The organism is Neorhizobium sp. USDA 3394 (assembly GCF_056280385.1).
In genome coordinates this window covers 2,685,886-2,899,277 of the sequence record NZ_JBWCDU010000001.1, presented here as the reverse complement: position 1 = coordinate 2,899,277, position 213,392 = coordinate 2,685,886, and the positions used below count along the sequence as shown (strand labels likewise).

Genomic DNA, 213,392 nt, shown 5'->3' with positions numbered 1-213,392 from the left:
CCGAGGCGAGCGCCGCCAGCTGGAGTTCTCCGCCCGAAAGTTCGTGCACACGCCGGTCGGCCAGATGGGCGATGCCGAAACGGGCAAGCACGGCCTCGACCGCCGCCTCGGTATTCTCCCTCGAGAGCTTCTGCCTTTTCAGCCCGAGCGCGATGTCTTCCTTCAGGATCGGCAGGATGATCTGGTTCTGCGGGTTCTGGAAGATGAAGCCTGCCTGGCCGCGAACCTTGTCGCCGTCCTTCACCGTATCGAACCCGTTGACGGTCACCTGCCCGGCGGATGGCAGCACCAGCCCGTTGATCATCCGCGCGAATGTGGTCTTGCCGGAGCCGTTGAGGCCGATCACGCCGATCCGCCGTTCGCTCAAGCGAAGCGTCAGCGGATGGACGACGGTGCGTCCCTCGAAACGCGCTTCTGCCTGTTCGAAACGGATATCCAAGCCTGTCCCTCGCTGTTCAGCGGTCTATAGACCGGAAGATGGGGAAGGGGAATGCGGAACCGAACGTGAACATTGAATCCTTGGCAGTGACATCCTAATCTAGATGCCATGGCGATTCTCATTTCGAACGATCAGGCCCGCAAGATCTTCCTCGAACGGCAGCGGCTCTGCGAACCGCCCGGCCGAGCGCTGACCAAATCCGGCCTGCTGCAGCTCATCGACGATCTCGGCTTCGTCCAGGTGGACAGTATCGCCACCGTCGAGCGCGCCCATCACATGATCCTGTTCTCGCGCAACCAGACCTACCGGCGCGAGCACCTGACCGCGCTTCTGGAAAAGGACGGCGAGCTCTTCGAACACTGGACGCATGACGCCTCGATCATTCCGGCGAGCTTCTTCCGTTACTGGAAACACCGTTTTCGCCGCCGCGAGCCGATCCTCGCCGAGCGCTGGCGCAAATGGCACGGCGAGGGGTTTGACGCCGCCTTCGAGGAGACGTTCCAGCACATCGCCGAGAACGGCGCGATCATGTCGCGCGACATGAAGGCCGAGGACCACAAGTCCGGTGGCTGGTGGAACTGGCATCCGAACAAGACGGCGCTGGAATATTACTGGCACACCGGCAAGCTGGCGATCGCCGGCCGCGTCAACTTCCAGAAGATCTACGACCTGATGGAGCGCGTCATTCCGCGGCATCACCACGAGCCGGAAGTCAGCCACGAAGAGTTCGTCGACTGGGCCTGCCGCGGCGCCATGAGCCGCCTCGGCTTTGCGACCTCCGGAGAACTTGCCGCCTTCTTCGATCTCGTCACGCCCGACGAGGCGAAGGACTGGGTGAAGACTCACCGAGACGAACTGGTGGAAGTGCTGATCGAGACGGCCGACGGCAGCCGCCCGCGTCCATCCTTCGCCTTCCTCGGCTTCCCCGAAAACCTCGGTACCATCCCCGAACCGCCCGCCCGCGTGCGCGTGCTGAGCCCCTTCGATCCGCTCCTGCGCAACCGCGACCGGGCCGAGCGGCTGTTCGACTTTTTCTACCGGATCGAGGTTTTCGTGCCGGAGCCGAAGCGCCAATATGGCTATTACGTCTTTCCGCTCTTGGAAGGCGACCGCATGATCGGCCGCATCGACATGAAGGCGGACCGCAAGTCGGGCGTGCTGGATGTGAAGCGGCTGTGGCTGGAAAAGGGCGTTAGGGCTTCGGCTGGGAGATTGGAGAAGCTGGAGGCGGAGCTGCTTCGGGTCGGGCGGTTCGCGGGGGTGGAGAAGGTGACCTATCAGGATGGCTGGCGGGGGGAATAGGCACCGGCGAGTGAAAAACATCATCGCCCCTTGTGCCCGCGACACCCCCCTCTGCCCTGCCGGGCATCTCCCCCTCAAGGGGGGAGATCGGCCAGAGGCTGGCTCATCACTTCCTCGTGGTGACACGCAGATCCTCTCAGCGACGTGTGGCGCTTGCTCAATTCCGATGCGATTTAAGCGGGCTTATACCGGGATTTAGGCAGGGCATTGACCCCATCCAATCTCCCCCCTTGAGGGGGAGATGCCCGGCAGGGCAGAGGGGGGTGCCTCACGGCAAATTCTCGTTTCAACGTTAAGCTAGAGCCTACCCCCGCCACCGCAAGAACACCGTCGCCAGCGGCGGCAGCACTACCTGTATGGAAAACGCCTTCCCATGCGCCGGCGCATGTTCCGTCCAGGCTTCCGATTGCCCCATGTTGGATCCGCCATAAAGCGCCGCGTCGGTGTTCAGCACCACCTCCCAGCGGCCTTCCGCGGGCACGCCGATCCGGTAGCCATGCCGCGGCATCGGCGTGAGGTTGGAGACGACCAGTACATGCGAGGACCGGTCTTGGCTGCTCCTCAACATACCGTAGACGGAATTTTCAGCGTCGTCGGCCACGGCCCATTCGAAGCCTTCATGATGCAGATCGCCGAACTGCAGCGCGGGTTCCTGCGCGTATAGCGCATTCAGGTCGCGGACCAGTCGCTGTACCCCCGCATGGGCGGGTTGGTCGAGCAGGTCCCAGACGACCGAGCCGTCATGGTTCCACTCGGTCTCCTGTGCCAGTTCGCCGCCCATGAACATCAGCTTCTTGCCGGGATGGCCCCACATGAAGCCGTAATAGGCGCGAAGGTTGGCAAGTTTCTGCCAGTGGTCGCCCGCGGCATCTTGGCCATCAGCGAGCCCTTGCCGTGCACCACTTCGTCATGGGAGAGCGGCAGGATGAAGCGTTCGGAATAGGCATAGATCATTCCGAAGCTCATCGCCCCATGCTGGTATTTCCGGTAGACCGGATCGTCCTGCATGTAATGCAGCGTGTCGTGCATCCAGCCCATGTTCCATTTGAAGTCGAAGCCGAGCCCGCCCTCTTCGGTCGGCTTGGTGACGCCCGGCCAGGCGGTCGATTCCTCCGCCGCCGTGAACGCATGCGGGCAGCGGTCATGGATGATGCTGTTCAGGTGCTTGAAGAACTCGACGGCCTCAAGGTTTTCGCGCCCACCATACTGGTTGGGGATCCATTCGCCCTCGTTGCGGCTGTAGTCGCGGTAGAGCATCGAGGCGACCGCATCGACCCGCAGCGCATCGACATGGTAATGCTCCAGCCATTCGAGCGCCGAGGCGATCAGGAAGCCTTTCACCTCGTTGCGGCCGAGATTGTAGATCAGCGTGTTCCAGTCCCTGTGGAAACCTTCGCGCGGATCGGCATGCTCGTAGAGCGGCGTGCCGTCGAACTTGGCAAGACCCCAGACGTCGGTCGGGAAATGCGCCGGCACCCAGTCGAGAATGACGCCGATGCCAGCCTGATGGCAGCGGTCGATGAAATAGGCGAAATCTTCCGGCGTGCCGTGACGCCCGGTCGGCGCGAACAGCCCGAGCGGCTGATAACCCCAGGAGCCGCCGAACGGATGCTCCATGATCGGCAGCATCTCGATATGGGTGAAGCCGAGGTTCTGAACGTAAGGGATCAGCCGCTGGCTGAGCTCGACCCAGTCGAGATGCCGGTTGCCTTCCTCGGCGATCCGCAGCCACGAGCCGAGATGCACCTCGTAGATCGACATCGCGCCTTCGCGGGCGCGCTCAGTGCGCTGCCTGCGCATCCAGTCCTCGTCGTTCCAGCGGAAGGGTTTGGAGGAGGCGACGATCGAGGCCGTCGATGGGGCAGCCTCGCTCGCGCGGGCGACCGGATCGGCTTTTTGCGGGAGCAGATTGCCGTTTCCGTCGAGGATTTCGAACTTGTAGCGCTCGCCGTGGGTGAGGCGCGGAAGGAAGAGTTCCCATATGCCGGCCTGCGTGCGAAGCCGCATCGGGTAGCGCCGTCCGTCCCAGGCGTTGAAATCGCCGACGACCGAGACACGCCGCGCATTCGGCGCCCAGACCGCAAAGCGCACGCCCTCGATGCCCTCGACCTCCATCGGTATGGCGCCGAGCGTCCGGCCGAGATCGTAATGGGTGCCCTGGCCGATCAGATGCAGGTCGAGATCGCCGAGCAGCAGCGGGAAGGAATAGGGATCTTCCATTTCCTGGACGGCGTCCGGCCACTGGATCCGGAAGAAGTAAGGCGCCGTGCTGGCGGTCACCCCGGCAAACAGCCCGCCTTCATGGATGGTTTCGAGTTCGGCGAGCACCTTGCCGGTATCGGCCTCCACGACCTCCACCGACAGCGCACCGGGCAGCAGCGCCCGAACCACGGTGAGGTTGCCGTATTGATGGCGTCCGAGGATCGAGAATGGATCTCCGTGGCGACCTTCGACCAGGGCTGCCAAGCCCTCGCGGACGGTGCCGATCATCAGGTCTGTGCGCTCGTATCTCATGAGACGTTCTCCAGAAGTCGGGATGCGATCGCCGAGAAGCCGGCAAGCGGGAGGGGAAGCCAGTGCGGACGGCTGCGCACTTCGTAGGCGATCTCGTAGGCGGCCTTTTCAAGCAGGAAGAGATCGAGAATGCGCCCGCGAGCCTCCGGCGCGATGCGCAACGCCTCTGAGGTCTGGGTGGCCTCGAAATAGGCATCGAGGAAGGCCGGCTCCGCCATCTCCATAAAGCGCCCGACCAGTGCCTTGTGGCGTGCGTCTTCCACCTCGCTGACGATTTCCCTGTCGAGATCGGCAGACGCCGCGAGATAGCTGAGGGAGCGCAGTAGGCCGGCGACGTCGCGCAATGGATTGGTCTTGGCGCGACGCTCGGCGAGGTCGCGGGTCGGTTCGCCTTCGAAGTCGATGATATAGGCATCGCCTTCCGCGACCAGGATCTGGCCAAGATGGAAGTCGCCGTGATTGCGGGTCATCAGCGTGCCTTCGACGGCGCTCGCAAGATGCGTGGCGAGGCCGAGAAGCTGGTCGCGGCGGTCGAGGATCGCTTTCGCCTCGAGGGCGATATCCGAATCCAGACCCTCGACCGTTTTTTCGAGGATCGCCAGGCTGTGGGAAATCTGAGCCGTGACCCCGTCACGCCATTTTTCGGCATCGGCTGCCGTTGCCCGGATCGGTTGGAAGTCCGGGTCGTCGGTTGGCTGGGCGAGCGCCGCATGCAACTCGCCGAGCCGTTTGCCGATGGTCGCGACCAAGTTTACCAGCGGCTTGAAATGCTCGTCCACCACCTCGCCCTCGAGGCCGGTCACCACGATCTCGTCGATGGCCCGGCGCAGGTTACTGAGCATCCAGTTCCAGGCGTCGCCCTGGTTGCGGATCGCGCTCTGCACGATGATCAGCGTGTAGCGGCTGCCGTCCGGTGCCGTCCGGGCGACCTCGCCGAGCAATTGCGCGGTATTCTGGTAGCCGACATTGGTCAGATAACGGGTCATCTCGGCTTCCGGATGCATGCCGGGGAAGACGTGGCGGATGAGCTTCACCATCGCCAGGTCGCCCAAAATAAGCGAACTGTTGGATTGCTCCGCCGAGAGCCAACGGATGGCCATGTCGTCGGTAACCGTCAGGCTGTCGAGACTTTCCGTGCCGATGAATTCCAATGTGCCGGCGCGACCGGAAATCACCGAACGCTCGCGAAGGCCACGCATCACGCCGCGCGCCAGGCCCTCCATTGCGAACCCGTCGGTCAGGAAGCCGACGCGGCGGCCCTGACGGATACGGGCGAGCGCAAGCTGCTGGGCGAGCGCGGTGGGCTGCGCATCGTCCCAGGACACGGCAAGCGGCAACAGATAGGTGTCCTTGCGGCCATCCACCTCCGCCTCGAGCTCACCGAGCAGGATGTTGTTGGCAAAAGCGATCGGCGTTGCCGCGACCAGTGTGGCCCCATTCAGGACCTGGCCCTTGGAGCCGAACCAGCGGCGCTTGCCGAGATAGGCCGGCAGAACCTCGTTGGAGAGCGTGGCGGCAAGCCGGGGCTCGTCGACCAGTTCCTGCAGGTCGCGGCGGGTGACCATGGTCACCATGTCCTGCATCTGCTCCGGCGGCTCCTTGCGCCAGACGGGCCCGTCGGCTTCGGCGACGAGCTGGAACCAGAAGAAGCCGAACGGCTGCAGGGTCAGGAGATAGGTGAGCTGGCCGATCGGCGGGAAGGGCGACATGCCCGAAAGCTCGATCGGCACGCGGCCGGCGAAATGCGCCAGGTCGAGTTCCACTGCCTGCGGCAGGCGCGAGAGATTGGCGACGCAGAGGATCGTCTCGCCGTTGTATTCGCGCAGATAGGCGAGGATCTTGCGATTGCCCGGCGTGAGGAATTTCAGCGAGCCGCGGCCGAAGGCGGAGTGCTTGTTGCGCAGCGCCAGCATGCGCCGGGTCCAGTTCAGCAGCGAATGGGCGTCCGACCCCTGCGCCTCGACGTTCACCGCCTCGTATCCGTAGAGCGGGTCCATCACCGGCGGCAGCACGAGGCGGGCCGGATCGGCCTTGGAGAAACCGCCATTGCGGTCCGGCGACCATTGCATCGGGGTGCGCACCCCGTCGCGGTCGCCGAGATAGATATTGTCGCCCATACCGATCTCGTCGCCGTAATAGAGAACCGGCGTTCCGGGCATGGAGAGCAGCAGCGCGTTCATCAGTTCGATGCGCCGGCGGTCGCGTTCCATCAGCGGCGCAAGGCGGCGGCGGATGCCGAGATTGATGCGGGCGCGGCGGTCGGCGGCATAGATGTTCCAGAGGTAGTCGCGTTCCTCGTCGGTCACCATTTCCAGCGTCAGCTCGTCGTGATTGCGAAGGAAGATCGCCCACTGGCAGTTTTCCGGGATTTCCGGCGTCTGGCGCATGATGTCGGTGATCGGGAAACGGTCTTCCTTGGCGATCGCCATGTACATGCGCGGCATCAGCGGGAAGTGGAACGCCATGTTGCATTCGTCGCCATTGCCGAAATACTCGTTCGTGTCCTCCGGCCATTGATTGGCTTCGGCGAGCAGCATCTTGCCGGGATGGGTGCTGTCGAGCGAGGCGCGGATCTTCTTCAGGATTTCGTGCGTCTCGGGCAGGTTTTCGTTGTTCGTGCCCTCGCGCTCGACGAGATAGGGGATCGCGTCCAGCCGGAACCCGTCAATGCCGGTATCCGCCCAGAAGCGCATGACGCCGAGCAGCTCCTCCAGCACCTGCGGATTGTCGAAGTTGAGGTCCGGCTGGTGGGAGTAGAAGCGGTGCCAGTAATAGGCGCCGGCGACCGGGTCCCATGTCCAGTTCGATTTTTCCGTGTCGAGGAAGATGATCCGGGTTTCGGGGAATTTCTGATCCGTATCCGACCAGACGTAGAAGTCGCGCTCCGGAGAGCCGGGCGGCGCATGCCGCGCCCGCTGGAACCACGGATGCTGGTCGGATGTATGGTTGATGACGAGCTCGATGATGACCCGGATGCCGCGCTGGTGCGCCGCCTCGACGAAGGCCTGGAACTCCTCGATCGTGCCGTAGTCGGAGCTGACATTGCCGTAATCGGCGATGTCGTATCCATCGTCGCGGCGGGGCGACGGGAAAAAGGGCAGTAGCCAGATCGCATTGGCGCCGAGCGAGGCGATATGGTCGAGTTTCTCGTGCAGACCCTGAAAATCGCCGATCCCGTCACCATTCGCATCGAAGAACGACTTGATGTGGAGCTGATAGATGATCGCGTCCTTGTACCACAGAGGATCGCTCTCTTGGCCCGGCACCTGGTTCTGAGCCTGGCTGCGGCTGCCCGTCATGTCCATTTTGTTTTCTCCCTTATCGCACGCGCCAGATCGAAAACGGCAGGCCGTGATGCGGATCGAGCCGGATACGTTGGATCTTGCCGGTCAGCGTGAAACGGTTGCCGCCGACCAGATCTTCTAGGTCAAGTGCGCCATGGTCCGGGAGGTTCCATGACCAGAGTGGTATTTCGACATCCGCCTCCTGCGCATTGTGGGGATCGAGGTTGATCGCGATCAGCAGGACGTTCTCGCGACCGGCACTCGCCTTCTCGAAGAACATGATGTTGTCGTTCCAGGCGGTGAGAAGCTGCAGGCCGAGATGCGAATGCAGCGCCGGGTTCTCGCGGCGGAGCCGGTTGAGCAGGGTGATCTCGCCCTTGATGTTGCCGGGACGGTCGTAGTCCCAGGCGCGGATCTCGTATTTCTCCGAATCCGCATATTCCTTGCGCTTGGCGTCCGGCCGGCCTTCGCAAAGCTCGAAGCCGTTATAGACGCCCCAGAGACCCGACAGCGTCGCGGCGAGGGCGGCGCGGATCAGATAGGCCGGCCGCGGCGCGTTCTGCAGGAAGTCCGGGTTGATGTCGTGCGTGTTGACGAAGAAATGCGGACGGAAGAATTCCTTCGGCTCCTCGGTGGTGATCTCGCGCATATACTGCTCGAGCTCCCACTTGGCATTGCGCCAGGTGAAATAGGTGTAGGACTGCGAGAAGCCGACCTTGGCGAGCCGGTACATGACCTTCGGCTTGGTGAATGCCTCCGACAGGAAGACGACCTCCGGATGCCGCGCGCGGATGTCGGCGATCAGCCATTCCCAGAACGGGAAGGGTTTCGTGTGCGGATTGTCGACGCGGAAGAGCTTGACGCCGTTGTCGACCCATTTCTGCACGATGTCGCGCAGTTCCACCCAGAGCGAGGGGATCGCATCATGGGCGTAGAAATCGACGTTGACGATGTCCTCGTATTTCTTCGGCGGGTTTTCCGCATACCGGATCGTCCCGTCCGGCCGCCAGTCGAACCAGCCGGGATGTGATTTCAGCCAGGGATGATCGGGCGAGGCCTGGATCGCCAGGTCTAGCGCTATTTCAAGGCCTTCTTCCTGGGCGGCATCCACCAGCCGGCGGAAGTCCTCGAACGTGCCGAGCTCCGGATGGATCGCGTCATGACCGCCTTCCTCAGAGCCGATCGCATAGGGGCTGCCCGGATCGTCCGGCGCGGGGCTCAGCGAATTGTTCTTGCCCTTGCGGTTGGTCTTGCCGATCGGGTGGATGGGCGGGAAATAAAGAACGTCGAACCCCATGTCGCGGATGGCGGGCAGCCGCTTGATCACGTCGTCGAACGTGCCGTGCCGGTTGGGATCGCCACTCTGCGAGCGGGGAAAGATCTGGTACCAGCTGGCGAAACCAGCGGCGATACGTTCCGCGTCGATCGGGATCGCCTGGGAACGGACCTTGAACGGCCGACGGTCGGCCTCCGCCATCAGTTCGGCGGTTTCAGGCGCCAGCAAGATTTCCGTGCGTTGCGGGTCCTGCACCTCGGTCAGCTTGTCGAATAGCGCTTTGAGCCGTGTCTTGATCCTGCCGGAGGAATTGTCCAGCGCATCGAGAACGAGGTTGATGCCCTCTTGGATTTCCAGCCTCAGATCGAGCCGCGCCTCGTGTTTCTTCACGAATTCATAGCGGAAGATCGCGAAGGGATTGCGCCAGGCCTCGATCAGGAATTCGTGGCGGCCCATGCGCTTCAGGGTGAATTCCGCGTTCCAGCGATCGTTCAGGACGAGCTGCATGCGCTCCTCGGTCCATTCCGTCTCGTCGGCCGCGCGCCAGAGCAGCGCGGCCGCCAGCGGATCATGGCCGTCGCCGAAAATGTCCGCCTCGACCTTCACCGTCTCGCCAACCACCCGTTTGACCACGAAACGGCCGTCATCGACGCATGGCGTGATCTTCTCGATCGCCAGCCGGGGCGAAGCGGTCGCCTTGTCTACCGAAGGCACCGGTGCGGCGTCCACGATCGGCACCGACGACCGGCCCTCGAAGATCCTGATTTCGCCGGGTTTCAGTTTGAGCTGTGCGGCAAAGGCTTCGCCATCCGCCTCCGGCGCTTCGAGCGGCAGGAAGGGCGCGGCCGCCTCGCGCAGCACGTTGAAGGGAGCGGCCACGGAGCGGCGCAGATCCCGGTTCAGAACCACGACGCGCACCTTCTGCGCCGAACGCAGGTCTTCCCGGTCGGTCTGCATCAATGCCACGGCCGGCGTCTGGCTGGTGGAGATGAGCCGCAGCGGCTGGCGGGCAAAGCCGGCCGCGGTCTTGTTGGTGCCGGCGTTCACGCTTCGGATATCGGCCGAGAGATCGAACGATCCCTGCTCCCGCAGGCCCCTGAGGCCCATTCCGTCGCCAAACAGCGGGTCGAGCGGCGTCGTCGCGCCGAATTCGAAGCCCATCGGGATCATCAGCCCGCTCGCGAAGGTCGAGGCGAGCTTCAGCGAGCGGATCGCCTTCCTCTGCAGCACTTCGCAACTGTCGGTGCCGTGGGCGATGCGTTTGCCGAAAGGTGCTTCCGGGAATGTGACCTGATAACCGAGCTGGCGCTGGATCTGGTATTCGTCGAGGATCCAGCGTTCCTCCAGGTTCCACCAGGCAAGCGACGAGAAGCTGCCGTCGAAACCGGCACCCTCGAGCGCCCGGCGATCCTCGAAGGAGGTGCCCGGCGTCCATGCCAGAAAGATCGTCTCAGGCGCTGATTTGCGGGTGGAAATGATCAGGTCGTACCAGGCTTCCGGCGCCAGGCGGCCGATACCGAGGCAGCGGAAACCGGCAATCCCGAGGCCGGTCAGCTGCGCCATCCGCTTGCGCCAATCCTCGATATGGCGGGCTTCGCTCATGAAGTCGATGCCGCGGCTGCAGCTGTCCCGCGGCGCGATACGCGGATCGGCGAGGATCGGCCCGGCATGTTCGGCGTCCACGCCGACTCGATCGATGACAAGGTCGAGCATCAGCTTGATCTTGCTTTCGCGCGCCGCCTGGATCAGGGCCTTGATACCGTCCTGGACGGAAGAGCCGATCTGAAGCTCCGGGTCTAACCGATCGAAATTCTTCGTCACGAAGACGCTCGCATTGTGGCCCCGCTCGAAAAGCGGCGCCGTCAGCACCGTGTCGAAACCGAGATCCCTGGCATGCGCAAAAACCTCCCGCCACGCGTCGAGCCCCCTCAGCATCAGGGGATGAACGTAGTAGATCTGTGGTGGGAGTTGCGCGAGGGATGTCCCGGCGATGAATTGGGGACGCGTGTTCATGGGATTTGCCTCGCCGTCGATTAGAGCCGTCGAATTGGCGGTCTAACTGTCGAGCGGCGGTGCTGGTTCCGATAAAATTGCCTGACTCAAGCGGTTTCTCACGCTTCGGGCCTGCATCTTCGACGAAGCTGTTGATGCAGATGAACAATCCGGAGTTGTTCCTGTGGACGCATTATCAGCTCTATTCCGGCACGCTGAAACGGAAAAGGCCGGAGATCCCCCTCCAGCCTTTCCGATCCGGTCATGCCTCTGGAAGCTTACTGCTTTTCGATCTTGCCGATCTTGGCCCACTCTTCCCAGCGCTTGGTGTCCATCGTCGCGTAATCGAGTGTCGCCTTCGGGCTGTCGAGCGTCATCGGCTCGCCGCCATTGGTGCCGACGAACTTGCGGGCCTCGTCGCTGGTGGTGACCTGCGTCATCACCTTGTGCATCTTGTCGAGAATATCCTTCGGTGTACCCTTGGGCGCGGCGAGAACCCACCAGATGCGCACGTCGACATTCGGCACGCCTTCTTCCGCGAAAGTCGGGATGTCCGGGACCGAGGAAATGCGCTTCGCCGTGCTGACGGCCAGCACGCGCAGCGTTCCGTCCCGCGAGCGGGCCAGGCCGAAGACCGGATCGCCGACCATGTAATCGATCGCGCCGCTTGCAAAGTCATTGAGCGAGTCGGCGCTCGTCTTGTAACGCACCTGAAGCGTGTCCGGCACGCCTGTATTGGCCTTGTACATTTCGGCCAGGATGACGGACGGGAAGTTCGACGTGGCGTAGGAACCCTTGGCACCCTTTTCCTTCATCGCCTTGGTCAGGTCGGAAATCTTCTGGTAGGGCGACTTGGCGTTGACCAGCATCATGAACGCCTGGCTGAACACCGGCGCGACATAGTCGAAGTCCTTGAGCGGATCATAGGGCGGGGCGTTGAAGACGTAGGGCGCGGCGGTGAACTGGTCGGCCGAACCGATCAGCATCGTATAGCCGTCCGGTTTCGCGTTCTTGAGCGCGACGACCGAAAGGCTTCCGAGGCCGCCCGGCTTGTTGTCGACGATCACAGTCTGCTTGAGCTGCTCTTCGAGTTTTTTGGCGAAGAAGCGGGCATAGACGTCCGCGCCGCTGCCGGCCGGGAAACCGGCGATCAGCGTGATCTGCCGGGTCGGGTAATCGTCTGCGGCGGTGGCAGTGCCGCCCGGAATATAGGCTGAAAACACCAGCGCCAGGGCGCTTGCTAGAAATCGCTTCACTGCACTCTCCTCCTAGAGTTCAGTCCGGCACCTCGCGGGCGAGCCGGAGTGTGATGTGACGCGAACAGTCTCCTCCTCTTCGCGCCGTGATATAAGGAAGCCATACATTTTGGAGGCCGTCAAACGTTGCGCCGACGTGAAAGCACCCTCGAGCCGAAATCTAATGGCTCCAAGGGCCGCGCTTATGCTGCAACGTTGCAATGCTTGTTTTGTGGGCGAATTCCGGCACGAAACGGCGATATTCCGTCACCGGGAACGCCGGGGTAACAGGCAGGCTCGTCATCATTGAAGCATGCCCGACATGCAGATCGCATGAAGGAAAACTGAAAGATCAGCGCCGAGACCATGCGCGAAGAAGAGTGCCGTCGGCCCCTTCCACGGGATCGGTCTTTGGAAGTGGCAGGCTTGCGATTGTGTCGAGCTGCGCCTGGTTCGCCGGCCCGGTCTGGATATCCGCGTCCTGTCCGGGCGGGTAGGCGCCGACCACCAGGAAATCCCGGCTCGCATCGATCCGCCTGTGGCCGGTGCCGGCCGGCAGGATCAGGCAGTCTCCGGCATGAACGCTCAGTTCGGCGCCGCCCGGTCCGCCGATCAGCAACCGCGCCCGGCCGCCTGCGATCCCGAGCACCTCGTGGGCGCCGGTGTGATAGTGCTGATAGTCGAAGACGCCGTTGCGCCAGATGCCCTGCCAGCCATTCGCCTGGAACCGTTCTTCGAATTTCGGCGCCATCTCGCCTTCAGCCGGGATGGCGTTACGATAGATCAGCACCGGCAGATCGGGATTGTTCGGCACCCAGTCGCTGAATTCGAAGAGAATGGTTTCGATGGTGACATCGGCGGCGGAGGTCATGCTGTCGAGGCTTGGCGGGGTGATTTTAATGCTTCGGTTCACGGCCGAAATCCTTGCGAAGCTCATCCTTGGCCTTCTCCAGCGTGGCGCGGCGCGATTTCGCGCGATTTCGAAAGCTGGTCGCCGGCGCGGTTGATGTAGAAATTCAGCATCGACATGGCCGACTGGAACGGGCTCGACTTGCGGCGATGACTGGCTTCGGCGGAATGCTTGAGGGAGTCGGCGATCTTCTTCGGGCTGCGCGATTTGAACACGCCGTCCCTCAGGTCCATCGCGTCGCTGTGCTCGGTCACGTCCTGCGACCATTTTTTCTTCGGCATGCAAACCTCCCGTGGAAAAGTTGGGTCTCCATCCAACCCGCCCCCGACGGCAAGGTTCCCGTTTATCGTGCCGCGGTCGTCGTATTGCGGACCACGAGATGCGTTTCCAGCACGTAGCGCACGTCGCGGATGGCGCGAGACTGCAGCATGTCGAGGAGCAGCGAGACGGCCACCCGGCCGGCCTCCGTCGAGCGGTTGGAGACCGAGGTGAGGGCCGGATAGGTGACGGCGCCGAGCACGTCGTCGCAGCCAATCAGGCTGAAATCTGACGGCACGGAGACCCGCTTTTCGGAAAGCCCGGCGAGCACGCCTTGGGCCGTAAGGTCATCGAACGCGACCGCTGCCGTGGCGCCTGTGGCAAGGATCGCGCTCACCGCGTTGCGACCGGAATTGTAGCTCGCCAGCACGGCCGGCACGGTTTCGACCACGATGCCTAGCCCCGATGCCGCGGCCTTGATGGCGGTACGGCGCTGTTTGTTCGACCAGGAATTCGACGGGCCGCTGACATAGACGATCCGGCGATGTCCGAGCTTGGCGAGATGTTCGACGGCTTGCCGGACGCCCGATCCGCTGTCGATCAGCACCCGGGGAATGCCGTCGATATCGCGGTTGATCAAGACCAGCGGCAACTGGCCCGCATGGGCGCGGATGCGCTCGTCCGAGAGACGCGAGGAGGCGAGCACCAGCCCTTCCACCTGGCCCGCGAACCGGCCGACCAGCTTGTCCTCCTGCTTCGGGTTCTCCTCGGTATTGCCGAGGAAGATGCAGAAATCGGAACGATCCGCTTCGAGCTGGGCCGCCTGGATCAGCGGCGGGAAGAACGGGTTGGCGATATCGGGCACGATCAGCCCGACATTGCCGTGCCGCCCGGTGCTGAGCGCCCGCGCCGTATGGTTCGGCACGTAGCCGAGCGCCTCTGCTGCCTTCATGATGCGGGTCACGGTTTCCGGGGAGAGCATGTCCGGCCGCGTGAAGGCGCGCGACACGCTGGAACGCGCAACGCCTGCCGCATCGGCGACCTGGCTGATGGTGACGCCCTTGGTTCGCTTGATCATGAAAGTTGAGAACTCGCCCGTTTGGCCTGGCACTTAGCATGAAGTCCGCGGCGCTATCAATTCTGCCCGCAATTCGACTTGCAGACTGACATTCATCCACTTGACATGCAACCGGTTGCATGGAATTCTTTCGCTAACAAAAGAGGGGCCGGCAATGAGTGCGGCGACGCGTCGCCGCTGCCGTGGGCTTCCCTCCCAGATGACATGGAGACCGCGTTTGAAGCTCGCCACCGCCCATCGTCCTTCGCCGGAAACGCGGCGGACTTTCGACCGCCTCTCGGCCGAAAGCTTTGCAACACGGGCCGAGATGGGCGCCGCCGCAGCCGCCGATATTGCTGCCGCCTTGGTCGCGCGCCTAGCCAGCCAGGCCAATGTCCGGATGATCTTTGCCGCCGCCCCCAGCCAGGCCGACATGCTGAAGGCGCTCTGCGCCGTGCCGGGCATCGACTGGAGCCGCGTCACCGCCTTCCACATGGATGAATATATCGGCCTGTCGCCGTCCTCGCCGGCGCGGTTCGTCAACTGGCTGGATGAGCATGTGTTCGCCAAGCTGCCATTCGCCGCCGTGCACCGCATCACCCCTGAGCCGGATGCGAGCGCCGAGGTGCGCCGTTATTCCGACCTGCTGAACGAGGCGCCGATCGATTTCGTCTGCCTCGGCATCGGCGTCAACGGCCATATCGCCTTCAACGACCCGCCGGTCGCGGATTTCAACGATCCGCTGGACGTCAAGATCGTCGAACTGGACGATATCTGCCGCCAGCAGCAGGTCGATGACGACTGTTTTTCAGATCTTGCGTCCGTGCCCCACGAGGCCATCACGCTCACGGTGCCGCGCTTGCTGCGCGCCGACCGGCTGTTCTGCGTCGTGCCCGGTGCCGTCAAGCGCGACGCCGTTTCGAAAACGCTTTACGGCCCGCTGACCACCGAATGCCCGGCCAGCGTCCTGCGCTTCCACGCCGCCTGCACCCTCTATATCGACAAGGATTCCGACCCCGATGCCTGAGACCCCCGTCATCGATGCGGATGCGCTCTGCGAAGGTTATTTCGCCTCGACTCAAGGCTTGATGCGCCGGGTCCTGGAAGAGGAAAAGGCCCCGCTCGATCAGGCGGCGTCAAAACTCGCCGACCAGATCGCCGCCGACCGGCTGGTGCATATCTATGGCCCCGGCGGCCATTCCAATCTCGCCTCGCAGGAAGTCTTCTTCCGTGCCGGCGGCCTGATGCATATCAGCGCCATTCTCGACGAAGGCACGCTTCTGTCGAACGGCGCGCTCCGCTCCATGGCGATCGAGCGCACGCCGGGTTACGGCAAGGTGGTGATATCAAACCAGCGGCTCGGCGACACCGACCTGCTGATCCTCGTCAATGCCTACGGCATCAATGCCGCGCTGATCGATGCGGCGCTGGAAGCCAAACGCCGCGGCGCCTTCCTGATCGGCGTCAGCTCCCGCGAACACGCCTCGAAAACCTCGCCGGACCATCCGGCCCGTCATCCGACCAGGCAGAACCTGCATGACCTCGTCGATATCGCCATCGACTGCAAGGTGCCGATCGGCGATGCGGTGGTGAAGGTCCCCGGCATGGGCGAAAACATCGCGGCAATCTCCACCTTCGCCAACGCCTTCACGCTGAACTGCCTGGTGATCCGCACGGTGGCGAAGCTTGTCGAACGGGGGATAGAGCCGCCGGTCTGGCGCAGCGGCAATGCGCCGGGAGGCGACGAGGCGAACGGCCGTTTCATCGCCAATTTCCAAGGCCGGGTGAGGGCGCTCTGACCATGGTCGTCGACGGTATCGATCCCCGCACCGGCAAAGGTATCGCGATCGAAATCGCCGACGGCGCGATTGCCGCCATTCGTCCCGCGGAAAACACCAGCCCGCGTTATCTCTCCGCCGGCCTGATCGACCTGCAGGTCAACGGCTATCGCGGCTTCGACCTGAACAATGGCGGGGTCACCGCCAACATCCTCCTTTCGCTCTGCGAGGAATTGCTGGGCGTCGGCGTGACCACCTGGCTGCCGACCATCATCACCGCCTCCGAGACTTCCATCCTTCAGGCGCTCGCCGATATCGCAAGAATCCGCGCCGGCCACCGACTGATCGCCGAAATGGTGCCGGGCATCCATGTCGAAGGCCCTTCGATCTCGGACAAGGACGGCCCGCGCGGCGCCCATCCGCTGGCGCATGTCCGCCCGCCGTCGATCGCTGAATTCGACCGCTGGCAGGAGGCTTCTGGCAATCTGGTTACGATGGTGACGATCGCGCCGGAACATGAAGGCAGCGTCGATTATATCCGCGCTCTCACGGCCCGTGGTGTCCACGTGGCGCTCGGCCACACAGCCGCAGCGCCGGAGGAAATCCATGCGGCGGCGGAGGCCGGCGCGGTCCTCTCCACCCATCTCGGCAACGGTGCCGCCGCCATGCTGCCCCGCCACCCGAATTTCATCTGGGCGCAGCTTGCCGACGACCGGCTGACGGCGAGCTTTATCGCCGACGGCTGGCACCTGCCGGCCGATACGTTCAAGGCCATGCTGCGCGCCAAGGGTTTGGATCGGGCAATCCTCGTCTCCGACATGGTGGCACTCGCCGGCATGCCGGCCGGCGTCTACGACCAGCCGGTCGGCGGCCGCGTCGAGGTCTCTTCCGAAGGTCGGATCAGCGTTGCCGGCACGCCCTATCTCGCCGGTGCCAGCCTGCCGCTGTCCGCCAATGTCGCGATCGCATCGCAGATGGCGGGCCTTCCGCTTGCCGATGCGCTTCTGCTCGCAACCCGCAATCCCGGCCGCTTCGTCGGCGGGCGCGGCCTGCTGGAAGTCGGTGCCCGTGCCGATCTCATCCGTTTCGAATGGTCGGAAGGCGCGCGCGAACTGAAGGTCAGAGAATCCTGGATCCATGGCGAGAAGGCGTTCTGCGCATGATCCGGGCCGGAGCCGCCATCGTCGATATCACCCCGCCGCCCGGCCTTGCGATGTCCGGATTTGCGGCCCGCACCCTGCCGGCCAAGGGTGCCCATGATGCCCTGACGGTCCGTGCCGTGGTGGTCGGCGAGACGGCGGTCGTCGTCGCCGACGTCATCGGCATCGATGCCGCGACGAGCGTCCGAATTCGCGAACGTTGCGTCCTGCCGGCAGAGAACGTCGTGGTCGCAGCACTCCACAATCACGGCGGCCCGGTCTCCATGGCCGGCCGGCTCAGCATCGCAGCCGATCCGGCCTATCTGGAGCGGCTGGAAGATGCCTGCGTCGCCGCCATCGACAAGGCCGCCACCATGCGCCGGCCGGCGACGGTTACTGTGGGGCAGGGAAGTGATCCGGGGATTGCGCGCAATCGGCGCCATCCCGGCGGACCCGTGGACACTTCCCTGCCACTCCTTCGCATCCGCGCTGCGGATGGCAGCATGATCGCCCTCGTAACCGCCTATGCCTGCCATCCGGTGGTGCTGGCGGCCGACAATCTCCTCTGGACGGCCGATTATCCCCATTTCGTGCGGCAGGCGCTGGAAGAAGCCCATCCCGGCGCGGTCGCCCTGTTCATGACCGGCTGCGTCGGCGACGCCAATACCGGCCATTCCGCTCATGCCTCGATCTCGCTTGCCGCAAACCCCGATCGCAGCTTTGCTGCCGCTGAAAGCATCGGCCGCAAGATCGCCGAGGCAGCGCTCGGCGCTGCGGAATGGCCGGTTTCAGGCACCGTACATGCCCGCAACGGCACCGTCAGCCTCGCCTTCGAACGCAGAGAGACGGAGGCACCCGAAATTCTCGAAAAGCGCTGGCGGGAGGAAGCCCTGAGCGCCGATCCCGCCCGCAAAAACCTGCTCGGCTACTGGGCCGATTGGGCACGCGACATCGCGCCGCTTAAACCGGAACCGCTCGCCGAACGCGTCACCGTGCTCGATTGGGGCGGCGTGCCGATCGTGGCGTTGCCGGGCGAGATCTTTGCGGAGACGGCGCTGACCATCCGTACGAGCCTTGGCGCGGACAAGCCGGCCTTCGTCATCGGTTTTGCCGACGACAATCCCGGCTACATCCCGCCCGCCAGCGAATTCCAGTTCGGCGGTTACGAGGTGGACGAAGCGCATCGCTATTACGGCCTGGCCGCGACCTTCGCGCCGGGCTCGGCCGAAGCGCTCGCGGCCTGCGCCATCGAACTCGCGAAAGCCACCTACAGGGAAAGCGGGGCCGCATGAACCGACCGCCTACCACAAACGATCCGATGCTTGACACGCAACCGGTTGCATGAGAGCTTTTTGTTAACAACAACAAGGGAACAGGGACATGAAAAACAGATCAGCAAAGACCAGGATTTCGACCCGTGCGCTGCTTGTGAGCGCGGCATTCGGCGCCGCACTTCTCTCCGGCGCCTCCACCGTTTCGGCCGAAACGCTGACGGTCTGGAGCGGTTATCCGGAAATGGCGCCGTTCTACGAACATGTCGCGAAGGGCATGAAGGCCGCCTATCCGAAGCTCGAGGTGAAGGTCGAGGCGATCGCCCTTCGCGAGCATGAAAAGCGCGTCGCGCTCGGCCTCACCGGCGGCCAGGACGGCACGACGGTCATCGAGCTATCCGGCTCGACCGCCACCCGTTACCTTGAAAACGACCTTCTGCCGGAAGCGCCGGCCGATATCGCGACCTTCGTCAAGGACCCGAAGAACTTCGACAAGTTCTTCAGCGATACCGCAGGCAAGGGCGGCAAGATCTACGGCGTGCCGCTCTTCCGCGGCCAGGGTGCGCTCTACTACAACACCGAGATGTTCAAGGCTGCCGGCCTGACCGCCCCGCCAAAGACCATGGAGGAATATTCCACCTATGCCGAGAAACTGACCAAGCGCGACGCATCCGGCAAGGCGACCGTCTCCGGCTGGAGCATGCGTCTCTCGGGCGGCGGCCAGGGCATTGCGGAAAAATTCTGGATCAACATGCATCAATATGGCGGCGCGATCCTCGCTCCCGCAGGCGACGGAAAGTGGAAGCCCAATTTCGCCAATGAGGCTGGCCGCAAGGCGCTGAAACAGTATCTCACCAACATCTTCACCACCAAGACGGTTACCCCGGAAATGCCGGCTGACGCCGATGCCTTCGAGCGTGGTCAGACTGCCATGTTCATCCGCGAATCCTGGGTGATCGGCGATATCGCCAAGAAGGCACCGGATCTGAAATACGCCACCGCGCCGCTGCCGAAGGGTTCCATCGCCCTGCCCACCAACCTCTACGTCGCCGGCAAGGGCGCCGATGCCAAGGTCGGTTGGGAATTCGCCAAGGCTGCCAATTCGCCGGAAAACCTCGTCTGGCTGCTCCAGAACGTCGGCTGGCTGCCGAACCGTTCGGGTGTCGATTATTCGGCCGTGACGTCCAAGCAACCGGCGTTTGCCGCCTTCGTCGATTATCCGAAGGGCTACGAGTTCTTCACGCTGCCGTCGATCGGCCCGATCGAAGAGATCCTGACCCGCGTTGCCGCCCAGCTCGTCGCCGCCTTCGGCGACGCCTCGCTTGCCGGCGACGATGCCAAGATCGACGCGTTCCTCAAGAAGGCTAGCGACGAAGTGAACACCATCCTTACCCGCGAAGGCCTGGCTGCGAAATAATCGCCGCCACCACTCGCCATTCGCATGGGCCCGGAGCATCATTGCTCCGGGCACTTAAAACGGGGATCCTGGGTCCGACCCGCGCCGCGGCCGAACCTGCTGTCTACAGGCCAAACTTTATGCTGAAGCGCAAAAGATGGATTTTTGCGATCCTTGCGATTTTGCCGACCCTGGCAATCTTTGCCTATGTCCGGCTTTATCCGATCGCCGACACGCTGAGGCTCAGCCTTTTCAAGTGGGACATCCTGTCGAAGAACAAGCCCTTCGTCGGCCTCGCCAATTTTCGCGAGCTGATGGGCGACCACCTGTTCCTCGACGCCCTGGTCAATACCACGATCATCGCCTTCGGCGTGCTGATCCTGACCATCCCGATGGCGCTGATCATCGCCGCGCTGATCTTTCACCGCACCCGCTCGCGGATGGCCGGTTTTTACGAGACCGCGATCTTCATCCCGCATGTCGTGTCGCTGGTTCCCGCCGCCATGGCCTGGAAATGGATCTTTGACGCCCGGCTCGGGCCGCTGAATGCGCTCCTGACCTTTTTCGGCATCCCGGCGCAATCCTGGCTGTTCGATCCGGTCCTGTCGGTCATCTGCATCATCGTGCTCTGCTCCTGGCAGGCGCTGGGTTATGCGGTGCTGATCTATATCGTCGGCTTCAAGAACCTGCCGGTCTCTCTTTATGAAGCGGCCAAGCTCGACGGCGCCTCCGGCCCGCAGAGCTTCTGGTACCTGTCGATCCCGATGCTGAAGCCGATCACCCTCTACGTCTCGGTCGTGACGCTCGTCTCCGGCTTCAACGTCTATGCCCAGGCCTTCGTGCTGGCATCCGATGCGCAAGGCGCGCCCGGACGGCAGGTGCGGGTGCTGGTTCTCGACATGCTGGAAAACAGCTTTCGCAATTACCGCGTCGGTTACGCGGCGTCCGAGGCCGTGGTGCTTCTGGTCATCGTTCTCGCGCTGACGCTCATCCAGTTCTCGATGCTGCGGGAAAGGGGCAAGGCATGACGACCAATTCCGTGAACTATATCGAGCCCACCACCGAAGAGCTTTCCGAGGGCGTGCGCCTGCGCCGCAAGAAGCGCGCAATCAACTTCGCGATCGACGTCTTCCTCATCGTCGTCTCTATCCTGATGCTCCTGCCGCTGGTCTTCCTGGTGGCGAACGCCTTCAAGACGCCGGCGGAAATGCTGAGCTGGCCGCCGACCATCATCCCGCGCGACCCGACGCTCGCCAATTTTTCCGCCGTGCTCGGCGAAACGCCGCTTCTGCGCTGGATCGGCAACAGCATCGCCTTTGCCGTCATGTCGACGATCGCGATCGTCGCTACCTCGGCGATCGCCGGCTACATCTTCGGAAAATTCCGCTTCCGGACGATGAACATCCTCTTCGCGCTCTTCCTCGCAACCGCCATCGTGCCGTTCGAGGTCTACATGATCCCGCTCTATTTCCAGGCAAAAAGCCTCGGCATCCTCAATTCCGTCTGGGGCCTGCTGCTCGGTTATCTGGTGATGAGTTTCGGCATCTTCCTGATCCGCCAGAACGTCATTCACTCGATCCCCGACGAACTGCTGGAAGCGGCCCGCATCGACGGCGCCGGCGAGTTCTGGATCTTCCTGCACATCGTCCTGCCGCTCTTGCGCGGCGCGCTCGGCGCGCTCGCCGTGCTCGCCTTCTTCCAGGCCTGGACCGCTTTCGCGTGGCCGATGATCGTCGCGACGACCCGCACCAGTTACACGATCGAAGTGGGCCTGGCGCTGTTCCAGACCGGCTTCACCGTCGATCTCGGCCGCCTCAGCGCCGCCTCCGCCACGGTCCTCATTCCATCTATCCTCCTCTTCGTCATCCTGCGCCGCAATTTCGTGCAGGGCGTCGCCAGCACCGGCCTCAAGGAGTGACGATGGCGATGGATTTCTTCGCGGAAGCCCGCACCACCTATGCCGCAGCTAATGCCGGCACACTCTATTGGATGCTGCAGCGGCCGATGCTCGGCGGCGGGTTTTTGAACACCAAACAGAACAGCCTGACGCTGAAGGATTATGGTGTGGAAGACGGCGTTCGCGGCCCGGATTACACCTATGGCTGGATCCAGGGGCGGGGGCTGGAAGCGGTCGTCGCCCATGCCGAGTTCTTCGGAGCGGAACTGCCGCCCCTGGCCGAAAAGCTCGATGCCGCCGGCCGCCGCCTCTATACCCTCCTGGCGGCGCTCCAGAAGCCGGATGGCCATGCCTATTTCTGCTATGACCGCGACATGCGGGCCGTCTACGCCGATCAGGCGAACGTGGTCCAGACCCAGGAAAAGCCGGCCCTCATCTACACCTATTCCGACGCCTTCGTGGCCAAGGGGCTGGTGGCCGCGGCAAGCCGCTACGGCCTGCCGGATATTGCCGACCATCTCGCCTATTTCGACCGGGTGATCGCCGCAATCGAAACCGGCCGTTTCCAGATGGACGAACGCCGGCCACTTTCGCTCGACAGCCTCGCCGAGCAGGTGGACGATTTCGGCCCACGGATGATCCTGCTCGGTGCCGCAGGTTTGCTGAAGCGCTTCGGCCACACGGTGCATCTCGCCTTTGCCGACCGCTTCATCGCCCATGTCATCGACAGGCATTACGACGCCGCGACCGGCCTGCTCCGCAACGTGCCCGGCGAAGACAGCTGCAATGTCGGCCACGGCATCGAGTTCGTCGGCTTCGCGCTCGACTATCTCGACGACACCGCCGATCCGGCACTGATCGACAAACTGGAACGCATCCTCGTTTCGTCTTTCGACAAGGGCTTCGTCGGTCCGGGCATCACACTCACGGTGTCCATCAAGACCGGTGAGGCACAGAGCCCCTATTGCCCGTGGTGGTCGCTGCCGGAAACCATCCGATCGGCAGCTCTCGCCCACGAGCGCACCGGCAGCCCCGAGAGCCTCGGCGTCTGGAAGACCGCGCATGCGGCCTTCTTCGAGCGCTACTGGCGCGGCACGCCGCCGATCGCCTACCAGACCATGACCAAGGACGGCCCCGTCGATTTCGTACCCGCCACGCCGGATCTCGATCCCGGCTACCACACCGGCCTCAGCCTGCTCGCAGCCATTCACGCCGCAGACCGGCTGAAGCCCCAAACCCGAACAGTTTCAGGATAAATACATGGCTTCCGTTGAAATCCAGAACGTCCGCAAGGCCTATGGCGACGTCGAGACCATCAAGGGCGTGTCCGTCGATGTGCCGGATGGCGCCTTCGTCGTCCTCGTCGGCCCCTCCGGCTGCGGCAAGTCCACGCTGCTGCGGATGATCGCCGGGCTCGAAGACATTTCCGGCGGCACGATCCGCATCGACGGCCGCGTCATCAACGAGGTCGAACCGAAGAACCGCGACATCGCCATGGTCTTCCAGAACTATGCGCTCTACCCGCATATGACGATCGCCGAGAACATGGGCTTTTCCCTGCGGCTCGCCAAAAAATCCAAGGAGGAGATCGCCGAGCGGGTCAACGATGCCGCGCGTATCCTCGGATTGACCGATTACCTCAAGCGTTACCCGAAACAGCTCTCCGGCGGCCAGCGCCAGCGTGTCGCCATGGGCCGGGCCATCGTCCGTAACCCCAAGGTCTTCCTGTTCGACGAACCGCTCTCCAACCTCGATGCCAAGCTGCGCGTGCAGATGCGCGCCGAGCTGAAGGACATCCACGCCCGCATTAAGACGACCACCGTCTACGTCACCCACGACCAGATCGAGGCGATGACCATGGCGGACCGGATTGTGGTGATGCGGGATGGTATCGTCGAGCAGGTCGGCGCGCCGCTGGAGCTCTACGACAAGCCGGTCAACACCTTCGTCGCCAGCTTCATCGGTTCACCTTCGATGAATTTCCTCTCCGGCAAGGTGGCCGAGGATCGTAAGTCCGTGCTGACTGAAAACGGCGTTCGCCTGCCGCTCGGACCCGAGGCTTCCGTCCTGGTGGGTACCGCGGTCACCTATGGCATCCGACCGGAACATCTCGCCATCGCCTCCGGGAACGAGGGCATTCCGATGACCGTGTCGAATATCGAGCCGACCGGTTCGGAAACCTTCGTGCAGGGCACCGTCGACGGCCAGAAGTTCTCGGCGCAGCTGCGCGAGCGGCTTTTCATAAAAACCGGCGAGGTACTCAATCTGGCGCTTGCACCCACCAACAGCCATATCTTCGATGCCGCAACCGGCATGCGGCTCGGCTGACAAGCATAAGGTAACAATAGGATGGAACAGACTTGGCGCTGGTTCGGACCGGACGACACGGTCAAGCTTTCGCATGTGAAACAGGCCGGCGCGACGGGCATCGTCAGCGCGCTGCATCACCTGAACGACGGCCGTATCTGGCCGGACGACGAGATCGCCAAGCGCAAGGCGATCATCGAGGCGGCCGGGCTCACCTGGTCGGTGGTCGAAAGCATCATCGTCCACGAGGACATCAAGACCCGCACCGGCCGTTACCGCGAGCTGATCGACAACTACAAGGCCTCGATCCGCGCGGTGGCAAAAGCCGGCATCAGGACGGTCTGCTACAATTTCATGGCGATCACCGATTGGACGCGCACCGACCTCGAATACGAGATGCCGCATGGCGGCACGGCCCTGCGTTTCGATATCGTCGAATTCTGCGCCTATGACGTCTTTATCCTGAAGCGCCCCGGCGCCGGAGCCGATCATCCTGCCGACCGTATCGCCAGGGCCGAAGCATGGCTGAAGACGGCGAGCGAGAGCGATCTCGCCCGCCTCGAGCGCAACCTGATCGAATGGGTGCCGGCCCGCGAATTCGTCTACGACCGGCAGAGCCTCAACCGTATGCTGGATATCTACAAGGAACTGTCAGAGACTGGTTTCCGCGAAAACCTCTTCACCTTCCTGAGCGAGATCATCCCGGTCGCCGAAGAGGCGGGTGTCAGGATGGCGATCCACCCGGACGATCCGCCATTCCCGCTCTTCGGCCTGCCGCGCGTCGTCTGCAAGGCGTCCGATGCCCGCGCTTTGCTCGCGGCCGCGAAGTCGCCTTCGAACGGCATCACGCTCTGCACCGGCTCCTACGGTGCCAATCCCGAGAACGATCTGGTCGCCATGGCCAAGGAATTCGCTTCCGACATCCATTTCGCCCATCTGCGCAACGTCACCAAGGAAGGCGACGGCTCCTTCCACGAGGCCGAGCATCTGGAGGGGGATACGGACATGGTGCGGGTCACGATGGCGCTGATGGCCGAGGAAAAGCGCCGTAGGGCGGAAGGCAGGGTGGACTGGCAGATCCCGATGCGGCCCGACCACGGCCACGCGATCGTCGACGACATAGGCAGACGCGTCAATCCCGGCTATTCCTGCATCGGGCGGCTGAAGGGTCTGGCGGAACTGCGCGGCATCATGCGCACGCTCGAAGTTCTCGGCTGAAAACAGAACCTGAGGGGAGGGGACGATGACGAAACTGAAAGTGGCGATGATCGGGCTCGGCATGGCGGCGGGGCACCACGCCCGTGCCCTGCTCGACCTTTCCGACCGGATCGAATGCGTCGCGGCCTTCAGCCCGACCGCCACCCGGCGCGAGGCGTTCGCGGCCGAGTACCCGATCCCCGTGACCGACGATCTCGATGCGATCTTCGCGGACAAGGCGATCGAGGCGGTGCTGATCCTCACCCCGCCGAGCAGCCATCTGGAACTCGTCCAGCGATGCGCCACGGCGAAAAAGCATATCCTGCTGGAAAAGCCGCTCGACATTTCCTTCGAGCGCTCCGAAGCGATCGTCAAGGCGGCCAGGGACGCCGGCGTGCTGCTGGCCATGGTGCTGCAGAACCGCTTCCGCACCGCGGCTCTGAAACTGGACGAGATCGTCAAGTCCGAGCGGCTGGGGCAACTGATCGAGGCCTCCGTTGCGATCCGCAACTGGCGCCCGCAGAGCTATTACGACGTCGAGGGCCGCGGCACCATGGCGCGCGATGGCGGTGGCGTGCTGCTGACCCAGGGCATCCATACGATCGACCTGCTGCTGAGCTTCGCCGGCACGCCAAAAGACGTCTCGGCCTTCGTCCGCACCAGCCCGATCCATTCGATGGAAACCGAAGACCTGGTGACGGCGACCTTCGCCTATGAAAACGGCGCGATCGGCACGCTCAACGCCACCACCTGCGCCTATCCCGGCCTGCCGGAACGCATCGAACTGCTCGGTACCAAAGGCACTGCCGTCTTTACCGGCGACACGCTCACTGCAGCCTTCATGGACGGAACCGGCGTTATCGAGGCCGGGGAGAAATCCGGCAGCGGAGCAGGGGCCAATCCGATGGCCTTCGGCCACGAAATGCATCGCGCCTTGATCGAAAACTTTGTGGATGCGGTCCGCAACGGAGCGCCGCTGCGCGTCACCGGCGAGGATGCGCTCAAGGCTCACCGCTTTATCTCGGAAATCCTCGCCGCCAGCCGGTAGGCCGCCTCAGAGCCCCGCGGCCTTGCGCAGCTCTTCGGCCATCTTGGCGCGCCAGTCCTTGCCGGACGCCTTGAATTTTTCGAGCACGTCCGGATCGAGCCGGAGCGTCACAGCCACCTTCGGCGCCTCAAGCTTCGGCCGGCCGCGGGCGGCGATCGCCTGTTCCATCTTCGCGGCGATTTCCGGGAAGACTTCCCGGAACGGCCGCATGCTCGCCATCTCTTCTGCGGTCAGTGGTGGGCTGTCGACCGCGTCCCAATCCTCTTTGGTATATCCGCGACCAGGGCGAAACTCTTTCTGTTTTTCATGTTTGATGTTCATTCGATCATGCTCCTCTCATCTTTTCGGGCAGGGCGCATCGAAATGACCGAGATTGCTTCCGAGCCGAGCGCCAGGAATATCACGACGATCGTTCCATCCTTCAGGCGGCCGACAGCTTTGGATCTCGCCTTTTTGGCAGGCGTGGTAACCGCCGTCGCGAAGAATTCGAAATAAAGATCAGCGAAATCGAGACCGTGCTTCTCGAGATTCACGATCCGCTTCGTCTCGTCCCAAATGATCTTCAATTATTATCCGTACACGAAAAATCGCCGCCCGACAACGAGCGACGATGAAACGGTCACAAACCTTTTACAACCCTAAGGATTGAGGGCGATCAGCAGATCACCGTCTCGGAGATCTTGATACCGAAACCTTCGAGGCCGACATAATGGCGCTCGCTGCGGGTGAGCAGCTTGATCGAGGTGACGCCGAGATCCTTGAGGATCTGCGCGCCGAGGCCGATTTCCAGCCATTCGCTCTCGCGGGCCTGAGCCTCGGCATGGCCCTCCTGGTCCTGGCGCAGCTTGCGGCCATGATCCTTCTGGCCGACGCCGACCGAACCTTCGCGCAGGTAGATGATCACTCCGCGGCCCTCTTCCTCGATCTTTCGCATGTAGCGATCGACAGAGCGCTGGGAGCCGAACACGTCCTGCGTGACGTTTTCCAGATGCAGGCGAACGGGAATATCGACGCCATCGCGAATGTCGCCGAAGATCACCGCCACATGCTGCATCGGGTCCCAGGGCAGCGAATAGGCATGTGCCTTCGCTTTGCCATGCGGCGTCTCGACGTCGAAGTTCGACTGCAGCTCGATCAGGGTTTCCTTGCGCTGGCGATAGGCGATCAGGTCGGCGACGGAAAGCAGCTTCAGCTGGTGCTGAGCAGCAAAATCGGCGACCTGCGGACCGCGCATGACGGTACCGTTGTCGTTCACCAGTTCGGAAATGACGCCGATCGGCGGCAGGTTTGCAAGCCTGCAGAGATCGATGGCCGCTTCGGTATGACCCGAGCGCATCAGCACACCGCCTTCGCGGGCGATCAGCGGGAAGATGTGACCCGGCCGCACGAAATCCGAAGCGCCGGCATTCGGGTTGGCAAGGTTGCGGACGGTCAGCGTCCGGTCATCGGCCGATATACCCGTCGTGGTGCCATGCTTGAAGTCGACGCTGACGGTAAAGGCCGTCGTATGGGCGCTGTCGTTTTCCGCCACCATGGCGTTGAGGTTGAGGCGCTTGGCCTCTTCCCGCGGCATGGGGGCGCAGACGATTCCGGACGTGTGGCGCACGATGAAGGCCATCTTGTCAGGCGTGCAATGGACCGCGGCGACGATGAGATCGCCTTCGTTCTCGCGGGCGTCGTCATCGGTGACGACAACGATTTCGCCGGCTTCGAATGCGCGGAGGGCGTCGACGACGCGCTTCTGGTCATAGGCCATAGGTGTTGTTTCCTAGAGATTTCGCCCCGTCTGGGCCCGGTCGCGGAGATAGTGGTCGGCAATCGCGCATGCAACCATCGCCTCGCCGATCGGCACGGCGCGGATGCCGACGCAAGGGTCGTGGCGGCCCTTGGTGCGCACCTCGACATTGTTGCCGTCGACGTCGATCGAGCGTTGCTCGGTCAGTATAGAGGATGTTGGCTTGATTGCGAAGCGGGCGACCACCGCCTCGCCGGTCGAGATGCCCCCGAGAATGCCGCCTGCATGGTTGGAAAGGAAGATGGGCTTGCCGTCATTGCCCATGCGCATCTCGTCGGCATCCTCTTCGCCGGAAAGCTCCGCAACGCCGAAACCGTCGCCGATCTCGACGCCCTTGACGGCATTGATCGACATCAGAAGGCTGGCGATATCCTGGTCGAGCTTGCCATAAACCGGCGCACCGAGACCGGCGGGCACGCCTTCCGCGATCACTTCCACCACGGCGCCGATCGAGGAACCGGCCTTGCGGATACCGTCGAGATAGTCTTCCCAGACCGGCACCATCGCAGCATCCGGGCAGAAGAACGGGTTCTGGTCGACCTGGTCCCAATCCCAGTTGGCGCGGTCTATTTTGTGCTTGCCGATCTGGATCAGCGCGGCGCGGACGTTCAAGCCCGGCACGACCTTGCGGGCAAGTGCGCCGGCGGCAACGCGGGCTGCCGTCTCGCGGGCCGAAGAACGGCCGCCGCCGCGATAGTCGCGGATGCCGTATTTCACGTCATAGGTATAGTCCGCATGGCCGGGACGGTAGCGGCGGGCGATCTCGCCGTAATCCTTGGAGCGCTGGTCGGTATTCTCGATCAGCATGGAGATCGGCGTGCCGGTCGAGATCATCGTCTCGCCGTCGGCGTCCATCATCACGCCGGAGAGCACCTTGACGATGTCGTCCTCGCGCCGCTGGGTCACGAAGCGCGACTGTCCGGGCTTGCGCTTGTCCATCCAGGCCTGGATTTCAGCAAGCGTGAAGCGGATGCCGGGCGGGCAGCCGTCGACCACGCAGCCGAGTGCCGGACCATGGCTTTCACCCCAGGTGGTGACACGGAAAAGGTGACCGAAAGTGTTGTGCGACATGGCGTTACAGGACCAACTGTGGCGGAGCTGGCCTTCCGCCAACTTCTGACGCGGTTGTCATATGGAAAAGGTTGCCGGGCGACAAGTCCTTCTTGGCAGAACTGTCGCGCCGGGATTGGTGAACAATGGTGGCTCTAGGCCGCGGCCCTACGCCAGCCCGCATGCGCGGCTTCGGTGAAATCGTCGAAGGAAAGCGGCCGGGCGAACGCATAACCCTGCAGCAGGTCGCAGCCGAGTTCGCGCAGAAGGCTCGCATGCTGCATGGTCTCGACCCCCTCCGCCACCGTTTCGACGCCGAGCGAACGGGCGATGTCGATGATCGAGCGCACCAGCGCCCGTTCCTGCGGCGAGGTCAGGATCGGCATGACGAGCTGGCGGTCGATCTTCAGCCGCTTCGGTTTCAGCTTCAGAAGGCTGACGATCGAGGTATGGCCGGTGCCGAAATCGTCGATCTCGATATCGATGCCGAGTTCCTTGATCCGCTGGAGATTGCCGGCCGCCGATGCTTCGCTCTCGTCGAGGAAAATCGATTCCACCAGCTCGAATGAGATCTCGCCAGGTGCTATCGCCAGCGTCTGCAGCGTGTCGATCAGTGCCTCGTCATGCAGCCGCTTCGAAGAGACGTTGACGGAAACCTTCGGTATCCGGATTCCGAGCGCCGCCCAGCGCATCTTGTCCTTCAAGACCGTCTGGAGCACGATATGGTCGAGCGCTGCGGAGACGTTCAAATCCTCGGCAATCTTCAGGAACCGGTCGGGCGCAAGAATCCCGTGATGCGGATGGTTCCAGCGGATCAGCGCCTCGACACCGGTGAGCTGGTTGGTGCGGGCATCGAACTGCGGCTGGTAGAAGGCGATGAATTCGTCGTTGTCGATGCCGGCCAGCACCTCGTCGGCGGTACGCTTTTGGCTGACGATCTCGGCCTGCAGGTTCTGCGTGAAGAATTCGTATCGGTTGCGGCCCATGCCCTTCGCCCGATAGAGCGCGATATCGGCATTGACGAGAGTGCGGCGCGCATCGACATTCATGCCGCTTGCCTGGGCGATGCCGATGGATACGCCGCAGCGGCAGGCGAAACCTTCGAAATCGATCGGCTGGTGAAATTCCGCGATGATGCGCTGGGCGAGCTGGCCTATCTGTTCGGCGCTGGAATTGCCGGTGGCGAGGATCACGAATTCGTCGCCGCCGATACGGGCGACGATATCGCTGCCGCGGACGTTGCGCGACAGGATACGCGAGGCGTGCACGAGCATCGCGTCGCCGGCCGCATGGCCGAGCGTGTCGTTGATCTGCTTGAAGCGGTCGAGATCGAGATGCAGGATCGAGAACTTCTGGCGCTCGGTATGGCTGGAGCGCGACAGCCGGTCGAGCTCCATGTCGAGCTTGCGGCGGTTGGCCAGCAGGGTCAGCGGGTCATGCAGGGAATTGTGCTCGATCCGGCTTTTGGCGAGTTCGAGTTCCGCGTTCTTCGCGTCGGCCTCGTCCTTGGCAGCCTTGAGTTCGCTGGTCAGGATGGCGTCCTGGGTGACGTCGAAGGCGATGCCCACCACCTTTTGGGAACCGTCGCGCGTCTTATGCATCTTGCCGATGGAGCGGATGTAGCGGATCGAGCCATCCGGCTGGGGCACGCGCACGACCAGCGGATCCGGCCGGAAGTTTTCCGTGAAATGATGGGAGCTGAGCTTGGCGAGTTCCCGGTCGTCGGGATGGATGAGCTCGATCCAGTCGTCGACCCGGACGAAACCGTCAGTGAAGGGGATGCCGTGCAGCTGGCACATGCGGGCATCCCAGGTATCGACCCGGGTTGCCGGGTTCGATTCCCAGATGCCGCAATTATAGGAGTCGAGCGCGAGGTCGAGCTTGGTCGAAAGCTCTTCCAGGTCCTGTTCTCGGTTGGACAGTTCGTCGAGCGCCAGTTCCAGTTCGGCGTTCTTGATGTCGGTATTTTCCTTGGCATTGCGCAGCGTCTGGGTCATCACCACGTCGCCGGTCACGTCCCAGACAATCCCGGTGGTGCGTAGCGTACCGTCGGCATTACGATAGTTGGCGCCCGCCGACCTCAGGTATCGCAGTGTGCCGTCCGGCAACTGCACCCGATAGGTCTCGCTGCAAGGCGTGTTGCTGGAGGCGCAGTTGAGGAAATGTGTCTCCGCCGCCGTCCGATCGGGCGGATAGATCGATCCGAGCCAGTCGTAGAGACGATTGCCTTCGATGGCTGCGGGCTTGTCGTGCAACCCGGCGGCTCGGTTGTCCCAGAAGAGACTGTTGCTGTTGCCCGTCACCTCCCAGATGCCGATATTGGAGGCTTCCATGGCAAGGTTGAAGCGTTGCGACAGCTCGATGAGATTGAGTTCACGCGCCTTCAGCGCGTCGATATTGCGGTTGCGCTCCGAGATCAGCGAGGTGGCGATGAAGATCGGCACGATCACCGCGAGTGCGGCAATCACGATGGCGAGGCGAATCCCGAACTGGTTGGGCGGCACGATGTCCCAGCCGGAACGGGGAGCGGCGAGCAGCGTCCAGTTGGCACCGCCGATCGGCACCGTCCATTTCATCGGAGACTGCTCCTCGATGGAATCATTGCCGAAGAAGGCAAAGTATTCCGGCCGGTCCACGTCCCGCAGGACCACGTTCAGCCACTCGAGATTGATGAGGTTCGGTTTCACCGCCGTGGCGGGGGAGAAGGTGACGCCGGAAGCCTCCATCAGGCCCTGCTTGTCGATAAGCACGGCGATGGCGCCCCACAAGTCGGTGCCGCCCTCTTCCTTCGGCACCGGCAAGACCAGGGTCAGGTGTCCCTCCTGGCTACCGCTCAGCAGTGATACACGGTTGCGGCCGCGGACGGATTTCAGGTCGTCTGCAAGGCGCGAAACATCGATGTTGCCGATCTTGCGCGGGGTATCGCCGGCAATGCCGTCGCGGGTAATCAGCTGTGCAAGTTCGAAATTGGGTGCGACCGCGACGCCGGAAAAATGCGTCGCCTCGCCAAGTTCCTTCTCGACGTAATGCTTGAACCCATCAACCGAGCCCTCGGCGTCTTCCCCCAGGACATGAGCCAGATGGCTGGCGACAGCGGTGTCGGTCTCCACGCGGGCAATGAGGCGCCGCGCCAGCAGGCCGGCAACGTTTTCCGTCGTTTTCCGAAGCTCGCTGCGAAAACCCTCGGTATAACGCTGGTCGACGATCACGCCGGTCGAGATCACCGTAAGGGCGATAACGAATGCGATTGCCGTCGGGGTCTTGGTGCTGCGTATCAGGCGCAGTGACTTGAAACCGGATGACGGCCAGAATTTCACGCGCGCGAACCTTCTTATTAACCCCTGTGGCATGACGGAACAGCCTATGGTGAGGGGGTTAATTTACGCTTTCACCCTACCCTGCAAACTTTGGCGCGATTTATTGTACGAATACTCTGAATAATTCAGCGGACGTGAACGGCTCGGCCGCAATGCGGCACCCTCTTCTCGAAAAGCGTTAACTATCAGGTCATTACTTATACGGAAAATGTCATGGTGACGGGCGATTTTCGCCACAATCGGCAGGCTATCTGTGCGTCGAAACGAGACATCACCGACGTCATCAAGGCTTCCGACCATGCGCATCCTGATTGCTGCTCTGCTTGCCACGGCCAGCGTCTTTTCGCCCCTGAACAGCTGGGCGCAAAGCGCCGACGTCGAAGCCACGATCAAGGCCGTGGACGCCAAGGCGCTCAACTTCACGCTCGATGACGGAAAGACCTACAAGGTGCCCGAGGAGTTCAACTTCGAAGGCTTGAAGGCTGGCGTCAAGGTGCTCGTCTTCTACACGGTCGTCGACGGCAACCGCGTTGTCGACGACCTCCAGATCGTTCAGTAAGACTGAAGAATTATTCAAGTCTAATTTAGAATATCCGACGATCGGAGTTGGCCCGGATCAGAGCCATTGCATCCGGTTGTCGCTGGTATCGACCTCAAGGATGCGATCCTGCGGGGTCGGAACGGTGGCGGCCTGGTCCTCGTCGAGGTTGCCGATCAGCCGGAAGAGCGAGCGGATCACCCCGCCATGGCTGACGCAGACGGTCGGGCCGTCGAGGGATTGCAGCCACGCGCCGATCCGCCAGCAGAGGATTTCGTAGCTCTCGGCAGACGTCCCCGGCGGGATGAAACTCCATTTCTGCTCGGCTCGGGCGGCGAGCCGGTCTGGAGAAATCTGGTCGATCTCATCGAGCGTATAGCCTTCCCAGTCGCCAAAGGAGACTTCGACCAGCCGTTCATCGGTTGTGTAGGCGAGGGGATCGAGCCCCATGGCGGTGCGCAGCCGTTCCATGGTTTCGCGGGTACGCGACAACGGGCTGGCGATGAAGCGGAAACCCTCCGCTGCGCTGATCATCTCGCGCAGCCGCTCGCCGTTCCGGGTTGCCTGGGAACGGCCGAGCATATTGAGCGGAATATCCTGCTGGCCCTGGAGCCGGCCTTCGGCATTCCAGTCCGTCTGCCCGTGGCGGATCATGTAGATGAGCACGGCAGACGTCCCTGGAACAGCATCAGTCCTTGATGACCGAAATGTCCGGCGCATCGACGGCCTTCATGCCGACGACATGGTAACCGCTGTCGGCATGATGGGTTTCGCCGGTCACGGAGCGCGAAAGGTCGGACAACATGTAGAGGCCGACATCCCCCACTTCCTCGATGGTAACGGTACGGCGCAGCGGCGCATTGTATTCGTTCCATCTGAGGATGTAGCGGAAGTCGCCGATGCCGGAAGCGGCAAGCGTCTTGATCGGCCCGGCCGAGATCGCGTTGACGCGGATGTTCTTCGGACCCAGATCGACCGCGAGATATTTGACGCTGGCTTCGAGTGCCGCCTTGGCAACGCCCATGACGTTGTAGTTCGGCATGACCTTCTCGGCACCGTAATAGGTGAGGGTCAGCATCGAGCCGCCGTCGGTCATCAGCTTTTCCGCCCGCCTGGCGACAGACGTGAAGGAATAGACCGAGATCTGCATCGTCTTGGCAAAATTGTCCGCCGAGGTGTCGACATAGCGGCCGGTCAGCTCGTCCTTGTCGGAAAAGCCGATCGCATGCACCAGGAAGTCGATCTTGCCCCAATGCTTTTCGAGATTGGCGAAGACCTCGTCTATGGTCGATTCGTCGCTGACGTCGCAATGGCCGGCCATGTAGGCGCCCAGTTCGGCGGCGAGCGGCTCAACGCGCTTCTTGAGTGCATCGCCCTGGTAGGTGAACGCGACTTCGCCCCCATGCTGGTGGATGGCCTTGGCAATGCCCCACGCGATCGAACGATTGTTGGCAACGCCCATGATGAGACCGCGTTTGCCTGCCATGAGGCCGGAAGCCTGAACCATTCATAGTCCCCTGATACCTTAGATGAACGCTGCCTATGACATAGGCGGCTCAAGGGTTCAAGCAGACTTGGATCATCTCGTGTTAGTGGGCGTAACAAAGGGTGCTTAGCGGTGAATACCGACGCAAAATTGTCATATTGGGCGATGCCCGTCAGACATAGAGCCCATGGCGCATGTGTCGCATCAGGTCGGTAACCTTTTCGTTCGGCTTTTCCCACAGCACGACGCGCAGTTCGACGACAAGGTCGCCGCGGCCGCCGGCATCGTCGTGAAGCCCGAGGCCGTTCAGCCGGACCGTCTGGTCGGAACCGGACCATGCCGGAATGCTGATGTTGCGGTTGCCTTCCGGCGTCTCGACCGAGGCGTCGCCGCCAAGCACCGCGTCTTCGAGCGAAATTGACAAGGTCGTGTGAAGATCGAAACCCTCGACGCGGAAACGGCTGTCGCGGGAAACTTTGATCGAGGCGAGAAGATCGCCGGATTTCATGCCGGCAAGCTTGAGGCCCTGGCCCTTCAGGCGCGCCACATGGCCTTCCGTCATGCCTTTTTCCAGCACGAGACGGACTTCGCGGTCGTCGGCCATCTTCAGCGTGACCGCGTTGAGTTTCAGGAGGTCCTCCACGGTCACCGTCGCCTCGACGGAAATATCCGGAGCCTTTTCCGGAGCAGGCGTCGTGCCGCGGAAGCGGCGCACGATGGAGGCGATCAGGTCGATGGCAAGGGCCGGCAGAGGCGGTCTTTCGGCGCCGGATGCATCTGCCTTGGCCGTTTCCGCCGGTTCGCCGTTCGCCTGCGCCGGGCCGCTCGCGTGGGATTTCGCCTGGTCGCCCGCCGCGGCGCCGAAGATGCGTTCGATCATGTCCTCAGGCGTTTCGCCTGCCGGACCGGACTGGTTCTGAGGATGAGCCTGAGACTGGCCTTGTGCCTGGGATTTGGCGTTTTGCGCATTGGCCTTGGCGAGTTCTTCCATGACCTTTTCGGCATTGGCCTTTGCGGCCTTGGCGCGCTCAGCGGCTTCGCGGGCGGCATTGCGCTGCTGCATGATGGTCTGGTGCATCTCGGCGGCCCTGTCGTATCGCTTGCGGCGCTCGGGATCCTTCAGGACCTCGTAGGCCTGGCCGATCTCTGCGAAACGGCTCGTCGCAGACGGATCGTCCTGGTTCTGGTCGGGATGAACGGTCTTGGCCTTGGCGCGCCAGGCTGCCTTGATTTCGTCGGGCTCGGCATTGCGCTTCACGCCAAGAAGGGAATAGGGATCACGCATTGTGGGACCACCGGTTACTTGAAACGGCAGGCCCCCGCTTGATCCTTGGACCCCCGATACTCGTCACAACTCCGACAGCCATCCGCCGGTTCCTCATGTTCCGGGCAGATTACTGCTCACATCCGGTGAGCCTATGTTAGGACTTGTGAATCAGTGGTTACGCGGCCGCCAATCGCACTCCTTAAGGTAAACGAATGGTTTCCGGCGCGACTTTCGCAAACGCATGAAACGGATCTGCAGCGGTGTCTGTTTGGGGGAGGGCGGACCTACTGGCGGTCGAATGCCGTCAGCATCCAGTCGCCGCTATTGGTAAGGCACGTCTGGCCCGAAAACATGGCGATGCCTTCGTAGGAATGCCTGGTGGTGGTGAAGGCGCGGCAGATCTGCTCGCCGTTGCGGGCCTCCCGGATCTGCGACACCACGCCGGCGCTGCCGGTTGCCGTGTTGGCCCATGGAACCGAGGCCGTGCCGACCTTCGCAAGATCGGCCGAAGAGACAGCGTTGCGTACCGTCGCCTCGTCGGAAAGCGTGGCACCGGTAGGCTGGGACGCGCTAGGCACGGTGCCGGTCGCGATCGAGCGGTCGACTTTGGGGGAGCTTCCGAAAAGATCGAGGCTGCTGGTACAACCGGCAAGCGAAAGCCCGGCAAGGCAGAAGGCGGCTGCCCGTCTGCCAAGGAGAAACGACCTCTTTGTGCGGCTCTTCGACTTTGCTATCACTACCACCGTGCGTCCTGTCCGACTGAAAAACTCGGGCATTTTTCATGAGATTGGGAGTATTTTAGTCAATATGTCTGAGAGCGGGTTAACAACTGGTGACTTCACCACCGAGAACGAGCCTTTCGCGCTTTTCGGTGCCTGGCTGAAGGATGCCGAGAGCTCCGAACCTAACGATCCGAATGCCGTTGCGGTTGCAACCGTCGACGAAGACGGCATGCCGAACGTTCGCATGGTCCTCTTGAAGGGGTATGACGAGAACGGTTTCGTCTTCTACACCAATTTCGAAAGCCAGAAGGGCCGAGAGATCCTCGGCCAAAAGAAGGCGGCGATGTGTTTCCACTGGAAATCGCTGCGCCGCCAGGTCCGCCTGCGCGGCGAGGTGGAAGTGGTGAGCGATGCGGAGGCGGATGCCTATTACGCCTCTCGCGCCCGCGGCAGCCGCATCGGCGCCTGGGCGTCGAAGCAGTCCCGCCCGCTCGAAGCCCGCTTCGCGCTCGAAAGATCGGTCGCCGAATACACCGCCCGTTACGCGATCGGCGACATTCCGCGGCCGCCCTACTGGTCCGGGTTCCGTATCAAGCCAGTGTCGATCGAGTTCTGGCACGACCGCCAGTTCCGCCTGCACGACCGCATCGAGTTCCGCCGCACCGTCGCCGACGGCCCTTGGGAAAAGGTGCGGATGTATCCGTAATGCATTATTGACCAGGCCGGTTTTTGTCCCTAGATTATACAAAAATCTGTATATGAAGGTTGAAGATGGAACGTCTGGTCTTTGAGAACATCTTTGACGTCGTTACTGAGGATCCGATCGAGGCCGCAGACCTGCGGTTTCGCTCGGATCTGCTCACGACCCTGGTTGCCATTTTCGAAGACAGAAAGTGGAAGCAGACGGATATCGCGAAAGCTCTTGATATTCCCCAACCCCGTGTCAGCGAGTTGATGCGCGGGAAGATTCAGCTTTTCTCGGCAGACAAGCTGATCGGCTATCTTGCGAAGCTCGGTGTGCGCCTGAAGCCGTCGTTCAGCGCCGAGCACAAGGTGATCTGCGACGTGGTCGAGGCGGCCTGATCTATTTGCGACTTTTCACGATTTGCAGCATCGTCTTGTGACGATCCTGGGACCGTATCCATTGCCTTGCGGTCGACGCCATTCGTCGTCTTGGTGAAGGCATGGAGGATGAAAACCGTGTCCAGGTATTTGGCACAGTAGACAGCGCGATAGGCCGGGCTGCCGTTCTCGATGAGTTCGATGACGCCGTTCCCAATACCCTTTAGATGCTTGAAGTCCGAGAGAGGCTGAAGCCCTTCCTGGACACGCTGAAGGTCATTGGCGAATTGGATCTGGATATCTTTTGGAAGTTCTTGAAAGGCCTTTTTCGCGGAAGAGTTCACGAATTCAAATGACCTAACCATCTTTTAGCGGCCGATCGCGAACGGGATGCCCGAGGCGAGTGCCGAGACGTAGCGCGGCTGCTGGTAGTAGCCGTTGAGCGAGATGCGCGGCAGGCCGGTGAGCCTGTTCACGTATCTGGCGCAGAGCGTGCCGGGCTGCGTCGTCACCGCGACCGAAAAGCCGAGTTCCCTCGCGGTCGCATAGTCGCGCTCGGAAACCGCGGCGCGGCTGCCATAGGGATAGGCGATCGTGGCCGGCCGTTCGCCGATCAGGCCCTCGATCCAGTCGGCCGACTGCTCCATTTCCGCGCGGGCATCTTCCGCCGAAAGGCGGGCGACCGCCCGGTGGCTTGTCGTATGGGCGCCGAGCGAAGCCAGCGGATGGGCGGCGACCGAGCGGAGCTCCTCGGCATTCATGGTCAGGTCGGCGGTGATCTTCAGCGGATCGACGCCGTGTTTTCTCGCCAGCGCATCGATCCGCGAGACAGCGGTGGATTCCTCGACTTCCAGGACATAGCTGGAAAACCGGTCGAATGCGTCAAACTTGCGGGCCTCGGAGGTGAGGTCGAGGACTTCGGATCCGCCGCCGAAGTCGAACGTCACTTCCCGTTCGCGGCCGAGCAGTTCGGCAACCGTCTCCCACCATAGTGAATGGGTCCGCTCGGCAAACCCGCGGGTGACGAAAATGGTGAAGGGCACGCCGTGGCGGGCAAAGACGGGCAGGGCATATTCGGCATTGTTGCGGTAGCCGTCATCGAGCGTGAAGGCCGCGAACGGTTGTTTGGTCGGTGCGGCAAGCCGCGCCGGCACGTCGCTCAAAGGGATGAACTCGTAACCTTCGGCCGAAAGCCGCTCGATCGCTTCGCCGAGGAAATCCGGTGTCACTTCCAGATGCCCGCTCGGCTGCAGCGGCCGGCTCTGTTTCGGCCGCACATGGTGGAGCGTGAATATGGCGCCGTGACCGCGGGCATTGGGCATCATCCCGGCACGCGCAAGTGCGGCAGCCATGTCGAGGCCACCGGCGACAAGCCGGCGTTTGACATCCCGGCGCCAAAGCGCCTGAAACCTCTCCCTGGTATTCCCCACCGCGATCACGCCCACGTTACTTCGGTGAGGCCGACCCTACTCTCGGACGGGTTAAGTCTTGCTGAATAATCCGCGCTGAATCCTGCTCAGGGCCGCAACGCGTCGAAAAGCGGCAGGCTGACGATCGCCGCCATGGCGATCAGCATGAAGCAGATGCGCCGAAAAGTGCCTTCGGAGGCAAATCCGAACAGTTTCGAGCCGGCGATCACACCGAGGCCGTAACCCGGCCCGGCGATCAAAGCGAGGGCAAGAACGTCGAATGTCAAAAGACCGCCGACGACATAGGCGGTGGCCGAGATCACCGTCGCAAGCGCGAAATAGAGGATGAGGTTGGCGCGCACGGTGAGCGGCGGAATGGCACCTCCGAGCCAGTAGGCGACGACCGGGGGACCGGAGAGTTGTGCGGCCCCACCGAACAGGCCGGCAAGCGCTCCGACGCCGATCGTCAGCGGCGTCTTCGGTTTGCCGTGGTAACGCCAGCCGGAAATCAGGAAGACCAGCAGAAAGAGCACGACAACCGAGATCAGCCAGCGCAGTGCCGTCGGGTCGATCACCGCCAGCAGCGTCGTGCCCACCGGCACGCCGATCAGCGTCCCGATCAGCATCGTGCCCACCTCGCGGCGGTTGGCGCGCTTCCAGCCGTCCGGCACCATGCCGAGCGTCGTCACCCCGTCGATGACGAGCAGCAGGGCAGGGGCGATCTTCGGCCCGACGGCAGCTCCGGCGAGCGGAACGAAGATCAACGCACCGCCGAAACCGGAAAATCCGCGCGCCAGCCCGGCGATCAGTGCCGAGAGGAAAAGAAAGACAAGCTGTGCCGGCCCATGGCCCGGAATCCATGCATCTAGGAAAGTGGAAATCGGGCTGGCGGGGTCCATGCAAAATGCCGTGGTCAAGGGCTTCGGGATGGTCCGCACCTGCCGGGATTTGGGCGGGGGTGTCAAGCAAACCCTCTGGACACTGGTCGAGAATCGGCATTCTCCTGTGGATACAAAAGGAGAACAATCATGCTGGGCAAGCTCACCGCACAATTCGAGGCCGCGTCGGCGGATTATGCGCAACACCACGGGATGGTGCGCGATCCGGACTGGTTTGTCCTGAAGCTGCAGGAAGAGATGGGCGAACTGACCCAGGCCTGGAACCGCGCCACCGGACGCGGGCGCAGGAAGGGCAGGACCGACGAGGATCTCAGCCGCGACCTCGCCGACGAAACGGCGGACCTGCTCGGCCACGTTCTGTTGTTTGCCCGCAACAACCGGATCGACCTCGCGTCGGCCATCGAGCGGAAGTGGCTGTTCAGACCGGAGGAGGGGTGAGTTTCAGGCTCATACGCCGGGATTGGAATCTGGCGATAGAAACCTCAGCGTCTCTATCGCCAGGCAAATTGCTCCGCCTTACGCCTTCGTCCCACCCACCGTTACCTGGTCCATCCGCAGATGCGGCTGGCCGACGCCGACGGGGACCCATTGGCCGCCCTTGCCGCAATTGCCGATGCCGGTGTCGAGCTTCATGTCGTTGCCGACCATCGAAACGCGGCGCATCGCATCCGGGCCGTTGCCGATCAGCATGGCGCCCTTGATGGCCGGGCCAATTTTGCCATCCTCGATCATGTAGGCCTCGGTGCAGCCGAACACGAATTTTCCGGAGGTGATGTCGACCTGGCCGCCGCCGAAGGAGACGGCATAGATGCCCTTCTTCACCGAGGCGATGATCTCTTCCGGCGTTTTGTCGCCGCCGAGCATGTAGGTATTGGTCATCCGCGGCATCGGCGTATAGGCATAACCCTGGCGGCGGCCGTTGCCGGTCGGTGCGACGCCCATCAGCCGGGCGTTCTGGCGGTCCTGCATGTAGCCGACCAGCTTGCCATTCTCGATCAGCACGTTGTAGGCGGAAGGCGTGCCTTCGTCGTCTATGGTGAGCGAGCCGCGGCGGTTGTCGATCGTGCCGTCGTCGACGACCGTGACACCGGGAGCCGCGACCATCTCGCCGAGAAGCCCGGCGAAGGCAGAGGTCTTCTTTCGGTTGAAATCGCCTTCCAGCCCATGGCCGACCGCTTCGTGCAACATCACGCCCGGCCAGCCGGAGCCGAGCACGACATCCATCGTGCCGGCGGGTGCGTCTATGGCGGTGAGGTTGACGAGCGCCTGGCGCAGCGCCTCGTCGGCGCCGGTCTGCCAGTTGCCTTCCGTCACGAAATCGCCGAAGCCGATACGGCCGCCCGTGCCGAACGACCCGCTTTCCTGCCGGTCGCCGTCACCGACGACGACGGAAATGTTGATGCGGGTCATCGGGCGGATGTCCTGCACCCGGTGTCCGTCGGCGCGCAGGATATCGACCACCTGCCAGCTTGCCGAAACGGTGGCCGTCACCTGCCGCACCTTGTCGTCCTTGTTGCGCAGATAGGCGTCGATATCGGTGAGCAGCTTGACCTTCTCCTCGAAGCTGGGGCTGCCGATCGGGTTCTCGTCGCCGTAATATTTCTTGTTGGTGCGCTGGGGAGCGGCCGCGTAGGAACCGGAATAACCGGCGGTGACGGCCCGCACCGCATCCGAGGCGCGGGAGAGCGCTGCGGCCGAAAGCTCGCCCGCATGGGCATAACCGACCGCTTCGCCGGCGACCGAGCGCAGTCCGAACCCCTGGTCCGTGTTGAACGAGCCGCCCTTCAGGCGGCCGTTGTCGAAGGTCAGCGATTCCGCCTGGGCATGCTCCACGAAAAGCTCGCCGTCATCGGCGCCGGTAAGCGCCTCGGAGAGGATCGAGCGCAGCTTGGTCTCGTCGCAGTCGAAAAGGTTGAGAAGGTCGGTGTTCATGGGTGCTCCTTCGGCGCTGCCCTATGAAGACGCGCGCTCTGCTCCAACCGATGTAGGTCCGGGGAGGGACCGAAGCAAGCCTATCCTGCGGGCTCAGGCGCGTTTGCGGCGGAAGATCATGCCGATGACGACGGCAACGAGGGCCGCGGCAAGGCCGTACCAGGTCACGGCATATTGCAGATGGCTGTTCGGCAGGTCGAACTGGGTGACGCCGCCCTTGGGCCAGCCGCCCGGATTGACGATCGACCCATCGGCATCCACGAAGAACTGCACGACCTTCGACGCCTCGATACCGGTGGTCGAGGCCATGGCATCGAGATCCTTCCAGTAGAAGATGTTCTTGGCGAGATCGTTGTCCGGAACGATGGAGGAGGGCTTTTCCCCAAGCCGCACCCGCGCATATCCGGTGACGGTCTGCGGGCCGGCAACTTCGCCGGCGCTGCGGGTCTTCGGGTCCTTCATTTCATAGGGCACGAAACCGCGGTTGACGAACAGGATGCGCCCGTCGGCAAGCGTCAACGGGGTGTAGACGTAGAAGCCGGTCTGGCCGCCGAAGGTCGCGAAGAAATGTCGTTCCCTGGCGTGGTCGAACGTGCCGGTGACCGATACCCGGCGGTATTCGATATCGCCGCCGGATTTCCGGATCGCTTCGATGTCGGAAAGCAGGACGGGGGCCGCCGCCCGCCGCTGGGCGATATCGGCAAGCAGCCCTTCCTTCCAATGCAGCCGCTCCACCTGCCAGGTGCCGAGCGACAGCAGGATGGCGAGCGCCGCCAGCACCACGACCGCGGTCGCGACCAGCCGGCCACGGCCGCGGCCGGGCGTCTTATCCGATGCGGTTCGCGAGGGAGCCTTGGTTGCCATTCGTTCCAGTCCTCAAAAAGCAGAAGGGCGGCTTGTCGCCGCCCTCCCGGAATTCATGTCCCCTGGCTCAGTGGGCGAGCGGTGCGCCCCAGCCACCCCAGATGTAGATGGCGAAGAAGAGGAACAGCCATACCACGTCGACGAAGTGCCAGTACCAGGCGGCGGCTTCGAAGCCGAAATGCTTGGTGGGCGTGAAACCGCCGTTGACGGCGCGCAGCAGGCAGACAGCCAAGAAGATCGTGCCGACCAGCACGTGGAAACCGTGGAAGCCGGTCGCCATGAAGAAGGTCGCGCCGTAGATCGAGTTCGAGAAGGCGAACGGAGCGTGAATATACTCGTAAGCCTGGACGCAGGAGAACAGGATGCCGAGTGCTACGGTGAGCGCCAGACCGCTGATCAGGCCCTTGCGGTCGCCGTGCAGCAGCGCGTGGTGAGCCCAGGTGACGCAGGTGCCCGACAGAAGCAGGATGACCGTGTTGTAGATCGGCAGGTGCCAGGGATCGAGCACCTCGACGCCCTTCGGCGGCCACTGACCGCCGAGAAACTCGACGCGGGTCGCCTGGATCGCCTCGTTGGCATAGAGGCTGGCATCGAAAAAGGCCCAGAACCACGCGACGAAGAACATCACTTCGGAAGCGATGAACATGATCATGCCGTAGCGCAGGTGCAGCGAGACGACGCGGGTATGGGCGCCCGAATTGCCTTCCTTGATCGTGTCCGCCCACCAGCCGATCATCGTGTAGATGATGATCGCCAGGCCGATGTAGAAGATCCACGGTGTCGCAAGGTCCAGACCGAAGATATGGAACTGGCCGCCATGCAGATAACGCATGTAGCCTACGCCGCCGAAGGTCATGACGAAGGCGCCAAGTGAGGCCAGGATCGGCCACGGGCTCGGATCGATGATGTGGTAGTCGTGATTTTTCTGATGCGCGTCGGCCATGTCAGAATCCCCGGATGAATGCCTGCTTCGCCGGAAAACCGGCGAACCCTCTCAAAGTTTCCCTGTGCCCGTCTTCGGGGCGCCTGCCTTCGGGCCTTCCGGCAGAGCCGCGACCGGTTTGCCCGGCTCGCTCGGATAGAAGGTGTAGGACAGGGTGATCGTCTTGATGTTCTTGGTCTCTTGGGCCGTGGCGATCTCCGGGTCAACGAAGAACACCACCGGCATCTGGACCGACTGGCCGGGCTGCAGCGTCTGCTCGGTAAAGCAGAAGCACTCGACCTTGTTGAAATAGGCGCCCGCTTCCATCGGCGTCACGTTGAACACGGCACTGCCCGTGGTCGGCTTGGACGACCGGTTGGTTGCCGTGTATTCGATCTGCACGGTCTCCCCGATCTTCGGGTTGACCGACTTGGCGGGCTTGAACTCCCAGTTCAGGCCCGGCGAGATATTGGCGTCGAACGTCACCTGGATCGGCTTGTTCAGGATCTTGTCGGAATACTGCTCGACGCGCTGGGTCGTGCCGTTATAGCCGGTAACCTGGCAGAACAGGCGGTAGAGCGGCACGGACGCATAGGCGGCGCCGACCATGCCGGCCACAAAAACGGCGCAGCCGGCGAAGATCGCGCTGTTGCTGACGCGCTTTGCCTGACCGTTCTGATTGACGTCCGTCATCGCTCCACCCTAGTTCCCGACCCCGCCGATTTTCACCAGCGTCATGATGTAGAAGAGGACCACGAGCCCGGCGAGAACGATGCCGAGCGCGATGTTGCGGTTGCGGCGGGACTTTCTCTGGGCTTCGCTGAGCTTGATTGTTTCCATCACAGCAAACCTCCCACGAGGTGCGGCAGTCCCGCGAGCAGCCGGTCGGCCAGCAGCGCCGAGAAGATCGCAAAGAGATAAAAGATCGAATAGGCGAACATCTTCTTCGCCGGCATCATCTTCTCATCGCCGTCGGGCATGCGCCGGACGGCGATGGAACAGATCACGAAGATCGCGCCGAGCACGGCGGCAAAGACGCCGTAACCGAGGCCGGCAAGACCGGTGAAGGTGGGGGCGACCGCGATCACCGCGGTCAGCACCGCATAGACGATGATCTGGTTCTTGGTCGAGGCCTCGCCCGCGACATTCGGCATCATCGGCACGCCGACCGAGCCGTAATCGCGCATCTTGAAGAGCGCCAGCGCCCAGAAATGCGCCGGCGTCCACAGGAAGATGATGAGGAAAAGCAGGATGCTGTCGAGCGACACGCCGCCCGTGACGCAGGCCCAGCCGATCATCGGGGGAAAGGCGCCGGAGGCACCGCCGATGACGATGTTCTGCGGCGTCGAGCGCTTCAGCCACATCGTGTAGACGACGGCATAAAAGAAGATCGTGAAGGCAAGCAGGCCGGCCGAGAACCAGTTGACCGCCAGGCCGAGGATGACCACCGAGAAGACCGAGAGCGTCAGGCCGAAGGCGAGCGCTTCCTGGGGCAGGATGCGGCCGGCCGGGATCGGGCGTTTGGCGGTGCGGGTCATGACGGCATCGATATCGGCGTCATACCACATGTTCAGCGCCCCGGAGGCGCCGGCGCCGACCGCGATGCAGAGAATGGAAATCACGCCGAGGACCGGATTGATCTGACCGGGCGCGAGAATGAGGCCGGCGAATGCGGTGAAGACCACGAGCGACATCACCCGGGGCTTCAGGAGTTCGAAGAAATCGCGCGCACCCGCCTCCGAGAGGCGCAGGCCTCCATCGGTGCCGAGAGCGTCGTGATTGTCGATAACCGTCATTGAACCGTCCTGTCTGGCATTTCAGGGCATCGCGGCAGCCGCGATGCCCTTTTTCAAGGATCGAGCGCTTACTTGATGCGCGGCAGCTGTTCCCACTGGTGGTACGGCGGCGGCGAGGAAAGCTGCCATTCCAGCGTCGTCGCACCTTCGCCCCACGGATTGTCGCCGGCAACGCGCTTCTTGGAGAAGGCTTCCCAGACGCCGTAAAGGAAGATCAGAACGCCGACGAAGGAGATGTAGGAGCCGATGGAGGAAACGTAGTTCCAGCCGGCAAAAGCATCCGGATAGTCGATGTAACGGCGCGGCATGCCGGCGAGACCCAGGAAGTGCTGCGGGAAGAACACCAGGTTGACGCCGAGGAACATGACCCAGAAATGCGCTTTGCCGATCTTCTCGTTGTACATGTAGCCGAACATCTTCGGGAACCAGTAATACCAGGCCGCGAAGATGGCAAAGACGGCGCCGAGCGACAGAACGTAGTGGAAGTGGGCCACAACGTAATAGGTGTCATGCAGCGAACGGTCGAGGCCGGCATTGGCGAGCTGGACGCCCGTGACGCCGCCGACGGTGAACAGGAAGATGAAGCCGATCGCCCAGACCATCGGGGTCGAGAACGTCAGCGAACCGCCCCACATCGTCGCGATCCAGGAGAAGATCTTGATGCCGGTCGGAACCGCGATGACCATCGTCGCGAAGACGAAGTAACGCTGCGCATCGAGCGACATGCCGACCGTGTACATGTGGTGGGCCCAGACGATGAAGCCGACGGCGCCGATCGCGACCATGGCATAGGCCATGCCGAGATAACCGAAGACCGGCTTCTTCGAGAAGGTCGAGACGATGTGGCTGATGATGCCGAAGCCGGGCAGGATCAGGATGTAGACTTCCGGGTGGCCGAAGAACCAGAACAGGTGCTGGTAGAGGATCGGGTCACCGCCGCCTTCCGGCGAGAAGAAGGTCGTGCCGAAGTTGCGGTCGGTCAGAAGCATGGTGATGGCGCCCGCCAGAACCGGCAGCGACAGAAGCAGCAGGAAGGCGGTGACGAGAACGGCCCAGGCAAACAGCGGCATCTTGTGCAGCGTCATGCCCGGAGCGCGCATGTTCAGGATCGTGGTGATGAAGTTGATCGCACCGAGGATCGAGGACGCGCCGGCGACGTGCAGCGAGAAGATCGCCAGGTCGACGGCCGGACCCGGATGCCCCATGGTCGCAAGCGGCGGATACATGGTCCAGCCGCCGCCGACACCGTAAGCACCCGCCGGACCTTCGACGAACATCGACAGGAGGAGCAGCAGGAAGGCGGGGACGAGCAGCCAGAAGGAAATGTTGTTCAGGCGCGGGAAGGCCATGTCCGGCGCACCGATCATGATCGGCACCATCCAGTTGGCAAAACCGCCGATCATCGCCGGCATGACCATGAAGAAGATCATGATCAGCGCATGGCCGGTGGTGAACACGTTGAACATGTGCTTGCCGCCGTCGATCGCGGCGTCGCCCTGGAAGCCGTAGACCATCGAGGCCAGACCATGGAAGATCTGGATGCCCGGCTCCTGCAGTTCCATGCGCATGGCAACGGAGAGAAGGCCGCCCAGAATGCCCGCGATGATCGCGAAGATCAGGTAGAGCGTGCCGATGTCCTTGTGGTTGGTCGAAAACAGCCAACGCTGAGCAAAGGTCGGCGTGTGCGAGTGATCGTGATGATCGTCGTGAGCATGCGCATCATCATGAGAGGTGCGAGCATGAGCGTGATCGTCGTGAGCGGAATGTCCAGCCATTGTCCTCACTCCTCTGTATTACTTGGATTCATTTGCCGCGACGGCAAAATTGCCGGCAGGCTTGTCGACCGCAGCCACGAGAGCCTTGTAGGCGCCCGGCAGGTCGGTCGCAGCAGCTGCGAGCCAGGTCTTGTACTTGTCTTCCGAGACGACACGGATGGCGATCGGCATGTAAGCGTGATCCTTGCCGCACAGTTCGGAGCACTGGCCGTAATAGAGGCCTTCCTTCTCCGCCTTGAACCAGGTTTCGTTCAGGCGGCCCGGAACGGCATCGATCTTGACCCCGAAAGCCGGCATTGCGAAGGCGTGGATGACGTCGGACGGAGCAGCCGTCACCAGCACGCGCACGGTCTTGTTGACCGGGATGATCATTTCGTTGTCGACGGCGAGAAGACGCGGGTAGACGGCAGTATCGGTCTTACCGGCGGCGGCGCGGTCCTGTTCCTTCAGCATGAAGCTGTCGAAGGCCACCGGCGCCGGCGTGCCTTCATATTCATAGTTCCACTGCCACTGGGTGGCGGTGGCCTTGACCGTCATGTCCGAGTCCGGAATTTCGAGCTGGGCATTCAGGAGATTGAAGGAGGGAATGGCGAGGAAGAAGAGGATGAGAACCGGGCCAAGCGTCCAGATGATCTCGATCGCCGTATTGTGGCTGGTCCGCGATGGCACCGGATTGGCGCTGGCGCGGAACTTCACGACGACGACGACCAGCAGGGCCAGAACCAAAAGCGTGGTCGGCACGATGAACCACAGCGTATAGTGGTTGAACCAGCGGATCTGGTGCATGATCGGCGTTGCGGCCGCCTGGAAATCAATCTGCCACGGATGCGGCTGGTCCGCAAAACCTGCGGAAGCAAAGAGCAGACAGATGAGCGCCGTCATCACTGCAAAAGCCCTGTTCATCACTACATATCTCCCCATGCGTCTGATCTCGATCAAACCGAACGCAGAATCCAAGCTATATGGTCTGCTTCAATCACAGTTTGCCTGCCGCCGCAATATCTGGCGGGAAAAGCCCGTGCGGCATTTTTGCGCCTCGCGATAAGCCCGGAATCCCGCGATAATCAGGGGGTATAGCCCGCTTGTTCGACCATGCCGGGGTCGCATTTCAAAGGGCTTCCATACCTTCGACCACGTCATTATAGACCGCACGGCGGCCAAAATCCGGCGTTTTCTTGATAAAAGTGACGGCTGGGCCACGCGGCTTGACGGGTCCCACTTTCGCCGTACTCCACTGGAAAGAGGTCAGGGCTTTTCATTTCGTCCAGCGGACGCCAAGAATAGCCGCACTGATTCGTCTTCCAGAGGTTTCCATGGGTCGTCCCTCCCTGATCTGCGCCGGTCTAGCCGTGATGCTTGCAGCCGCCGTTTCGCTTCCCGCGTTCGCGCAGCAGCCGCAGCCCGGCCCGCGGCCCGCGGCACCCCAGTCGGCCCCCCAGCCGGCTCAGGGCGCCAAGCCGGGACCGCAGCCACCCCGGCCGGCGACGAACGGGGCGCAGGCCCAGCAGCCTTCCGGGCAGCAGGCGCAACCGCCGGGCAATGTGCGCGAGAACCATGGCGCATGGTCGATCATCTGCGATCGGCCGGCCGGCGCTTCCGCCGACCAGTGCGCGCTCATGCAGAACGTCATCGCCGAGGACCGGCCGGAAGTCGGCCTGTCGGTGGTGGTGTTGAAGACGGCCGACCGCAAGGCACGCATCCTGCGCATCCTCGCGCCGCTCGGCGTACTCCTGAAAGACGGCATGGAACTCTATGTCGACAACAACAATATCGGCCGCGCCTATTTCACCCGCTGCTTCTCCGAGGGCTGTTATGTGGAGGTGGAGATCGACGAGGAACTGATGCGCATCCTGCGCGCCGGTAAGGCTGCCGTCTTTGCCCTGCGCGAATCCGCGGATCAGGACCGGGTCGGCATTCCGATCGAGCTCACCGGCTTCGGCCCTGGCTACGACGCGCTTCCGTGATGGCATAAGAGACGATCGGAGCTCTGCAGGCCTTGCGGGCAGCGTCATTTCCCCTGCGTTTCGACGACATGGTGCGCGACGCGATCCCGCCTTCGCCTACCGATTGAAGCTCTTCTTTCTTGTGTGCGTGACCATTGCCGCTATATATGGCGCGTGGTCGGTCAAGCCGCGCATCCTGCTAATCCAGGGCGGTCCGGCCATTTTCGCTCTCGTGCTGACAGTCCTGGCGTCCTGATTTGATGGCATCATCCATACCTGAAAAAAGCCCGCTCAAGATCCGCCTCTGCGGCCCGCGCGGTTTCTGCGCCGGCGTCGACAGGGCGATCCAGATCGTCGTGCTGGCGCTGAAAGCCTATGGCGCGCCGGTCTATGTCCGCCACGAGATCGTCCACAACCGTTATGTGGTCGAGGGTCTCGAAGCCAAGGGCGCCGTTTTCGTCGAGGAACTGGACGAGATCCCGGCCGAACACCGCGAGCAGCCGGTTGTCTTCTCCGCCCATGGCGTACCGAAATCCGTGCCCGAGGATGCCGAGGCCCGCAATCTCTTTTATCTCGACGCGACCTGCCCGCTGGTTTCGAAAGTCCACAAGCAGGCGATGCGCCACCAGCGCCTCGGCCGCCATGTGGTGCTGATCGGCCATGCCGGCCATCCGGAAGTGATCGGCACGATGGGCCAGCTGCCGCCGGGGACGGTGTCGCTGATCGACACGATCGCCGACGCGGAAGCCTATGTCCCCGAAGATCCGGACAATCTCGGCTACGTTACCCAGACGACGCTCTCGGTGGACGACACGGCAGGCGTCATAGCGAAGCTGCAGGAGCGTTTCCCGAACCTCACGGCGCCGGCTGCGGACAGCATCTGCTACGCCACCACCAACCGCCAGGAAGCGGTCAAGCAGGCAGCGCCCGGCTGCGACCTCTTCATCGTCGTCGGTGCTCCGAATTCGTCGAATTCCAAGCGGCTTGTCGAAGTGGCGCTGAGGGCAGGGGCCAAGCGCTCGCTCCTGGTGCAGCGCGCCTCCGAATTGAACTGGGACGAGATCGGCCGCATCGGCACGCTCGGCCTTTCCGCCGGCGCCTCCGCCCCGGAGGTCATCGTCGACGAGATCATCGCCGCCTTCAAGGAGCGTTTCGAGGCCGAGATCGAACTGGCGATCACCGCGGAAGAAACCGAGAACTTCCTCGTCAACCGCGAGCTGCGCGGCGTGCCTTTGACGGTTGCGGACATGGCATGGGTGAATGGGTGATGAGCGGTCCGGCGGCGCCGGAAAAATCGATGGAATGGTTCGATTTCAGCTTCGAGCCCCCTGACCTCTAGCGAAGGGCCGGGCGAGCCGCTAGGAAAGCCCCATCACCAATCTGCGCGGCAGACTCAAGCGGGATGACACCTTGGCCGTTTACACCGATATCACCGAAGACGACCTGAAGCAGTTCCTGACCGAATACGATGTCGGCGAACTGACCTCCTACAAGGGGATTGCCGAAGGCGTCGAGAATTCGAACTTCCTGTTGCACACGACCCGCGATCCGCTGATCTTGACGCTTTACGAAAAGCGCACGGACGAGCGCGACCTGCCGTTTTTCCTCGGCCTGATGCAGCATCTGGCCGCCGGCGGCCTGTCCTGCCCGCTGCCCCTGCCGCGCAACGACGGAAGTCTCTACGGCACCCTGTCCGGCCGGCCCGCTGCCCTCATCTCCTTCCTCGAAGGCATGTGGCTGAGGAAGCCGGAGGCGAAACATTGCCGCGAGGTCGGCAAGGCGCTCGCCCGGATGCACCTCTCCGGCCAGGATTTCGAGCTGACGCGCCCGAACTCGCTTTCCGTCGAGGGCTGGAAGACGCTTTGGGAAAAGTCCGCCGCGCGCGCCGACGAGGTCGAGCCCGGCCTGCAGGACGAGATCTCCTCGGAACTTGATCACCTGGACCGGAACTGGCCGAAGGATTTGGCCGCCGGCGTCATCCATGCGGATCTCTTCCAGGACAACGTCTTCTTCCTGGGCGACGAACTGTCCGGCCTGATCGACTTCTATTTCGCCTGCAACGACTTGCTCGCCTATGACGTCTCGATCTGCCTGAATGCCTGGTGTTTCGAAAAGGACGGCGCCTACAATCTCACCAAGGGCCAGGCGCTGCTCGAAGGTTACCAGAGCGTCCGCCCGCTCGACGCGGGAGAGATCGAGGCCTTGCCGATCCTCGCCCGCGGCTCGGCGCTGCGCTTCTTCCTGACCAGGCTTTACGACTGGCTGACGACGCCGGCCGGCGCGCTGGTGGTCAAGAAAGACCCGCTCGAATATCTGCGCAAGCTGCGCTTCCACCGCCAAATCACGTCCGCCAGCGAATACGGGCTGGCCGAGGAAAGACTGTCCGCATCATGAAACAGGTAGAGATTTTCACCGACGGCGCCTGTTCCGGCAATCCCGGCCCGGGCGGCTGGGGCGCCATCCTGCGTTATGGCGACACGGAAAAGGAAATGTTCGGCGGCGAGGCGGAGACGACCAACAACCGCATGGAACTGATGGCCGCGATCACCGCGCTGAACGCGCTGAAAACCCCGTGCGAGGTCAACCTTCACACCGACAGCAAATATGTGATGGACGGCATTTCCAAATGGATCTTCGGCTGGAAGAAGAACGGCTGGAAGACCGCCGACAAGAAGCCGGTGAAGAATGCCGAGCTCTGGCAGCAGCTTGAGGAAGCGCGCAACAAGCACAAGGTGACGCTCCACTGGGTGAAGGGCCACGCCGGCCATCCGGAAAACGAGCGCGCCGACGAGCTTGCCCGCCTTGGGATGGCGCCGTTCAAGAAGAAGTAGGCGGAGCGCTGAGCGATGACCTTGCGCCTGATCTCTCTCAACGCCTGGGGCGGCCGCGTCCATGCGCCGCTGATGCAGTATCTCAAGGAGGCTGAGCCGGATGTGCTCTGCCTGCAGGAAGTTACCCGCACCCCGGATGCGGACGCCGACTGGCTGGCCTATCGCGACGGCGCCTTCGAACTGCCCCAGCGCGCCAGCCTCTATGAGGATGTGAGGGCGGTTCTGCCCGGCCATGAGGCGATGTATGCGCCGGTGGCCCGCGGCACGCTGTTCGAGGGTGAGCGGGAAGTCGCCTCCGAATTCGGCCTCGCCACCTTCGTGCGCGGCTCTTTCCCGATCATCGGCCAGCATCTCGGTTTCGTGCATGGGGAGTTTTCGGCCGACGGCTGGGGCGAGCATCCTCGCTCGCGCAATGCCCACGGCATCCGCATCCATCGCTACGATACCGGCTCGGCAGTGACGATCGTGCAGATGCACGGCTTGCGGGACCTTGCCGGCAAGGGCGATACGCCGGCCCGGCTGGCGCAGGCGCATGCTCTTGTCGCGCTGATCGAAAAGATCTGGCAGCCGGGCGAGGCGCTGGTCGTCTGCGGCGACCTCAACCTTCTGCCCGACAGCGAGACCTTCGCGATCCTTGGCAGGCTCGGCCTCACCGATCTCGTCACCACCTGCGGCTTCACCGATACCCGCACCTCCTGGTATCCGAAGGACGGCCGTTATGCGGACTACCTGCTGGTGACGCCGGGGGTGAAGGTCGAGAATTTCGACGTGGTCGCCGAGCCGGAAGTTTCCGACCACCGCGCGCTTCTTCTGGAAATCGCCTGAGCCGCTGTTGCGCTCCGAGCATCAGTCACTATTCTGCCGCCAACAACCCGTGGAGCTCCGCTCATGATCCTGCATTGCGTATTCGTTCGGTTCAAGGCCGCTATCCAGCAGGCCGACAAGCAGTCGATCTACGATGCGGTCGCCGCGCTGAAGGATGTCACGCCCGGCATCCTCGACGTGAAATTCGGCCAGAACGTTTCGCCGGAAGGCCTGAACGGCGGCTTTCTCGACGGTTTTATCGTGACCTTCGAAAACCCCGAGGCACGCGACGCCTATCTCGTCCATCCGGACCATATAGCTGTCGGCGACCGGATCATCGGCTCTGCGGACGGCGGTCTGTCGGGGCTCCTGGTCTTCGACATGGCGGTCTGAGGAAAGGCCGCGGGCGTTTGCCCGCAGCCTCCTCTTGCGGGATCAGCTCGATTTCGCCATCGCCGCGGCGATCTGGTCGACATTGTAGCGGAACATCTTTTCATAGGTCGGCGCCGGCCCCTTGGCGTCCGAGAGCGATTCGACATAAAGCTCGCCGCCCGGCTGGGCAGCCGTCGCCTTGGCGATCTGCTTCACCAGCCGCGGATCGTTGGAGTTTTCGAGGAAGTAGGTTTTTACCCCCTCCGCCTTGATCTGCTCGATCAGCTTGGCGACGCCGGCGGCTGAGGCTTCGGTTTCGGTCGAAAGGCCGAGCGGCGCCAAAAAGCTGACATTGTATTCGCGGCCGAAATACCCGAAGGCATCATGGCTGGTCAGCACCTTGCGGCGGTCGGCGGGTACCGCGTCGAACTTGGAATGCGCATAGGCATTCATCGCGTCGAGCTTCTGGAGATAGGCTTCGGCATTCGCCTTGAAGGCGCTCGCATCGGCCGGATCTGCCTCCGACAGCGCCTTTTCGATATTGGCGACCCAGACCTTGACGTTGACCGGGCTGTTCCAGACATGCGGATCGGTCACTGTCTTGCCGTCCTCGTCCATGGTGCGGGTGTTGACGCCTTGCGAGACCACGACCGGCTTGCCCTTGTAGCCCGAAGCGGTGATCAGCCGGTCCATCCAGCCTTCCAGGCCTTCGCCGCTGACGAAGGCCACCTGCGCCGCCTTGAGGTTCCGGGCGTCCGCCGGCGATGGCTCGAATTCATGGGGATCGCCGTTCGGGCCGACGAGGTTCGTCACCTTCACATGTTTGCCGCCCACCTGGGAGACGACGTCGCCGAGCACCGTGAAGGAGGCGACGACCTTGAGCGTGTCCGCGAAGGCCGGCACGGCGGAAAAGGCCATCAGGGCGGGAACGGCGGCGGAGAGAAACAGTCTGCGGGATATCATCGAGGTCTCCTTGAGGTCAGCCCGCGAGATGCGGGCGGGGGAAGAGCCGCCGGGCAAGGCCGGACGGTGCGAAAAGAATGGAAAGGCCGTAGATCACCGCCGCCGTCATGATGATCGTCGGGCCGGAGGCGAGTTCGAAATGATAGGAGGCGACCAGCCCGACATAGCCGGAGACGGCCGCCGTGGCGGCGGCAAGAGCGATCATCGCAGTCAGGCTGCGGCCCCAGAGCTGCGCTACCGCGGCCGGCAGCATCATCAGCCCGACCGCCATCAGCGTGCCGAGTGCCTGAAAGCTCGCGACCATGTTCAGCACCACGAGCAGCAGGAACAGCGCGTGATAGACCGGCCCGCGGCCGCCGACGGTGCGCAGGAAGCCCGGATCGAAACATTCCGCCACCAGCGGCCGGTAGACCAGGGCAAGGGCGATGAGCGTCACCGACGTGATCGAGCCGATGAGCGCGAGTGCGGGGCCGTCGATGGCAAGAATGGTGCCGAACAGCACATGCAGGAGATCGATATTGGACCCGCGCAGGGAGACGATCAGCACGCCCAGGGCCAGCGAGGTCAGGTAGAAGCTTGCGAAGCTCGCGTCTTCCTGCAGCACGGTGGCCCGGCTGACGACGCCGGAAAGCAGAGCCACCGAAAGACCCGCCACGAGCCCGCCGATCCCCATCGCGGTCAGCGACAGCGATCCGGCGACGAGATAGCCGATCGCCGCACCCGGCAGCACCGCATGGCTCATCGCATCGCCCATCAGGCTCATGCGCCGCAGCATGAGGAAGACGCCGATCGGTCCGGAGCCGAGCGCCAGGCACAGGCAGGCGACCAGCGCCCGGCGCATGAAGCCGTAATCGGCAAACGGCGCGATCAGCAGATCGTAGGCGCTCATGCGACAACCCCGTTGCTCGAGGCCTTTCCGCTCGGGCTCTCGCAAATCCCTGCGCCGTCGTCCCACCGCTCCGCCATCATCCGCGCCTTGAGCAGATTGGCGGGCGACATCACCTCCGCCGTCGGCCCCCAGGCGATGCATTCGCGGGCCAGAAGCAGGGTCTCGGGAAAATGCGTCCGCACCTGTTCGATGTCGTGCAGCACGGCGATCACGGTGCGGCCCTCGCCATGCCAGTGCGCGACGATGTCGAGCAGGTCCTGTGTCGTGCGCGCGTCGATCGCCGTAAAGGGTTCGTCGAGCAGGATGACCTTGGCATCCTGAAGCAGAAGGCGCGCAAACAGCACCCGCTGGAACTGCCCGGCCGAAAGCGAGCCGATCGGCCGTCGTTCGAACCCGCCGAGACCGACGGCGGCGAGCGTCCCGGCCGCTCGGGCATGCTCCTTCGCTCCGTTCGCCCTGAAGGCGCCCGTATGCCGCCAGGCGCCGAGCAGCACCGTATCGAGGACCGAGATCGGGAAACGCCGGTTGATATCGGCCGCCTGCGGCAGGTAGCCGAAATCGCTGCGGACGAGCCGATGCTGCAGCCGCCCTTCCGCCGGCCTTAACTCCCCCATGATCGCCTTCATCAGCGTCGATTTGCCGGCCCCGTTCGGCCCGGCAATCGCAGTCAGGCTGCCGGCCCGGAAGAAACCCGATACGTGATGGACGGCGGCATGACGGTCGTAGGTGACCGTGAGGTTATCGAGCGTGAGGAGGGCGCTCACGGAAGCATCACCGCCCAGGCGATTGCCAGCCACAGCAGGCCGAGAAGCAACGCGACGTAGACGAGGCGGCCAAGAGCCGAACGGCCGATCAAGCCAGGGGAGGGGTGTGCATGTGCCATTCGGTCCGCCCTTTACGTAATAACATTACAGTTATGTTATAACGAGTATGGCGGAAAGAAGGCGGAGTCAAAACGCGATAAGGGACGTAAAACAAAAAAGGGCGCCACCCGGCGCCCTTTTCAAACCAGATGCAAACTCGGCCTCAGAGCTGTTCCAGCATCGCGGCGGCACCGGAGACGGTGGCCTGGCCGGGGCTCTCCTCGACGTTGAGCGACTTCACGACACCGTTTTCGACCAGCATCGAATAACGCTTCGAGCGCACGCCGAGGCCGCCGGCGGAAAGGTCGGCATCGAGGCCGAGCGCCTTGGTGAAGGCGCCGTCCCAGTCGGCCAGAAAGTGGATCTTGCCGAGGCCGCCGGTCTGGGTCGCCCAAGCGCCCATCACGTGCCAGTCGTTGACGGCGAGAACGGCAATGTCATCGACTCCCTTGGAAAGGATCGCGTCGCGGTTTTCGAGATAGCCCGGCAGGTGGTTCAGCGTGCAGGTGGGCGTAAACGCGCCCGGCACGGCGAAAAGCACGACCTTCTTGCCGTCGAAAAGCTGTTCGGTGGTGATCTCCACCGGACCGTCCGCGGTCTTTTCCTTGAACTTGGCTGTGGGAAGTTTATCGCCGATGGCAATCGTCATGGTGCTCTCCTCGGTTGGGCGAGCGCTTGTTTCAGGCCCGCCATTCGCGGCGCACTATAGAGCGCGCTTGGCGCAAGACAAGGGAAAGGCCGCAATGCAACAGGCCGCCGGAGGCAGGTCCGATCAACAGGACGTGACGTCAGTCGAACGCGAGCGAGGTTTCCATGGCCCGGTTGCCGGCGATCACCAGGATGCCCCAGCGCTTGCCCTTGATGTCGTAATTTTTCGGCAATTTGCCGACCGGCATGTCAAGCGCGTAGGCGTCGCCGTCGCGCCGTCCGTTGACGCCGTCGAAGAGCACATGGCCCTGCGGACCGGTGACGATCACCTGCGGCGGTGCCGAGGCCTCGGGCGGCAGTTTCAGCTTCAGGGCCAGCTTGTCGCGCCCCTGCGTCATCGCGTAGGAGGTGACGGCGAAGTCCTCCGAGGGCGGTTCCGGCAGCGTCGAGGCCGCCGCGTTGAGGATCATCGCCTCTTCGACCGGTGTGCCCCTGGTGGCGCCGAGCTGCAGCGAGAATTCCGCCTGGAACGGAATGCAGATATTGCGGCAAAGGCCGACGAAGGCGGAAGCGCCGAGGTTCAGCGGCTTGCCGGGATCTTCCATCTTGAGCTCGAAGGGCAGGGTGACCGCATGGTCGTAGCCGATGTCACGCAGCTTGCCGTTGTCGATCCGTTTCGGCACGGGATAGCTCATGCTGTTCAGCGTCACGCCGCTTGCCTTGGAAAACACCATCTGCGGCGGAATGCCGGCATCGCCCGGCTCCTTCCAATAGGTGATCCAGCCGGCCTTCGGTTCGATCTGCAGCGCGCCGCGCACCGTACCGTCGGGCTCGGGCGGCATCGCCACCACCCGCATCCGGCCACCCTCGTTGCTCGCCCAGGGCGTGGTCTCGGCGCAACTCATCGAGGCAATGCCCAGAACTGCGCCTGCAGTAATGCAGGCGGCGAGCGCCATGGGCGCGCGAGACGGGATGCTGATCGGCGAAATTCTCTTCATCGACCAAGCGTTTAACCGATTGGCCTTGCCCGAACCAGTCACGAGCCCGCGCGGACTGATCATTTTCGGTTGATTGATCGGGGCGACTGGCCCATCTTGATGGAATTGCAATTGACGCTCTCCTGCCCGTTTGGCCGGGCCGGAAGGCAGGCTGGAGGCATCATGTCTTTCTCGACCCTCGGGGACAAGAGTGAACGGGGCTTCCTGGACGGACAGTTCCTGATTGCCATGCCGGGCATGCAGGACAGCAATTTCACGCGCGCCGTCGTTTATATCTGTGCCCATTCGCCGGCCGGCGCGATGGGCTTCATCATCAACCGCGCGCAGCAGATCTCATTCACGGACGTTCTCCTCCACCTGAAGATCATGGATCAGGCCGATGCGATCATGCTGCCGGGGCAGACCCGTGATCTGCCGATCCTGTCCGGCGGTCCGGTCGAGACCGGCCGCGGTTTCGTGCTGCATTCGGACGATTTCGTCAGCGAGTCCTCCATTCCGGTGAGTGACGACATCTCGCTGACCGCCACGCTCGATATCATCCGCGCCATCTGCGACGGGCGGGGACCGTCGCGTGCCACGATGTTGCTCGGTTACGCCGGCTGGGGCGCCGGCCAGCTGGAACTCGAGATCGCCAACAACGGCTGGCTGAATTGCCCTGCCAGCGATGCGCTGATCTTCGACCGGGCGCTGGAAGGCAAGTACGAACGCGCCCTGGCACTCCTCGGCGTCAGCCCGGAAATGCTCTCCAGCGAAGCCGGCCACGCCTGATCGTTCAATTTTAAAAGATTTCAGGAACGAAGCCTCCGGCTCGGAGTTCTTTTCCCAGCAGGACGATGGGCGTCCTCACCGAGGAGAAGCACGATGGGCAGCACCAGTGACAAGATGGCCGGCAAGGCCAACGAAATGGCCGGCAAGGTCAAGCAGGCCGCCGGCGACATGACCGACAACCCGAAGCTCAAGGCAAAGGGTGCGGGCCAGGAAGCCAAGGGCCATGCGCAGCAGGCCAAGGGCAAGGTCAAGGATGCGGTGAAGGGTGTTGTCGACCGCATGTAACAGTTGCTCTACAAGCTTAGAATGCGAACCTGTTCCGGCTCCGGCCGGAGCAGGTTTTCTGTATCCGCCCCTTTGAAACTGACGGACCTTCCATGCGCCTCTACGACTGCGATCATTGCGGCCAGACCATCCATTTCGACAATCGGTCCTGCGTGAACTGTGGCCACCGGCTGGCTTTCGTGCCGGAGCATATGGCCATGCATGCGCTCGCGCAGGACGAAGGGGGAGAGGGCACCTGGCATCTCGTCGCCCGGCCGGACTATAGGGTGCGCCACTGTGCCAATGCCGCGATGGACATCTGCAACTGGACGGTCAGCGCGGACGATCCCCATCCTTTCTGCCCCGCGTGCCGGCACAACCGATTGGTTCCCGATGCCTCGACCGAGGTCGGCCTCAGCCAGTGGCGGCGCATCAGCCAGGCGCAGCGGCATCTCTTTTACTCGCTGATGCGCTGGAACCTGCCGCACACCAACCGTGACGAGGATCCGCAGGGCGGCCTCGTTTTTGATTTCCTGATCGACGGGGTTCAGCCGGACGGCACCATCGTGCCGGCCATGACCGGACACGAGGACGGCCTGATCGCGATCCGCGCCGCCGAAGCCGACGATGCGACCCGCGAACAGGTGCGCGTCTCGATGAACGAGCCCTACCGCACCATGCTCGGGCATTTTCGCCATGAAACAGGTCACTATATCTGGGACAAGCTGGTGCGAGACGGCGGCAGGCTGGAGGAGTTCCGCGCCATCTTCGGCGACGAGACGATCGACTACGGCGCGGCGCTGCAGAGAAATTACGAACAGGGCCCGCCGTCCGGCTGGCAGGATTTCTATATCAGCACCTATGCCAGCACCCACCCGTGGGAAGATTTCGCCGAGTCCTTCGCCCATTACCTGCATATCGTCGATACGCTGGAGACCGCCCGCGCCTATGGCATGGTGATCGAACCGCGCGGCCATGCGGAAATGGCGGCGGAAGTGGCCTTCAACCCTTATGCGGCGCGTGATGCGGAACAGCTCGTTTCGGCCTGGGTGCCGTTCAGCATGGCGCTCAACAGCATCCACCGCTCGATGGGCCAGCCGGACCTCTACCCCTTCGTCCTCTCGCAGGCCGTCATGGTCAAGCTGGAATATATCCACCGGCTTATCCAGGCGCAGAGGGGATAAAAACTCCCGCTGAAAAAAGAAAACCCGCCTTTCGGTGGATCGAAAGGCGGGAAGTAGTTTATGGGGCGCATTCAGAGACCCCTGGGAATTAGGGGGCAAGATCACGATTTCGTCAACTGAAAAATATGCGTTTTCATATTTTCACAGATGCTACTTTGCGTTGAAATCGCTCTCCTGATGGTGTATTCCGGCGCAGGAATACACCCTATGATAGTTTTTTTTGGGCGTCGCCACCTCACGTTTTTGTTTCTCAAAAGGTCCTGAGCGTATCGAGACCCAGGGCGATACGGCCGGAAAATTCCTGCTGCGGTCCTGTCCTCATGGGGTGGTAACGGGCGCCCTGAATGTCGCGGAAGCGGCGTTCGAGGCCCTTGTCCCGGTAGAACGCTGCGCCGCCTGCTGTCTCCATGGCGAGTTCCGTCGCGGCGATCGCGTGGCGGGCGACCAGCGAGCGGCCGATCATGATCTCGTTGGTCGTGGCCGGCGAAGGTTCGCCGCGCTCGGCCGCAGCAATCATGCCGGCATGGGCGTATTGCGCCGCCTTAAGTTCGGTCTCCATCCGCCCGGCAAGATCGATAACATGGGCGTTCGGCTCCTTCCGCTTCGCCATCTCGATCGCGATATCGCGCGCGCTTTCGGCAACGCCAAGATAGGCCGAGTAGATCAGTGGGAAGGCGATCATCGAGATGATGTGGAACAGCATGTGCCATTCGCCCTGGTTGCGCTTCAGCGCGACCGCCTCTTCCGGCACCACATGGCCCTCGATCATCACGTCGTTCGAGCCCGTGCCGCGCATCCCCATCACCTTCCAGGTGTCGAGAACTTTGACATGCGGCGATTTCATCGGCAGGCCGAAATGCAGGACCTTGGGCCCGTCCGGTTCGTCGAGCACCGCGCCGGTCATCAGGATGTCGCCGATCGGCGAGCCGGAGGTGAAGATCTTGCGTCCGGTGATCCGGTAACCGCCATCGACCTTCTCGGCCTTGCCCGATCCTTCGATCCAGTCCGAGCCGCCGCTCGAAAGCAGGATGATCCGTTCCGCTGCCACGCGTTTGAGAAGCGGCATCACCGGTGCCGCCTTCTGATGCGTCCAGCGCCAGGCGGGGATCGCCACCTGATGCGTGTGCATCGAAAAGGCGAGCGCCGTTGAGCCGCAATGGTGCGCGAGTTCCCGGATCATGTCGCAGAGTTCGCGAACCTCGGCGCCGCCGCCGCCGAGATCGGCGGGGACGCCAGCCTCGATCAGGCCGGAATGGCGCAGGTCGCGATAGTTGTCGGCAACGAAGGCATCGCCGCCGTCGGCGTCGGCGGCGCGTGCGGCAAAGGCCGGCCCGAGCGATCTGGCAATGCCGATCGCATTCGGATGGACGGTGTGGGCGGGTTTGAGTTCGGTTGCTGCAGTCATGTCTATTCTCCTCCCATTTGTCGAGAATGGGCGGAGTGTTGGCCGCCCGGCGAGCAGCCGCAAGTACAGGAAATGGACTAGCCCCCGCCGGACATGAATCGGTGTCCCCGCGGCGCCGGGGATGATCGGGGCGGATCCGGTAACCCGTGGCCCTGGTCATGGCATTGAAAAGCCGGCCGTTTGGCGATGCTTTTCAGGAGCTTCTCGGGTTCTTCCGGGAGCGGGCGGGGCGGGCGGCATTCAGCGCCACGGCGGCGCGAATGAATGCCTTCAGCGCCTCCTCATCGATCTTGTCGCCCGCGTGAAAATCGATGGCGCGCCGGGTGTTTCCGTCGAGGCTGGAGTTGAAGAGGCCGGAAGGATCCTCCAGCGAAGCCCCTTTGGCAAAGGTCAGTTTCACGGCTGCCTTATAGGTTTCGCCGGTGCAGATGATCCCCGAGTGCTCCCAGACCGGCACCCCTCGCCATTTCCATTCCTCGATCACGTCGGGATCGGCCTGCTTGATCAGGATCCGCACCCGGGCGAGCGTCTCTCCCCGCCAGTCGCCAAGTTCGCGGATCCTCGCATCGATCAACTGCGCCGGAGAGAGGTCTTTGTCCGAAATGCTTGTCGTCGTTTCCATGGTCGCCATCGCTTTCTTCATGCTGTCGCCGTTCGCCCGCCGCTACATCCGTTCGCCGGGCAACTGGCTGGCCTGCTTCACCCAGTCGGCGAGCAGTTTCTCGTCGAGTTGGTCTCCCTCATGGATATGGAAGTAGCGCGTCTGCGGGGTTTTGGATGTGCCGGGAGGAACTGGATTGAGCGAGGTGCCGCGGAAGAAGGCCAGCTTGATGTAGTTCGTGAAGCAATGGACGCTGAGGAACCAGCCGTCACCCTCGATGCCGTAGAGCGGCGAATTCCATTTGACCCCCTTGTAGACGTTGGGAACGGTGCTGGTGACAAGTGCGTCGAGACGGCGCCCGACATCGCGTTTCCAGCCCGGCATGGCCGCGATATAGGCCTGCACGGGTGCGTCACCGTAACCCTTGGGGATCTGCGGGTTGCCACCCGAAAGGAGCGCCGGCTCCGCCGCAACGCGGCCGGCGGGTGCCGACTCGGCAACCTTCCCGGATTTCCTGGAAGTCTTTCCAACCATTCGGTTCGCTCCTATCCGCTGGTGCGTTGCCCGCTGCAATGAAATTCGCAACGACCGTCGCCGTCAATCCGGAACTGCTCCGAGGTCAAATCAATAGTACATAAGGCGGACTTGGTCGGTTTCCGGAACGGGACTATCTTGCCGCGGGGCATGCCGAGGAGGTTGGTGATGTTGGAAGTGACCGCGAGCTACGGGCAGTTCTGCCCGGTGGCGATGGCGGCGGAGATATTCTGCACCCGCTGGACGCCGCTCGTCCTCCGCGAGCTTCTGTGCGGCAGCTGCCGTTTCAACGACCTCCGCCGCGGCGTGCCACGCATGTCGCCGACCCTGCTTTCGAAACGGCTGAAGGAACTGGTCCAGGCCGGCATCGTCGAAAACCGCAAGGCGGCCGATGGGGTGATGGAATATCACCTGACGCCGGCCGGCGAGGATCTGCGCGAGGTGGTGATGACCCTCGGCTTCTGGGGTCAGCATTGGGTCGAGACCCAGCATTCGCTTCAGAAACTCGATCCGTCGCTGCTGATGTGGGACATGCGCCGCCATCTCGATCCGACCCCGATGCCGTCCCGGCGCTGCACCGTCATGTTTTTATATCCCGAGCGGCCCCCGGCGCAGCAACGCTACTGGCTGGTCGTCGATGGCCGCGACGTCGATGTCTGCTCGACCGATCCCGGCTTCGAGATCGACCTATACGTCACCAGTTCGCTCCGGACGATGACCGCCATCTGGATGGGCATTGCGACCGTGCGGACCGAAATGGCGCAGGGAAGGCTGGAGCTTGACGGCGATCCGGAAATGGCAAGCTCGATGCAGCAATGGCTGGGCCTCAGCCCTTTCGCTCGCGAGCGTCCGAGAGCGGGCAAGGCCGCTTGAGAAAGCCTACGCCCGCTTGGTCAACGGGAAGCGCTCTTTCAGAAGACGGAGCACGGCGTCTGCCGGGGCAGGCGGGCCGAACAGATAGCTCTGGCCGAAATGGCAGCCCATCTTGGCGAGTTCCGCCGCGTCCTCGTCGGTCTCGACGCCCTCCGCCACCACGGTCATTTCCAGCGCACGGGCCATGGCGATCACCGAACGCAGCAGGACTGCCCGTTTTTCCGTTGCGTTGCGCACCAGCGCCTTGTCGAGCTTGATCGTGTCGAACGGGAACTGCGTGAGGTAGGCGAGCGATGAATAGCCGGTGCCGAAATCGTCGAGTGCGAGACTTAAGCCGGTTTCCTTGAGTTTGCCGAGCACCAGCCGCGCCTGTTCCGGGTTCTCCATCATCAGCGACTCGGTAAGTTCGAGCTTCAGCTGGCCCGGATTGACCTGGGTCTTCTGCAACAGCGCGCGCACGTCGTTGTAGAGATCGACGTTGAGAAGCTGCCCGCTCGACAGGTTGACCGACACGAACACCGGCAGATCGCCGGTCTGTCCCTGCCAGACCATCAGATCCGAGGCGGCGCGGTCCATGGCGAACAGGCCGAGCGGCCCGATCAGGTCCGACATTTCGGCGATCGGGATGAATTCCGAGGGCGGGATGCTGCCGCGCTTGGGGTGATCCCACCGCATCAGCGCCTCGAAACCGGCGATCTCGCCATCCTTCAGGCTGATGATCGGCTGATAGGCGAGAAACAGTTCCTTGCGCTCGATGGCGCGGCGAAGATCGGTCTCGATCTGCAGCTTGTCGGCGCCGGCGGCCCGGAAGGCGGGGCGGAAAGGCTCGACCCGGTTGCCGCCGGAGCGTTTCGCCCGGTACATGGCAAGTTCAGCGTCGGCCAGCATGCCCGAGGCACTTTCCTGCTGGTCGACCCACGAGGAAAGGCCGATGGAGGCGGTCAGGATGATTTCGCGGTTGGCGAAGTTGATCGGCACCATGATCGCCTTGGAGACCGCATCAGCAAAGTCCGCCACCTTGGCCGGGTCGCGCTCGGAGACGAGGATCAGTCCGAACTGGTCTCCGGCAAGCCGCGCCAGCGTGTCCTGCGGCTTCAGAAGCCGGCGCAGGCGGCGGGTCAGCGCGATCAGGATGTTGTCCCCCGCCGCGATGCCGAGACTATCGTTGACCTGCTTGTAGCGGTCGATGTCGATCGCCATCACCGTCGGCCGCACGGTGTCGCCGCCCGGTGCCAGCGTCAGCACCGATTGCAGCCGGTCGAGGAAGACCTGGCGGTTCGGCAGGCCGGTCAGGTTGTCGTGCATTGCGTCCTGGAGCAGCCGTTCGACGGAATTCTTCTGCTCGGTCACGTCGATGATCGTGCCGACGCAGCGGATGATTTCGCCGTTCGAACCGAGCACCGGCCGGGCGCGGATCTGCAGCCAGTGGAAATGGCCGTCCTCGGCGCGGATGCGGAATTCATGGTTCAGCCGGCCGCGGCGGTGTTCGAGCAGCACGTCCAGCGTGGCGCGAAAACGGTCGCGGTCGTCGGGATGCAGCCGCGGCACCCAGTTGCGCACCGGTCCGTGCATGGCGCCGACATCGAGCCCGAGCCGGGTCGAGATGTCGGGCGTGGTGACGACGCGGTCGCGGGCCACGTCCCAGTCCCAGACGGTGTCGCCGCTGCCGGTCAGCGCCAGCGATTGCCGTTCGAGGTCGGAGAACAGGCCCTGCTGGTAGGCGCCGCCGGCAAAGGCATGCTGCATGACCGTGAAGCCGATCAGAAGCACGATCAGAACCAGACCGCCGCCAAGCGCCGGCTGTATGATGTCGTTGTCGAGCTTGCCGGTCACCGTCAGCCAGCCGGCGAAAAGCCAGACCAGGATCAACGCCCAGGTAGGCACCAGCAGGATCGCGCGGTCGTAGCGGTTGAAGCCGAGATAGATGATCAACAGGATGCCGACGGTGCCCGTCAGTGCGAACGAAAGGCGGGCGATGCCCGACGCGACGGACGGATCGTAGATCGCCACGCCGCCGAGCAGCACCAGGCCGACCACCCAGGCAAGCGTCGCGTAGCCGAGATGTACGTGCCAGCGGTTGAGGTTGAGGTAGGTGAAGAGGAAGATCACAAGCGACGAGGCGAGCGCCACTTCCGCCGCCGCCCGCCAGATGCGCTGGTCGCCCGAGGTGACGGTGATCAGCTTGTCGAGGAAGCCGAAGTCGACGCAGATATAGGCGAGCACCGCCCAAGCAAGCGCTGCCGCCGCCGGCAGCATCGACGTGCCCTTGACGACGAAGAGAATGGTCAGGAACACCGCCAGCAGGCCCGCAATGCCGAGCACGATGCCGCGATAGAGCGTGAACGAGTTGACCGTATCCTTGTAGGCGTCCGGCTGCCAGAGATAGATCTGCGGCAGCGACGGTGTTGCCAGTTCCGCGACGAAGGTGATGGTCGAGCCGGGGTTCAGCGTGATCCGGAAAACATCGGCATCAGGGCTCGGTATCCGGTCGAGCGCGAAGCCTTCGGAGGGCGTGATCGAGATGATGCGCTGCGAGCCGAGATCCGGCCAGAACATTTTCGAATTGGCGAGCCGGAAATGCGGTGCGACGATCACCCGTTCCAGCTGTTCTTCCGAGACGTTGGAAAGTGCGAAGACCGCCCAGTCGCCCTGGTGGCCGGGAGAGCTTGCGCGCACCTCGATGCGGCGACGGATGCCGTCCGCGCCGGCGGCGGTCGAGACCTGGAAGGCCTCGCCCTGGTTGACGTAGATATCGGTAGTTCGCGTGAGGTCGAGTGCCGTGTCGTCTCGCGAGATCTTGACCGGCTCCGCGGCGCGCGCACCTGGGCCAGCCGTCAGGACCATGGCGGCGGCGAGGAGGGCGATGATCGCCGGAAAAAAGCGGATCAATGACGCAAGACGCAAGGCTGAGGCGTTCATGGCTTCAGCATCTTCCCGAACTCGCCGTCTTCCGGCAGGCGGGAAAACATCAGGTGGTCGCGCCATTCGCCATTGATTTTGAGATACTTGCGCAAAAGACCTTCCTGCTCGAAACCGGCCTTTTCCAAAAGCCGGACACTTTTCCAGTTCTCCGGAATACAGGCTGCCTCGATCCGGTGCAACTGAAGTCCGCCGTAGATATACGGGATAGCCACCTTCAATGCGGCCAACATGTGGCCTTGGCCGGAATGTTTCTCGCCCATCCAGTAACCGACCATGCAGCTCTGCGCCGCACCCCGGCGGATATAGCCGATGGTCAGGCCGCCGAGCAGCACCTGGTCGTCGCGGCGGAAGAGAAGCAGCGGCACGGCAAGGCCGGAGGCATATTCCTGTCCGCTTCTGACGACGCGCAGGCGGAACGCTCCCTCGGTCAGCTCGTCCGGCCGCCAGATCGGCTCCCAGGGCTGCAGGAAAGGCCGGCTTTCCGAGCGCAGCCGCTGCCATTGTTTGTAGTCGGAATAACGGGGAAGCCGGAGCAGGTGGTTTTCGCCATAAAGCTCTGGTGTGTCCGGCTGTCGCGACAGGAACCGAAACACCGATCTGGTCATGCTAGTGCTGCTCCGGGCAGGGCGCCGGTTTAACCGGCAGCCTTCTTGGTCTGGATCCCCGGCGTTGCAAGCGCCGTGGAGATGTCGGTCAGTGGCGCGAGCTGTTCGATCGGGCCGACCGCCGACAAGGTGGGAACTGTATCGAAAAACAGCCGTCCGGCAAGATCGGTGAGCCGCTCCGTGGTGATGCCTTCCAGCCGCTCCATCATTTCCGGGTTCGGGATCGGGCGTCCGTACAGCATCATCTGGCGGGCGATCTGGCCGGCGCGGGCGGCCGGGCTTTCCTGGCCCATCAGAAGCTGGGCGCGGATCTGGGCGCGGGCGCGGTCGATCTCCTGCTGATGAATGGTTTCCGAGGACTTGCGCAGCTCGTCGATGATGACGGGCACCAGCGTCGGCAACTCGTTGCCGCCGGTTGCCGCATGGATGCCGAAGATGCCGGTATCGGAAAAACCCCAGTGGAAGGCATAGACCGAATAACATAGGCCGCGACGTTCCCGCACTTCCTGGAACAGCCGCGAGGACATGCCGCCGCCGAGGATGTTGGCGAGAATCTGCGAGCAGTAGAAGTCGCGCACGTGATAGGCCTTGCCCTCGAAACCGAGCAGGACCTGCGCGTCCATGAGGTCGCGGGTTTCTCGCACGTCGCCGCCGATATAGCGGGCGACTTCCAGCACGGGCGGTGCGCTCGGGGTCATGGGCAGGCGGGCAAAGCGCTCCTCGACTTGGCGGACGAACGTCGTGTGATCCACGGCGCCGGCAGCGACCACGAACATCCGGTCGGTCGTGTAATTGCGCGAAAGGTAGTTGCGGATCTGCCCGGGCGTGAAACCCTTGACCGTATCCGGCGTGCCGAGGATCGGCCGGCCGAGCGTCTGGCCCCGATAGGCGACCTCGGAAAACTTGTCGAAAACCACGTCGTCGGGCGTGTCGTTGGCAGCCCCGATCTCCTGGAGGATGACGTGCTTTTCGCGGCGAAGTTCCTCCTCGTCGAATTCCGATTCCGTCAGGATATCGGCAAGGATGTCGACCGCGAGCGGTACGTTGTCCCTGAGCACCCGCGCGTAATAGGAGGTGGTTTCGGTGGATGTTGCGGCATTGAGTTCGCCGCCGACATTCTCGATCTCCTCGGCGATGTCACGGGCGCTGCGGCGGGTCGTGCCCTTGAAGGCCATGTGCTCGAGGAGGTGGGCGATCCCATGTTCGTCCTCGGTCTCGTTACGTGATCCGGACTTGATCCAGACACCCAGCGCGACGCTCTCCAGATGCGGCATGGTTTCGGTGACGACCGTCAACCCGGAGGCGAGCCGGGTGATTTCTACATTCATCTTTACGTCTTTCCGGCGCCGCCGATACCTATTTTACTTAGCGCGGGCATGCTCGCCGATGAAAGTTTCGACGGACTTAAGCTCAGGCTCCAAGATATCGAAGCGCTCCTCCCTTTGCATAAGATCAGCAAGCCATGATGGAAGCGCCGGATCAATTCCGCAAGCGGATTTTACCGAGGCCGGAAATTTGGCCGGGTGCGCGGTGGCGAGAGTGACCATCGGGCTTGCCGGTTTTGCGTTCTTGCCTGCGACGAAAACACCGGTCGCGGTATGGGGATCGAGGAGGTAGCCGGTCTCGGAAAGGGTTTCGCGGATCGTCGCGGCAACCTGCCGCTCCGTTGCCCGGCCGGCGCGGAACTCGCGGCGGATCGCCTTCAACGCGTCAGGCTTGATCTCGAAACTGCCGGATTGTTTGAGGCCGGCCATGGCTGCGCGAACCGAGCCGGCGTCGCGGCCATAGGCTTCGAACAGCAGCCGCTCGAAATTGGACGAGATCTGGATGTCCATCGAGGGCGAGGTGGTCGCCTTGACGTCGCGCATTTCGTAGCGCCCGGTCTTCAGCGTGCGGGCAAGGATGTCGTTGTCGTTGGTTGCGATCACCAGCCGGTCGATCGGCAGGCCCATCTTCTTGGCCACGTAACCCGCGAAGATGTCGCCGAAATTGCCGGTCGGCACCGTGAAGGAGATTTTCCGGTCCGGCCCGCCGAGCGAAACGGCGGCCGTGAAATAATAGACCACCTGCGCCATGATGCGCGCCCAGTTGATCGAGTTGACGCCCGAGAGCTTCACCCGGTCGCGGAAGGCGACGTCGTTGAACATCTCCTTGACGATATTCTGGCAGTCGTCGAAATTGCCCTTCAGCGCCAGCGCATGCACGTTGGCGGCACTGGACGTGGTCATCTGCCGCTGCTGTACGGGCGAGACCTTGCCATGCGGGAAAAGGATAAAGATGTCGGTGCGCTCGCGGCCCGCGAATGCGTCGATCGCCGCTCCGCCCGTATCTCCCGACGTTGCGCCGACGATGGTGGCCCGTTCGCCGCGTTCGGCGAGCACATAGTCCATCAGCCGGGCGAGCAGCTGCATCGCCACGTCCTTGAAGGCGAGTGTGGTGCCGTGGAAGAGTTCGAGCACGAAGTCGTTCGGCCCGGTCTGTACCAGCGGCACGACGGCCGGATGCCGGAACGTGGCATAGGCCTCGTCTATCATTCCCTTCAGCTTGTCGGCGGGGATTTCATCGCCGACGAAGTGCTTGAGGATCTCGAAGGCGACCTCCTGATAGGTCTTGCCGCGCAGCGCGCGGATCTCCTTCTTGGAGAGCGAAGGCCATTGGCGTGGCACGTAAAGGCCGCCGTCGCGGGCAAGACCCGCCATCAGCGCATCCCGGAATCCGAGCGGAGCGGCTTCGCCCCGGGTAGAAATATAGTCCACGACCATCAACCCCAATCGATTTTTATTCGCGCCGCTGATATAGACCAGGAAAATGGGCGGTGAAAGACCGGAAAATGACACTCCGGTTCGCCAGGTAGATGGCCCAGATATTGGGATGGAAGAGGGTTGAGTACGGTGTTTGCAAAGATTTCGCGTGGTTTTCTGGCGGTATCGGTCGTGGCGGTTCTCGCAAGCTGCAATTCCTCGGCGCCGACCGAAGGACTGACCCCAACCGCCACCGCTGCCCCCGCCGATCAGGCCGCGACCGCGGTCGTACAAGCCTTCTGCCCGCCGGTCGTCATGCTGGAACAGACCGCCATCCACCGCGCCTATGCGCGCGGCGGCGAGAACACGCCGGAAAAACTGCTCTACCAGGCCTCGCTCGCCGACGCGACGCGTCAGTGCACGGCCAATGAGACGACGCTGACGATCAACCTCGTCGCGCAAGGACGTGTCGTCCAGGGTCCCGTCGGCGTTCCCGGCCAGGTCACCCTGCCGATCCTCGTTGAAGTGGTCGACGGCGACAACGTCATCTATTCGCAGAAAGTGGCTTTCCCGGTCGAGATGCCGGCCGGCGGTACCCAGTTCATCTTCAGCAAGGCGGACGTGCAGATCCCGAACGCGCAAGGCGGTGCCTCGCGCTTCACCCGCGTCCGCCTCGGCTTCGACACCGGCCCGGCAAAGAAGCCGGCCCGCCGGAGCTGATCGAGAAAGAGCTGATCGGGGCGCTTAGAGCGCCCCGGCCCATTCGCCGAGCGCGGCGATGACGGCCGGCAGGTCCACCATCCGCGAGATCACCGTTTCAGCGCCCGCATCGGTCAGCCGGTCGGCATGGCTCGGATAGGTATGCGATGCGCCGGTAAAACCGACGACGCGCATGCCGGCCGCCTTGGCGCCGTGGACGCCATGGGTGGAATCCTCGATCACCAGGCACTTCTCCGGCGCGACCTTGAACTGCTCGGCCGCGTGCAGGAAGATATCCGGCTTCGGCTTCACCCGATCCGGCCCGAGATCCTTGGCGGAATAGATATGCGGCGCGAAATAGGGTTTCAGGCCGACCTTTTCGAGCATCACGTCGAGCCGGTGGGTGCTCGAATTGGAGCAGATGCAGCGCTGCGTCGTCAGCCTTGCCAGCGCGAATTTCACGCCGTCGATGATCTTCACGTCGCGGGCAAGCCGCGCATCGAGCAGCGTCTCGGACTTGTCGAGCAGCGAGGCCGACAGGGGAATATCGGCTTCCTTTTCCACGGCCAGGAGGATGTTCTTCCAGGTCATGCCGGCGAAGCGCTCACCCATTTCCTCGACGCTGATCGGATAACCCGCTTCGGTCAGCAGCCGGGATTCCACCTGCGCCGCGATGATTTCTGAATCGACGAGAACGCCGTCGCAATCGAAGATGATGAGGTCGAAGCTGCTCATGAGAAAATGCCTTTTATGGGCCTTGTATGGACGGTGAAGCGGGCTTTTATACGATGGTAATGGAAACCTCAACCAACCGCCATGCATGGCTGGGACAAGCGTAGCGGGCGGCTCTCGACAAGCCGGGAACGGCGTTCTAAGGAACGCTGATGGGCAAGGAGCCGGAAGACACCATCGCCAGCCGCATCAGCCGGGTGCTTGCCGACCGCATCGTGCGCGGCGAGCTCGCTCCGGGTGCTCGTCTTCGTCAGGATCACATCGCCGAGGAATTTCAGACCAGCCACGTGCCGGTGCGCGAGGCCTTCCGCCGGCTGGAGGCGCAGGGCCTGGCGATCAGCGAGCCGCGCCGCGGCGTGCGCGTCGCCTCCTTCGATCTCGCCGAAGTCCGCGAAGTGGCGGAAATGCGCGCCGTGCTGGAAGTGCTGGCGCTCCGCCACGCCGCCCGCCACCTGACCACCGCCATCCTCGATGCGGCGGAGGAGGCGACCCGTGAGGGCGATGCTGCAGCCGACGTGCATGCCTGGGAGGCGGCGAACCGCCGTTTCCACCGGCTGATCCTCACGCCCTGCGGCATGAAGCGCCTGCTCGCCTCGATCGACGACCTGCATGCCGCAAGCGCGCGCTTCCTGTTTTCCGCCTGGCAGTCGGGCTGGGAAAAGCGCACCGACCACGACCACCGCGCCATTCTGGCCGCTCTCCGGCAGGGCAAGACCGACGAGGCCGCCGCCATCCTGCAGAAGCACGTGCAATGGATCGGGCGTGGCCCGCAACCGGCCAAGACCGGTACTCCGCGCGAGATCTTTGCCATCGTTGGCTGACGTTTTCAAAAATTATAGATAATTTTATTTTCGGTGACTTTCCCATGAAATAAGGGGTTTTGTGTTTGCCGACTCGATGTCGTGGCAACGATCCGGCCGCTGAGCGCTTGTCATCTGCCAAAAACCATTTCATAAAATAGATGAGAATCAAAATTATCTATAATTTGAAAAGGAGAGCCTCGATGTCCCTGATGACTTCCCACCAGACACTTGTTTTCGATCCCTTCCGGCTTGCCGGCCGGTCCGTTCCTGCCAAGGTCCTGTTCGTGCTTGCGGGGACGCTGGTGCTGGCGATCGCGTCCCGGATCGCCGTGCCGATGGTTCCGGTCCCGATCACCATGCAGACCTTCGCCGTGACCATGATCGGCGCGCTTTACGGCTGGCGGCTTGGCGCCTTGACGGTGCTTGCGTGGCTTGGAGAAGCAGCGCTTGGAGCGCCCGTGCTGGCGGGTGGGTCGGGCAGCATTGCCGCCTTCGCAGGGCCGACCGCCGGTTATCTCTTTTCCTTTCCGGTGATTGCCGCCCTTGCCGGCTGGCTTGCCGAACGCGGCTGGACCGGGCGGCGCATCCTCGCCAGCTTCTCGGCTCATCTGAGCGCAAACCTTCTCTGCCTTGCGCTCGGCTGGGCCTGGCTCGCGGCACTGATCGGCGCTGAAAAGGCGTTCTGGGCCGGTGTTGCCCCGTTCATCCTCGGGGCTGCGCTGAAATCGGGCCTGGCTGCGGCTGTCCTTGCCGCGGTCGCCTCCCGCAACCGCGCTGCGGTTGAGTGACGGTGAGGCTGCGGCCGCATCATCTTCTCTGCATGCTGACCTTCGTCGGCGAGGGCTATAGCCCAGCCTTCGTCGCCAACTATCGTCGTCTCGCCGGCCGGCTTTCTGCCGGCGAGCCGATCGAGATCGTTTCCGGCCCCGACGATATCTGCGCCCCGCTTCTCTCAGATGAAGATGCGCATTGTTTCGGTGCTTCCGTTACCGGTCGCGATGCAGCGGCGCTGGCGGATGTTGCCCGCCTGCTCGAGCGGGAGCTTGAGATCGGGTCGGTGATCGCCTCCGATCCGGCGCTGTTCGAGAAATTGCGCCGCGCCTTCTCTGCCGGCGTGACACGCCGTGCCTGCACGGGCTGTGAATGGAGCAGCCTTTGCGATCGCATTGTGGGAGAGGATTATGCAGACGCGCTGGTCATGACCTTCAGTCGGCCGGAAACAGCGCCAGGAATTTCCGTTCGCCCTCGGGAGTGAACAGCACGGCGCGGCTTTCACCGCTGCGCCGTGCCCAGCCGTTTTCGAGGAAATGCGAGAGAAGCGCCTTGCCGAGCGTGCCGGCCAGATGCGAGCGCCGCTCGCTCCAGTCGAGGCAGGATTTGCAGAGCGGTCGGCGGCTGGACGTAAGCGATGCGACATCGATGCCGAGCGTGCCGAGTTCCGCGCGGCCGTCCTCGGTCATCGCCAGGTTCTCGCCATCGCTCTCGATCGCGCCGCGGGCGACGAAACTGTCGAGCATTCTCACACCATAGTCGCCGGCGAGATGATCGTAGCAGACGCGGGCCTTGCGCAGCGCCGGATCTTTCGGCCCCGGCCGGTGGCGCAGATGTCCCCTGCTTGCCGCAAACCCCATGATGGTTTCGAGCAGCGTGCCGGCCGCCGCGTCGGCAAGCGTGAAATAACGGTGCCGGCCCTGCTTGCGCTGGGTCAGAATGCCGCCGTCTTCGAGCTTGGAGAGATGCGAACTGGCCGTCTGCACCGTCACGCCGGCCGCTTGCGCAAGTTCGGTCGCCGTCAGCGCCTGGCCGCCCATCAGGGCGGTCAGAATGTTGGCACGGGCGGGATCGCCGAACAGCATCCCGATGCGAGCAATGTCTGGACCTTCTTTCATACTTCGACGGTAACCGAAGCATCTTCGTCTGGCAACATGGCAAAACACCTCCGCAACCAAAGGAGACGAAGTCATGATCACCTGTTTCATCCGCTACGAGATCGACCCGTTCAAGAAGGATCAGTTCACTGAATATGCCCGCAACTGGGGTCAGGCGATCCCGCGCTGCGGCGCCGACCTGATCGGTTATTTCGGCCCGCACGAGGGCTCGGCGACGACGGCCTACGGCGTCTACAACATCGACAGCCTCGCCGCCTACGAGACCTATCGCGCCCGGCTGATGGCCGATCCGCTCGGGCAGGAGAATTACGCGTTCTCGAAGCGCGAACGCTTCATCCTGAAGGAGGACCGGATTTTCCTCAAGAACGTATCCATGTCGCACGGAGCTTTTGTAAGGCCATGATCGCCGTCATTTTCGAAGTCATCCCCTATATGGGCGAACGCCACAAATATCTCGACCTTGCCGGGGAGCTGCGGTCGGAGCTGGAAACCATCGACGGCTTCATCTCGATCGAGCGTTTCGAAAGCTTGACGCTTCGCGGAAAAATCCTCTCCCTGTCTTTCTGGCGGGACGAGGAGGCGGTCAAGGCATGGCGCAATCTCGAAAGCCACCGCGCCGCCCAGAAAGCCGGCCGCGGCGGCGTCTTTGCCGACTACCGCCTGCGGATCGGCCATGTCGTCAGGGACTACGGCATGTTCGAGAGGAAGGAAGCGCCGAAGGATAGCCGCGAGGTGCATGCGGCTTAGATGTCTATTCGCTGCGTTTGATGGCGGCGAGTTTCCCGAGCCGCCGGCTTTCCTCAAGATGCATCTTGAGCAACTCGAACCAGTCGCTCGGCAGATGGCCAATCACGCAGCTGTCGTCGGCGCGCGGTCGGCTCGACAACAGCGAAGCGGGCCGCAAATCAGGCCCTGGCCAGATGAAGACATTCAACTGGTCGGTATAAGCCCAGGACGGCTCGTCCGAGAGGCCGAGATACCTCAGCAGCTTTGCTGGCAGAGGCAAAGCCCGTTGGTGAGATTTCGGTTCGCTATGCGAGATGCCGAGGCAATAGACGATCTCTTTGCTTCCATCGCGGACGGCAGACACGACGATAACCGCAGGGCGCGTTTTCTCGCCGTCGTCCCTTGTTCCGGATTGGGAATGCCAGAGATATTCGTAGGCGACAATGCTACCGACTGGCGCCGAATGAGGGATTTTCAACGCGCCCGATCCGACGGTTTTCCGGAGATATGATTGCCTTCATCGTCGAGATCGTCGAGATTATAGGGCGCGTCCGTCTTGACCTTCGCGTCGCGGATCGCTGCCATTTCCACATCGCTGAGCTCTCGAGCCAGAAGCACTCTTCTTGTCGTATGCTCGCCCCGCTTTGCGGATGCCTTTGCGGTGGGCATGATTGCACTCCATCGTTGTTCTCCAAAGATACGGCAAGTGTCGGAATGATCAAGCCGGCTTATCTTTCCACGCCTCAAAATTTTTCCCGAAATCGCGCACCGCTTCAGGCTTTAGTAACCAAAATAGGTAACCATAACAGGCAGTAAAATTCGTATCGAGTAGAGCGTAGCGAGTAGCACATGGCAGCAGTTCTTCCGCTGGCCGACCTGAAGCGTCAGGTCCGTCCGGACACTTGGCTAAACTCCATCATCAAGGGCGATTGCGTCGCTGCCCTGGAAGCCCTGCCGGATCATTCCGTCGATGCGATCTTCGCCGATCCCCCGTATAATCTGCAGCTCGGCGGCACGTTGCACCGTCCCGACCAGTCGCTGGTCGATGCCGTCGATGACGAATGGGACCAGTTCGCCTCCTTCGAAATCTACGACGCCTTCACCCGCGCCTGGCTCCTTGCCTGCCGCCGCGTGCTGAAGCCGAATGGCACGATCTGGGTCATCGGCTCCTACCACAACATCTTCCGCGTCGGCGCCATCATGCAGGACCTGAATTTCTGGCTGCTGAACGACATCGTCTGGCGCAAGGTCAACCCGATGCCGAACTTCAAGGGCCGCCGGTTCCAGAATGCCCATGAGACGATGATCTGGGCGAGCCGCGACTCCAAATCGAAGGGCTATACCTTCAACTACGATGCGCTGAAGGCTTCCAACGACGACGTGCAGATGCGCTCCGACTGGCTGTTCCCGATCTGCTCCGGCGGCGAACGCCTGAAAGGCGACGACGGCAAGAAGGTCCACCCGACCCAGAAGCCGGAAGCGCTGCTCGCCCGTGTGATCATGGCCTCGACCAAGCCGGGCGACGTCATCCTCGATCCGTTCTTCGGTACCGGTACCACGGGTGCGGTCGCGAAACGCCTCGGCCGCAACTTCGTCGGCATCGAGCGCGAGCAGGACTATATCGATGCGGCTTCCGAGCGCATCGCCTCCGTCGAGCCGCTCGGCAAGGCGGAACTGACGGTCATGACCGGCAAGAAGGCTGAACCCCGTGTCGCCTTCAACACGCTGGTCGAAAGCGGTCTCGTCAAGCCCGGTCAGGTCCTGACCGATGCGAAGCGCCGCCACAGCGCGATCATCCGCGCCGACGGCACGCTCTCGGCAGGTGGCGAGGCTGGTTCCATTCATCGTCTCGGCGCGAAAGTGCAGGGCCTTGATGCATGCAACGGATGGACGTTCTGGCATTTCGACGACGGGCAATCGCTCAAGCCCATCGATGAACTGCGATCCGTGATCCGAAACGGTATGGCAAAACTGGACTGATCCACCGGTCCCCGCCACACCAACCGAATGCCTCGTCCGGTTTCGTACCTCTAGTCCCGGACGAGGATAATTGGCGCCCGGGAAGGCTGATCCCGGGCGCCATTTCTTTTTGCGCGCCGCTCTGTCAGCCTCCGCCACCCGGCCAAATTCGACCTTGCGAAATTTCGGGTATTCCCGCCGTCACCTGCGCTTGATATCGTAGGTTGTACGGGGTTGAACAGATTTCCAATTCAGCGTTTCTGAAAATGTCCATGCCTGTGAATGGCGAGTTGCGCCACCGGATCGAGCGTGCGTTGGCGCGGTTCTCTCCCAGCTGGGAGGGCAGGGATGCCGCGCGCCGGGCGGTGGCGCTCAAGATGCTGATCCTCTGCGAACTGGCCGGCGGCCGCCTGCGCGTCGTCGATGCGCTGGGCCTCAACGACAACACGCTCGACAACTACCGCCACGGCAAGACCGAACCGCGCCACAGCACGCTCACCATGATGGCGGAGCTCGCCGAGGTGCCGATCGAATATCTCGGCAACGACTGGTCGGTCGAGGACGGGATCATCCATTTCATCCCTCCGGAAATCCCGGTGGCCGGATTTTCGGAACCCGCCCCGGTCTGGGATCTCGCCGATCGCACAGTCATCCCGGCTTATGAAGACGCGGTGCCCGGGCGGCCTTCCCGGGATATAACATGGACGGCGATCCCGCGAGATTTCTGGGCGAAGCTCTCGGTCGATCCGGAAAACATGCGGGTCGTAACCGCGAGCGGCGACAGCATGTCGCCGACGATCGCCGGTGGTACGCCGATGTTCGTCGATATCAGCGACCGCAAGCTGGAGGACGGGAGCGTCTATCTGTTCGATACCGGCGCGGAACTGATCGCCCGGCGGGTGCAGCGGCTTGCCGACGGCAGCCTCGATCTCCTGCCGGACAATCTGGAACGGTATCGCCCTCAGCATGTCCTCAAGGACGGTTTGTCCGATTTGAAGGTCGTCGGTCGCGTCTGCGCGGCGAGCCGGATCCTCTAGGAACCGGCCCCGCAACCGGGCAGCCTTATACCTCGATGCCGTGGGCGATCAGGTCCTGCCGTAGCGTCTCGGGATCCTTGAAGTGCACCGCCTGCCAGCCGGCCGCGCGCGCACCCTCGACGTTTGCATGGCTGTCGTCGATGAAGATCGAAGCTTCCGGCGTAAGGCCGAAGTCGCGGGCGTGCTTTTCGTAGATCCCTACGTCCGGCTTGATCAGGCCGATCTCGCCCGACACGGTCACGCCCCTCGGCTTGTTCAGAAAGGGGAAGATCTTGCGGGCCTCGGCGAACGTGTCGGCGGCGAAATTGGTCAGCATCGTCACGTCGCGGCCGTTGTCGATCAGGCTTTCCATGATCTTGACCGCGCCGTCATAGGCATGTGGCACCATTTCGTGCCAGTATTTGCGGAAGGCGCGGATCTGCTCCTCGCGCTCCGGATATTGCGCGATCAGCAGCGCCTCGGCGTCTTCCCACTTGCGGCCGCGATCCTGCTCCAGGTTCCATTCATGGGTGCAGACGTTCTCGAAGAACCATTTGCGCTCCTCCTCGTCCGGAATGACGCGGGCATAGGGAAGGTTCGGATCGTAGTGGATCAGCACCTTGCCGATGTCGAAAACGATGTGGTCGATCTTGGCTGCCATGAACGGTGTCCTGGAAATTGAAGGCGTTTGAACTAGTTCGGAGATTTTGCGAAGGCCAGTGGAATAGCCTGGGTGATGGCTTTTTTCATCACCGTCGGCAAGGCCTGGGCATCGAGATTGGCGACAGGTTCCCACCAGCCGTCGGCGGTAGCGACCCTCTCGGTCTTCGCGCGGAAGACCGAAAGCCTCAGTTCGAAATGGGTGAAGACGTGGGTGACGGAGCCCGATGCCTCCCATTCGGCGGGGAAGGGCGCGTGGTCCGTCGTGGTTCCGCCGTCGATGCGCGACGTCCAGGCGGTGGTCGGCACTTCCGTCATGCCGCCGAGCAGGCCGCTGTCGATCCGTCGCCGCAACAGCACTTCGCCTGCCGGCGTCACGGCCACGAAGACGGCGCCGAGCCGCACCGGCTTTTCCTTCTTCGCCACTTTGACCGGAAACCGTTCCGGGTCGTGTTCTGCAAAGGCCAGACAGTCGTCGCGGAAGGGACAGAGCGCACAGGTCGGTCGTTTCGGGGTGCAGATCGTCGCGCCGAGATCCATCATCGCCTGTGCGAAATCGCCGGGCCGGTCGGCCGGCGTCAGTTCGGCTACCCTGGCCTTCATTGCCGGTTTCGAGCCCGGAAGCGGCGCGTCAATGGCGTAGAGCCGCGAAATCACCCGCTCGACATTGCCGTCCATGACGGCGGACTGGCGATTGAAGGCGATGGCGGAGACGGCGGCGGACGTATAGTCACCGATGCCGGGAAGCGCTCGCAGGCCTTCCTCCGTGTCGGGAAACACGCCACCATGCTCGGAGGCGACAGCTTCGGCACATTTTTTCAGGTTGCGGGCGCGGGCGTAATAACCAAGCCCCGCCCAGGCCGCCATCACGTCCTCGACCGGTGCCGCGGCAAGATCGGTCACCTTGGGCCAGAGCGTCAGGAACTTGGCGAAATAGGGTTTCACCGCCTGAACGGTCGTCTGCTGCAGCATCACTTCCGAAAGCCAGACGTGGTAGGGGTCTGCCCGTTTCCCGGCCTTTGCCGCCGCCGGGCTTACCCGCCATGGAAGCTCCCGATGGTGCCGGTCGTACCAGGTCAGCAGCTTCTGCGCATGGGTGATGTGGAGCGTCTGGAGCATCGTTTGCCGTAATGGGAAGAGATGGCGTATAGTTGTGGGAAGAGTGCGCCGGCATCAAGGCCTGCCGGGGCCGCAATGGCGGGCGTCATGAGTTATCCCAAGAAACGCGAGCTGCAGATATCGGAAATCGCGAACGGCATCATCGATCCGGTGCTCGCCCGCCGCGCCGGCATATCGACGGCACTGCTCGGCTCCTGGGACGAGATTGCCGGCGAGGACTTTGCAGATTGCACGCGGCCGGAAAAGATCGCCTGGCCGCGCCGTGACGAGGGCACCGGTTCGGGCGGCGGTCACCAGGCAGGGGTCCTGACGATCGCCTGCGAAGGTGCGCGCGCTCTTTTCCTCACCCATGCCCAGGGCGAACTGATCGCCCGCATCAACGGGTTTTTCGGGTTTCCGGCCGTGCGCCAGATCCGCATCGTCCAGAAACCGGTATCCCAGACCTTCAAGCATCCCCGCAAGCCGCCGCCGCTGAAAGGCGAGGCCGCCAAGCGGCTGGAAGCCATGATGGAAGGCATCGAAAGCGAGGCGCTCAAGAAGGCCGTGGCAAGGCTCGGCACCGCCGTCCTGCAGCAGAAACGCAAGGTCTGAGAGATAAACCCGCCGATCCTCTTGATAGACCTCCGATTTGTCACAATTCTTTGAAGAGATTTGCCTATCGACAGCTTGTTCGCGCTGGGGCGCCGCGATACGGAATGTCACCTTTATTGAAAATCTCTCGCACACGGGTGTTCCATGCAGATGAACGAAATGACCATGACCAGGCGCGCGCTTCTCGGCGGAGTGGCAGTCACCGCTGTTTGCCTAGCCTTGCCGCTTGGTGTTTCCGAAGCTTTCGCGCAGGAATTGCCGGAGTCCCAGGGAACCGTGGACATGGCCGCCGCGCTGAAGCCGGGTCCGCTGCCGGAAATGGCGCTGGGCGACGAAAAGGCCAAGGTCACGATCATCGAATACATGTCGATGACCTGCCCGCATTGCGCCAGCTTCCACAACAAGACCTTCGAGACGATCAAGACCAAGTATATCGATAGCGGCAAGGTGCGCTTCATCCTCCGCGAATTCCCGTTTGATCCGGTCGCGACCGCCGCTTTCATGCTCGCCCGCTGCAGCCCGCAGAACGCCGCCGAGCTTTCGACGCCCGCCCAATATTTCCCGATGGTGTCGATGCTCTTCAAGCAGCAGCGCGGCTGGGCGGCGCCCGCCGACGGAAATGTGCGCAATGCGCTGCTCCAGGCGGTCAAAGTCGCAGGTTACTCACAGCAGACTTTCGAGGCCTGCTTGACGAACCAGAAGCTTCTCGATGAAGTGAATGCAGTCGTTAAGAGGGGCGCGGACGAGTTTGGCGTAAATTCCACTCCGACCTTCCTGATTGGCGGCAAGAAGTATTCGGGAGATATGTCTGTTGAATCCATGTCCAAGCTCATCGACAGCCTGTTGTGAGCACGCCTTCCCTGACGGGAAGGTGAGGGGCGCGGCATGAAGTTCAACAAGCTGCGCGTTCTCGGATTCAAGTCTTTCGTCGAACCGACGGAATTCATCATCGAGCGCGGGCTGACCGGCGTGGTCGGCCCGAACGGCTGCGGCAAGTCGAACCTTGTCGAGGCGCTGCGCTGGGTGATGGGGGAAAACTCCTACAAGAACATGCGCGCGTCCGGCATGGACGACGTGATCTTTTCGGGCTCCGGCAACCGGCCGGCCCGCAATACCGCCGAAGTCGGCCTCTATCTCGACAATTCCGACCGCACGGCGCCTGCCGCCTTCAACGATTCCGACGAAATCCAGGTGACCCGCCGCATCGAGCGCGAGTCCGGCTCCGTGTACCGCATCAACGGCAAGGAAGCCCGCGCCAAGGACGTGCAGCTCCTGTTCGCCGATGCCTCGACCGGCGCCCGCTCGCCCTCCATGGTCGGGCAGGGCCGCATTGGGGAACTGATCCAGGCCAAACCCCAGGCCCGTCGCCAGCTTCTCGAAGAGGCGGCCGGCATTTCCGGCCTGCATTCCCGCCGCCACGAGGCGGAACTGCGGCTGCGCGCTGCCGAAGGCAATCTTGAACGCCTGGACGACGTGCTCTCGCAGCTCGAAAGCCAGATCGAGAGCCTCAAGCGTCAGGCCCGCCAGGCAAACCGCTTCAAGACGCTGTCGGCCGATATCCGTGCCCGCGAGGCGATGCTCCTGCATATCCGCTGGGTGCAGGCCAAGGAGGCGGAAGGCGAGGCGGAAAGCGCGCTCAACCAGGTGACCAGCCTGGTCGCCGAAAAGGCGCAGGCGCAGATGGAGGCCGCCAAGAACCAGGCGATCGCCAGCCTCAAGCTGCCGGAATTGCGCGAGGAAGAGGCGAAGGCCGGTGCCGCCCTGCAGCGCCTGCAGATCGCCCGCGGCCAGCTGGAGGAGGAGGCGAGCCGCCTCCTGAAGCGCCGCGACGAACTGACCCGCCGGCTCGCCCAGCTGGGCGAGGACATCCGCCGCGAGGAGCAACTCGCCGCCGACAACACCGCCTTCCTCGAAAGGCTTGCCGAGGAGGAGGCCGAACTCAACGACATGCTCGCCGATTCCGGCTCCGAAGCCGAAGAGATGCGCGAGGCCTTCGAGGCCGCCGCGGCGTCGCTGGCGACGAGCGAGGCGCTGTTTTCGGCAATCACCGCCGAGCGCGCCGAGGCCGCCGCCGGCCGCAACCAGCTGGAACGGTTGATCCGCGATCTCACCGAACGCCGCCAGCGCCTCGACCGGCAGCTCGCCGACGCGACCGGCGAACTCGACGCGATCAACGAACGGCTTTCCGGCCTCGACGACCCGGCGGAAAAGCGTGAGACGGTCGAGGCGGCCGAAATCGCCGTCGAGGACGCGACGATCGCCATCGAGGATGTCGAGGCGGCTCTCGGTGCTGCGCGCTCTGCCGAATTGCTGGCTCGCGGCCCCGTGGAGACGGCCCGCTCGGCGCTGAATGCGCTGGAAACCGAAGCCCGCACCATTTCGAAAATGCTGGCAGCCGGTGCCACGTCGGGGGATTTCGTCGCGGTCGCCGACATGATCCGCGTCGATCGCGGTTTCGAGGCGGCACTCGGTGCCGCGCTCGGCGACGATCTCGAAAGCCCGGTCGATGCATCGGCCCCGACCTACTGGTCGGTGAATGGCGACGGCTCAGGCGACCCCGGCCTGCCGCAGGGTGCCCAGCCGTTGATCGCCCATGTCACCGCCCCGCCGGAACTGTCCCGCAGCCTTGCCCAGATCGGCGTCGTCGCAGCGTCTGATGCCCGGAGCATGATGCGCCTGCTGCGGCCCGGCCAGCGTCTGGTAACCCGCGAAGGCGCCGTCTATCGCTGGGACGGACACGTCACCGGCTCCGAGGCTCCGGGTGCGGCCGCTTTGCGGCTCTCCCAGAAGAACCGGCTTTCGGAACTGGAAGCCGAGATCGACGAAGCGCGCATCGTGCTGTCCGAAACCGAAGTGGCGCTCGCCTCCGCCGCATCCGAGATCACCTCTGCCGAGCGGCGCCTCACGGATGCCCGCGACCGCGCCCGTATTGCCGCCCGCCAGCTTTCCGAAGCCCGCGATGCGCTGGCCGCCGCCGAACGCGCCGCCGGCGACCTGATGCGCCGCCGCGACGTGGCCGGCGAAGCGGTCAACCAGGTGACGGCGCAGATCGAGGATCTTGGCGTCCAGGAAGAGAACGCCCGCATCGAGCTCGAGGACGCGCCGGATATTTCCCACCTCGACAGCCGGCTGCGCGACCAGCAGGCCGTTGTGGCGACCGATCGCGGCCTGCTCGCCGAGGCGCGTGCCCGTTACGAGGGGCTGAGCCGCGAAACCGAGGCCCGCAAGCGGCGCCTTGCCGCGATTGCCCAGGAGCGTGCGTCCTGGACCGCCCGCGCCACCAGTGCCGCCAACCAGATCGAGAGCCTTCGCGAGCGCGAGGAAGAGGCGCGCGAGGAGATCGCCGATCTCGAAGCCGCGCCTGAGGAATTCGACGACAAGCGCCGCGCGCTGCTCACCGAGCTGCAGAAGGCCGAGGAGGCCCGCCGCGCCGCCGCCGACCGGCTGGCCGAGGCCGAAACCTATCAGCGCGAGGCAGACCGGATCGCCGTCGTTGCCCTTTCCGAACTGGCCGAGTCGCGCGAAAAGCGCGGCCGTGCGGAGGAGCGCCTGGTTTCGGCGGCCGAGAAGCGCCACGAGAGCGAGGTCCGCATCCGCGAGACGCTCAATGTCGCGCCCCATGAAGTCCTGCGGCTGGCGGGCCTGAAGCCCGATTCGCCCATGCCCGATATCCGCGAGATCGAGCGCGAGGTCGATCGCCTGCGCATGGAGCGGGAACGGCTCGGCGCCGTCAACCTGCGCGCCGACGAAGAGCAGACGGAGCTTTCCAACAAGCTCGACACGCTGATGCGCGAGCGCGCCGACGTGATCGACGCGATCCGCAAGCTCCGCGGTGCGATCCAGAGCCTCAACCGCGAAGGACGCGAACGGCTGCTGGCCGCCTTCGACGTGGTCAACGAGCAGTTCCAGCGGCTCTTCACCCATCTCTTCGGCGGTGGCACGGCGGAACTGCAGCTGATCGAATCGGATGACCCGCTTGAGGCGGGCCTCGAAATCCTCGCCCGGCCGCCCGGCAAGAAGCCGCAGACCATGACGCTGCTTTCAGGCGGCGAGCAGGCGCTGACAGCGATGGCGCTGATCTTTGCCGTCTTCCTGACCAATCCGGCACCGATCTGCGTTCTGGATGAAGTCGACGCGCCGCTCGATGACCACAATGTGGAACGTTATTGCAACTTGATGGACGAGATGGCGGCATCGACCGAAACCCGTTTCATCATCATCACCCATAATCCCATCACCATGGCCCGCATGAACCGCCTTTTCGGCGTGACCATGGGTGAACAGGGCGTTTCCCAGCTCGTTTCCGTCGATCTCCAGACCGCGGAACTTCTGCGCGAGGCGAGCTAAGTGAGGCCTGTTGTGAGAGTTGTATTGTCTAGCGACGTGATTTAGGTCAATTCATTGACCAGCATCAATTTTTAACGGGGCATCCGGGGGTAAAGTACCTGCAGCCTACGTTGAATCACCCATATGGGGGATGTAATTTTTTGACTACTGTTATTTTGTGGATTGTGAAATTGGAACGCGCTTGAGCGTCCACGCTCTTCGCAGTCCGACTCAAAGTTTCCCACCCCCCGTCCGGGTTTCCTGTCCCGGGCGGAAAGCTTTGCGGGGCCGCCTGTGATCCGGCCCCGCAAAGCTTTGTTTTCTTAGCCTCCCAGGTCGATTTGGTAGCCGTCTCCGGCCACTCTTGTTGCGACGCAACATATTCCTGCCTACATCCGTTTCCAAACCGTCATAAAGCTTGTAGTTATTGCGCAAAAGACTGCGACGGGTGGAGAGCAGCAATGTCGAAATGGGTCTATCGCTTCGGCGGTGGCGAGGCGGAGGGCCGCGCCACGGATGTCGAGCGGCTGGGTGGCAAGGGCGCCAATCTCGCCGAGATGGCAAGCCTTGGCCTGCCTGTTCCTCCAGGGCTGACCATCGTTGCAGATGCCTGCGTTTTCTATTTCGAGAATGGCAGCACGCTTCCCGACGACCTGAAGGCGCAGGTCCTCGAAGGCGTTAGCGGGATCGAGGGGCTGACGGGCCGGGTCTTCGGCGGCAAGACGAAACCTCTGCTGCTTTCCGTGCGCTCCGGCGCGCGCGCATCCATGCCCGGCATGATGGACACCGTCCTCAACCTCGGCCTCAACGATGAAACGGTGCAGTCGCTCGGGCATGATGCCGGCGATGCCCGCTTTGCCTGGGACAGCTACCGCCGCTTCATACAGATGTATGCCGATGTGGTCATGGGCCTCGATCACGAGATCTTCGAGGAGATCCTCGAGGACGAGAAGGCCCGGCTCGGCCACGACTACGATACCGATCTGTCCGCCGTAGAATGGCAGCACGTCGTCAGCCTCTATAAAAGGATGATCGAGGACGAGCTGGACACCGGCTTTCCGCAGGATCCGCATGTGCAGCTCTGGGGCGCCATCCGTGCCGTCTTTTCGAGCTGGATGAACCCGCGCGCCATGACCTATCGCATGCTCCACCGCATCCCGGAGGAATGGGGCACGGCCGTCAACGTCCAGACCATGGTGTTCGGCAATCTCGGTTCGTCGTCTGCGACCGGCGTTGCCTTCACCCGCAATCCCTCGACCGGCGATAAGGCGCTCTACGGCGAGTTTCTGGTCAATGCGCAAGGGGAAGATGTCGTCGCCGGCATCCGTACGCCGCAATCGATCACCGAGGAAGGACGCATCGCCTCCGGCTCCGAAAAGCCGTCGATGGAAAAGCTGATGCCGGAAACGTTCGCCGAGTTCAAGGCGATCTGCGACCGGCTGGAAGCCCATTACCGCGAAATGCAGGATCTCGAATTCACCGTCGAGCGAGGCAAGCTGTGGATGCTGCAGACCCGTTCCGGCAAGCGCACCACCCGTGCGGCAATGAAGATCGCCGTCGACATGGTGGAGGAGGGCGTCATCACCGAGGAAGAGGCGGTCTGCCGTATCGAGCCGCCCTCGCTCGACCAGCTTCTTCACCCGACCATTGATCCGCGCGTCGAGCGCCACGTGGTCGGGTCCGGCCTGCCGGCCTCCCCAGGAGCCGCCACCGGCGAGATCGTCTTCACCGCCGAAGAGGCGGTCGAGGCGGAACACGAAGGCCGCAAGGTCATCCTCGTGCGGATCGAAACCAGCCCTGAGGATATTCACGGCATGCATGCCGCCGAAGGGATACTCACCACCCGCGGCGGCATGACCAGCCACGCCGCCGTCGTCGCCCGCGGCATGGGCATCCCCTGCGTCGTCGGCGCCGGCTCGATGCGCGTCGATCTGCGCAACGAACTCCTGATCGGCGCCGGCGGCGTGACGCTGAAGCGCGGCGACACGGTTACGATAGACGGTTCGTCCGGGCAGGTGCTGAAGGGCGCGGTGCCGATGATCCAGCCGGCGCTGTCCGGCGATTTCGGCAAGCTGATGGCCTGGGCCGACAAGACCCGCCGCATGACGGTGCGCACCAACGCCGATACGCCGCAGGACGCCCGCGCCGCGCGCTCCTTCGGGGCCGAGGGCATCGGGCTGTGCCGTACCGAACACATGTTCTTCGAGGGCGACCGCATCCACGTCATGCGCGAGATGATCCTCGCCGAGGACGAAAAGGGCCGCCGCGAGGCGCTCGGAAAACTCCTGCCGATGCAGCGTTCGGATTTCATCGAGCTGTTCTCGATCATGCACGGCCTGCCGGTGACGATCCGCCTGCTCGATCCGCCGCTGCACGAATTCCTGCCGAAGACGGAAGCCGAGATCGCCGAGGTCGCCAAGGCGATGGCGATGCCGCCGGCCTTCCTCGCCCGCCGCATCGATGCCATCCACGAGTTCAACCCGATGCTCGGCCATCGCGGCTGCCGGCTGGCGATTTCCTATCCCGAGATCGCCGAAATGCAGGCGCGCGCCATCTTCGAGGCGGCGGTGGAGGCCGGAAAGCTGACCGGCGAACCGGTCGAGCTGGAAATCATGGTGCCGCTCGTCAGCCTGCGCAAGGAACTGGACTATGTGAAGGGCGTCATCGACCGCGTCGCCGAGGATGTCGCCAAGGAAACCGGCGTCCCGATCGCCTATCTCGTCGGCACGATGATCGAGCTGCCGCGCGCCGCCATCCGCGCCCATGTCATCGCCGAGACGGCCGAATTCTTCTCCTTCGGCACCAACGATCTGACCCAGACGACCTTCGGCATGTCGCGCGACGATGCGGCCGCCTTCATCCCCACCTATCAGAGGAAGGGCATCATCGAGCACGACCCGTTCATCTCGCTCGATTTCGACGGCGTTGGCGAACTCATCCAGATCGCCGCCGAGCGCGGCCGCCGGACCCGCAACGACCTCAAGCTCGGCATCTGCGGCGAACATGGCGGCGACCCCGCCTCGATCCGCTTCTGCGAGAGTGCCGACCTCGACTACGTCTCCTGCTCGCCCTTCCGCGTGCCGATCGCCCGCCTTGCCGCAGCCCAGGCGGCGATCGAAAGGAGGAAGGGATGAACCAAGTTACCGTTCTCGCCGTGCCCGTCTTCAGCACGCTCTGCAATGAGGGTTTCCGCCTTCGCCGCGAAGTCTTCATCGTTGAGCAGAACGTCCCGGCCGACATGGAATTCGATGCCGACGACCTGACCGCCTTCCACTTCGTAGCCGTCGTTGCGGGCGAGGTCTGCGGCACGCTGCGGGTCATTTACGCGGAAGACTGCGTCAAGATCGGCCGGGTCGCCGTCACCAGGCCCTGGCGCGGCAAGGGCGTCGCCAGCGCGATCATCCGCGCCGCCATGGAGGCGCACGGCCAAGCGCGGGATAACCGCTTTCATCTGGCCGCCCAGAGCGACAAGATCTCCATGTACGAACGTTTCGGCTTCAAGGCCTATGGCGAGGAGTTCTTCGACGTCGGAATTCCCCATTACAACATGAAGAACTTCTGAGGCCGGCCGTCGTCGTTTCCGGCCACGAGGTTTAGGAGAGCGGCTTCCCCATGTTATCTTCCCCGCCGCGAGCGACAGGGAGGAAAACATGCCGCGCCTGGACCACGTCAATATTCATACGCGCGATGCCGACGCGATGATCGCATTCCTGGGCAAGGTGCTCGGGGCCGAGGAAGGTTACCGGCCACCCTTTTCCGATCCGGGCCACTGGCTTTATCTCGACGGCCATCCCTTCATTCACCTGAGCATGGTCACCCGCGATGCAGATTTTCCGCCCGGCATGTTCAACCATGTGGCTTTCGGCTTCTACGACCACGACGCTGCCATCGAGAGGATCAAGGCGACAGGTTACCGCTTCGAACACGATGCGATACCCGATACCGATATCGGCCAGATCTTCGTCTACGGCCCGGAAGGCGTAAAGATCGAGCTGCAATACCGCCGGTAGTCGAATAGGTATTCGCCTTCGGGGCCGGATATCCCTTCGGGCTGATCGAGGAGACCCGGCGTGCCGGCGGAAGCTGGTTCGGAGAACGCGCCGTTCTGGGGCCTCGCCCTGATGCCGGCGGTTCAGCGCCGCTCGACGATCACCCGGCGCTCGATCACCATCGGCCGCCACATCATCGCATCGGCACGGGACTGCATCGAACGGCCCTCGGCGCGACGGTCGAGTTCGATGTCGAGCATGCAGCGCGCCATCGCATCCGTGCCGCGCCTGAAGCCGTAGCTGGCGCAGGTGGTTTCGTCCGCTGCGCGGCGTTCCTCCGGCGTCATGGTCTGGCAGCCGGCCAGCAGGGCGCAAAGCGAGGCGACGAGGAGAAGGCTGTGAGGGCGCATGGCATGAACTCCTTTTCATTCGACCGGCTGCAACCTTGGGATTCCATTCCGGTCAAAGCTGTTTTACACATGAGCAAGCGCTTTTGCCATGGAGCCCCAGCCGATCCCATGCCCGTCCGTTTTGTCCGGCCCGTTTCCCATTCGGCCTATACGGCCCGCAGGCTGGCCTTATCGGCGCTGGCGTTGTTCGTCATCGCAGCGTTGGCCCATCGTTTCGGCCCGCTGGCGACCCCGGATTTCCTGGCGCTGCTGTTTCTCTCGGCGGCGATTGCAGCCGTTTCGGTGCCCCTGTCGCTGATCGGCCTGATGCGGCTCTGGCAGGTCGGCGCAACCGGGGGCGTCGCGGCGACGAAAGGGCTGATCTATGCCATCGTCCCGCTTGCCGTGGTGGCGACCGGCGCCTTCTATTATTACACCCTGCCGCCGCTCTTTGACATTTCCACCGATATTGCCGACCCGCCGCCATGGGTTGCCGAGCCGAAGGCCGGCCAGAAATGGCTGCCGCGCTCGACGATCATCACGCCTGCAGATCGGCGGGTGCAGTTCGCCGCCTATCCCGGCCTCACCGGCAGGCGCTACGAGGGTGCCCTCGACCGCGTCTATCTGGGTGTGCAGAAGGCGGTGCTTTCCGCCCGGATCGCGATCACGAAGAAGGAAGGCGTCGAGTTGATCGCGCCGGATATCGCCCAGCGCCCCGCGTCGCAGGACGAACAGGCGCCCGTGCCCGACGTGGCGCCGATCCCGCTGCCGCGCCCGGAACCTTCGCTCGCACCGGTTTTTGCCAATGTCGGCGACGTCCTGCTGCAGGGCGAGACCCGCACCCTGATCCTCGGCCTGCGTTTCGACCTGGTCATCCGGCTGCGCGAAGATGCCGAGACCACCTCCGTCGATATCCGCGTCGCCTCGCGTTACGGGCCGCATGACCTCGGAATGAGCGAAGCCATTGCCGAGGATTTCCTCGACCGGCTCGATACCGAACTGCTGGGGATCGCCGGCAACTAAAGCATGTCGCGCAAAAGTCTGCTGCGGTTACGACCAGGCATAGAAGGCGTGGCGGTGCTTCAGGCCGCCCAGTACACGCCCGCAAGCGACGGCGGGCCTTCGGTCAGCACGCGGCCTTTTTCGACCAGGTCTTCGAGATGCGCGAGCACCGAAAGGGCCGCTGCCCCATGCAGGCGCGGATCGGTGCTGGCATAGATCACTTTCACCATGTCCGGGATCAGCCGGTCGCCTGCCTTGATCCGCTCCAGCACGGCCCGTTCGCGCATGCGCCGATGGGTGCGAAGCCCACGCAGGAACGAACCCGGCTCTCTCACCGGGCCGCCATGTCCGGGCAAGAAGACCCGATCCTCGCGCGGCAGCAGCTTTTCGATCGAGGCCATGAAATCGGCCATCGACCCGTCCGGCGGCGCGACGATTGTCGTCGCCCAGGCCATCACGTGATCGGCGGAAAACAGCACGCCCGTTCCTTCCAGCCCGAAGGCGGAATGGTTTGCCGTGTGACCGGGCGTATGCACGGCTGATAGCGCCCAGCCGTCCCCTTCGATCACTTGCCCATCGGTAACCGCGATATCGGGCACGAAACCGGTGTCGGCGCTTTCGGCGAACGGGTTGACCTCGCCCGCATGCAGCGGCCGCGAGGCCCGGTGCGGGCCTTCGGCAACAGTCGGCGCCCCGGTCTCCTGGCTCAGCCGGCGGGCAAGCGGGGAATGGTCGCGGTGGGTGTGGCTGACGAAGATATGGGTGACCTCGCGGCCCTTCAGCGCCGCCATCAGCGCTTCGAAATGCGCCTCGTTCTCGGGGCCGGGATCGATGACCGCGACAGAGGAGCCGCCGACGATGTAGGTATTGGTGCCGTGAAAGGTGAATGGCGACGGATTGTTGACGGTAAGCCGCTGCACGCCTTCGTCAACGCTGACCGGCACGCCATAGGAAGGGGTGAATTCCATGTCGAAACTAATGTCTTCCGCCATGCCCGGCCTCCGCGCCTGATGCGATCTCTAAGCGGCCGTCGCGGCATTGCCGTTTTGCGCCGGGCCTCTGACCGCGTCGGTTAAGCTGTCCAAGGCGCTGGTGAGATCTAGCATCGCTTTCGCGGCGGCGCATTCAGAAATTGCCGCCGGCCACCCTGTCGGGCGGCGGCCAGCGGCTTTCATGACGTGTGTCATCCGCTCGCGCGGGCTCACGCGCCTCAGCTGGCGGTCAGCAGTTCCGTGCAATAGCTCGGGCCGTTGGCGCCGGGGCGATCGGAGATGATGGTGATGTCGCGGATCACGTAGCTGGAGGAGACGGTGATCTTGGCGGTGCAACTGACGCTGGCGGTGCGGCCGCCCTGCTGCTTGATGCGGTTATAGCCGCCACGCCAAGTGTAAACGGTCGTGGATCCCTCATCGATATCGCTGATCGGCGGGCTGAATTTCGCGAAGAACTCGCCGGCAGAGCGGCCCACCCAGCGGGTCTCGATCGGATTGCTGGCAACGCTGACGGTGGTGCAGGCCGAAAGGGCGAGCGCGAAAAGGGCAGTCGATGCGATGACGCGGCGGCTCATGATCCTCAAAAATCCTTCATGTCTTCTGTTGTGCCTGGGAGGCAAGGTTTTCAAGACTGCACGTAACAGATTTCTGTCAGGCTTCGCGAGGCGATGAGCGCCCTCCGACATCAAATTTATCCTGCGCCGCTTTTTTGCAACGCCCTGGTTTTCCGCCTTTCCGGAGCCGGGTCACCGGCGATCGCCGCGCTGTCGCATATTTTTCATGAGCGGCGCTTGTGCAATGAAAAATGCTGGTCTATAGAGGCGCCGCTGGTCACGGAGTGTAGCGCAGTCTGGTAGCGCACCACGTTCGGGACGTGGGGGTCGAGTGTTCGAATCACTCCACTCCGACCAGCTGATCTCTGGCTTCCCAAGAGATTTCGCTCTCCCGATAGCTTTTACTGTAGAAACCGTAGTCCAGCAGGACCTCTGCACGGCCGAATACATCGAGGCTGGCGGCTTGGATCGGTCTTATCCACAATCCTTACTTCATCAGGACGAGATTATATTAGGGCTCGGCATCCCGCTAAGGCATCATGGCAGCGGGAACGTGTAACTTGTGAAAGACCTTCCGGCGCAGGAACCGCTTCGGGCGGCCGCCTGCACCTGGCAGGGGAGAGGGCCGCAGAACGCATGCCGCCTAGACGCGCCAGATCGGAACGGGTGACCCTGCTTGACGTCGCGAACGTTCTCGGGGTCAGTTCGATCACCGTTTCCCGCGCCCTGCGAGAACCGGAAAAGGTGTCCGAACCGCTTCGGGCGAAGATCCTCTGCCAGGTGGAGCGGATGGGATATGTACCCGACCTTGCCGCCCGGGCGCTCGCAAGCCGCCATAACGGCATCGTCGGGGTTCTGGCGCCGGCGCTGACCAATCATGCTTTTCTGGGCATCATGAGCGGCATCGAGGAACGATTGCGCGATACGGATCTGCGCATCCAATATGCCAACACCAACCACGATCCGGATCAGGAATACCGTCAGGTCAAGCTTTTCCTGTCGCAGCATCCGGCCGGCATCCTCCTGACGGGATTGCAGGATCAGCACGTCAGCGACCTGCTTGAGCTCGCGCCGTGCCCGGTGGTTCAGATCGTCGATCTCAACCTGCTGCCCTCGGGTATCGCGGTCGGCATCAATCACCGCGAGGCGGCGGAGACCGCGACGCGCCATCTGCTTGCCTGCGGATATCGCCGCATCGGCCTGATCGGCGGAAGTCGCGATCTTCGCGCCCAGCGGCGGCATGAGGGATATGCCGTGGCGATGCAGGAGGCGGGGCTCTACGATCCCGGCTTGGTCATGACCGAGCATAGGCAGACCAGCGTGCAGTTCGGCTGCGACCTCTTCAAGCGGCTGCTGGCAACGGCGCCGGACGTCGACGCGGTATTCTGCCAGAACGACGATCTGGCGCTCGGCGCGCTGTTCGAGGCGCAACGGGCGGGCCTGCGCGTGCCGGAGGATTTCGGCATCTGTGGTTACAACGACCTGGAATTCGCCACCTGCGCCGAACCGAGGCTGACGACCATCCGGGTGCCGCGTTTCGAAATGGGCTATCGCTCCGCCGATCTCCTCGTCCGGGCCATCAACGACGAATGCCTGCCAAGCCGCATCATTCAGCTGCCGTTCAACCTCGTCCAGCGCGGTTCGACGCGGCCGCTCGCCTGACGGGGACCTGGCAATAAAAAAGGGGCCTTCCGGCCCCTTTTTTATGTCCTGTCGATCGAAACGATCAAATATCGCCGCCGGCGTTGGAGAACAGCTCTGCTGCCTGCTTGGCGGTCATCCGCTTGACCTCGGTCTCGTCGCGGCGGTTGGCGAAGAGTTCGCTTGCCATCAGCTGCTCGGCAAGATCCGCCGGCAGCGACAGCACGACGCGCTGGCCTTCGCCCCCCTGGCCACGATGGATGCCGCCGACCTCGCCGCGCTTGGCGGTGATCATGCCGCCCGCAACCGTGTTCAGCGTATCCGGATCGATCAGGATGAAGGCGCCCGTCGAGCGGTTCTGGTCGTAGGCATCGAAGACCGCCAGCTCCTCGAAGGAGAGGCGCACCTTGCCGATCGCGTTCATCGCAAGCGTCGAGGCATGCGGTTGCCACTTGCCGGTCGCAAGCTCGAGCTGGCTGATCGGTTCGACGGCGACGCGCTGACGGCGCGAACCGCTCTTCAGCCAGTAGCGTTTGCCAGGCTCGATGCCGCCCGGCTGCAGCGACACGAGCTGCGCGTCGAAATGGTGGCCGGTCATCGGCTGGCCGTCGAGCGAGACGATGACGTCGCCGCGCGCCACGTCCACCTGCCGGTCGAGGACCAGTGTGATGGCGTCGCCGGCGACCGCCGCGTTGCGCACTAGGTCGAAGGTGACGATCCGGCTGACATTGGCGACCGTGCCAGAGGGCAGGATGACCACCGAGTCGCCCGGCTTCACCGAGCCGCCGGCAACCGTGCCCTGGTAACCGCGAAAACTCTCGCCGGGGCGGACGACGCGCTGCACCGGCAGGCGGAAACCGCCGGCCTGGGTGGAACGCACGGTGGCCAGCTCCAGCGCTTCGACCAGCGTCGGGCCGTCATACCAGGGCATCGAGGTTTCTGCCGGATAAACGACGTTTTCGCCCTTGAGCGCCGACATTGGGATGGCGGTGATCTGGCGCACGCCGAGCGACAGGGCGAACTCGCGGAAATCGTGCGAGATCCTGTCGAAGATGGCCTTGTCGTAGTTGACGAGGTCGATCTTGTTGACCGCGAGCACGAACTGGCGGATGCCCATCAGGGCGGCGATCGTCGCATGCCGGCGGGTCTGTTCGAGAAGACCGGCTCGGGCGTCGGCCAGCAGGATGGCGAGATCGGCGGTCGAGGCGCCGGTCGCCATGTTGCGGGTATATTGCTCATGGCCGGGCGTGTCGGCGACGATGAACGAGCGCCGGTCGGTGGAGAAATAGCGATAGGCGACGTCGATCGTGATGCCCTGTTCGCGCTCGGCCTGCAGGCCGTCGAGCAGCAGGGCGAAGTCCGGCAGGCCGAGATCGTTCTGGCTGCCCGAGTCGCGGGCAAGCGTCGCTGCCTGGTCTTCCTTGACCGCCTTGGTGTCCCAGAGCAGGCGGCCGATCAGCGTCGATTTGCCGTCGTCGACCGAGCCGCAGGTGATGAGGCGCAGCGGGCGCGTGTCGCGCACCGCCTTCAGGGGTTCTGCGAAGGGCAGGATGGTCGCGGAGGGCGAGGTTGCTGTTGCGGTCATCTCAAAAATATCCTTCGCGCTTCTTCTTTTCCATCGAGCCTGACTGGTCGCGGTCGATGGCGCGGCCCTGGCGTTCGGAAACTGTGGCGATCTCGAGCTCGGCGATCACCTCTTCGAGGTTGGAGGCGGTCGAGTGGAGGGCGCCGGTCAGCGGGAAGCAGCCGAGCGTGCGGAACCGGATCATGCCCCGCTGCACGGTTTCGCCGGGCTTGAGTTCAAGCCGCGGATCCTCGGCAAGGATCATCATCCCGTCGCGCTCCACATAGGGGCGTTCGGCGGCGTAATAGAGCGGCACGAGCGGAATGTCTTCCGCCTGGATGTAGCGCCAGATATCGACCTCGGTCCAGTTGGAGAGCGGGAAGGCGCGCACGCTCTCGCCCTTGCGGACCATGCCGTTATAGATGTTCCAGAGTTCCGGGCGCTGGTTGCGCGGATCCCATTTGTGGTCCGGGGTGCGGAACGAATAGATGCGTTCCTTGGCTCGGGAGGCCTCCTCGTCGCGCCGCGCGCCGCCGAAGGCCGCGTCGTAGCCGCCGGCATCGAGCGCCTGGCGCAGGGCCTCGGTCTTCATGATGTCCGTGTAGAGCGCCGAACCGTGGCTGAAGGGCGTAATGCCTTCCTCGGCGCCGCGCGGGTTGGTGTGGACCACCAGGTCGAGATCGTATTTCTCGGCGATCTGATCGCGGAACTCGATCATCTCCCTGAACTTCCACGTCGTATCCACGTGGAGAAGCGGGAAGGGGACCCGGCCGGGATAAAAGGCCTTGCGGGCGAGATGCAGCAGGACGGACGAGTCCTTGCCGATCGAATAGAGCATGACAGGTTTTTCGAATTCCGCCGCCACTTCGCGAAAGATGTGGATCGCTTCGTTTTCGAGGGCTTTCAGATGCGGATCGAGCGGCGGTCTGGAAACGGGCGGGTTCTTCACTTCCGTTTCCTGTACTGACAAGGGCATTTCGGTCTCCGGGTAGTCTCTAGAAACAACAAGAAGGGCTTCAGTTCGCTTGGGGCGCAGGCTCTGCGATCGGTTGAGCGGCGTTTTCCGGCACATGCAGGCCGCATTCGCGCTTTTCGTCGTTTTCCCACCACCAGCGGCCGGCGCGCTCGGGCTCGCCGGGCTTGATGGCGCGGGTACAGGGCTCGCAGCCGATCGAAGGATAACCGCGCTTGTGCAGCGGGTTGACCGGGATCGCTTCCGCAGCCACATGGGCATTGATCGTCTCGATGTCCCAGTCGGCCAGCGGGTTGATCTTGATCAGGTTGCGCTCGGCGTCGTATTCGGCGAACGGCGTCGTGGCGCGATTGCCGGACTGGCCGCGGCGAAGGCCGGTGATCCAGACGTCGGCGCCGGCCAGAGCCTTGGCAAGAGGCTTGAGCTTGCGCACATGACAGCAGGCGTGGCGGGCTTCGACGCTGTCGTAGAAGCCGTTGAGGCCGTATTTCGCGGCGTATTCGTCGATGTCGTCCTGCTCCGGCCGAAAACGACGGATCTCGATGCCGTAGCGTTCCTCGGTCTCGCCGATCAGGTCGACGGTTTCCTTGAACAGCCGCCCGGTCTCCAGCGTCGAGACCTCGACCGGCAGGCGGTGCGTGCCGATCGCCGCGGATATCACCTGGTCCTCGATGCCGAGCGATGTGGTGAACACGGCGCGGCCCAGCTCGGCGGCGAGCGCCAGGCGCCCGGCGAGATCGAGGCTTTCAAGCTTCGCGTCGAGGGTGGCGGCCAGTCCCGAACGGTCCGGGCCGGCGGCATCGTGCAGTGTCATGGGGCTTCTTCCGTTAGCAATTGCTGGATTATCCGGATTCCACGCGCGCAAGGACAGGAAAACCCGTTTCTTCCCATGGTGATGCGGAGCAAATATCTCTCCAAAGCGGCGCTCACACAGAAAACCTGCCGCCTTAACCAAAAGTGACCGATTTTATCCCGGAAACCCCTGCATTGGTTTGTATTTTCTCGTGATTTGAGATATTGCGGGAACATGTCTCCGGGGCGCTGTTTCCCCTGGCGGATATGCAGCCCCTGAGCGCCCTTCCGGCGGCCCTGTGGATGCCCCGAACGAAGCTTAAGTGAGCGGCGCCGTGAGGACCATTCGCCTCGCGGCGGCGCTATTGTCGATGGTTGCGTGATGATATCCCAGAAAGCGAAATATGCCCTTCGGGCCCTGGCCGCCCTGGCGCAGGCAAATCCCGAAGCGCCGATGCTGATTTCCGAGATTGCCCTCCAGCAGAGCATTCCGAAGAAATTTCTGGAACAGATCCTGCTCGACCTCAAACGCTCCGGTATCGTCGTCTCCCGCCGCGGCAAGCAGGGCGGCTATCTCCTGCTGAAACCCGCCGACGCCATCACCTTCGGTGAAGTCCTGCGCCTGGTCGACGGCCCGATCGCGCCGCTGCCCTGCCTCTCGCAGACCGCCTACCGCAAATGCGAGGATTGCGACGGCGAACACCTCTGCGAAATCCGCCACGTCTTCGCCCGGGTTGCCGATGCGACCCGCGACGTGCTCTTCAACACCACGATCGCCGATGCCGTCGAAGGCGCCGGGGATACCAAGGCACCCGTTCGCGAGTTGCTGACGGCTTGAGGCCTTTGGTTTCGGGTTGGCTGTGTACCAAAATTTGGTATGTTGCTTCCAGCAGGAGGCTACATGGCGTAGCAGCACCTCCATTTCGCCCAGTGATCATTTGGCGCGGATCAAGGCATTGCAGGATGCCTGATCGCCGGCGAGTTATCCGGACCGCCGCAGTCCTTCGACAACGAAGCTTTCCTCAAGCGTATGCGTGAGCGGTACGGCCGGTAGCCGCACCACGGCTTCCCTTCTTCTCCCCTGCGGGGAGAAGTGCCGAGCAAAGCGAGGCGATGAGGGGGCCACGCCCACAAAGATCGCCGCGTAGTCATTGGCTCCGCCCCCCTCATCCGACCCTTCGGGCCACCTTCTCCCCGCTGGGGAGAAGAGGGTGCCAGCCTCGAAGGCCAACCCTTATCCGTGAGCACCTCAGCAGACTTCCCCCAAGTCGCTCGCAAAACCCGCCTCCCGCGCCCCCAAAATCCCGATTATGGCCGGATTGTGATTTTGCAAACCGTCGGTTTGCCAATGCTGGCATTCTGCCCATCTAGCGAGGGTTAATGGTTTCTTTGTCGTCGCAGACCTTCAAAGGGAAACAGTTTTGCCTTCTTCTCACCCTCGATTGACTAAGACGACCCAACCGATAGAGTTTCGGCAGAACCACAGGAGGGAACCTCATGTTCAATTTTGCCCCGGGATTGGGCCGGCGACTGGGTGCGCGTTTGGGCGCCGTCGCACTCGGTCTGTCCCTGACGACCGGCATCTCGGTCGGGATCGCCGCTCCGGCTTTTGCCCAAAGCCAGCTTCTCAACGTGTCCTATGATCCGACCCGAGAACTCTACAAGGAATTCAACGTCGCCTTCGCGAAATACTGGAAGGCACAGGGCGGTGACGACGTGACGATCCGCCAGTCGCATGGCGGTTCCGGCGCGCAGGCTCGTTCCGTCATCGACGGTCTGGAGGCCGATGTCGTGACGCTGGCGCTCGAAAGCGACATCAACGCGATCGAGAAGTCCGGCAAGATCAAGGCCGGCTGGCGTGACCGCCTCCCGAACCACGCATCGCCCTATACATCGACGATCGTCTTTCTCGTCCGAAAGGGCAATCCGAAGGGGATCAAGAACTGGGGCGACCTCGTGAAGGGCGACATCCAGATCGTAACCCCCAATCCCAAGACTTCCGGCGGCGCCCGCTGGAACTACCTTGCGGCCTGGGCCTGGGCGAACGAGGAATTCAAGGGCGACCAGGCCAAGATCAAGGCCTATGTTGGCGAACTCTACAAGCGCGCTCCGGTGCTCGATACCGGTGCCCGCGGCTCGACGGTCACCTTTGCGCAGCGCCAGATCGGCGACGTGCTGCTCGCCTGGGAAAACGAGGCCTATCTCGCCGGCGCCGAGTTCGGCAAGGATGCCTTCGAGATCGTCGTTCCGCCGATTTCGATCCTCGCCGAGCCGCCGGTCGCGGTCGTTGATGCGACCGTCGATTCCAAGGGTACACGCAAGCAGGCGGAGGCCTATCTGCAGTATCTCTACTCCGACGAGGGCCAGAACATCGCGGCGAAGCACTTCTATCGTCCTTCGAAGCCCGATGTGGTAAAGCCGGAATTGTTGAAGGCGCTGCCGAACATCAAGCTCGTCACCATCGACGATCCGATCTTCGGCGGTTGGAAGAAGGCGCAGCCCGAGCATTTCGGTGACGGCGGCATTTTCGACCAGATCTACAAGCCCGGTAAGTAAGTCGGAATATTAAATGATCCATAACGCCACTGCCTCACCGGCAAAGTGGCGACTGAAGCAGCCGAGCATCATCCCGGGTTTCGGGTTGACGCTCGGCTTTTCGCTCGCCTACCTGTCGCTGATTATCCTGATCCCCGTTGCTGGCCTGCTTTGGCGCACCGCCGGGCTCGGCTGGAGCGGGTTTTTCGCTGTTCTGACCGACCGGCGCACGCTGGACGCACTTTATATATCCTTCGGCACGGCCTTCCTGGCCGCGCTGGTCAATGTCGTCTTCGGCACCGTCGTCGCCTGGGTGCTGACCCGCTACAATTTCCCCGGCCGCCGGCTGATCGATGCGATCGTCGACCTGCCGTTCGCGCTGCCGACGGCGGTCGCCGGCATTGCGCTTGCAGCGCTCTATGCGCCGAACGGCTGGGTCGGTTCGCTGTTCATGCCGTTCCGCATCGCCTTCACGCCGCTCGGCATCGTCGTGGCGCTGGTCTTCATCGGCCTTCCCTTCGTGGTGCGCACCGTGCAGCCGGTCATGGAGGAGTTGGACCGCGAGGTGGAGGAAGCCGCAGCCACGCTCGGCGCCAATCGCTTCCAGACGATTTCGCAGGTTATCCTGCCGGGGCTGACGCCGGCGATCCTGACCGGTTTTGCGCTCGCCTTCGCCAGAGGCGTCGGCGAATACGGCTCGGTCATCTTCATCGCCGGCAACATTCCGTACGTCTCGGAGATCGCGCCGCTCCTCATCGTCATCCGGCTGGAGGAGTTCAACTATGCGGGCGCGACGGCGATCGCCACCATCATGCTGATCATCTCCTTCGTGATGCTCTTCATCATCAACCTCATCCAGGCCTGGAACCGAAGGAGATACGGCAATGTCTGAAGACGCCCGCTCCGCGCTCGGCAAACCGCCGGCCTTCCGCAATCCCGCCGACGAGCGCCCGCTCGCGAAGATCCTGCTGATCGGGCTGGCGCTGGTTTTCCTCGCCTTCTTCCTGCTCCTGCCGCTGGTTTCCGTCTTTGTGGAGGCTTTTCGCAAAGGATGGTCGGAATATTACGAAGCGCTGATCGAGCCCGACGCGGCGGCAGCGATCCGCCTGACGCTTCTGGTGGCTGCGATTTCCGTTCCGCTCAACCTCGTCTTCGGGCTCTGCGCCTCCTGGGCCATCGCCAAGTTCGAGTTCAAGGGCAAGTCCTTCCTGATCACCCTGATCGATCTGCCGTTCTCGATCTCGCCGGTCATTTCCGGCCTGGTCTACGTGCTGCTCTTCGGCTCCAACAGCCTGCTTGGCCCGATCCTCAAAAGCCAAGGCATCACAATCCTGTTTGCCGTGCCGGGCATCGTGCTCGCCACGGTCTTCGTCACCTTTCCCTTCGTCGCACGCGAACTGATCCCGCTGATGGAGGACCAGGGCACCGGCGACGAGGAGGCGGCCCTGTCGCTCGGCGCGTCCGGCTGGCAGACCTTCTGGTACGTGACGTTGCCGAATATCAAATGGGGCCTGCTTTACGGCGTGCTCCTCTGCAATGCCCGCGCCATGGGCGAGTTCGGCGCCGTTTCGGTGGTTTCGGGCCATATCCGCGGCCTCACGAACACCATGCCGCTGCATGTGGAGATACTCTATAATGAGTATAACTTCGTCGCGGCCTTCGCGGTGGCCTCGCTGCTGGCCTTGCTGGCGCTCGTCACCCTTGCATTGAAAACTCTTCTCGAACTTCGGTTCGGAGCCGGCGCTGCCGGCGGCAGGCATTGAAAGGTCAAGGACCAGATGGAAGTCACCATCAACAGTATCCGCAAGGAATTCGATCGTTTTCCGGCGCTGAACGACGTCTCGCTGAACATCGCGTCCGGCGAGCTGATCGCGCTGCTCGGTCCCTCGGGCTCCGGCAAGACGACGCTCTTGCGCCTCATCGCCGGCCTCGATTTCCCGACATCGGGAAAGATCTTCTTCGGCGACCAGGACGCCTCGCATCATTCGGTGCAGGAGCGCAATGTCGGTTTCGTCTTCCAGCATTACGCGCTGTTCCGGCACATGACGGTCGCCGAGAATATCGGCTTCGGCCTCAAGGTCCGGCCGGCCGCCAGCCGCCCGCCGAAGACGGAAATCCGCCGCCGCGTCTCCGAACTCCTGGACATGGTCCAGCTGGGCGGGCTTGAAAAGCGTTATCCGAACCAGCTCTCCGGCGGCCAGCGCCAGCGTGTCGCGCTTGCCCGCGCCATGGCGATCGAGCCGCGCATCCTGCTGCTCGATGAACCTTTTGGCGCTCTCGACGCCAAGGTACGCAAGGAATTGCGCCGGTGGCTGCGGGAATTCCACGACCGCACCGGCCACACCACCGTCTTCGTCACCCATGACCAGGAAGAGGCGCTGGAACTCGCCGATCGCGTCGTGGTCATGAGCCAGGGCAAGATCGAGCAGGTCGGCTCGGCCGACGACGTCTACGACCGGCCGGGTTCCCCCTTCGTCTTCTCGTTCATCGGCGAGTCTTCGCAGCTCCCCGTCGAGGTAAGGGACGGCACCATGCTCTTCCAGGGCCAGCCGATCGGCATTGCGGAGGCGGGCGACGGGGCAGGGGAACTGTTCTTCCGGCCGGAAGACGTGGCGCTTGTCGACGCGCCGGATGCGCTGTTCGGAAAGGTCACCGCCTGCCGCCGCCTCGCCGGCACCCGCATCGCCGAGATCGACATCGCCAATGAAGGCCACGCGCCCTATCACGTCGAGGTGGAGGTGCCGCTGCATGCGCCGATCGAGCTCGGCAGCGAAACGCGCTTCCGTCCGACACGCTGGAAGGTTTTCCGCAAGTAGCGTTTCCGCAGCCTCAGGAGGATCTTGGCCGCCCGTACACGCTGTGGCATATGCGATGCCACGGAAATCGCATTGCATGCGCCGTTGATGCGTGGCGTTTTTACCTTAATCACGGAAAGTTTTCCAAAATTGATATGTGTCAATTGTTGATTGACACAGAACGGGTAAGAACCTTACGGGCGCAAGCTCTGACGAAATGCAGGCCTAACGCTTATTTCCGTGACGGATAACCTATGGCAGACATTGCCCACCTCGAAGACCCCTCCGAGCCGGTCGCCGGCTCGCCGGCAAAGCAGTCGGCACAATCGGCCATCTCCATGGGGAGGGTGCTGGTCGACCGCCTGACTCCCGATGCGAGCATTCTTCTGTCTTTCGGTTTCCTTCTGTTCGTGATCGCCCTTGGGGTGAGCATCTTCCTCGAGGAAAATCTGGTGAGGCTCGGCTGGAGCCTGCTTCTGTCGAACAGCGATATCCACGCGCCGACGGGCCTGGCGCTGACGCTCCTGATCGGCACGCTCGCCACCAACCGGCTGCGGCGCCCGCGACGCTGCCGCAAGCCGCCGGCGAGCCACGAGATGAGCCGCGCCATCGAAATTCTCGCCACCCAGCCGAATGCGAGCGCAGGTCTCGTACGCCTCGGCGACAAGAAGCTGCTTTTCTCCGATTGCGGCAACGCCTTCATCATGTACGCCCAGCAGGGCCGTTCCTGGGTGGCGCTGTTCGATCCCATCGGCCCCGTCGATGCATGGTCCGGCCTGGCGCTGAAATTCATGGAACATGCCCGCAAATCGGGCTGCCGCGCCGTTTTCTATCAGGTCTCCCCGGATTTCCTGCCGTTCACCGTCGAAACCGGGTTGAAGCCCTACAAGCTCGGCGAACAGGCGGTGGTCGACCTGACGAAGTTCGACCTCAAGGGTGGCAACCGGATCAGGCTTCGCCGCGCGGTCAACCGCGCGGTTCGCGATGGTCTTGAGTTCTCGATGATCGAGGCAGAGGATGTTCCCGCGGTTCTCGACGAACTCCGGTCCGTCTCCCGTACCTGGCTGACGGCTCAGAATGCGACGGAAAAAGGTTTTTCGCTCGGAACCTTCCAGCCTCAATACGTGGCGGCCGGCCCGGTTGGGGTCATCCGCATCGAGGGCAAGATCGTCGCATTCGCCAACGTCCTTTCGACCGGTTCCGCCGGGGACGCCTGCATCGACCTGATGCGCCACCTGCCGAATGCTCATCAGGGCATGATGGTCTTGCTGTTCGTGCGGATCATGGAGCATCTGAGGGCCGCAGGCTTTCGAACCCTCAACCTCGGCATGGCGCCGCTTGCCGGCCTTTCGACCCATAGCAAGGCGCCGCTCTGGAACCACGTGGGCGAGCGCATCTTCCAGAACGGCGAGCGTTTCTACAATTTCCGGGGCGTGAGGTTGTTTAAGGACAAGTTCGATCCGGAATGGCAGCCGCGCTACATCGCCGTCTCCGGCCGTGGCCTGCCGGTTGTTTCACTGGTCGATGTTACCATGCTGATCGGCGGCGGGCTGAAGGGCATCCTTCGCAGATGAAGGTTCTGCCGATCGTTTTTGCAGGCATCACTTTCGTCGCTGCCATCGTCAATATCGTCTCCGACCCGGCCCTGAAGGCCAGGAGCTTGCCGATCGACCGGGTTTCTATCCCCGAAGGCAAGGCGACCGGCGTCGTGGTGCTGCTTTCGGGCGGTGAGGGCTGGACGGACCGCGAGGAGCAGACGTCCGAGACGCTGGTCAGGGACGGCGCCCTGGTGGTCGGCGTGGACATTCGCGACTATTATGCGGCGCTGGAGGAGGAGCGGGATGACTGCCTCTATCTGGTTTCCGATATCGAGGACGTGACGCGCCAGCTGCACCGATCGGCCGATATCGCCACCTATCACCCGCCGGTCGTGGCAGGCATCGGTGACGGCGGCACGCTGGCGCTGGCCATTGCCGCCCAGACGCCGGATTCGACGATCGCCGAGACCCTTGCCATCGACCCGCAGAACGCCATCCCGCTGTCGACCGTCCTCTGCACCCCGGCGCCGAAGACGCCGGTCCCCGGCGGCACGGTCTACGGCCTGACCGAAGGCGATCTTCCCAATCCCGTCCGGGTCGTCTTCACCCCCGAGGCCGACGCGGCAGGCCGGATCCTTGCGGAAAATCTCAAAAATACCCATCCCGCGATCGAGTACCGGGAAACGGCGGTGGGCGCTGATGTGGCCCTGCTGGAGAATATATCGGCGACCGTCCGTCGGCTCGCCCAGTCCGCTTCGCCGCTCAATCTGCCGATCGTACCGATCCATGCGACGCCGAAACACAATATGATGGCGATCATCTATTCCGGCGACGGCGGCTGGCGCGATATCGACCAGCAGCTCGGCGCCTATCTGAAGGAAGAGGGCATCCCGGTCGTCGGCGTTGATGCGCTACGCTATTTCTGGAGCGAGCGAACCCCGGAACAGACCGCAGCCGACCTTTCCCATATCATCAATTCCTACCGTAAGCGCTGGAACGTCGATAACGTCCTGCTGATCGGATATTCCTTCGGGGCCAATGTCCTGCCAGCGACCTACCGGCTTCTGCCGGAGGCGGACAAGCAGGCGATCTTGCTCGTCTCGCTCCTGGCGCTGTCGCATCAGGCGGATTTCGAGATCGACGTGACCGGCTGGCTAGGTTTTGCCGGCACCGGCAAATACGGCGATCCTGTCGACGATCTTCATGAGGTCGAGCCGTCCAAGATCCAGTGCATCTACGGGCTGAAGGAAGATGACACCGCCTGCCCGGCCGTCAGGGACATCCGCGGCACCCAGGTTCTCGCCCGCGAAGGCGGCCACCATTTCGACGGCGACTACCGCGCCCTCAACCGCCTGATCGTCGACAGGGCCCTGGCGCTGATGGCGACCAATTGACCGTCGACGGCGGCTGACGTTCAAGAAACGGTGAAACCTCTGGCCATCTGCGCAGACGGCCTACATCTTCCGGCACATGATCCGGAAACAGAGGAGAGCCGCCATGCCCCGTCTTTCGATCACCCGTATTCTCGCCGGCACAACGATCGCCGCATCGCTCGCCGGCACCGCCGCCGCCCATCACGGCTGGTCCTGGGCGCAAGCCGACCAGATAGACCTCAAGGGCACGATCCAGTCGATTTCCTTTGCCCCGCCGCATCCGACACTTGAGGTGAAGGCCGACGACGGCGTCTGGCGCGTCGAGCTCGGCAATCCCAATCAGACCCAGCGCTCCGGCTTCGTCGAAGGGCAGGCCAAGGTCGGCGACCAGATCACCGCCACCGGCAACCGCTCTGAAGACCGCAGCGAAAAACGCCTGAAGGCGGTGCGGATCGTCGTCTCCGGCAAGACCTTCGATATCTATCCGGAACGCATCAAGACCAATTGAGGCGGGCATGGAATTTTTGGCCATGGCTGCCGAAACGCCGCTCGCGCGGGCGCTGATCGCCTCTTCGACGCTTTATCTCCTGGTCAACGCGGCGCACATCCTCGGCATCGGCATGCTGTTCGGCGCCATCCTGGCACTCGATCTCCGGCTGCTGGGCCTTGCCCCGGTCGTTCCGCTTGCCGTGGTCGCGCCATACCTGTCACGCCTCGCCGGGGCCGGTGTCCTGATTGCCATCGTCACCGGCTTCTGCCTGTTCTCGGTGCGGCCGCTGGAATACGCCCGCAACCCGGCTTTCCTCGCCAAGCTCGGCTTGGTCGCGCTCGGCCTTCTGAACGTCGCCGTGGTTCATTTCAGCAATGGTTGGAGGGCGGTACTTGCTGGGAATGGGCCGACGACGGCACTTCGGATCTCCGCCGTCCTCTCAATCGTGCTGTGGATCAGCGCGGTAGTTGCCGGCAGATGGATCGGGTTCTTGTAGGCGTCTTGATTAATTCCAATACCTCAAGCACACTGCATCGCAATTGCAACGCATGGAGTGAAGACATGAAAACGGCGACCATTCCTTCCCTGCGGGTCGATCCGGAACTGCGGGCCGCAGCCGAGAGCGTGCTGAAAGAGGGCGAAACGCTTTCGGCCTTCATGGAAGAGTCCTTGAGGCGACAGGTCGATTATCGGAAGACCCAGGCAGAATTCATTGCAAGAGGGCTCAAGGCCCGCGATGAAGCTAAACGGACGGGAGTGTATTACAGCTCGGAGGATGTGCTGAACATGATGCGCGAGAAGCTGGAGAAGGCAAGGGCTCGTCAAGCTCAATGAGCTATCGTCTTCAATATACTCGCGAATTTTACGAGGATTTCGAGAGATATTACGGCAATCTGGCCGAGATTGATTTGCAGCTTGCCGAGCGTGTTTTCGATGCCATGCAAAAAGCGATAAAGGTGCTTGAGGATTTTCCTTTCGCAGGGCGAAGGGCTGTGTCCGAAAATGCTTTTGCACGAGAGCTACTCGTCCCGTTCGGTTCGAGCGGATATATTCTCCTGTACGAAGTGGAGGACAGCGAGACGGTTACCATCCTCGCCGTCCGCCACCAGCGCGAAGACGACTACCACTGATCACCGGTCACTCACCATCGCCCGCGGATTGACCCAGGGCTCCTGATTGCTGCGGGGTAGGGGCGTCCTGCCGAGAATATGGTCGGCCGCCTTCTCTCCGGTCATGATCGAGGGGCCGTTGAGGTTGCCGTAGGTCACATGCGGGAAGATCGACGAGTCCGCGACGCGCAGGCCCTCGACGCCGATCACCCGGCATTCCGGATCGACCACCGCGAGCGGATCGTCCGCGCGGCCCATGCGACAGGTGCCGCAGGGGTGATAGGCGCTTTCCAGATGCTCGCGCAGGAAGGCATCGATCTGGTCATCCGTCTCGACCTGTTCGCCCGGCTGGATTTCCGGCCCGCGATACTGGTCGAACGCCGTCTGGGAAAAGATCTCCCGCGTCAGCCGCACGCAATGGCGGAACTTCTCCCAGTCTTCAGGATGGCTCATGTAGTTGAACCGGATCACCGGATCGGCCTTCGGATCGGGCGATCGCAGCGTCACGTTTCCGCGCGACTTGGACAGGTTGTAGCCGACATGCACCTGGAATCCGTGGCTTTTCGCCGCCGCGCGTCCGTCGTAGGAAATCGCCACCGGCAGGAAATGGTATTGGATATCCGGTTGGATGAGCCCTGCGCTCGAGCGCAGGAAGGCGCAGGCCTCGAACTGGTTGGAGGCGCCGAGCCCGCCCTTCGAGAGCAGCCATTGCGCGCCGACCACGCCCTGCCAGAACCAGGGCAGCCAGGAATAGAGCGATACCGGCTTGGTCGAGACCTGCTGGAAATAGAATTCCATATGGTCCTGCAGGTTTTCGCCGACACCCGGCCGGTCGGCCTTCACCTCGATGCCCATTTCCTTCAGATGATCCGCCGGCCCGATGCCGGACAACATCAGCAATTTCGGCGAGTTGAACGAGGAGGCCGCAACGATCACCTCGCGGTTGGCCGTGATCGTCTCGGTGACGCCGCGGCGAACAATCTCGACGCCGACGGCGCGGCCGTGCTCGATGACGATCTTCTGAGCCAGTCCATAGACCAGTTCGACATTCCTGCGCTTCAGCGCCGGCTTCAGATAGGCGTTGGCGGCAGACCAGCGGCGGCCGTTATGGATCGTCTGCTCCATCAGCCCGAAACCTTCCTGCTTCGAGCCGTTATAATCCTGAGTCATCTCGAAACCGGCCTGGGAACCCGCCTGGATGAAGGCGTGGAAGAGCGGATTGGTCACCGGCCCACGCTTTACATGCAGCGGCCCGTCCGTGCCCCGCCAGCCTTCCTCGCCGCCATGGCTATGCTCCATCCGCTTGAAATACGGGAGCACGTCCGCATAGGCCCAGCCTTGCGCGCCGAGCTCCTCCCAGCGGTTATAGTCTTCCGCGTGTCCTCGGACATAAACGAGCCCGTTGATTGACGACGACCCCCCGATGACCTTCCCGCGCGGCGCTGTGATACGCCGGTTGTTGAGGTTCGGCTCGGGTTCCGAGAGATAACCCCAGTTGTAACGCTTCATGCTCATCGGCCAGGCGAGCGCCGCCGGCATCTGGATGAACGGCCCGAAATCCGTGCCCCCCGCCTCGATGACGATCACCGAATTTTTGCCGTCCTCCGACAGGCGATAGGCCATGGCGGAGCCTGCCGAACCGGAACCGATGATGACGAAATCTGCCTGCGCCATTTGCAACTCTCGATTGATAGTCATATAGCTGTAAGCTATATTGATCTAATGAAGGCTGTACTTTATTCTAAGGTCGCACTGAAAAGCCTGAGCCGGATGCAGCCCAAACGCCAGGCTGCCATCAGGGCGAAGGTCGATGCATTCGCCCGTGGTGAAAGGGTCGATCTCAAAAGGCTGGAGGGCAGCGCGCTCGTTCGCATCCGCGTCGGCAATGACAGGATCATCATCGACGAGGAGACGAACCTCGTCGTCGTTATCGATGTCGGGCCTAGAGGCGGTATCTATAAGGAGTGAACAATGGGTGTTTTTGACAAGACCGTCATTGACGGCAAGTCTTATGTCCTGGTTCCCGAAGACGACTTCGAGGATATGATGGACACCATCAAGGCCAACGAAATCATGGCGCGCATCGCCGCCGGAGAAGAAACCTGGCCGGCTGAGTTGGTGTACGAACTGCTTGAAACCGAAAGCCGCATCCGTACCTTCCGCAACTACCGCAAGATGACCGTTTCCGAGCTTGCGGACGCGGCCGGCATATCGCAGCCGTACATGTCCGAGATCGAAACCGGTAAGAAGACCGGTTCCGTAGAGGTTCTGAAGCGAATTGCGGTTGCGCTTAGGGTCGATCTCGACGACCTTGTTCTGGACTGACGCCATCTTCAATACGGCGCCTCGACCTTGCCCATGCCCACATAGACCGTCTTCAGCTCGGAATAATGCTCCAGCGCCGCGAGCGAATTCTCCCGCCCGAAGCCGGATTGTTTCGAGCCGCCGAAGGGGATTTCCACCGGGCAGAGATTGTAGGTATTGATCCACAGCGTGCCGGCCTCGAGCTGATCCGCCACCCGATGCGCACGCGTGAGATCGGACGTGAAGACTCCGCCGGACAGGCCGAATTCCGTGCCGTTGGCGCGGGCGATCACCTCGGCCTCGTCATCGAAATCGAGCACGCACATGACCGGCCCAAAAATCTCCTCGCGCGCGATCGTCATGTCGTCGGTGACGTCGGCGAAGACGGTCGGCTGAACGTAGTAACCTTCGCCGGTCACGTGGTTGGGAATGCCGCCGCCGGTGACGAGCGTGGCGCCCTCGGCCTTGCCCTTGTCGATATAGCTCATCACCTTCTGGCGCTGATCGAACGAGACCATCGGTCCGATCTGGGTCGCCTCGTCCATCGGATCGCCGATCACCATGTTTTCCGTGCGTGCCTTGAGGCGCGACAGGAACGTCTCCTTGATACCGCGTGCCACGAACACGCGGGTGCCGTTGGAGCAGACCTGGCCGGTCGAATAGAAATTGCCGAGCATCGCCCCGCCGATGGCGCTGTCGATATCGGCATCGTCGAAGACGATCAGCGGCGATTTGCCCCCGAGCTCCATCGTGACGTGCTTGAGGCTTCCGGCAGCGGCCGCCGCCACTTTGCGGCCGGTCGGCACCGAGCCGGTCAGCGATACCTTGGCGACATCTGGATGGTTGACCAAGAGCGGTCCGGTCGTCCGGTCGCCCTGGATGACGTTGTAGAGCCCCTTCGGCAGGCCCGCTTCGATCAGGATCTCGGCGATCTTCAGCGCCCCGAGCGGCGTGTTTTCGGACGGCTTGAACACCATGGCATTGCCGCAGATCAGCGCCGGCGCGCCCTTCCAGCAGGCGATCTGCTGCGGATAGTTCCAGGCGCCGATGCCGACGCAGACGCCGAGAGGCACCCGTTTCGTATAGGCAAAGTCCTGCCCCAGCGGGATGTAGCTTCCGTTGAGTCCTGCCGCTGCGATACCCCCGAAAAATTCGAAGCTGTCGGCGCCCGAAGTCGGGTCGGCCACGATGGTTTCCTGGATCGGCTTGCCGGTATCCAGCGTCTCCAATTCGGAAAGCTCCCGGTTGCGCTCCCGCATGATGTCGGCGGCGCGCTTGAGGATACGGCCGCGGGCGGTCGGGCTCATGGCCGCCCAAGCCGGTTGGGCGCGTTTGGCGGCCGCAATCGCCCTCTCGACGATCGCGGGCGTCGCCGCATGCAGGCGTGCGATCACCTCTCCGGTCGCCGGATAGAGGCTTTCGATGACGGTGCCGTCGGTATCCTCGACATATTCGCCGTCGATGAAATGGCTGGCGATCGGCTGGGCTTTCATCTCATTCTCCGCGCGGGTAGCGTTTGGATTCCTCGAGATTGTCGAGGTTCATGTGGTTGCGCATGTAGCGCTCGGATGCTTTCTGCAAGGGCTGGTGGTCCCAGGGGTAATAGGCGCCGTTGCGTAGCGCCTCGTAGACCACCCAGCGCCGCGCCTGGCTTTCACGCACCGCCGCGTCGAAGGCGCCCATGTCCCAGCGCTCCTCGCGCTGGCGCCGGAAGAGAGCGACCACCTCGGCAAAATCCGGATCGCCGGCGAGGTTGTTGAGCTCCTGGGGGTCGCTTTCCAGATCGAACAACTGGTCCGGATCGAGCAGGCAGTGGATATACTTCCACTTGCCCTCGCGGATGGCGACAAGCGGCGCATGGGAACCTTCGGCCGCATATTCCATCAGCACCGGGCTCGTGCGGGCAGTCCCCTCCATCATCGGCTTCAGGCTCTCGCCGTCCGTCCAGGGCTTGATCTCGTCCATCGAAATGCCGGCCAGATCGCAAAGCGTCGGCGTCACGTCGAGGTTGGAAACCGGCGCCAGATGCAGACCAGCGGGCACGCCGGGGCCGGCGATCATCAGCGGCACGCGCGCAGAACCCTCGAAGAAGTTCATCTTGAACCACAGCCCGCGTTCGCCCAGCATGTCGCCATGGTCGGAGCAGAACAGGATCAGCGTGTCGTCCAGCATCCGCGTCCGCGTCAGCGTGTCGACCAGCTCGCCGACCTTCTCGTCGATATAGGAGATGTTGGCGAAATAGGCTCTTCGCGAGCGGCGGACATTGTCTTCCGTCACGTCGAAGTTCTTGTAGTCGCAGGAAAAGATGATCCGCTTCGAATGCGGATCCTGGTCTTCGAGCGGGATCGGCCCGACTTCCGGCAGCAGGTGCTCGCAATCCTCGTAGAGATCCCAGAACTTCTTCCGCGCTACATAGGGGTCGTGCGGATGGGTGAAGGAGACGGTCAGCGCCCAGGGCCGCCGGTCGGTATCGTCCCGCTCGCGGGCAAGATGATAGAGCTTCTGGTTGGCGAGGAAGGCGACCTCGTCGTCATATTCCATCTGGTTGGTGATCTCGGCAACGCCCGCGCCGGTCACCGAACCGAGATTGTGATACCACCAGTCGATGCGTTCGCCCGGCTTGCGGTAATCCGGCGTCCAGCCGAAATCGGCCGGATAGATATCGGTCGTCAGCCGGTCCTCGAACCCGTGCAACTGGTCCGGCCCGACGAAATGCATCTTTCCCGACAGTGCCGTGTAATAACCGGCGCGGCGCAGGTGATGCGCGAAGGTGGGGATCGACGAAACATATTCGGCGGCATTGTCATAGACCCGCGTCCGGCTCGGCAACTGCCCGGCCATGAACGAGGCACGTGCCGGCGCGCAGAGCGGCGAGGACGTATAGTTGTTGACGAACCGGGCGCCACGTGCGGCAAGCGCCTTCAGGTTCGGCGCATGCAGCCACTCCGCCGGCCCGTCAGGAAACAGCCTCCCGTTCAGCTGGTCGACCATGACGATGAGGATATTGGGCTTGGTCATGGCGTCCTCAATTGTCGGGATGGCGTGGGGAGCCGGCACTTTCGCGCGCGGCAGGCAATGCCCGGAGGCCAGGCAGATGGATCCTCGGGTCAAGCCCGAGGATGACGGAGCGCGTGGGATCGGTTGGCGCAACAGATGAGGTTGCCGGCTGCCGGGAGGCTTCTCCTGTCATCCGTCGCACCTCCCTCTCCGCCGTCATCCTCGGGCTTGACCCGAGGATCCACCCGCGTGTGCTGCTGCGGATGGGCCACGATACCTCACCACCTGCAATCGCGCCGCTTTTGAGGAAGTGGGGCGTCGCGCGTCGTCGCTCGGCTGTGACCATCTCGATTTGCCTTAGATTCCTTCAGTGATTTGAGTTATTTTCGATCGTCTTCGCAATCAAGAAGCGATTGCGAACCTTCCTGTTCCAAAAGCGCGCCGTTGACCCGGATCAAGCCTGCTCCACATCCTTTACATTAGGTTCGGGTGAGGTTTAGGCAAAAAAGGGGTTGGCCATGACGTTCGGTCTGGATACGCCGTCGGTATCGACGGTCCGCGACAAGTGGGGCTGGTTTCTTGCTCTCGGCATCCTGCTGCTGCTCTTCGGTTTTCTCGCGCTCGCCAATCTCTTCGTGGCGACGGTCGCGTCGGTCTTTTACATCGGTATGATGATGCTGACCGGCGGCGTCGCCTATCTTGTCCATGCCTTCCAGGTGAAGGGCTGGGACCATATCCTGTTCTGGGCGGCGAGCGGTATCCTTTATACGATCGCGGGCCTGCTCGCCTTCTGGAACCCGGCGCTGACCGCCGTCATCGTCACCTTCTTCATGGCGGTGGCACTGATCGTCGCCGGCATTTTCCGCCTCTGGGTCGGCTTTAGGATGCGGCCGATGCGCGGATCCGGTTGGGTGATTTTTGGGGGCGTCATTACAGCGCTTGCGGGCCTCGTCATCGCGCTCGGCTGGCCGGTCAACAGCCTCTGGATCCTCGGCCTGTTCCTCGCGATCGACCTGACGATGCAGGGCTGGGCCCTGGTCGCGGTCGCGCTTGCGGCCAAGCCCTGAGGCACGCAAGGGTTGCCTCTAAGTCTCTAAAATCTTGTATAAAAATGCTTTTTATCGTCATAAAACTTTCATCCAACCTTCATGTTCGGGAAAGGTATTTTTGACCAATTGCTGGGAACCTGACATTCGTGTTGAGGCATGTTTTAGGCCATTGCGCAGTGGAGTAATGAGTGATGTCGTCTGCGGCCATCTTGGAACCGGGCGTTTTCCGCCGGTATGCGAGCGATCAGCTTGTCACTCTAGCCAAACTGGTCCTGGAAAATGCCTTCCAGCCGATCGTCGAGGTCGGCACCGGTTCCGTCTTCGGTTATGAATCGCTGTTGCGCGGCCAGGAGCGGATCGGTTTCTCTTCACCGCTCGAACTGCTCGATGAGGCCCAGGAGACCGACCAGCTTCTGGCACTCGAACAGATGATGGCAACCCGGGCGCTGGCGAAATTCGCCAGCCTGCCGGATTTCTCCTCCCAGACCCTGTTCCTCAATCTCGACGTCCGGCTGATCCGCCACGGCAAACATTTCCTTGAAAAGGTCGTGCAGCACCTGCGCACGGCGAATATCGCTCCGTCGTCCGTCTGCTTCGAATTCTCCGAGCGTTTTGACAATACCAGCGTGCCGGAATTTGCAGATCTGGTCACCCAGATGCGGAAGGAGGGCTTCAAGCTGGCGATCGACGATTTCGGCGTCGGCCATGGCGAGATGAAGCTGCTCTGCGACTATCCGGTCGACTACCTGAAGATCGACCGCCATTTCGTCGCCGGCATCGACGGGAACCCGCGCAAGCGCCACCTCGTCAAGAACATCGTCAACATCGCCCACGTGCTCGGCATTCGCGTCATCGCGGAAGGCATCGAGACGGAAGCGGAATTCCTTGCCTGCCGCGAATACGGCGTCGATCTCGTCCAGGGCTGGTTCATAGCCCGGCCGACGACATTCGTGTCAGAACTGCAGCCGTCCTTCCCCTATCTCGCCGATATCGGCCGTACCCGGCGCTCCAGCCAGTCGCTCGACGAAATCCTCATCCGCAAGCAGATCGAACACCTGCCGACCGTCTACGAGAACCAGAGCATCGACAGCGTCTTCGACCTGTTTCGCCGCAATCCGCGCCAGGCTTTTTTCCCGGTGCTGAATGCGAACGGCGAGCCACGCGGCGTCATCAACGAATACCACCTCAAGGAATATATCTATCAGCCCTTCGGCCGCGATCTCCTGAAGAACAAGGTCTATGAACGCTCGATCTCGCATTTCGTCGACCGAGCCCCGATCGTCGGGCTGGATGCGGAAGCCGAAGAACTGATGACGCTGTTTGCCAATATGGAAAACAGCGCCTGCGTCATCCTGACGGAAAACATGCGGTATGCGGGCGTCGTCTCCGCCGCCTCGCTGATCAAGGTCGTCAACGAAAAGCAGCTGAAGATCGCCCAGGACCAGAACCCGCTGACCGGCCTGCCGGGCAACCGCGCCATCCGCGACTTCATGCAGGAGACCGGCCGCGACGACGACGAGACCCGCTTCTTCTGTTATTGCGACTTCGACAACTTCAAGCCGTTCAACGATCATTACGGCTTCCAGATGGGCGACCATGCGATCTCGCTGTTCGCAGCTCTGGTGAAGCGTTATTTCTTCTCCGACGGCGATTTCCTCGGCCATGTCGGCGGCGACGATTTCTTCATTGGCGTGCGCGGCTGGACCCGCGACGAGCTGAACGAAATCCTCGAACGCCTGCTCTCCGATTTCCATGACGATGTCGTCGAACTCTATTCTCCGGAAGAACGCGCCGCCGGCAAGATCCGCGGCCACGACCGTTCCGGCGCCGAGCGGGATTTCCCGCTGCTGCGCTGCTCGATCGGCGTGCTCGAACTGCCGCAGGGCCTGCTGCTCGACGATGTCGGCCGCATCGGTTCGGAGATCGCCGCCGTCAAGGCGGAAGCCAAGGAAAACGAGGGCGGTCTGGTTTTCGCAAGTTTCGGCGAGACAAAATGACCTAGGCGGCGGAACGCCGCCTTCCTATCGCGAGGCGACTATCCTAAGTCAGGGACCTGTCACCGGTCTCGTCGGTGGCCGCACCGAGAGGAGTTCTGCCATGCCGCTTCCCACCGAAATGCGTTTCGTCGATCTGCCGTCCTTCGGAGAGCCGGAGGTGATGACCATTGCCAGCGGTCCGCTGCCGGCGGTGCGGCCGGGCGAGATCCTGGTCAAGGTGGAGGCGGCCGGCATCAACCGCCCCGACGTGCAGCAGCGCAAGGGCGCCTATCCGCCCCCGAAGGACGCAAGCCCGATCCTTGGCCTGGAAGTATCAGGCGAAGTGGTGGCAATCGGGGAGGGCGTCAGCGAATTCAAGCCCGGCGACAAGGTCTGCGGGCTCGCAAACGGCGGCGGTTACGCGGAATATTGCACCGTTCCTGCCGGGCAGGCACTGCCATGGCCGAAGGGTTATGATGCGGTCAAGGCCGCGGCGCTGCCGGAAACCTTCTTCACCGTCTGGGCCAATCTGTTCCAGATGGCGGGCCTGACCGAAGGCGAGAGCGTGCTGATCCATGGCGGCACCAGCGGCATCGGCACGACCGCCATCCAGCTTGCCAGGGCGTTCGGCGCGACGGTCTACGCGACGGCCGGCTCCAGGGAAAAGTGCGAGGCCTGCGAAAAGCTCGGCGCTGCGAGAGGCATCGACTACAGGACCGAGGACTTTGCCGAGGTGATCAAGGCGGAAACCGGCGGCCGGGGCGTCGATGTCGTGCTCGACATGATCGGTGCTGCCTATCTCGAAAAGAACCTCTCGGTTCTCGCCAAGGACGGCTGCCTGTCGATCATCGCCTTCCTCGGCGGCAACATCGCCGAAAAGGTCAACCTCTCGCCGATCATGGTGAAGCGCCTGACGGTCACAGGCTCGACCATGCGCCCGCGCACGGCAGACGAAAAACGCGCCATCCGCGACGATCTTCTGGCCCAGGTCTGGCCGCTCCTGGAGGACGGAACGGTCGCCCCCGTCATCCACTCCGTCCTGCCGTTCGCAGACGTCGTCGAGGCCCACAAGCTGATGGAAACCAGCAGCCATATCGGCAAGATCGTGGTGAAGCTTGTATAAGCGGCTTGCGAAATTATACTTGTTTTGATATAAATCACGGACCGATATGAAGCGGCTGGAATTTCTCGGTGATGCCTTGGAGCAGTTGCGGGACTTTCCGGAGGCCGCCCGCAAGGAAGCGGGCGTCCAGTTGCATAAAATTCAGCTTGGCCTTGAGCCGAGCGACTGGAAGCCTATGACGACGATCGGACCGGGTGTGCGGGAAATTCGCATCCGCGACGAGGCGGGCGCTTTTCGCATCATCTACGTGACCAAAATAGAGGATGCCGTCTACGTCCTGCATGCGTTTCAGAAAAAGACGCAGCAGACGGTAAAGCGGGATCTGGATATTGCCACCGCGCGTCTGCGGCAGATCTGATTGGATTGGACCAATGGAACGCCAGAGCTTTTCAAATGTCTGGGACGCGCTGGAAAACACTCCGGCGGAAGCGGCCAATATGTCTATGCGGTCGGCCCTGCTGATTGCAATCGAGCAGAAGGTCAGGAACTGGAATGTGACTCAGAAGGATGCTGCGGCTCGCCTCGGTATCACCCAGCCGCGCCTGAATGACTTGCTGCGGGGCAGGATCGCAAATTTCAGTCTGGACGCACTCGTTGAATTGGCCGGGAGAGTTGGGCTTTCCGTCCGGCTGGATATCGCGGACGCAGCCTGATTTCCGATCCTGCAAGCTGGCCGAAATCCGAAAGATCGTGGTGACTTTGAGCTGAAGGGGAGAATCTGCCTCGATCGAAGCTGGCGAATTCTAGGGGTGGAAGGTCGCCGCCGCAACTCAATTAAATACGCAATCGTTTATATAACGTGGCTTGCAGAACAGGGCTTTGGCACTTACCTTTTAATCATCGTCAACGTAGTGAAAGGAAGGTGATCCAATGTCTAGTGAGATTTCGGTCTGTGTAACGGGCAATGGAAAGGTGGCGGTTTTGACGGGGCAACCCTCGGCCTGAACCTCATCTTCCTTCGGGGAGCTCACGAAGCGCCCCGGGTTCGTTCAACCGGACCAAACTCATGGAAGGGTCGCCTCGAGCGGCCCTTTTCCATTTTATGGCCTTTCATTTTCAGCGGCTTTTGTTCGGCCGACGGCTCTTCATTTTTCATTATTTCTAATATGAGAAAGACCTATGCGCCTCTCGCATGGGTGGCCTGCTGAGTGGGCGCTTTCAGTGCACGTTTGATGAGCTTATATAAGCGTCATCGAAGCAAACGAGAGCGACAAGGACTGGCGCTCAAGCTTCGAAAGTCCCAGGAAAGGGGAACCATCATGAACGTCGCACGCACTCTCAACAATTGGCGCAAGTACCGTCAGACGGTTGCCGAACTGGGCCGTATGACACCGCGCGAACTCGACGATCTCGGCATCGCCCAGGGCGATATCCGCCGGGTCGCGCGTCAGGCCGTCGGCTTCTGATCGCCATCTGATCTGCATGTTTGTCGAACGCCCGCATCCGCGGGCGTTTTGCATTTGATGCATAGCTGCCATCTTAAATCCCGATCCGTCCGAGCGCCGGCACCTTGATGCCGGGATTGGCGATATCGAGGCCCGCGACCAGGCCGAGGAAGTGCACTTCAAACCCGCTGCGCAAGCCGGCAGACAGGCCGATGAGGCCGCGCACGGTCACATGCACGTCGCGCCAGTCGTCGTCCAGATGAATGAATTCGCCGTCCGGCAGATAGTCGCGGCCGACTGCGTGCGGCGGCAGCACGGCGTCAAGCTCCGGCACGCTGCGCAGCACATGGGCGACGAAGGTGTTGGAATTCGGCCCCGGCCAGATCGTGTAGCCGCCCGGTTCCGCGTAAGGGTAGGCGGCGATCGCGCCCTCGACCTTCGGGATCAGCAGTTCCGCCTTCGAACCGGTGACGGAGGTAACGATCTGCGGCGTGTTGGAATACCAGTAGGCGTCGGGCGAATAGCCGTTGCGGCGGATCGGCGAACCCCACCCCACCTTGTCGAAGCGCGTATAGGTTTTCGCGCCTTTTTCCTTGAAGACAATCCACGCATGGCTCGCCACGGCACCCTTCAGGCCACCCGTCATTGCCGAGAAGACGTAGATCGCCGCTTCGTCGCTTGTCTCTGGCTTCGGTAGGATGCCCGCCGACGACCAGCGTGCCTCGCGCCAGCCCGACGGACGCTCCTTCATCGCCCAGAGACCGGCGGATGCGAAGGTCGGAACCAGGTAGACGATGAAGATGGCCAGAAACAACCGCTTAACCGATTTCATACGGTCCCCCATGAAAATCCCGCCGGACTCGTTTAAGAGCCTGTGATATCGCCAGACGATAGGCACATTGAAACCGGCAATTTCAGGACAGACCATGCAAAACCCCGTTACCGTCGAAGTTACCAGAGGCAGCCTGGTCGAAAGCCGTCACCGCGGGCTCGGCGCCGTCGTGGATGGCGATGGCAAGGTTCTCTTCTCGTTCGGCGACGCGGACGCGCATGTCTTCCCCCGTTCCGCCAGCAAGGCCATGCAGGCGCTGCCGCTCATCGAAAGCGGTGCGGCGGACGCCTATGGCTTCGGCAACAAGGAACTCGCCTTTGCCTGCGCCTCCCACTCCGGCGAGGACGCGCATGTGGCGATGGCCGCCTCGATGCTCGGCAAGGCCGGCCGCGACGATAGCGCGCTCGAATGCGGCGCCCATTGGTCTTCGGAACAGGCGGTGCTGATCCATCAGGCCCGCACCATCGAGGCACCGACAGCACTGCACAACAATTGCTCCGGCAAACATGCCGGCTTCGTCTGTACCTGCGTGCACACGGGCATGAATCTGAAAGGCTACGTCGACTACGACCATCCGCTGCAGGCCGAAATCCGCGGCACGATGGAAACCCTGACCGGCGCCATTATCGGCCACCAGAATTGCGGCACCGACGGCTGCTCGATCCCGACCTATGCGGTGCCGCTGAAAGGCCTTGCCCACGGTTTCGCAAAGATGGCGACCGGCAACACCTTGTCGGCCGAACGCGCCAAAGCCTCGCGCCGGCTGATGGATGCCTGCATGGCCGAGCCCTTTTACGTTGCCGGCACCAACCGCGCCTGCACCAGACTGATGGACGTCGCGCCCGGCCAGATTTTTGCCAAGACCGGCGCCGAAGGCGTCTTCATCGCCGCCCTTCCGGACCAGGGCATCGCCATGGCGGTGAAATGCGAGGACGGCACCACGCGCGCCGCCGAGGCGATGATCTTCGCCCTGATCGCCCGCTATTTCGAAAAGGGCGGCGAGGTGCACGCCAAGCTGATGGCGATGGCCAACAAGCCGATGAAGAACTGGAACGGCATCCATGTGGGCGATGTGAGGGTGACCGACGCGCTGTTTGCGTGAGGTTGGCGAGACTGTTTCGGTCGAAATGTAATCCGCTGGACGAGATTGGCGCGACCATTTCCCCACACGCCGTCATCCTCGGGCTTGACCCGAGGATCCACCGCCGCGTTTGCGGCGAATGGCATTCTTTTCACGCGAAAGACTTCGCGTGGATGGATCCTCGGGTCAAGCCCGAGGATGACGAAGGAGAGGGCAGTGCCTGCGAAGGCGGAGGCGCCGAAGATCCTCTGCGTCTCGCCTCACGCCTCCATGAGGCCCACACCTATCGCCCGATAAGGCGCAATCCGCTCCTCTTCGATTCCCTCCTGCACGATCATGCCCGACAATGCCGAAACCGGCATGATCACATGCGGTGAAACCGCATCCAGCTTCTCTTCTGTGACCAGCGTGATCGTCTCCGCCGAGCAGGCCGCGATATGCCGCTTGATCGCGGCCTCCTCGAAATCGCCGGTCGAGAGCCCACGGGCCGGATGTAAGGCGGTGACGCCGAGGAAGAATATGTCCGGCCGCATCAGCGCGATCTGCGCCATGGCCGCCGCACCTGTCGCGACCATGGAATGTTTGTAAAGCCGCCCGCCGATCAGGGTCACCTCTGCTGTCGGATGATGCTCGAGTTCCGCCGCGATCGTCGGGCTGTGGGTGACGATCGTGAAGGCGAAGTCGCGGGGCAGGGCGCGGGCGATTTCTGCTGTCGACGTGCCGCCGTCCAGAAAGATCGTCTGGCCCGGCTTCACCATGTCGGCCGCAGCCCTGCCAAGCCGCTGCTTCACACCCGATGACACGGCCCGCCGGGCGGACAAATCCGGCAGGTCGGGAGAGATGGGCATCGCCCCGCCATGCACCCGCCGCAACAGCCCTTCCGCCGCCATTTCCCGAAGATCCCGCCGGATCGTGTCCTCTGAAAGCGAGAATTCTTCCGCCGCTCGTTTGGCGATGACCTGCCCCTCCCGGCGCAGCATGTCGAGGAGGAGGCTCTTGCGTTGGCTTGTCAGCATGGGTCTTGACTCTGCACGAAATTGCATGAATAAGCGCATTTATGCCTGATATTACCGCTAATGTAAAGCGTGTCAGGCAAATTCGTGCAATTCCGCGATGAATGCGGACGAGTTGGAGAAACGAAGATGTTGATCTTGATTGCAGGCCCCTACCGCTCCGGCACTGGAGACGATCCTGAGAAGATGGCCGAGAACCTGAAGCGGCTCGAAGCGCCGTCGCATGCGCTGTTCAAGGCCGGCCATGTGCCGATGATCGGCGAATGGGTGGCGCTGCCGGTCTGGCATGCCGCCGGCGGAAAACATGTGGGCGACGATCTCTACGAGGAGATCTTTCACCCGGTGGCAGGACGTCTGCTGCAGCTCTGCGAAGGCGTCCTGCGCCTGCCGGGTGCTTCCAAGGGCGCCGACAACGATGTCCGGATCGCCAACGAACGCGGCATTCCGGTCTGGCATCGGCTGGAAGATGTGCCCGGTGTCAGCTGACCGGCGGTTTGAGACTTCTGGCTTGAAAAACCGTGCTAGAACGGCGCGGTCCAAAGGAGGATTTTCATGTATACGCTGTTCTTTTCGCCCAACGCCTGTTCGCTGGCCAGCCACATCGCGCTTGCCGAATCCGGTCTGCCCTACGAGATCAAATGGGTGAAATTCGCCGACAAGGAACAGCAGTCGGAAGCCTATCTGAAGATCAACCCGAAGGGCCGCGTCCCGGCACTCGCAACGGACCGGGGTATCATCACCGAGTCCGTCGCGATCCTCGCCTTCATCGCCCAATCGGCGCCCGAGGCGAAGCTCGCGCCGCTCGACGACCCGTTCCTGTTCGGCAAGATGCAGGCGTTCAACGCCTATATCGCCTCGACGGTGCATGTCGCCTATGCCCATTGGCGCCGCGGTTATCGCTGGGCGGACAACCAGTCCTCCTTCGACGACATGGTCGCCAAGGCGCCAAAGGTCTTTCACGATTGTTTTCAGGTGATCGAGGACTCGTTGCTCGAAGGCCCCTACGTGCTCGGGGAAACCTATTCGGTGGCCGACGCCTATCTATACCTGATGACCGATTGGCTCGCGAACATGAAGCTCGACCGTGCGGACTTTCCGAAGGTCAATGCGCACTACGAGCGGATGAAACAGCGTCCGGCCGTACAGCGCGCCCTGGCCGAACAGGCTGCCGCGACTGCGGTCTAACGCCGGAAGACGGCGAGCTTTTCCGCTCGAACATGGAATTCACCTCAGCCGCCCGCTCCTCTCCTGGGGGAGTGGGTCACGATGGCGTCAGGCGCATTTCGCCAGAGGCGCCTTATTGCAGTTCGTATCGGCTTGAGCCAGGCGCGGGAAGGGCAGGTCGGCGAGCTGCCGAAGGTCCATCGCGCGGATGTCGGGATGGCGGAACGCGTCGTTCGACTGCAGGTCCGTCAATGTTTCGGTCGTTTCCAACCAGGCTTTCAAGTTTAAGAAAATCTTCAGCGGTACCATGACCGTTACCTCGCAAATATGTGACCATTTGCAGACGTAACATCGGCTTTTCCGTTCGGTTTTTCAATTGAGTTCTTGAGAATGTGACTATAGAAAAACTATATGAGCAATCTCAATCTCGTGCATCTCAACGGCTTGCGGGCGCTTGAGGCGGTCGGACGCCTGGGCTCGCTGCAGGCGGCTGCCGACGAACTCGGCGTTTCGGTCGGTGCCGTCAGCCAGCAGGTGATCAAGGCCGAAGCCCAGCTCGGCCAACCGGTCTTTCAGCGTCTGCCGAAAGGCATGATGCCGGTCGATTCGGCGCGGCCCATGCTGGTGCGATTGAGCGAAGGTTTCCATGCGCTTTCCGAAGCGGTGGCGATCGGCAGGCGGCATGACGATGCGCTGCTGACCATTTCCGTCGCACCCGTGTTTGCAGCCCGGTTCCTCGTCCACCGGCTCGATCGGTTCTCCAGCCTGCACCCGGAAATCCGCCTGCGCATCGACGCGACGACCAGGCTCGCCGATCTCGGTGTCGACGATATCGATCTCGGCATCCGCGTCGGGCCGGGCACCTGGCCTGGCGTCGATGCCGAGCTGCTGATCGAGCAGACGGTCTTTCCGGTCTGCTCGCCGACGCTTGCCGAAAAGCTGAAGGAGCCGAAGGATATCCTGAAACTGCCGACGATCATCGACGGCCCCTCGATGTTTTCCTGGGAGATCTGGCTGAACGAAGCGGGATTGTCGGGCGCCGGCATGGCGACCCGCCACGTCTTCAACGACGCCTCGCTCTGCCTCGATGCGACGATCGCCGGACAGGGCGTGATGCTCGCCTGGCATACGCTTGCCACCTACGCGCTGGAACAGGGGCGGCTGGTCGAGCCGTTTTCGATCCGGGCACGTACCGGCATGGGGCATTATCTCGTCACCCGCGCCGGCGCTCGGGTGCCGGCGAAGGTGAGGGCTTTCCGGGACTGGCTGAAGACGGAGCTGCCGCCGCTCACGGAAAGCCGAAGTTAAGGCGTTACGCCGGTTCGGCGGTTCGCTTGTCCCACATCGCCTTGAAGCCGGGGCGAGCCTGGGCGGCCTCGACCCACGCTTTCAGGGCCGGACGGCTGTCGAACAGCGGCGCATATCCCTGGGCATAACGCACGACTTCCCCGACATTGATATCTGCCACCGTGAAACGGCCGCCGACCATGTGGCTGTTGTTGGAAAGGTGCTTTTCGAGCACGTCGAAGGGCCGCTTCAGGGTGCGGGCGGCGACTTCGATATCGGCCTTGCCTTCTTCCGTTTCCGCCCTTCCGCCGGCAATCGTGGCGGAGATCTTCAGCGCCGGGGTCTCGATACTGGTCGCACCGAACAACGACCACTGAACCATCTGGCCTTCCTCGGCGATATCCTTCGGCCCGAGTTCGCCGCCGTATTTGCGGGCAAGATAGAGCGTGATCGCCAGCGATTCGTGCAGCACGAAACCATCGTCGTCCATCGACGGGATCGAGCCCATCGGGTTGATGCTCAGGAATTCCGGCGACAGCGTGTTGACCGGTGCGCCCGGTGCCATCGGCTCGGGCAGGCGGTAGCCCTGGATGATCGGAATATGTTCGAAAGGAATACCCAGTTCCTCGACGAGCCACAGCGGCCGCGTGGCGCGCGAACGGTAAACACCATAGATCTTCAGCATTAAAGTCCCTCCAGGAAATGCGAGCGCAAGCTACGGGCAGGCCGCCCTAAACGGAAGACCAATCCGCGTTGGACGACCATGAAAGTTTTCGATAGGATTTAATCGTGTCCGATTTCTTGGAAAGAAGCCGATCATGCGCACCACCCAGTCGCTCAGCATCACCCTGCCGCTCGAAATGGCGCAGATGGTCAAGGCCAAGGTCGCCTCCGGCGAATATGCCACCGAAAGCGAAGTCATCCGCGACGGCCTGCGCACGCTGCTCGCCCGCGACGCGGCGATCGAGAAGTGGTTGGTGGAGGAGGTGGTTCCGACGCTGGATGAAATGGAAGCGCACCCGGACCGCCTCTTGTCTCCTGAGGAGGTCCGAAAACGCCTTGACGCCCGTTTTGAAAAGATGGTGGCGAAAGACTAAACGATCCGGTTGCTCTCGATCGTCAGATGCTTGAACCCCTGGGCCTGCCCGTCGCCCCGGCCGAGTTCTGCCGTGGACGGCGTTTTCCACCGGTGGCCGATCACCGCGCCGTCCTTCACCGCCTCGAACAGGTTGCCGGAAATCAGCGCTGCGCCGGCGCCTTCGACCACCGTCACCGCACAGCCGACCTTCGCCTGCCGGACGATGTTGTTGCTGGCGAGCACGTTGCGCAGGTACGGCCCGAAACCGAGCGCCATGCCCCAGAGCGGCACATTCTCGATGACGTTGCCGGTGACCGCCGTATCCGCCTCGACGCTGATGCCGACGCCGAAGATCGCTCCGTCGAGTACATAGGGGCCGGTGGGGGTGAGGTTGCGGACGATATTGTTGGCGACGGTCGCAAGCCTTCCGCCTTCGTTGAAATTGACGACCGAGATGCCGTTTGCCGCGCCATCGACGATATTGTTCGAGACCATCGCGCCCTCGAAGGCGAATTCCGCATAGATCGCCGTCTCGCCGGAGGCAAGGCAGGTATTGTTGGCGATCTGCGCGTTCGAGGCGCTGTTGGCGCGGATCGCCGAAAAGGCCGAATGCGAGATCTGGTTGCCGGTCACCATCACGTTGCCCGCCCGGAACAGGTTGATGGCGTTTCCGTACTGGCCGGTGCCGCCGTTCGTGGCGCCGATCCGAAAGATGCGGTTGCCGGAAACGATCGTCCCGTCGGTGCCCTTGGTCCAGCGGTGGATGAGGATGCCGCCATTGCCGCAGTCGAAGACCGTATTGCCGGTGACCGAAAGCCCGGTGCTCTCGACCGCATAGAGGCCGTATTCGGCGGCGCCGGAAATGCGGCTGCGCTCGATCCGCCCGCCGCAGCGTTCGAACTGCACCGCGGTCCTGCGAGAGCCGATGATCTCGCAATTGTCGATGGCGATCTCGCTGATGCCGCGCATGGTGACGAGCGCCGGGCTCTGGTCGCCCAGCCCGCGGTTCGCGCCGTCGATGACGATGTTGGAAAGCTCGATGCGGCGCACCCCGTCGGCGGTGAGCATCCGCCCCTCGCCGGAATAGACGAGCCGGGAAGCCCCGGCCACGCCGGTTATGCGGGTACCCTCGGGCAGATCGAGATTGGACACCGGGTAGTTTCCGGGCGGCAGGAAGACCGGCATGTTCTGGCGCGCCGCCTTGGCGATGATCTCCGCGAGCTTGCGGTTCTGCTTGTCGCCTCCGTCCGGGGTGACGCCGTGTGCGCCGGCATCGATCGAGCCGCGCAGGTCGATCGTCGAAAAGCCCTGGGCAGCGGCGAGGAGGGGCCGAGGCACGGCTCCCGCCGCCGCCGCACCCGCGATCATCGTCAATGCCGTTCGTCTCGAAATCATCCAGCGTCTCCCCTGCGTCAATAAAGCATTTTCCATGCCGGTCCTTTATATTGTTACTATGCTCGAAGGTTCTGACCGATTGAGTAAAAAAGGCTTCTTTCGAAGCTTCAATCATGGCAATTTCACAATGATCTTAAGCAACGATAAGGAATTCTCCGCCATGCTATACGGCAACTTGGCGCGAGTTCCCGCGTATTTTCTATGGAAAATGAAAAGGAGGCACTCGGATGGCGGGACCCATGTCGCATAGCATGCCCTTGGGTTTTGTCGATCCGCTGGACGAACTCTGCAGCCGCCTCCTGCGCGTTTCCGCTGACAGCGAGATAGACCTCGACATCGCGCTGGTCACCCGCGAACTTGAAACCCGCACCCTTCTCGATCAGCTTCCTGACTTCATTTACGTAAAGGACCGTCGCGGCCGCTTCGTCTTTGCCAATGCCGCAGCCGGGCGCAGCAGCAAGCTGCATAAAGGCAACGACCTGATCGGCAAGACGGATTTCGACATTCTCGATCATGAAACCGCGCGCGAACTGTTTCGCGTCGAGCAGGAGATCATGTCGACCGGCGTGGCGATCGAGGGTCGCGAGGAACGCATCAAGCTCGGCGACGGCCGCACGCTCTGGCTCACCACTTCGAAAATGCCGATGCGCGACGTTCACGGTCAGGTCGTCGGCCTGGTCGGGATTTCACGCGACATTACCGAGCGCAAACGCCAGGACGACCGCCGGCACGGCCATGCGCGTCTTCTCGAGATGATCGCCCGGGGTCAGCCTTTGTCGGCGGTTCTGGATGCGATTGTCAAAACGGTAGAAGACGAGCTGGACGACGTCATCGCCTCGGTCCTGCTTCTCGAAGAGGGTACGGACCGGCTGCGCCACGGCGCGGCGACCCGCCTTCCGCCCGCTTATGTGAAACTGATCGATGGCATCGAGATCGGCCCGAAGGTCGGCTCCTGCGGAACGGCTGCCTGGCGGCGCGAACCGGTCTTCGTCAAGGACGTGCTGGCCGATCCGCTCTGGGACAATTATCGCGAACTGGCGCTGAGGTTCGGCTTCCGCTCCTGCTGGTCGACGCCGATCATGGGCGCCGACGGGCAGGTGCTGGGCACCTTCGCTCTCTATTCGGATGCGCCGCGCGAACCGACCGCGCTCGAGCTCGAGTTGACGGCGATGGCGACCGACATTGCCGGCATCGCCATCGAACGCGCCCGCGCGGAAGAGCGCATCCAGCACATGGCGCATCACGATCCGCTGACCAGTCTTCCGAACCGCACGCTGTTCTGGGCGCAGTTCAGCCGCGCCCTGCATGAGGCCCGCCGCGAGAAACGCAAGGTCACGGTCGCTTATCTCGACCTCGACAATTTCAAGCAGATCAACGATACGCTGGGGCACGCGGCCGGCGACGAGGTGTTGAAAACGCTGTCGTGGCGCATGGTCAACTGCGTCCGCGTGACCGATCTTCTGGTTCGCCTCGGCGGCGACGAGTTCGCGATCGTCTTCAGCAATGTCAGCCAGGACGAGCTCGGCCTGGTGCGCCGGCTTCAGGAATTGCGGACCGCGATTTCGAAACCCATCGTCATCGACGGCAAGAGCGTCGCCGCCACCTGCAGCATGGGCGTCGCCTTCTTCCCGCAGGACGGCGATACGCCGGAAGAACTGCTCGCCCGCGCCGACCGCGCCATGTACGAAGCCAAGGATCTCGGCCGAGACCGCCTGCGCGTTTCGAATGTACCAGGCGATGGTCTTGGCATCTAGGACGTAGACCCAAAAATAGCCCTGTGTCGCACATTCACGAGTGCGGCTCTGATCTTGCCAGGAGTGCTATAGCAAGAATCCTGTCACCCATTCTGCACTGTAGAATCCTGCCGCAAGAATGATAGCGACTGCAACCAGTCCGGTCCAAATACCAGGCATAGCGAAGGGCGACAAAATAGCCGTCGCGACGATACCATCCCAGACCAACAATGATCCCAGGTAGATTTCCTTGTTTGCATAGGTCCAGGAGCCGGCCTCCGTTCCCCACGGATAACACCCCTGCGTAGCCGACAATGACGAGCATGCAGTCGCCTTCGCGGCTACGAGGTAGTCGACGACAAGCAACAGGAGGAAAGCACAAAGAAATGCTTGGACTACCATTTCGATGAAGCTGGGCTTGCGGACCATCATAATTGCCTCGCAAAGCCTCGTCCCGTGGCTGGGTTGCCGCTTTCTCGCGTAATATAGGCTAGGATCTGCGCAAGATCTAAGCGAGCGTTACCGAGATAGCGAAGCGGGGGCAATCTAAAGCCTTCCTTGGCGAGCTTCGCCGCCTCTGCTTCGAGGAAGGCGTCAAGCTCCTCTTCGCTGACATCTCTACCCGCCGCAATTGAGCGTTGAATGGTTTCCCTCAGCGCCGAAAGCTTCGCCTCGCGTTCCTCTACCAGTCGCAGGCCCTCGCGCACCACGTCGCTGGCCGAGCCGTAGCGCCCGTCCTGCGCAGCTTGCTCGATGAATTTTCCCCAGCGGGGATCGATCGAAACATTCATGCGCGTGCCTCCAGCTTCTATCCAAAATTATACTGGAGTAAAATTTATGCGCAATCTACGCCATTGGCTGAGGCGCTTCGGAGAGCTCGCCTTCCGGCGGTTTTTCCGACGTCACGTAGATCTCTTCGAAACTCGACACGAACTTTTCGAACAGTACCGAAAATGCATTGAGTTCGTCTTCCGGCCAGTCCTCCAGGATGCGTGCCAGCAGCGTGCGTTTGACGGCCCGGATCTCGGCCAGCAGGCTGTCGCCGAATTCGGTGCGCACGACCAGCGAGCGGCGGCCGTCCGCCTGCGAAGCGTCGCGGCGCAGGATGCCGCGGGCGACGAGATCGGCGACCAGCCGGCTGCCGCGCGAGGGGTCGATGCGCATCGCCTCGGCGATCGCGCCGACCGTCACTTCGCCCTCGATCCGGCGCATCACGTCGAGCACGTCGAGATGCGAGATCTCCAGGCCGGGCGCTATATTGGCGATCGCCGTGCGGCCGATGATCCGCCGGCCGATCAGGATACGCATCCGCCCGAGCGTTTCGCTCACGCGAGCCACATCCTCGGGGGAAGGCGAGGGGGCAGCGGGTTTCTCCTGCAAAAGGCTCTTTGTCGTCATGGGACGAACATATCAAACGGCATGGGGCTTTCCAACCACTCTTTGCATTGTGCATCAAAGTGCGATTGACAATTATATGCTGAAGGCACATAAATTTCCGACACTTTGGATTGACCCATGGATATGACCCGGCCGGCCGATGTGCCGCTTGTCGCCAACCACCGCCAGCGGTTGGTGATCTTCTGCTTTTTGCTGACGGCGCTGTTCATGGCGACGCTGGACAACCAGATCGTCTCGACGGCGCTGCCGACGATTATCGGCGAGTTCGGCGAACTGGAGCGTTTCGGCTGGGTCGGTTCGGCCTATCTGCTCGCCAGCAGCACCTCGATGCCGATCTACGGCAAGCTCGGCGATCTGTTCGGCCGCAAATACGTGATGCTGGCGGCGATCGTCATCTTCACCATCGGTTCGCTGACCTGCGGGCTTGCCTGGTCGATGGATTCGCTGATCGCCTCGCGCGTGCTCCAGGGTTTTGGCGGCGGCGGCATCATGGTATCGATCTTCTCCATCAACGCGGACCTGTTCGAGCCGCGCGAGCGGGCGAAATACCAGAGTTATTCGAGCCTGGTGATCATGGCCTCCGGCAGCCTCGGCCCGTTGCTCGGCGGCACGATGAGCGAATTGTTCGGCTGGCGGTCCATCTTCCTGATCAACCTGCCGGTCGGCATCGTTGCGGTCACCGGCATCTCGCTTCTGCTTCCCTATCGCCGCCCGATCCGCAAGCCGAAGATCGATTACCTCGGCGCCGTCCTTCTGGCGGGAACCGTTGCGAGCATCGTCGTCTGGGCCGACAGCGTCACGTTGTTCGGTTCGCTGGTCGCCTGGCAGTCGATGGTCGTCGTGGCGGTCGGCACCCTCTGTGCCATCCTCTGGGTCGTCGTCGAGGGGAAAGTGCCCGAGCCGATCGTGCCGCTGAAACTCTTCCGCGATTCGACCTTTTCACTGTTCCTGATCGTCTCCTTCTGCACCGGCGCGGTGGCGATCGGCATGGCCAACTATTTCGCGCTCTTCCTGCAGACGACGACCGGCCTGTCGCCGACGACCGCGAGCTTCTGCTTTGTCGCCACGACCCTCGGCATCGTCATCGGCTCGCTCTCGACCGGCCGGCTGATCTCGATCACCGGCCGCTACAAGCCGTTCACGCTGATCGGCCTGTCGCTGAATATCGCTGCCCTGTTCATCTTCTCGCAGCTTCCGTTCGCAACCCCGATCTATGTCATCCTCGGCTTCATGCTGATGCAGGGGCTGGCGATCGGCTTCGGCCAGCAGGCGCCGATCATCGGCGTACAGAATTCCGCCCCCCGCGAGGATGTCGGCGCGGCAACCGGTGCAGTGACGCTGATGCGCATGGCCGGCGCCTCGATCGCCATCTCGGTCTATGGCGCGATCGTCGCCGCCGGAATCCGAGGCGTCGGCACCAGCATCCCGGGCGTCGAGGATATCGGCTCGCTGACGCCGCTGATGATGCTCGCATTGCCCGAACCGTCACGCATCGCGGTCCACACGCTCTACACCGAGGCCTTCACGCCGGTGTTCTTGGCCGGCAGCGCCATCGCCGCGGTCGGCCTCATCGCAGCCCTGATGCTGAAACCGGTCCGTTTGCCATCAGCGCTCGTGGCCGAAAACAAGCCCGCTGCCGCCTCGGAGTGATCTGGCGTAGCGGCGTTTTTGCCCTATCTTCAAGGGCATGAAACCAGAGGCGCTGCTTCATCCCACCCCGGCCGGGCTGTTCTGCCCCATCGGCCGTTTCCATGTCGATCCGGTCCGTCCCGTCGAGCGGGCGCTGATCACCCACGGCCATTCCGACCATGCCCGCGCCGGCCATGCCAAGGTTCTGGCGACCCGCCAGACGCTCGACATCATGCGGCTGCGCTACGGCGAGGACTTTTGCGGCGAAGAACAGGCCATCGCCTTTGGCGAGGAAATCGATGTCGATGGCGTGCGGGTGAGCTTCCACCCGGCCGGCCACGTGCTCGGCTCGGCCCAGGTCGCCATCGAGAAGGACGGGCTGCGGATCGTGGTTTCGGGTGATTACAAGCGCGGCGTCGATCCCACCTGCGCCCCCTTCGAGCCGGTCGCCTGTGACGTCTTCATCACCGAGGCGACCTTCGGCCTGCCGGTCTTCCACCACCCGGATCCGAGGCAAGAGATCGATAAACTGCTGACCTCGCTGAAGCAGTTTCCGGAACGCAGCCATCTCGTCGGCGCCTATGCGCTCGGCAAGGCGCAGCGCGTCATCCGGCTAATCCGCGATTGCGGATATCATGAGCCGATCTACATCCACGGCGCCTTGGCGAAACTCTGCGACTACTATGTCGGCCAGGGCATCGATCTCGGCGATATAAGACCCGCGACCATCGAGAAGAGCAGTCCCGACGCCTTCAAGGGCGCCGTGATCGTCGGCCCGCCCTCGGCCTTCCAGGATCGCTGGGCACGCCGCTTCAACGAACCTCTGATCGCCTTTGCGTCGGGCTGGATGATGGTCCGCCAGCGCGCCAAGCAGGGCGGCGTCGAGCTGCCGCTGGTCATCTCCGACCATTGCGACTGGCCGGAACTTCTCTCGACCATCGAGGAGATCGGCCCGAGCGAAGTCTGGGTTACCCACGGCCGCGAGGAGGCGCTGGTGCGGTGGTGCGAGCTGAAGAATATTCCGGCAAGGCCGCTGCATCTGGTGGGCTACGAGGATGAGGGGGATTGATGGGGATGATCTTCGTTCAGCGCTTCGTGGCCACCCCCCTCTGGCCTGGATCAGCGGCATGGCCGTTGCCATTCTTCAAAGACAAAACCCCTCCCCAACCCCTCCCCACAAGGGGGAGGGGCTTCGCTGCCACGCGTTGCCGCCGAGATAGGGGCGAGACATTGCCACGAGTTTTCTCCCCCCTTGTGGGGGAGATGGCCGGCAGGCCAGAAGGGGTCTTTCTTGAGGAGGGCACCCCATGAAAGCCTTCGCCACCCTCCTCGACCGCCTCGTTCTCACCCCGTCGCGCAACGGCAAGCTTACTCTCCTCGCCGACTATTTCCGCGATACGCCCGATCCCGATCGCGGTTACGGCCTTGCCGCACTCGCCGGCGGGCTCGACCTGAAAAGCGTCAAGCCCGCCATGCTGCGCGATCTCGTGCTGGAACGCATGGACCCGGTCCTTTTCCAGTATTCCTACGACTATGTCGGCGATCTGGCCGAAACCATCTCGCTGGTCTGGGATGGTACCCGCAAGGACGAAATCGACGACGACCACCAGCCGCGCTTAAGCGAAGTCGTCACGAGAATGAACGCGCTCGGTCGCACCGAGGTGCGCTCCGCCGTCCGCGACCTGCTCGACAAGCTCGATACGTCGAGCCGTTTCGCCTTCCTGAAGCTCGTCACCGGTGCGCTCCGTATCGGTGTTTCCGCCCGTCTCGCCAAGCAGGCGCTGTCGGACATGAGCGGAAAGGACGTCACCGAGATCGAAACCCTCTGGCATGGATTGACCCCGCCCTATGAACCGCTCTTCGCCTGGTTGGAAGGTCGGGCGGAAAAGCCGGTCCTCGCCACGCCGGCAATCTTCCACTCGGTCATGCTGGCCAATCCGGTGGAAACGGGCGATCTCGAAAAGCTGGACCCCGCCGATTATGCCGCCGAGTGGAAATGGGATGGCATCCGCGTGCAGATGTCGAGCTACGGCGGCACGAAGAAGCTTTACTCCCGCTCCGGCGACGACATTACCGGCGCCTTTCCGGATGTCGTCGGGTCGATCAACTTCGAAGGCGTGATCGACGGCGAGCTTCTGGTCGGCGGCACCGCCCGCTCCAACAACCCGACGCGCACCTTCTCCGACCTGCAGCAGCGGCTGAACCGCAAGACGGTGACGGGCAGGATGCTCGACGATTACCCCGCCTTCGTGCGCGCCTACGATCTCCTGTTCGAAAGCGACCTCGATATCCGCGCCGAGAGTTTTCTCGAACGCCGCAGACGCCTCGGCGACATCATCCAGCGGGCGCCGCATGATCGTTTCGACCTCTCCGAACTCGTTTCCTTCGCCACCTGGGACGAGCTCGACCGCATCCGCATTGCGCCACCCGATCCAGTCATCGAGGGCGTGATGATCAAGCGCAAGGACAGTCCATACCAGGCCGGCCGCCTCAAGGGCCCCTGGTTCAAGTGGAAGCGGGACCCCTACAATATCGACGCCGTGATGCTTTACGCGCAACGCGGCCACGGCAAGCGATCGAGCTATTATTCCGACTTCACCTTCGGGGTCTGGGCGGAGACACCTGATGGCGAAGAACTGGTGCCGGTCGGAAAAGCCTATTTCGGCTTTACCGATGCGGAGCTCGAAGTGCTCGACAAGTTCGTGCGCGACAACACGGTCGATCGCTTCGGACCGGTCCGGGCAGTGCGTGCCGAGCGGGATTTCGGTTTTGTGCTGGAGGTCGCCTTCGAGGGCATCAACCGCTCGACCCGGCATAAATCGGGTGTCGCCATGCGTTTCCCGCGCATCGCCCGGCTCCGTTATGACAAGCTGCCGCGTGATGCCGACCGGCTGTCGACGCTGACCGCGATGCTGGATGCCAAGGCCGGCTGAAAACCCGTTGCCGTTCCCGAATCGTTGAATGGACAGCGCCTTTCGCGAGTGCTGAAATCGGAATCGCGCGCAACGGAGAATGGATTCCGCAGACATGACATCGAAAGACATGGCATCAGACCGCATCTTCACCTCGAAATTCCCCTCGCGAGGCGATGGCCTCACGCGCCGTACCCTGCTGGCTGGCGCCGCCGGTCTCTCGGTTGCTGCCATGCTGCCGGGCGCGGCCCGCGCGCAATTTCCCGTGCCTGAGGTTCCGCCGCTTGAGAAGGAGGATTACGGCGACGCTCGCCGGCATTTCCGCACCAACCTCATCCGCAAGGGCCCATCCCCCGAACAGTCTCCGCCGCTCGGCACGCCCGCCGGTTCGAGGAAGGTGATGTATCGCGGCGGACCGGACGGCTCGATCGAACTGATCGCCTGGATCTCGCCCTATGAGCCTTCCGCGAAACTGAAGCCCGCAGTTCTTTTCCTGCACGGCGGCAACGCCACCGGCGACGGCCATTGGGAACTGATGAAGGCCTATTGGGAAGCGGGCTACGTCGTCATGCTGCCCTCGTTCCGGGGCGAAAACGGCCAGGCCGGCAATTATTCGGGCTTCTACGACGAGACATCGGATGCGCTCGCTGCCGCCAGCTATCTGGAGGAACTGCCGGGCATCGACAAGAACCGCTTCTTCCTCGCGGGCCATTCGAATGGCGGTACGCTGGCGCTGCTCGCCTCGATGACGCGAAAGTTCCGCGCCTCTGCGCCGATCTCGGCGGGCGTCAATTCCTGGCGTTATTTCGGCCGGTTCGAGCGGGAAGTGCGTTTCGACGAGAGCGACCAGAAGGAATTCATCATGCGCTCTTCGGTCTGCTTCGGCCACAGTCTCAAATGCCCGACGCTCCTGCTGCGCGGCACCGAGGAACGGCCATTCGACGCCGACCACCGTTTGCTGATGGAGCGGGCGAAATCAGCCGGCGCCCAGATCGAGGCCAAGCTGCTGCCCGGCAACCACAACGGCGTCGTGCCGGGCGCGGTCGCCGAAAGCATCCGTTTCTTCAACCAGGTCACGGGTTAGGGCCGAGCTTTCACCGCCCGGCATCCCAGGACTACCCGAACATCAGCGACCGGTGCGTTCCCGCGCCCGCCATGGCGCCGTCACCGACGGAAATTGCAACCGAGCCCGCCGCGCGCGCTGCATCGCCGCAGGCGAAAACGCCGGGAATGCTGGTCTGCTGGGTCATGTCGGTGCGGATGAATTTGCCCACCGGGCCGTCCTCCAGGGCGCAGCCGAGCTGTTCGGCCATCGGGCTTGCCAATTCCGTCCGGGACAGGACGAAAAGTCCGGCGAAACTCAAGGCCCGGTCATCCTGCAGCCGGATTTCCCCGTGGCCGCCGATCGACGAGATCGGAGTTTCCTCGATGGTGACGCCGCGCGCCGCCAGCTGGCCGGCCTGTTCCTCGTCGGGCCGGAACGCATCGTTGAGCAGGAGGGTGGTCGGTCCCCAGTCGGGCAGCATCAGCGCGTGATGCATTGACAGGGCGGAGACGCCGATCACGCCCACCTGTCCGCGGTTCAATTCGTAACCGTGGCAATAGGGGCAATGAAAGACGCTTTTGCCCCACCGTTCGATCAGGCCGGGGATCTCGGGCAGATGATCCCTGACGCCCGTGGCGAGCACCAGCCGTTTCGCCGCGAGTTCCTCGCCGCCTGCCGTCACCGAGAAACCGCCTTCGCTTTTCCGGGCATCGTCGGCCCGTGCGTCGAGCCATTCGACGGTCGGATAGGCCATCAGCTGGGAGCGGGCCTCGCTGGCGATGATCTCGGGCCGTTCCCCATCGCGGGTAAGGAACCCGTGAGAAGTCTCGGCAAACCGGTTGCGGCGCAGGCCTTCGTCTATGACGAGGATCCGCCGCCGGGCGCGGGCGAGCTGCAGGGCGGCGGAGAGGCCGGCATAGCTGCCGCCGATGATGATCGCTTCATAATCCATGCGAAATCCTCCTCATGAGTCTTGAAACAACATAAGTTACATGAAGAGGCGCGGTCAATAGACTTGTAACTTATATTGTTGCGAATAAGCGCGCATGTTAGGAATGGATGACCGAAAACGCTTAGGGAGCGCCGCGATGAGACACGACAGCCGCCTGTCCCGCATGCTGCATGTGCTGATCCACATGGATCGCCACGAAGGTGCGGCCACGTCTGAAACCATTGCCGCGATGCTCAACACCAATCCGGTCGTGGTCCGCCGCACCATGGCGGGGCTTCGGGAGAAGGGCTATGTGAGCTCGGAAAAGGGCCATGGCGGCGGCTGGAGACTGGGGCGCCCTCTGTCGGAAATGACGTTGCTCGACATTTACGAAGCGGTCGGCGAGCCTGCGGTCTTTGCGGTCGGTCCTGCCTGCGACCAGCCGGCATGCCTGGTGGAGCAGGCGGTCAATGCCGCCCTTTCCGAAGCTTTCGAGGAGGCAGAGAAGCTGCTCCTCAGCCGCTTCGGCAAGGTGACGCTGGCGGATATCGCCCGCGACTTCGATGCTCGCATGGCACGCCATCCGGCATCGGCGGCCCATGCCGGGGCGGGCTGGCACTCATGAACGGTTCCACCAGCTTCGCGCCAGCCGCATCTGCCATTGTCGGCCGGACTTCATCTGCTGGAAGCGGGTTCCCATGCCATTCTCCTTTCGACCTTTCCGCCGACCCCTTGGCCTTTCCGCCATGCTCGCCGCGTCCGCGGCGCTCAGTGGCTGCCAGATTCCTTTGGTCACCGATACCAGCCGCATGAACCCGGACGTCTTCGTGCAGCAGACGGCGCCGGTCTTCAACGTCCCGGCCTATGCCGATCCGCCGTCGAACCAGCCGCCTCCGATGCCGGGCGCCATTCCGCACAAGCGCCAGCTCTATCCGTCGACTTTCCACCAGACCTACGGGCTGCCGGTTTCCAATCCGGTCCACCGGGCCATGTACGGCGTCATTCGCGACGACGGCCACACGCTTCCGGCCATCCCCTATTCGCGCATCGATTCCCGTTATCTGCGCCAGGACGTCGACTACACCACCAACGAAGCGCCGGGCACGATCGTCGTCGATACCAGGGAACGTTTCCTCTATCTCGTGCAGCCGGGCGGCAAGGCGATCCGCTACGGCGTCGGCCTCGGCAAGGCCGGCTTCTCGTGGCAGGGCCGCGGCGTGATCCAGCGCAAGGCCGAATGGCCGCGCTGGACGCCGCCGGACGAGATGGTCGCCCGCCAGCCGGATCTGCGCAAATTTTCGGCCGCCGAGGGCGGTGCCAATCCGGGCCTCAACAATCCGCTCGGCGCCCGCGCGCTCTATATCTTCAAGGATGGCCAGGACACGCTCTACCGCGTGCACGGCACCCCGGACTGGCAGTCCGTCGGCAAGCAGACCTCGTCGGGCTGCGTGCGCATGCTCAACCAGGATGTCATCGACCTCTTCGACCGCGTGCCTTCCGGCACGCCGATCGTGGTCATCTGAACGCGGAAACATCCCTTCAACGAACGGAAAGAGCGGCATTGCCGCTCTTTTTTTCATCGTCTCAGGGGTTTGAACTGCCGTGTAGGTCTCGTGAATAGTTGATTAAGGACCGCGGAACTATCCTCCAGTTCAAGGAGCGAGTCGGAACCTTTCGGCCGCCCTGCCGTTAAAGAGCGATTTTGCTGTTCCCTGCGTTTTACTATCGAGCGGTCCCGCCCCAGATGATCCTGAACCCTTCCTTTTCCCGCCGGAGTTTTCTGTCTCTCCTCGGCGCGGGCGCAGCCTCCACGCTTGCCGGCTGCGCCTCGTCCGTGCCGCGCCCGCTGGCGACGACGGTTGCCTTCCGTCCGGAGCCTATCGAAGGCCCGTCGTCGGAACTGGATGTCATGTACGGCTCCGTGGTCGATGGCGGTTTCGTCATCCCGGCGGTCCCCTATCGCCAGATCAACCCGCGCTATTATCGCCAGCAGGTCGTCGATCCGACCGGCGAACGCCCCGGCACGGTGGTGGTCGACACGGCCTCGCGCTTCCTCTACCTCGTCGAGCCGGGCGGCACCGCCATGCGCTACGGGGTCGGCATCGGCCGCGAGGGTTTTGCCTGGCAGGGCGAGGGCGTCATCCAGTGGCGGCAGCGATGGCCGAAATGGACGCCGCCGGACGAGATGGTCGCCCGCCAGCCGGAACTCACCAAATATTCGGCCAAGAACGGCGGCATGCCGCCCGGCCTTCTGAACCCCCTCGGCGCCCGCGCGCTCTACATCTTCCAGAACGGCAAGGACACGCTCTACCGCCTGCATGGCTCGCCGGAATGGAATTCGATCGGCACCGCCGCCTCGTCGGGCTGCGTGCGTCTGATGAACCAGGATATCATCGACCTCTACGACCGCGTGCCGGAAAAGGCGCGCATCGTGGTGTGGCAGTAGGCTTTTCTGTCACAGAGGGCTGCTATCAACCCGGCGTGATCCGCGGCGCCGGGAGGTTTGCATGGTTGAAATCGAGGTCCGTCTCGTCAGGGGGCTGATCGCCGAACTCCCTCACTCTCCCGCCTTGATCAGCCTCTGTTTCAGCGCGATCAGTTCGTCGCGCAGCGCCACGGCCTCATCGAAACTGCAGCCGACGGCCTTGCCGATCGCCTGGGCAACGCCCGTCGCCTGATGCCGAAGCTCGCCGCCTTTCGCCGTCAGCGAAATCCTCACCTGCCGCTCGTCGTCGCGGTCGCGCTTGCGGGCGACGAGGCCGGATTGTTCGAGCCGCTTGAGGAGAGGGGAGAGCGTGCCGGAATCGAGGCCTAGCCGATCGCCGATCGCCTTCACCGGCTGGTCGTCCTCCTCCCATAGGGCGATCATCACCAGGTATTGCGGATAGGTGAGTCCGAGCGGCTCGAGCAGCGGCTTGTAGGTGCGGGTGAAGGCATGGGCCGCGCCGTAGATCGCAAAGCACAGCTGCGCATCGAGTTCGATCTCGAAATTATCCGGGTTGCGTGGTTTTTTCTGCATGGCCGGTCCTGTCTTCACGTTCTTGTGCTCTATCTTTTTCCCGGCCCGCATTTTCGCAGGCTTGACGGCAAAATGCAATGCGCGTAATTAGATTGTGCGCAATTGAATTGCGGACAAGATTTTAACCCAAGACTATCGTCAAAGACCAAGGGAGTTAGACCCATGCCCATTCTCTACACCACCAAGGCTTCCGCCACCGGCGGCCGCGCCGGCCATGGCGCCTCTGAAGACGGCGTTCTCGACGTTACGCTGACGGTTCCGAAGGAACTCGGCGGCGACGGTGCCCGCGGCACCAATCCGGAACAGCTCTTTGCCACCGGTTATTCCGCCTGCTTCCTCGGCGCGCTGAAATTCGTCGCCGGCAAGGAAAAGGTAAAGATCCCTGACGACGCCAAGGTGACGGCGACCGTTGGCATCGGCCCGCGCGAAGATGGCGGCGGTTTCGGCATCGAAGTGTCCCTCCTGGTCGACATTCCGGGCATGGACAAGGCCCAGGCCGAAGACCTCGCCGCCAAGGCCCACATCGTCTGCCCCTATAGCCACGCGATGCGGACCTCGACCGAAGTGCCGGTCTCGGTCGCCTGACCGTTCTGAAAATTTCCAGATGAAAAGCCGGCCTTCGCGCCGGCTTTTTTATTTGAAGGTAGTGAGCGTCGCCCGCAGCTCTTCCGCGCCGCCCTCGCCAAGTTCGGCGTCGATCTGCGCATGCACCCGCTTCCAGATCGGCAGCGCCGCCGACAGCATGGTCATTCCGTCGTCCGTCAGGCGCAGGAGCCGGCCGCGCCGGTCCTTCGGATCGACGGTGGTTTCGACCAGACCGCGCCGTTCCAGCACTTTCAGTGCCGCCGTCAGCGTCGTGCGGTCCATCGCGAGCAGGCTGGCGACCTGGCCCATCGGCGCCGGCTGCGGCCGGTTCAGCGACATCATCAGCGAAAATTGCCCGTTGGTCAGCCCGATCGGCTTCATCGCATTGTCGAAACGCCGGGCCAGCGCCCGCGCCGCCCGCTGCACATGCAGGCAGAGGCAGGTGTCGCGGACCAGCAGCGTCGTCGAAAAGGGAATCACTTCGATAGTCGGGGTGTTTGACAGCATCGGAAGAGTATGTTGATATCAACTTATTCTGTCAAGCATTGGAGGAGGCCTGTCATGGATGTCACCGTGTCCCCGAAGAACCCTGTCGTCAGCCGCGAGGAGTGGCTCGAAGCCCGGCGCAAGCTGCTGGCTTTGGAAAAGGAGGAAACCCATCTGCGCGACAAGGTGCGCGCCGAGCGCCTGGCCATGCCCTGGGTCAAGGTCGACAAGGATTATGTGTTCGACACTCCAAAGGGCAGAAAGTCGCTCGCAGAACTGTTCGAGGGCCGCAGCCAGCTGATCGTCTACCATTTCATGCTCGGTCCGGATTGGGATGCCGGCTGCCCCGGCTGCTCGTTCCTGTCGGACCATATCGACGGCACGCTTCCGCATCTCAACAACCACGATGTCACCTTCATCGCAGTTGCCCGCGCGCCGCTCGACAAGATCGAGGCCTACAGGAAGCGCATGGGCTGGAAATTCCCCTGGGTCTCGTCCTTCGGCAGCGATTTCAACTTCGACTATCACGTTTCCTTTTCCAGGGAGGACCTTGCCAAGGAGGCGGTGTATTATAACTTCCGTGAAGTGCCGCCGTCCGAGGCGCATGATGAACTGCCGGGCCTTTCCGCCTTCTACAGGAACGAGGCGGGCGAGGTCTTTCATACCTATTCCAGCTACGCCCGAGGCGGCGAAGAGCTGATCGGCACGCTGATGATCCTCGACCGGGCGCCGCTTGGTCGCAACGAGGACTCGACGATGAACTTCGTCAAGCGCCACGACGAGTACGAACCGAAACCACAGGAAACGGCTTCATCCTGCTGCCATTGAACGGGTTCATTCTGGAGCTTCGAAAAGAGGAGGAGGAAAAGATGAGCGCGATGGAAATGCCCAAACCCCAGGCCGAACACGGCTTTCTGGAAAGAATGGTCGGCCTTTGGGAGGTGACGTCCACCAGCATGGGCCACGACGAAAAATGGGTCGAGGTCTGCCGGTCGCTGAACGGCATCTGGTTCGTTGCCGAAGGCAGCGGCGACATGCCGGGCGGCGGCGGTCCCGCAACCACCATTCTCACTCTCGGCTACGATCCGGCCAAGGGCAAATATGTCGGCACCTGGCTCGGCACGATGATGAACCATCTCTGGGTCTACGAGGGGGAGCTGTCGGACGACGGATCGACGCTCAATCTCTACACGACCGGCCCGGATTTCGCCAATCCCGGCAAGACCGGTGACTACCGCGAGCAGATCATCTTCACGGACGACGATCACCGCACGTTCAATTCCAGCGCCAAGCAGCCGGACGGCACCTGGCAGCAGTTCATGGAAGCGAACTACGCCCGCAAGCGCTGAGCCTGCGGATGCTTACTCAACGCGTCGAACGGCGCAGGAATCTGGAGAGGAGACGACCATGTTGCAGACCGTTACCGGGTCTCGATCCGAGACCCATGGCAAATTCATCTGGGTCGAGCTGATGACGCCCGATACCGATGCCGGCGGAAAATTCTATTCGTCGGTGGTCGGCTGGAAGGTCAAGGAAATGAGCATGCCCGACCTGCCGGCCTATTTCCTGTTCGAGATGGGCGAGGGCGACAATTGCCCCGGCATCGGCGGCATGATGAACTTTCCGCCGGAACTCGAAGGCAAGATTCCGCCGAACTGGACCGGTTATGTCGCGGTCGACGATGTCGACCAGATGGCCAAGGACTATGTCGCCAATGGCGGCCGCGTCCAGCGCGAGCCCGAGGATATTCCGGGCATCGGCCGCTTCGCGGTCGTCGCCGATCCGCATGGCGCGGTTCTCTGCATCATGACGCCGCTGCCGATGGAAAATCCGCCCGCTGAACTCGCCTGGGATGCCGTCGGCAATGTCGGATGGCGCGAGCTTTATGCCGGCAACGGCAAGGAAGCGATCGACTTCTACGGCAAGATGTTTGGCTGGAAGCTCGACCACGATTTCGACATGGGACCGATGGGAACCTACCACATCTTCTCCCATAACGGCCGCCAGATCGGCGGCATGATGACCAGGCCGGAACAGGTGCCGGTACCGTGCTGGTGCTATTATTTCATCGTCGACTCGATCGATGCTGCGGTTGAGAGGGTCAAGGCCGGCGGCGGCCAGGTCCTCATGGGGCCGATGGAAGTCCCCGGCGGCAGCTGGATCATCCAGGGCATGGACCCGCAGGGCGCGTTCTTCGCCCTGACCGGGAAGAAGTAGGCAAAACAACCTGTTTGGCGGCTGCGGGCCCTTGTCCCAGGGCGGGAGCCCGCGACCTTCCCTGCAGACGCGGCATACCGATCGACATGCCGGAGGAGTTGACGGCGCTGCTGATCGAAGCGGCCTGGCGAGGCGTGATGGCGAAGCTTGTCTTTGGAATGAACCAGTCCCTCGACGGTTATGTCGACCATGAGGAAATGCAGACCGGGCCGGTGCTTTTTCGTCACTGGATAGAGCACGTACGTGATCTGACTGGCAGCGTGTACGGTCGCCGCATGTACGAGACCATGCGTTATTGGGACGAAGACCGTCCCGAGTGGGATGCGGAGCGCCGCGAGTTCGCGCAAGCATGGCGGCGCCTGCCCAAATGGGTCGTGTCGCGCTCGTTGAAGTCGGTCGGCCCCAACGCCACGCTCGTCGAGGGTGACGTCGAGGCCGTGATCCGTGACCTGAGGGATCGGCTGGCCGGGGAGATTTCGGTGTCCGGACCGGACCTCGCGCGAAGCCTGACCGATCTTGGCCTTGTCGATGAGTATCGGCTCTACCTCCACCCCGTCGTGCTTGGTCGCGGCAAGCCGTTCTTCGCCGGCCCGCGGCCGCCGCTCCGTCTTGTTTCCATCGATCGTGTTGGCGAGGACGTGATCAGGCTGACATACGTTCCTGCCTAGATCACATACCTCGCCAGGTGCGGCGGCCCGGAGGCGTCCGCAGTCAGTGGATCATCGAATTGATGCCATTGAACATCGCGTCGAGATTGCCGTTCTCGGCCGCATGACGCAGCGGCTTGCAGCGCTCGACGACGACTTCCTTGACGTCCGGCTGCGTCGTCAGGATGTCCATGACCTCCGAGATGAAATCGGCAAGCGGCATGGCGTTGGGATCGCTCGCCTGGCGTTCGCTCATCAGCGTCGTCTGAACATAAGGCGGCACGATCTCGATCACCTGCGGCCCCGCATCCTTGAGCTGCTGGCGGATCGCCATCGAATAGGAATGGATGGCGGCCTTGGTGGCCGAATAGGTCGGCGTCAGCGCCATCGGCACGAAGGCAAGGCCCGAGGATACGGTCAGGATCGCGGCATCTTCCTGGGTGCTCAACTGCGGCAGCAGCGCCGCGATCAGCCGGATCGGGCCGAGCAGGTTGGCGGTGATCGTCTCTTCGGCGGTCGAGAGATAATCCGAGCCGGCGCCGATATGTTCCGGCACCATGATGCCGGCATTGTTGATGACGGCGTTCAGCGACGGATAGGCAGCCACGATCTCGGCCGAGAACGTCTTGATTGCGTCGGCATCGGAAAGATCGAGCATCATGCCTTTCATGCCGGGATTGGCGGCGGTCACCGCGTCGAGCGTTTCCTGGCGCCGGCCGGTGACGATCACCTGGTTGCCGAGTGCGTGGAACGCCTCGGCGAGCGCCCGGCCGATGCCGGAATTGCCGCCTGTGATGAGGATCGTATTGCCGTTCATTTTCATGGTCATCGCCTTTCCGTGTTGCGTGGCCGGAAAATACGGCTATCAATCTCTTCTCGGAAGAAGGCACCCAAAAGATTTATACGCACCAAAAGGAGAGTGACTGTGGATCAAGGAATTCGCCCGTCGATGCGGTCCCCCTCCGGCCGCGAAATCCCCGATGAGATCGATCCGGTGCTGGAGGAACTGGTGCGCGGCATCATCGGCCAGGTGGCCGACAAATGGACGATGCTGATCCTTGAAGTGCTGGAGGAGCACGGCACGCTGCGCTTCACCCAGATCGGCAAGCTGACCGGCGGCATCAGCCAGAAGATGCTGACCCAGACGCTGCGGCAGATGGAGCGCGACGGTTTCGTGTCGCGGAAGGTCTATCCGGTCATTCCCCCGAAAGTCGAATACAGCCTCACGGAGCTCGGCCGAAGCCTCAGCGCCGCCTTCTGCACGGTCTGGGAATGGGCCGCGGCACGCCACGCCGATATCGAGGCAGCGCGAAAGGCCTTCGAGGAGCGCAACGGGAAAGCCTGAGTTCTCTCCTGATGGAGGGAAGGTATGTCCTTATCCGACAGCCACCGCTTCCCGGCTTTGACGGCCGGACGATCGCATATGGGACGCGAGACGGTGCGGCATCCCTAACCCTCCCCCTTGTGGGGAGGGTGGCCGGCAGGCGGGCGGGGTTTTATACCGGGTGAAGGCCTCTCCCCAACCCCTCCCCACGAGGGGGAAGGACTCCACGCACCGCCGTCCTTTCATATGCCATCGCCCTGCCGCGAGCGGGAAAAAGGGTGAGGAGCAATTCCATCGAGTCAGCCACGGCTCGCCGCAAAGAAGCTCTCCGGCCCCTCCACTTCGACCAGCCGCCGGCCCTCCACCAGCCAGAAGCGGGTGCCGACGGCGCGCACGAAACTGCGGTCGTGGGAGACCAGCAGGCAGCTTGCCTGGTGCGCCATCAACTCGCTTTCCAGCGCCTCCTGCCCGTCGATGTCGAGATGGTTGGTCGGCTCGTCCAGCAGGTAGAAATTCGGCTCGCGCAGCCGCAGCGCCAGCAGGCCGAGCCGCGCCTTCTGCCCGCCGGAAAGCTCTGCCACCGGCCGCGCCTGCATCTCCACCGTGATGCCGATGCCGGCGAGCAGCGAGCGGGCCTTCTGGTCGCCGATGTCGAACCGGTGGATGATCGTTTCGTGCGGCGTCTGCCGGTCGTTAAGATCGGCGAGCGACTGGTCGCCATAGCCGAGGATCAGCGTCGGCGTTGCCCTGATGCCGGCGACCGTCACGGAAGGTTCGGCGATCACTTGGCGCAGCATCGTCACCAGCCGCGTCTTGCCGGTGCCGTTGCGGCCGAGCACGACGATCCGGTCGCCCTGGCAGATGAACTGCTTGCCGGTCCTGAACAGAAGCGTGCCGTCCGGCGTCGTCACCGCCGCATCCTCCAGCGTCACCAGAACCTTGGCATGGGTGCCGCGATTGGCGAGCCGAATGGCGCCTGCCGAGCGTTCCAGATGCGCCGGCCTTGCCGCGTCCTCCAGCTTCTCGGCGCGTTCTTTCAGCTGCTTGGTCTTGACGACCAAAAGGTCGCTGCCCGAATTGATACCGATATTCTTCAGCTTCGCCGCCTGACGGCGCAACTGATCGGCCGTCTTCATGTCGCGTTCGTAGCGCTTCGCATCCGCCGCATCCGCTTCGTCGAGCGCTTCCCGCGCTCGGGAATAGGGCAGGGAGAAGCTTTGAGAATTTTCCGGCCGCAGGAAAAGCGTGCGGTTGGTAACGGCGTCGAGAAAGGCGCGGTCGTGGCTCGACAGGATCACCGGCATGTCGCGGGGGAGCGCGTTCAGCCAGTCTTCCAGAAGCGCGATCTTGGCAAGGTCGAGATGGTTGGTCGGCTCGTCGAGCAGCAGCGCGTCCGGCTCGGTCACCCAGGCCCGTGCGATCAGCGCCAGCCTCTGCCAGCCGCCGCTGAGAGCCGACAGAGGCCGCTCGCGCAACTCCTCAGGCACGTCCATCCCTTCGAGCGCGACGTCGGCGCGCCAGCTTTCGCTTTCGACCTGGTCCGCCGGCGGCGCCTGGAGCACGGCGTCGCGAAAACTCGCCTGCATCAGGGCTGGGGGCACGTTCTGCTCCACCATGCCGATCGTCAGTCCGCGGCTTCTGGTGATCTCGCCTTCGCTCGCATCGAGCGTGCCGGCGATGCATTTGAGCAGCGTGGACTTGCCCCGCCCGTTGGCGGCGACGATGCCGATCCGGTCCCCGGCATTGACGGTGAGGTTGAGCCCGGAAAACAGCGGGCTGGAAAGGGTAATCCCGAGATTGCGGAGGTTGATGAGGCTCATTGTCGTTCTCTGGTCTTGGCTTGCAGGCGCAAGGCATCGCGGGCGCTCGGCCATCATCGGTGCTGTGCTTGCAGCGTGTTCGGAAATCGCATGGGCGCACGAGCGGGTGCTCGGCGCTGCGGGCCACGAAGGGCAGACCAGGAAGGGGTACTTTGAGAGAAACGGCCTCTGGTCAGCCCTGCAAACGCATTTGCAGGGCGTCGACGGGACCACGTGTCCGGTAGTACCGGAAATAGAAATTGTGCACGTGATCCTCCTTTCTCTTGACAAGCACGCCAGCGAAATATCATCGCGGTCGGGTGAATGCAACCGGACCATACTCGGCCGGCTTATTGCCGCCGAGCTTGCCCCGGGCGGTTCGGCTGTTATAAGCGGCCATCGCCGACTGGCGAATGGTTGATTTTCAGGAGAGACGCCGATGGCTGGCGATGACGAATACGTCTATGACGAAGCGACCGGCGATTGGCGCCCGGCCTCGGAACTGGCTGCGGCGGCAGGCGCAGGTGCTGTCGAGGTTCGCGACGCATCCGGAACCGTCCTCAAGGACGGCGATTCCGTCACCCTGATCAAGGACCTGAAGGTCAAGGGCGCCGGCCAGACCCTGAAGCAGGGCACGGTCATCAAGTCGATCAAGCTGACCGACAACCCGGAAGAGATCGACTGCCGCCATGAGGCGATCAAGGGCCTGGTGCTGCGGACGGAGTTCGTGCGCAAGCGCTGAACGGGCAGGGGCGCTGGATATCGCTATTCCGGCGGACGTCGGACCGGAATGCCCAGCGTTTCGAAATGGCGGATATTGTCGGTCACCACCGTCATCGCGCTTGCTTTTGCGGTGGCGGCGATCATCACGTCGGCGAGATCGGGCGGATGTCCGTGTGCCTCGGCGTCATCGGCCATTTCGCCGGCGATCTTCGCCGCCCGTGCGTCGAAAGCGAGGATTCGATCCTCGAAAGTCAGCATGATTCCGTCGAGCCAGCCCGAAAGCCGCGCCGCGCGTTCGTGGCCGCCTTTGCGTCGAAGCTTCCTTATTCCCCGCTCGATTTCCGCGATCGATATCGCGGCGATGAACAGCCGGTCTGCGGCGCCCTCCGCCACCATCCAGTCGTGAAAGCCTGCCGAGGGCTGCGGTTTGCCGGGCGCAAATCTGGAAATGACGTTTGTATCGAGAAGAAGCCCGCTCACAGGTCGATGTCACGCATCTTCGAATGATCGCGCTCGAATTCGATACCGCCGGGAAACGACATCAGGTATTCGCCGAAATTCGGTCGGGCTTTGCCGAGCATATTCCTGGCGGCTTCCGCGGCCTCGATGCTCACCAGGGCCGCCACGGGCTTGCCGTGGCGGGTAATAGTCACGATCTCACCCTTGATGGCCTGATCCACCAGGTTGGAAAAGCCCGCTTTGGCCTCGCGCAGATTGACGGTCGACATTGCCATCGCCCCTGTAGTCACTGGTGACTACATTAAGCGAGTGCGCTGTCAATTTCAAGGCGCGCCTACCGCTTCAAGCTCCCCAAAATCCCGCGCACGATCGCCCGTCCCACTTGCGTGGCGACGGTCCGCGTCACGCTCTTCATCGCCGCTTCGATGATCGTTTCGCGCTGGTAGCCGGAGCGGCGCGGCTGGGCGCGGCTCTGGTCGTTGTCGTCGTCCTTGCCGCCGCCGAAGCCGGGCAGGGTCCAGCCGGTCGTCTCGCCGGAGCCGGCCGGCGGAGCGGACTGCAGCTCGTCCTGCGCCTTCCGGGCGGCGGCCGCATCGGCGGCCTGCTTGGCACGGGCGGCGAGGATTTCGAAGGCGGATTCGCGGTCCATGTCCTCGTCATAGAGGCCGAGGACCGGGCTCTTGTCGATGATCATCTGCCGCTCCTGATCGGAAAGCGGGCCGATGCGGCCGGACGGCGGGCGCACCAGCGTGCGTTCCACGATGGAAGGCGCACCCTTGCCCTCGAGCGTCGAGACCAGCGCCTCGCCGGTACCGAGATTGGTGATCGCCGTGGCGCAGTCGAAGTCCGGGTTGGGGCGGAACGTATCGGCCGCCGTCTTCACCGCCTTCTGCTCGCGCGGCGTATAGGCGCGCAGCGCGTGCTGCACCCGGTTGCCGAGCTGGGCGAGCACGGTTTCCGGCACGTCGAGCGGGTTCTGGGTAACGAAATAGACGCCGACGCCCTTGGAACGGATCAGGCGCACGACCTGTTCGACGCGCTCGGTCAGCACCTTCGGCGCGTCGTTGAACAGCAGATGCGCCTCGTCGAAGAAGAACACCAGTTTCGGCTGGGTCGGATCGCCCACTTCCGGCAGTTCCTCGAACAGTTCCGAGAGCAACCAGAGCAGGAAGGTCGCGTAGAGCCTGGGGTTCATCATCAGCTTGTCGGCGGCAAGCACCGAGATCTGCCCGTAACCGCTGTTCGGGTTGATGCGCATGATGTCTGAAATCTTCAGCGCCGGTTCGCCGAAGAAATGTTCCGCACCCTGCTGTTCCAGCACCAGCAGCCCGCGCTGGATCGAGGCGACCGAAGACTTCGAGATCAGCCCGAACTGGGAAGACAGCTCACTGGCATTCTCGGCCATGTAGTTGAGCAGCGAGGCGAAATCCTTGAGGTCGAGCAGCGGCAGGTTCGCCTTGTCGGCGATCTTGAAGGCGATGTTGATGACGCCTTCCTGCGGCTCGGATGCATCCATCAGGCGCGACAGCAAGAGCGGCCCCATCTCGGCGATGGTGGTGCGCACCCGGTGGCCCTTTTCGCCGAACAGATCCCAGAAGATCACCGGGAACTGTTCGAAATCGTAATCCTGAAAGCCGATCTGCTCGGCGCGCTTGAGCAGAAAATCCTTGGCTTCGCCCTTCATGGCGATGCCGGACAGGTCGCCCTTGATGTCGGCGGCAAAGACAGGCACGCCGGCCTTCGAAAAACCTTCGGCGAGTACCTGCAGGGTCACCGTCTTGCCGGTGCCGGTGGCGCCGGTGACGAGACCGTGGCGGTTGCCGAACTTCAGTTCCAGATATTCAGCCTTGTTGAGCGAATCGTCCGGCTTGCGGCTGCCGCCGATGAAGAGCTTTCCCGTATCGTCCATGCAACTATGCGCTCCCTGACCGCGTTCTCTGCCAACTGCTTATAGGATGTGCGGAGGCGCCGGGCAACGGCAACGAGATTGTCTGAGGCCCGCCCGCAACGGGAAGGCTGGGTATGGCATGACGATCGGCGAAACGGTCCCCGCATCGGAAAAGAACAGGGGCCGTGAGGCCGACTCCCCGGACGAGATTCCCGCCCGTGGGCTGAAGGATGTCTTCTGGCGCGTCTATGCGGGCGTCACCCAGGACCGCATCTCGCTGATCGCCGCCGGTGTCACCTACTATCTCCTGCTGGCGCTGTTTCCGGCGGCGAGCGCGCTCGTGTCCCTCTACGGTTTCGTCTCGGACCCGGTGTCGATCGTCGATCGCATCGCGTTCTTGAGCTCCGTCATGCCGGCGGACGCCCTGAACATTTTTCTCGATCAGCTGCGGGCGCTGACCACGGAGCGCAATACGACGCTGTCGATCGCCCTGATCGGCGGCCTGGCGCTGGCGCTCTGGAGCGCCAATAACGGCATGAAGGCACTGTTCGAGGCGATGAACGTCGCCTATGGGGAACAGGAAAAGCGCAGTATCGTACGCCTCAACCTCATCTCGCTTCTCTTCACGCTCGGCGCGCTCCTGCTGGCGATCGTCATCCTGTTTGCCATGGGCGTCGTGCCGGCGGTGCTGCGCTATCTGTGGCTCGACCGATGGACGGAAATCATCATCCGCTTCGCCCGCTGGCCCGTCATGATGCTGTTCGTCACGGGCGGCATCATGATGCTTTACCGCTTCGGCCCGAGCCGCGAACCGGCAAAGCTCAAGTGGCTCACCTGGGGTGCGGCATTCTCGACCGTCGCCTGGCTCTCGGCCTCGATTGCGGTTTCCTTCTATCTGGGGAATATTGCCGATTACAACGCCACCTACGGCACGCTCGGCGCGCTGATCGGTTTCATGGTCTGGACATGGATATCGGTCATCATCGTCATCGTCGGTGCCGAGATCAATGCCGAGCTCGAACACCAGACGGCCCGCGATTCGACCACCGGCAGGCCGAAACCCCTGGGCGCCCGCGGCGCCTATATGGCGGATACGGTGGGCGAGCGTTCGGACTAGGCCTGAAGCCGGAGATGCTTCATGCGCCCTGTTGGCTTCGGCAAAAACTGTGTGTATTACCTTGACGTGAACGTCAAAACCCCGAGGAGAGATTGATGAACGAACTGGTTTCCCGCGTCGCCGAAAATGTCGGCATTGCCCCTGACGTCGCCGAAAAGGCGATCGGCATGATGCTCGGTTTCCTGCAGCGCGAGGCCGATGACGGCGCGGTTGCCAAGATGATCGAGGCTATCCCGGGCGCTTCCGAACTCGTCGCCAAGTTCAACGGCGAAGGTGCCGGCGGCGGCGGTCTCCTCGGCGGCCTGATGGCAAGCTTCGGCGGCGGCGTCATGGCGCTCGGCCAGCAGCTGATGTCCCAGGGTCTCGGCATGGGCGAGATCACTGGCCTTGCCAAGGAAACCATGGCGGTCGCTCGCGAACATGCCGGCGACGAAGTGGTCGACACGGTGATTGCTTCGGTCCCGGGTCTCTCGCAGTTCGTCTGATCTGCATCTTTCGACAGATCAAGCCGCTGGCCGCGAGGCCGGCGGCTTTTTTGTCTTATCCGAGGCAACGAGACCGGTGAGGGCCAATCGGATACCGTCGGCACCCTTGCAGGCTTGTCCTGGGTTTCGCACTCTCCATGTCAATGAGAGTAACCCAGGATGGGAGGTTGCCATGTCCGATGATGACGAGACCGCCATGGTACGGATAACCGGAAGGGTACAAGGCGTCGGTTTCCGTGCCTGGACCCGTGAGGAGGCGGAACAGCTGGGTTTGACGGGCTGGGTTCGCAACGAGCCGGATGGTTCCGTCCTTGCTTTGCTCGCGGGATCGCCCGCCGCCATAACGCAAATGCTCGAGCGTTTGCGGCACGGTCCGCCCGGCGCGTCGGTATCCGGCGTGGAGCGACAACCGGCGGCGCTCGCGCAAAAGCCGGTCGGCTTCCGGATCACCAGATGACCGGGTCGATTATTCGGTTCGGCTCTGGGCGGACCTTCCGCCTGATCGTCTCCAAGGACTGAAAAGCCTTTCCAATTGTTAATCCGGAAGCCTCGCAGCGGCACCGAAAAAGCCATTGACTTTTCATCCTTTAAGGCACATTTCCAAAAACGAAGTGACGCCCGACCGGGCGCCACTCTTTCAAAGGACAATTGAGATGAACCCCGACAGTCGAAGTTCGACGTCATCATACCGACCCGTCTCTGCGGGGCTCTAGTCCTTCTTGAAAGGATGCGCGCTCCGAAGGGACCGATGGTCCAAAAAGGAGCCGTCATGCTGCGCATCCATGCCTACGACCTTGACCGTCTTGTTTCCGTCGCCTCCGATGTGCCGGCCGTTGCCGCAGCGCCGGTTGCTTCCGATCCGTCGGCACCAGTCACGTCCGCTCCCGCAACCCCTGCGGTCGTCTGGTACGACCTTGTCAGCCCGACGCCCGACGAGGAACGCATCGTCGGCGAACGCCTCGGCATCACCGTGCCGACCATGGACGAGATGGAGGACATCGAGCTCTCCGCCCGCCTCTACCAGGAGGACGGCGCCGAGTTCATGACCATGACGGTCTTGACCAGGCCCGATGCCGGCACGCCGCGAAAGGTTCCGGTCACCTTCATCGTCAAGGGCCAGGTCCTGGTGACCGTCCGTTATGCCGAGCCGCGCCCCTTCGATGCCTTCATGGCGCGCGCCCGCAAGCCGAACGGCGCCGGCCTGCATTGCGGTTACGGCGAACTGATCATGACCGGCCTGATCGAGGCGATCATCGACCGCATGGCCGATACGCTGGAACGGCTCGGCACCGAGATCGACCAGATTTCCCAGGAAGTCTTTTCGACCAAGGCCGCCAAGGCCAACAAGAAGACCCGCGACCTGCAGGACCTTATCCGCGAGGTCGGCCAGAAGGGCGAATTCATCACCGTCGTGCGCGAAAGCCTCGTCAGCGTCTCCAGAGTCGTCGCCTATTACGCGGCGCTCGACGGCGTCGACCGCAAGCTCCCGAAGGAACTGCGCCAGCGCCTGAAACTGTTGCAGCGTGACGCCACCTCGCTTGGCGATCACTCGGCCTTCCTGTCCGGCAAGATCAATTTCCTGCTGGATGCGACGCTGGGGCTGATCAATCTCGAACAGAACCAGATCATCAAGATCTTCTCGGTCGCCTCGGTCGTCTTCCTGCCGCCGACGCTGGTCGCCTCGATCTACGGCATGAACTTCGCCTACCAGCCCGAACTGCAATGGCACTACGGCTATCACGCCGCGATTGCGCTGATGATCGTCTCGATGGCCATGCCCTATCTGTATTTCAAGCGGAGAGGCTGGCTTTGAACAAGGAGGGCCCCCCGTTTTCTCGCGGAGGCCACGGCTTGCTCCCTCTTCTCCCCAGCGGGGAGAAGTGCCGAGCATAAGCGAGGCGATGAGGGGGATGAGGAGCGGTCCGGCGAAGCCGGAGCAATCGATCCACTGGGTCGATTGCAGCGACGAACATGCGAACCGTCATGTTGAGCCAGAATGTGGCTTCGCCCCCTTCATCCGGCCCTTCGGGCCACCTTCTCTCCGCTGGGGAGAAGGTAATCCTCAAACATCCCATTCCGGCGCAAGATGCCCCGGATTGACGATGCGGCCGGTCGGTTTGGCGAGCGCGTGGATCGCCTGCATCTCGTCTTCCGACAGGGCGAAATCGAACACGTCGAAATTTTCCGGCAGACGCGAAACGGTTGCGGTTTTCGAAAGCGCGATCACGTCCTTCTGCTGGATCGCCCAGCGCAGCGTCACCTGCGCCGCCGTCTTGCCGTGCTTGGCGCCGATATCCTTCAGCACTTCGTCGCCCGGCACCGCGCCGTTCGCCATCAGGTAATAGGCGGTCAGCGACATGCCGTGTTTGCGCACCTCGCCGAGCACCTTCGTCTGGTCGAGATAGGGATGGTATTCCACCTGGTTGGTGGCGAGCGGCGCATCCGAAAGCCTCACCGCTTCGGCGATCAGCGCGACGGAAAAATTGGAGACGCCGATATTCTTCACCTTGCCGGCCTTTTTGAGCGCGTTCAGCGCGCCCATGCGGTCGGCGAGCGGCATTTCGCTCTGCGGCCAGTGGAGGAGAAGCAGGTCGACATAGTCGGTCTTCAGCTTGGCCAGGCTCTCGTCGACCGAGGCGATGAAGGCGTCATGGCCTACGCGATCGACCCAGACCTTGGTGGTCAGGAAAATGTCGGCGCGCGGAATGCCGGACTTGGACAGCACGTCGCCGACGGCTGCCTCGTTCTTGTAGATCTGCGCGGTATCGACATGGCGGAAGCCGAGCTTCAGCGCCTCCGGCAGCACGCGGGCGACGTCCTCGTCGGGCATGCGGAACGTGCCGAAACCGAGGGCGGGAATGTTGGCGCCATTGGCGCTGACTGTGAACATCTTGAACTCCTGTGGGGAAGCCCGGCAAACGGCCGGGCCGAATGAGGCCCGTATTACATGGACCGATTCTGTGACGGATCAACCGCCCGCGTTTTCGGGTAGCGTCAGCCGGCGATGGGCGGGTTGAGGCGGGCAAAGCCCTCCTGCCGCCGATAGGGGAAATGCGGGTAGGGGGCGGTGACGGCGCTGGCCGCATCGAGCGTGCCGATCTGCTCTGTCGTCAGCGACCAGCCGACGGCCCCGAGATTCTGGCGAAGCTGCTCTTCGTTCCGGGCGCCTATGATCACCGAGGAAACCGTCGGCCGGCTGGTAAGCCAGTTGATCGCCACCTGCGGCACGCTTTTGCCGGTTTCGGCGGCCGCCGCCTGCAGCGCATCGACCACCCGGTAGAGCAATTCGTCCTCGACAGGCGGGCCGAAATCCGCCGTCTCGTGCAGCCGGCTGCCTTCCGGAAGCGGCTTGCCGCGGCTGATCTTGCCGGTGAGGCGGCCCCAGCCGAGCGGGCTCCACACCAGCGCGCCGAGCCCCTGGTCCTGTCCCAATGGCATAAGGTCCCATTCGTAGTCCCGGCCGATCAGCGAATAGTAGACCTGGTTCGCCACATAGCGGGTCTGCCCATGCTTGTCGGCCGCCGCCAGCGATTTCATGATCTGCCAGCCGGAGAAGTTGGAAACGCCGATATAGCGCAGCTTGCCGTCCTTCACGAGCTGGTCGAGCGTCGAGACCACTTCCTCGACCGGCGTCGAGGCATCGAAGGCATGCAGCTGGAAGATGTCGATATGGTCGGTGCCGAGCCGCTTCAGGGCGGCCTCCACGGAGCGGATCAGGCGGGAGCGCGACGAGCCCCAGTCGTTCGGCCCGTCGCCGGTCGGCAGGCTGGCCTTGGTGGAGATCAGCACCTCGCTCCGCCGGCCCTTGATCGCCTCACCCAGCACCTCTTCCGAAGCCCCGGCCGAATAGACGTCGGCCGTGTCGAACAGGTTGACGCCGGCCTCGAGGCAGATGTCGACGAGGCGGCGGGCTTCCTCGACATCGGTCGTGCCCCAGTGGCTGAACAGCGGGCCGGAGCCGCCGAACGTGCCGGCGCCGAAGCTGAGGACCGGCACCCTGAGGCCGGATTGTCCGAGATTGCGGTATTCCATGGTCGTGATCCTTCGGTGTGTCGGTTATTCGGCCGGGCAGGAGAGGGCGGGTGCGCCGCTGACGGCCGTCTCGCGCCTGTCCAGCCGGATGGCGAAGAGGACGACGGCAAGCGCTGCGAGCGGAACCAGGCCGGCGATCAGCGTGACGGAGCCGAGACCCGGGCCGTGATCGATGACCACGCCGCCGAGCCAGGCGCCGATCGCGTTGCCGAGGTTGAAGGCGGCGATGTTGAACGACGAGGCAAGCCCCTGGCCGGCACCCTCGGCCTTCTGCAGCACCCACATCTGCAGCGGCGAGACGGTGGCGAAGGCTGCTGCGCCGAACAGGCCGATGGCGATGACGGCCAGCACCGGCTGGTGGATCGCTGCGGTCAAGCTTAAAAGCACGACCGACAGCGCGATCAGGCTGGCGACGATGGTCGGCACCAGATGCCGGTCTGCCAGCCACCCGCCGGCCAGGTTGCCGATCACCAGGCCGCCGCCGAAGACGAGCAGGATCGGCGAGACGGCGGCTTCCGAAAAGCCGGTGATCTCAGTCAGGATCGGGGCGATATAGGTGAAGCCCGCAAACACGCCGACCCAGCTCAGCACCGTGATCAAGAGCCCGAGCAGAACCGGACGGCGGCCGAGCACGGCAAGCGCACCCTGCGAGCTTTCCGCCTGGTTGTCCGCCGCCTTGTCCTTCGGAACGAAGAGCGCGATCACGGCGAGCGCCACGAGGCCGATCAGGGTGACGGCAAAGAAGGTCGAGCGCCAGCCATAGGCCTGGCCGAGCCAGGTGCCGAAGGGCACGCCGAGAATGTTGGCGACGGTGAGGCCCGTGAACATGATGGCGATGGCCGAAGCATATCGGTTCGGGGCAACGAGGCTGGTGGCGACCACCGAGCCGACGCCGAAGAAGGACGCATGCGCGAATGCGGTCAGCACTCGGGCGGCCATCAGCGTCCAGTAGTCGGGCGCCAGCGCACAGGCGAGGTTGCCGATGGTGAACACCACCATCAGGCTCATCAGCAGGGTCTTGCGCGACCATTTGCCGGTCAGCATGCCGAGAATGGGAGCCCCGACGACGACGCCGAGCGCGTAACCGGAAATCAGCAGTCCGGCAGCCGAAATCGACACGCCGAGATCGGCGCTGACATCGATCAGCAGGCCCATGATGACGAATTCGGTGACCCCGATGCCGAAGGCACCGGCCGTCAGCGCGTAGAGAGCGAGAGGCATTGGCTTGGTCCTTGTCCTTGGGAGGAAGGAGTTGAATTTGATGCACCGCAATATCGTCGCCTCGGACTTGCCTGTGTAGCGGAGTAGGCGGATAATCATTTGTGAATTGAAGTCACAGGTGAGATTGATGGTGGAGCAAGCCGGCCCCCCTCTGGCCTGCCGGCCATCTCCCCCTCAGGTGGGGAGATCACGAGCGGCGCGACCATCGCGCATAGGCGACCTTGCAGACGAGGGAAGAGGGCGCGGCATTCCTAACCCTCCCCCTTGTGGGGAGGGTGGCCGGCAGGCCGGAGGGGTTTTGATGCTTTGCGAAGACCCCTCCCCAACCCCTCCCCACAAGGGGGAGGGGCTCCACGCGAGGCCGGCGCCCAGCCGATCTCCCCACCCGTGGGGGAGATGGCCGGCAGGCCAGAGGGGGGGCGACGCGGCACAACGGCTATGATTAGGATTTTGAAAGCAAGGAACAGACGATGGACAACCGAGCCGGTGAAATGGAAGTTTTCGCACTTGCCGCAGAACTCAAAAGCTTCTCGGCGGCGGGGCGAAAACTGAAACTCTCCCCATCCGCCGTCAGCAAGCTCGTCACCCGGCTGGAAGACCGGCTCGGAACCCGTCTCGTGGTCCGCTCCACCCGCATGCTGCAGTTGACGCCGGAGGGCGAGACCTATCTGGCGCGGGCGCGGCGCATCCTTGCCGAGATTGCCGATACGGAGGAGATCGTCTCCGGCGGCGGCCGGACGCTGCCGCGCGGGCCGCTGTCGATCAACGCCTCGGTCGGTTTCGGCGAGCGTTACATCCTGCCGCTGACCTGCGAGTTCCAGCAGCTTTTCCCGGATGTGCAGCTCGACATCACGCTCACCGACGATATCGTCGATCTTATCCGCGAGCGGGTCGATATCGCCATCCGCCACGGGCCGATGCGCAACTCCTCGCTGATGGCACGAAAACTAGGCGAGAGCCGACAGGTGGTGATCGCATCGCTGGGCTATCTGGAGCGTCACGGCGTGCCGAAGACGCCGGCCGAGCTCATCGATCACAACTGCATCAATTTCAATTTCCGGCGGGCGGTCGAAGGCTGGCCTTTTCGTGATCCGGAAACCGGCAGCCGGGAGCTGTTGCCGGTTTCCGGAAACCTGAAGGCGAGCAACGGCTCGATCATCCGGCAGTTCTGCCTGGACCATCTCGGCATCGGCCGCGTCGGGCGTTTCCATGTGGAGCCGGATATCGAGGCCGGCCCGCTCGTGCCGGTTCTGGAGGATTTCAACCCTGAGGACATCGAGGAAATCCATGCCGTCTATGCCGGCCACGATCACCTCGCCCTGCGCATCCGAACCTACATAGATTTCCTCGCGGCGCGGCTTTGACGCATATCGCGCAACGGGCGCGGCGTCGCCGGGTAACCATAAGTCGAATAAAGACCTGAATCCCGATCGTTCTGATCGTGAAAAGTGTCTTCCCTGCCACAGGTTCGCCTTGTTTTGGCCGGTTTCCGTCCCCAAATCCTGGGTTCAGGAGAATCCCGGCATGAGTGAACAATTGAACGACATCATCGCCCGTCTGCGGGCGGAGGTAATCGCCGATTCGTCGGAGTACCCACACTTGAGCGTGCCGCTGGAAGACCTGCGGCTCATCGTCCAGAGTTTCGAAATCCTTCATGCGGAGAAGGAAGCGCTGCGCCGCCGCGTGGAACAGCACGCGGAAGTCGTCGAAGCCGTCGAAGTCTTTATCGCAGCTTACCGCGATAAATATAAGAACTATGGCAGCGGCGGCGTTCGTCCCAGCGCCGTGCTTCGCCGCGAGGTACGGATGATCTGGGCTGCCATGAACGGCCACGTGCTGGCGACCGAGAGCACGTTCTGACCTTTGCGGGCCCGGCTGGCTCGGGCCTGCCGGCCGAGTCGGTATCCGGATAGACGCGCCGCCGGCCGTCAGTCCCTGTCCGGCGCGCCGAGCGGGAAGAACGCGCGATAGGGCCGCGCCTCGTCCACCGCGCGCGCAAAGGACGGCCGGGCGAGCAGCCGGCTGCGATAGGCCCGCACATTGGCGAACTGCTCCCCGATCGGGTGCGTCCAGTCCGCGTAGAAGAGGGCAGGCGCCGCGGCGCAATCGGCCAGGCTGAATGCATCGGCCGCCGCCCATTTCCGATCCGCCATGCGCTCGTCCAGCCAGCCATAGGCGGCATCCAGCATGCCGCGCGCTTCCGTGACGCCGTAAGGATCGCGGTGCTCTTCCGCCCGGATTGCGTTGAAAACCACCTTCTGCTGCGGGGTGGAAATGTAGTTGTCGAAGAAGCGGTCCATCATCCGCACGTCGAGCGCCGCATCCGCATCGTCGGGGATCAGCTTCACCGGGCCGGGGTAATGAATGCCCAGATATTCGATGACGATAGACGATTCGAAGACCTGTTTTTCCCCGTCGAGCAGGATCGGAAAGCGCTTCACCGGCCACATGCCGCAGAGGTCCTCGTAGGCGGAAGGATCCTCCGGCCCGAGCATGCGCGTGTCGAACTCGGTGCCGTTCTCATAGAGCGCGGTCAGCACCTTCTGGCAGTAGGACGAGAATGGATGCGAATACAGAACCGGACGCATGACGGCCTCCCATAACCGATTGCGAAGTGAAACTGGTTTCTGGATAACTCAGCCGATTGCTTTTTGCAACCGGTTTCGGGCTGGGGCACGAACCGCCGGGCTGGCACCCGCACGGCCCCTCGGCTCAGGCTTCCGCGACGACATCCTTCACGCCGGCCTTCTCCCGCACGTGCATCGCCCGGATCTCCTTCGCAACTATCTCCTGAAGCCGCCAGAGATTGCGGTCGTGTATGCCGAATTCGGCGAGATGCACGACGGTGTTGTAGAGATATTCGGCGCAGGACCCGCGATGCCCGCAGGCGCGCGCCAGAACCTTTGCGACCTCGTCGAGCGGCAGCAGCGGCCGGATGATGCGCTTGCTGGTGCCGCCGACCCAGAAGGTCAGCGCCCGCACGGTCTCGCCGGCCTGGGTGCGGACCGGCAGCCAGCGGAACGAGGTGAGGCTGTCGCGATGGCTGACCTCGCGTCGCAGCGCCTTTTCGATCTGGACGCGCTTGTCGTCGTCGGCGACCCGGTAGATCACCCCGTCGCAGCGGCCGCCGCGCGACAGCATCATCATCAGCCCCGGCTGTGTGGGTGAGCCCCGGCCGCGCTCGATCCTGAGCGAAAAGGAGCGATGCCAGCCATAGGCGGCCGCCCGCTGGCAGGCGATGCTGTCGAAGCCCGGCTTCCAGATCAGCGAGCCATAGGCAAAGACCCAGAGCGGCTCCTCGCCGACTTCCGCCGCCAGGCGATCGGCGGTCTGAATGTAATCGTCGTCGGTCAGCGGCTCCCATGTGGCCGGCGGGCCGGGATCGGTCTCCTCGCGAAAGCAGAGGTCGACGAGATCCTGGGTGAGCGACAATGTGGATGGTTTCGGCATGGCTTCGAACGGCTTTTCGGCAGGACGAGGAAAATGGCAAGGCTGAAGAGTGCAAGCGCATCGGAGCCGAGTCAACCTGTTTCCCGGCCGGTTCCCTCCTGTTTTCCGGCCGTTTCGGCGGCCTGGTTCTCCGTTTTGCTGTCCCGGAATCGCCGATTTGCTGCGTTGCCGCACCGACGCCCAGATGTTTTGCTCCAAGGATCACGGAATGTTTCCGCCTGGAAACTTTCTCGATGACTGAAGAGTGGAGTTGCTGAACTGATGCGTTGGCTTTTTATCGCGGTGCTGTTGATCCTGGTCGGTTGTGTCCTGAGCATCATCTGGATGAACGATGCCGGCCTCGGCCGGATGGAGGTCACGCAGCCACAGCCGCAAAACCCGCTGGCCCCGCCGCCGGGTACCCCTTGACGGTCTTTTTCAGGCCTTCACCGCGATGACGAAGAGCCGCGGGAAACGCAGCAATACTCGCCCGTCTGCCATCGGCGGATAGGCGTCGGCGATGCGGGCGGTGTAGTCGGCCGCAAAGGCTTGCGCATGGGCGAGGCCGGCGGCGTCGAGATAGGGCCGCAGCCCGGTCGCCCTGACCCATTCGACGATCGCGGGCGCATCGGCGAGCGGGTGGTAATAGACCGTGTGCCAGACGTCGACGCGAACGGATTTCGGCATCAGCCGGTCGAAATAGACGGCAGGCGGCGGCAGCACTGCGCGGCGTACCCTGCCGCCTTCGAAGGCTGCCTTCCACGGGCCGGCAGCACCGGTCTCCTCCATCAGCACATGGCTGGGTTCGGAGAGGTTGTCCGGCATCTGCACCGCGAGCACGCCGCCGGGCCTCAGGTGGTCCATCAGCCGTGCGAGCACCGAGATATGGTCCGGCACCCACTGGAAGACCGCGTTGGCGTAGAGCAGGTCGGCCGGCTCCTCCGGGACCCAGGTATTCAGGTCGGCCTTGGTGAATTGCGTGCCGGGCAGGCGCTTGGCCGCCGCCGCCAGCATGTTGTCGTCGCTGTCGATGCCGGCGACGCTGGCTGCCCCGAAACGTGCCGCGATCAGCTCCGTCGAATTGCCCGGTCCGCAACCGAGGTCGTAGGCACGGGTAACCGAGCCGAGCGGTACCTGCGCCAGAAGATCGCGCGCCGGGCGCGTCCGCTCGTCCTCGAATTTCGCATATTGTTCCGCCGACCATGCCATGAGCGTCTTCCTCGAGTGTTCGTTTCGATGGAACATGGCACTCCGGCACCTGGGTCTCCATGGGCAAAAATATCAATTTTTGTGATGATCCATTTCATATTATCGCTTGACCTCGGCGGCGGGGCCGGACTTCACTCACCCCGCAATTTTGAAGCGTTAAGGAGACCGCCATGTCCGTCAACACCGCCCCCCGCACCACCACCTGGACGTTCGTGGAGGGCGAATGGCTGGAGGGCAACCCGAAGCTGATCGGCCCGACCTCGCATGCCATGTGGCTCGGCTCCACCGTGTTCGACGGCGCCCGCTGGTTCGACGGCATTGCCCCGGACATCGACCTGCATTGCCAGCGCGTCAACCGGTCGGCCACGAACATGGGCATGAAGCCGGTGATGCAGCCCGAGGAGATCGAGGCGCTCGCCTGGGAAGGCATCAAGAAGTTCGATGGCAAGACCGCGATTTACATCAAGCCGATGTACTGGTCTGAACACGGCATGCCCTACAGCGTCGTCACCGCCGATCCGGAATCGACCCGTTTCGCGCTCTGCCTGTTCGAGGCGCCGATGCAGACCGCCAAACCCTCCTCGCTCACCGTCTCGCCCTATCGCCGTCCGAACCCGGAAGTGGCGATGACCGGTGCCAAGACCGGCAGCCTTTATCCCAATAGCGGCCGAATGATCATGGAAGCCCGCAACCGCGGCTTCGACAATGCGCTCGCCCGCGACATGAACGGCAATGTCGCCGAGACCGCCTCCTCGAACATCTTCATGGTCAAGGACGGGGTGATCATGACGCCGATCGCCAACGGCACCTTCCTTGCCGGCATCACCCGCTCGCGCGTCATCGGCCTGCTGCGCCGCGGCGGTTTCGACGTGCGCGAGACGACGCTGACGGTCGCGGATTTCATGGACGCCGACGAGATCTTCACCTCCGGCAACTATTCCAAGATCGTGCCGGTCAACCGCTTCGAGGAACGCCAGCTCCAGGAAGGCCCGGTCGCCCGCAAGGCGCTGGAACTCTACATGGACTGGGCCCGTTCCCCCGGCGACGAGGCCTGAAACTTCCAGGCGGCGGGCGACACAGGGGACAAGTCAGAGTTCATCGTCATCGATGTCGTCCGCGCCACCGAGGCTTTTGCCCCGATGTAGAATGCGCATGATCGTCACGACGTCAGCATCGATGCGAAAGACGATGCTGGCTTTCCGCTTGAAGCCGACGATACGGATACCGGAGCCGAGCTCGTCATGTCTCGTGCCGCGGGTGGGGAAGGTTTCAAAGGCCGCGCAGTGGCCGACGAGTTGGTTGATATACCGCCGTGCAATGGCGCGGCCGGCTTTCGGAGCAATATAGTCATAGAGTTCGGCCAGGTCGGCATCCGCTGCCGGATCGAAAACGACCCGATATCTCATTCGGGGAGGCGGGTGTCTTTGTCGCGCGCATCCATATGCGCATTGATGCGCCGACGGACTTCGCTGATCGGGATTGCCTTGGAAGGATCATGCGCCGTGATGGTCGGCACGACCTCGTCCCGCAGCCAGCTCTCTATTCCCGCATCATGGTCCGCCAGATACCGCAATCCTTCGGCGACCACCTCACTCTCGTCGGCAAATTCGCCGGACGCGACTTTCTTTTGGACGAGTTCGGCCATGTCTTCCGGCAGAGAGATGGTAATCGATCGGTTCGGGCGCATAGGTCGGTTCCTGTTCGCGGGAAAGCCTATCACATTCGGGCAAGGCGCGCCATTTCGCTGTCCGGTTTATTGGGCCATTCGGGAGTGACTTCCTGCAGGCAACCTCGCGTCTGGTCCGTCCTGTGCTCCCTCACACAAGCCGCACCGCGGCCGTGCCGATGATGACCATCGAGACGGCGATCATCAGGGGTTTGACCGGCAGGTAGCGGACGATGAAGGCGCCGATCGGGGCTGCCAGGATGCCGCCAAGGATGAGGCCGAGGGCGGAGGAGAGTTCCGACCAGCCGAGCGCCACGATGAAGGTTGCGGAAATCACCGTGGTGACCGCGAATTCGGTCAGGTTCGTGGAGCCGATCACCTTTTTGGGATCGTGGCCGCGACCGAGCAGCGAACTCGTCACGATCGGCCCCCATCCGCCGCCGCCCATCGCATCGAGCAGTCCGCCCCCGCCACCCACAAAGGGCACGATCCAGTCGCGCACGTCGCGCGGCCATTTCGGACGGAAGGCCTTGTAGAGGATGAAGAGGCCGATGGCGATCAGGTAGACCGAGACGAAGGGCTCGATCGCCTTACCGTCGATATTCGACAGGATATAGGCGCCGATCGCCCCGCCGACCATGCCGGCCGGCGCCAGCCTGACCACCAGCCGCCAGTCGACATTGCGGTTGTAGAGATGCGACAGTCCCGAGGCTGCGGTAGTGAAACACTCGGTCACATGGGTCATGGCGCTTGCGGCCGCGGGTGCCACGCCGATGGCGAGCAGGCTGGTCGTCGTCAGCACCCCGAAAGCCATGCCGAGCGCCCCGTCGATGATCTGTGCGAAGAAACCTATGGCGACGAAGATCAGGAAGTCGGACGTCAGGAATTCGGACGACATGCAGCCTCCTCTTTGCCGCGGCGTTGGCTTTCAATTCGCAGGCGCGAAGAAAGGTTCCCGTTTTGCGGCTCGTTACTTCCCCGTCTTCACCGTCAGCCTGTCGGCGGAGATTTCGCCACCGATCTCGGCCTTGCGGGTCTTCTTGTCGAAGGCGCAGAGGGTGCTGATCGTCACCTTGGCGCCGACCGCCTTGCCGGAGACGACGGCAAGCCCGTAGCTCTGGCTGCCGAAGGGATCGACGAGAGCCTTGCCGTTTTCGATCAGCCCCTTGGCGGCGGTCACGCAAGCCTTGGCGACCTCCGCCTGGAAACCGGACCATGCGTCGTCCGAGGAGGCGTGCGCGGCAGGGACGCTGGATGCGAGGAGGGTTGCGGCAAGAGCAAAGGTGGTCTTCATCGAACGGGCTCCGAATCGTGATCTGGCCCGTTTCTTGTATCCGGAAATTTCAGCAGGTTCTTGATCCGATCGGCTTGATTTTTGGCAAGTTCACCGTTGCCTCTTGGCCCCTCCGCTCCTATGTTCCCGCACGACGCTATACCCAGGTATCTGCCGAACCCAGGTAGCTATCGAACAAGGAGTAGACCAATGGCCTTCGAACTTCCCGCACTCCCCTACGACTACGAAGCTCTTTCGCCCTTCATGTCGAAAGAGACGCTCGAATTCCACCACGACAAGCACCACAAGGCTTATGTCGACAACGGCAACAAGCTCGCTGCCGAAGCCGGCATGGCGGATCTGTCGCTCGAGGAAGTCGTGAAGAAGTCCTTTGGCACCAACCAGGGCCTCTTCAACAATGCTGCCCAGCACTACAACCACGTCCATTTCTGGAAGTGGATGAAGAAGGGCGGCGGCGGCACCAAGCTGCCGGGCAAGCTCGAAGCAGCGGTCGCCTCCGATCTCGGCGGCTTCGACAAGTTCAAGGCCGATTTCATCGCTGCCGGCACGACCCAGTTCGGCTCCGGCTGGGCCTGGGTTTCGGTCAAGGACGGCAAGCTCGTCATCTCCAAGACCCCGAACGGCGAGAACCCGCTGGTTCACGGTGCCGAGCCCATCCTCGGCGTCGACGTCTGGGAACATTCCTATTACATCGACTACCGCAACGCCCGCCCGAAATACCTCGAAGCCTTCGTCGACAGCCTGATCAACTGGGACTACGTCCTCGAGCGCTACGAAGCCGCCACGAAGTAATCCGGCCAACCGCCGTCATCTTCGGTTTTACCCGAGGATCCCACCCGGTGCCGCAAGGCGCCGGGTGTTTTCGTTTTTGGACTCGGTCATCGGGACGGAAAGCAGGAGGGAAGCAGGTATGGACGGGCAACAGATAGAGATGGTCCTGGCAGAGCTCGCCGTCCGCGAGCCGATCTTCCATCGCCGCGAATTCGGCACCAGCCGCGAGGCGCTGGAAGCCATGACCGACGAGGCCTTCTGGGAAATCGGCGCCAGCGGCAAAGTCTACCGGCGCGATTTTGTGATCGCCAACCTTCTCGAGCGATATCGCGAGCCGGAACCTCATGACTGGCCCTGCCGGGATTTCACCATCAGCCGCCTCGCCGACGACCTCTACCATCTGTCGTATATTCTAGAGGAGCCGGACCGCCGTACCCGTCGGTCCACGTTCTGGAGGCGCACCGCAACCGGCTGGAAGATCGTCTTCCACCAGGGAACGGTGATTGCGTGAATGGGCGGTCCCTCAGCCAGCTTGATTTTCCCGCGCAATAATCCAAAATAGTCACAAGTGACCACTTTGGAGGCTGGATTGGCGGAAATCAGTTGGAAAAATGCCAAGGCGGGCTTTTCCGGTATCGTCGACCAGGCTGCCGCGGGCGAATTCGTGACGATCACCCGGCACGGCAAGCCGGCAGCCGTGATCGTCAGCGTCGAGGCGGCGGAGGCCGCAAGGAAGGCGCTGCGGAAAGAGCGCCCTAACCTCGTCCGGTATCTCCGGAATTTTCCCGCCGATATCGACCTCGATGATGATGTCTTCGCCCGAAATCCCGCATCGAGCCGTGATACCCGTAAACTCAAGCACTTCCTGCCTTTCGGGGTGGCGGTGAAGTCACCCGACGAATTGTTGCTCTGACGTTTCAAATGGCGGCCACCGCCGCCGTTCCGGTCATGTCACACGCCTGTCACAGCCACCGGCTACCTCCGCGAAATGCCTCACGAAAAACCTCTCCTTCGCTTCGGCGTGATCGCCGATCCGCAATACGCCGACCTGCCGCCATGGCTGGAGATGGACCGTTATTACGCCAACAGCCTCGACAAGCTGGGCGAGGCGATCGGCGTGCTGAACGGCGAGGATCTCGCCTTCGTGGTGACGCTGGGCGATCTCATCGACCGGGGCTGGGAGGGCTACGATCCGGTGCTTGCCGTCTATCGGGACCTGCGCCACGAGAGCTTTCTCATGCCCGGCAACCACGATTTCTTCGTCGCGCCGGCGCAGCTCGGCGATGTCCATACGCGGCTCGGCATGCCGGCCGCCTGGCACGAGTTTTCCCGCGGCGGCTTCCGCTTCGTGGTGATCGACGGCAACGAGATCAGCCTGTTTTCGACCCCGGAGGGCCATCCCCGCCACACGCTGGCGCAGCGGCGGCTGGAAACAATGCTGGCTGAAGGCGCGATCAACGCCAAGGAATGGAACGGCGGCATCGGTGACGAGCAGTTCGGCTGGCTGGAGGCGGTGCTTGCCCGCGCCCGGGCCGCGGGCGAGAAGGTCGTGGTCATGGGCCACTATCCGCTTTACCCCGAAAACGAGCACAATCTCTGGGACTGCGAGCGGCTGACCGATCTCTTCGCCCGTTCGGGCAATGTCATCGCCTATCTGAACGGCCATAACCACGTGGGCAATCTCGGTCGTGCCGGAAACACCTGGTACGTCAACTTCAAGGGCATGGTCGATACGCAGGCGGAAAACACCTTTGCGGTCGTCGAGATCTTTGCCGACCGCATCGAGATCATCGGCCATGGCCGGGAGGAAAGCCGCACCCTCGCTCTCTAGGCTCGGCCGCGCGCCGCCCAGGAAAGCCCGCGCCGCAGGATGCTGCGCATATGCGGATGCTCGAATTCGGCCGCCACATGGCCGAGCGCCGAATAGAAGATCCGTCCCTTGCCGAAATGGCGCTTGAACACGACAGGCATCGTCACGTTGCGCACCGCCTCGTCATATTCGCCGGTAAAGGTCGTCGTCGCGAGGATTTCGACCGTCGGATCGTAGTGCAGGTAATACTGCTCGGACCGGTAGTCGAAATCGGGTATGTCCTGCATCACCGGGTCGTTGGGGCGAGTGACGTTGACGCGGTAGTCGATGATATTGCCGGGATGCGCCACCCAGGTGACGCCGGCAAGATAACGGAAGGCAGCACTCTCCTTGAAGGAGGTCGCAAGTGCCCCGTGGTGGCCGCCCAGCCCGAGCCCGCCGCGCACCGCCTCGACAAGCGCATTGGCATCCACCTTTTCCAGCTTTTCGCCGGTAATGATCGGCACCAGCAGGTCGGCGCTGGCGATGCCGGTAGAGCCGAAAATCCCGAGATCCCCGGTGATCTCGACCGCAAAGCCGTCCTCCCGAAGGATGCCGCCGACAATGCCGGCGCATTCCTCCGGCTCATGGATCTTCAATCCGCTCCAGACGATGATTGCCTTGCGCATTCGATGTCTCCCATGCCCTGCCGATTCCTGACGAAGTGGGCGCACCATAGGCACAAAGCCGCCGGCTGTCAGGGGAGGGCTAAGGTCACGGGATAAGGGTCGGTCACATCGGCGGACTGGTCCACCCCTGGACCCACAACGACCGCAGCGTCTCGCCTTCGCCGCGGAAGAAACCGTTGACGAGCTCGCAATGCTCGACCCGGTCGGCGCGGAAATTGCGGATTGCCTGCCGAAGCTCGCACCAGGCGACGATATTGGCCGTCTGCGAATAATAGATCAGCGCCACCGGCCGGATCGTCCGTTCCGTGGCGCGGGCATATTCGTCGCGGTAGTCGAGCGCCAGCTTCTGCTCGTCGCGGATCGCCCGTCGCACCATCGCAAGGTCGAGCGCGTCGGGCACCGGTGCAACTGAGCCCCAGGCATGCAGCGCATTGGCGGAAAACGTGCCGGCAAGCGGCGCCGGAACCACGGCGGCGATCTTTCGGTTGACCTGCTTGGCCGCCTGCCTGAGCTCGGTGTCGCCGGTGCGCTCCAGCAGCGCGAGCGCCAGCACGATCGCTTCGGTCTCCTCGATCGACAGCATCAGCGGCGGCAGCGTGAAGCCGGGGCGTAGGATATAACCGATGCCGCGCCCGCCTTCGATCGGCACCCGCATCGCCTGCAACGCAGCGATATCCCGGTAGATCGAACGCACCGTGACTTCCAGCTGCACGGCGATCTCCGCCGCCGTCACCGGCTTCCTGGCGAGCCGGAGGATCTGGATGATCTCGAACAGGCGCGAGGCCTTGCGCATGCCGTTTTTCCTTGGTCCCAAGCCATTGCTACTGACAACACGCTGTCAGTTGGGCTGCCGTATAGCACCGCATATCCGTTTGAAAAACAAGGTTTCGGCATCCGAAGCCGATTATGCGAGGCTTTAGAAACTGACATGACTTACACCGAAAACCTCTGGCTCTTCTTCACCCTCCTCTTCGGCATCATCGTCGTGCCGGGCATGGACATGATCTTCGTGCTCGCCAATTCTCTGACCCGGGGACGCGCGGCGGGGCTTGCCGCCACCGCAGGCATCATCGCCGGTGGGCTGGTGCACTCGCTCTATGGCGCGGTCGGCGTCGGCCTGCTCGCAAACCTCATGCCGGTCCTGTTCAAGCCGCTGCTGATTGCCGGCGCGCTTTACATGGCCTGGATCGGCGTCAGCCTGATCAGGAGCTCGATCACCGTCGATCATGTCGGCCCGGCGGACACGCGATCGAACTGGGAAGCGTTCCGGCGCGGCGCGGTGACCTGCCTCATCAATCCCAAGGCCTATCTGTTCATGCTCGCCGTCTATCCGCAGTTCCTGCGGCCGGATTTCGGGCCGCTCGCCCCCCAGGCGACAATCATGGCTGCGATGACGGCCGCGACCCAATTCGCGATCTATGGCGGCCTCGCCGCCGCGGCCGGCCATGCGCGAAAATTCCTGGTCGGCAATGGCAGCGCGACGATCTGGGTCGGGCGGATCGCCGGCCTGCTGCTGCTTGCCGTTTCCATGTTGACGCTCTGGGAGGGGTTGACCGCCTGAAGGACGGCAGGCTCGGCGAGACATATCTCCTTCACATTCCGTGCCGGCCCGGCAACAGGCGGAGGTCTCGCGGCCTCATGACAGAAAAGTTACTTTTTTCAAACGCATAAGCCGGCAATCATGCGCTCGCTAAAATGCGCCGGCGTGACCGGTCTATGAGGAGAGGAATGGATGAAGTTTAAACTGATTGCCGCCGCCGCGGCCGTACTCTGTCTTGGCTTGACGGCCGTGACCGCGCAGGAAACCCCGATTGCCAAGCGCCAGGCGCTGATGAAGGGTATCGGCGGCGCAGCTGGCGCGCTTGGCGGTATCGCCAAGGGCGAAAAGCCCTATGACCAGGCTGCCGTGCGCACGGCGCTGACCACGATCAGCACCAATATCAAGGCCTACCCGGACCAGTTCCCGGCAGGCTCCGAGACCGGCGACAAGACCAAGGCCGCACCGGCCATCTGGGAAAAGAATGCCGAATTCAGGGCAAACGCCCAGAAGCTCGGTTCCGATGCGGAGGCGCTTCTGGCGTCCATGCCGGCAGACCAGGCCGCCGTCGGCAAGGCCCTGCAGACGCTCGGCGGCTCCTGCAACACCTGCCACCAGAACTTCCGCCTGAAGTGAGCGCGGCGCGGTTTTAGGACGTAAGGACGGCTGCAGCTTGCTGCGGCCGTCCTTGCATTGCAGAGTGACGCCGGAGGAGGAAGGCGATGGCATCCATATGGTCCAAAATCCTGGCGGCGGGCGTCGTGGTGGTCGCCGCCGGCGCTGCGACGGCCTGGGCGCTGACCAAGCCCGATCCCTATCCCGATTCCCATTGGGCGGGTCTCGGCGCGCCGGATCTTGCCAAGGGCGAACAGCTCTTCTGGGCCGGCGGCTGTGCGAGCTGTCATGCCGCGACCGGCGCCACCGGCGATGCCCTGAAGGTGCTTTCCGGCGGCAGGGCGCTGCCGAGCCCATTCGGGACGTTCCATATTCCCAACATCTCGCCTGATCCGAACGCCGGCATCGGCAACTGGACCCTGGCGCAGTTCGGCAATGCCACGACCCGCGGGGTCGGGCCGGACGGCGAACACCTCTTCCCGTCCTTCCCCTACGGTTCCTATTCGAGGCTCTCGGCCAAGGATATCAACGATCTCTTCGGTTACCTTAAGACGCTGCCGGCGAGCAGCAACGTCGCCCCGCCGCACGAGCTGCCGTTCCCCTTTAATATCCGGCTGGCGGTCGGCGGCTGGAAATTCCTCTATTTCAACGACCAGCCGCGGGTGCAGCTCGCCTCTGCCGACGACAAGGTCAAGCGCGGCCAGTTTCTGGTCGAAGGCCCCGGTCATTGCGGCGAATGCCATACCCCGCGTGACGCGACGGGCGGCTTCTTAGCTGACCGCTGGCTTGCGGGTGGCCCGAACCCGGAAGGCAAGGGAAGCATCCCCAACATCACGCCGGGCTCGAAGGATATCGGCTCCTGGAGCGAGAGCGACATTGCCGGTTACCTCGAAACCGGTTTCACCCCGGATTTCGACACCGCCGGCGGCTCCATGGTCGAGGTGCAGCAGAACCTCGCGCATCTGCCGAAAAGCGATCTCGAAGCGATTGCGGCCTATCTGAAGGCTGTGCCGGCGCGGTAGCCGAACCTGGGGGACGAGCCATGAACCTACGAGAATACAAAGGCCATTCCGCCGTCATCGAATTCGATGTTGAGGACAAACTCTTCGTCGGCCATGTCGCAGGCATTGCCGATCTCATCGGCTTCCATGCCGATACTCTCGCCGAAGCTGAGACCGCCTTCCACGAGGCGGTCGACGACTATCTCGAAATCCTGGCCAAGGCCGCCGGATAGGCCTCGGCCGCGGATCTCACGCGATCGCCTGCAAATAGCGCATGCCGGTGACCGGACGCGGCTTGAAGTCCATCTGTTCGTAGAAGCGGTGGGCGGCGAAATTGCCGGTGGCGGCGCTGACCGAAAGATAGCCGCAGCCGGCGCTTCTGGCGATCTCGCGGGCGCGCGATACCAGGTGCTGGCCGATGCCGTGGCCGCGATGGCCGTCGCGCACGAAGAGATGGTGCAGGTCCATGCCGCGCGTGCCTTCCTGCGCCCGGTAGACCGGCACGAGGATGGCGTAGCCGATCAGGTCCGAGCCGGTGTCGGCCACCAGAGCGCTGATCCACGGCATATCGCCGAACAGGTCGCGCTCGAGCTTTTCGGGGGTGATGGCGGCGGGGTCGTTATGATGCGCGGCGAGCAGCGCGATCATCTCGTTAAGTTCCGGCAGGTCGCGCGATTTCGCGTTGCGGATCGTCACGACCGGCGGGCGGGGTAGGGTGATATCGGTATCTTCGGTCATTTCCGGCATCCTTTTTCGGTCTTCTTGCCGTCAGGTGCCGTTTGAAACAACAAAGCCGCCTGACGGCGGCTTGTTGACATGGTGATCTGTCGAGCCGCCCCTTAGAGGAAGGCCCAAAAATACGAGCAGGCGGTGGTCGTGCGCGTGTTGATCATGGCGCTTAGATGCTCCCGATCTCAAACCTTGTCAAGCGTGATCTGCGAAACGGTTCGCAGCGGCGATGATCGCCTCCGCCATGCCTTGGTCGGCGGTCGAATGGCCGGCATTCTCGATCATCACCAGTTCGCTCCCCGGCCAGGCCTTCGACAGTTCGAACGCCGTTGCCGGCGGTCCCTGCAGGTCGAGCCGGCCCTGGATCAGCACGCCGGGTATCCCGGCAAGCCGGGAGGCCTCGCGCAAAAGCTGGCCATCCTCCAGCCAGGCGCGGTTCTCGAAATAATGGACGCAGAGCCGCGCCCGAGCGAGCACGAAAGCCGGATCCTGCCAGCGGGCCGGCAGTCCGGCCTGCGGTTCCGCCGAGATCGAGCCTGCCTCCCAGTGATGCCAGTCAAAGGCGCCCTTCTGGCGGACAGCCGGGTCGGCATCGTTGAGAAGCGCATGATAGGCGGAAACGGGATGGCGGTTGCGCAAGGGCTCCGGAATGGCCGCGATGAACTTTTCCCAGGCCTCCGGCAGGAAGATCGACAGGCCGTTGTAAAGCCAGTCGATTTCGGCCCAGCGCGTCGTGGTGACGCCGGCAAGGATGATCGCCCGGACGTGTTCGGGAAAGGCCTGCGCATAGACCAGCGCCAGCGTCGCGCCCCAGGAGGAGCCGAAGACCAGCCAGCTTTGCACCTGGAACCGCTCACGCAAAGCCTCGATATCGCCGATCAGATGCCGCGTCGTATTGTCGGCAAGATCATTGCCGAAATCGCCCGCGCTGGGCGTGCTTTTCCCGCAGCCGCGCTGGTCGAACTGGACGATGCGCCAGACCGCCGGATCGAAATGCCGCCTGGCACTGTCCGACATGCCCGAACCGGGTCCCCCATGCAGCAGCAGCGCCGGTTTGCCGTTGGGGTTGCCGGAGAGGGCAAAGAAGATCCGGTTGCCGTCGGGCCTGTCGAGGAAGCCGGTCTCGTATGGGGCGAGGGCGGGGAGGAGGATGGTCGGTACGGGTATTGCATTTTCCGTCATCTGCGTGCCCTCGGTTCGTGTTTTCACCTTGCCTGTCAAATGCACGATTCCGACAAGCGCCTTCCGTCTTGCCGATTGCTCTTGATGGGGTATATTACATCAGGCATCACGGGGCCGCCGATGGCGAAAGCGACATTGGTTCAGAAGACGCGTAGCTATCTGCGTGAAGGCGTGTTTGTTGAAATCGTGGTCTGGCGTGTGCCGGCTTCGCTACGCGGAAGCGCTCACAAGTTCAAGTACAGCATGGCGCTGGTGGCTGGAGGCGAGTGCGTGTTGCGATATGACAACGAGGCCGGCAAAGGCGATCACAGGCATTTCGGCGCATTGGAAACGGCATATTTTTTCAAAGATATCGACCAGCTTTTGGCCGATTTCACGGCTGATGTGAGAGGATGGCTGCATGACAATGCTTAGAGTGAAGATCGAGACCCTCGAACAGTCCATGAGCTCGGTTTCAGAGGCCGTTAAGGCGGTAGAGGCCGGTGAACATCGGTCTGCAACAAGCGTATTGTCCTTCCCTTCCTGGGAAATGCTTCATCGTGTTCTGGCGCCCAAACGTCTCGAAATTGTGCAAGCGATGACGGGGCAGGGGCCTTTGAGCATTCGCGAGGTTGCCCGCCGGGTGGGCCGGGATTTCAAGGGTGTTTACGGCGACGTGGACATGTTGCTTGTCAGTGGTGTGATCGACAAAGCCGAGGGCGGCGGGATCGTCTTTCCCTACGACAGAATCCACTTCGAATTCGACATAGAAGCCGCAGCCTGATGCAAACCGGCTGCAGCCGTCAATGCTCCCCCTCGCACAGCCCATGATCCGATAGTGCCCGGATCACATAACAATCCTCGATCGAATGGCCGTCGCAGTGTGAGATGATCCGTTCGAGTTCGTGTTCCAGCTTCTTCAGCTTCTCGATCTTTTCGCGCACGGCGGTCAGGTGATCGGCGGCGATTCGGTCGGCATTGGCGCAAGGCAGGTCGGGATGCTGGCTGAGGGCGATCAGCTCGCGGATCGCCGGAATATCGAGCCCGAGGTCGCGGGCATGGCGGATGAAGGCGAGCCGTTCGAGATCGTTTCGCTCATACCGCCGCTGATTGCCCTCCGAACGTTCGGCCGCTTCGATCAGGCCCATCTGCTCGTAATAGCGGATGGTCGGCACCTTGACGCCGGTGCGTTTCGAAAGATCGCCGATCGACAGCATGGCCGCAAATTCCTCTTGTAGCTCTAGTCACTAGAGGAATTATCTAATCAGTCGCCGGCATGAAGACAAGCGGGTCGAGGGAAACAAAGGCCGGATGAAACAAAGGAAAGGTGACGCCATGAACGGATGCTGCAGCCATTGCCACGCCAGGTTCGACGGGGCTTCGCGGGATATCCTCCGGCTGTTCTGGGCGTTGGTCGCCACCGTGGCCGGCATGTGGCTGGTCCTCGCGATGGAGATGCTGCGGCGGTCGCATCCGCAATGGGAGCACGAAAGGCATGCAAACGAGGAACTGCCCGCGATGATCGCCAACGACAATGGCGCCGATCGCCCAACGTAAAACGGCCACTGCCCTGATTGGCAGGGCTGTGGCCGGAGAAGGCTTGTAACCTTACATGGAGAGCAGCGGATCGTCCTCGGTGCCGTTCTGCTGCTGTTTCTGCGCGTTGCCCTGTGCCAGGGCCGCCGGGTTACCGCCCATGTCCATCGCGGTTTCCTGCTTCTGGTCGTTGACGCCCATAGCTTCGAGGATCGCCTTGCGGATATCCGCTTCGACCGCGTCGCGCTCTTCCGCCGACATGCCCTTGAGATCGTCTTCGGTGAGATCGTGATCCTTGAGATATTGTTCGCGGATGCGCTCGGCCAGGGTCTTGTTGGCGAGTTCCATGAACTCGTCTTCGTATTTCGTCGAGGGCGCCTCGCCAAGCCAGGTGTCGCCGGCGTCCTGGTCGACCTCGACGCCCTGGCTTTCCATCGTCCAGAGGGCATCGGCCAGTTTTGCGCCGAACACTGTATCGCTGCCGGTAATGCCGCCCGACACGGACTGCTGCGGCGCCCCATAGTCCTTGGCGCTGCCGCCCGACGCGTTCTTGTCGCCGCCGCTTTTGCCAAGGACATTGTAAAGAGATGCGTAATAAGGGCTGCTGCTGCCGATCGTCGTCATCGCGACTCTCCTCGTGTGAGACCACTAGCGGCTTAGGTCGCGAAACCTGCACGGAGCTTTCGGATTTGACTTGCGTTAAATCGGCATCCTGGATATGGTTACATGTAACCTTTGGGGCTACTGATGCCGGTAAAGCCTAGATCATCGCGAGAAAAGGTTCGGCAACACCGGGAGCGGTTGCGGGACCAAGGCCTGCGGCCGGTACAAATCTGGGTTCCGGATGTCCGGTCTGCTGCCTTCAAAGCCGAGGCATATCGCCAGTCACTCGCGGCGGCTGCAAGTGCCGGCGCTGACGAAGACCAGGCCTTTATCGATTCTATTGCGGACTGGGCCCACGAGTGAAGCGCGGGGAGGTCTGGACTGTTTCCGGCGGCAATGACTATGCCGGTAAGCCGCGCCCCTGTGTCGTAATGCAGGATGATAGCTTCAGTGGAACGGATTCGGTCACGATCTGCATCTTCACGACCTATGAAGTGGATGCTCCGCTGTTCCGCCTCCACGTGCGGCCTGATGAAGGCAATGGCCTGCATCAGGCCTCATGGCTGATGGTCGACAAGATCGCCACAGTTCCGCGCAGCAAGATCGGTGAACGTTTGGGGCGGCTGCGCGACGACGACATCCTGCGCCTCAATCGCTCCGCGCTGGTTTTCCTCGGCCTCGCATCCCCACGTTTGGCTTAGGCCTGCTTTAAACCTCGCCGACCGGAAAACTGGACCCAATTGTAGCTCGATCCGAATTTATATAGGGTACCCCCCTATACTACATGGAGACGCTCGTGGCGCATACCATTCGGGAAAAGGCAAAGCTTCTGGCGCGGGTGCGCCGGCTGAAGGGGCAGATGGAAGCGGTCGAGCGGGCGCTGGAGGCCGAGACGCCCTGCGGCGAGGTGCTGCAGTTGCTCGCCTCCATCCGCGGTGCGCTTTCCGGGCTCACCGGAGAAGTCATGGAGGATCACCTGCGCGAGCATATCCTTCATGCCGATGACGAGAAACAGCGGGCGCAGGCGGTGGACGAACTCGCCGAGGCGCTCCGCACCTATATCCGCTGATCGAGAATGAAGGAGAAGACCATGGCCGACCCCGTCGAAGAGCTTAAGCACGAGCATGTGTTTCTGGGCGCCGACCACGAGCGCAACGAGCGCAAGGTCTGGCTGGTGATCGCGCTGACCGCGACGATGATGGTGGCGGAAATCGTCGCCGGCTCGATCTTCGGCTCGATGGCGCTGACCGCCGACGGCTGGCACATGTCCACCCATGCCGGCGCCATGTTGATTGCGGCGCTCGCCTATCTCTATGCCCGTCGCCAGGCCCGCAATCCGCGCTATACGTTCGGCACCGGCAAGCTCGGCGATCTCGCCGGCTTTGCCAGCGCCATCGTGCTCGCCCTGATCGCGCTGCTGATCGCCTGGGAGAGTTTCGTCCGGTTCGCCAATCCGGTGGCGATCGATTTCGATCAGGCGATTCTCGTGGCGGTGGTCGGGCTGGCCGTCAACCTGCTCAGCGCCTGGCTGCTCCGGGAGGATCACCATCATTCTCATCGTGGCGGCCATGCCCATCACGGCAGTCACGCCCATGACGGCGGCCATCATCACGGGCACCACGGCCATCACGGCGCCCATGCGCATGAACCCGCGGCCAAGGACCACAATCTGCGCGCCGCCTACCTGCATGTCCTCGCCGATGCGCTGACCTCGGTCCTGGCGATCGTCGCCCTCATTCTCGGCCGGTCCTACGGCTGGGCCTGGCTGGATCCGGCCATGGGCTTGGTCGGCGGACTGGTGATCGCCCGCTGGTCCTGGGGGCTGATCCGCGTGACAGCAACGGTGCTTCTGGACGCACAAGCGGATGACGAGGAACTGGCGGGCAAGATCCGCCGGAGCGTGGAGACGGAGGAGGACCGGATCTCGGACCTGCATGTCTGGCAGGTAGGGCCGGGGCACCATGCGGCGATCGTCGCGCTGGTCACGCCAAAACCCCAGGCGCCGTCCTTCTACAAGGATAAGCTCCGGGGCATCCGGGATCTGTCGCATGTGACGGTGGAGGTTACGCCGACTGGAGCAGCGTAACGGGAAGTTTTAGAATTCGGCGAATTCCTGATAGCGGCCTTCGACCCAGTCCTTCCGGACGCCTCGGACCTGCATATCGACGTTTGCGGAGCCCGCATCGTCGATTTCCATGACCCAGAGCGCATTGGCAAGCGAAGACGACAGCAGCGTGCTACTTCCCGTCAAGGCATTCGGCGAACGCTGGGCAGCGACAGTCTCGCGCTGAGGCGCTTCTTCGACTTTCCGGTCCATCTCTTGTGCCCGGTTGGGATAATAATAGCCGTTGAGGCCGCTATCGATCTTCATGGCGAAACGCCCGTGTTCAAAATGGTTAACAAATGGTTAACGCGCGAACCTTGTGCGAAGCTTGCGATCGGTGTTTCAGTTTGACGACAGGGGCTTGACAAAAATACGTCGGTGAACGGCTGTTCGGGTCGTTCCTTATCCGTTCCGGCTGCCCAGGAACCGGTCGAATATCGCCTGGGTGAGCCGCTGGTTCTGCCGATACCATGTATCTTGCGTGTAGAAGACGGGTTCGGCTGGATCCCAGCCACTTAAGGTAAAATCGCTCTGGCGGGAGAAGAAGGCGACGAACTCTTCTTCGCTTGCCCAGGTGGCGATGGCGGGTCCCGGATGAAAGCCGTCCTGGATGTCGCAGAGAATGATGCCGGTCTCGGTGCGGATCAGGCCGTGGCCGCAGAAGTCGCGGTGGAATTCGTGGATCAGCCCTTCGCCGATCTTGGCCTGCTGTAATTTTTGCCACACAAGGCGCATCCGCTCTGCCCCGAGCGCCTTGTGCGAGAGCCTGTCGCGCACCTCCGCACGGCGCCGATCCATCTCCTCCTCGGTCGCATTGATCAGAGGGTAGGGCGGCCAGGCAGGCGGCCTGGTCTTCCGCTGCCGCCAGACGGACCAGCCGGCCACGCCGAGCACACAGAGGATCACGGCATAACAGACGATCGGAATGATGATGCCCGCCATTGGCCGCTCAGCCTTCCATGGCGCGGGCCAGTTCTGCGAGCTTGCGCACGGTGTTGAGATTGCGCGACGTGCCGGGTTTCAGCGCCGGCAGCTTCAGCTTCGATCTGCCCGAGCCGATCGGATAATGGACATAGATCTCGCGCCCGGCGACGACAGCCTGCTCGCCATCCGGCGCCACCATGTTGTCGAGCGCATCTTTGTGGGCCTTCTCGGGCAGGAAGTGCACAAGCAGGAAATTCGGCTTGGCATCGGGGAAGGGCGCATTTTCGACGATCGCCTCCAGCTCTCCGGTCGAGCGCACCATCACGCCCGGCTTCTTGCCGAATTTCTGGCCCAGCGCGTCGTCCAGCCTGTCGGCAACCTTGGCCTCGGCCTCGTCAGATAGGAACAGCACGTTGCCGCTCTGGATGTAAGTTTTGACGTCCGTGAAGCCGAGCCCTTCGCAGATCGCCTTGAGCTCGGTCATCTGGAGCGCGGTGCCGGTGACATTTACCGCGCGAAGCAGGGCAACATAGACTGCCATTTCTCACCTCCCAAGGGCAACCCGTTAGCGTTTTGGTGTCGCCAACATGCATTGAAGGGCATCGCCAGCCAGCCCCCCTCTGCCCTGCCGGGCATCTCCCCCTCAAGGGGGGAGATCACAAGCGGCGCGACCATCACTTCCAAACAAGCGTCATGCGGGGGCGCAGGATGAGACGTTGAATGTAGAGCGGTGAGCAGGCTCCTAGCCAATCTCCCCCCTTGAGGGGGAGATGCCCGGCAGGGCAGAGGGGGGTATCACACGGCCCGCCTTCCCTGGCAGACCCCTTACATCTTCCCCGCCACCTTGATCGCAAACGCATACTCAAACGCGATCTCTTCCAGCCGCTGGAAACGTCCCGACTTGCCGCCATGGCCGGCGGCCATGTTGGTCTTCAAGAGGATCGGCGCGGTGCCGGTCGAGAATTCGCGGACCTTGGCGACCCATTTGGTCGGCTCCCAATAGGTGACGCGCGGGTCGGTCAGGCCGGAAATGGCGAGGATCGGCGGATAGGGTTTTGCGCCGACATTGTCGTAGGGCGAGTAGGCGGCGATCCACTGGTATTCTTCCAGGCTGTCGATCGGGTTGCCCCATTCCGGCCATTCCGGCGGGGTCAGCGGCAGCGTGTCGTCGAGCATGGTGTTCAGGACATCGACGAAGGGAACGGCGGCGATGATGCCGGCGAACTTTTCCGGCGCCATATTGGCAATGCCGCCCATCAGCATGCCGCCGGCCGAACCGCCCTCGGCGATGATGTTCTCGTAGGAGGTGAAGCCCTGGGCCACCAGATGGTCGGCGGCGGCGATGAAGTCCTTGAACGTGTTCTCCTTGAATTCCATCTTGCCGGTCTCGTACCAGGCAAACCCCTTGTCCTTGCCGCCGCGGACATGGGCGATGGCATAAACGAAGCCACGATCGGCGAGCGACAGGTTGTTGGTCGAGAACCCGGCCGGAATGGTGATGCCGTAAGCGCCGTAGCCGTAGAGCAGGCAGGGGGCCGAGCCATCGAGCGGCGTATCTTTCCGGTAGAGCAGCGAGACCGGCACCAGTTCGCCGTCATGCGCCGGCGCCATCACCCGGCGGGTGATGTAGTCGTCCGGATTGTGGCCCGACGGCACTTCCTGGGTCTTCAGGAGCACCCGCTCGCGGGTGGTCATGTCGTAGTCGTAAAGCTGGCTCGGCGTCGTCATCGAGGAGTAGGAAAAGCGGATGACGTCGCTGTCGTATTCGGCGGCACCCTGCAGGCCGAGCGAATAGGCCTCTTCGGCAAAGGCGATCGCGTGCTCCTCGCCGGTCGTCCGGTCGCGGATGATGATCTGCGGCAGTCCGTCCTTGCGCTGCAGCCACAGCAGATAGCGGGCGAACGCCATGTGGCTGATTATCAGCCGGCCAGGCTCGTGCGGCACGACCTCGGTCCAGTTCTGCTTGCCCGGTGCATTGACCGGCGTCTGCATGATCTTGAAGTCCTTGGCGTCGCCATCATTGGTGAGGATGTAGAAGACGTCGCCGCCCTCGGTCATCGAATATTCGATACCTTCCTCGCGCTCTGCGACCAGCGCCGGTTCCGCTGTCAGGTCCTTGGTCGAGAGCAGCCGGTATTCCGACGTCTCGTGGTCGTGGATGTCGATATAGATGAAGTCGTCGAGCAGCGAGCCGCCGACGCCCATGAAGAAGCCCGGATCCTCTTCCTCGTAGACCAGGCGGTCTTCCGATTGCGGCTGGCCGACGATGTGGTGGAAGACTTTTGACGGCCGGTGGTTCTCGTCCTGCAGGGTATAGAAGAAGCTCTTGCCGTCAGGCGCCCACACCCCGCCGCCGCCGGTATTTTCGATCACGTCGGCCAGATCTTCGCCGGTCGCAAGGTCGCGGATGCGGAGCGTGAAATATTCCGAACCCTTGTCGTCGTAACCCCAGATGCCGCGGGAATGGTCGCTGGTGTGGTCGATGCCGGAAAGGCGGAAATAGTCCTTGCCCACCGCTTCCTTGTCGCCGTCGAGCAGGAGCTGTTTCTCGCCGCCGTCGCGCGGGGTGCGGAAATAACGCGGCTGCTCGCCGCCGGTCACGAAAAGCGTGCCATAGGCGAACGGCCCGTCCTTCATCGGCACGGACGAGTCGTCTTCCTTGATGCGGCCGCGCATCTCGGCAAACAGCACCTTCTGAAGCTCGGCCGTGTCGCCCATCGCCGCTTCCATATAGGCGTTCTCGGCCTCCAGATGCTTGCGGATTTCCGGATCGAGGAGCGACGGATCCTTGAACATCGCCTGCCAGTTGTCGGCCCGGAACCAGGCGTAGTCGTCGGTGCGGGTAATGCCGTGGCGTGTATCGGAGACCGGCTTCTTGGGCGCAACGGGAGCGGCGGGAAGATTGGCGAAAGGCGATGTGCGGGAGGTGGCCAAGGAAGCACTCCGGTTGTGAGGCGAGGAGTGCCAGAGATAGGGGGCGCTTGGCCGCGAGGCAAGCGGGGAAGGCGAGGGGAGCTTACTTCTTCCTGGGCTTCTGATTGGGAAGCACGCCATCAAGCCAGCTCTGCCAGAACACGAAAGCAACGACGAATGCCAAACCAACCGCTGGCATCAGAAGCAGGATTATTTGCTCACGTGTCATTTGCTGAGCCCTCTTAAGATCCAACCACCCGCGAAATGTAATGCTCCCCCGAACAAAAAGCAAACCGCCATAGTCCCACCGATGGAGACCAGATCCCCTGATACTGCAGCTGGCTCGTACATCGCGCGAATGATCGGCGTGAATACGCCGACAAGAATGGCGCCGATCCCGATATTGTTCAGAAATGTCGCACGGAGCTTGATCTGCTCCTTCTTGGCATCCGAGAGCGGCAGCGGCAAATCCTCGATCACCGGCAATTACCCGAATGCCGCTTGCCGTGAAGGCTCAGGAATCTCGCGCCCCATGTCCTGCGCCGCCTCGATCCAGCTTTCGATCGCATGCTGCACGTTGGAAAGTGCTTCCTGCGGTGTCTCGCCATCGCTCATGCAGCCGGGAAGATCCGGCACCGTTGCCAGAAAACCACCGCCGTCTTCGGCAGAAAGCGGGGAGACCAGAACGGAATATCGCAATGGACTCATGAGAAAGCCCTCACAGCGTCGATAAATTGCACAAGCTTACGAATATATACTGGCTTGATCGGTCGTTAGAAAGGCACGGTCAGAATTTCGCGCATCATCGGATGGCTAACCTTATAGTGAGAGCTTCCGGATCGCGGCGCTGCACAGGAAATACCCAATTCCTCGCAGACGCTTGCTCAGCTTCCGCCCCATTACCCAGCCCGATCACATCAGCCTATTTCCCGTTCTGGTAGGTGGTCAATTGCGCAGCCGTCTCATAGTTTCCGCCCGTCCGAGTCATATTGGATAGGAAATGACATGATAAAAACCTGGTCACTCGCTGCGCTGGCCCTTCTTTCCGCCCTGCCGGCGCATGCGCTCGATGCCCGGATCGTCCGGCAGCTCGATGCGCTCGCCCCGGACGAGCGGCGCGAACAGCGCTGCGATATCGAGGCGATGGATCGCATCAAGCAAGACAACAAGGGCGAGTTCAAACCGGACAAGGTGATTGCCTACACGTTCGGCGATCCGATCGAGGCCGGCAACGCCATCCGTGCGCCGGGGGCCGTTTTCCGCAGCGCCGGCGACTGGTACCGGCTCAAATACAGATGCGAGACCGGCGACGAAGGCCTGAAAGTGATGTCCTTCGACTACAAGATCGGCTCGAAGGTCCCGCGCGAGGAATGGGAAAAATATTACCTCTACGAGTAGCGTAATATCTCGACGAACGAGGTCATCCCGGCAGGTGCGGCACGGTCTTGCGGTCGGGGAAAAGTTCGTTCAGCACCGTCATCATGATCAGGGAAAGCGGCAGGGCGAGCATCGCCCCGACCGCGCCCCACATCCAGGTCCAGAACAGGATGGCGATGAAGACGATGAAGGGATTGATCTCCCATTGCCGGCCCATGATCGCCGGGAAGATCAGGTTCTCCATGGCAAGATGGACGGTGAAGAAGACAATCGCCGGGATCAGGCCGAGAAACAGGGCGTCATGGGTCAGAATGCCGGCGATCGCGACCGAAACGGTCATCAGCGTGATGCCGAGGAACGGGATAAAGCTTGAGACGAAAGCGAACAGTCCCCACAGGATCGGCATGGAAAGCCCGCCGAAATAGGCGATCAGCGCCATCACCACCCCGAGCCCCAGATAGAGAAGGCTGGCGGTCGCGAAATAATAGCCGAGCACCTGGTCGATCGAGTTGAGCACCCGGATCGCCATCAGCCGCTGGCGGCGTGTCGGAAAGGCGAGAATGATGGTGCGCCGCAGCCGCACCCGGCCGTAGAGGAAGAGCAGCAGGGCCGCAAAGAAGATCATCCCCTGGATGATGGCGGGGGTCAGGTTGGCGGTGACGATGCCGAGAATGTTGCCGGAATTCTCGATCAGCGACTGCATCGACATCGGCCCGGTTTCGAATGTCGCGGGCGAGACGTTCAGCCAATGCTGGCTTTCGAGGAACGGCTTGATGCGGTTGATTGTCCGCTCGATGAAACTGGGGCCTTCCTGGATCAGCGTCGCGACCGGTTCGGCGAGCGAGTTGATGATCAGGAACAGGACCGCGAAAACCAGCGTCGACAGGATGAAGGCAATGCCGAAACGGGGAACGCCCGCCTTGCCGAGGCGATCCGCGACGAGCCCGAGGATCAGGCCGACGACGATGGCGAGCGTGACGGGGATCAGGATCAACGACATGTAATGGACGAGCGAGAAGAATACGATCGCGAAAATGCCGATGACTGCCCATGCCATCGCCACGTCGAGCGCCTCGCGCCCGAGCGGCAGGTTCTCGGCGGCCTCGATATCTTCCGGACGCAGGGCCGCGTCCTTGCGTTGCGCCGACATGTCCGTCAGGGATTTCCTCAGCTTGCCATTGCCGCGCGCACTCATGATTGTCATGTCCAGAGGTCCCCGTGATGCCTCTCAACGCAAAAGCGACGCTCCGGTTCCGGAGCGCCGCTTCTGCGCGAAAAACGGGGATGATCGGGCTCAGGCGGCGAGCGTCAGGCCGATGCCCCACGGATCTTTCAGGGACCAGCCTTCGGCGGTTTTGGTGGCTGCGATCTCCTGGGCGTCGAGCGCCGTCAGTGCCCTGTCGAGCGCCGCCTTGTCGTTGAACCGGACCGTATAGTCCGAGAGCCCGGTCATATTGCCTTCGCGCGCCTGCGCGCCACGGCTGTTCCAGATATTGGCAGCGATATGGTGGTGGTAGTCGCCGGTCGCAAAGAAGCTGGCGCCGGGATACCGCGCCATGACCTTCAGGCCCAGCACGTCGCGATAAAAGGCGTCGGCCTGCGGAATATCGCCGACCTGCAGATGAATGTGGCCGACAGCGGTGCCGTCCGCCATGCCGTCGAAGGCCTCTTTCGAAGCGCTGTTGTAGAGTTCCTGCAGGTTCAGGCGTTCGGTCGCCATGGCGACAGTGCCGTCCGGATGGTAGGTCCATTCCTGCGGCGTGCGGTCGCGGTAGATCTCGATGCCGTTGCCTTCCGGGTCGGAAAGATAGATCGCCTCGCTGACCAGGTGATCGGACGCACCGTCCAGCCTGATATTGTTGTGGGCGGAATGGGCCAGCCAGTGCGCAAGCGCCTGTCGGTTCGGCACCAGGAAGGCGGTGTGGAACAGGCCCGCCGCATTGCGGGGCGCGCGGGCGACGTTCTTGCCTGTCGAAAGCGTCAGGAGCGGCTGGCCGCCGACGCCCAGCACCTCGCCGCTGGGATTCTTCTCGATGACCTTCAGGCCGATGATGTTCTGGTAGAAGCCGGACACCAGGGGCAGGTCGCTGACGACCAGATGCGCGCCGCGGACATGGGCAGGGCGAGTGAGGGCGAATGGCTGCGTGACATCGGACATATCGAAATCCTTTAAGCGGCGTCGGGCGGCCGAAACGGCCTGTTGCAACTTATATGGCCGATGTCCATCGTTCACGGAAGAGCGCAAAATGGCGATTGATCGTCTCCAAATTGTAGACGATCAACGGGCATTTGACCTTGGTCAACGCGGCTCGAACCACGTTAAGCTACGATAGGCCGAAAGGCCTGAAGGAGATCGCATGTACAAGAAGATTATCGTCGCAGTGGATGTCTCCGCTCTGGAAAAGGGCGAACGCATCCTGCGCAACGCATCGAACCTGCTGGACGGGGACGGTACCATCCTGATCGTCAACGTGGTGGAGGACATGCCCGCGTATCTTGTCTCCGACCTGACCGTTGATCTGACCGTCGCAGCCCGTCAGGATGCCGAACGGCAGCTCGTCGATCTTCGCCAGAAAGTCGGCGTCGAGGCTGACATCGAGATCCGCCAGGGCTCGCCGGCGCGCGAAATCCTCGCGGCGTCTGAAGAGCAGGGCGCCGATCTGATCATCGTGGCCTCGCATATTCCGGACCTGTCGAACTATCTGATCGGCGCCACCGCCGACCGCATCGTGCGCCACGCAACCTGTTCGGTCCTTGTCGACCGCTGAAAGGGGACGGAACCATGGATACGACAAGATATGGCAGCATCCTGAGAGCGAGGAAGGCCGAACTGGAAAGGCGCCTGAACCGCATCGAAGAGGATTTCGTCACGCCCCGCAATCCTGACGACGACGACCGCGCCGTCGAACGCAACAATGACGAAGTACTGGAAGAACTCGGCGAAACCGGCGAACGGGAGCTTGCGGCGATCGATGCGGCACTTCACCGCATCGCTGCCGGCACCTTCGGCATTTGCGCCCGATGCGGCCAGCCGATCGCCGAGAAACGCCTGGATGCCGTGCCGCACACGTCACTCTGCCAGACATGCGCCGGCGAGGTGGCGGACGAAGTTTAACGCGGGAAACGGAATGTGAATCGTCCCTCTCTTGCCTTCCGCCACGGTCGTGCTCATTCTTAAGGGCGAGGCAGGCGGAAGGGCGGATGAACGAGTTTTTCAATTTCGGGCGGAAATACGATTTTCACGAGATCGTTGCGGATGGCATCATCCACGGCGTCGGCATCGTGTTTGCGCTGGTCGGCGCCACCGCTCTGATCTTCTACGCGACCGTCTGGTCGAGCCATGGGGAGATCGCCGCCGCCTGGATCTATGGCCTTGGACTGATCATCTGTCTGTCGATCTCGTTCACCTACAATATCTGGCCGCACTCGCGCACCAAATGGGTGCTGCGGCGGCTCGATCATTCGGCGATCTTCATCCTGATAGCAGCGACCTATACGCCTTTCCTGCAGCGTGGCGCGCACGACCCCTGGATATTCGCCATGCTCCTGGCGATCTGGGCGACCGCCATTTTCGGCATAACGCTGAAATGCCTGTTTCCGGGCCGTTACGACAAGCTGGCAATCCTGCTCTATCTCGCCATGGGCTGGAGCGGCGTGATGGTCGCCGGGACGATCTCGCAATATCTGCCCGCCGTCACCATCTGGCTGATCGTCATCGGCGGCTTCATCTATTCGCTGGGAGTTATCTTCCACGTCTGGGAACGGCTGCGTTTCCAGAATGCGATATGGCACGGTTTCGTGGTCGCCGCCGCCGCCGTCCATTACGGCGCGGTCATGACCTGCTTCAGCCTCTCCGGCGGTTCTTGATCGTCACCGGTTATCGGGCGCAGCCGACCGGCTTCAGGCTTGCGACCATCCGCTTGACGATCGCGTCATAGGCCTTGAGGTCTCGGCCGCGGTATTCGATCATCATGAAGGCCGCCGCATCGTCGCAGAGCTGCACGCCGCGCACATAGAGAATGCGGCCATCTTTGGCGCCCGAATAGCTCGCCCAATCCGCCTCGACCCGCGAATAGGAAATCTGCCAGCCATCGTCCATCGCCTGCATGATGCGGTTCGAGGCCTCGCCTTCGAAGGCGGTGTCGAGAAGATTTGTGCCGAAGACGAGAATGCGGTCGCCATTGGCGCCGGTAAATGTCCGGCCGTCGTCATTGTCGGGCGCCCGTGCCATCTTGAACCCGGGCGGCACCTCGACACGGTAGCCGAAGCGGGCATTGCTGTAGGTCTGCCATTCGGCGGCGGAGGCCGCGGGCACGGTGGCCAGCCATGCCAGAACCATCAGGAAATACCGCATTCCGCCCTCCCGCGTGAATGCCGATGACGCTATCAGAAGAGCCGGACGCCAACAATCTGGACTCGCCGCTCGATCGTCTGCTATAGTGGACGGAATTGCATCATGATGGACAAGACAAGATGACCCAGCCGCTCGTGCGCGACGCCACCGAAGCCGATCTCCCCGTGATCATGGAGATCTACAACGACGCGGTCGCCAACACGACGGCGATCTGGAACGAGGTTCTCGTCGATCTCCAGAACCGCAAGGAATGGTTCGCCGCCCGCAAGGCGCGTGGCTTCCCGGTTCTGGTTGCGGATGTCGACGGCAAGGTCGCCGGATACGCCTCCTATGGCGACTGGCGCGCCTTCGACGGTTTCCGCCACACGGTCGAGCATTCCGTCTACGTCCACCGCGATTTCCGCGGCGGCGGCATCGGGGGAATGCTGATGCGGGACCTGATCGGCCGCGCCGCCGAAAACGGCATCCACGTCATGGTCGCCTGCATCGAGGCCGGAAACACCGCCTCGATCGGCCTTCACGAAAAACTCGGCTTCCGCACCGCCGGCACGTTTTCCGAGGTCGGCACCAAGTTCGGCCGCTGGCTGGACCTGACCTGCATGGAGCTCAAGGTTACGGGGTGACGTTGATAACGGCTATCGAACTTGGTATTCTCTTGCCAAAGGAATAGTGCCATGGCCAGCGATGATAATCTCGGAAGACATCTGGAAAACTATGTCGACGAGCTGGTGAATGCCGGACGTTACGATTCGCGCGACGACGTTCTGCGGGAAGGCCTCCGGCTGCTGCAGATCAAGGAGCGGCGACGCGTGGAACTTGAGGATGCGTTGGCCCGCGGGCTGGCGGATTCTGAAGCTGGGAGAGGAACGCCTGCCGAAGAGGTTCTGGCCGATTTCGAGGCGCGTTATGCGGCCGGGATGAAAGACCGCACTGCGTGATCGTCATCTTCACGCCCGAAGCGCGTGGCGACCTCAACCGGATATGGGCCTATATCGAGCAAAGCAATCCCCGACGCGCCATCAGTTTCGTACGTGAAATCGTCGGACGAAGCATGGCCCTATCAGACATGCCTTTACGATACCCGCTCATGCCGGGGCATGAACCAAGCGGCATCCGTCGAATACCTCACGGCAACTATCTGATCTTTTACCGGATCGTGGACGAGCGGATTTACATCCTGCACATTCTCAACGGCGCCCAGGACTACGAAGCCATCCTCTTCCCCGACGAATGATTCTCAGCTCCGCTGCAGCGCCAGATGCGCGCCGAGCCCGACCAGCAGCGCCCCTCCAGCCCTCTGCATCAGCCTTTGCGCCCCGCTCGAACGCTTCAGCCGGGTAATCACCGCGCCGGCCAGCAGCACACAGACGATATCGGCCGACGAGAACATCAGGTTGACGATCGTGCCGAGGATGACGAACTGCAGCCAGATGGGGAAGGCGGCCGAGGCGTCGATGAACTGCGGCAGGAAGGCGAGGAAGAAGATCGCCGTCTTCGGGTTCAGCACTTCCACCGTGATGCTTTCGAAAAACGCGCGCCGGCCGGATTTCTGGGCAATCTCCGGAAGCTCGAGATCGCCGGCCGCCTTGGCGCGAAACAGCGAGATGCCGAGCCAGACGAGATAGGCCGCCCCCGCCAGCTTCACCGCCAGATAGAGCATCGGCACCGCATGGAACAGCACCGAAAGCCCGGCGGCGGCGGCAAACACATGCGCATATCCGCCGATATGGATGCCGAGCGAGGCCATCAGGCCCGACCACCGCCCGCGCGCCAGCGTCTGGGCCGCGGCATAAAGCATGGCCGGGCCGGGGATATAGGCGAAGACCGCGGTGGTGGCGAGGAAGGCGAGAAACAGCTCGGTCGAGGGCATGTCTTGTTCCTTGAATGAACCCGCATCATTGCAACAGGCGGCGCCCCGCTTCAAGTGCGCTCAGCGCAGCCCGTCGAGCACTGCAGCTTGAGAACACTTCGATCCGCACCGAAGCATCCGCCCTGCGTCCTGACTTAGAACCCCCGCATCGAAATGCGAACAGACAGGCCGAGATCATGCCGAACACACCGAATATGACCAGGGAACTGGCGCTGCTTCTCGCGCTCTCCACGCTCTGGGGCGCTTCCTATACGTTCATCAAGATCGGCGTCGGGACCATCCCGCCGGTGACGCTGATCGCGTTGCGGACGCTGATCGCTGGAGCGGTGCTGCTTGCCGTCATCCGCTGGCGCGGCCTGAAATTGCCGCGCGAAGGGGCGACATGGGCGCGCTTTCTGTTCCAGGCCTGCTTGAACAGCGCCATCCCTTTCACGCTGATTGCCTGGGCCGAGCAGTCGACCGATGCCGGGCTTGCCGCGATCCTCAATTCGACCACGCCGATCTTCGCCTTCCTGATCACCGCATTGATCACCCGCCACGAGGCGGTGACGGTGCGAAAACTGTTCGGCGTCGGCGCGGGGCTTGTCGGCATCTGCATGGTCATCGGTGTAGAGGCGCTGTCGGGCCTCGGGGAGGGGCTCGTGCCACAGCTGGCGATCGTATTGGCCACGGTGTGTTATGCCGGTGCCGCGATCTTCGGCAAGAACTTCAAGGGCCTCGATCCGATCATGCCGGCCGCGGGCTCGCTCGTCTGCGGCGCGGCGCTGCTGGTGCCGGCAAGCCTGATCGTCGACAGGCCCTGGACGCTTGCACCCGCACTGGACTCGATCCTCGCGCTGGTCGCGCTCTCGGTCTTTTCGACGGCACTTGCCTTCGTCATCTATTTTCGGCTGATGCAGACGCTCGGCTCGGTGGGCGCAACGTCGCAGGCCTATCTGCGGGTGCCGGTCGGGGTGGCGATCGGTGTCGTTTTCCTCGGCGAAAGCCTGCATCCGGGCGCATGGGCGGGCCTGATCTGCGTGGTCGCGGGCGTTGCCGCCATGACCCTGCCGGCGCGCAGGAAGCTCTCGGCGGTGTGATATGGCGGTCGTCAGTCCTGCGTCGGCTCTCCCGTCGTCTTGCCGGATAGATGGGCCTCGACGGCGAGGTTCAGTTCCCGCAGCAGGCCCGCAAGCTGCGCCTTCTTGTCCGGATCAAAGCCCGCGATGGCTTCCGCCTCGTTCGCCATGTCCTGCCGGAACGCGGCCTCCGCCCGCCTGGCGCCTTCGTCCGTCAGCTGCACCGCCAGACTGCGGCCGTCGTTGTCGGACGGGACGCGCTTGATCAGGCCGGCCTTTTCCAGCCGACCGAGCCGATGGGTGAGGCTGCCGGACGCGATCATCAGCGACCGGTAGAGTTCCGTCGGGGTCAGCCGATGGGGCGGACCGGAGCGCAGCAGCGTCGCGACCACGTCGAATTCCCCGCGGTCAAGGTTGAACGATGCGAATGTCGCCTCGATCGACGGCGTGACCAGCCGCGACAGGCGGTAGATGCGGCCGAGAACTTCCATCGGCCCCGTATCGAGGTCCGGCAATTGTCTGGCCCACTGGGCCCGCGCCCGGTCGATGTGATCCTGCGTTTTTTGCGTCCGTGCCATTCCGATTCTCCGTCTCGATAAAACTATCTTGACATGAAGATAAATCGGGAGCAAATATCTTCACGTGAAGATAAATAGGTGAGGAACCGACCATGCCTTCGATCGCCGCAAGAAAGCCATTTGAAATCCCGCTGATCGTGCAGATGCTTGCCTGTTCGTTTCTGTGGGGAAGCGCCTTCATTCTGCTGAAGATTGCCGGCACCGCGCTGTCGCCGCTGGCTTTGACGGCGGTGCGAGGGCTGATGGGCGGCACGCTGATCGCCGCCTGGATGATCGTCTCCGGCCACAATATTCTCCCGCGCGGCCGGGAAATGCGCGACTGGGTCGTTCTCGGTTTCCTGCAGGGCGTCGTGCCGAACAGCCTGACCGCCTATGCGCTGACGGAAATTTCGGCGGGCCTGACATCGATGATTCAGGCCTCCACGCCGCTCGTCGTCGCGGTTCTGGCGCAGGCGCTGTTTGCGAGCGAGCGGCTGACGCCGAAAGTGGCGCTCGGGCTTGCAACCGGCTTCGGCGGCATGGTCCTGCTGATCGGCCCGGCAGCGCTCGGTGCCGACAACGTCAGCCTTCGCGGCGTCGGCGCCGTGGCCATCGTCGCGGTCAGCTATGCACTCGGCAATCTTTATGTGCGCGGCATTCCAGGTGCTCAGCCGGTCCGGCTGGCGCTGGGACAGCAGCTGTTTTCCGGCCTGCCCACCTTCGCCGTGGTGCTCTATCTCGGCGGTCTTTCGGCCTTCTCTCCGGCACTCGACAACCTGCCGCTGCTTCTCGTTCTCGGGGTGTTCGGAACGGCCCTGCCGATCGTTCTCTACATGAACATCCTCAAGAAGGCAGGCCCGACGATCGGCTCGATGAACGGTTATTTCCTGCCGCCCTGGACGATTATCCTCGGTTTTGTCCTGCTGGGTGAACCCGTGAGCCCGAGAGAGATCGTCGCCACCGCGATCGTGCTTGCCGGCGTCGCGATCGTGTCGCTGAAGACGGAAACTCTGTTGATCGCCTGCCGCAGGCTGGCCACCCTTCTTCGCCCGCGGCGCAGCGGCAAGATCGCCTGAACCGGGAGGTTGAGTTGGAAGGTAAATGAAAGGCCCGGCAGTCCGGGCCTTTTCTATTTCCGAGGCAGCACCGCCGCCACGAACGCTTCCAGGCTCCTGCGCACATGCGCGTCGATCGGCCCCGCCGGATTGAACCCCCACCAGAGAAGGCAGCCCTGCCACTGCGAAGCCATCAGCATGCCGATATTGTCCGGCGTGCAGGGGGTCGATGCAAAACAGGCAGTGATCGCGGTGGAAATCACCGCGCCCCAGGCGCTGCCGCGTGCGCGCAGGCGCGGATCGCGAAAATCCTCCCGCAGCATCAGCAGGCCTTCGGCATAGGCTTCGATGCCGCCATAGTCTCCGGAAAGCGCGACGAGAATGTCCACGGCACCTTCAGGCGTCCTCGGCGCGGCGGCGATCGCCGCTTCCGTCTTGGCATCCAGGTCGTCCCAGGCAAACAGCAGCGCGGCGCGGGCAAGTTCTTCCTTGTTCCTGAAGCGCTGCACCAGCGTCGAGGCGGAAAGGCCGCAGGCCGCGGCGAGCGAGGCGAAGGTCAGCGCCTCCGGACCTTTTTCATGCATCACCTTCAGTGCCGCCGCCAGTACGTCCCTGTCCGGCATGGTTTTCGGTCGCGCCATCTTGCCTCTCGGATTATAAACGAATAAACGTTTATATATTGCCTCGATTTGGAAAGCCAGTTCTAACCATAAGGAACCGGAAGGGAAGGAGCAGTCATGTCGCACGTGTACAAAAAGCCGCTTGAGGGAAAAATCGCGCTGGTGGCGGGTGCCACGCGGGGTGCCGGGCGGGGTATCGCGGTGGAGCTCGGGGCGGCCGGCGCAACCGTTTACGTGACCGGACGAACGACGCGGCAGAAGCAATCCGAATACCGAAGGCCTGAGACGATCGAGGACACTGCCGACCTGGTGACGCAAGCCGGCGGTACCGGAATCGCAGTGCCGCTCGATCATCTCGTCCCGGAGGATGTCGCAGCGCTCGTCGAGCGCATCCGCCAGGAGCAGGGGAGGCTCGACATCCTGATCAACGACATCTGGGGCGGCGAACATCTGTTCGAATGGGACAAGCCGGTCTGGGAGCACAATCTGGAAAACGGCCTGCGCATGCTGCGGCTGGAGCTCGATACCCACCTGATCACCGCCCATCATGCGCTGAAGCTGATGATCGAGAAGCCGGGCGGCCTGCTGGTCGAGGTCACCGATGGCACGGCGGAATACAATGCCGAACATTACCGGCTCTCGCCCTTCTACGATCTTTGCAAGACGGCGGTCACCCGGCTCGCCTGGGCGCATGGCAAGGATCTGGAGAAGGTCGGCAGCACCTCGGTCTCGATCACGCCGGGCTGGCTGCGCTCCGAAATGATGCTGGATATCTACAAGGTGAGCGAGGAGAACTGGCGCGACGCCCTCGTCGCCCAGCCGCATTTCTGCATTTCCGAAACCCCGCGCTTTATCGGCCGGGCGGTATCAGCGCTTGCCGCCGATCCGGACCGGGCACGCTGGAACGGCCAGTCGCTGTCGAGCGGCGGCCTCGCCAAGGTTTACGAGTTCGACGATGTCGACGGCTCGCGGCCGGATTGCTGGCGCTACATGAAAGAGGTTCAGGAGCCCGGCAAGCCGGCCGACGCTACGGGCTATCGCTGATCAGCCGCCCATCGCCGCCCTCCCGATCGCCATTCGCTCGGCCTCGTCGCGCAGGTCGAGCGTGACCACGGTGCCGTCGCGGATGCCGCGTTTCAGCGCATCCTTCCGCTCCGGCGCGACCCGGATCTCCTGCCTGTCGAAAAGCACCTGCAGCCGGCTGCGCGACAGCGGCAGTTCCGCAGCCAGCAGACGGTCGAGCCGCAGGCCGGTGGGATGGGGCAGGGCAAGCGTGATCGCGATCCGCCGCCAGTCCGCATCGTGGCGCAGCACCGCCTTGCGCGTCTCGATGTCGTCGCTTTCCTCGATGCGTCCGGCCTTGGCTTTCAGCGCCTGCGCGTCGAATTCGATGCGGGTCACGAAGTCCGGCGTGCTCGCCTGCATCGCGTGGAGCATGGCGGGATCGATCGCCCGGACGCTCTGCCGCTCGAAGACCGGCCGGTTCCAGGTGCCGTCGCAGGCGATGCATCTGTAGATGAGCCAGGCATCGAGCCGCTTGCCATTGGCATTGAGGCGGATGCGGCCGCTGGAGCGGAAGGGTTTCGGGCCGCCGCAGGTGCTGCAGGCAAGGATCGGCCGGGGTGGAGTTTTGAGGGTTGCTGTCCATTCGAGATGGAGGATGTCGCACATGCCGTTTTGATCTTCCGGTCAGGAAGTTCATGCGGGAAACGGCACTCAAGAAGCCCTCTTGGGGGCGCACGCGGTGTGGCGAAGGTCCGGACGAAGGGAGCGTCGGAGGTTGTCGTCGGACGGTTCAGGGCAGCGTAAGGCCGCACTGGCACGATCAATGCCAAACCGGTCTCAAGCCGCCACCCCGATGAACAGTGTTCCCACGCGGACAAGCGTCATCGCTCGTCCAGCATGGGAGGGTGAACCTGTCGAGACCGGGGATTACTTAGGCAAACTGAACCTCAAAGGCCGACGCTCTTCGACTGAAAGGGATAAGCATGCGAAAATCGAAGTCAAGATTTTTTGGACGTCGCGCCGCGGCCGTTGTGACCTATATGCGGTCCTGACCTATATGAAGCCAAACCAGTCGTTCAGCGAGGATCGTACCATGGACATCAAGCGCAGCGGATCGCAGCCTTCCAAGGCGCCGCCACAATATTTCACCGGCACCGTCCGGCTCGATCCGATCGTCGAGGCGCCGGAGCCGGCCCGGGTCCGCGCCCTTTCGGTCACCTTCGAACCGGGTGCGCGCACCGACTGGCACACCCACCCGCTCGGCCAGACGCTGCTCGTCACGGCCGGCTTGGGCTTGGCCCAGGTCTGGGGCGAGCCGGTCCGGGCGATCCGGCCCGGCGACGTGATCTGGTTCCCGCCCGGCGAAAAACACTGGCACGGCGCAACCGCCACCACCGCCATGACCCATATCGCCATCCAGGAAGCGCTGAACGGCAGCACGGCGGAATGGCTGGGCGCGGTGACCGACGATGAATATGCAGCCGAGGTCGCGAAAGACTGAGCCGAACCGGCTCGGCGTCTTTCGACGTTCAAAAAGATCTCGCGCGTCATTGAACGGAAACGTCTGGCGCGCGAAGATGAGGCATATTCCGAACCGGAACCAGGAGACGCTGCCGTGCCGAGCCAGACCCGCATTTCCAACCAGGACCTGACCGTCGACATTTCCTCGCTCGGCGCGGAGATGCAGGCGCTGACGGCGGCCGATGGCCGCTCGTTCCTCTGGAATGGCGATGCCGCCTTCTGGAACGGCCGCTCGCCTGTTCTGTTTCCAATCGTCGGCAAGGCCCCGGAAAACCGGATCAGCATCGACGGCAGGTCCTACGAGCTGAGCCAGCACGGTTTTGCCCGCCGCAGCGAATTTACGCTTGCCGCGTCGAGCGCGACCATGTGCCGTTACGAACTCGCCGCCTCCGACGCGACACGCGCCGTCTACCCGTTCGAATTCCTGCTGGCGGTCGAGCATGCGCTCAACGGCCGGGCGCTGACGGTCGCGGCCGAGGTCGAAAACCGTGATTCGAAGCCGATGCCCTTCGGCCTCGGTTTCCACTCGGCCTTCGTCTGGCCGATCCCCGGCGCGGCCGGCAAGGCCCACACCATCACCCTCGACAACGGCGCCGAACCGGCCCTGACGCGGCTCGAAGGCGGGTTGATAAAGCCGGAAAAACTTGCCTCCCCCTTCAAGGCCGGCAAGCTGACGCTCGACCATGCGATGTTCGAGGCGGATGCGATGATCTTTGCCGAGGGGGCCGGCGAGGGGCTGACCTATGCCGCCGAAGGCGGCCCCGCGCTCAAATTCTCCTTCGACAACCTGCCGAACCTGGCGCTCTGGCAGAAACCCGGCGCGCCCTTCATCTGCATCGAACCCTGGCACGGTACGGCGGCCGAACTCGGCGGGTCCGACGATCTCGCCAGGCGGCCCTACGGCGTGGTTCTTGCATCCGGCGAAAAGGCCCGCTTCGCCTTCACGGTGGAGCTGCCGGTCTAGCGTCCGGAGCCATCCCGGCTTCCGGCCGCGCCACATTGGGTTTATGACTGGCGCAGGCATTCCCGGCTGCAATGGCCGCCCGATCATTGTCCATGACAAGGACCCACCCTGACCTCAGGCGGTTCCGCGGGTGCCGCTGGAGGAAACCATGGCCGCGTCGCTTCGCATAAACCATCTGTCCATCAGAGTCCGCGATCTCACCCGCAGCGCTGATTTCTACCGGCAGGTCCTGCGCCTGCCGGAAATCGAGTGCAAGGTCGGCAAACCGAACATCCGCTGGTTCGGCATCGGCGACGACCACTCCATCCACCTGATCGAAGGTGATTTCGGCGCCACCTATGTCACCATGTCGACGCATCTCTGCATCGCCGTGACCGACCTCGATGGCACGATCGCCCATATCGCCGGAACCGGCACGACATATAGCGATCTGGCGAGAAACGAGGGCATGATCCATATCCGCCGTGACGGCGTGCGGTCTATCTACCTGCAGGATCCGGACGGCTACTGGCTCGAGATCAGCGACGATTATTGAGACGGCGAGACAAAAGGCTTCGACCCCTCAGGCGTTCTCACTCGAGATACGGTTTTCAAAAGTCTTTAGAAGCGCGCGGCCTTTCGGCCAGCCGCCCAAACCGCTTTGACCGTTGATATGGCCCGCCGCGCCGATCACGACCAGTTCGCTACCCCATTGCTCCGCCCTGGTTTCGACGTATGACATCGAACCGTAGGGATCATCGGTGCTGGCCACGATCAACGAAGGGAAGCGAAAACGCTCCTGCGGAACCATTCCAAAGCCCGCGGTCTGAGCCGGAAATGCCTGAGACGAAGGGTCGGGAACGGCGACGAGAAACGCGCCTGCGATCGGCAGGGAGGTCACCGCGCTCCAATGGGCGACGAGCAGGCAGGCAAGGCTATGGGCCACGAGAATGGGTGGCGCTTCCGTCTCGCGCACGCTCTGCTCCAGCGCCGCGATCCAATCGGCCAGATCAGGTTGGTCCCAGCTTGCGGGAGAAAAACGGCGGATGGCCGGATCGGCCGCCTCCCAAAGGCTTTGCCAGTGAATGTCTCCCGAATTGCCGATACCGGGCAGATGAATGAAATCGGTCATGCTTTGTCCCTTCGTTGAGGCCGACCGACCATTGCGATTTACAATCGCGATTGGAATTGGCATCCATCGGAAAGGGAGAGCAAATTCCGATAGATTGAAGGTTGATGACGAAGAACCCCGATTTTCATTCCAATCTCGATCCGACCGACATTGCCATGATTGAGATTCTCCAGGACGACGGCCGCATCAGCGTTTCGGAACTGGGCAGGAAGGTCGGACTTTCCCAGCCCGCCACGTCCGAACGGCTGAAGCGGCTTGAGGACCGTGGCATCATCAAAGCCTATCAAGCCGTCGTCGATCCGGCTTCCGTCGGCCTTGGCATGATGGCGATCATCCGGCTGCGCACGACGCATGAGCACATAAAGGCCTGCCTGAAGCTGTTTGCGGAAATGCCGCAGGTCATCGAGGCGCTGAGGCTGACCGGAGAAGATTGCTTTCATCTGAAGGTTATCGTGCCCTCGCCGGCCCATCTTGAGGGCATCGTCGATGCGATCGCCCGCTACGGTTCCGTCACGACGGCAATTGTCCTGCGCAGCGAAAAGCCAAAACGCATCGGACGTGAACTGATCGGCAAGAGGTAGCTGGCAAAGCCGCGACCTTTGGCCCGCGGGCAGATCGTTGGAGCCCGGCGAAGTCTGCCGCAAAAGCCGATCGCAAAAATCATGCGGCCGGCTGTCTGCGACAGGAGAATCTACATTTTCGAGCGGCGAGCTGGTGGGCCGCCCGCCTTTATTTCATGGCCTCGAAATCCATCGCATGGCCGTTGATGCAGTAGCGCAGGCCGGTCGGGGGCGGGCCGTCGGGGAAAACGTGGCCGAGATGGCCGCCGCAATTGCTGCAGCGGACTTCGGTGCGCACCATGCCGTGCGACGTGTCGCGGATTTCGGTGATCGCCTCCGGATTCACCGCCTCGAAATAGCTCGGCCAGCCGCAGCCGGAATCGAACTTCGTGTCGGAGACGAACAGCGGCTCGTGGCAGGCGGCGCAGCTGTAGAGACCCTTTTCATGGCTGTTCCAGAAAGGGCCGGTAAAGGCGCGTTCGGTGCCTGCCTGCCGCAGGATGCGGTACTGTTCGGGCGTCAAGAGCTCGCGCCATTCCGCATCGGTCTTCTGGACTTTCGGGGTGATGACATCGGACATCGCAAGGTTCCTTTCGTTTTCCCGATAGATAGGCATTGAGGCGGTGAAGGAAAAGTCCGCGATCGGAGAGCGGATGCCGGCATGGCTGTTTCCGGGGCCGAAGCGGTGATTTAGGACCGATCACTCCATGCCTGAGATGGGGTGGTTTTCGGACAGTCCGGTTTGAAGGATCGTAAACCGATAAGCTGCCGTCCGTCTCAACCTCGAAGCTCGTCGCAGGCATATCGGTACGTCTTCAGACGCCACCTTGCCGATATCTCGGCGGGAGTTCTGCGATGGGCAGATCGTCGGCCTTGAACGGCTTACCGCTGGACCAGGGAAGCATGTTCAGCACCACACCAAAACTCGTGCTGATTGCCCCAAACACGAGTTTGCCAAGCGGCTTTTTCCAGCCAGCAGCAAGAGCACCGAGCGGTTTGAAGATCAAAAGTGGGATAAAGACGAGCGGTAGGATCAAGAAGGTCAACACCATCGGGGCCGCCGCCTCCATCATAGGGTCGCCGCCGTATCGAAGGCGGAGACGCGGGTTACGGGCGACTGCAAACGGAATCAGTTCTTCCATGAACCGAACGTAGTCGGCGGATCGATCGAGGCCTGTCTCTCCCTGCCAATCCAGCGAGGATAGCTCCCTTGATGCGAAGAGTGTCCGCAAACGCGCGCTGTGGACTGGAAACCCAGTGGTGCCGACCCCACTCGTAACGTGAAGGTGCAGGAAGCGAAACGAAGTCCATGGGACGAGTCTGACGGACCGTCCTTGCGTCACCGAAAGGCCTTGGGGGTCGATGACGTAAGCCATCATGATCCCTGGCGAGCTTTTATGATGCATCTCGACTTTCGCGGTAAAGCGGTAGGTCGGAGGGTCGTCCGTCTGCAATTGAGCTCTCCAATACGGTCCGCCAATGGAAGTGCCGCGTGTCCCGCGGATGACTGCTTACGGGAGACTATAGATCAGCCGCTACCGTCTCCTACGGGTCGAAACATGACCATAATCGACGGGTGGCGCCACGTCTCCTCCTGGCGCATCGTTGCCCTGGCGTCTGGACCGTAATACCGGTTTCCACTGGTCCGCTCCTGGTGTCGCCTCTTCGAAAGCGGACGCGATGTTCTCAATCTATCGTCTTGCATTGACGAGGGCATTTTTCACCACAATAAGGTCAAGCCGAAAAAACATGGTAAGTGCCAGCCAGGCAACAGCAGGAGTGAAATAGTGAGCGAACCGACCGTAGCAGATGCAACAGGCCGCATTTATGAATCGCTCCAAGCGAACAATGCCGACATCGACGTGCATATCGCGGCTCTCAAGGCAGCGTTGACCCGGGCGGGATTGAAAGAGGCCGTATTCGATCCGGCTAAACTCGTGCAGAACAACCGTTCTGGCAGGAAGTTGATGCAGGCCTATTTTAGGCAGCGCGGCGTGACGGTGAAATTCTCGGCTTCTTCGTGAAGCCTGAGGTCTGATGCCGAACCGTTGCTTAGGCATAGGCCGAGCACCAGCCGGGAGCGCGAACCCGACATAGCTCGGCCGGCCGCAGAATAAGCAGCTTTGCGAGGCCAGTAATGACCGCTCGTCGCGCGAAGCTGCCCCTTAAGCGTCCGCCGCATCTCCCATCAAATTCCCGAAAACTCGCGTTTCTGTGTGTTTCGTCCGGTTCCGCTTGAGGCGGGGGCACGTTTCCCATAGAAAATCACCTGCCTCCGAACGGTCGGGCGGTGTGTGGCTTCAGAAGCGTGGAGATGACATGGCTGCCAATGCGCCGGCGTTGACGTTCTTCGCACTCTTCCTCCCCTTCGTCGCTTCCGTTCTGGCCCCCTTCCTCACCCGCCTTCTGGGCGACAGGGCCGCCTGGGTTCTGGCGCTGGCCCCAGCGCTCGCCTTCGTCCATTTCTGCACTTTCCTGCCCGAAATCGCCGCCGGTGAAGTGGTGACAGGGGGCTATGCCTGGGCGCCGAGCTTCAACCTCTCCTTCTCCTGGTTCCTCGACGGCCTGTCGCTGACCTTCGCGCTTCTGATCACCGGCATAGGCACCCTGATCGTCATCTATTCCGGCGGCTACATGAAGGGTCATCCGGATATCGGGCGCTTCATGGCCTTCATCCTCGCCTTTATGGGCGCCATGCTCGGCCTCGTCGTGTCCGACAGCTTTCTGATGCTGTTCGTCTATTGGGAATTGACCTCGATCACCTCCTTCCTGCTGATCGGCTTCGATCATGAGCGGGAGGCGGCAAGGCGTGCAGCACTTCAGGCGCTGGTGGTCACAGGCGGCGGTGGGCTCTGCCTGCTCGCCGGCCTGGTCTTCCTCTGGAACATCACCGGCGTCACCCAGCTTTCGCTGCTCGTGCACCTGGGCGATGGGCTGCGCCAGAGCCCCTTCTATCTCGCGACCCTGCTGCTGGTGCTCGCCGGCGCCTTCACCAAGTCGGCGCAGTTTCCGTTCCATTTCTGGCTGCCCAACGCCATGGAAGCGCCGACGCCGGTTTCGGCCTACCTGCATTCGGCGACCATGGTGAAGGCCGGCGTCTACCTGCTGATGCGGCTGAACCCGGTCATGGGGGATACGCCCGCCTGGGTGATCCTGCTGCCCTTCTTCGGCGGTATCACGCTGATCGCCGGCACCTTCCTCGCCGTCCGCCAGACGGACCTGAAGCTGATGCTTGCCTATACCACCATGGCTTCGCTCGGCCTCCTCACCATGCTGACCGGTTTCGGTTCGGCCCATGCGGTCGAGGCGGCGGTGCTGTATCTCGTCGCCCATTCGCTGTTCAAGGGCGCGCTGTTCATGGTCGCCGGCACGGTGGATCACGAGGCCGGCACCCGCGACGTGACGAGGCTCGGTGGCTTGCGCGCCGCCATGCCGGTCACCTTCGGCGCGGCCCTGCTGGCGGCGCTTTCCATGGGCGGCCTGCCGCTGTTCTTCGGCTTTCTCGCCAAGGAGGAGATCTATGCGGCGCTTGCCGCGGGCAATCCGCGCGCCGTGTTCTTCACCGGCCTTGCGGTGATCGGCAATGCGCTGATGTTCGCGACCGCGTTTGCCGTTGCTCTGAAACCCTTCCTTGGTCCCCGTGTCGAGACGCCGAAACATGCCCACGAAGGACCAATGACGCTCTGGCTGGGCCCGGTGGTTCTCTCAGTGCTCGGTCTGTTTGCCGCACTCTTTTCCGGCGTCGCGCATCGTTACATCTCCTCGCCGATGGCAAGCGCGATCACCGACGAAAAGATCGTCATCGACATTTCGACCGTGCCGCATCTGGGCCTGCCGCTGCTTCTGTCCGTCATCACCGTATTGCTCGGCGCGCTCGCCTTCTGGCGGCTGACCGACCTGCGGGCCTTCATGGTGCGGGCGGTGGAAAGCCTCGGTCCCGGCCCGGACCGCGGCTTCGATCATGTCGTTTCCGGCCTGGTGCGGTTTTCGGGCGCCGTCACCCGTCTCGTCCAGCCGGGGCGGCTGGAAATCTACATCACCGCCACCTTCATCCTGCTCGCCGTGACGCTGCTCGTTCCGCCCTTCGTGTTCGGCGAACTGCCCGCCATGCCCGCCTGGCCGGAAGAGCTGCTGGTCCAGGAAGCGGCGTTCTTCGCAATCGCGGTGATCGGCCTTATCGCCGTGCTGCGCGCAAAAGACCGGCTGACGGCGATCGTCTCGCTCGGCATCCAGGGTTTTGCCGTCGCCGTCATCTTCCTGCTGTTCGGCGCGCCGGACCTGTCGTTCACCCAGTTCATGGTCGAGACCCTGTCGGTCGTCATCCTCGCGCTGGTAATGACGCGGCTGCGGCTCACCCCCCGCGACCATCGGCCTCTGCGACAGTCGCTTTTCGACGGGTTGGTCGCGGTCGCCTGCGGCCTCGGCTTCACCCTGCTGCTGTTGAAATCGACGCAGGCGCCGTTCGACGCTGTGCTCACCGATTTCTTCAACACCTATTCCAAGACGGTCGCCCACGGCGCCAACGTCGTCAACGTCATCATCGTCGACTTCCGCGGCACCGATACATTGGGCGAGATCGCGGTGGTGATGGTGACGGGGCTCGCGGTCCTGGCGCTGATCCGGGTGAGGGCGGTCAGACGCGCCGGATCGGGGGAGGGGCAATGACGGCCTTCGCCTCGGCACACCCCCCTCTGCCCTGCTGGTTTTCCTGGGGCGAGCCACTCGTCTCGACCCGCTCTTCGAGCCCCCCACAGGGGAGAGCTATCGTATATGGGATGCGAGGCGGTGCGGCCCCCCTAACCCTCCCCCTTGTGGGGAGGGTGGCCGGCAGGCGGGAGGGGTTTTATTCGGAGCGAAGACCCCTCCCCAACCCCTCCCCACAAGGGGGAGGGGCTCCACTCGGCAGGCCCCTTGGAATGTCCGCCCTCGCGTGCCGCTCCATGGAGGTGTCCCCATGAACACGCTCATCCTGCGCACCGTCGCCCCCTTCCTCACCGCCCTGATGCTGCTGTTTTCCGTCTTCGTCCTGCTGCGCGGCCACAACGAACCCGGCGGCGGGTTTATCGGCGGGTTGATCGCGGCCTCGGCGCTGGCGATCTATGGCATCGCCTTCGGTGTGCCTTCGGTACGCCGCGCGATCCGGTTCCACCCGATGGCGATCGCCGGTTTCGGCCTGCTGCTCGCCACCCTGTCCGGCGCGCTCTCCATCGTGTTCGGCGTACCGTTCATGACCGGGCTCTGGGTCTATCCGGTTGTTTTCGACGTCGAGCTGCCGCTCTCGACGGTGATGTCCTTCGATATCGGCGTCTATCTGGTCGTGGTCGGGGCGATTACATCGATCGCGCTCGCGCTCGAACAGGAGCCGGGTTCGGACGTGGAGGGAGAGGGCTGATGGAAGCGCTGTTTTCGATCCTGATCGGCCTGTTCTTTGCGGGCGCCATCTACCTCATGCTGTCGAAATCCACCGTGCGCATCCTGCTCGGCGTGGTGCTGCTCGGCAATGCGGTCAACCTGCTGCTCTTCACCGCCGGTAGGCTTACCCGCGAAGTGCCGCCGATCATCCCGGCCGGCATGGACACGCTGTCGCCAGGCGCCGCCAATCCTCTGCCGCAGGCGCTGATCCTGACGGCGATCGTCATCTCGTTTTCCTTCTTCGCCTTCCTCCTGGTGCTGACCTACCGCGCCTACCAGGAGCTCGGCACCGATGATACCGACGAGATGCGGCTTGCCGAACCGCGGAACGAACAACTTCCCCCCCTGGGGTATTGAGGGCATGGTGTTGCAGTTCTTGCCCCATACTTGTTGTCACGCTATCGCCTGCGGAGGTCCCATTGGCTCTCTCGCCCGCGGCACCGCCCTCTGCCCTGCTGGGCATCTCCCCCTCAAGGGGGGAGATCGGCCAGAGGCGGGCTTCCTGCTCCCTATCTCTCCGCTTTCTGTTGAGCGATATGGGACGCGAGGCGGTGCGGCACCCTTAACCCTCCCCCTCGTGGGGAGGGTGGCCGGCAGGCGGGAGGGGTTTTATTCGCAGCGAAGACCCCTCCCCAACCCCTCCCCACAAGGGGGAGGGGCTCCACGCACCGCCTCGCATCCCAAATGGCATCGCCCTGCGCTCGCGGGGGACTCCAAGAGCGGACTGGGGCGAATGGCTCGACTTGGTAAAACTGACAGGCCACCGGGAGGCATCCACTGATGGCCTCTCCTTCCGTCGACCTCTCCGCAGCCCTCATCCTCGCCGCCCCGGCGCTCTCCGACTGGCTGGTCGTTCTCCCCGTCGCCCTGATGATCGGCCTCGGCGCGGTGCTGATGATGGTGCGCAAGTCCGTCCGCCTGCATGGCGGCATCGCGATTGCCGGGTTGGCGCTGCTCGTCATCCTGGATGCCGCTCTGCTCTGGCGCGTCTCGGTCCACGGCCCGGTCACCATGGTCATGGGCCGCTGGCTGCCGCCCTTCGGCATCGCTTTCACCGCCGACCTTTTCGGCGCGGTCATGGCGCTCGCGGCCGCCATCGTCGCACTCGCCGCCGGCATATTCGCGCTCGCCGATATCGACGCGAGCGGCCGGCGCTACGGCTTCTACCCGTTCCTGATGCTGCTGATGGCCGGCGTCACGGGCGCGTTCCTGACCGGCGACATCTTCAACCTCTATGTCTGGTTCGAGGTGCTGCTGATCTCGTCCTTCGGCCTCCTGATCCTCGGTTCCGAGCCGGAACAGATCGACGGCGCGCTGAAATACGCGGTCCTCAACCTGATCGGCACGACGCTGTTCCTGATCGCGGTCGGTTACCTCTATGCGATCTTCGGCACGCTCAACATGGCCGATATCGCCCGCAAGGCGGCAGGCCTGCGCGAGGCCGCGCCGCTGACGACGCTGACGGCGCTGTTCATCCTGGCGTTTGCGATGAAGGCCGCCGCCTTTCCGGTGAATTTCTGGCTTCCGGCCTCCTATCACACGCCGCGCGTGGTCGTGTCGGCGCTGTTCGGCGGGCTGCTCACCAAGGTCGGCACCTATTCGCTGATCCGCGTTACCGTCATGCTCTTCCCCGTCGAGCGCGAGGCGTTGAGCCTGATCGTCGCCATATCGGCCGCCCTCACCATGCTGGTCGGCGCGCTCGGCGCCCTGGCGCAGAACGATATCCGCCGGCTCGTCGGTTACGTGGTCATCGCCGGCATCGGCAACATGATGGCGGGCGTCGCGATCGGCACCCCGGCGGCCGTCAGCGGCGCCATCCTCTATGCGCTGCATTCGGTGGTGACCATGACCGCGCTTTATCTGGTGGCGGGCGAAGTGGGCCGGCTCGGCGGCACCTGGACGCTCTCCGGCCTCGGCGGGCTTTACCGCAAGGCGCCGTGGTTCTCGGGCGCCGCCTTCCTGCTGTTCCTTGCCGCTTCCGGCCTGCCGCCGCTCTCCGGCCTGTGGCCCAAAGTGGCGCTCCTGAAAGCCTCACTCGATATCGGCGCCTGGTGGCTGGCCGCGGCGATCCTCATCTCCGCCTTCCTGGTCACGCTGGCGCTTGCCCGCGTCTTCCTGCTTGCCTTTTGGCGCCCGCAGTCCGACCCTGTTTTCGAGGCCGCCGCTCCGGCTGGCTCGGCCGTCGACTGGCGCATTGCCCTGCCGCTCGGCTGCCTGACGGCGCTCGTCGTTCTTTTCGGCCTGCTGCCCGAACCGCTGCTCGATCTGGCCCAGAGGGCGGCGGAAGGGCTCGGCGAACCCGCGGCCTATATCCAGTCGGTCTTCCCGGGAGGGACAGCGCGATGATCACCTATATCCTGTCGCTCGTCTTTGCCGTCGTCTGGGTCGCGGTCACCGGCAGCGCCACGCTGCACAACCTGATCTTTGGTTTTGCGCTCTCGACGCTCGTGCTCTGGATCGTTCGCGACGAGATGGGGGCCCGTGGTTACTGGCGGCGGCTCGGCCGCATCCTGTCGCTGCTCGCCCTGTTCCTGAAGGAACTGGCGCTGTCGGCCTGGAAGGTGGCGGTGCTGGTCGTCAGCCCGCGCATGGACCTGAAACCCGGCATCTTCGCCTTCCCGCTGACCGTGACCCGCGATTTCGAGATCACCCTGCTTGCCAACCTCATCACGCTGACGCCCGGCACGCTGTCGGTCGACGTCTCCGAGGACCGCAAGACGCTGTTCGTCCACGCGATCGATTGTTCCGATATCGAAGCCACCAAACGGGATATCGCCAATGGCTTCGAGCGCAAGATCATGGAGGCGTTCCGATGACGACGGCTGAAATGATCATCTCCTACGCGGTCTGGCTGGCGCTCGTGGTGCTCTGTGTCTCCTTCCTGCTCACCGTCTGGCGGGTGATCAAGGGGCCGACGCTTCCCGACCGGGTCGTGGCGCTCGACATGCTGACCGGCATCGTCATCGGCTTCATCGCGCTGATCGCCATCCGCACCGGCTTCACGCTCTATATCGATATCGCCATCTCGCTCGGCCTTGTCGGCTTCCTCGCGACCGTGGCCTTTGCGCGGTTCATCCTGTCGCGCGGCAACAGGGAGGCGCCGAAGGGAGACATGATGAAGACGTTCACGGCGTCGGTGCCCGAACCGCGGCGCAAATCCGCGGCAAGGCGCCCTTCCGGCACCGGGCCGGCCGTCCGGCGGAAGGCGAAGAAATGATGGACATCCTGCTGGCCGCGATAACCGCTCTTCTGATCCTTGGCGGCGCCGGGTTCGCGCTGGTGGCGGCGATCGGCCTCAATCGTCTGCCGGACCTCTATACCCGCATGCATGCCGCGTCCAAGGCGGGCACGGTCGGCTCCGGGCTCCTGTTGCTTGCGGTCGGCGTTCATGCGGGCGACCTGTCGACTTTTGCAAGAGCGCTTGCAGGCTTCTTCTTCTTCGTGTTAACGGCGCCGATTTCGGCGCATCTGCTCGCTATGGCAGCGCACAAGGTTGGCTATCCACTTTGCGCTGAGTCCGTCCGGGATGAAATGAAGGATTACGATAAGCGAATATAATCCTTTCTGGACCGAGTTATAACCCTGTCACGCTTGAGCAAATGCCCATCTATTCATCAGTAAAGCTGATGTAGGGGCGATATAGGTGGCAGAAAGGCTGGTAACCGACAAAATTCGCACTTGGAGATGAAGCGAAGCAGTGGTACTTCATTACAAGTAGAGTGCAGATGTTGTTTCTAGATTAGGCGTTCCCTCGTCATTTTGGTGAGTCGACAAGTTCTTCGGATGAGGAACGATAACGCCGTTCACATGCAAGGGAAGGTTTCAATCTAGCGCAATATCCGGTGTGAACCGTTTTCTTTTCCGCATGAAGCTTAGGGGTAGGCTTCGGTCGCAAGACGGCGGGGCGGCATAGGTTTTCTCCGGGAGACTCTACGAACGGGCAGGTGTCGCGGAGGTCGCGGGGCCAGCCAGTCACTTAAACAGGAGACAGGAAATGACAGACGTCGCATTGGGCAAAAGCCCGGATCTGCTGGTAGAGCTGACCGCAGATATTGTGGCCGCCTATGTGAGCAACCATGTGGTGCCGGTCAGCGATCTTTCCAACTTGATCGCGGACGTGCATTCGGCGTTGAGCAACACCTCTTCGCCGGCACCGGTTGTCGTGGCCATCGAAAAGCCGAAGCCTCCGGTTCCGATCAAGAAATCGATCGAGGACGACTATCTCATCTGCCTGGAGGATGGGCAGAAGTTCAAGTCGCTGAAGCGTCACCTGATGACTCACTACAACATGACACCGGAAGAATATCGCGAGAAGTGGGGCCTGCCGGCCGACTATCCGATGGTGGCGCCCGCTTATGCGGAAGCCCGTTCCAGGCTCGCCAAGGAAATGGGTCTCGGCCAGCGCCGCAAGCGCGGCAAGGCCTGATCCGGCGACGCCGACAAGGCAGGGAGGATTTGAGACCAGCCCGATGAGGACCGATCGCAACAGCGGCGGCTGGCTGGTTTTTGCATCGAAGTAGAGATGCGGAGAAAGAACCGGGCCGATCGAGTGCCCGGTTTTTCTTTTTTGAAGCGGGCGTCGCGGGGATGGGTAGAGGAAAAAAATCCCATTATCTTTCGGGAGCTTGTGGAAATTATCAGCAATTTCAGCGGATGATTGTACGGAGGCGGTTTTCAGCGTCCCCGTTTTTGCTCTAGGGTGTATGAATTAATTCCTATTGATTGAGGAGTTGTCATGCCTTTCGAGAGATATTTTGAGGCTTCCGCCGCGCCGTCCCCACTGCCGTTTTCCCCGCCCGCGCCGCTGGATACGGCCGGTTCGCCGAAGCTTCCAGCCAGCCTGCCGCTCAAGAGCGCCTGCCGCATCGTCCGTCAGATGGTCTCCGAACTGGTTCAGCTTTTCGGCGATCGGGTGATGCTGCGCCGCGACCGGCGCCGGCTTTCCTGCCATGTCCGCCAGATCGCCATGTATGTCTGCCATGTGGCGCTCCAGATTTCCATGAGCGACATCGGCGAGGCTTTCGGCCGCGACCGCACCACCGTAGGCCACGCCTGCCACGTGGTCGAGGATCGCCGCGACGATCTCGCCTTCGACGAGTTCGTCTCGGCCGTCGAGCGCATCGTCACTGCCGTTTTCGGCCTGTCGGAGGTCGCGGCCCATGACTGAGGCAATCCGGAAACCGGTGATGGACAAGGCCGCGGATCCGGCCCTCAGGCGGCACCTCCTGCGGCTGATCCGCCAGCTCGCCCGCGGCGACTGCGCCATCGCGGCGGGTGAGGCGGGTGAGATCAGGCTCATCGGGGCGGAAGAACGGACCTATCCCGCAACGGTGATCGCGCAGGCCCGTTCGCTCGGACTGGCGCAGCTTGGCGACGGCAGGATTGCCGCAAGTGCGGCGGCGTCCAGCTTCCTGCGTCGTGCGCTGGTGACCGGCGAGGAGGTGTTCGTCGAGCAGCATGGCGAGATCGTCATGGCTACGGTCGAGATCGACGGCGCCCGCCAGCCGGTGCGCCGCAACCTTGCGGAATCGCCGCTCGGCGTGATCGCACGGATGAAGGACCGCGACGGAAAACCCTTCTTGCCGGCCGAAGCGCTGGAGGCGGGCGAGCGGCTGGCTGCCGATTTCACCCGCGGGCAGCTCCAGCCCCGCGTCACCGCCTCCTGGGAGCCGCGGCTCGCTACCCGCGCCAAGGGCACTGCCGGCGGCCAGGCCGATATCGCCGACAGCGCGATGTCGGCCCGCAACCGTTTTTCGAGGGCGGTGGACGCGATGGGACCGGAACTTTCGGGCGTGGCCGTGGATGTCTGCTGCTTTGCGAAAGGGCTGGAGACCGTGGAGAGAGAACGCCAATGGCCGGCGCGCTCGGCCAAACTCATGCTACGCACCGCGCTGCTTGCACTCGCCCGCCATTATGCGCCGCCGGTTCCGGCAAGACGCCGCCAGAACCATCACTGGGGGGCGGAGGATTACCGGCCGGTCCTTTGATGGAGACTGGTTAGGCTGACACTGCAAATGGCGCCTACGTCCGCTTCGGCTCGAAGCGGACAAGGTCTCCAGCTTCTGCTAGTGAGCGCGAAGAAGATTTCTGTTGGAGCGGCTGGTCGTGCCACATAGCGTGCACCTATTTCGAAGCTTTGTTTTTGCTGTGTTTGGAGCGAGTTTGGCCATTGGCTCAACCCATGCCCAAACATTGGATGGCTTGCACGATTTTCAGCTCGGAAGTTCATTTGTCGAGGCGCAACGGAATGCGACTGCAAACGGTTGGGAACTAAAACAGTCCTCCCTCTCATTTCCGCACGAATGGATAGTCGAGGGGACGGATCTTCGTCTCTTCATCTGTGAGAACAGAGTGGTGGCCATTGGAAAACACCCGAGCGGGGAATTTGAGGAATTCGTATCGATCGTATGGAACCTTCAATCGAGGTATGGGGCGCCGACTGCCAAGGTTGCGACATTCATGGCTGGGGCGACTCGAATTTCCCTTATCGACGCGAACTTCGCTCTTGCCTCCGGTGAACACATACTCGTGCAGCTAGGTCACTGGGGAGACAAGTTGAGTATCCATATGAATTACAGCTCAGACATCGAATGCCAGGCAGCCGTTAAACCTTGATGGCGTGTAGCGCTTTCCTGCCGAGCGGCAGTCGTCGATCAAAATCGTGACCCTGAGCTTCTTTCGAAGCTCAGGGCTTTTAAGCTGGTGACCCGAACCTTGGTGCCGAAGTTTCGGGCTTCGACGCTCAGATTCCGAGACCGCCAGCGACGTTGATCTGCTCGCCGTTGATGTAACCCGCATGCGGTCCGGCCAGGAAGCAGACGGTTTCCGCCACTTCCTCGAGTGTTGCGATGCGGCGGATCGGATGCATGTCGAGGATGGCGTCACGGTTCGGAAGCTCGCCGGCAACGTCCGAGGCCATGTCCGTCGGCATGATTCCCGGCTGAACCACGTTCACGGTGATATTGCGCCGGCCAAGGTCGCGCGCAATGCCCTTCGCATAGCCGGCGAGCGCCCACTTCGTTCCGGTATAGTCGGCGACACCGGGGAAGGGGACGTGGGAGCCGAGGAGGGAGCCGACGAAGATGATCCGGCCGCCGTCGGTCAGCTTCTGCGCCGCCGCGCGGGTGTTGGCGATCGTGCCGAGCACGTTGACCTGCCACTGGCGGTTATAGTTGTCCCCGTCGAGTTCCGGATCGTCCACCATCTGACCCTGGATGGCGATGCCGGCATTGTTGACGAGGATGTCGAGCCTGCCGAACTCCGCCATCACCGTGTCGATCAGCGGCTTTGCGGAAGAAAGGTCGGCCTGGTCGCTCTTGACCGCAATCGCGCGAACGCCCTTTGCCCTCAGTTTCTCCACGACCGCTTTCGCCTTGTCGGTCGAGGCCGCGTAGCTGATCGCGACGTCCGCTCCGTGATCGGCGAACGCTTCCGCCGTCGCGGCACCAAGACCGCGCGAACCGCCGGTAATGAGGACGACCTTCCCCTTGAATATGTTGGACATGAGTATCCTTCCTAATTTGACGAGGGCTTCGTTCGCTTCTGTCAAGCGGCGCCCAATTTCATAACGAATGTTACGATAACGATCGGTATGAAATTTGACAGCGCCGGTCAAGCGGTTTAATAACGATCATTATGAAATTGACAGGACAGAGTTGATGGGACGCCATCGCGAATTCGATGTGGAGAAGGCGCTCGACGCCGCGTTATGCGTCTTCTGGCGCAAGGGTTATGAAGGTGCCTCCTATGCCGACCTGACGGAGGCGGCGGGTGTCGAAAGGCCAGCCCTCTATTCCGCCTTCGGCAATAAGGAAGCGCTCTTCCTTAAGGCCCTGGCTCGCTACTACGAGCGGTATGTGGACTATATTCCCGCCGCGCTCCAGCTCCCGACGGCGCGGGAAGTTGCGGCCCACGCTCTCCAGGGTGCAATCGACCTCACCACCCGTTATCCCGACCATACGGGATGCCTCGCCATCCAGGGGGTGCTGGCGGGATCCGACGAAGCCGAGCCTGTCCGGCAGGCTTTGATAGAGGCCCGCGCCGAAGGCGAGGCGCAGCTTCGCGAACGCTTCGAGCGGGCAAAGGCCGAGGGTGACCTGCCGGAGACGGCCAGGCCCGACACGCTTGCGGCATTCCTGATGGCCGTTCTTCACGGCATGGCGGTGCAGGCCAAGGCCGGCTTCAGTCGCGACACGCTGGAGGCCGTTGCCGAGCAGGCGCTCGCCACGTGGCCCGCGGGCAAGGGGGAGGGGGCTTTAAGCCTTAAGCCGCGGCCCTGATCCTTGCCTCTTCCCGGATGCGCTTGACCATCGAACGCAAACCGTTGGCGCGCTGGGACGACAGGTGTTCGACCAGGCCGATGCGGTCGAAGATCTCGATCGCGTCTGTGGCGGCGATCTCAGAGGCGGTCCTGCCGGAATAGACGGCGAGCACGATGGCGACGAGGCCGCGCACGATATGGGCGTCCGAATCGCCCTCGAAGGTCATCACCGGGTCGGCGCTGCCGTCCCCGAGATGGCTGACCAGCCAGACCTGGCTCGCGCAGCCCTGCACCTTGTTGTCCGCAGTCTTCTTGTCGTCGGAAAGGTCCGGCAGCGCCTTGCCGAGTTCGATCACGTAACGATAGCGGTCTTCCCACTCGTCGAGGTATTCGAAATCTTCGATGATCTGCTCGAGGCTGGCCATAAGCGCTCCGGTTCTCCTATCCACTTCATATAGGCACTGCAGGCCTGGACAAAAAGCAAAAAAAACGCCGTGAGGGGTAATCCTCACGGCGTCAGCAAATGCTGAATGACAGGGCAGGCGGATCAGGCACCGGGAACCGTGGCATTGAGAGCCCGGTGCAAGCTTTGAAATTCGAATTTCGATGAGACGTCCGATATCAGGTCGAGCTGGCGCGCCGACCTGGTGCGCTGGATTAGTGGGTAGGCCGTTTTTGCGGGACCGGCACGGTGCCGGTGAAGATCGTATCGGCGCCGGTAGCGGCTGCCGTTTCGGCCTGCCTGGCCGGGAATGGGGTTGGTTCCGGATCGGCCAGCACCGCGGTCTCCCGGCCCTTGTCGCCGAACTGCTTGTCGAGCAGCTCGAAGGCGACCTGGGCGCCCTGCCTGGCCCTCGTGCCGAGCGCCGAGAAGGTCTCGGCACCCTTTTCGCAGACCTCAGGCTTTTCGGTGCAGATGGCGCTCACATATTGATAGGCTTCGGTCGCGGCCGAAAATGCGTTGCTGACCTGCAGGGGGGAAAGCCCGTCGGTCTCGGTCGCCGGCTTGCTGCTGAAATAGGAGAGCACTACCAGCACCGCCGCGAACCACATACTTCCCTTGATGAGAAACCACATCGCTCTATCCACCTGTTTTTCCCGCTCCTGGGTCTTGAAGCGGGCCGCCGGGTCTGTGCCGGTCTTGAGCATGGTTGTACCGCCGGGAAGCAAATATGGCTTTGACGGGATCGTTCGGTTTTTCGGCAAATTTGCCTAAAATGCGAGATATCCGATATTGCAGCGCCTTTGTCGCGAACTTGAATCGAATTTTAGCGATCGATGTTAAGCATAAATGCGGCAGGCCGCCCGAAACCCTTGGCTTTCTTCCCCCTCCGTCTGCCACAAAGGTTAACGGTTTTGGAAAAATCGAAGCAAATCCGTCGCTTACGCCCCGTTAACCACAAATTCGGAAGGCTTGGCCCTTCTGTCCCAAAGCCGGATTTTGGCCCATTGCGGGACCTCCGGCACCCACTGCTTTTATCCTTTCCTTAAGCCACGGGGGCCTATTGTCGGCTTCGATAAACGAGTCTGTGCAGGGTTTTGCGTGCGCGTATTGAGTAACATTGCCGGAAAGGCGGTCACGCTGGTCGACGAGACCGCAAGCCGCTGGCTGACGCGCCTCGGCGAGGGCGACACCGCACGTCCCGGTGAAATTGCCCAGTTCCGCCGGCTCGTGTTCTGTGGCCTTGCCGCATTCGTCACCGTGCCGCCGGCGCTTGCGCTGCTGCTGCCGCCGGCGCTGGCCCTGCCGGTCGGCGTCGCGCTGGTTCTGTCGCTTTTCCTTCTCGCCGTGGCCGCCTCCTTCGCCTTTCCGCGCCATGCCCTGGCGCCCGTTGTTGCCGCCCCGCCGGAAGACGTGGCCTTCGATGCGATGCCGGGCCTGTCGCTCATTCTCGATCCGCATGGCCTGCTGGTGAAGACCGGCGGCCGTGACCAGCATCTGTTTCCTGCAGGCCTGCGTGAGGCCGCCGGCGAGCCGCTTGCCGAGCGTGTCCACGTGTCCGACCGCATCGGCCTCGTCCAGGCTTTCGACATGCTGCGCCAGGGTGTGCCCAGCGCCGTTGCCGATATCCGCATCGAGCGGCCGTTCTCGGCGGCGGGCCGCCAGTTCCTGTCCGTTCGCCTCGACATGACCGCCATCCGCGACGGCGAAGGGGAACTCCTCTACGTCCTGGCGCAGGCGCGCGACATGTCGGAGGAGGAGAATCTCCGTTCGGAAGCCGCCGCCCATATCGCCGAGGCGCGTTCCGCCCATGAGGCGAAGTCGAGGTTCCTCGCCGCCGTCAGCCACGAGCTGCGCACGCCGCTCAACGCCATTCTCGGCTTTTCCGACGTGCTCATCGGCGAATATTTCGGCAGGCTCGAAAACGACCGCCAGCGCGAATATGTCGGGCTGATCCGCCAGTCCGGCGGTCATCTCCTGTCGGTCGTCAACACCATGCTCGACATGTCGAAGATCGAGGCCGGCCGTTACGAACTGCTCACCGAGCCCTTCGCGATTGCGGAAGCCGTGGAAACCTGCCGTGCCATGCTCGATCTGACCGCCCGCGAAAAGGGCGTGACGCTGACGAGCCGCGCGCCGCGCGGGCTCGGCGAAGTGGTCGCCGACCGCCGCGCCGTGCAGCAGATCCTCATCAACCTGGCGGGCAACGCGATCAAGTTTACCGGCCCCGGCGGCGTGGTGTCGATCGACGCCGTGCTCGAGGGCGACGACGTCAAGATTTCGGTCAGCGACACCGGCATCGGCATCGCGGCGGAAAAGCTGCAATATATCGGCCAGCCGTTCATGCAGGTGGAAAACGCCTATACCCGCACCTACGAAGGTACCGGCCTCGGACTTTCTCTGGTAAAAGGTCTGGTGGCGCTGCACGGCGGTCGTTTTACGATCGCCAGCCGTCCGGGCGAGGGGACCGTGGTGACGATCTCCCTGCCGGCAGACGGCTCTGGCGTCGAAGGAGAACGGGATCAGTCCCGGGAGGAAAAAGTCGAATTCCCGCCGCGGCTGAGGGCAGCCCGGCATGCGGCCATGATGGACGAACAGGATTTTATCGATGACCGCGCGGAAGCGAAAATCGCCTGACAGGAAAAAACCTGTCAAGCAACCGGGCATTCTGTCGAACCTGCTGCTGGCGGGAGCGCGGGCTGCCGCGCGCCGGCCGAAGGCCCTGTTCGGCTGCGCGGCCTTCGGCATCGTCTTCTCCTTCGTCGCCGCGAATGCGCTCTGGTACCAGCCGGGCGGCCATCCGTCGCCCTTCCTCGCCACCCGCGATTCCCAAAACCCCAATCAGATCGCCGGGTATCGCCCCGCAAGGCGCACCGCGCCGGCGGATGTCACCACGTTCCGCATCGAGCGCGCCGACCCGAACGCCGTAGCACCGGCCCCGGCCGCAGCACCCACGGCAGCCCCGGCGCAGCAGACGGCAGCGCCCGTGCAGTCCGCACCTTCCGTTGTAGCCCCGATCCCGCGCCCCCAGCCGCAGCAGGCCGCAGCTCAACCGGCGGCGCCCCATGAGGCGCAGCCCGCGACGCCGAAGCCCGCCGAGACGCCAAGGGCAACCCCTGCCGCACCGACAAGGCCTGTTCAATCCGCCGCCCTGCCGCCGAAACCCGTTTCGCCGGTCCGCCCGGCCGAGAGCGCGCGCGGCGAAGACCCGGTCGCCGCCGCAATCCGCGCCTCCGAGCGCAAGCCGGCGATGACGCCGCCCGCCAATATCCCGAACGCCGCCTCCAATTCCGGTCGGCCCGCCGCCACGCCCGTCTCCCAGAAGCCGAATGCGCCCAGTCAACCGAACACGGCCGGCCAGCCGAGCGATCTCGTGCTGCAGATCCAGCGCGGCCTGTCGAACATCGCCTATGCGGATGTCGGGGTGGACGGCGTCGCCGGCGCCCAGACCAAGGCCGCCATCCGCCGCTTCCAGCGCCACTACCGCCTGCCGGAAACCGGCGAGCCCGACGAACTGGTGCTGAAGAAGCTGAAGTCGATCGGCGCGCTGTAGGGCCTCGCTCTCAATCTCCTGAATTTTCGATGTTTCCGGCGGCGAGAGCTCGCCGCTCAACGCATCGCCACCGCTTCCAGCACCAGCCGCTTCAGCTCTTCGGCAGGTGGAGCAAGACGGTTTTCGGCGACGTGCAGCGCAAGCTCGATCGCGCCGAGATCGGGCAGGCCTGCCTCCTTCGGATCGAGCGCGGTCAGCTGCGCCGGTTTGCCCTCGACGATCCGGGGGGTAACGCCGAGCCCGGCGGTGACCGCTGCCCAGAGGCCGGCAAGGCTTGGGCTGGCGAACGCGTGCCGCCAGGCGATGCCGTTGCGATCGAGCGCGTCGATCGCGGCCTTGCGGAAGGCGCAGGGTGGATCGAAGGCGACGATCGCAAGTGCGTCTCCCGGCATGTGCCGGAAGCCATCCGGGCCGATCCAGGCGATTTCCCGCCGCGCGGCGATCTCCGCCCGCGGGCTGGCGAGCGTGCCCCAGGTCAGCGCCACGTCGAGTTCGCCCTTGTCGATCGCCTGCACCATCGCGACACCCCGGTCGACGCGCGCCTCGACCCGCACCTTCGGATGCGCCTTCGAAAAGCGGCCGAGCAGATGGGGCAGCCAGGTTTCGGCGAAATCCTGCGGCACGCCGATCCTTACCCAGCCTTCGAGCTTGCCGGCGCCTCGCACCGCCGCCCGTGCCTCGTCGTTGAGTTCAAGAATGCGTTTGGCATAACCGAGCAGGATTTCGCCCGCTTCGGTCAGCACAAGCCCGCGCCCCTGCTTCTGCAGCAGGGTTTCTCCCACCTGTTCCTCGAGCTTCTTCAACTGCAGGCTGATCGCCGAAGGCGAGCGGCCGAGCCGGTCGGAGGCCTTGGCGAAACTGCCGAGCTCCAGGCCGAGCGCGAAACTTCTCAACGTGTCGATATCGAGATTGATGGGCAGCATAATCGTTGAGTTCTGTAAAAGGTTTAGTTTGAAACTTCGCGATTTTCAAAACGATTGTGCGGAGAGAAGATAGTGGCGTCAACAGAAAACCCGAAAAGGAGAACGCAATGCCCTTCGTTCACGTCATCATCGCCGGCAGGAATATCGAGCCTGAAGCCAGGCGTCGGCTGCAGCAGGAAACCACGGTGCTGATGAACACGATCATGCGCAAGCGCCGCGAGGTCACCGCGGTCCTGGTGGAGGAGGTCGATCTCTCCGGCTGGACCGTCGGTGGCGAACCGCTGGAGGTCGCCGCGCATGTGGAGGCCAATGTCACGCTCCGCACCAATACGGCGGAGGAGAAGAAGCGTTTCATCGAGGCGATGGACGCGCTTTTGAAGCAGAGCCTCGGCGGGATACCGCCCGCCACCTATGTCATCGTCCGCGAGGTCGAGGCCGACGCCTGGGGCTTCGGCGGGGTGACGCAGGAATACCGCCGTACAAATGCGATGACGGCGTGATCCTGATCCCGGCGATCGGATGGCGCCCGGCAGGGCCGGGCGCATCTCCGCCTCAGAAAACGGCGAGATATTTCAGCAGCGAGATGATGCCGATGATGATGATGATGATCTGCGCGATCTGTTTTGCGCGGCCATCGATCGGCAGGCGCGCGACGAGATAGAGAACCAGGACGATCACCAGGAAGGTGATCAGAATGCTGATCAAGACGGAAGTAGCCAAGCCCCAAACTCCTTTTCATGACAGTGCCGTACGGCACTGATGTGTAGATATGGTGGATTGGAGGAAAGGAAAGGGCGCGGCAGCGCGATTTTCCGTTTCTTCTCAGGGACTTCCGTCAGCCGGGTTCA

Annotated in this window: 242 protein-coding genes, 1 tRNA gene and 3 pseudogenes (2 of these 246 only partly in view); 136 read left to right on the top strand and 110 right to left on the bottom strand. The window is 62.8% G+C overall.

Annotated elements, in window-relative coordinates:
• Positions 1-439, bottom strand: the 5' portion of a protein-coding gene (locus ACZ9EJ_RS14335; protein WP_046641073.1) for an energy-coupling factor ABC transporter ATP-binding protein. 239 nt of this gene lie to the left of the window's left edge; 439 of the gene's 678 nt are visible here — the first part of the coding sequence; it begins with the start codon at positions 437-439; the stop codon falls past the left edge of the window.
• Between the two features lie 108 nt (positions 440-547).
• On the opposite strand from ACZ9EJ_RS14335, the gene ACZ9EJ_RS14330 reads away from it, so the two are divergent.
• Positions 548-1,741, top strand: coding sequence for a winged helix-turn-helix domain-containing protein (locus tag ACZ9EJ_RS14330; RefSeq protein ID WP_046641072.1), 1,194 nt, complete (start codon positions 548-550; stop codon positions 1,739-1,741).
• Between the two features lie 304 nt (positions 1,742-2,045).
• Here ACZ9EJ_RS14330 and glgB read toward each other — a convergent pair.
• The 7 genes and pseudogenes from glgB to ACZ9EJ_RS14295 form a co-directional block, all read right to left on the bottom strand.
• A pseudogene (gene glgB, locus ACZ9EJ_RS14325) lies at positions 2,046-4,255 on the bottom strand (1,4-alpha-glucan branching protein GlgB).
• Positions 4,252-7,560: a maltose alpha-D-glucosyltransferase gene (gene treS, locus ACZ9EJ_RS14320; RefSeq protein WP_370649810.1), complete on the bottom strand. Its 3,309-nt coding sequence runs from the start codon at positions 7,558-7,560 to the stop codon at positions 4,252-4,254. Before treS ends, glgB begins: the two are co-directional and overlap by 4 nt.
• 13 nt (positions 7,561-7,573) lie before the next feature.
• On the bottom strand, positions 7,574-10,828 hold the full coding sequence (locus ACZ9EJ_RS14315) for a maltotransferase domain-containing protein (protein ID WP_046641070.1): 3,255 nt from the start codon (positions 10,826-10,828) through the stop codon (positions 7,574-7,576).
• A 257-nt stretch (positions 10,829-11,085) separates the two neighbouring features.
• A complete protein-coding gene (locus ACZ9EJ_RS14310; protein WP_052764635.1) occupies positions 11,086-12,063 on the bottom strand; it encodes a Bug family tripartite tricarboxylate transporter substrate binding protein in 978 nt (325 codons plus the stop codon).
• A 331-nt stretch (positions 12,064-12,394) separates the two neighbouring features.
• Complete coding sequence (locus tag ACZ9EJ_RS14305; protein ID WP_046641069.1) at positions 12,395-12,913, bottom strand: cupin; 519 nt, start codon at positions 12,911-12,913, stop codon at positions 12,395-12,397.
• Positions 12,914-12,938: 25 nt separating this feature from the next.
• A pseudogene (locus ACZ9EJ_RS14300) lies at positions 12,939-13,233 on the bottom strand (DUF3175 domain-containing protein).
• A 62-nt stretch (positions 13,234-13,295) separates the two neighbouring features.
• Complete coding sequence (locus ACZ9EJ_RS14295) at positions 13,296-14,288, bottom strand: LacI family DNA-binding transcriptional regulator (RefSeq protein ID WP_046632747.1); 993 nt, start codon at positions 14,286-14,288, stop codon at positions 13,296-13,298.
• A 217-nt stretch (positions 14,289-14,505) separates the two neighbouring features.
• On the opposite strand from ACZ9EJ_RS14295, the gene ACZ9EJ_RS14290 reads away from it, so the two are divergent.
• The 11 genes from ACZ9EJ_RS14290 to ACZ9EJ_RS14240 all read left to right on the top strand — a co-directional run bounded on the left by ACZ9EJ_RS14290 (position 14,506) and on the right by ACZ9EJ_RS14240 (position 26,300).
• Positions 14,506-15,294 (top strand): 6-phosphogluconolactonase, encoded by a 789-nt coding sequence (locus ACZ9EJ_RS14290; protein ID WP_370649809.1) that lies wholly within the window; start codon positions 14,506-14,508, stop codon positions 15,292-15,294.
• Positions 15,287-16,066 (top strand): sugar isomerase domain-containing protein, encoded by a 780-nt coding sequence (locus tag ACZ9EJ_RS14285; RefSeq protein ID WP_080955770.1) that lies wholly within the window; start codon positions 15,287-15,289, stop codon positions 16,064-16,066. Before ACZ9EJ_RS14290 ends, ACZ9EJ_RS14285 begins: the two co-directional genes overlap by 8 nt.
• 2 nt (positions 16,067-16,068) lie before the next feature.
• Positions 16,069-17,208 (top strand): N-acetylglucosamine-6-phosphate deacetylase, encoded by a 1,140-nt coding sequence (locus ACZ9EJ_RS14280; RefSeq protein ID WP_046641068.1) that lies wholly within the window; start codon positions 16,069-16,071, stop codon positions 17,206-17,208.
• A complete protein-coding gene (locus ACZ9EJ_RS14275; RefSeq protein ID WP_046641067.1) occupies positions 17,205-18,476 on the top strand; it encodes a neutral/alkaline non-lysosomal ceramidase N-terminal domain-containing protein in 1,272 nt (423 codons plus the stop codon). Before ACZ9EJ_RS14280 ends, ACZ9EJ_RS14275 begins: the two co-directional genes overlap by 4 nt.
• Before the next feature lie 88 nt (positions 18,477-18,564).
• Complete coding sequence (locus ACZ9EJ_RS14270) at positions 18,565-19,872, top strand: extracellular solute-binding protein (RefSeq protein WP_046632740.1); 1,308 nt, start codon at positions 18,565-18,567, stop codon at positions 19,870-19,872.
• A 119-nt stretch (positions 19,873-19,991) separates the two neighbouring features.
• On the top strand, positions 19,992-20,879 hold the full coding sequence (locus tag ACZ9EJ_RS14265; RefSeq protein ID WP_046632738.1) for a carbohydrate ABC transporter permease: 888 nt from the start codon (positions 19,992-19,994) through the stop codon (positions 20,877-20,879).
• A complete protein-coding gene (locus ACZ9EJ_RS14260; protein WP_251089422.1) occupies positions 20,876-21,769 on the top strand; it encodes a carbohydrate ABC transporter permease in 894 nt (297 codons plus the stop codon). Before ACZ9EJ_RS14265 ends, ACZ9EJ_RS14260 begins: the two co-directional genes overlap by 4 nt.
• A gap of 2 nt (positions 21,770-21,771) precedes the next feature.
• Entirely contained in the window at positions 21,772-23,004 is a 1,233-nt protein-coding gene (locus tag ACZ9EJ_RS14255) for an AGE family epimerase/isomerase (RefSeq protein WP_251089421.1), read from the top strand.
• 4 nt (positions 23,005-23,008) lie between these two features.
• Entirely contained in the window at positions 23,009-24,076 is a 1,068-nt protein-coding gene (locus tag ACZ9EJ_RS14250; RefSeq protein ID WP_046641066.1) for an ABC transporter ATP-binding protein, read from the top strand.
• A 21-nt stretch (positions 24,077-24,097) separates the two neighbouring features.
• Positions 24,098-25,273, top strand: a complete 1,176-nt coding sequence (gene uxuA / locus ACZ9EJ_RS14245; RefSeq protein ID WP_046641065.1) for a mannonate dehydratase — start codon at positions 24,098-24,100, stop codon at positions 25,271-25,273.
• 25 nt (positions 25,274-25,298) lie between these two features.
• A complete protein-coding gene (locus ACZ9EJ_RS14240; RefSeq protein WP_046641064.1) occupies positions 25,299-26,300 on the top strand; it encodes a Gfo/Idh/MocA family protein in 1,002 nt (333 codons plus the stop codon).
• 6 nt (positions 26,301-26,306) lie between these two features.
• Here the strand turns inward: ACZ9EJ_RS14240 and ACZ9EJ_RS14235 are convergent, their stop codons facing one another.
• From ACZ9EJ_RS14235 to ACZ9EJ_RS14215, 5 genes are all read right to left on the bottom strand, one after another.
• Entirely contained in the window at positions 26,307-26,621 is a 315-nt protein-coding gene (locus tag ACZ9EJ_RS14235) for a BrnA antitoxin family protein (RefSeq protein ID WP_046641063.1), read from the bottom strand.
• Complete coding sequence (locus tag ACZ9EJ_RS14230; RefSeq protein ID WP_046625071.1) at positions 26,618-26,866, bottom strand: BrnT family toxin; 249 nt, start codon at positions 26,864-26,866, stop codon at positions 26,618-26,620. The genes ACZ9EJ_RS14235 and ACZ9EJ_RS14230 overlap by 4 nt, the downstream gene beginning before the upstream one ends.
• An 89-nt stretch (positions 26,867-26,955) precedes the next feature.
• On the bottom strand, positions 26,956-28,056 hold the full coding sequence (gene ribB / locus ACZ9EJ_RS14225; RefSeq protein WP_046641062.1) for a 3,4-dihydroxy-2-butanone-4-phosphate synthase: 1,101 nt from the start codon (positions 28,054-28,056) through the stop codon (positions 26,956-26,958).
• A 12-nt stretch (positions 28,057-28,068) separates the two neighbouring features.
• A complete protein-coding gene (gene aroC / locus ACZ9EJ_RS14220) occupies positions 28,069-29,166 on the bottom strand; it encodes a chorismate synthase (protein WP_046641061.1) in 1,098 nt (365 codons plus the stop codon).
• 134 nt (positions 29,167-29,300) lie between these two features.
• Positions 29,301-32,462, bottom strand: coding sequence for a bifunctional diguanylate cyclase/phosphodiesterase (locus ACZ9EJ_RS14215; protein WP_251089420.1), 3,162 nt, complete (start codon positions 32,460-32,462; stop codon positions 29,301-29,303).
• A 298-nt stretch (positions 32,463-32,760) separates the two neighbouring features.
• Here ACZ9EJ_RS14215 and ACZ9EJ_RS14210 point away from each other — a divergent pair, with 298 nt between their 5' ends.
• Entirely contained in the window at positions 32,761-33,021 is a 261-nt protein-coding gene (locus ACZ9EJ_RS14210) for a DUF1344 domain-containing protein (protein ID WP_037084286.1), read from the top strand.
• 57 nt (positions 33,022-33,078) lie between these two features.
• Here ACZ9EJ_RS14210 and ACZ9EJ_RS14205 read toward each other — a convergent pair whose 3' ends face one another.
• The 4 genes from ACZ9EJ_RS14205 to ACZ9EJ_RS14190 all read right to left on the bottom strand — a co-directional run bounded on the left by ACZ9EJ_RS14205 (position 33,079) and on the right by ACZ9EJ_RS14190 (position 36,496).
• A complete protein-coding gene (locus ACZ9EJ_RS14205) occupies positions 33,079-33,666 on the bottom strand; it encodes a histidine phosphatase family protein (RefSeq protein ID WP_046641059.1) in 588 nt (195 codons plus the stop codon).
• Positions 33,667-33,688: 22 nt separating this feature from the next.
• Positions 33,689-34,507, bottom strand: a complete 819-nt coding sequence (fabI, locus tag ACZ9EJ_RS14200) for an enoyl-ACP reductase FabI (RefSeq protein WP_046641058.1) — start codon at positions 34,505-34,507, stop codon at positions 33,689-33,691.
• Between the two features lie 151 nt (positions 34,508-34,658).
• Positions 34,659-35,771, bottom strand: a complete 1,113-nt coding sequence (locus ACZ9EJ_RS14195; protein ID WP_046641057.1) for a DnaJ C-terminal domain-containing protein — start codon at positions 35,769-35,771, stop codon at positions 34,659-34,661.
• Between the two features lie 266 nt (positions 35,772-36,037).
• The gene (locus tag ACZ9EJ_RS14190) at positions 36,038-36,496 is read right to left on the bottom strand and encodes an RT0821/Lpp0805 family surface protein (protein WP_046632717.1); all 459 of its coding nucleotides are present in this window, start codon (positions 36,494-36,496) and stop codon (positions 36,038-36,040) included.
• 64 nt (positions 36,497-36,560) lie between these two features.
• Here ACZ9EJ_RS14190 and pdxH point away from each other — a divergent pair, with 64 nt between their 5' ends.
• Together pdxH and ACZ9EJ_RS14180 are read left to right on the top strand one after the other, a co-directional pair.
• Positions 36,561-37,181, top strand: coding sequence for a pyridoxamine 5'-phosphate oxidase (pdxH, locus tag ACZ9EJ_RS14185; RefSeq protein WP_046641056.1), 621 nt, complete (start codon positions 36,561-36,563; stop codon positions 37,179-37,181).
• A gap of 65 nt (positions 37,182-37,246) precedes the next feature.
• A complete protein-coding gene (locus ACZ9EJ_RS14180; protein WP_046632713.1) occupies positions 37,247-37,558 on the top strand; it encodes a helix-turn-helix domain-containing protein in 312 nt (103 codons plus the stop codon).
• On the opposite strand, the gene ACZ9EJ_RS14175 is transcribed toward ACZ9EJ_RS14180, so the two are convergent.
• The 3 genes from ACZ9EJ_RS14175 to ACZ9EJ_RS14165 all read right to left on the bottom strand — a co-directional run bounded on the left by ACZ9EJ_RS14175 (position 37,474) and on the right by ACZ9EJ_RS14165 (position 39,845).
• Positions 37,474-37,902, bottom strand: a complete 429-nt coding sequence (locus ACZ9EJ_RS14175) for a type II toxin-antitoxin system RelE/ParE family toxin (RefSeq protein WP_476099295.1) — start codon at positions 37,900-37,902, stop codon at positions 37,474-37,476. The genes ACZ9EJ_RS14180 and ACZ9EJ_RS14175 overlap by 85 nt on opposite strands.
• A gap of 3 nt (positions 37,903-37,905) precedes the next feature.
• Positions 37,906-38,889, bottom strand: coding sequence for a polysaccharide deacetylase family protein (locus tag ACZ9EJ_RS14170; RefSeq protein WP_046641119.1), 984 nt, complete (start codon positions 38,887-38,889; stop codon positions 37,906-37,908).
• Positions 38,890-39,053: 164 nt separating this feature from the next.
• Positions 39,054-39,845 (bottom strand): sulfite exporter TauE/SafE family protein, encoded by a 792-nt coding sequence (locus tag ACZ9EJ_RS14165; RefSeq protein WP_046641054.1) that lies wholly within the window; start codon positions 39,843-39,845, stop codon positions 39,054-39,056.
• A gap of 129 nt (positions 39,846-39,974) precedes the next feature.
• Here ACZ9EJ_RS14165 and ACZ9EJ_RS14160 point away from each other — a divergent pair, with 129 nt between their 5' ends.
• Positions 39,975-40,283 carry a nucleoside triphosphate pyrophosphohydrolase family protein gene (locus tag ACZ9EJ_RS14160; RefSeq protein WP_046641053.1) on the top strand — a complete coding sequence of 103 codons (309 nt, stop codon included), beginning with the start codon at positions 39,975-39,977 and terminating at the stop codon, positions 40,281-40,283.
• A gap of 78 nt (positions 40,284-40,361) precedes the next feature.
• Here ACZ9EJ_RS14160 and tldD read toward each other — a convergent pair whose 3' ends face one another.
• The 8 genes from tldD to coxB form a co-directional block, all read right to left on the bottom strand.
• Positions 40,362-41,777 carry a metalloprotease TldD gene (gene tldD, locus ACZ9EJ_RS14155; RefSeq protein WP_046641051.1) on the bottom strand — a complete coding sequence of 472 codons (1,416 nt, stop codon included), beginning with the start codon at positions 41,775-41,777 and terminating at the stop codon, positions 40,362-40,364.
• Positions 41,778-41,870: 93 nt separating this feature from the next.
• Complete coding sequence (locus ACZ9EJ_RS14150; RefSeq protein WP_046641050.1) at positions 41,871-42,641, bottom strand: SURF1 family protein; 771 nt, start codon at positions 42,639-42,641, stop codon at positions 41,871-41,873.
• 67 nt (positions 42,642-42,708) lie between these two features.
• Positions 42,709-43,584 (bottom strand): cytochrome c oxidase subunit 3, encoded by an 876-nt coding sequence (locus tag ACZ9EJ_RS14145; protein ID WP_046641049.1) that lies wholly within the window; start codon positions 43,582-43,584, stop codon positions 42,709-42,711.
• A gap of 51 nt (positions 43,585-43,635) precedes the next feature.
• Positions 43,636-44,256: a cytochrome c oxidase assembly protein gene (locus tag ACZ9EJ_RS14140; RefSeq protein WP_046641048.1), complete on the bottom strand. Its 621-nt coding sequence runs from the start codon at positions 44,254-44,256 to the stop codon at positions 43,636-43,638.
• Positions 44,257-44,265: 9 nt separating this feature from the next.
• Positions 44,266-44,403: a hypothetical protein gene (locus tag ACZ9EJ_RS14135; protein WP_046632702.1), complete on the bottom strand. Its 138-nt coding sequence runs from the start codon at positions 44,401-44,403 to the stop codon at positions 44,266-44,268.
• Positions 44,403-45,359, bottom strand: a complete 957-nt coding sequence (locus tag ACZ9EJ_RS14130) for a heme o synthase (protein WP_046641047.1) — start codon at positions 45,357-45,359, stop codon at positions 44,403-44,405. Before ACZ9EJ_RS14130 ends, ACZ9EJ_RS14135 begins: the two co-directional genes overlap by 1 nt.
• 68 nt (positions 45,360-45,427) lie before the next feature.
• Entirely contained in the window at positions 45,428-47,134 is a 1,707-nt protein-coding gene (gene ctaD / locus ACZ9EJ_RS14125) for a cytochrome c oxidase subunit I (RefSeq protein WP_046632698.1), read from the bottom strand.
• Between the two features lie 18 nt (positions 47,135-47,152).
• The gene (coxB, locus tag ACZ9EJ_RS14120) at positions 47,153-48,037 is read right to left on the bottom strand and encodes a cytochrome c oxidase subunit II (protein ID WP_046632696.1); all 885 of its coding nucleotides are present in this window, start codon (positions 48,035-48,037) and stop codon (positions 47,153-47,155) included.
• A gap of 410 nt (positions 48,038-48,447) precedes the next feature.
• Here coxB and ACZ9EJ_RS14115 point away from each other — a divergent pair, with 410 nt between their 5' ends.
• The 7 genes from ACZ9EJ_RS14115 (at position 48,448) to ACZ9EJ_RS14085 (ending at position 53,105) form a co-directional block, all read left to right on the top strand.
• The gene (locus ACZ9EJ_RS14115) at positions 48,448-49,098 is read left to right on the top strand and encodes an invasion associated locus B family protein (RefSeq protein ID WP_251089415.1); all 651 of its coding nucleotides are present in this window, start codon (positions 48,448-48,450) and stop codon (positions 49,096-49,098) included.
• Positions 49,010-49,333, top strand: coding sequence for a DUF1304 family protein (locus ACZ9EJ_RS14110; protein WP_255737094.1), 324 nt, complete (start codon positions 49,010-49,012; stop codon positions 49,331-49,333). The genes ACZ9EJ_RS14115 and ACZ9EJ_RS14110 overlap by 89 nt, the downstream gene beginning before the upstream one ends.
• A gap of 4 nt (positions 49,334-49,337) precedes the next feature.
• Positions 49,338-50,345: a 4-hydroxy-3-methylbut-2-enyl diphosphate reductase gene (ispH, locus tag ACZ9EJ_RS14105; protein WP_046641542.1), complete on the top strand. Its 1,008-nt coding sequence runs from the start codon at positions 49,338-49,340 to the stop codon at positions 50,343-50,345.
• Between the two features lie 142 nt (positions 50,346-50,487).
• Entirely contained in the window at positions 50,488-51,471 is a 984-nt protein-coding gene (locus ACZ9EJ_RS14100) for a homoserine kinase (RefSeq protein ID WP_046641543.1), read from the top strand.
• Positions 51,468-51,908, top strand: coding sequence for a ribonuclease HI (gene rnhA, locus ACZ9EJ_RS14095; RefSeq protein WP_046641544.1), 441 nt, complete (start codon positions 51,468-51,470; stop codon positions 51,906-51,908). Before ACZ9EJ_RS14100 ends, rnhA begins: the two co-directional genes overlap by 4 nt.
• Before the next feature lie 15 nt (positions 51,909-51,923).
• Positions 51,924-52,733 carry an endonuclease/exonuclease/phosphatase family protein gene (locus tag ACZ9EJ_RS14090; RefSeq protein ID WP_251089414.1) on the top strand — a complete coding sequence of 270 codons (810 nt, stop codon included), beginning with the start codon at positions 51,924-51,926 and terminating at the stop codon, positions 52,731-52,733.
• 63 nt (positions 52,734-52,796) lie between these two features.
• Positions 52,797-53,105: a Dabb family protein gene (locus ACZ9EJ_RS14085; RefSeq protein WP_046631154.1), complete on the top strand. Its 309-nt coding sequence runs from the start codon at positions 52,797-52,799 to the stop codon at positions 53,103-53,105.
• A 42-nt stretch (positions 53,106-53,147) separates the two neighbouring features.
• Here the strand turns inward: ACZ9EJ_RS14085 and ACZ9EJ_RS14080 are convergent, their stop codons facing one another.
• From ACZ9EJ_RS14080 to ACZ9EJ_RS14055, 6 genes are all read right to left on the bottom strand, one after another.
• Positions 53,148-54,047: a metal ABC transporter substrate-binding protein gene (locus ACZ9EJ_RS14080; RefSeq protein ID WP_046641545.1), complete on the bottom strand. Its 900-nt coding sequence runs from the start codon at positions 54,045-54,047 to the stop codon at positions 53,148-53,150.
• Between the two features lie 16 nt (positions 54,048-54,063).
• Complete coding sequence (locus ACZ9EJ_RS14075; RefSeq protein WP_046641546.1) at positions 54,064-54,936, bottom strand: metal ABC transporter permease; 873 nt, start codon at positions 54,934-54,936, stop codon at positions 54,064-54,066.
• Positions 54,933-55,700 (bottom strand): metal ABC transporter ATP-binding protein, encoded by a 768-nt coding sequence (locus tag ACZ9EJ_RS14070; RefSeq protein ID WP_046641547.1) that lies wholly within the window; start codon positions 55,698-55,700, stop codon positions 54,933-54,935. The genes ACZ9EJ_RS14075 and ACZ9EJ_RS14070 overlap by 4 nt, the downstream gene beginning before the upstream one ends.
• A complete protein-coding gene (locus ACZ9EJ_RS14065) occupies positions 55,697-55,819 on the bottom strand; it encodes a hypothetical protein (protein ID WP_255742873.1) in 123 nt (40 codons plus the stop codon). Before ACZ9EJ_RS14065 ends, ACZ9EJ_RS14070 begins: the two co-directional genes overlap by 4 nt.
• Before the next feature lie 143 nt (positions 55,820-55,962).
• Positions 55,963-56,448, bottom strand: a complete 486-nt coding sequence (locus tag ACZ9EJ_RS14060; protein ID WP_046632673.1) for a peroxiredoxin — start codon at positions 56,446-56,448, stop codon at positions 55,963-55,965.
• A 139-nt stretch (positions 56,449-56,587) separates the two neighbouring features.
• Entirely contained in the window at positions 56,588-57,445 is an 858-nt protein-coding gene (locus ACZ9EJ_RS14055) for a protein-disulfide reductase DsbD domain-containing protein (protein ID WP_255742874.1), read from the bottom strand.
• A 162-nt stretch (positions 57,446-57,607) separates the two neighbouring features.
• Between ACZ9EJ_RS14055 and ACZ9EJ_RS14050 the strand changes: the two genes are divergently transcribed.
• From ACZ9EJ_RS14050 to ACZ9EJ_RS14040, 3 genes are all read left to right on the top strand, one after another.
• Positions 57,608-58,213, top strand: a complete 606-nt coding sequence (locus ACZ9EJ_RS14050; RefSeq protein WP_046632669.1) for a YqgE/AlgH family protein — start codon at positions 57,608-57,610, stop codon at positions 58,211-58,213.
• A gap of 93 nt (positions 58,214-58,306) precedes the next feature.
• The gene (locus ACZ9EJ_RS14045; protein WP_046607099.1) at positions 58,307-58,498 is read left to right on the top strand and encodes a CsbD family protein; all 192 of its coding nucleotides are present in this window, start codon (positions 58,307-58,309) and stop codon (positions 58,496-58,498) included.
• Between the two features lie 92 nt (positions 58,499-58,590).
• Positions 58,591-59,661 (top strand): zinc-binding metallopeptidase family protein, encoded by a 1,071-nt coding sequence (locus tag ACZ9EJ_RS14040; protein WP_046641549.1) that lies wholly within the window; start codon positions 58,591-58,593, stop codon positions 59,659-59,661.
• A 250-nt stretch (positions 59,662-59,911) separates the two neighbouring features.
• On the opposite strand, the gene ACZ9EJ_RS14035 is transcribed toward ACZ9EJ_RS14040, so the two are convergent.
• The 3 genes from ACZ9EJ_RS14035 to ACZ9EJ_RS14025 form a co-directional block, all read right to left on the bottom strand.
• Positions 59,912-61,066, bottom strand: coding sequence for an acyl-CoA dehydrogenase family protein (locus ACZ9EJ_RS14035; RefSeq protein WP_046641550.1), 1,155 nt, complete (start codon positions 61,064-61,066; stop codon positions 59,912-59,914).
• A gap of 193 nt (positions 61,067-61,259) precedes the next feature.
• Entirely contained in the window at positions 61,260-61,709 is a 450-nt protein-coding gene (locus ACZ9EJ_RS14030; RefSeq protein WP_046641551.1) for a DUF1801 domain-containing protein, read from the bottom strand.
• 21 nt (positions 61,710-61,730) lie between these two features.
• The gene (locus ACZ9EJ_RS14025) at positions 61,731-62,201 is read right to left on the bottom strand and encodes a DUF1801 domain-containing protein (RefSeq protein WP_046641552.1); all 471 of its coding nucleotides are present in this window, start codon (positions 62,199-62,201) and stop codon (positions 61,731-61,733) included.
• A gap of 168 nt (positions 62,202-62,369) precedes the next feature.
• On the opposite strand from ACZ9EJ_RS14025, the gene ACZ9EJ_RS14020 reads away from it, so the two are divergent.
• Positions 62,370-63,074 (top strand): winged helix-turn-helix transcriptional regulator, encoded by a 705-nt coding sequence (locus tag ACZ9EJ_RS14020; protein WP_046641553.1) that lies wholly within the window; start codon positions 62,370-62,372, stop codon positions 63,072-63,074.
• Positions 63,075-63,080: 6 nt separating this feature from the next.
• Here the strand turns inward: ACZ9EJ_RS14020 and ACZ9EJ_RS14015 are convergent, their stop codons facing one another.
• From ACZ9EJ_RS14015 to thrC, 4 genes are all read right to left on the bottom strand, one after another.
• A complete protein-coding gene (locus ACZ9EJ_RS14015) occupies positions 63,081-65,918 on the bottom strand; it encodes an EAL domain-containing protein (RefSeq protein ID WP_251089483.1) in 2,838 nt (945 codons plus the stop codon).
• 71 nt (positions 65,919-65,989) lie between these two features.
• A complete protein-coding gene (locus tag ACZ9EJ_RS14010) occupies positions 65,990-66,601 on the bottom strand; it encodes a GNAT family N-acetyltransferase (protein WP_046632654.1) in 612 nt (203 codons plus the stop codon).
• Positions 66,602-66,630: 29 nt separating this feature from the next.
• Positions 66,631-67,929, bottom strand: a complete 1,299-nt coding sequence (locus ACZ9EJ_RS14005) for a M16 family metallopeptidase (protein WP_046632652.1) — start codon at positions 67,927-67,929, stop codon at positions 66,631-66,633.
• 33 nt (positions 67,930-67,962) lie between these two features.
• Positions 67,963-69,366 (bottom strand): threonine synthase, encoded by a 1,404-nt coding sequence (gene thrC / locus ACZ9EJ_RS14000; RefSeq protein ID WP_251089405.1) that lies wholly within the window; start codon positions 69,364-69,366, stop codon positions 67,963-67,965.
• Between the two features lie 126 nt (positions 69,367-69,492).
• On the opposite strand from thrC, the gene ACZ9EJ_RS13995 reads away from it, so the two are divergent.
• Positions 69,493-70,062 carry a PilZ domain-containing protein gene (locus ACZ9EJ_RS13995; protein WP_080954172.1) on the top strand — a complete coding sequence of 190 codons (570 nt, stop codon included), beginning with the start codon at positions 69,493-69,495 and terminating at the stop codon, positions 70,060-70,062.
• Between the two features lie 24 nt (positions 70,063-70,086).
• Here the strand turns inward: ACZ9EJ_RS13995 and ACZ9EJ_RS13990 are convergent, their stop codons facing one another.
• Positions 70,087-70,776, bottom strand: coding sequence for an HAD family hydrolase (locus ACZ9EJ_RS13990; protein ID WP_046641555.1), 690 nt, complete (start codon positions 70,774-70,776; stop codon positions 70,087-70,089).
• A gap of 149 nt (positions 70,777-70,925) precedes the next feature.
• On the opposite strand from ACZ9EJ_RS13990, the gene ACZ9EJ_RS13985 reads away from it, so the two are divergent.
• The 3 genes from ACZ9EJ_RS13985 to ACZ9EJ_RS13975 all read left to right on the top strand — a co-directional run bounded on the left by ACZ9EJ_RS13985 (position 70,926) and on the right by ACZ9EJ_RS13975 (position 72,831).
• Positions 70,926-71,594: a GntR family transcriptional regulator gene (locus tag ACZ9EJ_RS13985; protein ID WP_046641556.1), complete on the top strand. Its 669-nt coding sequence runs from the start codon at positions 70,926-70,928 to the stop codon at positions 71,592-71,594.
• A gap of 182 nt (positions 71,595-71,776) precedes the next feature.
• Positions 71,777-72,364 (top strand): biotin transporter BioY, encoded by a 588-nt coding sequence (locus tag ACZ9EJ_RS13980; protein ID WP_046641557.1) that lies wholly within the window; start codon positions 71,777-71,779, stop codon positions 72,362-72,364.
• Positions 72,361-72,831: a DUF1284 domain-containing protein gene (locus ACZ9EJ_RS13975; RefSeq protein WP_046641558.1), complete on the top strand. Its 471-nt coding sequence runs from the start codon at positions 72,361-72,363 to the stop codon at positions 72,829-72,831. Before ACZ9EJ_RS13980 ends, ACZ9EJ_RS13975 begins: the two co-directional genes overlap by 4 nt.
• Here ACZ9EJ_RS13975 and ACZ9EJ_RS13970 read toward each other — a convergent pair.
• Entirely contained in the window at positions 72,782-73,465 is a 684-nt protein-coding gene (locus ACZ9EJ_RS13970; RefSeq protein WP_046641559.1) for an ArsR/SmtB family transcription factor, read from the bottom strand. The two genes, ACZ9EJ_RS13975 and ACZ9EJ_RS13970, sit on opposite strands and share 50 nt — an antisense overlap.
• A gap of 73 nt (positions 73,466-73,538) precedes the next feature.
• On the opposite strand from ACZ9EJ_RS13970, the gene ACZ9EJ_RS13965 reads away from it, so the two are divergent.
• A complete protein-coding gene (locus ACZ9EJ_RS13965; RefSeq protein ID WP_046641560.1) occupies positions 73,539-73,868 on the top strand; it encodes an NIPSNAP family protein in 330 nt (109 codons plus the stop codon).
• Positions 73,865-74,212 carry an antibiotic biosynthesis monooxygenase family protein gene (locus tag ACZ9EJ_RS13960; protein WP_046641561.1) on the top strand — a complete coding sequence of 116 codons (348 nt, stop codon included), beginning with the start codon at positions 73,865-73,867 and terminating at the stop codon, positions 74,210-74,212. The genes ACZ9EJ_RS13965 and ACZ9EJ_RS13960 overlap by 4 nt, the downstream gene beginning before the upstream one ends.
• Before the next feature lie 4 nt (positions 74,213-74,216).
• On the opposite strand, the gene ACZ9EJ_RS13955 is transcribed toward ACZ9EJ_RS13960, so the two are convergent.
• Together ACZ9EJ_RS13955 and ACZ9EJ_RS13950 are read right to left on the bottom strand one after the other, a co-directional pair.
• Positions 74,217-74,555 (bottom strand): hypothetical protein, encoded by a 339-nt coding sequence (locus ACZ9EJ_RS13955; protein WP_251089402.1) that lies wholly within the window; start codon positions 74,553-74,555, stop codon positions 74,217-74,219.
• A 110-nt stretch (positions 74,556-74,665) separates the two neighbouring features.
• A complete protein-coding gene (locus ACZ9EJ_RS13950) occupies positions 74,666-74,860 on the bottom strand; it encodes a hypothetical protein (RefSeq protein WP_046632636.1) in 195 nt (64 codons plus the stop codon).
• A gap of 180 nt (positions 74,861-75,040) precedes the next feature.
• Between ACZ9EJ_RS13950 and ACZ9EJ_RS13945 the strand changes: the two genes are divergently transcribed.
• Together ACZ9EJ_RS13945 and ACZ9EJ_RS13940 are read left to right on the top strand one after the other, a co-directional pair.
• A complete protein-coding gene (locus ACZ9EJ_RS13945; protein ID WP_046632635.1) occupies positions 75,041-76,171 on the top strand; it encodes a site-specific DNA-methyltransferase in 1,131 nt (376 codons plus the stop codon).
• Positions 76,172-76,422: 251 nt separating this feature from the next.
• Positions 76,423-77,187: a S24 family peptidase gene (locus tag ACZ9EJ_RS13940; RefSeq protein WP_052764661.1), complete on the top strand. Its 765-nt coding sequence runs from the start codon at positions 76,423-76,425 to the stop codon at positions 77,185-77,187.
• 25 nt (positions 77,188-77,212) lie between these two features.
• Here the strand turns inward: ACZ9EJ_RS13940 and ACZ9EJ_RS13935 are convergent, their stop codons facing one another.
• Both ACZ9EJ_RS13935 and mutY read right to left on the bottom strand, forming a co-directional pair.
• Positions 77,213-77,827, bottom strand: coding sequence for an HAD family hydrolase (locus tag ACZ9EJ_RS13935; RefSeq protein WP_046641563.1), 615 nt, complete (start codon positions 77,825-77,827; stop codon positions 77,213-77,215).
• Between the two features lie 32 nt (positions 77,828-77,859).
• Positions 77,860-78,945, bottom strand: coding sequence for an A/G-specific adenine glycosylase (mutY, locus tag ACZ9EJ_RS13930; protein ID WP_046641564.1), 1,086 nt, complete (start codon positions 78,943-78,945; stop codon positions 77,860-77,862).
• 87 nt (positions 78,946-79,032) lie between these two features.
• Between mutY and ACZ9EJ_RS13925 the strand changes: the two genes are divergently transcribed.
• From ACZ9EJ_RS13925 to ACZ9EJ_RS13900, 6 genes are all read left to right on the top strand, one after another.
• Positions 79,033-79,536 carry a DUF721 domain-containing protein gene (locus ACZ9EJ_RS13925; RefSeq protein ID WP_046632898.1) on the top strand — a complete coding sequence of 168 codons (504 nt, stop codon included), beginning with the start codon at positions 79,033-79,035 and terminating at the stop codon, positions 79,534-79,536.
• Positions 79,537-79,680: 144 nt separating this feature from the next.
• Entirely contained in the window at positions 79,681-80,385 is a 705-nt protein-coding gene (locus ACZ9EJ_RS13920) for a DsbA family protein (protein ID WP_046641565.1), read from the top strand.
• 36 nt (positions 80,386-80,421) lie between these two features.
• A complete protein-coding gene (locus ACZ9EJ_RS13915; protein WP_046641566.1) occupies positions 80,422-83,883 on the top strand; it encodes a chromosome segregation SMC family protein in 3,462 nt (1,153 codons plus the stop codon).
• Positions 83,884-84,323: 440 nt separating this feature from the next.
• Positions 84,324-86,996, top strand: a complete 2,673-nt coding sequence (gene ppdK / locus ACZ9EJ_RS13910; protein ID WP_046641567.1) for a pyruvate, phosphate dikinase — start codon at positions 84,324-84,326, stop codon at positions 86,994-86,996.
• Complete coding sequence (locus ACZ9EJ_RS13905) at positions 86,993-87,424, top strand: GNAT family N-acetyltransferase (RefSeq protein WP_046641568.1); 432 nt, start codon at positions 86,993-86,995, stop codon at positions 87,422-87,424. The genes ppdK and ACZ9EJ_RS13905 overlap by 4 nt, the downstream gene beginning before the upstream one ends.
• An 88-nt stretch (positions 87,425-87,512) precedes the next feature.
• Positions 87,513-87,872 carry a VOC family protein gene (locus tag ACZ9EJ_RS13900; protein ID WP_046641569.1) on the top strand — a complete coding sequence of 120 codons (360 nt, stop codon included), beginning with the start codon at positions 87,513-87,515 and terminating at the stop codon, positions 87,870-87,872.
• Positions 87,873-87,994: 122 nt separating this feature from the next.
• Here ACZ9EJ_RS13900 and ACZ9EJ_RS13895 read toward each other — a convergent pair whose 3' ends face one another.
• Complete coding sequence (locus ACZ9EJ_RS13895; RefSeq protein ID WP_046632619.1) at positions 87,995-88,261, bottom strand: hypothetical protein; 267 nt, start codon at positions 88,259-88,261, stop codon at positions 87,995-87,997.
• A gap of 108 nt (positions 88,262-88,369) precedes the next feature.
• On the opposite strand from ACZ9EJ_RS13895, the gene ACZ9EJ_RS13890 reads away from it, so the two are divergent.
• Positions 88,370-89,263, top strand: a complete 894-nt coding sequence (locus tag ACZ9EJ_RS13890; protein WP_046632618.1) for a DUF1499 domain-containing protein — start codon at positions 88,370-88,372, stop codon at positions 89,261-89,263.
• 59 nt (positions 89,264-89,322) lie between these two features.
• Here the strand turns inward: ACZ9EJ_RS13890 and ACZ9EJ_RS13885 are convergent, their stop codons facing one another.
• Positions 89,323-90,234: an MBL fold metallo-hydrolase gene (locus ACZ9EJ_RS13885; RefSeq protein WP_046641570.1), complete on the bottom strand. Its 912-nt coding sequence runs from the start codon at positions 90,232-90,234 to the stop codon at positions 89,323-89,325.
• A 218-nt stretch (positions 90,235-90,452) separates the two neighbouring features.
• Positions 90,453-90,809 carry a hypothetical protein gene (locus tag ACZ9EJ_RS13880; RefSeq protein ID WP_046632613.1) on the bottom strand — a complete coding sequence of 119 codons (357 nt, stop codon included), beginning with the start codon at positions 90,807-90,809 and terminating at the stop codon, positions 90,453-90,455.
• A gap of 259 nt (positions 90,810-91,068) precedes the next feature.
• Here ACZ9EJ_RS13880 and ACZ9EJ_RS13875 point away from each other — a divergent pair.
• Positions 91,069-91,145, top strand: a tRNA-Pro gene (locus ACZ9EJ_RS13875).
• 279 nt (positions 91,146-91,424) lie between these two features.
• Positions 91,425-92,450, top strand: a complete 1,026-nt coding sequence (locus tag ACZ9EJ_RS13870; protein ID WP_046641572.1) for a LacI family DNA-binding transcriptional regulator — start codon at positions 91,425-91,427, stop codon at positions 92,448-92,450.
• A 64-nt stretch (positions 92,451-92,514) separates the two neighbouring features.
• Here the strand turns inward: ACZ9EJ_RS13870 and cysN are convergent, their stop codons facing one another.
• Genes cysN through ACZ9EJ_RS13855 form a run of 3 tightly spaced genes read right to left on the bottom strand, consistent with a single transcriptional unit; the run spans position 92,515 to position 95,780 of the window.
• Positions 92,515-94,014, bottom strand: a complete 1,500-nt coding sequence (cysN, locus tag ACZ9EJ_RS13865; RefSeq protein WP_046641573.1) for a sulfate adenylyltransferase subunit CysN — start codon at positions 94,012-94,014, stop codon at positions 92,515-92,517.
• 1 nt (position 94,015) lies between these two features.
• Positions 94,016-94,969: a sulfate adenylyltransferase subunit CysD gene (gene cysD / locus ACZ9EJ_RS13860; protein ID WP_046641574.1), complete on the bottom strand. Its 954-nt coding sequence runs from the start codon at positions 94,967-94,969 to the stop codon at positions 94,016-94,018.
• A gap of 40 nt (positions 94,970-95,009) precedes the next feature.
• Positions 95,010-95,780 (bottom strand): phosphoadenylyl-sulfate reductase, encoded by a 771-nt coding sequence (locus tag ACZ9EJ_RS13855; RefSeq protein WP_046641575.1) that lies wholly within the window; start codon positions 95,778-95,780, stop codon positions 95,010-95,012.
• A gap of 360 nt (positions 95,781-96,140) precedes the next feature.
• Here ACZ9EJ_RS13855 and ACZ9EJ_RS13850 point away from each other — a divergent pair, with 360 nt between their 5' ends.
• The 11 genes from ACZ9EJ_RS13850 (at position 96,141) to ACZ9EJ_RS13800 (ending at position 105,619) form a co-directional block, all read left to right on the top strand.
• Positions 96,141-96,596: an RrF2 family transcriptional regulator gene (locus ACZ9EJ_RS13850; RefSeq protein WP_007752778.1), complete on the top strand. Its 456-nt coding sequence runs from the start codon at positions 96,141-96,143 to the stop codon at positions 96,594-96,596.
• 659 nt (positions 96,597-97,255) lie between these two features.
• The gene (locus ACZ9EJ_RS13845; protein WP_046641576.1) at positions 97,256-98,314 is read left to right on the top strand and encodes a sulfate ABC transporter substrate-binding protein; all 1,059 of its coding nucleotides are present in this window, start codon (positions 97,256-97,258) and stop codon (positions 98,312-98,314) included.
• A gap of 13 nt (positions 98,315-98,327) precedes the next feature.
• A complete protein-coding gene (gene cysT, locus ACZ9EJ_RS13840) occupies positions 98,328-99,185 on the top strand; it encodes a sulfate ABC transporter permease subunit CysT (RefSeq protein ID WP_046632601.1) in 858 nt (285 codons plus the stop codon).
• Positions 99,178-100,056 carry a sulfate ABC transporter permease subunit CysW gene (gene cysW / locus ACZ9EJ_RS13835; RefSeq protein WP_046632600.1) on the top strand — a complete coding sequence of 293 codons (879 nt, stop codon included), beginning with the start codon at positions 99,178-99,180 and terminating at the stop codon, positions 100,054-100,056. The genes cysT and cysW overlap by 8 nt, the downstream gene beginning before the upstream one ends.
• A 15-nt stretch (positions 100,057-100,071) precedes the next feature.
• Positions 100,072-101,109 (top strand): sulfate/molybdate ABC transporter ATP-binding protein, encoded by a 1,038-nt coding sequence (locus tag ACZ9EJ_RS13830; RefSeq protein WP_046641577.1) that lies wholly within the window; start codon positions 100,072-100,074, stop codon positions 101,107-101,109.
• Between the two features lie 233 nt (positions 101,110-101,342).
• Entirely contained in the window at positions 101,343-102,662 is a 1,320-nt protein-coding gene (locus tag ACZ9EJ_RS13825) for a phosphatidylglycerol lysyltransferase domain-containing protein (RefSeq protein WP_046641578.1), read from the top strand.
• Positions 102,659-104,020 (top strand): virulence factor family protein, encoded by a 1,362-nt coding sequence (locus ACZ9EJ_RS13820; RefSeq protein ID WP_052764662.1) that lies wholly within the window; start codon positions 102,659-102,661, stop codon positions 104,018-104,020. The genes ACZ9EJ_RS13825 and ACZ9EJ_RS13820 overlap by 4 nt, the downstream gene beginning before the upstream one ends.
• A 103-nt stretch (positions 104,021-104,123) precedes the next feature.
• Entirely contained in the window at positions 104,124-104,507 is a 384-nt protein-coding gene (locus ACZ9EJ_RS13815; protein WP_046641579.1) for a DUF6152 family protein, read from the top strand.
• 7 nt (positions 104,508-104,514) lie between these two features.
• Complete coding sequence (locus tag ACZ9EJ_RS13810) at positions 104,515-104,985, top strand: DUF6644 family protein (protein WP_046641580.1); 471 nt, start codon at positions 104,515-104,517, stop codon at positions 104,983-104,985.
• Between the two features lie 65 nt (positions 104,986-105,050).
• Positions 105,051-105,323 (top strand): YlcI/YnfO family protein, encoded by a 273-nt coding sequence (locus ACZ9EJ_RS13805; protein ID WP_007751339.1) that lies wholly within the window; start codon positions 105,051-105,053, stop codon positions 105,321-105,323.
• Complete coding sequence (locus tag ACZ9EJ_RS13800; protein WP_046641581.1) at positions 105,320-105,619, top strand: type II toxin-antitoxin system RelE/ParE family toxin; 300 nt, start codon at positions 105,320-105,322, stop codon at positions 105,617-105,619. The genes ACZ9EJ_RS13805 and ACZ9EJ_RS13800 overlap by 4 nt, the downstream gene beginning before the upstream one ends.
• On the opposite strand, the gene betA is transcribed toward ACZ9EJ_RS13800, so the two are convergent.
• The gene (betA, locus tag ACZ9EJ_RS13795; RefSeq protein ID WP_046641582.1) at positions 105,620-107,272 is read right to left on the bottom strand and encodes a choline dehydrogenase; all 1,653 of its coding nucleotides are present in this window, start codon (positions 107,270-107,272) and stop codon (positions 105,620-105,622) included.
• A gap of 96 nt (positions 107,273-107,368) precedes the next feature.
• Between betA and ACZ9EJ_RS13790 the strand changes: the two genes are divergently transcribed.
• Positions 107,369-107,566, top strand: coding sequence for a type II toxin-antitoxin system RelE family toxin (locus ACZ9EJ_RS13790; protein ID WP_245282673.1), 198 nt, complete (start codon positions 107,369-107,371; stop codon positions 107,564-107,566).
• Positions 107,567-107,569: 3 nt separating this feature from the next.
• The gene (locus ACZ9EJ_RS13785) at positions 107,570-107,923 is read left to right on the top strand and encodes a helix-turn-helix domain-containing protein (protein WP_046632582.1); all 354 of its coding nucleotides are present in this window, start codon (positions 107,570-107,572) and stop codon (positions 107,921-107,923) included.
• Between the two features lie 8 nt (positions 107,924-107,931).
• Here ACZ9EJ_RS13785 and betB read toward each other — a convergent pair whose 3' ends face one another.
• Both betB and betC read right to left on the bottom strand, forming a co-directional pair.
• Entirely contained in the window at positions 107,932-109,395 is a 1,464-nt protein-coding gene (gene betB / locus ACZ9EJ_RS13780; RefSeq protein ID WP_046641583.1) for a betaine-aldehyde dehydrogenase, read from the bottom strand.
• Position 109,396: 1 nt separating this feature from the next.
• The gene (gene betC, locus ACZ9EJ_RS13775; RefSeq protein ID WP_046641584.1) at positions 109,397-110,920 is read right to left on the bottom strand and encodes a choline-sulfatase; all 1,524 of its coding nucleotides are present in this window, start codon (positions 110,918-110,920) and stop codon (positions 109,397-109,399) included.
• A 497-nt stretch (positions 110,921-111,417) separates the two neighbouring features.
• Here betC and ACZ9EJ_RS13770 point away from each other — a divergent pair, with 497 nt between their 5' ends.
• From ACZ9EJ_RS13770 to ACZ9EJ_RS13745, 6 genes are all read left to right on the top strand, one after another.
• Positions 111,418-111,966: an HdeD family acid-resistance protein gene (locus ACZ9EJ_RS13770; RefSeq protein ID WP_046641585.1), complete on the top strand. Its 549-nt coding sequence runs from the start codon at positions 111,418-111,420 to the stop codon at positions 111,964-111,966.
• A gap of 173 nt (positions 111,967-112,139) precedes the next feature.
• Positions 112,140-113,945 carry a bifunctional diguanylate cyclase/phosphodiesterase gene (locus ACZ9EJ_RS13765; RefSeq protein ID WP_046641586.1) on the top strand — a complete coding sequence of 602 codons (1,806 nt, stop codon included), beginning with the start codon at positions 112,140-112,142 and terminating at the stop codon, positions 113,943-113,945.
• 100 nt (positions 113,946-114,045) lie between these two features.
• Positions 114,046-115,047, top strand: a complete 1,002-nt coding sequence (locus tag ACZ9EJ_RS13760) for an NAD(P)H-quinone oxidoreductase (RefSeq protein WP_046641587.1) — start codon at positions 114,046-114,048, stop codon at positions 115,045-115,047.
• 46 nt (positions 115,048-115,093) lie between these two features.
• Entirely contained in the window at positions 115,094-115,405 is a 312-nt protein-coding gene (locus ACZ9EJ_RS13755; protein WP_046641588.1) for a type II toxin-antitoxin system RelE/ParE family toxin, read from the top strand.
• Positions 115,406-115,418: 13 nt separating this feature from the next.
• Positions 115,419-115,700, top strand: a complete 282-nt coding sequence (locus ACZ9EJ_RS13750) for a helix-turn-helix domain-containing protein (RefSeq protein WP_046641589.1) — start codon at positions 115,419-115,421, stop codon at positions 115,698-115,700.
• Positions 115,701-116,306: 606 nt separating this feature from the next.
• The gene (locus ACZ9EJ_RS13745; RefSeq protein ID WP_080954168.1) at positions 116,307-116,453 is read left to right on the top strand and encodes a DUF1127 domain-containing protein; all 147 of its coding nucleotides are present in this window, start codon (positions 116,307-116,309) and stop codon (positions 116,451-116,453) included.
• A 73-nt stretch (positions 116,454-116,526) separates the two neighbouring features.
• Here ACZ9EJ_RS13745 and ACZ9EJ_RS13740 read toward each other — a convergent pair whose 3' ends face one another.
• On the bottom strand, positions 116,527-117,264 hold the full coding sequence (locus tag ACZ9EJ_RS13740) for a DUF3750 domain-containing protein (RefSeq protein WP_046641590.1): 738 nt from the start codon (positions 117,262-117,264) through the stop codon (positions 116,527-116,529).
• Between the two features lie 94 nt (positions 117,265-117,358).
• On the opposite strand from ACZ9EJ_RS13740, the gene ACZ9EJ_RS13735 reads away from it, so the two are divergent.
• Positions 117,359-118,366, top strand: coding sequence for an asparaginase (locus tag ACZ9EJ_RS13735; RefSeq protein WP_046641591.1), 1,008 nt, complete (start codon positions 117,359-117,361; stop codon positions 118,364-118,366).
• 239 nt (positions 118,367-118,605) lie between these two features.
• Here the strand turns inward: ACZ9EJ_RS13735 and ACZ9EJ_RS13730 are convergent, their stop codons facing one another.
• Entirely contained in the window at positions 118,606-119,361 is a 756-nt protein-coding gene (locus ACZ9EJ_RS13730; RefSeq protein WP_046641592.1) for a DeoR/GlpR family DNA-binding transcription regulator, read from the bottom strand.
• Positions 119,362-119,487: 126 nt separating this feature from the next.
• Here ACZ9EJ_RS13730 and ACZ9EJ_RS13725 point away from each other — a divergent pair, with 126 nt between their 5' ends.
• Together ACZ9EJ_RS13725 and ACZ9EJ_RS13720 are read left to right on the top strand one after the other, a co-directional pair.
• A complete protein-coding gene (locus tag ACZ9EJ_RS13725) occupies positions 119,488-119,844 on the top strand; it encodes a hypothetical protein (protein ID WP_046641593.1) in 357 nt (118 codons plus the stop codon).
• Positions 119,845-119,910: 66 nt separating this feature from the next.
• A complete protein-coding gene (locus tag ACZ9EJ_RS13720; protein WP_046641594.1) occupies positions 119,911-120,543 on the top strand; it encodes a glutathione S-transferase family protein in 633 nt (210 codons plus the stop codon).
• 87 nt (positions 120,544-120,630) lie between these two features.
• On the opposite strand, the gene ACZ9EJ_RS13715 is transcribed toward ACZ9EJ_RS13720, so the two are convergent.
• Positions 120,631-120,831, bottom strand: coding sequence for a hypothetical protein (locus ACZ9EJ_RS13715; RefSeq protein WP_046641595.1), 201 nt, complete (start codon positions 120,829-120,831; stop codon positions 120,631-120,633).
• 102 nt (positions 120,832-120,933) lie between these two features.
• Between ACZ9EJ_RS13715 and ACZ9EJ_RS13710 the strand changes: the two genes are divergently transcribed.
• Positions 120,934-121,830 (top strand): LysR substrate-binding domain-containing protein, encoded by an 897-nt coding sequence (locus ACZ9EJ_RS13710; RefSeq protein ID WP_046641596.1) that lies wholly within the window; start codon positions 120,934-120,936, stop codon positions 121,828-121,830.
• 4 nt (positions 121,831-121,834) lie between these two features.
• Here the strand turns inward: ACZ9EJ_RS13710 and ACZ9EJ_RS13705 are convergent, their stop codons facing one another.
• A complete protein-coding gene (locus tag ACZ9EJ_RS13705) occupies positions 121,835-122,494 on the bottom strand; it encodes a glutathione S-transferase family protein (protein ID WP_046641597.1) in 660 nt (219 codons plus the stop codon).
• A 133-nt stretch (positions 122,495-122,627) separates the two neighbouring features.
• Here ACZ9EJ_RS13705 and ACZ9EJ_RS13700 point away from each other — a divergent pair, with 133 nt between their 5' ends.
• Positions 122,628-122,906 (top strand): ribbon-helix-helix domain-containing protein, encoded by a 279-nt coding sequence (locus ACZ9EJ_RS13700; RefSeq protein ID WP_046641598.1) that lies wholly within the window; start codon positions 122,628-122,630, stop codon positions 122,904-122,906.
• Here ACZ9EJ_RS13700 and ACZ9EJ_RS13695 read toward each other — a convergent pair.
• Positions 122,903-124,282: a TIGR03808 family TAT-translocated repetitive protein gene (locus tag ACZ9EJ_RS13695; protein ID WP_046641599.1), complete on the bottom strand. Its 1,380-nt coding sequence runs from the start codon at positions 124,280-124,282 to the stop codon at positions 122,903-122,905. The two genes, ACZ9EJ_RS13700 and ACZ9EJ_RS13695, sit on opposite strands and share 4 nt — an antisense overlap.
• Before the next feature lie 227 nt (positions 124,283-124,509).
• Here ACZ9EJ_RS13695 and ACZ9EJ_RS13690 point away from each other — a divergent pair, with 227 nt between their 5' ends.
• Positions 124,510-126,036 carry a sensor domain-containing protein gene (locus ACZ9EJ_RS13690; RefSeq protein WP_080955809.1) on the top strand — a complete coding sequence of 509 codons (1,527 nt, stop codon included), beginning with the start codon at positions 124,510-124,512 and terminating at the stop codon, positions 126,034-126,036.
• 66 nt (positions 126,037-126,102) lie between these two features.
• Here the strand turns inward: ACZ9EJ_RS13690 and ACZ9EJ_RS13685 are convergent, their stop codons facing one another.
• The 3 genes from ACZ9EJ_RS13685 to ACZ9EJ_RS13675 are packed head-to-tail and all read right to left on the bottom strand — an operon-like array spanning position 126,103 to position 127,413.
• Complete coding sequence (locus tag ACZ9EJ_RS13685; protein ID WP_046641600.1) at positions 126,103-126,447, bottom strand: hypothetical protein; 345 nt, start codon at positions 126,445-126,447, stop codon at positions 126,103-126,105.
• Complete coding sequence (locus ACZ9EJ_RS13680; RefSeq protein ID WP_080955810.1) at positions 126,444-126,806, bottom strand: type II toxin-antitoxin system ParD family antitoxin; 363 nt, start codon at positions 126,804-126,806, stop codon at positions 126,444-126,446. The genes ACZ9EJ_RS13685 and ACZ9EJ_RS13680 overlap by 4 nt, the downstream gene beginning before the upstream one ends.
• Before the next feature lie 55 nt (positions 126,807-126,861).
• Positions 126,862-127,413: a MarR family winged helix-turn-helix transcriptional regulator gene (locus tag ACZ9EJ_RS13675; protein WP_046641601.1), complete on the bottom strand. Its 552-nt coding sequence runs from the start codon at positions 127,411-127,413 to the stop codon at positions 126,862-126,864.
• A 117-nt stretch (positions 127,414-127,530) separates the two neighbouring features.
• Between ACZ9EJ_RS13675 and ACZ9EJ_RS13670 the strand changes: the two genes are divergently transcribed.
• The 4 genes from ACZ9EJ_RS13670 to ACZ9EJ_RS13655 all read left to right on the top strand — a co-directional run bounded on the left by ACZ9EJ_RS13670 (position 127,531) and on the right by ACZ9EJ_RS13655 (position 133,038).
• Positions 127,531-129,063 (top strand): MDR family MFS transporter, encoded by a 1,533-nt coding sequence (locus tag ACZ9EJ_RS13670; protein ID WP_046641602.1) that lies wholly within the window; start codon positions 127,531-127,533, stop codon positions 129,061-129,063.
• 37 nt (positions 129,064-129,100) lie between these two features.
• Complete coding sequence (locus tag ACZ9EJ_RS13665; RefSeq protein ID WP_046641603.1) at positions 129,101-130,111, top strand: ligase-associated DNA damage response exonuclease; 1,011 nt, start codon at positions 129,101-129,103, stop codon at positions 130,109-130,111.
• A gap of 238 nt (positions 130,112-130,349) precedes the next feature.
• Complete coding sequence (locus ACZ9EJ_RS13660) at positions 130,350-131,975, top strand: cisplatin damage response ATP-dependent DNA ligase (protein ID WP_046641604.1); 1,626 nt, start codon at positions 130,350-130,352, stop codon at positions 131,973-131,975.
• A 109-nt stretch (positions 131,976-132,084) separates the two neighbouring features.
• Positions 132,085-133,038 (top strand): alpha/beta hydrolase family protein, encoded by a 954-nt coding sequence (locus ACZ9EJ_RS13655; protein ID WP_046641634.1) that lies wholly within the window; start codon positions 132,085-132,087, stop codon positions 133,036-133,038.
• A gap of 31 nt (positions 133,039-133,069) precedes the next feature.
• On the opposite strand, the gene ACZ9EJ_RS13650 is transcribed toward ACZ9EJ_RS13655, so the two are convergent.
• Positions 133,070-133,951, bottom strand: a complete 882-nt coding sequence (locus tag ACZ9EJ_RS13650) for an NAD(P)/FAD-dependent oxidoreductase (RefSeq protein ID WP_046641605.1) — start codon at positions 133,949-133,951, stop codon at positions 133,070-133,072.
• 136 nt (positions 133,952-134,087) lie between these two features.
• Here ACZ9EJ_RS13650 and ACZ9EJ_RS13645 point away from each other — a divergent pair, with 136 nt between their 5' ends.
• The 3 genes from ACZ9EJ_RS13645 to ACZ9EJ_RS13635 all read left to right on the top strand — a co-directional run bounded on the left by ACZ9EJ_RS13645 (position 134,088) and on the right by ACZ9EJ_RS13635 (position 136,376).
• Positions 134,088-134,555, top strand: coding sequence for an Rrf2 family transcriptional regulator (locus ACZ9EJ_RS13645; protein ID WP_046641606.1), 468 nt, complete (start codon positions 134,088-134,090; stop codon positions 134,553-134,555).
• Positions 134,556-134,676: 121 nt separating this feature from the next.
• A complete protein-coding gene (locus tag ACZ9EJ_RS13640) occupies positions 134,677-135,453 on the top strand; it encodes a L,D-transpeptidase (protein WP_046632890.1) in 777 nt (258 codons plus the stop codon).
• Between the two features lie 221 nt (positions 135,454-135,674).
• On the top strand, positions 135,675-136,376 hold the full coding sequence (locus tag ACZ9EJ_RS13635) for a L,D-transpeptidase (protein WP_046641635.1): 702 nt from the start codon (positions 135,675-135,677) through the stop codon (positions 136,374-136,376).
• A gap of 111 nt (positions 136,377-136,487) precedes the next feature.
• On the opposite strand, the gene ACZ9EJ_RS13630 is transcribed toward ACZ9EJ_RS13635, so the two are convergent.
• Positions 136,488-136,949 carry a MarR family winged helix-turn-helix transcriptional regulator gene (locus tag ACZ9EJ_RS13630; protein ID WP_046641607.1) on the bottom strand — a complete coding sequence of 154 codons (462 nt, stop codon included), beginning with the start codon at positions 136,947-136,949 and terminating at the stop codon, positions 136,488-136,490.
• Between the two features lie 162 nt (positions 136,950-137,111).
• Here ACZ9EJ_RS13630 and ACZ9EJ_RS13625 point away from each other — a divergent pair, with 162 nt between their 5' ends.
• Entirely contained in the window at positions 137,112-137,534 is a 423-nt protein-coding gene (locus tag ACZ9EJ_RS13625) for an organic hydroperoxide resistance protein (protein ID WP_037084108.1), read from the top strand.
• Between the two features lie 48 nt (positions 137,535-137,582).
• Here ACZ9EJ_RS13625 and ACZ9EJ_RS13620 read toward each other — a convergent pair whose 3' ends face one another.
• Entirely contained in the window at positions 137,583-138,041 is a 459-nt protein-coding gene (locus tag ACZ9EJ_RS13620; protein WP_370649712.1) for a MarR family winged helix-turn-helix transcriptional regulator, read from the bottom strand.
• A gap of 54 nt (positions 138,042-138,095) precedes the next feature.
• On the opposite strand from ACZ9EJ_RS13620, the gene ACZ9EJ_RS13615 reads away from it, so the two are divergent.
• From ACZ9EJ_RS13615 to ACZ9EJ_RS13600, 4 genes are all read left to right on the top strand, one after another.
• Positions 138,096-138,848: a DUF899 domain-containing protein gene (locus ACZ9EJ_RS13615; protein ID WP_046641608.1), complete on the top strand. Its 753-nt coding sequence runs from the start codon at positions 138,096-138,098 to the stop codon at positions 138,846-138,848.
• A 41-nt stretch (positions 138,849-138,889) separates the two neighbouring features.
• A complete protein-coding gene (locus tag ACZ9EJ_RS13610) occupies positions 138,890-139,369 on the top strand; it encodes a DUF1579 domain-containing protein (protein WP_370649713.1) in 480 nt (159 codons plus the stop codon).
• Positions 139,370-139,427: 58 nt separating this feature from the next.
• Positions 139,428-140,237 (top strand): VOC family protein, encoded by an 810-nt coding sequence (locus tag ACZ9EJ_RS13605; RefSeq protein WP_046632529.1) that lies wholly within the window; start codon positions 139,428-139,430, stop codon positions 140,235-140,237.
• A 137-nt stretch (positions 140,238-140,374) separates the two neighbouring features.
• Positions 140,375-140,905, top strand: a complete 531-nt coding sequence (locus tag ACZ9EJ_RS13600; protein WP_046641638.1) for a dihydrofolate reductase family protein — start codon at positions 140,375-140,377, stop codon at positions 140,903-140,905.
• A 43-nt stretch (positions 140,906-140,948) separates the two neighbouring features.
• Here the strand turns inward: ACZ9EJ_RS13600 and ACZ9EJ_RS13595 are convergent, their stop codons facing one another.
• Positions 140,949-141,707, bottom strand: coding sequence for an SDR family oxidoreductase (locus ACZ9EJ_RS13595; RefSeq protein WP_046641639.1), 759 nt, complete (start codon positions 141,705-141,707; stop codon positions 140,949-140,951).
• A gap of 126 nt (positions 141,708-141,833) precedes the next feature.
• Here ACZ9EJ_RS13595 and ACZ9EJ_RS13590 point away from each other — a divergent pair, with 126 nt between their 5' ends.
• Complete coding sequence (locus ACZ9EJ_RS13590) at positions 141,834-142,229, top strand: winged helix-turn-helix transcriptional regulator (protein ID WP_046641609.1); 396 nt, start codon at positions 141,834-141,836, stop codon at positions 142,227-142,229.
• Positions 142,230-142,507: 278 nt separating this feature from the next.
• On the opposite strand, the gene ACZ9EJ_RS13585 is transcribed toward ACZ9EJ_RS13590, so the two are convergent.
• Positions 142,508-144,028: an ABC-F family ATP-binding cassette domain-containing protein gene (locus tag ACZ9EJ_RS13585; RefSeq protein WP_046641610.1), complete on the bottom strand. Its 1,521-nt coding sequence runs from the start codon at positions 144,026-144,028 to the stop codon at positions 142,508-142,510.
• 418 nt (positions 144,029-144,446) lie between these two features.
• On the opposite strand from ACZ9EJ_RS13585, the gene ACZ9EJ_RS13580 reads away from it, so the two are divergent.
• Positions 144,447-144,749, top strand: coding sequence for an alkylphosphonate utilization protein (locus ACZ9EJ_RS13580; protein ID WP_046632517.1), 303 nt, complete (start codon positions 144,447-144,449; stop codon positions 144,747-144,749).
• A gap of 23 nt (positions 144,750-144,772) precedes the next feature.
• Here the strand turns inward: ACZ9EJ_RS13580 and ACZ9EJ_RS13575 are convergent, their stop codons facing one another.
• From ACZ9EJ_RS13575 to ACZ9EJ_RS13565, 3 genes are all read right to left on the bottom strand, one after another.
• A complete protein-coding gene (locus ACZ9EJ_RS13575) occupies positions 144,773-145,210 on the bottom strand; it encodes a type II toxin-antitoxin system VapC family toxin (RefSeq protein WP_046641612.1) in 438 nt (145 codons plus the stop codon).
• Positions 145,207-145,458 carry a type II toxin-antitoxin system Phd/YefM family antitoxin gene (locus ACZ9EJ_RS13570; protein WP_037084092.1) on the bottom strand — a complete coding sequence of 84 codons (252 nt, stop codon included), beginning with the start codon at positions 145,456-145,458 and terminating at the stop codon, positions 145,207-145,209. The genes ACZ9EJ_RS13575 and ACZ9EJ_RS13570 overlap by 4 nt, the downstream gene beginning before the upstream one ends.
• A 65-nt stretch (positions 145,459-145,523) precedes the next feature.
• Complete coding sequence (locus ACZ9EJ_RS13565) at positions 145,524-147,098, bottom strand: helicase HerA-like C-terminal domain-containing protein (protein ID WP_046641613.1); 1,575 nt, start codon at positions 147,096-147,098, stop codon at positions 145,524-145,526.
• Positions 147,099-147,216: 118 nt separating this feature from the next.
• Between ACZ9EJ_RS13565 and ACZ9EJ_RS13560 the strand changes: the two genes are divergently transcribed.
• From ACZ9EJ_RS13560 to ACZ9EJ_RS13545, 4 genes are all read left to right on the top strand, one after another.
• Positions 147,217-148,194 carry a YihY/virulence factor BrkB family protein gene (locus ACZ9EJ_RS13560; protein ID WP_046641614.1) on the top strand — a complete coding sequence of 326 codons (978 nt, stop codon included), beginning with the start codon at positions 147,217-147,219 and terminating at the stop codon, positions 148,192-148,194.
• Positions 148,195-148,289: 95 nt separating this feature from the next.
• Positions 148,290-148,679 carry a hypothetical protein gene (locus ACZ9EJ_RS13555; protein WP_007764435.1) on the top strand — a complete coding sequence of 130 codons (390 nt, stop codon included), beginning with the start codon at positions 148,290-148,292 and terminating at the stop codon, positions 148,677-148,679.
• Positions 148,680-148,851: 172 nt separating this feature from the next.
• Positions 148,852-149,136: an acylphosphatase gene (locus tag ACZ9EJ_RS13550; protein WP_046641615.1), complete on the top strand. Its 285-nt coding sequence runs from the start codon at positions 148,852-148,854 to the stop codon at positions 149,134-149,136.
• A gap of 291 nt (positions 149,137-149,427) precedes the next feature.
• The gene (locus ACZ9EJ_RS13545) at positions 149,428-150,492 is read left to right on the top strand and encodes a magnesium transporter CorA family protein (RefSeq protein WP_255737097.1); all 1,065 of its coding nucleotides are present in this window, start codon (positions 149,428-149,430) and stop codon (positions 150,490-150,492) included.
• A gap of 249 nt (positions 150,493-150,741) precedes the next feature.
• On the opposite strand, the gene ACZ9EJ_RS13540 is transcribed toward ACZ9EJ_RS13545, so the two are convergent.
• The 3 genes from ACZ9EJ_RS13540 to ACZ9EJ_RS13530 form a co-directional block, all read right to left on the bottom strand.
• Positions 150,742-151,569, bottom strand: coding sequence for an aldo/keto reductase (locus ACZ9EJ_RS13540; protein ID WP_046641617.1), 828 nt, complete (start codon positions 151,567-151,569; stop codon positions 150,742-150,744).
• A gap of 104 nt (positions 151,570-151,673) precedes the next feature.
• Positions 151,674-152,711 carry an aldo/keto reductase gene (locus tag ACZ9EJ_RS13535; protein WP_046641618.1) on the bottom strand — a complete coding sequence of 346 codons (1,038 nt, stop codon included), beginning with the start codon at positions 152,709-152,711 and terminating at the stop codon, positions 151,674-151,676.
• A gap of 24 nt (positions 152,712-152,735) precedes the next feature.
• A complete protein-coding gene (locus tag ACZ9EJ_RS13530; RefSeq protein WP_046641619.1) occupies positions 152,736-153,932 on the bottom strand; it encodes an MFS transporter in 1,197 nt (398 codons plus the stop codon).
• A 470-nt stretch (positions 153,933-154,402) separates the two neighbouring features.
• Between ACZ9EJ_RS13530 and ACZ9EJ_RS13525 the strand changes: the two genes are divergently transcribed.
• Positions 154,403-155,296 (top strand): LysR family transcriptional regulator, encoded by an 894-nt coding sequence (locus tag ACZ9EJ_RS13525; RefSeq protein ID WP_046641620.1) that lies wholly within the window; start codon positions 154,403-154,405, stop codon positions 155,294-155,296.
• Between the two features lie 160 nt (positions 155,297-155,456).
• Positions 155,457-155,792, top strand: coding sequence for a hypothetical protein (locus tag ACZ9EJ_RS13520; RefSeq protein WP_046632500.1), 336 nt, complete (start codon positions 155,457-155,459; stop codon positions 155,790-155,792).
• 68 nt (positions 155,793-155,860) lie between these two features.
• On the opposite strand, the gene ACZ9EJ_RS13515 is transcribed toward ACZ9EJ_RS13520, so the two are convergent.
• Both ACZ9EJ_RS13515 and ACZ9EJ_RS13510 read right to left on the bottom strand, forming a co-directional pair.
• Positions 155,861-156,520, bottom strand: coding sequence for a glutathione S-transferase family protein (locus ACZ9EJ_RS13515; RefSeq protein WP_046641621.1), 660 nt, complete (start codon positions 156,518-156,520; stop codon positions 155,861-155,863).
• A gap of 124 nt (positions 156,521-156,644) precedes the next feature.
• Positions 156,645-157,382 (bottom strand): gamma-glutamylcyclotransferase, encoded by a 738-nt coding sequence (locus ACZ9EJ_RS13510; protein WP_046632496.1) that lies wholly within the window; start codon positions 157,380-157,382, stop codon positions 156,645-156,647.
• A gap of 261 nt (positions 157,383-157,643) precedes the next feature.
• On the opposite strand from ACZ9EJ_RS13510, the gene ACZ9EJ_RS13505 reads away from it, so the two are divergent.
• Complete coding sequence (locus ACZ9EJ_RS13505; RefSeq protein WP_210011060.1) at positions 157,644-157,790, top strand: hypothetical protein; 147 nt, start codon at positions 157,644-157,646, stop codon at positions 157,788-157,790.
• A gap of 9 nt (positions 157,791-157,799) precedes the next feature.
• Here ACZ9EJ_RS13505 and tam read toward each other — a convergent pair whose 3' ends face one another.
• Positions 157,800-158,570, bottom strand: a complete 771-nt coding sequence (gene tam, locus ACZ9EJ_RS13500; protein ID WP_046641622.1) for a trans-aconitate 2-methyltransferase — start codon at positions 158,568-158,570, stop codon at positions 157,800-157,802.
• A gap of 170 nt (positions 158,571-158,740) precedes the next feature.
• On the opposite strand from tam, the gene ACZ9EJ_RS13495 reads away from it, so the two are divergent.
• Positions 158,741-159,625 (top strand): branched-chain amino acid aminotransferase, encoded by an 885-nt coding sequence (locus ACZ9EJ_RS13495; protein WP_046632492.1) that lies wholly within the window; start codon positions 158,741-158,743, stop codon positions 159,623-159,625.
• 33 nt (positions 159,626-159,658) lie between these two features.
• Here ACZ9EJ_RS13495 and ACZ9EJ_RS13490 read toward each other — a convergent pair whose 3' ends face one another.
• The 4 genes from ACZ9EJ_RS13490 to ACZ9EJ_RS13475 all read right to left on the bottom strand — a co-directional run bounded on the left by ACZ9EJ_RS13490 (position 159,659) and on the right by ACZ9EJ_RS13475 (position 161,530).
• The gene (locus ACZ9EJ_RS13490; RefSeq protein ID WP_046641623.1) at positions 159,659-159,976 is read right to left on the bottom strand and encodes a type II toxin-antitoxin system RelE/ParE family toxin; all 318 of its coding nucleotides are present in this window, start codon (positions 159,974-159,976) and stop codon (positions 159,659-159,661) included.
• On the bottom strand, positions 159,973-160,257 hold the full coding sequence (locus ACZ9EJ_RS13485; protein ID WP_046632488.1) for a ribbon-helix-helix domain-containing protein: 285 nt from the start codon (positions 160,255-160,257) through the stop codon (positions 159,973-159,975). Before ACZ9EJ_RS13485 ends, ACZ9EJ_RS13490 begins: the two co-directional genes overlap by 4 nt.
• A gap of 130 nt (positions 160,258-160,387) precedes the next feature.
• Entirely contained in the window at positions 160,388-161,119 is a 732-nt protein-coding gene (locus ACZ9EJ_RS13480; RefSeq protein ID WP_046641640.1) for a sulfite exporter TauE/SafE family protein, read from the bottom strand.
• Between the two features lie 87 nt (positions 161,120-161,206).
• Complete coding sequence (locus tag ACZ9EJ_RS13475; RefSeq protein ID WP_046641624.1) at positions 161,207-161,530, bottom strand: hypothetical protein; 324 nt, start codon at positions 161,528-161,530, stop codon at positions 161,207-161,209.
• Positions 161,531-161,719: 189 nt separating this feature from the next.
• Here ACZ9EJ_RS13475 and ACZ9EJ_RS13470 point away from each other — a divergent pair, with 189 nt between their 5' ends.
• The 4 genes and pseudogenes from ACZ9EJ_RS13470 (at position 161,720) to ACZ9EJ_RS13455 (ending at position 164,132) form a co-directional block, all read left to right on the top strand.
• Positions 161,720-162,322, top strand: coding sequence for a superoxide dismutase (locus ACZ9EJ_RS13470; protein WP_046641625.1), 603 nt, complete (start codon positions 161,720-161,722; stop codon positions 162,320-162,322).
• 118 nt (positions 162,323-162,440) lie between these two features.
• A complete protein-coding gene (locus tag ACZ9EJ_RS13465; protein ID WP_046641626.1) occupies positions 162,441-162,812 on the top strand; it encodes a nuclear transport factor 2 family protein in 372 nt (123 codons plus the stop codon).
• Positions 162,813-162,890: 78 nt separating this feature from the next.
• Positions 162,891-163,145: pseudogene (locus ACZ9EJ_RS13460) on the top strand (type II toxin-antitoxin system Phd/YefM family antitoxin); the annotation flags it as partial.
• A gap of 144 nt (positions 163,146-163,289) precedes the next feature.
• Complete coding sequence (locus tag ACZ9EJ_RS13455; protein WP_476099257.1) at positions 163,290-164,132, top strand: metallophosphoesterase; 843 nt, start codon at positions 163,290-163,292, stop codon at positions 164,130-164,132.
• Here ACZ9EJ_RS13455 and ACZ9EJ_RS13450 read toward each other — a convergent pair.
• Both ACZ9EJ_RS13450 and ACZ9EJ_RS13445 read right to left on the bottom strand, forming a co-directional pair.
• Positions 164,129-164,779 (bottom strand): ThuA domain-containing protein, encoded by a 651-nt coding sequence (locus tag ACZ9EJ_RS13450; protein ID WP_046635840.1) that lies wholly within the window; start codon positions 164,777-164,779, stop codon positions 164,129-164,131. The genes ACZ9EJ_RS13455 and ACZ9EJ_RS13450 overlap by 4 nt on opposite strands.
• 103 nt (positions 164,780-164,882) lie before the next feature.
• Positions 164,883-165,572, bottom strand: coding sequence for a helix-turn-helix transcriptional regulator (locus ACZ9EJ_RS13445; RefSeq protein WP_046635842.1), 690 nt, complete (start codon positions 165,570-165,572; stop codon positions 164,883-164,885).
• Between the two features lie 135 nt (positions 165,573-165,707).
• On the opposite strand from ACZ9EJ_RS13445, the gene ACZ9EJ_RS13440 reads away from it, so the two are divergent.
• The 4 genes from ACZ9EJ_RS13440 to ACZ9EJ_RS13425 all read left to right on the top strand — a co-directional run bounded on the left by ACZ9EJ_RS13440 (position 165,708) and on the right by ACZ9EJ_RS13425 (position 168,165).
• Positions 165,708-166,340 carry a LysE family translocator gene (locus tag ACZ9EJ_RS13440; RefSeq protein ID WP_046642128.1) on the top strand — a complete coding sequence of 211 codons (633 nt, stop codon included), beginning with the start codon at positions 165,708-165,710 and terminating at the stop codon, positions 166,338-166,340.
• 171 nt (positions 166,341-166,511) lie between these two features.
• Positions 166,512-166,952 carry a c-type cytochrome gene (locus ACZ9EJ_RS13435; RefSeq protein ID WP_046642127.1) on the top strand — a complete coding sequence of 147 codons (441 nt, stop codon included), beginning with the start codon at positions 166,512-166,514 and terminating at the stop codon, positions 166,950-166,952.
• A gap of 86 nt (positions 166,953-167,038) precedes the next feature.
• The gene (locus ACZ9EJ_RS13430; protein WP_046642126.1) at positions 167,039-167,953 is read left to right on the top strand and encodes a cytochrome c; all 915 of its coding nucleotides are present in this window, start codon (positions 167,039-167,041) and stop codon (positions 167,951-167,953) included.
• Between the two features lie 20 nt (positions 167,954-167,973).
• A complete protein-coding gene (locus ACZ9EJ_RS13425; protein WP_052754227.1) occupies positions 167,974-168,165 on the top strand; it encodes a hypothetical protein in 192 nt (63 codons plus the stop codon).
• 16 nt (positions 168,166-168,181) lie between these two features.
• Here ACZ9EJ_RS13425 and ACZ9EJ_RS13420 read toward each other — a convergent pair whose 3' ends face one another.
• Both ACZ9EJ_RS13420 and pip read right to left on the bottom strand, forming a co-directional pair.
• Entirely contained in the window at positions 168,182-168,670 is a 489-nt protein-coding gene (locus tag ACZ9EJ_RS13420) for a GNAT family N-acetyltransferase (protein WP_370649714.1), read from the bottom strand.
• A gap of 186 nt (positions 168,671-168,856) precedes the next feature.
• Positions 168,857-169,843 carry a prolyl aminopeptidase gene (gene pip, locus ACZ9EJ_RS13415; protein WP_046642124.1) on the bottom strand — a complete coding sequence of 329 codons (987 nt, stop codon included), beginning with the start codon at positions 169,841-169,843 and terminating at the stop codon, positions 168,857-168,859.
• A gap of 120 nt (positions 169,844-169,963) precedes the next feature.
• Between pip and ACZ9EJ_RS13410 the strand changes: the two genes are divergently transcribed.
• Together ACZ9EJ_RS13410 and ACZ9EJ_RS13405 are read left to right on the top strand one after the other, a co-directional pair.
• Entirely contained in the window at positions 169,964-170,257 is a 294-nt protein-coding gene (locus tag ACZ9EJ_RS13410) for a toxin-antitoxin system TumE family protein (protein ID WP_046642123.1), read from the top strand.
• The gene (locus ACZ9EJ_RS13405) at positions 170,244-170,606 is read left to right on the top strand and encodes an HVO_A0114 family putative DNA-binding protein (protein WP_046642122.1); all 363 of its coding nucleotides are present in this window, start codon (positions 170,244-170,246) and stop codon (positions 170,604-170,606) included. Before ACZ9EJ_RS13410 ends, ACZ9EJ_RS13405 begins: the two co-directional genes overlap by 14 nt.
• A gap of 19 nt (positions 170,607-170,625) precedes the next feature.
• Here the strand turns inward: ACZ9EJ_RS13405 and ACZ9EJ_RS13400 are convergent, their stop codons facing one another.
• Positions 170,626-171,039 carry a MerR family transcriptional regulator gene (locus ACZ9EJ_RS13400; protein ID WP_007752925.1) on the bottom strand — a complete coding sequence of 138 codons (414 nt, stop codon included), beginning with the start codon at positions 171,037-171,039 and terminating at the stop codon, positions 170,626-170,628.
• Positions 171,040-171,157: 118 nt separating this feature from the next.
• Between ACZ9EJ_RS13400 and ACZ9EJ_RS13395 the strand changes: the two genes are divergently transcribed.
• Positions 171,158-171,379, top strand: a complete 222-nt coding sequence (locus ACZ9EJ_RS13395; protein ID WP_046642121.1) for a hypothetical protein — start codon at positions 171,158-171,160, stop codon at positions 171,377-171,379.
• A 51-nt stretch (positions 171,380-171,430) separates the two neighbouring features.
• Here ACZ9EJ_RS13395 and ACZ9EJ_RS13390 read toward each other — a convergent pair whose 3' ends face one another.
• Positions 171,431-171,982, bottom strand: a complete 552-nt coding sequence (locus tag ACZ9EJ_RS13390) for a hypothetical protein (RefSeq protein ID WP_052764703.1) — start codon at positions 171,980-171,982, stop codon at positions 171,431-171,433.
• Between the two features lie 123 nt (positions 171,983-172,105).
• Between ACZ9EJ_RS13390 and ACZ9EJ_RS13385 the strand changes: the two genes are divergently transcribed.
• The 4 genes from ACZ9EJ_RS13385 to dmeF all read left to right on the top strand — a co-directional run bounded on the left by ACZ9EJ_RS13385 (position 172,106) and on the right by dmeF (position 174,047).
• A complete protein-coding gene (locus ACZ9EJ_RS13385; RefSeq protein ID WP_046635858.1) occupies positions 172,106-172,324 on the top strand; it encodes an antitoxin MazE family protein in 219 nt (72 codons plus the stop codon).
• Complete coding sequence (locus ACZ9EJ_RS13380; protein ID WP_046635860.1) at positions 172,321-172,662, top strand: type II toxin-antitoxin system PemK/MazF family toxin; 342 nt, start codon at positions 172,321-172,323, stop codon at positions 172,660-172,662. The genes ACZ9EJ_RS13385 and ACZ9EJ_RS13380 overlap by 4 nt, the downstream gene beginning before the upstream one ends.
• Positions 172,663-172,745: 83 nt before the next feature.
• Positions 172,746-173,030 carry a Ni(II)/Co(II)-sensing transcriptional repressor DmeR gene (dmeR, locus tag ACZ9EJ_RS13375; protein ID WP_285230027.1) on the top strand — a complete coding sequence of 95 codons (285 nt, stop codon included), beginning with the start codon at positions 172,746-172,748 and terminating at the stop codon, positions 173,028-173,030.
• Positions 173,031-173,051: 21 nt separating this feature from the next.
• Positions 173,052-174,047, top strand: coding sequence for a CDF family Co(II)/Ni(II) efflux transporter DmeF (dmeF, locus tag ACZ9EJ_RS13370; protein WP_046642120.1), 996 nt, complete (start codon positions 173,052-173,054; stop codon positions 174,045-174,047).
• A 9-nt stretch (positions 174,048-174,056) separates the two neighbouring features.
• On the opposite strand, the gene ACZ9EJ_RS13365 is transcribed toward dmeF, so the two are convergent.
• The 6 genes from ACZ9EJ_RS13365 to ACZ9EJ_RS13340 all read right to left on the bottom strand — a co-directional run bounded on the left by ACZ9EJ_RS13365 (position 174,057) and on the right by ACZ9EJ_RS13340 (position 178,610).
• Positions 174,057-174,332, bottom strand: coding sequence for a hypothetical protein (locus ACZ9EJ_RS13365; RefSeq protein ID WP_046635864.1), 276 nt, complete (start codon positions 174,330-174,332; stop codon positions 174,057-174,059).
• Positions 174,333-174,467: 135 nt separating this feature from the next.
• Entirely contained in the window at positions 174,468-175,007 is a 540-nt protein-coding gene (locus ACZ9EJ_RS13360) for a hypothetical protein (protein WP_046642119.1), read from the bottom strand.
• Between the two features lie 7 nt (positions 175,008-175,014).
• Positions 175,015-175,530: a DUF1697 domain-containing protein gene (locus ACZ9EJ_RS13355; RefSeq protein ID WP_046642118.1), complete on the bottom strand. Its 516-nt coding sequence runs from the start codon at positions 175,528-175,530 to the stop codon at positions 175,015-175,017.
• A gap of 284 nt (positions 175,531-175,814) precedes the next feature.
• A complete protein-coding gene (locus tag ACZ9EJ_RS13350) occupies positions 175,815-177,923 on the bottom strand; it encodes a S9 family peptidase (protein ID WP_046642117.1) in 2,109 nt (702 codons plus the stop codon).
• A gap of 204 nt (positions 177,924-178,127) precedes the next feature.
• The gene (locus tag ACZ9EJ_RS13345) at positions 178,128-178,382 is read right to left on the bottom strand and encodes a hypothetical protein (RefSeq protein WP_251090850.1); all 255 of its coding nucleotides are present in this window, start codon (positions 178,380-178,382) and stop codon (positions 178,128-178,130) included.
• Positions 178,383-178,388: 6 nt separating this feature from the next.
• Positions 178,389-178,610 (bottom strand): type II toxin-antitoxin system HicB family antitoxin, encoded by a 222-nt coding sequence (locus ACZ9EJ_RS13340; protein WP_046642115.1) that lies wholly within the window; start codon positions 178,608-178,610, stop codon positions 178,389-178,391.
• Positions 178,611-178,907: 297 nt separating this feature from the next.
• Between ACZ9EJ_RS13340 and ACZ9EJ_RS13335 the strand changes: the two genes are divergently transcribed.
• On the top strand, positions 178,908-179,300 hold the full coding sequence (locus ACZ9EJ_RS13335) for a DUF930 domain-containing protein (RefSeq protein WP_046635874.1): 393 nt from the start codon (positions 178,908-178,910) through the stop codon (positions 179,298-179,300).
• Between the two features lie 22 nt (positions 179,301-179,322).
• Here the strand turns inward: ACZ9EJ_RS13335 and ACZ9EJ_RS13330 are convergent, their stop codons facing one another.
• Both ACZ9EJ_RS13330 and ACZ9EJ_RS13325 read right to left on the bottom strand, forming a co-directional pair.
• The gene (locus ACZ9EJ_RS13330; RefSeq protein ID WP_052754229.1) at positions 179,323-180,483 is read right to left on the bottom strand and encodes an AI-2E family transporter; all 1,161 of its coding nucleotides are present in this window, start codon (positions 180,481-180,483) and stop codon (positions 179,323-179,325) included.
• Between the two features lie 90 nt (positions 180,484-180,573).
• Positions 180,574-181,437, bottom strand: coding sequence for a VOC family protein (locus ACZ9EJ_RS13325; protein ID WP_046642114.1), 864 nt, complete (start codon positions 181,435-181,437; stop codon positions 180,574-180,576).
• 199 nt (positions 181,438-181,636) lie between these two features.
• Here ACZ9EJ_RS13325 and ACZ9EJ_RS13320 point away from each other — a divergent pair, with 199 nt between their 5' ends.
• The 3 genes from ACZ9EJ_RS13320 to trhA all read left to right on the top strand — a co-directional run bounded on the left by ACZ9EJ_RS13320 (position 181,637) and on the right by trhA (position 183,146).
• Complete coding sequence (locus ACZ9EJ_RS13320) at positions 181,637-182,047, top strand: universal stress protein (RefSeq protein WP_046642112.1); 411 nt, start codon at positions 181,637-181,639, stop codon at positions 182,045-182,047.
• A gap of 14 nt (positions 182,048-182,061) precedes the next feature.
• Positions 182,062-182,394 carry a TraR/DksA family transcriptional regulator gene (locus tag ACZ9EJ_RS13315; RefSeq protein WP_046642111.1) on the top strand — a complete coding sequence of 111 codons (333 nt, stop codon included), beginning with the start codon at positions 182,062-182,064 and terminating at the stop codon, positions 182,392-182,394.
• An 86-nt stretch (positions 182,395-182,480) separates the two neighbouring features.
• On the top strand, positions 182,481-183,146 hold the full coding sequence (gene trhA, locus ACZ9EJ_RS13310) for a PAQR family membrane homeostasis protein TrhA (RefSeq protein ID WP_046635881.1): 666 nt from the start codon (positions 182,481-182,483) through the stop codon (positions 183,144-183,146).
• Positions 183,147-183,156: 10 nt separating this feature from the next.
• Here trhA and ACZ9EJ_RS13305 read toward each other — a convergent pair whose 3' ends face one another.
• The gene (locus ACZ9EJ_RS13305) at positions 183,157-183,633 is read right to left on the bottom strand and encodes a hypothetical protein (RefSeq protein WP_046642110.1); all 477 of its coding nucleotides are present in this window, start codon (positions 183,631-183,633) and stop codon (positions 183,157-183,159) included.
• A gap of 119 nt (positions 183,634-183,752) precedes the next feature.
• Here ACZ9EJ_RS13305 and ACZ9EJ_RS13300 point away from each other — a divergent pair, with 119 nt between their 5' ends.
• From ACZ9EJ_RS13300 to ACZ9EJ_RS13290, 3 genes are read left to right on the top strand one after another with little or no spacing between them, the layout of a single operon-like run.
• Positions 183,753-184,256 carry a GNAT family N-acetyltransferase gene (locus ACZ9EJ_RS13300; protein WP_046642109.1) on the top strand — a complete coding sequence of 168 codons (504 nt, stop codon included), beginning with the start codon at positions 183,753-183,755 and terminating at the stop codon, positions 184,254-184,256.
• Between the two features lie 51 nt (positions 184,257-184,307).
• On the top strand, positions 184,308-184,571 hold the full coding sequence (locus ACZ9EJ_RS13295; protein WP_046642108.1) for a type II toxin-antitoxin system ParD family antitoxin: 264 nt from the start codon (positions 184,308-184,310) through the stop codon (positions 184,569-184,571).
• Positions 184,568-184,867 (top strand): type II toxin-antitoxin system RelE/ParE family toxin, encoded by a 300-nt coding sequence (locus ACZ9EJ_RS13290; protein ID WP_046642107.1) that lies wholly within the window; start codon positions 184,568-184,570, stop codon positions 184,865-184,867. The genes ACZ9EJ_RS13295 and ACZ9EJ_RS13290 overlap by 4 nt, the downstream gene beginning before the upstream one ends.
• 3 nt (positions 184,868-184,870) lie before the next feature.
• Here ACZ9EJ_RS13290 and ACZ9EJ_RS13285 read toward each other — a convergent pair whose 3' ends face one another.
• Positions 184,871-185,503, bottom strand: a complete 633-nt coding sequence (locus ACZ9EJ_RS13285) for a LysE family translocator (protein WP_046642106.1) — start codon at positions 185,501-185,503, stop codon at positions 184,871-184,873.
• Between the two features lie 176 nt (positions 185,504-185,679).
• Between ACZ9EJ_RS13285 and ACZ9EJ_RS13280 the strand changes: the two genes are divergently transcribed.
• Positions 185,680-186,582: a DMT family transporter gene (locus ACZ9EJ_RS13280; protein ID WP_046642105.1), complete on the top strand. Its 903-nt coding sequence runs from the start codon at positions 185,680-185,682 to the stop codon at positions 186,580-186,582.
• An 11-nt stretch (positions 186,583-186,593) separates the two neighbouring features.
• On the opposite strand, the gene ACZ9EJ_RS13275 is transcribed toward ACZ9EJ_RS13280, so the two are convergent.
• Positions 186,594-187,139, bottom strand: a complete 546-nt coding sequence (locus tag ACZ9EJ_RS13275) for a MarR family winged helix-turn-helix transcriptional regulator (RefSeq protein WP_046642104.1) — start codon at positions 187,137-187,139, stop codon at positions 186,594-186,596.
• Positions 187,140-187,231: 92 nt separating this feature from the next.
• On the opposite strand from ACZ9EJ_RS13275, the gene ACZ9EJ_RS13270 reads away from it, so the two are divergent.
• Positions 187,232-188,194 carry a DMT family transporter gene (locus ACZ9EJ_RS13270; RefSeq protein WP_046642103.1) on the top strand — a complete coding sequence of 321 codons (963 nt, stop codon included), beginning with the start codon at positions 187,232-187,234 and terminating at the stop codon, positions 188,192-188,194.
• Positions 188,195-188,247: 53 nt separating this feature from the next.
• On the opposite strand, the gene ACZ9EJ_RS13265 is transcribed toward ACZ9EJ_RS13270, so the two are convergent.
• Entirely contained in the window at positions 188,248-188,814 is a 567-nt protein-coding gene (locus tag ACZ9EJ_RS13265; protein ID WP_046642102.1) for a TetR/AcrR family transcriptional regulator, read from the bottom strand.
• 96 nt (positions 188,815-188,910) lie between these two features.
• Between ACZ9EJ_RS13265 and ACZ9EJ_RS13260 the strand changes: the two genes are divergently transcribed.
• On the top strand, positions 188,911-189,837 hold the full coding sequence (locus tag ACZ9EJ_RS13260) for an SDR family oxidoreductase (protein WP_046642101.1): 927 nt from the start codon (positions 188,911-188,913) through the stop codon (positions 189,835-189,837).
• Here the strand turns inward: ACZ9EJ_RS13260 and ACZ9EJ_RS13255 are convergent, their stop codons facing one another.
• Positions 189,838-190,464: a DUF1062 domain-containing protein gene (locus tag ACZ9EJ_RS13255; RefSeq protein ID WP_046642100.1), complete on the bottom strand. Its 627-nt coding sequence runs from the start codon at positions 190,462-190,464 to the stop codon at positions 189,838-189,840.
• A 427-nt stretch (positions 190,465-190,891) separates the two neighbouring features.
• Here ACZ9EJ_RS13255 and ACZ9EJ_RS13250 point away from each other — a divergent pair, with 427 nt between their 5' ends.
• The 3 genes from ACZ9EJ_RS13250 (at position 190,892) to ACZ9EJ_RS13240 (ending at position 192,818) form a co-directional block, all read left to right on the top strand.
• The gene (locus tag ACZ9EJ_RS13250; RefSeq protein ID WP_046642099.1) at positions 190,892-191,299 is read left to right on the top strand and encodes a (R)-mandelonitrile lyase; all 408 of its coding nucleotides are present in this window, start codon (positions 190,892-190,894) and stop codon (positions 191,297-191,299) included.
• Positions 191,300-191,413: 114 nt separating this feature from the next.
• Positions 191,414-192,283: an aldose 1-epimerase family protein gene (locus tag ACZ9EJ_RS13245; protein WP_046642098.1), complete on the top strand. Its 870-nt coding sequence runs from the start codon at positions 191,414-191,416 to the stop codon at positions 192,281-192,283.
• Between the two features lie 148 nt (positions 192,284-192,431).
• A complete protein-coding gene (locus ACZ9EJ_RS13240; protein WP_046635900.1) occupies positions 192,432-192,818 on the top strand; it encodes a VOC family protein in 387 nt (128 codons plus the stop codon).
• A 27-nt stretch (positions 192,819-192,845) separates the two neighbouring features.
• Here ACZ9EJ_RS13240 and ACZ9EJ_RS13235 read toward each other — a convergent pair whose 3' ends face one another.
• Positions 192,846-193,394 (bottom strand): RBBP9/YdeN family alpha/beta hydrolase, encoded by a 549-nt coding sequence (locus ACZ9EJ_RS13235; RefSeq protein ID WP_046635902.1) that lies wholly within the window; start codon positions 193,392-193,394, stop codon positions 192,846-192,848.
• A gap of 104 nt (positions 193,395-193,498) precedes the next feature.
• Here ACZ9EJ_RS13235 and ACZ9EJ_RS13230 point away from each other — a divergent pair, with 104 nt between their 5' ends.
• The gene (locus tag ACZ9EJ_RS13230; RefSeq protein ID WP_046635904.1) at positions 193,499-193,975 is read left to right on the top strand and encodes an Lrp/AsnC family transcriptional regulator; all 477 of its coding nucleotides are present in this window, start codon (positions 193,499-193,501) and stop codon (positions 193,973-193,975) included.
• Positions 193,976-194,123: 148 nt separating this feature from the next.
• Here the strand turns inward: ACZ9EJ_RS13230 and msrB are convergent, their stop codons facing one another.
• Together msrB and ACZ9EJ_RS13220 are read right to left on the bottom strand one after the other, a co-directional pair.
• Entirely contained in the window at positions 194,124-194,534 is a 411-nt protein-coding gene (gene msrB / locus ACZ9EJ_RS13225; RefSeq protein WP_037084003.1) for a peptide-methionine (R)-S-oxide reductase MsrB, read from the bottom strand.
• 235 nt (positions 194,535-194,769) lie between these two features.
• Positions 194,770-195,408, bottom strand: coding sequence for a hypothetical protein (locus tag ACZ9EJ_RS13220; protein WP_080955845.1), 639 nt, complete (start codon positions 195,406-195,408; stop codon positions 194,770-194,772).
• 330 nt (positions 195,409-195,738) lie between these two features.
• Here ACZ9EJ_RS13220 and ACZ9EJ_RS13215 point away from each other — a divergent pair, with 330 nt between their 5' ends.
• The 12 genes from ACZ9EJ_RS13215 (at position 195,739) to ACZ9EJ_RS13160 (ending at position 205,981) form a co-directional block, all read left to right on the top strand.
• Entirely contained in the window at positions 195,739-195,978 is a 240-nt protein-coding gene (locus ACZ9EJ_RS13215; RefSeq protein WP_251091077.1) for a hypothetical protein, read from the top strand.
• A 295-nt stretch (positions 195,979-196,273) separates the two neighbouring features.
• Entirely contained in the window at positions 196,274-198,619 is a 2,346-nt protein-coding gene (locus tag ACZ9EJ_RS13210; protein ID WP_046642097.1) for a putative monovalent cation/H+ antiporter subunit A, read from the top strand.
• A gap of 289 nt (positions 198,620-198,908) precedes the next feature.
• Positions 198,909-199,346 (top strand): Na+/H+ antiporter subunit B, encoded by a 438-nt coding sequence (locus tag ACZ9EJ_RS13205; protein ID WP_046635911.1) that lies wholly within the window; start codon positions 198,909-198,911, stop codon positions 199,344-199,346.
• A complete protein-coding gene (locus ACZ9EJ_RS13200) occupies positions 199,346-199,723 on the top strand; it encodes a Na+/H+ antiporter subunit C (protein WP_046635914.1) in 378 nt (125 codons plus the stop codon). The genes ACZ9EJ_RS13205 and ACZ9EJ_RS13200 overlap by 1 nt, the downstream gene beginning before the upstream one ends.
• A gap of 423 nt (positions 199,724-200,146) precedes the next feature.
• A complete protein-coding gene (locus tag ACZ9EJ_RS13195) occupies positions 200,147-201,712 on the top strand; it encodes a Na+/H+ antiporter subunit D (RefSeq protein WP_046642096.1) in 1,566 nt (521 codons plus the stop codon).
• Entirely contained in the window at positions 201,709-202,182 is a 474-nt protein-coding gene (locus ACZ9EJ_RS13190; protein ID WP_046631444.1) for a Na+/H+ antiporter subunit E, read from the top strand. The genes ACZ9EJ_RS13195 and ACZ9EJ_RS13190 overlap by 4 nt, the downstream gene beginning before the upstream one ends.
• The gene (locus ACZ9EJ_RS13185) at positions 202,179-202,583 is read left to right on the top strand and encodes a cation:proton antiporter (protein WP_046635920.1); all 405 of its coding nucleotides are present in this window, start codon (positions 202,179-202,181) and stop codon (positions 202,581-202,583) included. The genes ACZ9EJ_RS13190 and ACZ9EJ_RS13185 overlap by 4 nt, the downstream gene beginning before the upstream one ends.
• Positions 202,580-202,924: a monovalent cation/H(+) antiporter subunit G gene (gene mnhG / locus ACZ9EJ_RS13180; protein ID WP_046635922.1), complete on the top strand. Its 345-nt coding sequence runs from the start codon at positions 202,580-202,582 to the stop codon at positions 202,922-202,924. Before ACZ9EJ_RS13185 ends, mnhG begins: the two co-directional genes overlap by 4 nt.
• Before the next feature lie 436 nt (positions 202,925-203,360).
• Positions 203,361-203,792, top strand: coding sequence for a Ros/MucR family transcriptional regulator (locus ACZ9EJ_RS13175; RefSeq protein WP_037083991.1), 432 nt, complete (start codon positions 203,361-203,363; stop codon positions 203,790-203,792).
• A gap of 309 nt (positions 203,793-204,101) precedes the next feature.
• On the top strand, positions 204,102-204,533 hold the full coding sequence (locus tag ACZ9EJ_RS13170) for a helix-turn-helix domain-containing protein (protein ID WP_080955844.1): 432 nt from the start codon (positions 204,102-204,104) through the stop codon (positions 204,531-204,533).
• Entirely contained in the window at positions 204,526-205,353 is an 828-nt protein-coding gene (locus ACZ9EJ_RS13165) for a DUF6456 domain-containing protein (RefSeq protein ID WP_046642095.1), read from the top strand. The genes ACZ9EJ_RS13170 and ACZ9EJ_RS13165 overlap by 8 nt, the downstream gene beginning before the upstream one ends.
• A 103-nt stretch (positions 205,354-205,456) precedes the next feature.
• Positions 205,457-205,981, top strand: a complete 525-nt coding sequence (locus tag ACZ9EJ_RS13160) for a hypothetical protein (RefSeq protein ID WP_052764702.1) — start codon at positions 205,457-205,459, stop codon at positions 205,979-205,981.
• A 127-nt stretch (positions 205,982-206,108) separates the two neighbouring features.
• Here the strand turns inward: ACZ9EJ_RS13160 and ACZ9EJ_RS13155 are convergent, their stop codons facing one another.
• A complete protein-coding gene (locus ACZ9EJ_RS13155; RefSeq protein ID WP_046642094.1) occupies positions 206,109-206,870 on the bottom strand; it encodes an SDR family NAD(P)-dependent oxidoreductase in 762 nt (253 codons plus the stop codon).
• A gap of 154 nt (positions 206,871-207,024) precedes the next feature.
• Between ACZ9EJ_RS13155 and ACZ9EJ_RS13150 the strand changes: the two genes are divergently transcribed.
• Positions 207,025-207,645 (top strand): TetR/AcrR family transcriptional regulator, encoded by a 621-nt coding sequence (locus ACZ9EJ_RS13150; protein WP_046642093.1) that lies wholly within the window; start codon positions 207,025-207,027, stop codon positions 207,643-207,645.
• Here ACZ9EJ_RS13150 and ACZ9EJ_RS13145 read toward each other — a convergent pair.
• Both ACZ9EJ_RS13145 and ACZ9EJ_RS13140 read right to left on the bottom strand, forming a co-directional pair.
• Positions 207,629-208,051: a SufE family protein gene (locus tag ACZ9EJ_RS13145; protein WP_046642092.1), complete on the bottom strand. Its 423-nt coding sequence runs from the start codon at positions 208,049-208,051 to the stop codon at positions 207,629-207,631. The two genes, ACZ9EJ_RS13150 and ACZ9EJ_RS13145, sit on opposite strands and share 17 nt — an antisense overlap.
• Before the next feature lie 232 nt (positions 208,052-208,283).
• Positions 208,284-208,703: a DUF5330 domain-containing protein gene (locus ACZ9EJ_RS13140; protein WP_046642130.1), complete on the bottom strand. Its 420-nt coding sequence runs from the start codon at positions 208,701-208,703 to the stop codon at positions 208,284-208,286.
• Positions 208,704-209,169: 466 nt separating this feature from the next.
• Between ACZ9EJ_RS13140 and ACZ9EJ_RS13135 the strand changes: the two genes are divergently transcribed.
• Positions 209,170-210,705 carry a sensor histidine kinase gene (locus ACZ9EJ_RS13135; RefSeq protein WP_046642091.1) on the top strand — a complete coding sequence of 512 codons (1,536 nt, stop codon included), beginning with the start codon at positions 209,170-209,172 and terminating at the stop codon, positions 210,703-210,705.
• Positions 210,677-211,621, top strand: coding sequence for a peptidoglycan-binding domain-containing protein (locus tag ACZ9EJ_RS13130; protein WP_251091073.1), 945 nt, complete (start codon positions 210,677-210,679; stop codon positions 211,619-211,621). Before ACZ9EJ_RS13135 ends, ACZ9EJ_RS13130 begins: the two co-directional genes overlap by 29 nt.
• Before the next feature lie 56 nt (positions 211,622-211,677).
• On the opposite strand, the gene ACZ9EJ_RS13125 is transcribed toward ACZ9EJ_RS13130, so the two are convergent.
• Positions 211,678-212,544: a LysR substrate-binding domain-containing protein gene (locus tag ACZ9EJ_RS13125; protein WP_046642327.1), complete on the bottom strand. Its 867-nt coding sequence runs from the start codon at positions 212,542-212,544 to the stop codon at positions 211,678-211,680.
• A 107-nt stretch (positions 212,545-212,651) separates the two neighbouring features.
• Here ACZ9EJ_RS13125 and ACZ9EJ_RS13120 point away from each other — a divergent pair, with 107 nt between their 5' ends.
• Positions 212,652-213,044, top strand: a complete 393-nt coding sequence (locus ACZ9EJ_RS13120) for a tautomerase family protein (RefSeq protein WP_046642328.1) — start codon at positions 212,652-212,654, stop codon at positions 213,042-213,044.
• Between the two features lie 52 nt (positions 213,045-213,096).
• Here ACZ9EJ_RS13120 and ACZ9EJ_RS13115 read toward each other — a convergent pair whose 3' ends face one another.
• Together ACZ9EJ_RS13115 and ACZ9EJ_RS13110 are read right to left on the bottom strand one after the other, a co-directional pair.
• Entirely contained in the window at positions 213,097-213,264 is a 168-nt protein-coding gene (locus tag ACZ9EJ_RS13115; RefSeq protein WP_251091072.1) for a Thivi_2564 family membrane protein, read from the bottom strand.
• 125 nt (positions 213,265-213,389) lie between these two features.
• Positions 213,390-213,392 carry the end of a GIY-YIG nuclease family protein gene (locus ACZ9EJ_RS13110; RefSeq protein WP_046642329.1) on the bottom strand. Its footprint extends 333 nt past the window's final position, so 3 of the gene's 336 nt are visible here — the last part of the coding sequence; its start codon lies off the right edge, out of view; it ends in the stop codon at positions 213,390-213,392.

Bases quoted from the DNA above. Each gene is read 5' to 3' on its own strand.
- cysW (WP_046632600.1), top strand. From the start codon at position 99,178: ATGTCTGAAGACGCCCGCTCCGCGCTCGGCAAACCGCCGGCCTTCCGC.
- ACZ9EJ_RS13170 (WP_080955844.1), top strand. From the start codon at position 204,102: ATGCCTTTCGAGAGATATTTTGAGGCTTCCGCCGCGCCGTCCCCACTG.
- ACZ9EJ_RS13850 (WP_007752778.1), top strand. From the start codon at position 96,141: ATGATATCCCAGAAAGCGAAATATGCCCTTCGGGCCCTGGCCGCCCTG.
- ACZ9EJ_RS13125 (WP_046642327.1), bottom strand. From the start codon at position 212,544: ATGCTGCCCATCAATCTCGATATCGACACGTTGAGAAGTTTCGCGCTC.
- ACZ9EJ_RS13260 (WP_046642101.1), top strand. From the start codon at position 188,911: ATGTCGCACGTGTACAAAAAGCCGCTTGAGGGAAAAATCGCGCTGGTG.
- ACZ9EJ_RS13120 (WP_046642328.1), top strand. From the start codon at position 212,652: ATGCCCTTCGTTCACGTCATCATCGCCGGCAGGAATATCGAGCCTGAA.
- ACZ9EJ_RS13940 (WP_052764661.1), top strand. From the start codon at position 76,423: ATGCCTGTGAATGGCGAGTTGCGCCACCGGATCGAGCGTGCGTTGGCG.
- ACZ9EJ_RS14130 (WP_046641047.1), bottom strand. From the start codon at position 45,359: ATGACGGTTATCGACAATCACGACGCTCTCGGCACCGATGGAGGCCTG.
- ACZ9EJ_RS13315 (WP_046642111.1), top strand. From the start codon at position 182,062: ATGGATACGACAAGATATGGCAGCATCCTGAGAGCGAGGAAGGCCGAA.
- ACZ9EJ_RS13250 (WP_046642099.1), top strand. From the start codon at position 190,892: ATGGACATCAAGCGCAGCGGATCGCAGCCTTCCAAGGCGCCGCCACAA.
- ACZ9EJ_RS13145 (WP_046642092.1), bottom strand. From the start codon at position 208,051: ATGGCCAGCCTCGAGCAGATCATCGAAGATTTCGAATACCTCGACGAG.
- ACZ9EJ_RS13515 (WP_046641621.1), bottom strand. From the start codon at position 156,520: ATGCGTCCGGTTCTGTATTCGCATCCATTCTCGTCCTACTGCCAGAAG.
- ACZ9EJ_RS13335 (WP_046635874.1), top strand. From the start codon at position 178,908: ATGATAAAAACCTGGTCACTCGCTGCGCTGGCCCTTCTTTCCGCCCTG.
- ACZ9EJ_RS13640 (WP_046632890.1), top strand. From the start codon at position 134,677: ATGCTCGCCGCGTCCGCGGCGCTCAGTGGCTGCCAGATTCCTTTGGTC.
- ACZ9EJ_RS14210 (WP_037084286.1), top strand. From the start codon at position 32,761: ATGCGCATCCTGATTGCTGCTCTGCTTGCCACGGCCAGCGTCTTTTCG.
- ACZ9EJ_RS13355 (WP_046642118.1), bottom strand. From the start codon at position 175,530: ATGGCAGTCTATGTTGCCCTGCTTCGCGCGGTAAATGTCACCGGCACC.
- ppdK (WP_046641567.1), top strand. From the start codon at position 84,324: ATGTCGAAATGGGTCTATCGCTTCGGCGGTGGCGAGGCGGAGGGCCGC.
- ACZ9EJ_RS13715 (WP_046641595.1), bottom strand. From the start codon at position 120,831: ATGGTACCGCTGAAGATTTTCTTAAACTTGAAAGCCTGGTTGGAAACG.
- ACZ9EJ_RS13610 (WP_370649713.1), top strand. From the start codon at position 138,890: ATGAGCGCGATGGAAATGCCCAAACCCCAGGCCGAACACGGCTTTCTG.
- ACZ9EJ_RS14160 (WP_046641053.1), top strand. From the start codon at position 39,975: ATGCTGGGCAAGCTCACCGCACAATTCGAGGCCGCGTCGGCGGATTAT.
- ACZ9EJ_RS13690 (WP_080955809.1), top strand. From the start codon at position 124,510: ATGGCGGGACCCATGTCGCATAGCATGCCCTTGGGTTTTGTCGATCCG.
- ACZ9EJ_RS14195 (WP_046641057.1), bottom strand. From the start codon at position 35,771: ATGCGTGATCCCTATTCCCTTCTTGGCGTGAAGCGCAATGCCGAGCCC.
- mutY (WP_046641564.1), bottom strand. From the start codon at position 78,945: ATGCTCCAGACGCTCCACATCACCCATGCGCAGAAGCTGCTGACCTGG.
- ACZ9EJ_RS13905 (WP_046641568.1), top strand. From the start codon at position 86,993: ATGAACCAAGTTACCGTTCTCGCCGTGCCCGTCTTCAGCACGCTCTGC.
- ACZ9EJ_RS13465 (WP_046641626.1), top strand. From the start codon at position 162,441: ATGGACGGGCAACAGATAGAGATGGTCCTGGCAGAGCTCGCCGTCCGC.
- ACZ9EJ_RS13605 (WP_046632529.1), top strand. From the start codon at position 139,428: ATGTTGCAGACCGTTACCGGGTCTCGATCCGAGACCCATGGCAAATTC.
- ACZ9EJ_RS14040 (WP_046641549.1), top strand. From the start codon at position 58,591: ATGCGCCTCTACGACTGCGATCATTGCGGCCAGACCATCCATTTCGAC.
- ACZ9EJ_RS13990 (WP_046641555.1), bottom strand. From the start codon at position 70,776: ATGAGCAGCTTCGACCTCATCATCTTCGATTGCGACGGCGTTCTCGTC.
- betA (WP_046641582.1), bottom strand. From the start codon at position 107,272: ATGGCGCAGGCAGATTTCGTCATCATCGGTTCCGGTTCGGCAGGCTCC.
- ACZ9EJ_RS13700 (WP_046641598.1), top strand. From the start codon at position 122,628: ATGCGCACCACCCAGTCGCTCAGCATCACCCTGCCGCTCGAAATGGCG.
- tldD (WP_046641051.1), bottom strand. From the start codon at position 41,777: ATGAACACCGACCTTCTCAACCTTTTCGACTGCGACGAGACCAAGCTG.
- ACZ9EJ_RS13950 (WP_046632636.1), bottom strand. From the start codon at position 74,860: ATGCCCACCGCAAAGGCATCCGCAAAGCGGGGCGAGCATACGACAAGA.
- ACZ9EJ_RS13705 (WP_046641597.1), bottom strand. From the start codon at position 122,494: ATGCTGAAGATCTATGGTGTTTACCGTTCGCGCGCCACGCGGCCGCTG.
- ACZ9EJ_RS13490 (WP_046641623.1), bottom strand. From the start codon at position 159,976: ATGAGATATCGGGTCGTTTTCGATCCGGCAGCGGATGCCGACCTGGCC.
- ACZ9EJ_RS13550 (WP_046641615.1), top strand. From the start codon at position 148,852: ATGTCCGATGATGACGAGACCGCCATGGTACGGATAACCGGAAGGGTA.
- ACZ9EJ_RS13185 (WP_046635920.1), top strand. From the start codon at position 202,179: ATGACGACGGCTGAAATGATCATCTCCTACGCGGTCTGGCTGGCGCTC.
- ACZ9EJ_RS13855 (WP_046641575.1), bottom strand. From the start codon at position 95,780: ATGACACTGCACGATGCCGCCGGCCCGGACCGTTCGGGACTGGCCGCC.
- ribB (WP_046641062.1), bottom strand. From the start codon at position 28,056: ATGGCCTATGACCAGAAGCGCGTCGTCGACGCCCTCCGCGCATTCGAA.
- ACZ9EJ_RS14250 (WP_046641066.1), top strand. From the start codon at position 23,009: ATGGCTTCCGTTGAAATCCAGAACGTCCGCAAGGCCTATGGCGACGTC.
- ACZ9EJ_RS13735 (WP_046641591.1), top strand. From the start codon at position 117,359: ATGCAAAACCCCGTTACCGTCGAAGTTACCAGAGGCAGCCTGGTCGAA.
- ACZ9EJ_RS14170 (WP_046641119.1), bottom strand. From the start codon at position 38,889: ATGGCTGCCGCACTTGCGCGTGCCGGGATGATGCCCAATGCCCGCGGT.
- ACZ9EJ_RS13800 (WP_046641581.1), top strand. From the start codon at position 105,320: ATGAGCTATCGTCTTCAATATACTCGCGAATTTTACGAGGATTTCGAG.
- ACZ9EJ_RS13330 (WP_052754229.1), bottom strand. From the start codon at position 180,483: ATGACAATCATGAGTGCGCGCGGCAATGGCAAGCTGAGGAAATCCCTG.
- ACZ9EJ_RS14035 (WP_046641550.1), bottom strand. From the start codon at position 61,066: ATGACTGCAGCAACCGAACTCAAACCCGCCCACACCGTCCATCCGAAT.
- ACZ9EJ_RS13400 (WP_007752925.1), bottom strand. From the start codon at position 171,039: ATGCTGTCGATCGGCGATCTTTCGAAACGCACCGGCGTCAAGGTGCCG.
- cysD (WP_046641574.1), bottom strand. From the start codon at position 94,969: ATGCCCTTGTCAGTACAGGAAACGGAAGTGAAGAACCCGCCCGTTTCC.
- rnhA (WP_046641544.1), top strand. From the start codon at position 51,468: ATGAAACAGGTAGAGATTTTCACCGACGGCGCCTGTTCCGGCAATCCC.
- ACZ9EJ_RS13475 (WP_046641624.1), bottom strand. From the start codon at position 161,530: ATGAAGACCACCTTTGCTCTTGCCGCAACCCTCCTCGCATCCAGCGTC.
- ACZ9EJ_RS13925 (WP_046632898.1), top strand. From the start codon at position 79,033: ATGAGTTATCCCAAGAAACGCGAGCTGCAGATATCGGAAATCGCGAAC.
- uxuA (WP_046641065.1), top strand. From the start codon at position 24,098: ATGGAACAGACTTGGCGCTGGTTCGGACCGGACGACACGGTCAAGCTT.
- ACZ9EJ_RS13960 (WP_046641561.1), top strand. From the start codon at position 73,865: ATGATCGCCGTCATTTTCGAAGTCATCCCCTATATGGGCGAACGCCAC.
- ACZ9EJ_RS14235 (WP_046641063.1), bottom strand. From the start codon at position 26,621: ATGAACATCAAACATGAAAAACAGAAAGAGTTTCGCCCTGGTCGCGGA.
- ACZ9EJ_RS13920 (WP_046641565.1), top strand. From the start codon at position 79,681: ATGCAGATGAACGAAATGACCATGACCAGGCGCGCGCTTCTCGGCGGA.
- ACZ9EJ_RS13280 (WP_046642105.1), top strand. From the start codon at position 185,680: ATGCCGAACACACCGAATATGACCAGGGAACTGGCGCTGCTTCTCGCG.
- ACZ9EJ_RS13725 (WP_046641593.1), top strand. From the start codon at position 119,488: ATGTTGATCTTGATTGCAGGCCCCTACCGCTCCGGCACTGGAGACGAT.
- ACZ9EJ_RS13895 (WP_046632619.1), bottom strand. From the start codon at position 88,261: ATGCGCCCTCACAGCCTTCTCCTCGTCGCCTCGCTTTGCGCCCTGCTG.
- ACZ9EJ_RS13430 (WP_046642126.1), top strand. From the start codon at position 167,039: ATGGCATCCATATGGTCCAAAATCCTGGCGGCGGGCGTCGTGGTGGTC.
- ACZ9EJ_RS13285 (WP_046642106.1), bottom strand. From the start codon at position 185,503: ATGCCCTCGACCGAGCTGTTTCTCGCCTTCCTCGCCACCACCGCGGTC.
- ACZ9EJ_RS13325 (WP_046642114.1), bottom strand. From the start codon at position 181,437: ATGTCCGATGTCACGCAGCCATTCGCCCTCACTCGCCCTGCCCATGTC.
- ACZ9EJ_RS13625 (WP_037084108.1), top strand. From the start codon at position 137,112: ATGCCCATTCTCTACACCACCAAGGCTTCCGCCACCGGCGGCCGCGCC.
- ACZ9EJ_RS13235 (WP_046635902.1), bottom strand. From the start codon at position 193,394: ATGACCGATTTCATTCATCTGCCCGGTATCGGCAATTCGGGAGACATT.
- ACZ9EJ_RS14115 (WP_251089415.1), top strand. From the start codon at position 48,448: ATGGGTCGTCCCTCCCTGATCTGCGCCGGTCTAGCCGTGATGCTTGCA.
- ACZ9EJ_RS13360 (WP_046642119.1), bottom strand. From the start codon at position 175,007: ATGGCGGGCATCATCATTCCGATCGTCTGTTATGCCGTGATCCTCTGT.
- ACZ9EJ_RS14055 (WP_255742874.1), bottom strand. From the start codon at position 57,445: ATGAAGAGAATTTCGCCGATCAGCATCCCGTCTCGCGCGCCCATGGCG.
- msrB (WP_037084003.1), bottom strand. From the start codon at position 194,534: ATGTCCGATGTCATCACCCCGAAAGTCCAGAAGACCGATGCGGAATGG.
- ACZ9EJ_RS13395 (WP_046642121.1), top strand. From the start codon at position 171,158: ATGAACGGATGCTGCAGCCATTGCCACGCCAGGTTCGACGGGGCTTCG.
- ACZ9EJ_RS14140 (WP_046641048.1), bottom strand. From the start codon at position 44,256: ATGACGGACGTCAATCAGAACGGTCAGGCAAAGCGCGTCAGCAACAGC.
- ACZ9EJ_RS14295 (WP_046632747.1), bottom strand. From the start codon at position 14,288: ATGATCAAGCGAACCAAGGGCGTCACCATCAGCCAGGTCGCCGATGCG.
- ACZ9EJ_RS14065 (WP_255742873.1), bottom strand. From the start codon at position 55,819: ATGGCACATGCACACCCCTCCCCTGGCTTGATCGGCCGTTCGGCTCTT.
- ACZ9EJ_RS14280 (WP_046641068.1), top strand. From the start codon at position 16,069: ATGGTCGTCGACGGTATCGATCCCCGCACCGGCAAAGGTATCGCGATC.
- ACZ9EJ_RS13545 (WP_255737097.1), top strand. From the start codon at position 149,428: ATGGTCCAAAAAGGAGCCGTCATGCTGCGCATCCATGCCTACGACCTT.
- ACZ9EJ_RS13295 (WP_046642108.1), top strand. From the start codon at position 184,308: ATGGCCAGCGATGATAATCTCGGAAGACATCTGGAAAACTATGTCGAC.
- ACZ9EJ_RS13870 (WP_046641572.1), top strand. From the start codon at position 91,425: ATGCCGCCTAGACGCGCCAGATCGGAACGGGTGACCCTGCTTGACGTC.
- ACZ9EJ_RS14175 (WP_476099295.1), bottom strand. From the start codon at position 37,902: ATGGTTAGGTCATTTGAATTCGTGAACTCTTCCGCGAAAAAGGCCTTT.
- ctaD (WP_046632698.1), bottom strand. From the start codon at position 47,134: ATGGCTGGACATTCCGCTCACGACGATCACGCTCATGCTCGCACCTCT.
- ACZ9EJ_RS13530 (WP_046641619.1), bottom strand. From the start codon at position 153,932: ATGCCTCTCGCTCTCTACGCGCTGACGGCCGGTGCCTTCGGCATCGGG.
- ACZ9EJ_RS13710 (WP_046641596.1), top strand. From the start codon at position 120,934: ATGAGCAATCTCAATCTCGTGCATCTCAACGGCTTGCGGGCGCTTGAG.
- pdxH (WP_046641056.1), top strand. From the start codon at position 36,561: ATGTCTGAGAGCGGGTTAACAACTGGTGACTTCACCACCGAGAACGAG.
- ACZ9EJ_RS13900 (WP_046641569.1), top strand. From the start codon at position 87,513: ATGCCGCGCCTGGACCACGTCAATATTCATACGCGCGATGCCGACGCG.
- ACZ9EJ_RS13505 (WP_210011060.1), top strand. From the start codon at position 157,644: ATGCGTTGGCTTTTTATCGCGGTGCTGTTGATCCTGGTCGGTTGTGTC.
- ACZ9EJ_RS13685 (WP_046641600.1), bottom strand. From the start codon at position 126,447: ATGATGGTCCGCAAGCCCAGCTTCATCGAAATGGTAGTCCAAGCATTT.
- ACZ9EJ_RS13670 (WP_046641602.1), top strand. From the start codon at position 127,531: ATGGATATGACCCGGCCGGCCGATGTGCCGCTTGTCGCCAACCACCGC.
- ACZ9EJ_RS13760 (WP_046641587.1), top strand. From the start codon at position 114,046: ATGCCGCTTCCCACCGAAATGCGTTTCGTCGATCTGCCGTCCTTCGGA.
- ACZ9EJ_RS13565 (WP_046641613.1), bottom strand. From the start codon at position 147,098: ATGGACGATACGGGAAAGCTCTTCATCGGCGGCAGCCGCAAGCCGGAC.
- ACZ9EJ_RS13600 (WP_046641638.1), top strand. From the start codon at position 140,375: ATGGCGAAGCTTGTCTTTGGAATGAACCAGTCCCTCGACGGTTATGTC.
- ACZ9EJ_RS13845 (WP_046641576.1), top strand. From the start codon at position 97,256: ATGTTCAATTTTGCCCCGGGATTGGGCCGGCGACTGGGTGCGCGTTTG.
- ACZ9EJ_RS13210 (WP_046642097.1), top strand. From the start codon at position 196,274: ATGGCTGCCAATGCGCCGGCGTTGACGTTCTTCGCACTCTTCCTCCCC.
- ACZ9EJ_RS13340 (WP_046642115.1), bottom strand. From the start codon at position 178,610: ATGAGTCCATTGCGATATTCCGTTCTGGTCTCCCCGCTTTCTGCCGAA.
- betB (WP_046641583.1), bottom strand. From the start codon at position 109,395: ATGAAAGCCCAGCCGATCGCCAGCCATTTCATCGACGGCGAATATGTC.
- ACZ9EJ_RS13580 (WP_046632517.1), top strand. From the start codon at position 144,447: ATGGCTGGCGATGACGAATACGTCTATGACGAAGCGACCGGCGATTGG.
- ACZ9EJ_RS13410 (WP_046642123.1), top strand. From the start codon at position 169,964: ATGGCGAAAGCGACATTGGTTCAGAAGACGCGTAGCTATCTGCGTGAA.
- ACZ9EJ_RS13770 (WP_046641585.1), top strand. From the start codon at position 111,418: ATGACGTTCGGTCTGGATACGCCGTCGGTATCGACGGTCCGCGACAAG.
- ACZ9EJ_RS13945 (WP_046632635.1), top strand. From the start codon at position 75,041: ATGGCAGCAGTTCTTCCGCTGGCCGACCTGAAGCGTCAGGTCCGTCCG.
- ACZ9EJ_RS13650 (WP_046641605.1), bottom strand. From the start codon at position 133,951: ATGGATTATGAAGCGATCATCATCGGCGGCAGCTATGCCGGCCTCTCC.
- ACZ9EJ_RS13830 (WP_046641577.1), top strand. From the start codon at position 100,072: ATGGAAGTCACCATCAACAGTATCCGCAAGGAATTCGATCGTTTTCCG.
- ACZ9EJ_RS13175 (WP_037083991.1), top strand. From the start codon at position 203,361: ATGACAGACGTCGCATTGGGCAAAAGCCCGGATCTGCTGGTAGAGCTG.
- ACZ9EJ_RS13730 (WP_046641592.1), bottom strand. From the start codon at position 119,361: ATGCTGACAAGCCAACGCAAGAGCCTCCTCCTCGACATGCTGCGCCGG.
- ACZ9EJ_RS13985 (WP_046641556.1), top strand. From the start codon at position 70,926: ATGGGCAAGGAGCCGGAAGACACCATCGCCAGCCGCATCAGCCGGGTG.
- ACZ9EJ_RS13660 (WP_046641604.1), top strand. From the start codon at position 130,350: ATGAAAGCCTTCGCCACCCTCCTCGACCGCCTCGTTCTCACCCCGTCG.
- ACZ9EJ_RS13655 (WP_046641634.1), top strand. From the start codon at position 132,085: ATGGCATCAGACCGCATCTTCACCTCGAAATTCCCCTCGCGAGGCGAT.
- ACZ9EJ_RS13965 (WP_046641560.1), top strand. From the start codon at position 73,539: ATGATCACCTGTTTCATCCGCTACGAGATCGACCCGTTCAAGAAGGAT.
- treS (WP_370649810.1), bottom strand. From the start codon at position 7,560: ATGGACATGACGGGCAGCCGCAGCCAGGCTCAGAACCAGGTGCCGGGC.
- ACZ9EJ_RS13630 (WP_046641607.1), bottom strand. From the start codon at position 136,949: ATGCAGAAAAAACCACGCAACCCGGATAATTTCGAGATCGAACTCGAT.
- ACZ9EJ_RS14275 (WP_046641067.1), top strand. From the start codon at position 17,205: ATGATCCGGGCCGGAGCCGCCATCGTCGATATCACCCCGCCGCCCGGC.
- ACZ9EJ_RS14165 (WP_046641054.1), bottom strand. From the start codon at position 39,845: ATGGACCCCGCCAGCCCGATTTCCACTTTCCTAGATGCATGGATTCCG.
- ACZ9EJ_RS13305 (WP_046642110.1), bottom strand. From the start codon at position 183,633: ATGCGGTATTTCCTGATGGTTCTGGCATGGCTGGCCACCGTGCCCGCG.
- ACZ9EJ_RS13485 (WP_046632488.1), bottom strand. From the start codon at position 160,257: ATGCGCCCGAACCGATCGATTACCATCTCTCTGCCGGAAGACATGGCC.
- ACZ9EJ_RS13745 (WP_080954168.1), top strand. From the start codon at position 116,307: ATGAACGTCGCACGCACTCTCAACAATTGGCGCAAGTACCGTCAGACG.
- ACZ9EJ_RS13155 (WP_046642094.1), bottom strand. From the start codon at position 206,870: ATGTCCAACATATTCAAGGGGAAGGTCGTCCTCATTACCGGCGGTTCG.
- ACZ9EJ_RS13935 (WP_046641563.1), bottom strand. From the start codon at position 77,827: ATGGCAGCCAAGATCGACCACATCGTTTTCGACATCGGCAAGGTGCTG.
- ACZ9EJ_RS13815 (WP_046641579.1), top strand. From the start codon at position 104,124: ATGCCCCGTCTTTCGATCACCCGTATTCTCGCCGGCACAACGATCGCC.
- ACZ9EJ_RS13915 (WP_046641566.1), top strand. From the start codon at position 80,422: ATGAAGTTCAACAAGCTGCGCGTTCTCGGATTCAAGTCTTTCGTCGAA.
- ACZ9EJ_RS13595 (WP_046641639.1), bottom strand. From the start codon at position 141,707: ATGAAAATGAACGGCAATACGATCCTCATCACAGGCGGCAATTCCGGC.
- ACZ9EJ_RS14020 (WP_046641553.1), top strand. From the start codon at position 62,370: ATGTTGGAAGTGACCGCGAGCTACGGGCAGTTCTGCCCGGTGGCGATG.
- ACZ9EJ_RS13980 (WP_046641557.1), top strand. From the start codon at position 71,777: ATGTCCCTGATGACTTCCCACCAGACACTTGTTTTCGATCCCTTCCGG.
- ACZ9EJ_RS13190 (WP_046631444.1), top strand. From the start codon at position 201,709: ATGATCACCTATATCCTGTCGCTCGTCTTTGCCGTCGTCTGGGTCGCG.
- cysT (WP_046632601.1), top strand. From the start codon at position 98,328: ATGATCCATAACGCCACTGCCTCACCGGCAAAGTGGCGACTGAAGCAG.
- ACZ9EJ_RS13820 (WP_052764662.1), top strand. From the start codon at position 102,659: ATGAAGGTTCTGCCGATCGTTTTTGCAGGCATCACTTTCGTCGCTGCC.
- ACZ9EJ_RS13645 (WP_046641606.1), top strand. From the start codon at position 134,088: ATGAGACACGACAGCCGCCTGTCCCGCATGCTGCATGTGCTGATCCAC.
- ACZ9EJ_RS14255 (WP_251089421.1), top strand. From the start codon at position 21,772: ATGGCGATGGATTTCTTCGCGGAAGCCCGCACCACCTATGCCGCAGCT.
- ACZ9EJ_RS13455 (WP_476099257.1), top strand. From the start codon at position 163,290: ATGCCTCACGAAAAACCTCTCCTTCGCTTCGGCGTGATCGCCGATCCG.
- ACZ9EJ_RS13150 (WP_046642093.1), top strand. From the start codon at position 207,025: ATGGGACGCCATCGCGAATTCGATGTGGAGAAGGCGCTCGACGCCGCG.
- ACZ9EJ_RS14285 (WP_080955770.1), top strand. From the start codon at position 15,287: ATGCCTGAGACCCCCGTCATCGATGCGGATGCGCTCTGCGAAGGTTAT.
- ACZ9EJ_RS13590 (WP_046641609.1), top strand. From the start codon at position 141,834: ATGCGGTCCCCCTCCGGCCGCGAAATCCCCGATGAGATCGATCCGGTG.
- tam (WP_046641622.1), bottom strand. From the start codon at position 158,570: ATGGCATGGTCGGCGGAACAATATGCGAAATTCGAGGACGAGCGGACG.
- ACZ9EJ_RS14090 (WP_251089414.1), top strand. From the start codon at position 51,924: ATGACCTTGCGCCTGATCTCTCTCAACGCCTGGGGCGGCCGCGTCCAT.
- ACZ9EJ_RS14150 (WP_046641050.1), bottom strand. From the start codon at position 42,641: ATGGCAACCAAGGCTCCCTCGCGAACCGCATCGGATAAGACGCCCGGC.
- ACZ9EJ_RS13270 (WP_046642103.1), top strand. From the start codon at position 187,232: ATGCCTTCGATCGCCGCAAGAAAGCCATTTGAAATCCCGCTGATCGTG.
- ACZ9EJ_RS13750 (WP_046641589.1), top strand. From the start codon at position 115,419: ATGGAACGCCAGAGCTTTTCAAATGTCTGGGACGCGCTGGAAAACACT.
- ACZ9EJ_RS13140 (WP_046642130.1), bottom strand. From the start codon at position 208,703: ATGTGGTTTCTCATCAAGGGAAGTATGTGGTTCGCGGCGGTGCTGGTA.
- dmeF (WP_046642120.1), top strand. From the start codon at position 173,052: ATGGCCGACCCCGTCGAAGAGCTTAAGCACGAGCATGTGTTTCTGGGC.
- ACZ9EJ_RS13265 (WP_046642102.1), bottom strand. From the start codon at position 188,814: ATGGCGCGACCGAAAACCATGCCGGACAGGGACGTACTGGCGGCGGCA.
- ACZ9EJ_RS13890 (WP_046632618.1), top strand. From the start codon at position 88,370: ATGCCCGTCCGTTTTGTCCGGCCCGTTTCCCATTCGGCCTATACGGCC.
- ACZ9EJ_RS13365 (WP_046635864.1), bottom strand. From the start codon at position 174,332: ATGAAGATCGATAGCGGCCTCAACGGCTATTATTATCCCAACCGGGCA.
- ACZ9EJ_RS13810 (WP_046641580.1), top strand. From the start codon at position 104,515: ATGGAATTTTTGGCCATGGCTGCCGAAACGCCGCTCGCGCGGGCGCTG.
- ACZ9EJ_RS13205 (WP_046635911.1), top strand. From the start codon at position 198,909: ATGAACACGCTCATCCTGCGCACCGTCGCCCCCTTCCTCACCGCCCTG.
- ACZ9EJ_RS13520 (WP_046632500.1), top strand. From the start codon at position 155,457: ATGAGTGAACAATTGAACGACATCATCGCCCGTCTGCGGGCGGAGGTA.
- ACZ9EJ_RS14315 (WP_046641070.1), bottom strand. From the start codon at position 10,828: ATGAACACGCGTCCCCAATTCATCGCCGGGACATCCCTCGCGCAACTC.
- ACZ9EJ_RS14260 (WP_251089422.1), top strand. From the start codon at position 20,876: ATGACGACCAATTCCGTGAACTATATCGAGCCCACCACCGAAGAGCTT.
- ACZ9EJ_RS13880 (WP_046632613.1), bottom strand. From the start codon at position 90,809: ATGAGCCGCCGCGTCATCGCATCGACTGCCCTTTTCGCGCTCGCCCTT.
- ACZ9EJ_RS13405 (WP_046642122.1), top strand. From the start codon at position 170,244: ATGACAATGCTTAGAGTGAAGATCGAGACCCTCGAACAGTCCATGAGC.
- ACZ9EJ_RS13740 (WP_046641590.1), bottom strand. From the start codon at position 117,264: ATGAAATCGGTTAAGCGGTTGTTTCTGGCCATCTTCATCGTCTACCTG.
- ACZ9EJ_RS13825 (WP_046641578.1), top strand. From the start codon at position 101,343: ATGGCAGACATTGCCCACCTCGAAGACCCCTCCGAGCCGGTCGCCGGC.
- ACZ9EJ_RS13495 (WP_046632492.1), top strand. From the start codon at position 158,741: ATGTCCGTCAACACCGCCCCCCGCACCACCACCTGGACGTTCGTGGAG.
- ACZ9EJ_RS14270 (WP_046632740.1), top strand. From the start codon at position 18,565: ATGAAAAACAGATCAGCAAAGACCAGGATTTCGACCCGTGCGCTGCTT.
- ACZ9EJ_RS13230 (WP_046635904.1), top strand. From the start codon at position 193,499: ATGACGAAGAACCCCGATTTTCATTCCAATCTCGATCCGACCGACATT.
- aroC (WP_046641061.1), bottom strand. From the start codon at position 29,166: ATGTCGCACAACACTTTCGGTCACCTTTTCCGTGTCACCACCTGGGGT.
- ACZ9EJ_RS13680 (WP_080955810.1), bottom strand. From the start codon at position 126,806: ATGAATGTTTCGATCGATCCCCGCTGGGGAAAATTCATCGAGCAAGCT.
- ACZ9EJ_RS14005 (WP_046632652.1), bottom strand. From the start codon at position 67,929: ATGAATGTAGAAATCACCCGGCTCGCCTCCGGGTTGACGGTCGTCACC.
- ACZ9EJ_RS13425 (WP_052754227.1), top strand. From the start codon at position 167,974: ATGAACCTACGAGAATACAAAGGCCATTCCGCCGTCATCGAATTCGAT.
- ACZ9EJ_RS14025 (WP_046641552.1), bottom strand. From the start codon at position 62,201: ATGGTTGGAAAGACTTCCAGGAAATCCGGGAAGGTTGCCGAGTCGGCA.
- coxB (WP_046632696.1), bottom strand. From the start codon at position 48,037: ATGAACAGGGCTTTTGCAGTGATGACGGCGCTCATCTGTCTGCTCTTT.
- ACZ9EJ_RS13790 (WP_245282673.1), top strand. From the start codon at position 107,369: ATGCAGCCCAAACGCCAGGCTGCCATCAGGGCGAAGGTCGATGCATTC.
- ACZ9EJ_RS14050 (WP_046632669.1), top strand. From the start codon at position 57,608: ATGTCTTTCTCGACCCTCGGGGACAAGAGTGAACGGGGCTTCCTGGAC.
- ACZ9EJ_RS14330 (WP_046641072.1), top strand. From the start codon at position 548: ATGGCGATTCTCATTTCGAACGATCAGGCCCGCAAGATCTTCCTCGAA.
- ACZ9EJ_RS13510 (WP_046632496.1), bottom strand. From the start codon at position 157,382: ATGCCGAAACCATCCACATTGTCGCTCACCCAGGATCTCGTCGACCTC.
- ACZ9EJ_RS14135 (WP_046632702.1), bottom strand. From the start codon at position 44,403: ATGGAAACAATCAAGCTCAGCGAAGCCCAGAGAAAGTCCCGCCGCAAC.
- betC (WP_046641584.1), bottom strand. From the start codon at position 110,920: ATGACCAAGCCCAATATCCTCATCGTCATGGTCGACCAGCTGAACGGG.
- ACZ9EJ_RS14030 (WP_046641551.1), bottom strand. From the start codon at position 61,709: ATGAAGAAAGCGATGGCGACCATGGAAACGACGACAAGCATTTCGGAC.
- ACZ9EJ_RS14075 (WP_046641546.1), bottom strand. From the start codon at position 54,936: ATGAGCGCCTACGATCTGCTGATCGCGCCGTTTGCCGATTACGGCTTC.
- cysN (WP_046641573.1), bottom strand. From the start codon at position 94,014: ATGACCGCAACAGCAACCTCGCCCTCCGCGACCATCCTGCCCTTCGCA.
- ispH (WP_046641542.1), top strand. From the start codon at position 49,338: ATGGCATCATCCATACCTGAAAAAAGCCCGCTCAAGATCCGCCTCTGC.
- ACZ9EJ_RS14265 (WP_046632738.1), top strand. From the start codon at position 19,992: ATGCTGAAGCGCAAAAGATGGATTTTTGCGATCCTTGCGATTTTGCCG.
- ACZ9EJ_RS13535 (WP_046641618.1), bottom strand. From the start codon at position 152,711: ATGGAATACCGCAATCTCGGACAATCCGGCCTCAGGGTGCCGGTCCTC.
- ACZ9EJ_RS14305 (WP_046641069.1), bottom strand. From the start codon at position 12,913: ATGACCTCCGCCGCCGATGTCACCATCGAAACCATTCTCTTCGAATTC.
- ACZ9EJ_RS13570 (WP_037084092.1), bottom strand. From the start codon at position 145,458: ATGTCGACCGTCAATCTGCGCGAGGCCAAAGCGGGCTTTTCCAACCTG.
- ACZ9EJ_RS13240 (WP_046635900.1), top strand. From the start codon at position 192,432: ATGGCCGCGTCGCTTCGCATAAACCATCTGTCCATCAGAGTCCGCGAT.
- ACZ9EJ_RS13385 (WP_046635858.1), top strand. From the start codon at position 172,106: ATGCCGGTAAAGCCTAGATCATCGCGAGAAAAGGTTCGGCAACACCGG.
- ACZ9EJ_RS13805 (WP_007751339.1), top strand. From the start codon at position 105,051: ATGAAAACGGCGACCATTCCTTCCCTGCGGGTCGATCCGGAACTGCGG.
- ACZ9EJ_RS13195 (WP_046642096.1), top strand. From the start codon at position 200,147: ATGGCCTCTCCTTCCGTCGACCTCTCCGCAGCCCTCATCCTCGCCGCC.
- ACZ9EJ_RS14045 (WP_046607099.1), top strand. From the start codon at position 58,307: ATGGGCAGCACCAGTGACAAGATGGCCGGCAAGGCCAACGAAATGGCC.
- ACZ9EJ_RS13665 (WP_046641603.1), top strand. From the start codon at position 129,101: ATGAAACCAGAGGCGCTGCTTCATCCCACCCCGGCCGGGCTGTTCTGC.
- ACZ9EJ_RS13755 (WP_046641588.1), top strand. From the start codon at position 115,094: ATGAAGCGGCTGGAATTTCTCGGTGATGCCTTGGAGCAGTTGCGGGAC.
- ACZ9EJ_RS13200 (WP_046635914.1), top strand. From the start codon at position 199,346: ATGGAAGCGCTGTTTTCGATCCTGATCGGCCTGTTCTTTGCGGGCGCC.
- ACZ9EJ_RS14085 (WP_046631154.1), top strand. From the start codon at position 52,797: ATGATCCTGCATTGCGTATTCGTTCGGTTCAAGGCCGCTATCCAGCAG.
- ACZ9EJ_RS13435 (WP_046642127.1), top strand. From the start codon at position 166,512: ATGAAGTTTAAACTGATTGCCGCCGCCGCGGCCGTACTCTGTCTTGGC.
- ACZ9EJ_RS13420 (WP_370649714.1), bottom strand. From the start codon at position 168,670: ATGACCGAAGATACCGATATCACCCTACCCCGCCCGCCGGTCGTGACG.
- ACZ9EJ_RS14180 (WP_046632713.1), top strand. From the start codon at position 37,247: ATGGAACGTCTGGTCTTTGAGAACATCTTTGACGTCGTTACTGAGGAT.
- ACZ9EJ_RS13615 (WP_046641608.1), top strand. From the start codon at position 138,096: ATGGATGTCACCGTGTCCCCGAAGAACCCTGTCGTCAGCCGCGAGGAG.
- dmeR (WP_285230027.1), top strand. From the start codon at position 172,746: ATGGAGACGCTCGTGGCGCATACCATTCGGGAAAAGGCAAAGCTTCTG.
- trhA (WP_046635881.1), top strand. From the start codon at position 182,481: ATGAACGAGTTTTTCAATTTCGGGCGGAAATACGATTTTCACGAGATC.
- ACZ9EJ_RS13765 (WP_046641586.1), top strand. From the start codon at position 112,140: ATGTCGTCTGCGGCCATCTTGGAACCGGGCGTTTTCCGCCGGTATGCG.
- ACZ9EJ_RS13440 (WP_046642128.1), top strand. From the start codon at position 165,708: ATGACTTACACCGAAAACCTCTGGCTCTTCTTCACCCTCCTCTTCGGC.
- ACZ9EJ_RS13560 (WP_046641614.1), top strand. From the start codon at position 147,217: ATGACGATCGGCGAAACGGTCCCCGCATCGGAAAAGAACAGGGGCCGT.
- ACZ9EJ_RS13885 (WP_046641570.1), bottom strand. From the start codon at position 90,234: ATGGCGGAAGACATTAGTTTCGACATGGAATTCACCCCTTCCTATGGC.
- mnhG (WP_046635922.1), top strand. From the start codon at position 202,580: ATGATGGACATCCTGCTGGCCGCGATAACCGCTCTTCTGATCCTTGGC.
- ACZ9EJ_RS13445 (WP_046635842.1), bottom strand. From the start codon at position 165,572: ATGCGCAAGGCCTCGCGCCTGTTCGAGATCATCCAGATCCTCCGGCTC.
- ACZ9EJ_RS14060 (WP_046632673.1), bottom strand. From the start codon at position 56,448: ATGACGATTGCCATCGGCGATAAACTTCCCACAGCCAAGTTCAAGGAA.
- pip (WP_046642124.1), bottom strand. From the start codon at position 169,843: ATGACGGAAAATGCAATACCCGTACCGACCATCCTCCTCCCCGCCCTC.
- ACZ9EJ_RS13255 (WP_046642100.1), bottom strand. From the start codon at position 190,464: ATGTGCGACATCCTCCATCTCGAATGGACAGCAACCCTCAAAACTCCA.
- ACZ9EJ_RS13675 (WP_046641601.1), bottom strand. From the start codon at position 127,413: ATGACGACAAAGAGCCTTTTGCAGGAGAAACCCGCTGCCCCCTCGCCT.
- ACZ9EJ_RS13585 (WP_046641610.1), bottom strand. From the start codon at position 144,028: ATGAGCCTCATCAACCTCCGCAATCTCGGGATTACCCTTTCCAGCCCG.
- ACZ9EJ_RS13720 (WP_046641594.1), top strand. From the start codon at position 119,911: ATGTATACGCTGTTCTTTTCGCCCAACGCCTGTTCGCTGGCCAGCCAC.
- ACZ9EJ_RS13635 (WP_046641635.1), top strand. From the start codon at position 135,675: ATGATCCTGAACCCTTCCTTTTCCCGCCGGAGTTTTCTGTCTCTCCTC.
- ACZ9EJ_RS13390 (WP_052764703.1), bottom strand. From the start codon at position 171,982: ATGACGACGATCGGCAGCAGCAGCCCTTATTACGCATCTCTTTACAAT.
- ACZ9EJ_RS14080 (WP_046641545.1), bottom strand. From the start codon at position 54,047: ATGATATCCCGCAGACTGTTTCTCTCCGCCGCCGTTCCCGCCCTGATG.
- fabI (WP_046641058.1), bottom strand. From the start codon at position 34,507: ATGGTTCAGGCTTCCGGCCTCATGGCAGGCAAACGCGGTCTCATCATG.
- ACZ9EJ_RS13540 (WP_046641617.1), bottom strand. From the start codon at position 151,569: ATGTTCACAGTCAGCGCCAATGGCGCCAACATTCCCGCCCTCGGTTTC.
- ACZ9EJ_RS13970 (WP_046641559.1), bottom strand. From the start codon at position 73,465: ATGAAAGAAGGTCCAGACATTGCTCGCATCGGGATGCTGTTCGGCGAT.
- ACZ9EJ_RS13525 (WP_046641620.1), top strand. From the start codon at position 154,403: ATGGACAACCGAGCCGGTGAAATGGAAGTTTTCGCACTTGCCGCAGAA.
- ACZ9EJ_RS13275 (WP_046642104.1), bottom strand. From the start codon at position 187,139: ATGGCACGGACGCAAAAAACGCAGGATCACATCGACCGGGCGCGGGCC.
- ACZ9EJ_RS13620 (WP_370649712.1), bottom strand. From the start codon at position 138,041: ATGCTGTCAAACACCCCGACTATCGAAGTGATTCCCTTTTCGACGACG.
- ACZ9EJ_RS13450 (WP_046635840.1), bottom strand. From the start codon at position 164,779: ATGCGCAAGGCAATCATCGTCTGGAGCGGATTGAAGATCCATGAGCCG.
- ACZ9EJ_RS13300 (WP_046642109.1), top strand. From the start codon at position 183,753: ATGACCCAGCCGCTCGTGCGCGACGCCACCGAAGCCGATCTCCCCGTG.
- ACZ9EJ_RS13785 (WP_046632582.1), top strand. From the start codon at position 107,570: ATGGGTGTTTTTGACAAGACCGTCATTGACGGCAAGTCTTATGTCCTG.
- ACZ9EJ_RS13165 (WP_046642095.1), top strand. From the start codon at position 204,526: ATGACTGAGGCAATCCGGAAACCGGTGATGGACAAGGCCGCGGATCCG.
- ACZ9EJ_RS14015 (WP_251089483.1), bottom strand. From the start codon at position 65,918: ATGGTCCTGACGGCTGGCCCAGGTGCGCGCGCCGCGGAGCCGGTCAAG.
- ACZ9EJ_RS14240 (WP_046641064.1), top strand. From the start codon at position 25,299: ATGACGAAACTGAAAGTGGCGATGATCGGGCTCGGCATGGCGGCGGGG.
- ACZ9EJ_RS14010 (WP_046632654.1), bottom strand. From the start codon at position 66,601: ATGACCAGATCGGTGTTTCGGTTCCTGTCGCGACAGCCGGACACACCA.
- ACZ9EJ_RS14145 (WP_046641049.1), bottom strand. From the start codon at position 43,584: ATGGCCGACGCGCATCAGAAAAATCACGACTACCACATCATCGATCCG.
- ACZ9EJ_RS13470 (WP_046641625.1), top strand. From the start codon at position 161,720: ATGGCCTTCGAACTTCCCGCACTCCCCTACGACTACGAAGCTCTTTCG.
- ACZ9EJ_RS13555 (WP_007764435.1), top strand. From the start codon at position 148,290: ATGAACGAACTGGTTTCCCGCGTCGCCGAAAATGTCGGCATTGCCCCT.
- ACZ9EJ_RS13320 (WP_046642112.1), top strand. From the start codon at position 181,637: ATGTACAAGAAGATTATCGTCGCAGTGGATGTCTCCGCTCTGGAAAAG.
- ACZ9EJ_RS13130 (WP_251091073.1), top strand. From the start codon at position 210,677: ATGACCGCGCGGAAGCGAAAATCGCCTGACAGGAAAAAACCTGTCAAG.
- ACZ9EJ_RS13695 (WP_046641599.1), bottom strand. From the start codon at position 124,282: ATGATTTCGAGACGAACGGCATTGACGATGATCGCGGGTGCGGCGGCG.